Genomic DNA, 226,043 nt, shown 5'->3' with positions numbered 1-226,043 from the left:
TCACCGTCGTGTCGACGTTCTTGGTCATCAGCTGGCGCTGGGTGAAGAACTGCGACGCCGACATCAGCACGATCATGATCGCGGTGACGACCCGGACGTCGGTCAGCGAGGACCCGAGGGCCTCCACCTTGGAAGCGCCGTCGGTGAACTTCGAGGCCAGCGGCGCACCGAAGATGTGGGCCTTCTGGGCGCTCTCCAGCAGGCGGTCGTTGATCACACCGATGGTGTCGTTCGACGCGATGCTGTTGAGCACGTGGTACAGGGCGAAGAAGAACGGGGACTGCGCCAGGATGGGAAGGCACGAGGAGAGCGGGTTGGTGCCCGTCTCCTTGTACAGCTTCATCATCTCTTCGGACTGGCGCTGCTTGTCGTTCTTGTAGCGCTCCTGGATCTTCTTCATCTCCGGCTGGAGCGTCTGCATCCCGCGCGTCGCCTTGATCTGCTTCACGAAGAGCGGGATCAGGCAGATACGGATGAGGATCACCAGGGACACGATGGACAGGCCCCAGGCCCATCCGGTGTCCGGCCCGAAGATGGCGCCGTACACGCTGTGGAACTGGACGATGACCCAGGAGACAGGTGTCGTGATGAAGCTGAAGAGGCTGGCAATCGTGTCCACTAATCATGCTCCTTGGGCATGGGACTGGGTCTCTGCGGCCGGGCTCGAAGGACCGGACGGACTCGCGGGAGAAGCCTGTCCTTCGATGGCCGGTTCGGCGGCGGAGGGCCCGCCCTTGCGTGCACGCCAGGCGTCACGCAGCATTTCGTGCCACCGCGGGCGCTTACGCGGCGGAACATGGTCCACGCCGCCCAGCGACCACGGATTGCACCGCAGGATGCGCCAAGCGGTGAGCGCCGTGCCCTTGAGAGCACCGTGCCGGTCGACGGCCGTGTAGCCGTAGTGGGAACACGACGGGTAGTACTTGCACACCGGCCCCAGCAGCGGACTGATCGTCCACTGGTACAGCTTGATCAGAGCCAGCAGCGGGTACTTCATCGCGCGCCCCCTCCCAGTAGCCGCTCCAGGGCGGCGTCCAGGTCTTGGGCCAGCTGTGCATGGTCGGCGTCACCCGCACCGGGTAGCGCTCGTACGACTACCAGGCTACCGGGGGGAAACAGGTCGATCCGGTCGCGCATCAGATGGCGAAGCCTGCGCTTCACCTTGTTGCGCACCACCGCACCACCCACAGCTTTGCTCACGACGAAACCCGCACGTGTCGGGGGAGCGCTCTCCCCAGGCGCGTGCGGGTCCGTGGCACCGCTTCGAAGGTGGACGACGAGAGCCGGGCGTCCGGCCCGGCGGCCTCGTCGTACCGCGGTCGCGAAGTCCTCGCGCCGCCTCAGCCGGTTCTCGGTGGGCAGCACGATGTCATGACCTGACCGGGATCAGGCGGACAGACGGGCGCGACCCTTGCTACGGCGAGTCGCGAGAATCGCGCGGCCGGCACGGGTACGCATACGCAGCCGGAAGCCGTGGGTCTTCGCGCGGCGACGGTTGTTCGGCTGGAAGGTGCGCTTGCTCACTCGGGGGCTCCAGAAAGAATCGGGGTTGGCGGGGTGCCGTCCTGGCTGTCACCGTGCGCCCACGAGTAGCTCGCGTTACGCCCGAGTGCACCGCTTTTCGATCACCTTGTACGTGACCTGTGCCCATCGGAGGCAGGCGGCAGCAGCCATCGACAACTCGACCTGGTTACGGTACGTGGGACTGCGCCATTCGGTCAAACCAGCGGTGACCGGTAGACACTTGTCCACAGGCTGGGGACAACAACTTGAACCCTACCGGCCACGCTGACTACCGTGACTGGACTCCGATTCGTTCCCTTATCCCTGCCCCACTCGAGTTTCATCCCGACCCGTCCCCGAATCACACCTTCGAGGGACTCGTGAGAGAGCGTGCCCTGTGGCTGACGTACCTGCCGATCTTGCCGCAGTGTGGCCACGCGTACTGGAGCAACTTCTCGGGGAGGGCCGCGGGCAGGGTGTCGAGTCGAAGGACGAGCACTGGATCCGGCGCTGCCAGCCCCTCGCGCTGGTCGCCGACACCGCTCTGCTCGCCGTACCGAACGAATTTGCGAAAGGCGTACTGGAGGGCCGCCTCGCCCCCGTCGTCAGCGAGACCCTGAGCCGCGAATGCGGCCGGCCGATCCGCATCGCGATCACCGTCGACGACACCGCCGGCGACCCCGCGCCGCCCGCCCCGCAGACGCAGGCCGCCCGCCCCCAGCCCCGCTACGAGGAGCCCGAGCTCCCCGCCCCCGGCCACCAGGGGCAGGGCGGCGGCCGCGACGAGTACGAGGGATACGGCCGCCACCGCGCCGATCAGCTCCCCACCGCCCGCCCCGCCTACCCGCAGGAGTACCAGCGCCCCGAGCCCGGCTCCTGGCCGCGCCCGGCGCAGCAGGACGACTACGGCTGGCAGCAGCAGCGCCTCGGCTTCCCCGAGCGCGACCCCTACGCGACACCGCCGCAGGAGTCCTACGGCCAGGAGCCCTATCCCAAGGACTCGTACCAACAGGACTACCGTCAGCAGTCGCCGGACCGCCCGCCGTACGACTCCCAGCGCGGCACATACGAACGCGGTGAGTACGAGCGCGGCGACTACGAACGCGGTGACCGCGAGCAGTCCCGCAACGACTACGAACAGGCGCGTAACGACTACGACCAGCCGCGCGGCGACTACGACCAGCGCGGCCCCCGGCGAGACCTGCCCGAGCCGCCGTCCGGCTCCGGCCACGTCCACCGCGGCGGCCCCGTCGGACCCGGACCCGCCACCGGCGCCCCCGGCCCGCTGGCCGCACAGCCCGCACCGGCGACCGGACCCGGCGAGCCGACGGCCCGGCTGAACCCGAAGTACCTCTTCGACACCTTCGTCATCGGCGCCTCCAACCGGTTCGCCCACGCGGCCGCCGTCGCCGTCGCCGAGGCACCCGCCAAGGCCTACAACCCCCTCTTCATCTACGGGGAGTCGGGCCTCGGCAAGACCCACCTCCTGCACGCCATCGGGCACTACGCCCGCAGCCTCTACCCCGGCACGCGCGTGCGGTACGTGAGCTCCGAGGAGTTCACCAACGAGTTCATCAACTCCATCCGCGACGGCAAGGGCGACAGCTTCCGCAAGCGCTACCGGGAGATGGACATCCTGCTCGTCGACGACATCCAGTTCCTGGCGGACAAGGAGTCGACGCAGGAGGAGTTCTTCCACACCTTCAACACGCTCCACAACGCCAACAAGCAGATCGTTCTCTCCTCCGACCGGCCGCCCAAGCAGCTGGTCACGCTGGAGGACCGGCTGCGGAACCGTTTCGAGTGGGGCCTGATCACCGACGTCCAGCCGCCCGAGCTGGAGACCCGCATCGCGATCCTGCGCAAGAAGGCGGTGCAGGAGCAGCTCAACGCCCCGCCCGAGGTACTGGAGTTCATCGCCTCCCGGATCTCGCGCAACATCCGCGAACTGGAGGGCGCGCTGATCCGGGTGACGGCGTTCGCGTCGCTCAACCGGCAGCCGGTCGACCTGGGCCTCACCGAGATCGTCCTCAAGGACCTGATCCCCGGCGGCGAGGACTCGGCCCCCGAGATCACGTCCACGGCCATCATGGGCGCCACCGCCGACTACTTCGGCCTCACCGTCGAGGACCTGTGCGGCACCTCGCGCGGGCGCGCGCTGGTGACGGCCCGGCAGATCGCCATGTACCTGTGCCGGGAGCTGACGGACCTCTCGCTGCCGAAGATCGGCGCACTGTTCGGCGGCCGGGACCACACCACGGTGATGCACGCCGACCGCAAGATCCGCAATCTGATGGCCGAGCGGCGCTCCATCTACAACCAGGTGACCGAGCTGACCAACCGCATCAAGAACGGCTGACGGCCGCCGGCACCGGCCGCAAAGGGCGCCCCGGGACATCCCGGGGCGCCCTTTGCGTGCCCGGGGGATCGCACTGCCGTCCTGCCCGCTGTTCGAATACCTGCCGGGTTACGGGCGTCCTCCACAGATTCGGCTACTTTTTTCCGTCCACACCTTGGGGACTGGGAAGTTGTCCCGATCCTGTCCACAGGCCAGGGTGTTGAGGGATCATCAGGGCAGGTCAGATCCCTGTGGATTCGTGGACGAACGATCTCCACAGCCTGTGGACAAAGAAATGATCCACAGGCTGTGCATCGAGTTGTCCACGGGCGACCCACAGGCTGAGGCCCGTTGTCCCCAGCGATCCCCAGCTTCTCCACATGGCTGTCCACTGTTCGGCAACGCGACGCGCCCCGTCACCGCGTCGAGTGAAAGGCGTCACATCAAGGTGCCTGGTTGGGCTGTGGGAAACGTGGGTAAACCTGGGGACGGCTCTGGGGAGAAGTCGCCTCTGCCTGTGCACGGAGTGTGCAGAACTTTCTGTTCTCCACAGATACGCCCGGTTGTCCACCGGCTCCGCCCACAGGGCCGGTGGACAAAATTCCTGCTCTGACCTGGGCAAACGAGGTTATCCACGGTATCCACAGGCCCTACTACTACTAGCGACTAGAGAGAGTGCGGAATCCGTTTCGAAGCGGGCCCTGTGCACAACTCGCTCTCTCGAGCCCGACCGCCCCTCGTCGCGACTTGACCCCGAACGGCACCTACTGTCAGTGGGGTGCGTCAGACTGGTCCCCGGTGTTCTGCCCCTCACAGGGACCGACGACACCGACCCAGACGACGAAGGCCAGGCAGGGCGAGCAGCGCCGGCAACAGCAGGAGGCGGCAACAGTGAAGATCCGGGTGGAACGCGACGTACTCGCGGAGGCAGTGGCCTGGGCGGCTCGCAGCCTCCCGGCCCGTCCGCCGGCGCCGGTCCTCGCGGGCCTGCTGCTGAAGGCCGAGGAAGGGCAGCTGAGCCTGTCCAGCTTCGACTACGAGGTCTCCGCGAGGGTCTCGGTGGAGGCGGAGATCGAGGAGGAGGGCACGGTCCTCGTCTCGGGCCGCCTGCTCGCCGACATCTCCCGCGCCCTCCCCAACCGGCCGGTGGAGATTTCCACAGACGGTGTACGGGCGACGGTGGTCTGCGGCTCCTCGCGGTTCACCCTCCACACCCTGCCGGTGGAGGAGTACCCGGCCCTGCCGCAGATGCCGGAGGCGACCGGCACGGTCCCCGGCGAGGTCTTCGCCTCGGCCGTGCAGCAGGTCGCCATCGCCGCCGGCCGCGACGACACGCTGCCCGTCCTCACCGGTGTGCGCATCGAGATCGAGGGCGACTCGGTGACGCTGGCCTCCACCGACCGCTACCGCTTCGCGGTCCGCGAGTTCCTGTGGAAGCCGGAGAACCCCGAGGTCTCCGCGGTCGCCCTGGTGCCCGCCAAGACGCTCCAGGACACCGCCAAGGCGCTGACCAGCGGCGACCAGGTCATCCTGGCGCTGTCCGGCTCGGGCGCGGGCGAGGGCCTGATCGGTTTCGAGGGTGCGGGCCGCCGGACGACGACCCGTCTGCTGGAGGGCGACCTCCCGAAGTACAAGACCCTCTTCCCGACGGAGTTCAACAGCGTCGCCGTGATCGAGACCGCCCCCTTCGTGGAGGCCGTCAAGCGCGTGGCCCTGGTCGCCGAGCGCAACACCCCGGTGCGGCTCAGCTTCGAGCAGGGCGTGCTCATCCTGGAGGCCGGTTCCAGCGACGACGCACAGGCTGTGGAAAGGGTCGACGCGCAGCTGGAGGGCGACGACATCTCGATCGCCTTCAACCCGACGTTCCTGCTGGACGGCCTGAGCGCGATCGACTCGCCGGTGGCGCAGCTGTCCTTCACGACGTCCACGAAGCCGGCGCTGCTCAGCGGCAAGCCCGCGGTGGACGCCGAGGCCGACGAGGCCTACAAGTACCTGATCATGCCGGTGCGGCTGAGCGGCTGAGCGGTCGGCCCCCCGGGGCCCGGCGCAGTGGTCCACAAGGTGGGGACAAACCCGCAGGTGAGGGCGTACGTCTGAGCGCGTACGCCCACAGCTGTGCACGGGCCTGCGGGTTTAGGCTCGGACGTGGGTACGAAAGTGCCGCGGCACGCATCCGGCGGTTCAGGACGTGCCGTCCCGCCACCTCGCACACCTTAAGGAACACAACTGATGGAGCTCGGTCTCGTCGGCCTCGGCAAGATGGGCGGCAACATGCGCGAGCGGATCCGCCGCGCGGGCCACACCGTCGTCGGATACGACCGCAATCCGGACCTCGCCGATGTCCACAGCCTCGAAGAGCTTGTGGGCAAGCTCAGCGCCCCGCGCGTGGTCTGGGTCATGGTCCCGGCCGGCGAGGCCACCCAGGCCACCGTCGACCGGCTCGGCGAGCTGCTGGAGCCCGGTGACGTGGTCGTGGACGGCGGCAACTCCCGCTGGACGGACGACGAGAAGCACGCCGAGGAGCTGGCCGCCAAGGGCATAGGCTTCGTCGACTGCGGCGTCTCCGGCGGCGTGTGGGGCCTGGAGAACGGTTACGCGCTGATGTACGGCGGCGACGCGGACGACGTCGCCCGGGTCCAGCCGGTCTTCGACGCACTCAAGCCGGAGGGCGACTTCGGCGCCGTGCACGCCGGCAAGGTGGGCGCGGGCCACTTCGCGAAGATGGTCCACAACGGCATCGAGTACGCGATGATGCAGGCCTACGCCGAGGGCTGGGAGCTGCTGGAGAAGGTCGACTCCGTGGAGAACGTCCGCGAGGTCTTCCGGTCCTGGCAGGAGGGCACGGTGATCCGTTCCTGGCTGCTGGACCTGGCGGTCAACGCGCTCGACGAGGACGAGCACCTGGGCGACCTGCGAGGTTATGCACAGGACTCCGGTGAGGGACGCTGGACTGTGGAGGCCGCGATCGACAACGCGGTGCCGCTGCCGGCGATCACGGCGTCGTTGTTCGCGCGGTTCGCGTCCCGGCAGGACGACTCGCCGCAGATGAAGATGATCGCCGCACTGCGCAATCAGTTCGGCGGCCACGCGGTCGAGAAGAAGTAAGCAACACCCGAAGGTCAACACCGGAGGGTCAGCACCCGAAGGTTGGGGAGGTCGGCGAAACGACCATGCACGTCACGCATCTGTCGCTGGCCGACTTCCGTTCGTACGCCCGGGTCGAGGTCCCGCTGGACCCGGGCGTCACCGCCTTCGTCGGGCCGAACGGGCAGGGCAAGACGAACCTCGTCGAGGCGGTCGGCTATCTCGCCACGCTCGGCAGCCACCGGGTCTCCTCCGACGCGCCCCTGGTCCGCATGGGCGCCGAGCGCGCCGTGATCCGCGCCCAGGTCAGACAGGGCGAGCGGCAGCAGCTGATCGAGCTGGAGCTGAACCCGGGCCGCGCCAACCGTGCCCGTATCAACAGATCCACGCAGGTCAAGCCGCGTGACGTGCTCGGCATCGTGCGCACCGTGCTGTTCGCGCCCGAGGACCTCGCGCTGGTGAAGGGCGACCCCGGTGAGCGGCGCCGCTTCCTGGACGAGCTGATCACCGCCCGCTCCCCGCGGATGGCCGGGGTGCGCTCCGACTACGACCGGGTCCTCAAGCAGCGCAACACCCTGCTGAAGTCGGCGGCGCTCGCGCGTCGGCACGGCGGCCGCACGATGGACCTGTCCACGCTCGACGTCTGGGACCAGCACCTCGCGCGCGCGGGTGCCGAACTGCTGGCTCAGCGCCTCGACCTGATCGCCGCCGTGCAGCCGCTGGCGGACAAGGCGTACGAGCAGCTGGCGCCGGGGGGCGGCCCCGTCGCCCTGGAGTACAAGCCGTCGGCGCCCGGAGAGGCGCACACGCGCGAGGACCTGTTCGAGCAGCTGATGGCCGCGCTCGCCGAGGCCCGCAAGCAGGAGATCGAGCGGGGCGTGACCCTGGTGGGTCCGCACCGGGACGATCTGCTTCTCAAACTCGGCTCGCTGCCCGCCAAGGGGTACGCGTCCCACGGCGAGTCGTGGTCCTACGCCCTGGCGCTGCGGCTGGCGTCGTTCGATCTTCTCAGGGCGGAGGGCAATGAGCCGGTCCTCGTCCTGGACGACGTTTTCGCCGAGCTGGACGCGCGGCGCCGGGAGCGGCTGGCCGAGCTGGTGGCGCCCGGTGAGCAGGTGCTGGTGACGGCCGCGGTCGACGACGATGTTCCGGGTGTGCTGGCGGGCGCGCGGTTCACGGTGGCCGAGGGCGCGGTGGAGCGCGTATGAGCGCGGACGGGCCGGTCCCCGGGAAGCCCCCCGAGGAGGGCACCGACAGCAAGGGTGGCCCGGAACCGTCGGGTGTCGATCTCGCGCGGGTGGCGCTCAGGGCGGCGCGGGAGGCGGCACGCGCGCGTGGGGACGCCGCGCAGCAGAAGAAGCAGGCGCGGCGCGGGGGCCTGCGCTCCGGGGCGCGTGCCGACGGGCGCGACCCGATGGCGTTGGGTTCGGCGATCAACCGGCTGATCACCGAGCGCGGCTGGGAGACGCCGGCCGCGGTGGGCGGGGTGATGGGCCGCTGGCCGGAGATCGTCGGTGCGGACGTGGCGAAGCACTGTGTGCCGGAGCGGTACGACGAGGACGAGCGGGTGCTGGTCGTCCGCTGTGACTCGACGGCGTGGGCGACGAATCTCCGGTTGCTGGCCCCGACGCTGGTGGCCCGGCTGAACGAGGATCTCGGGCACGGGTCGGTGCGGGTGATCAAGGTGCTGGGGCCCGGCGGTGCCGGTGGTCCCGGTCGTCGTTACGGGCCGCTGCGCGCGCCCGGCAGCCGGGGCCCGGGCGACACCTACGGGTGAGCCGCAGGCGTTCGGCGAGCGATCCGGAGTCGCTCTGGAGTCGCTCCGCGGGCGCCCCTGCGGGCGCTCTGTGGGTGTTCCGGGGGCGATCTGGCACCCCGTCACAGACGGGTGATGTACCTCACATAATTGGGCCGCGACGGCGGGTGTGGACCGTCGCCGCGACCTCCGTCGCGCAACCGCACGCGGTTGCGAATACCGATCTGACTCCCAAGTAGCCAAGGGTTGACGCCTCGAAGCGCTGAGTGCCGTTGTGAGCCTCTTGGGGCCCCCATCCCCATATCGGGAGTCGGACGAGCCTCGTTCAGGGCGGCACATGCGGACTCAGGTACCGGCAAACCCCCATCAGTGTCAGTGCTACCGGTAGAATGGAAGACAATCCCGCCCCGAACGTGGGGACCGTCCGGGACTAGCTGAGCAACGCTGATCAAGGCTTACCAACGCAACATGCCGCAGCCGCTCCGGCAACCCGCCGACGAGCCCGGCTCGTGCTGTGCCAGAAAGGGCGCTTCGTGGCCGATTCCGGCAACCCCAACGAGAACAACCCGTCCACCGACACCGGCGTGAACGACGCGGTGAGCACCTCGAACGCCGAGGCGCCCGCCTCGTACGACGCCAGTGCCATCACCGTCCTCGAGGGTCTGGACGCGGTCCGCAAGCGACCCGGCATGTACATCGGCTCGACCGGTGAACGTGGCCTGCACCACCTGGTGCAGGAGGTCGTGGACAACTCCGTCGACGAGGCGCTGGCCGGCCACGCGGACACCGTCGACGTCACCATCCTCGCCGACGGCGGTGTCCGGGTCGTCGACAACGGCCGTGGCATCCCGGTGGGCATCGTCCCCTCCGAGGGCAAGCCCGCCGTCGAGGTCGTGCTGACCGTGCTGCACGCGGGCGGCAAGTTCGGCGGCGGCGGTTACGCGGTCTCCGGCGGTCTGCACGGCGTGGGTGTCTCCGTCGTCAACGCCCTTTCCACGAGGGTCGCCGTAGAGGTCAGGACCGACGGCTACCGCTGGACGCAGGACTACAAGCTGGGCGTCCCCACGGCGCCGCTGGCCCGGCACGAGGCCACCGAGGAGACCGGCACCTCGGTCACCTTCTGGGCCGACGGTGACATCTTCGAGACCACCGACTACTCCTTCGAGACGCTCTCCCGGCGCTTCCAGGAGATGGCCTTCCTCAACAAGGGTCTGAGGATCAACCTCACCGACGAGCGCGAGTCGGCGAAGGCCACCGCCGGCGCGGACGAGGCGGGCGAGGACGAGAAGCACGAGGTCAAGACTGTCTCGTACCACTACGAGGGCGGCATCGTCGACTTCGTGAAGTACCTCAACTCCCGCAAGGGAGAGCTGGTGCACCCCACCGTGATCGACCTCGAGGCCGAGGACAAGGACAAGAGCCTGTCCCTCGAGATCGCGATGCAGTGGAACGGCGGCTACACGGAGGGCGTGTACTCCTTCGCCAACATCATCCACACGCACGAGGGCGGTACGCACGAGGAGGGCTTCCGTGCGGCGCTCACCTCGCTCATCAACAAGTACGCGCGCGACAAGCGCCTGCTGCGCGAGAAGGACGACAACCTCACGGGTGACGACATCCGCGAGGGTCTGACGGCGATCATCTCGGTGAAGCTGGGCGAGCCGCAGTTCGAGGGCCAGACCAAGACCAAGCTGGGCAACACGGAGGTCAAGACCTTCGTCCAGCGGGTGGTCTACGAGCACCTGGCCGACTGGCTCGACCGCAATCCCAACGAGGCGGCGGACATCATCCGCAAGGGCATCCAGGCGGCCACCGCGCGCGTGGCGGCCCGCAAGGCCCGTGACCTGACGCGTCGTAAGGGCCTGCTGGAGACGGCGTCGCTGCCGGGCAAGCTGTCCGACTGCCAGTCGAACGACCCGATCAAGTGCGAGATCTTCATCGTCGAGGGCGACTCCGCCGGCGGCTCCGCCAAGTCCGGCCGGAACCCGCAGTACCAGGCGATCCTCCCGATCCGCGGCAAGATCCTCAACGTCGAGAAGGCGCGCATCGACCGGATCCTGCAGAACCAGGAGATCCAGGCGATGATCTCCGCGTTCGGCACGGGTGTGCACGAGGACTTCGACATCGAGAAGCTCCGCTATCACAAGATCATCCTGATGGCGGACGCCGACGTCGACGGCCAGCACATCAACACCCTGCTGCTGACCTTCCTGTTCCGCTTCATGCGGCCGCTGGTCGAGGCCGGGCACGTGTACCTGTCCCGCCCGCCGCTCTACAAGATCAAGTGGGGCCGGGACGACTTCGAGTACGCGTACTCGGACCGCGAGCGCGACGCGCTGATCGAGATGGGCCGCAACGCCGGCAAGCGCATCCGCGAGGACTCCGTGCAGCGCTTCAAGGGTCTCGGCGAGATGAACGCCGAGGAGCTGCGCATCACGACCATGGACCAGGAGCACCGCGTGCTCGGCCAGGTCACGCTCGACGACGCCGCGCAGGCCGACGACCTGTTCTCGGTGCTGATGGGCGAGGACGTCGAGGCCCGGCGCGCGTTCATCCAGCGCAACGCCAAGGACGTCCGCTTCCTCGACATCTGAGTCGGTCTCAGCTGACCGCACCAGGAAGGACCTTCACCAGCAATGACCGACGAGAACACTCCTGTGACGACGCCCGAGGGTGACGCCCTGGCGATGCGTGTCGAGCCCGTCGGGCTCGAGACGGAGATGCAGCGCTCCTACCTCGACTACGCGATGTCCGTCATCGTCTCGCGTGCGCTGCCCGACGTCCGCGACGGCCTCAAGCCCGTGCACCGCCGCGTGCTGTACGCCATGTACGACGGCGGCTACCGCCCCGAGCGCGGCTTCTACAAGTGCGCCCGCGTCGTCGGCGACGTCATGGGCAACTACCACCCGCACGGCGACAGCTCCATCTACGACGCCCTGGTCCGCCTCGCCCAGCCGTGGTCGATGCGCATGCCGCTCGTCGACTCCAACGGCAACTTCGGCTCGCCGGGCAACGACCCGGCGGCGGCCATGCGGTACACCGAGTGCAAGATGGCGCCGCTGGCCATGGAGATGGTCCGTGACATCGACGAGGAGACCGTCGACTTCACGGACAACTACGACGGCCGCTCCCAGGAGCCGACCGTCCTGCCCGCCCGCTTCCCGAACCTGCTGATCAACGGCTCGGCCGGGATCGCGGTCGGCATGGCGACCAACATCCCGCCGCACAACCTGCGCGAGGTCGCGGCCGGCGCCCAGTGGTACCTGGAGAACTACGAGGCCTCGCACGAGGAGCTGCTGGACGCGCTCATCGAGCGCATCAAGGGCCCCGACTTCCCGACCGGCGCGCTGGTGGTGGGCCGCACGGGCATCGAGGAGGCCTACCGCACCGGGCGCGGCTCGATCACCATGCGCGCGGTCGTCGAGGTCGAGGAGATCCAGAACCGCCAGTGCCTGGTGGTCACGGAGCTGCCGTACCAGACCAACCCCGACAACCTCGCGCAGAAGATCGCCGACCTGGTGAAGGACGGCAAGATCGGCGGCATCGCGGACGTCCGCGACGAGACGTCGTCCCGCACCGGTCAGCGCCTGGTCATCGTGCTGAAGCGGGACGCGGTCGCCAAGGTCGTGCTGAACAACCTGTACAAGCACACCGACCTGCAGTCGAACTTCAGCGCCAACATGCTGGCCCTGGTCGACGGCGTGCCGCGCACCCTCTCCCTGGACGCGTTCATCCGCCACTGGGTGAACCACCAGATCGAGGTCATCGTCCGGCGTACGAAGTTCCGCCTGCGCAAGGCCGAGGAGCGGGCGCACATCCTGCGCGGCCTGCTCAAGGCCCTGGATGCCATCGACGAGGTCATCGCGCTGATCCGGCGCAGCGACACCGTCGAGATCGCGCGCGGCGGCCTGATGGACCTCCTCGCCATCGACGAGATCCAGGCCAACGCGATCCTGGAGATGCAGCTGCGCCGCCTCGCGGCCCTGGAGCGCCAGAAGATCGTCCGGGAGCACGACGAGCTCCAGGCGAAGATCACCGAGTACAACGAGATCCTCTCCTCCCCGGCCCGCCAGCGCTCGATCGTCGGCGAGGAGCTGACCGCGCTCGTCGAGAAGTACGGCGACGACCGCAAGACCAAGCTGATCCCGTACGAGGGCGACATGTCCATCGAGGACCTGATCGCCGAGGAGGACATCGTCGTCACGGTCACGCGGGGCGGCTACATCAAGCGCACCAAGACCGACGACTACCGGGCCCAGAAGCGCGGCGGCAAGGGCGTACGCGGCACGAAGCTCAAGGAAGACGACATCGTCAACCACTTCTTCGTGTCCACCACCCACCACTGGCTGCTGTTCTTCACCAACAAGGGCCGGGTCTACCGGGCGAAGGCGTACGAGCTGCCCGACGCCGGCCGGGACGCGCGCGGCCAGCACGTGGCGAACCTGCTGGCCTTCCAGCCGGACGAGTCGATCGCCCAGATCCGCGCGATCCGCGACTACGAGGCGGTGCCCTACCTGGTCCTGGCGACCAAGGCGGGCCTGGTGAAGAAGACGCCGCTGAAGGACTACGACTCGCCGCGCTCGGGCGGCGTGATCGCCATCAACCTGCGCGAGCAGGCGGACGGTTCCGACGACGAGCTGATCGGAGCCGAACTGGTCTCGGCCGACGACGATCTGCTGCTGATCAGCAAGAAGGCACAGTCGATCAGGTTCACCGCCTCGGACGACACGCTGCGGCCCATGGGGCGTGCCACCTCGGGCGTGAAGGGCATGAGTTTCCGCGAAGGGGACCAGCTGCTCTCGATGAATGTTGTTCGAGCCGGTACGTTCGTGTTCACTGCCACCGACGGCGGGTACGCGAAGCGGACCTCTGTCGACGAGTACCGCGTCCAGGGCCGCGGCGGCCTCGGCATCAAGGCTGCCAAGATCGTCGAGGACCGTGGATCGCTCGTGGGCGCGCTGGTGGTCGAGGAGCACGACGAGATCCTCGCCATCACACTCTCGGGCGGTGTGATTCGTACGCGAGTCAGCGGGGTCAGGGAGACGGGCCGTGACACCATGGGCGTCCAACTGATCAATCTGGGCAAGCGCGATGCCGTCGTCGGCATCGCACGCAACGCCGAGGCGGGACGCGAGGCGGAGGAGGTCGACGGCGATGTGGTCGTCGACGAGACCGCCGAAGGTGCCGCGACCACCGGCACGGACGAGGGTGAGGCGCCCTCGGCCGAGTAGCACGAGGAGAGAGTCATCGTGAGCGGAGCCACGGGCGCCGGGTCGGCCGGTACCTCCAGGGGTACGGAAACGGACGGCGGCGGCCGTGGCTCCGCCGCGCGTGCGACGGATTCGCACACGACTCAACTGCGCAAGATCGACGACGACGCGACCGACTCCCGCTCGGCGAGCTCGTCCAAGACGCATGGATCCCAGGGGGGAACTGTGACGGACACCCGAGGCCAGCAGACACAGCAGGCGGCCTCGCCGCTGCCGGGAGAACGGCAGCCCCAGCAGCCCGGCGGGCCGTACCACCCGCCGCAGGCCTATCAGACCCAGGGCGGCAACGCGGCCGCCGCCGTGCGCCGCCCGCGTACCGGCGCCCGCACCACGCCCCGCGTCCGCAAGGCACGCCTGCGCGTGGCGAAGGCCGACCCGTGGTCGGTGATGAAGGTCAGCTTCCTGCTCTCCATCGCGCTCGGCATCTGCACGATCGTCGCTTCCGCCGTGCTGTGGATGGTCATGGACGCCATGGGCGTCTTCTCGACCGTCGGCGGCACGATCTCCGAGGCGACCGGCTCGAACGAGTCCAACGGCTTCGACCTGCAGTCGTTCCTGTCGCTGCCCAACGTCCTGCTGTTCGCGACGGTCATCGCGGTCGTCGACGTCGTCCTCGCGACGGCGCTGGCCACGCTCGGCGCGTTCATCTACAACCTGTCCGCCGGCTTCGTCGGCGGCGTGGAACTGACGCTCGCCGAGGACGAGTGATCGTCGCTCGCCGGTCTCGCGACAACCGATTTTGGGACTGCCCGCCTCGTGCGCTAATCTTCAGGAGTCAGCGCGCGGGACATACACCGCAGAGCGCGGCGGGGCTATAGCTCAGTTGGTTAGAGCGCATCCCTGATAAGGATGAGGCCACAGGTTCAAATCCTGTTAGCCCCACCAGCGAGAAGACCCCCAGTCGGTAGCGGCTGGGGGTCTTTTGCGTCTCTGGGTGTCTTCGGCATCTCCGGTGTCTCCGGTTACATCAACGCCCGACCGCTGGCGACGGGGGATGCGCCAGCGGTCGGGCTGTGGCCAAGGCTAACAAGGCCGGGTGCGTGGCGGGAGACATTCACTCATCGCACGGGCGCTCGTACGAGAGGCGCGGCAGGTACTCGTGCCATTTCTCCTCGGTCAGCACGCCGCGGGTGGCCGAGCAGATGCGGTCGATGGCGTCGTCCACATCGAGGTTCCACAGCCGTACGGTGTCCGTGCCGCTGGACACCCCCAGCATGTGGCTGACGGGGCTGAAGGACAGGAAGCCGCCCGTCTTGGCGTTGGGGCTCATCGACTCCCCGATGGGGGCGGCCCCGGCCGGGGCGTGGACGTCCCAGAGCCGGACCGTGTTGTCGTTGGCGCCACTGGACAGGGTGTCGCCGTCCCGGCTGAACGTCAGCGACACCACCGAGTCGGTGTGGCCGGCGAGCGTGGAGTCCGCCGGGGCCGCTTCGCGGGGATCGGTGACGTTCCAGAGCCGGACCGTGCCGTCGTCGCTGCCGCTGGCCAGCGTATGGCCGTCCGGGCTGTAGGCCAGCGCGTTGACGGGGCCGAGGTGTCCCGTACGGGGGGCGCCGAGCCGGGCGGCGTGGCGGGGGTCGCGGACGTCCCAGAGCCGTACGGTGTCGTCCGCGCTGCCGCTGGCCAGCGTGCGGCCGTCCGGGCTGAAGGCGAGGGTGTTGACGTATCCCGTGTGGCCGGTGAGCGGCTCGCCGAGCGGGCGGGGGCGGGACGGGTCGTCGGCGTTCCACAGCTGGACGGTGCGGTCGTCGTAGGCCGTGGCCAGCGTGCGGCCGTCCGGGCTGAACGCCAGGGCGTCGGGGCCGGCGTAGCGGGTGCGCAGCACCACGGGTGGGCCGTGGGCGGTGGGCCGGGTCGGGTCCGTGACGTCCCACAGCTGTACCGCGCTGCTTCCCGTCAGCACCGCGAGGGTGTCGCCGTCCGGGGAGAACACGAGGGAGCGCACGTCGCCCTCCGCCGGGCGGAAGGGTTCGCCCAGTGACACGGGCCGGCCGGGGTTCGTCACGTTCCACAGCCGGACCCGGCCGTCGCGCGCCGCGGTGGCCAGTACGTGACCGTCCGGGCGGAACGCTCCGTTGCGGCCGATCATGTCCGACGTCGGCAGCGACCACAGGCGGACCTTGCTGTCCCCGCTGCCGGTGGCGAGCGTGCGGCCGTCAGGGCTGAAGCCGAGGGCGTACATCTCTCCGCTGCTTCCCGCGAGGGGCATGCCGATCTGGGACGGGTAGGCCGGGTCGCTGACGTTCCACAGGCTCGCCGTGCTGTCCGCGCTGCTCGCGGCGAGCATGTCCCCGTCGGGGCTGAAGGCCACGGACCATATGGGCCCGGTGTGGCCGGTCAGCGGCGAGCCGATCCGTGCCGCGTCGCGTGGATCGGCCACGTCCCACAGCCGTACGGTGTCGTCCGCGCTGCCACTGGCCAGCGTGCGGCCGTCGGGGCTGAAGGCCACGGAGTGCACCAGCCCGGTGTGACCGGCCAGCGGTTCGCCGACCGGCGTCGCGGCGTCCGGGTCGGTGACGTTCCAGAGCCGGACCGTCTCGTCGTCGCCGCCTGCCGCCAGCGTCCGGCCGTCGGGACTGAACGCCACCGAGCGCACCGCCGCAGTGGGGCCCGTCAAGGTGTCCAGCGCCTTCGGCCGGCGCGGGTCGGCCACGTTCCACAGCCGCACGGCGTGGTCGTCGTGGGCGGAGGCCAGCGTGCGGCCGTCCGGGCTGAACGCGAGCAGGTAGACGGTGCCGCCGTGACCGGTCAGGGGGGCACCGAGCGGGCGCGGGCGGCTGAGGTCGCTGATGTCCCAGAGCCGGATCGTGCCGTCGTCCGAGGCGCCGGCCAGGGTGCGGCCGTCCGGGCTGAACACCGCGGAGCTGACCCAGCTCGTGTGGCCGGTGAGCGGCTTGCCCAGCGGTTCGGGACGCGCGGGGTCCGACACGTCCCACAGCCGCACCGTCCGGTCGTAGCTCGCCGTCGCCAGGGTCCGCCCGTCCGGGCTGAAGGAGGTGAGGTAGACGGCGCCCGTGTGCCCGAGGAGCGGTGTGGCCAGGGGCGCGTTCACGATCGAGATCAGCCGGTTCCGCACGTCCTCGTCGTCCGGCCGCAGGCGGTGCGCCGCCAGGTCGAGCTGGGCCGACAGCGACGGGTCCGTGTACTGGACCCGGTCCGCCTCGGCCACCACCTGCTCGAACACCGCGTCGTTGCGCTGCTGCCAGGCGACCACCGCCGAACCGACCGCCAGGATCGCCAGGACGACCAGTGCCGACACCGCGGCTCGACTGATCAGGACGGAGCGTTTGCGCAGCCTGACCGCGGCGGCCAGGAAGTCCACCGCGCTCCGGGTCAGAAAGGTGCCGTCGGCCGACTCCGCCCAGCCGCGGGCCCGCTCCAGCCGGGAACCCCGGTAAAGGAGGGAAGCGTCGCGGTCCGACTCCTCCCAGGCCCGGCCGTCCTCCTCCAGCCGCTGGCGCAGCAGGTTGCCGGTGCGGTCCTCGTCGATCCAGTCGCGCAGGCGCGGCCAGGCGTGGAGCAGCGCCTCATGGGTGATCTCCACGGTCTCAGCGTCGAGCGTCACCAGCCGGGCACGCACCAGTGCTTCGAGCGACTCCTCCGTCTTGCCGGGGTCCCTCGACTCCTGCGCCAGCCGGCGCCGGGTGCCCCGCCTGCGGGTGGCCTGGGTGTCCTCGCTCACCCGGACCAGCCTGAGCAGGAGCAGCCGTGCGGCCGTGCGCGCCGCCGGGTCGAGGCCCGACCAGGCCCGCTCGGCGGTCGCCGCCACCGCTCCCTGGATCCCGCCGGCCGCGCGGTACCCGGCCAGGGTCAGCCGGCCCGCCTTGCGGCGCTGCCAGGTGGCGAGCAGGGCGTGGGAGAGGAGCGGCAGCACGCCCGCGTCGTGAGCGCCGCGCGGGCCGCCGGTGCTCACCTCCCGGATGATCAGCTCCGCCAGGCCCGGTTCGAGCTCCATGCCCACGGCACGGGCCGGGCCGTTCACCGCCTCGCGCAGTTCCGCGGTGGTCAGCGGCCCCAGCACCATGTGCCGGTGCTGCAGCGCGTCGGCCAGCTCGGGATGGCGCAGGCACTGCTCGTAGAAGTCCGCGCGTACGCCGAGGGCCACGAGCACGGGCGCCGGGTCTCCCGGACCGCCGGGCGCGCAGGCGGCCTGGAGGAGCTGGACGAACACGCGCCGGTCCGAATCGTCGGCGCAGAGGGTGAAGATCTCCTCGAACTGGTCCACGATGACGACCGGACGACCTGCCACTGGCGAGGCCGCCTCCGCCGCCGCCTCCGCCCTGCCGCGGGCCCACGCCGTGAAGGCGTCCCTGGCCGCCCGCGCGGTTTCCGGGGCGTCCGGGGCGTCCGCAGCGTCCGGTTGCGCTACGACGGGCGCGAGTTCGGGTATCAGTCGGGTCAGCTCTCCGAGTGGATCGCCTCCCGGTACGAGTTGGAGTACTTCCCTCGGCCGGCCGGACCCTTCGTCCCCGCCACCCCCGTCGTCCCCTTCGTCCCCGCCGCCCAGCGCGCCCTTGCGCAGGGCGGGCACCAGGCCGGCGTTCAGCAGGGAGGACTTGCCCGCCCCGGAGGCGCCTACGAGCATGACCAGGCCGCCCGTGCCCTCCGCCGCGCGGAGCTGGGCGACGAGAGCGTCCGTGCTCCGCTCCCGCCCGAAGAACCAGTCGGCGTCCTGCTGGCGGTACGCGGCCAGACCGCGGTAGGGGCAGACGCCGCCGGGGACGGCCGGGGCAGCCTCGGCCGGGGGGTGTTCCTCGTCCGCCGCGGACGGCGCGGGGCGTTCGCCGGTCGGGTCGGCCACCGCCCGCTCCCACAGGCGCTGCCACTGGGTCAGGTCGTACAGGCCAGCGGACACCGGTGCGGGTCGCGCGCGCCGCGCCAGGGGGATGAGTACATGCAGCACCGCCGCGAGGGCGGGGAACTGGGCGGGTACGTTCTTGGCCCGCCGCCAGTCGCTGATCCGCTGGGCGGAGACCCGTACGGGCCGCCCTCGTTCGTCGACCCGCTGGAGCCGGACGACCGCCTCGGACACGCGTTTGAGGGGAGGGTTGCCCGCCTCCCTGTACAGCAGAGCGAGACGTTCCGCGAAGGCCGTGCGTGCCCCTGAGTCGAAACTCAAGGTCTCCACTCCTTACTTCCCCCGCACCTGGACGTCCGGACCGGAAAACTCACTCTATACGCCTGACCTGCGGCTACGTCATGGCCGCTGCACCGAAACCTCCCCGGCGGGGACCTCAGCTGGCAGGATCACGTCGCAGTGGCGAGTCGCCCGCCCGACACCCGGACAGGTCAGCGGCCCAGCGCCCGGAGAGCCACCCTGTGCGGCCGAACGTTCTCGGTCAGCTTTTTCGGTGGCCCAGCCCTCCCCGACCCGGTCCGGTACCGCGTACCACACGCCGTCGGCATGGCTCGGCTCCGGTCCCCACGAGGGGAGGGACCGGTGCCGAACCATGCCGACGGGCAGCGGTCAGGGCGGGTTCGGAGCGGCGACGTGCGGGCAGGCACGTCGTGATGGTTCCGATTCGAGTGCCGCTGGAGTGTGTATGAGGATCTCCGTCGACCCCGAGCAGTGCTACGGCTCCGGCGACTGCGTCCACCGGGCCCCGTCCGTCTTCACCAAGGTCGACGGCCTGGGTGCCGTGATACCCGGCCGCGAGCACGACGTCGACGCGCCACGGGTGCGCGAAGCGGCCGAGGGGTGCCCCTCCGCCGCGATCACCATCACGGGGGAGCGCTGAGCATCCGAGCAGGACTGCGCATGCCCGTGTCCGAGGTCCTGGTCACGCTCGGCAGCCGTTACGTGCGGACCGCCCCCGGTACGTTCGGGAAGGCGGCGCTCGCCGCGCGCTGGCTCAACCCCCACCTGCGCGAGCATCCCCGCCGGCGAGTCGTCACAGTGCCCTCCGGCGACCTGTTCGCCGTGGACACGCAGGACCTGATCCAGCGGTACCTGTACCTGTTCGGCACCTGGGAGCCGCACATGACGGCCTGGCTGCGGCGCCGGCTGCGACCGGGGGACGGCTTCGTCGACGTCGGGGCCAACATCGGTGTCTTCAGCGTTCTCGCGTCGCGGCTCGTCGGCGACGAGGGCAGTGTCGTCGCGATCGAGGCCTCCCCCGTCTTCCACCGCCGGCTGGTGCGGCACGGCCGGCTCAACGCCCGCGGGAACATCCGCGCCCTCAACGCCGCCGTCTCGGACGGCCACAAGACCCTGACCTTCGTCCTCGCCAGCTCACACAACATGGGCGCGAACAGCATCGTCCCGTACGACGGTCCGGCGGAGTCCACCTTCGAGATCGAGGCGCGGCCGCTGCCGGAACTCCTCGATCCGGCGGAGATCGCGAACGCCCGGGTGATCAAGATCGATGTCGAGGGCGCGGAGGGGAGCGTCGTCCGAGGGCTGGCGCCGATGCTGGGCAGCCTGCGGCCCGACGCGGAGATCAGTGTCGAGGTGACGCCCGAGCGCATGGCCCGGCTCGGGGACTCCATCGGCGAACTGCTGGCGGTGATGCGCGACGCGGGTTTCCACGTCTACCGGCTGGCCAACGACTACGCGCCCGAGAGCTATCCCCGGGCGCTGGGCGGTGAGCCCGGCGTGCCGGTCCGGTGGCGGGGGCCCGTCGTGGAGGAGAGCGATCTGATCTTTTCCCGGGTCGATGCGGAGACGCTCCCCTGACCTGACGGTTCCGCACCGCCTCGACGGTTCCGCACCGCCCCGACGGTTCCGCACCGCCCCGACGGTTCCGGCGCCGCCCCGACAGCCCTCGGCCGTCGCGGCGCCGTCCCGTCCGGTTCACGTGCGGGGGCCGCGAGTCTCAGGCACCCGCCGGAAAACGCCACCCGAAGGACGCCAGCGCCCGCGCCCTGGCCTCCACGACCGCCATCCGGGCTTCGCGTTCGGCGGGGTCCACATGGGCCGCCTGCCCGGTCACCTGGCCCTCCCACTTGCGGTAGAGCAGGCCCACCTCTTCGGAGAACCACCCCCGGCTCACGCAGTTGAGCGCCAGCAGCAGGCCGGTGTCCTCGGACGCCGGCAGGGCCATCCAGCCGCCGAGCGCGAGCAGCAGTTCGCGCCGTACCAGGAGCGTCGCCGGGTGGACCTGGGCGCGGTAATCGTTCGCCTTCCAGTGGTCGAGCACCGCTCCGCGCTCGATCGGCCCGTGGTCCGGATCACCCGGGAAACCGGCCGTCGAACCGTCGGGCAGCAGGTCCAGGGCGCGCGACGTCGCCCACCCGAGCGCCGGGTCGGCCTCCAGGGCGGCCAGGTCGCGGGCCAGGGTTCCCGGCGGGAGCAGGTCGTCGGCGTCCAGGGTCTTCACGTACTCGCCGTCGGCGTGGGACAGGGCCATGGTGCGGGCCACACCCGGGCCGCCCCGCTGTCCCGGCCGTCCCTGCCGGAAGACGACGCGCGGGTCGTCGGGCACGTGCGGGCGGACGTCGTCCGTCCGCCCGTCCTCCTGGATCACCCAGCGCCACTCCCAGTCGGCGGGCAACTCCTGCGCGCACAGGGACGCGTAGGCCTCCGGCAGGAAGTGCGCCGAGGGGCCGTGGACGGCCGTGACGATGACGACGCGCCGGTTCACGGCCGCATTCAGGTCGTCCGCGATCACTTCGTACGCCTTCGGCACTGGTACTCACCGGTTCCTGTCCGTTGTGATGCGGCTTCAGCCTAGCCACTCCTGAAGAGGCCTTGATGAGTTGGGTCGGGTGACCCCGTACACGGCGGCGGCCCGGCTGCTCTGTCGAGCGGCCGGGCCGTTTCTCGCGTGCGGTGCTGTACGCAGATCGCCGTGACGTCGGGTTCGGGCGGTGCGGGCGCCGCGGCGGGTGCCGTGCGCTCGTCGGGCCCCTCAGCGTTGCAGCGGCTCGGTGTGCTGGGCGGTGGTGTGCCGGGCCGGGACCTCCGCGGTGTCGTCGCACAGGAGGTCGGTGGACGTCGCGGTGGCGTCGGCGGTCGGGCGGTGGCGGCAGGTGGGGGCCTTGCCGTGGGCCTCGGCGCGGATGCGCTGTTTCATCGTGGGGGGCAGGGAGCCGGTACGTGACCAGGACCAGGGTGCCGCCGCCGCGGGTGCCGCCTCGGGGGAGGTGCTCTCGGTGTTGCTGTGCGTTCCGGTCTGCGGTACGGCCGCGGAGGCGGTCGTCGTGATGAGTCCGAGCGCCGTGCACAGCGCGAGGAAGGCGGTGACGATGGTGGTCCACAGCGTCATGACCTTGTTCCGGGCCATAACCCCTCACTTTCGGGTTGGGCGATTTGCGTACTTTCCTCATCATGTGTATGTGGGCCGCGAAGTGGTGGACCGACGCCCGTGGCGCGTCGATGTTCAGATGAACACCACCCGTATGGCCGCAAGGGGTGGGAAAGGGTTCCCAGACGGGAGGGAGGCGGGCAAAAGTCGCGTTCTGTGAGGGTGTGATCACCCTTCGATCGGAACGGCTTCGTCCGCGCTTATTGGGCTCGGACGGCGGGCAGTTGGCCGCCGACGCAGGTCACCGATCGGTATCGGCCGGTGTGTATAGTCGGGCGCCAGAGGTCCCCTACGTCAAGGAAAGACGAGGTAGCGCGGTGAAGAAGCTTCTCCTGGTCGCACTGGCCGCCATCGGCGGGCTCCTCGTGTACCGCCAGATCCAGGCGGATCGCGCCGAGCAGGATCTGTGGACGGAGGCGACTGACTCCGTGCCCACGGGTTCGTGAGTACGACCGACATCCGGTCCTGAGCAGACCCCGGCCGTCATACGGTCGGGGTTTTGTGTTGCTCGGACGCCGTTGCCCGGATGTCGTTGCCCGGATCCCGCTGCCGGGATTCCGTGCGGGGGCGCGGAAGCGCGGGGTCGCGCGGCAGGATGGGCCACGGTCCGGTCCGGGTGGCGGCAACAGCGCCGGTGAGCGCGAGGGGTGGCGGGTGATGGGGCGGTGGGGTACGGCTCGGCGGGGCGGCGTCGGGGTGGAGCGTGGCGGATCTGGGCTTGCGGGACTTGCGGGGCGTGCGGGACTTGCGGGACTTGCGGGGCGTGCCGGATCAGGGCCTGACCGGCCGCGTACGCCCGTGCGGCTGGCGGTCATGACCGTCGTGCTGGCCACGACGGCCGCCCTGCCCGCCGGTGCCTCGCTCGCGGCGGGTACGCCAGCCGGCTACGCCTTCGCCGAGGACGCCCGGCGGATCGAGGGCGCGAGCGGCACCTCGGACGCCGTACGCCTGGAACCCGGCGCCACGTACCGCAGTTCCCTGCCGAGAAGCGGCACCCTCTACTACCGCCTCGAACTCGACGCGGCGTCGGACGCCTACGTCTCCGTCACCGCCGCACCCGGCCCCGACGCCGGCGAGGTCACCGCCGTCGACGGCATCCGGGTCTCCGTGCAGGACGCCGAGGGCGGCTCCTGCTCGTCCGACAGCGCCACCTTCGGCGCCGCCCGCAGCCCCCGCCCCGTCACGGCCCGGGGCATGCGCGAGATCGCCCCCGGCGAGACCCGGTGCCAGGACCCCGGCACCTACTACGTCGCGGTAGAGCGGTCCCGGCCCCAGGACTCCCCGCCGGGGGCCTGGGACCTGGAGCTCACCGCCGTCACCGAACCGCGCCCGGTACGGACCGGCGCGACCACGGCGCCCGACGCCTGGGACTCCGCCTCCCCCGCTCCCCTCGCCGGAGAGCCCGAACGGCGCCCGGGCGGCAGCGGCTTCGCCCACGCCACCCCCGTCGGGCAGGGAGTCTGGCGGGACGGCATCCGGCCCGGACAGACCCTCTTCTACAAGGTGCCGGTCGACTGGGGCCGCCAGTTGTCCGCGACCGCCGAACTCGGCAGCTCCGGCGACGGCTCCGGCTACGCCACCAGCGCCCTGCACCTGGCCCTCCACAACCCCGCGCGCGGCGAGGTCGACGACGCCGCGAGGGGGTACACCGGCCGCCCGACGTCGGTCGCTCTCACTCCCCTGCCGCCGGTGGCCTACGCCAACCGGTACGCCACCGACGCACAGGCCGGCGCGATGCGGTTCGCCGGCTCCTACTACCTCGTGGTGCACCTCGCGGCACAGGTGGCCGACGACTTCGGCGACGGCCCCTTCGGGCTGACGCTGCGCGTACGGCTCGGGGGAGCGGCGCGGACCGGCCCGGAGTACGCGGGGGAGTCCGAGCCGAAGGGCGTCTTCGAGGTCTCGGCACAGGACCGTGGGGCCGCTCCGGAGGGCGGCGGTGGGGGCGACGACCTCGCCATGAAGGCGGTCGCCGTGGGCGGTATCGGCACCGGCAGCCTGTTGCTCGTGGGCCTGGGGGTGTGGACGGCGGCGGCGCGGCGCGGGCGGGGAAGGGCCTAGGCGAGGCCCCCGGCTCAGATCCGGGTCAGGGCCCAGAAGCCCACGGCGTAGCAGGCCAGCGCGAGAAGCAGCAGCGGAACGGCCACCCTGGCCGGAGGTCCGGGACGGCGCCGCCGCCGTGCCGCGCGGTGCTGCGGATACGCCTGGGCAGGAGGGCGCGACTGCGGGCTCCGGGCGGTGTACGAGGCGGTGGGGACGTCGGCTCGCGGCTCCGGGGACGGTGCCAGTGCCTGGGCGGGGAGCGGAGGCGCGTACGGGGGCCGGTACTGCGGGCTGCCCGGGAAGTCCGGTGTCCGTGCGTGCGCCTGCTGGGGACCGGGCGCGGGCGAGGAGGTGACGGTCGGCTGCGGGGGCGGCAGATGGAAACTGCCGGTCTCCGACATGGCGGGCGGCCGGGCGGGCCCGTGAGGCGCCGCCGACGGCGTGCCGTCCGGGACCGCGATGCCGTCCGGGCTGGACGACGTATGGTCCGGGATCCCCATGCCGTCCGGGACCCCCACGCCGTCCGGGGCCGACGGCATACGGTCCAGGGCCGACGGCGTACGTCCCAGAGTCGACGGCGTAACATCCGGGTCCGGATCCGGCCCCGATCCCGAGCCGAGCGGCCGCCGTGGGTCCGTCGGGGCGGCGTCCACGCCCGAGGCCCGCCTGAGTGGCCCGTCGGGCCCGAACCCCGTGGGCAGCGGGCCGACTTGGTCGAAGATCTCGATCAGCTCGTCGTCGGGTCCCGGCTCCGGCAGCAGCTCCGCCGCCGCGGCCAGCGCCTTGCGCGCCCCCGTGGCGGTGCGGAACCTCGCCGGTGGGTCCGGCTGCACCAGCGTCGCCACGACCTGCCAGAGCGGCTCGGGAATCCCCTGCGGCGCGGGCGGCGTCCCGTGCTCGGCGAAGTACTGCACCAGCGCCTTGGCGTCCGGCTTCGCCCCCTCCAGCAGGTACAGGGCGACCAGGCCCACGGCGAACAGGTCGGCCGGGAAGTCCGGCTCCGCGCCCATCATCTGTTCCGGCGCGAGGTAACCCGGCGTCCCCACCACGAGGTTGGTCTCCGTCAGCCGGGGCTCGCCCAGCCGCATCGCGATGCCGAAGTCGGACAGCCGCAACCGGGGCCGGCCCGTCCCCGTCGCTTCGAGCAGCAGGTTGGCGGGCTTGATGTCACGGTGCACGACGTCCTCCGCGTGCACCGCAGCCAGGCCCGCGAGGAGCTGGTCGAGGAGGGTGCAGACGAAGGCGGGCGGCAGGGGGCCGTAGTCCCCGACCAGGTGGACGAGCGAACCGCCCGTGACCAGGTCCATGGTGAACAGGACCTTGTCGTCGTCGGCGGCCCAGCTCGCGGGCGCGAGCACATGGGGATGATCGATCCGCATCGCCTGTTCGCGCACGAACCGCAGCAGCGAGTGCGCGTCCCGCTGTTGGAGCACCTTGGCGGCCACGTACCGTCGGCGGCGGTGGTCCCAGGCACGCCAGACGGCACCGACCCCGCCCCGGCCGATCGGGTCGACCAGCTCGTACCGGCCCGCGAAGACCTCACCCATGGCTGTGCGCCGCTCCTCCCCTGGGACCTGCCACGCCACTCCCGCGGCCCGGCCGCCGTACCCCCTTCCGGCGACCGGGCCCCGGGGTCAGTTCTGGTGGGACTGGTAGTGCGCCACCGCGTCCGAGGTGCGGCCCGCGCCGTACACCCGCAGGAACTCCGCCAGCTCCGGGTGGGAGCCGGACAGGGCGTCCGCCGCGTCGATGATGTCCCCGGCGGCCGCCACCGAGCGCAGCAGCGACTGGATCTCGCGGACCACCCGCTTGACCGTGGGCGCTCCCGAACTGCTCGTGGTCGTGGTGGTGTTGTTGAGCACCGAGCCCCCCTGAGACTTCTTGATCTCGTCCATGCGCTCAGTCGCCTCGGCCGCGCTGACGCTGCCGTCCGCCACCTGCCCCGCCAGGTCCTGCAGCAGCTGCACCCGCTGAACCACCGCGGGATTGCCGATCTTCGCCCGCTGGCCGCTCATCAGCTGCGACAGCATCGGTGCGGACAGCCCCAGCACCCCCGCGAGACGAGCCTGGTTGAGACCAAGATCGTCGATCAGCCTGCGGAAGAGCGCCCCCAGCGGCTCCCCATACCAGTTCCGCTGCAGTTCCCGCGCTCTTGCGGTGGCTTCCTGCTGTGCGGCGTCCATTGCGTCTCCCCATCGCTTCCCCAAAAACCGCAGTTCGCTCCAGCGAACCACGCCGAGCATCTTACGGAGCGTGGTGTTTCACCGGGACCCCCAATCATTTGTGAGATACGGGGGGCGACCCGGTACTCTTGTCTGCGGCGCCCCGCCGGCACGACGTTTCCCGGCCGGACGCCTCCTTCGGGGCCTTAGCTCAGTTGGTAGAGCGCTGTCTTTGCATGGCAGATGTCAGGGGTTCGACTCTCCTAGGCTCCACACTCTCAGAGGTCCCCTGACCTGCGGAAACGCGGGTCAGGGGACCTCTCTGTGTTCATAACGTCAGCACCGTGTCAGCACCGGTCTGATTTACGGTGCCCCACATGGCGTACATCAAAAAGCGGGACAAGCGCGACGGAACGGCGAGCTTCACCGTCATGTGGCGGGCCGGCGGAGCCCGTGGTGGCAAGCAGGAGTCCGAGGTTTTCGAGGACGAGACAGCCGCCGAGCGCTTCCGTGATCTGGTGAACGGACACGGTCAGCAGTGGCCTCCGGGCTGGACCCGAGGTCACGGTTTCGTCGCGGATCGGCGGCGTGCGGACACGATGTTCGAGCCGTTCGCGCTCGCCTACGTCGACCGCCTCACCGGTATTCAGGGCGACACGAGGAGTAAGTACAAGAAGGAGATCAGGGAGAACATGGCTCCCTGGTTCGGCCCGTACTCCGTGGAGGACGGCGAAGGCAGCGTCGTCCGGACGATGGTCCAGGACTGGGTCAACGACCTCGAAGCCGGACGCCTCGCCCCGCTCGACCCGCGCGACCGGAAGCCCCGGACCGCCTACGCGCCGAAGACTGTCCAGAACAAGCACGGTCTCCTCAGCGCGATCATGCAGTCCGCCGTCGACGCAGAGCCGTCACTGCGGGCCTCCAACCCGTGTGCGAAGACCCGTCTGCCCCGGCTCGATGGAGCCGAGGACGAAGAGGAGATGGTCTTCCTCGAACGCGAGGAATGGGCCTGGATCTACGAATGCCTTCGCGACGACGCCAAGGACCTTGGCGAGACCATCGCGGAGACCGGTTTCCGGTGGGGCGAGGCGACCGCGCTTCAGCCACGAGACCTACGGCGACGCAACGGGCGCCCGGCTATCCGCGTGCAGAGGGCCTGGAAGAAGGACGAGGACGGCAAGTCCATCCTCGGTCCCCCGAAAACTCGGAAGTCGCGCCGCACCGTCGTCATCACGCACAAGCTCGACCGGATGCTTCGGCGTCGCGCGAAGGGCCTGGCCCCCAACGCCCTGATCTTCACCGGTCCCGAAGGTGGCAAGTGGGACCCCGGTACCTTCCGCCGCCTGCGCTGGATACCCGCGATCGAGTTGGCCGCCGAGAAGTACGGTCTGATCAAGCGGCCGCGCATTCATGACCTCCGACACTCCCACGCATCGTGGCTGATCGCAGCGAAGGTTCCCCTGCCGGCCATCCAGGGACGGCTTGGCCACGAGTCCATCACCACGACCGTGGACCGCTACGGCCACCTTCTGGACGCCTTGGATGACGAAGTCATGGCCGCCGTCGAATGGGCTATGGACCCCACGGCCCCGCTGCCTGGCTTCCTGGAGCGCTCCGGCTTGGCCGCCACCACGGACGGCCTTCCGCACGTCCCCCGACAGCTTTCCGGGCTGGCCCAGGAAACCTGGAAGGACGCCAGCGACATGCCGCGGGACGATGCAGAGTACGAGAACGACCCAGTCTTCGTCGTCACGCTGGGGGGCCTGGAGGTGCCGTTTGCGGACCGCGAGCACGCACAGGACGTCGCTGACCAGTGGAACGACGACCACGAGGAAGAGATCGTGACGATGCGGGCAGACGGTTGGCCAGAGGAGAAGATCGCCCGCCGCGGAGCCCTCGGCCCAGAGGAGCGCGAGCGATGGACCGGCGGCGGCTCCGTCTGGTCCCGGATGCCGGAGCGGCAGTTCGTGCACTATGCCTTGGCTTCGTATGAGGCCGACGGCACCTTGACGTACGAGCCGCTTCCGGTGAGTAGCCGGTGGACGTGGGAGTTCGAGCACGACGGCTTCACCACGCGGGCCGCAGAGTTCCGGACCGAGTTCCGCCCCGACGGCAACACAGAGGCGCACGCCCGGGGAATCAACAAGTCGGCTGTCGTCCGAGCCTTCGAGCAGGCCCGGATGGAGGCTCTGGAAGTGTGCGCCAAGCATCCGGAGGCCGACCTCACGAGCACCGAGGCTTGACGCGCCAAGTCCAGCCCGCCACTCGAAGGAGTGTGTCCTTCTTCACGCGACTTCGGCCCGCCCCCCATCGGGGAGCGGGCCGAAGTCGTACGTGCTTCGCAGCGGGGAACCGCTCGTGGGCTCAGCCCACGACCTCCGAGGTTGGGTAGCAAACCGTCTGCCACCGGTCGGGTACGTCGGTACGCGACCAGCCGTTGACGGTGTCAGGCTTTGCCCGCTCAGCGGGGCCGATGATGAACCCTTCTCGATCAGACGATGTCCGAACGACGCGGGGGCGAAGCCCGAATCCGCCGGCCCCAGATCACGGACGACGAGTTGCCGCACAGGGTTGGGGTCCTCGATGCGAACCTCCCGTTCCTCGGAGGCAAGCGGTGCCACGATCAGGCGCCAGCGCCCGTTCAGCACGTATACGAGGGCGCGGTGTGGTCCAGCGGGTGTCACGTTCTCTCCGAAGGTGGATCGGTTGGTGGTGGTCAGTCGTCACCAGAGGCTGAGCGGACGGCCCGCCGCGATCGCCGCACGAATGCGTGCTGCGACCTCCGCTTCGGACTCCCCGCCGTTCCGGCCGGCCCGGATGGCGGCACCTATAGCGCGGGAGCGTCCGGCCGGGCCGCGAAGGTCGGCGAGGGGGCTACCCGGGTCTCTGCGGCGGGCCAGCCATTCGGCCCGGTTCTCCGCCGCAGTCCCCAAGCGCAGATGCGTCGGCTGCTGGCAGGAGTGGTTGTCGCAGGTGTGGCAGACGGTCGGGCTGTCGGTACCCCAGCCGAGCCGAGGGATGACACCGTGCGCGAGCTGGTACCCGTAGAGGTGGCCCGGCACCGTGCCGCGTCGCGTCCTGCCCGGCCGCGACGCCGCCCTGAAACTGGCGTGGCCGGTGCTGGAGATCCCGCCGAAGAAGAACCAGCAGTCCTCGGTTGACGAGGTTCGGTAGACCTTCGCCCAGTACCGGGCCTGAACGGACTCGTTGGCCAGCCAGGACAGCCACTCAACAGCCGGTATACGAACGGGCGTCGGCTCACCGATCAGAGAAAGTTGCTCGTCAACGCGAGCGGGCCCGGACCCGTTCACCGCCGCAAGCGGGAAGAGTCCGGGCCCGATGTCGTTCTCAGGCGGCATCAGCCCGGCCGCCGTCCGCCGTGGCGACCGGCACCGGGGCGCCCGAGGCCGAGGAAGCCTCGCCTGCCGCATCCGCCCGAGGCTTACGGGCTCGGGTAGTGCGGGGCCGCCCGGCGCGGGCACGCAGCGATTCGATGACCTCCTTCGCCCGAGCGGCGGTAACAGGCTTCGCCTCGCGTTCCAGCTCCTCCGCCGGGACGCCCAGCAGTTCCGAGACCAACTCGGCGTCGTTGTCGAACAGCCGCAGGACTACAGCAGCCGCCTCCCGTGCCGTGACGTCGGCTTCCTCCTTCGCCTTGGCCGCCTTCACCGCAGCCTCACGCGCGGTCAGCGCGTGCTCGGCGGCCATCTCCCGCGTCTTCGCCTTCACCGCTTCAGCAGCGCGAACCCGCCGCCGCAGCTCCGACGCGCTCACCGGTCCTGCCGAAAGCGTGCTCACCCGTGCCCCCAGTTCTGTTCGAAAATACTGTTCGTCGCGCGCACCGTAGGCACAGGTCCGCGGACATCTCGAACCACGGGGTCGTTGGGTGCCGGCGGGGGCGAAAGGGCTGCCTCCGGCGGGTCCTCCTCGGAGGGGGTGGGGGCTGGTTGGTCGGGTGCGGGAGCGTTGTGGTGCGGGTGAGGGCGGGGTTCCCTCCTCGGCCGGACACCCCAAGGGGCGTACCAGGAACCCGGGCACGGCGTCCAGGCCAAGCCGCTACGCGGTCGCTACGCGAGCCAGGACACCGCGCCCGGAACCCTGATACGGCGGAGCTGTCCGACCGAGGAGGGAACCCCGCCCAGGCCCGTTGTGGCCGGGCCCGGCCGGGCGGGTGCGAGCCGTGGGGTGTGAGAAAAGGCCAGTTCAGGGCCGTTATCCAGGTTGACCCAACCCCTAGAACATGGTTTAATTAGTGATGTCGGAAGGGGAGGGCAACCCCCGACCGGCACACGGCAGGCCGACCGGCCGCCGACAACCTCTCTCACCAGGAGAACGAACGTGAGCACCACGAAGGCCCCCGGAAAGCTCGACACCATCCGCGCCCTGCTCGCCACGGCGGAGGACCCCCGTTCGCCGGAGTCGGAGGCGGAGTTGGCCCGGAAGCGGGCGTTCGAAATGATGGCGAAGTACGGCGTGGAAGAGGCCATGCTGAGCGACGGCCAGCCATCGCGGGACGCGGTCACCGCGCGATACATCGACCTCCCCAACCCGTGGTCCATGTCCCGCGTCCGCCTTATCTGCTTCATCGCTCAGAACGTCGGCTGCAAGCCCGTGCACATGGGTGTGCGGGGCAACGTGCGCCGCGTTCACATCGTCGGCCACGAGTCCGACATCCAGCGCGCCGAAGTCCTTTACACCTCTCTCCTGATTCAGATGCTCGGCGGGCTCAGCGCCCAGGTTGTCCCGTACGGCGTCCGCAGTGCGCGAGCCTGGCGCAACTCGTGGACCATCGGGTTCATCGAGCGCGTCATAGAACGGCTCAAGGCGATCGAGCAGGCCGCACGCGCCGCCGCCAGCGGGGAAACGTCGGCCACAGGCCGCAGCGGTGAACTCGTGCTGGCCGACCGCGACGCGATGGTGGAGGCCGCCTACCGCAAGGAACACCCGCACGTTCGGCACTCGCGCGGCTCGTACAGCGGCAGCGGATACGGCGACGGGGCCGCCGCAGGCAACCGCGCCGACATCGGAGGCACCCGCCGCATCGGGGCCCGGACCGCCGGGGCGCTCGCAGCCTGACCGCCCATCCCGGCCGGGGCGGCAGCCCACCGCCCCGGCCCCTGCGCGAAGCGCCGAGGAGCCACGCATGTACATGGAATGGGCCCGATTCCACAAGGCCGACGAGAACGGCCGCCACTACTTCCAGACGCCGTGTCACTGCGTCGAGTGCACCATCACGGCCAAGTCCGCCCAGCGCAGCACCGCGTGACCGTCACCAACCACCGCCAGGAGGACACGATGCCGTCCCGCAAGTCGCACGCCACCCCCGCCCGCATCCTCGCCGCCGCCGCCGACCACATCGAACGCGTCGGCCTCTACCAGGGTGACCACCTCTGGCAGCCCGGCCGGATGGGCGACACCGCCCCGTGCACCGTGCTGCACGCATGGGAGCGCGGCGTGCGCTCCGTCCGGCCCCGCTGGTCCGTGCGCGGTGAACCGTGGGACATCTTCCAACGCGCCCTGTTCGACTCCCTTGTGGTGCTCAGCAACCAGGTCAACGGCCGCCCCGTGTCCGGGGTCCGGTGGCGAAAGCTGCGGCTCACCGAGGACGCCTACCGGCGTACCCTCCTGTGGTGCTGGGGGGACGAGCCCGAGCGGACCACCGCCGAGGCCACCGCGATGATCCGCACCGCCGCAGCCCTGCATCCGAGTGACGGCGATCACAGCATCCCCGGTTGCCCCACCCTCAAGAACATGGTTTAATTAATGGTGTCGGAAGGGGGAGGGCAACCCCCCGACCGACACCGTCACCGGGCCGAAGGGCCCGAACAACTCTCACCAGGAAGAGAAGGACCGATGACGAACACCAAGACCCAGGCCGGCGTCCAGACTGCTCCTGCCCCGTGGCCGACTCTCACGGTCTCCGAACTCGCCGCGCACCCTGGCAACGTCCGCGACATCGAGGCCCCGGCCGACCTGCTGGCCGACGTGAAGGACAACGGCGTCGTCGAGCCGCTGTACGTCGTGCGCACCCACGGTGACGTGCCGCAGGTCATCGACGGATTCCAGCGACTGGCCGCCGCCGTCGCCGCAGGGCTGGAGACCGTGCCGGTCACGCCCCGCCCCGTCATCCGGATCGACGCGCTCACCCCGCACCCGAAGAACGCCCGTGAAGATCTCGACCTCAACGCGCCTTTCGTAGACTCGCTCCGCACCGAGGGGTGCCGCATCCCCGTCAAGATCCAGCGGCTCGACGGCGGAGTCCTCCAGGTCAACGACGGAAACCGCCGCTACCACGCAGCGACGGACGCGGGTCTCACCCATCTGCCGTACGAGTGGGAGGACGACGACCGCGACGCGGCCGGGCAGTTCCTCGACATGATCACGACTGCTCAGCACCGTAAGAGCCTCACCACGTCCGAGATGAACCAGGCCATGTTCAGCGCCGCCGAGGCGGGCGCGCAGGTCGGCCGAATCGCCAAGGCCGCAGGCGTGCGGCAAAAGGACGTCAAGACGCTGGTCAAGGTCCGGTCCGACGAGAAGCTGAGCGCCGCCGTCAGCGGCGCGAGCAGCTACGAGTGGACTTTCGAGCACCTGGCAGCGCTCTCGGAGTTCGCCGACGACGCCGAAGCACTCGCCGCGATCACCGAGGCCGCCGCCGACGATGACGCCGACGAGGGAGACGTTGACTGGGCCATCGCCGTTGAGCGGACCAAGCGGGACAAGCGGACCAAGGCCGAGGCCCACCGCGCGGAGCTGGAGGCGGCCGGGCAGAAGATCCGGGACGCCGAGGAGCTGTCCGAGCGCGCCATGCCCGTGTGGCGACTGCGCGGCATCAGCACCGAGGAGCACGCCGACTGCAAGGGGCTGGTGTGGGTGTTCGACGACCGGCGGGCAGACCGGTACGAGCCCTACTGCTCCGCCCCCGGCCTGTACGGGCACACGGTGCCCGAGGGCAGCAGCAGCGGCAGCGGCGGCACGAAGACCGCCGCCGAGGTGGAGGCCGAGCGCGCGGCCCGTGCCGCCGTCAAGAAGGGGAACATCGACTGGGACGCGGCCGAGGCCCTGCGCCGGAAGTGGATCACCGACCTGATCAAGCGGCGCAACCTCCCGAAGGCCACGACCAACACGCTGATCGGTCACGTGAACAACGCTCTGCTGAACGCCAGTTGGGGACTCGATGATCTGACCAAGGAGCCGACGACCGAGATCCTTGCCGCCTTCCTGGGGCTGAGCACCGAGCAGGCCAGGGACCGGGGCAGCTTCGCTGGGCACGTCGCCAAGGACCCGCGCCGCGCTCCCCAGTTGCAGTTCGCCGCCATCGCCGCCGTCCGGGAGAAGTGCGCGAACCGGTCCGCGTGGAGGACGGACAGCCAGCGCGCCCCGTGGACGCGGACGCCCACCGGCCGCTGGTTCCAGGTGCTCGCGTCCCTCGGATACCCGCTCACGCCCATTGAGCAGTCGGTTGTGGACGACGAGCCGTACGACCCGTCGAAGAAGAAGCCCCGCGCTATCACGTCGGGCAACGAGCCGCAGACGGAGCAGGAGCCCGGCACCGACGAGGAGGAGGGCGAGCCGGAGGCCGAGGAGGCCGACGACCCGGCCAGCGACGACGAAGCCGCCGCCTAACCACCTCAGCCGCCCGACGCCGGGGGCGGGACCCCCGCCCCCGGCACCCCCAGGAGCCCAACAGTGACCCGTACAGCTCTGTTCGAGACCCACGCCGACGACCACGGTTGCGGATGTGCCGCCGCCCCCACCGAGCCCGACCCCGGCACCACCGCCGACATCATGCAGGCCCGCGCCATCGCGGGCGGACTCGCGGAGTTCGGCATCGGCCCCGCCCGCTGGGCCACCGCCTACGACCATGAGGCCGCCGCCGTCGTCCTGCGCGTGGACACCCCGCGCGGACTGTACGCACTCGCCATCCCGGCCCCCGGCCAGCCGTTCCCCGTCCGCCACCGGGGCGAGCGCATCGGAGCGCTGGACTGCCGCCGCACGTACGGCACCGCCGACAGCTACACCGCCGCCCTGTTCGCCGCGTTCCTGCGCGACCGCGCCGCACTCGACATCCCCGGCCGGGATGCTTGCCCCACACCACAAAACATGGTTTAATTAGTGGTGTCGGAGGGGGAGGGCAACCCCTCTCCGGCATCACGGGCTGCCAGTCGGCCCGACCCCCGGCCGTACGCGGAGGGCAACCCGCCCGGCCGGGCCCGCGAATTCCTCTCTCACCAGCAGGAGCACCCACGATGACCAGCGCAGCGATGCGGTTTTCCATCCCCGCCACGGCCCAGTCCCGCGTCCGTCAGCTTGTCGAAGCCACCAACACCCGCGCCGCCGTCCACCACCTCACCGCGTACACGCTCGACATCTCCGCGCCCTTCCTGGCCGACTACCACGACACTGACGGCCGCCTGATCGGCAAGCGCCCCACCGTCACCGTGACGATCTCCGGTGACATCCCCCGTCACCAGGGCTGGACCGTCATAGCCCGCCTGGACCACGACGAGGAGGGCGAGACGATCACCAGCCTGTTCCCCGGTCTGCCCGAGAAGGATGCCGAGGCTGCGCGCCAGTACCGCGCCATCGAGAACTTCTGCCACGGGTGTGCCGTCGCCCGTCACCGCACCGCCACCTACCTCGCCCGCCACGAGAACGGCGAGATGCGGCAGTTGGGCACGACGTGCGTCGAGCCGTACACCGGTCTGCCGATCAAGGGCCTTGAGGCCCTGTGGAGGTTCGGCACGCTGAAGGACTCCGATTGGGACGGCGAAGAGGGCGGCATCCCGGCCGATCTCCGTGTCCCGGTGATCGAGGTCCTGCGGGTGACCGCCGCCATCGTCAAGACGGAGGGCCGGTTCTACAGCAGGTCCGAGCAGTGGAAGAACACCCAGCCGACCGCCAACGGCGTCGAAGCGTATTTCTTCGACCGCAAGGCCCCGATGGAGTGGCGGGCCGACATCGATGGCGACCCCGACGCGCCGACCACCGCCGCCGCCGTCCGGGCATGGGCCGTCCAGGGATACGGCAGCCTTTCCGACTACCGCCACAAGATCGGCCAGTTGGCGAAGGGTGAGACCGTCGACCCCCGCCACCTGCCGACGCTCGTGTCCGCCATCGCGGGGTGGTACCGCGACCAGGAGAAGGAGGCCACCGAGCGGGCCGCCCAGAACAGCAAGCCGCAGGGCACCGTGGGCGAGCGCATCACCACCCCCGCCACCGTCACCACCGTGATCGAGCTGGAGGGCCGGACTTACGGCTACCACACCCAGCGCCGCAGGTTGGTCAAGTTCCAGGACCCGCAGGGCAACGTGTTCGTCTGGTTCAGCAGCGCCGCCGACATCCCCGACCAGGGCGACGAGGTTGAGCTGACCGGCACGGTCAAGGACCACAGCATCTACGGCGAGACCGCACAGACCGTACTCACCCGGTGCCGCGTCGCCGCCCGCGAACCGGTCGCCGCGTAACAGGCCCGGCCGGGCGGGAGCCACCGCCCGGCCGGACCCCGGCCGCCGGGCCGTGGGGTGGGCGGCATCGAGCCGCCCACCCCACGCTCCGCCCACCACCGTCCGGGGCCGCCCGCGTCGGCGGCCGGCACCGATCACCGGCCCCCGTACGAAGGGCGTCCCTCCGGGACGGCTCAGCCTGGCCCGGCTCGCAGCCGGCCGAACCGTCCGGGCCGCAGGCGGCCCTCCCGCCCCGTCCGGACGCCGGGCCAACGGGCGTGCCCTGCGGGCACGACAGCACTGTCATCGCGCTCCGCGCGACCACGGGCGGCACCTCCCCGGTGCCGGGACGGAACGCCGCCGACTGCACCACCGAGATACCCGAGGAACACCCCATGCCCGAGCCCGCATCACCCGTCCAACGTCAGGTTGCCCCCGCAGGAGCCCCGTCTCCGCGGACCTGTATCCAGGTCGCCAGGCAGGCCGCTATCCTCGCCGTCACCGCAGCCGACGACGCCATGAGCGCCGTGTGCAGCAGCCGTTCCGGAGCCGCCGCCCGTCTGGAGGCGGTCATGCACGCGGCCCACAAGGAAGCCGTCGAGGCCGAGCGGCATGCCGACCGTGCCGAGCAGTACGCCGACGACCCCACCATGCCCAGCAGCGCCCCCCTGTACTGCGCCCGAGCGGCCGTCGAGCACGCTGTTCGGGCACAGTCGGCCGCCGGGGTCGACACGACGGCCGCCGCCCTGCGAGCCGAGTTGGAGCGGAAGCTGACGGCTTCCGAGCACGCCGAGCGGGAGACCGAACGCCGCAGGGAAGAAGCCGAGCGGGAGGCCGAGGAGCGCGCGGCCACCGGCATGGACGCGGACAACCGGGACCGGGCGGCGAGAAACCGGTATCTCGCCGAAGCACACGTTGCCGAACTCGGTTGGACGGCGGGACACGTCCGTGTGCTGGAGGCCGCCGCGTCCGGGCGCCTGTACTGGCGAGACGGGCGAGCCCGGCAGGCAGTACGGCGCGGCATGCGGAACGGTGGTCGGCGGATCAGCCGCGAGCGGACCGAGGACCTGTTCGCCGCACGGTTCCTCGTCGCCGCCCGCCAGGACGACGGCACCCGCGTACTGACCCCCAGCCCGATGGGCCAAGTCGCCCTTGAACTGGCCCGGCTCCATCCGGCCGGGCTCCACGACAGCGACCAGGCCGCCTACGAGGCGCGGTTCGCCCGGGTCCGGCGACGCCACAAGCGACGCGACGACCAGAAAGCCGCCGCCCGCGTGCTCCCGCCCCTCGATTCCAGCGCCCGAAAGCTGTACCGGAGGCCGATCACGCTCACCGAACAGCGTGCTCAGGTCGAGCGCGAAGCCGTCGACCGGTGAGAGGACGAAGGCGGCTACTGCCCCGGCGCGGACACTCCGCGCCCCGCAGCCGGCCCCGTCGCGAGCCCGCCCGTCCGGATCATCCTGCCCCTACACCGGCACACTGCCGTGCAGCCCGCCTTGTGGTGACGCCGACAGGCGTGCCCTGCGGGCACGGCACGTTGCTTGTCGCGCCCCGCGCGAACGGACCCGGACCGGTACGTCCCTTCACCGGCCCAGCGGACTGCCCGCCGTCTGGACCATCCGCGCGGCGCCCAGGACCACGTCTACCTGGTAGCCGACCGTCCGCGACAGAGTGAACGGAACCGGCCGGAGTGCCTGCTCCGCCGTCGCAACCCACGTGCCGAACTCCGCCTCCAAAGCAGCTCGTTCACGCAGAAGGCCAGGGTGGAGAGGCGTCTCGTCCAGGAGGACGTCCAGGTGCCGCAGCAGCATCCCGGCACCCCTCAACGGAACCAGAAGGGCCAGGTCCTGATCCGCGCAGTCCCGCGGATTCTCCCGAGCGATCCGCGTCATCAGCCGCATGATCGCGATCTGCTCCTCCACCGCCGCGAGGAACACCGACGGCCGCGACGGCACCCGCTCCAAGACTCTCGTCAGGACCCGCACAGCCTCACACCGGTACGCCGCGCCGTCCTCCGCCGCCAGCTTGATGGGCGCCGTACGCCACATCGGCACCTCCGGTGAAATACCCAACCCGCCGTGCCGAGCCACGTAGTGCATGCTGCTGCCACCGGCGGGCACCCATTCGCCCGGCAGGGGGGTCGGCCGATCCGCGACCGCCAGCGGCTCGGGCATCACGAACACACCCGCGCCCGGCGACGGGAGCCCGACACAGTCCGATGGGATCGCCTCCAGCGGGATGCCGTGCCGGTCGGCCGACGCCGACAGCACGTCGACGAGTCCACCGTCCGCGCGGGACGCCATGAGGAAGGCACCGCCCGTATCGGAGTTGTGCAGACTCACCGAGAGCGCCGGCCGGAGCTCATCCACCATCGACATCAGGGCCCGCGTCTCCGGCAACTGCCCCGTGAACCCCACAACGGGGAAACAACACTCCGGCTGCGCGTCGACCGGCGGTCGGTAGAAGTGCCGGTGGTACGTCTCCAGCGACACCGGCCACTCCGTCGACCAGCCCTCGTTCAACCGGCCGCCGTCCGGATCGCTGGACAACATCAGGTGCCAGCCGATGCCGTCCCGCGTCTCCGGCCGCGCCAGCAGGTATCGCGCCAAGGACAGCACCGTCGCGCCCCCCACCGGCTCGTTCGGGTGCGGCCCCGCCACCACCAGAACGGACAGCGGACCACCGCGGAACGTCAGCAGCTCCAGCGGCTCACCCGCCCGCGACGACCCCACGGTGCGCAACGAGCACGTCTCCGGGTTCTCCGCCGCGAGCTTCGCGATCTCCTCCCTCAGCTCCTCCCACGCCGGGGGAGCACCAACCACCACAAGATCCGGCTCGACATAGCCGCCGCTCGACATACGCCTCACAGCCCGTCCCTTCTCGCACCAACAGAAGGCAGCAGTCTGGTCAGCGGCACAGGAAAGGCGTAAGGGAGTTGCCGGTACTTGCGCGTTCGTCGGCTCAACTCCAGATAAGTTGCCGAGAATTGCACACTGCCACACCCGGATGGCGAAGAAAGGGCGGATCCTGCTTGCGTCGCGGCGCAAGCGAACCGAGCCCGCGACTGACCAGACGCAGCCCCCGACGACCGGGTTCGTTGGGTGCCGGCGAGAGCGAAAGGCTGCCTCCGGCGGGTCCTCCTCGGAGGGGGTGGGGGCTGGTTGGTCGGGTGCGGGAGCATTGTGGTGCAGGTGGTGAAGGCGGGGTTCCCTCCTCGGCCGGACACCCCAAGGGGCGTACCAGGAACCCGGGCGCGGTGTCCAGGCCAAGCCGCTACGCGGTCGCTACGCGAGCCAGGACACCGCGCCCGGAACCCTGATACGGCGGAGCTGTCCGACCGAGGAGGGAACCCCGCCCAGGCCCGTTGTGGCCGAGCCCGGCCGAGCGGGTGCGGGCAGGTGGGGTGCAAGAAAAGGCCAGGTCAGAACCTCTATCCGGGTTGACCCAACACCAGGAACATGGTTTAATTAGTGATGTCGGAAGGGGAGGGCAACCCCCGACCGGCACACGGCAGGCCGACCGGCCGCCGACAACCTCTCTCACCAGGAGAACGAACGATGAACACGCCTCTCACCGTCGCGGAGCTGGCCCACCCGATCGCTCTCGAACTCGGCGGGAACTGGCGACCGCAGCCCGCCCGCCATGGCGTCCAGGAGTTGGACCACGCCGCCACCTTCACCCACCTGGACGGCCGACAGCTTCACCTCTCCGAGCGGTTCGATGACCCCGGCCACCTGCACATCCGAGGCGCATTCCCCGCCACCGACTACCCGTTCCGCAGGGGCGAGCGCGACACCGTCCGAGTCGCCATGACCGAGGACCCGGCAGACATCGCAGCCCGGATCGCCGCCGACCTCATCCCCGCCCACCGTGACGTTCACGAGCGGGTGACCGAGCACAACCGCGCGCAGGCCGAGACGCGGCGGGATGTCGAGGAGGCCGCACGCGATCTCTCCGCCCGCCTCCCCGGAGCCCGGACCCGGGTTGATGGCACATCTGCGTTCGTTTACATGAACCTTGAACCGGGAGAGGTCCGTATCGGACTCGACGGCGACGCGGTGAGCCTCGTACTCAACGACGTGCCCCGGATTATCGCCGACGCCGTTGTATTCGCGGTGAGCCGCTTTCTCCCCAGCGTCCAGACACCCGAAGACGAGCACGGCGAATACGTCGACGGATACGCCCTCTAATTCCCCACTTTTCAGGGCGGCGCGCTTCCGCAGTGCGCCGCCCCGGGCAGAAAGGCCCTGTGATGAGCGCCGATATATTCGTCATCGAGCCGCAATGGATCGTGCAGGCCCCGCACCTCCGGTGCACCCTCAAACGCGCTCTTGCGCTCCAGGCCACGCAAAATGTGTGGTCCAGTAACGAGCACATCAACAACGCCGTAGCCATGGCCTACGGTGATCAACTCCCGGATTCTGGCCGATGGGAACTGACCCGCTCTCAACTTCGCACACTCAAAATTGCCATTGAATGGCGCAGGGCCACGCGCGCGACCAGCGACAAGAAGACCGCCCCCGAGATCCTAGAACGTTGGACGCGAATAGAGGACGAGGTCATAGCCGCATACCGCGCCGTGAGCAACGAAGCAGGGTTGTACTGGATTTAAGGGGTTGCCGATCACCCGGAAACATGGTTTAATTAGTGGTGTCGGGAGGGGGAGGGCAACCCTCCGACCGACACCCCGAGGGCCAGCCGGCCCCGGACGCCTATCTTTCACCAGGAGGACCGCGACATGCCCCGCAAGGCCAAGATGACCGACGAAGAGCGCCGGGCCTATTCCGCCAAGATGCGCGGTGAGCTCGAAGCCGTCATGGATCGCGCGTACGGCGCGATGGTCGCCAGCGAAGAGTTCTGGGCCGCCGTCATGCGCACGGCCGCGAACCTGACCCACACGGACCGCGACGACCGCAGCCCCACCAACTGCATGGCCATCGCCGCCCAGTGCCCGAACGCCACCCACGTACTCAGCTCTGGAGACTGGCGAAAGGTCGGGCGCTTCCCGGCTAAGGGGTCCACTTCCCTCCGCATCTGGACGCCGATCAAGCGGCGGTCCGAGGAGGGGCAGGAGGTCCCGGCCGCAGCCGCCGACGGCGGGCAGCGAGAGGCCGCCAGCGAGGCCGCCGAGGGTGAGACGCGAAAGGTGTCCGGGTTCAAGGCCGGGCCGGTTTTCGACATCAGCCAGACCGACGGCGACGCCTACGAGCCGCCCGCCGCCGTGCCGCTCGCCGCCGAGGTCATCCGCGATGTCCTGGTGAACCAGTACCGCGACCAGTACCACGAGGACCCCGAGCAGGCCGGAGGGTTCGACTTCACCCAGGACGCCCCCGGCAACGCCGTCCGCATCCTGCTGTACGGCCACGCGTGGCGACGTATCACCGAGGCGGACGCGCCCCTTCCCGGCCAGCACGCCGCCGAGGTCGCCTCAGCCGCGCACGTGGCCGCGCTCATCCTCGGAATCACTCCGGGCCCCGCCGTCATGCCGCCGCTCGCAGGCATCATCACCCAGGACAGGAAGCCCCCGGTTCACGAGTCCGCCGTCCGGGCCATCGAGACCGGCCGCGCCATCGCCCACGCCGTCAGGGCCGCCGCCGGGCACTGCCGCGAACTTGCCGTGACCGGTTGACCCGAACCCAGGAACATGGTTTAATTAATGGTGTCGGAAGGGGGAGGGCAACCCCCCGACCGACACCGCCGCCGGGGCCGACCGGCCCCGGCGGAATCTCTCACCAGACAGGACGCGACATGCTCACCACCGACAAGAAGCCCACCGTCCAGGACTTCCCCACCGCGACGCTCGTGATTGGCGGCCCCTGGTTCCGAGGCCACCAGCTCGACACCCGCCCCGCCGTCGTCGTCGGCCCGTTCGGCGGGCCGGAGTTCGCGGACGAGGCCACCATGTCCGTGGTCTGGTTCTTCACCCTCGGTGCCCCGCAGCCGGGCGACAGCGTCCAGGCGATGTTTCCCGCACGAGCTGACTCCGCTTGACGACACGCTGACCACGATGCACCAGGACACGTTCCGCGACATCGTCCGCGACCTGCGCCGGGGACGGTTCGCCTACGACGACGGGGACGCGCTCCGCGCCGCCGTCCGCCAGGCATGGCGCGAGCGGACCGGACTCGCCGACGCCGACCCGGCCGCCCGGCACACGCTCCACCGCAGCTGACACCACGGCCCGCCGGTCCGGGGGAGGGCAACCCTCCGGACCGGCAGGCCCCCAGCACTCCAGCGGACACCCCTTCGGGGCGGCAGGACAGGTCCGGTGCGTTCACCGCCGCCGGCCGACTCCGCCGCAGGCGGCTCCGCCGACCGACGACGGGCACCGGACCGCAGCGGACGCGCCCCGCGGGGGCGCGGCAGCCCCTGTCGTCGCGCAGGCGCGACGACCCGCGAGCCGATCGTCCCTCACGGCCCGCGCCCGTGGTGCAGCGCCGCTGCCAACGCACGGTCCGCCCTGCGGACGGACCAAACTCTCACCAGGAAAAGCCAGTTCAGTGACTATCGAGATCACCCACACACGCCGAGAAGGAACCCTGATCGAGGGGACCAGCCGGGGCGACGGATCGGCCGAGATCCTGCGACTCCGCGAGTACGGCCGGACCCAGCGCCAGCCCTTCCGCTGGAGCAGGAACCTTGACTGCTGGTACCTCCCGCACAGCCGCGACCACGCCACCTACACCCCCTCGCTCGAACTCCTCGCGCAGCGACTCCGAGACGCAGGCTTCGAGGTCACGTTGACCATCGACAACGCCGACCGCCGCTCGTTCTCCGACGCCGAGAAAGAGCGGGAAGAGAAGGCCGAAGGCCGGGCGGAGAGGTTCGGCGGATACGCCTCCAGCGCCGCCCAGAATTCCGAGGCCGCATGGAAGTCGAGCCACGAGATATCCGAGCGGTTCGCCTTCGGTCAGCCCATCCTCATCGGACACCACTCCGAGGGCCGCGCCCGCCGTGATCACGCGCGGATGGACAACGCGATGCGCAAGAGCATCGGCGAGAGCGACCGCGCCGCCCACTGGACCGGCCGGGCACAGGCCGCCGCGAACTACGAGCGGTTCAAAAAGGACCCTGGCCGCACGCTCCGCCGTCTCGACAAGCTGCGGACCGACCTCCGCGCGGTCGAGAAGTGGCAGCGCGGCGAGTCCGCCAAGGGGTTTTCTCGGAGTCCGGCAGACCCCGAGCTGGAGACCGAGCACCAGGAGCTGACGGAAGAGATCGCCCACTGGGAGAGGGTCATCAAGGACGCCGAAGCCGAGGGCTTCAAGACGTGGTCGAAAGCCGACTTCACGCGCGGGGACTTCGTTCTCTACCGAGGCACCTGGTACGAGATCCTGCGGGTCAACCCGAAGTCGGTGACGATCCCGCACATTCACAACGGCGTTGGTCAGCGCGTCGTTCGCGCGGCGGACAACCGTCACGACGGCTGGACCTGGACCGCTCCCTACGACGACGTGTCCGGGCGCAAGAGCGCCGACGAGATGCAGCAGCCGCCTCGGGCCGAGGCCGCCGAGCACCAGGAGCAGGCCCAACAGGCCCCGCCGGTCAAGGAGCCGGTACCGGCGGCTGAGACGTGCCCGACCAGTCACCCCAGCCCCTGGCACGCGAAAGCGCACCGCTGGGCTCTCGGTCAACACACCCCTGAAGGGAGGCCGACCCCGGCGACGGCCCCCGCCGAAACGGCAAACGGGCAGGAGGACATGGCACTGGTGCTCATCACCTCGAAGAACTCCCGACGCTCCCGCAAGCGCGCCTTGTGGGCGATGAGCCGCCGCGAGGCAAAGGCGGTGTGCAGCGACCCCCGCACTTCCGGGCGCTCCTACATGCTCACCTGGACGGACCGGCCCGGCACTGAAGGCGCCGACTGGGAATGGGTCCCGGACAACGGCAGCCACGCCCCGGTCCTAGACGAGCTGGGCATCACTCCGCGCCGTGAATGGACCGCCGCCCCGCAGGCCCCGGCCGAGGCCGCGTAACCACGTCCCCACCCGTCCCCCGGCGGCCGAGCGCGCCGGGGGACGGGCCCCTCTCTCACCAGAACAGGGCACCTCCATGACCACGCAACTTCTCGAACGACCCGCGACCATCACCGTCCCCGACACCGAAGCGGGCAGGCTCGTCGTCCCCGCGACCGAGGACAGCACCACCGTCCCGGCGTACCGCGTCGGCTCCCCCGACATCCAATGCCGATACCCCGTGATCGTTGGCGAAGACCAGGTCATCGGCCGCGCCTACAGGTGGCACCGGGATTGGCTCGTCCTCACCACCGGGGGCGAACGCAACCTCCGCCGTCCGCCCAAGGGGACACCCGGCACCGACATGGCCGCCGCCCATCTCGCGGAGGAGTACGCCGCCGGTCGGATCGGCGCCGTCTCCCTGGACCAGGTGCTTGCCGAGGCGCCCACGCCGTTGTGCGGGCCGGTGCCTCTCCTGCACCCGCGGATGCCGGTCAACGATCGCAACATCGAGGGCGCGCAGATCGCGTTCGCGGGACTCCGGGCCCACCACTGGCGGGCACTCCTCACCGGGTTCCCCGGCAGCGATAACCACTGGTTCCTCAGCTGCGAATTGTGTGACTGGCAAGGCCCGAAGTTCTGGAGCCACTTGCGCGGGCGCAACGGAGAGCCGCCGAGTGCCCGCCGTCATAAGGGCGGGTGCATCGGAGAGGAAAAGGTCCGCCGGTTGATCCCCGCCTACCACTAGCAGCCGACCGAGGGGCGGCGGCAGCGCGCCGCCGCCCCCGCTTTCCCGAAGGACAGCACCGTGCCGACCCACCACACCCCCGAAAGCATCGTCGTCGCCGACACTCCGGCCGCGATCCTGGAGTGGGCCGCCCGCCACATCGAACACGTCGGCATCCACCAGGGCCCGCGCCTGTTTGACGGTCCCGGCCGTACGGCCACGTTGCCGTGCTGGCCGCGCGGCGCCCTTGAAGTCGCAGCCGGCCACGGGCGGGGAGCCGCAGGCCGGACGTACGACTGGGACCGCATCGACCGTGCCCGTGACCGGGCGTTCGCCATCCTCGCGGAAACCCTTACCGGTCACCCCGTCGACGCCGACGGTCCCGCCGCCAAGGCCCGTCACCGCGAGGCCATTGACCGGTGGAGCGCCGAGCCCGGCCGTACCGCCGCCGACGCCGCCCGCGCGTTCCGCACCGCCGCCGCCCGCGTTGAACACGCCCTGTTCTGACACCCGCCGACCGACAGCATCCCTAGTCATCGAAGGCCCACACGATGGACGAGACGACAGAAGACCGCAGCACCACCAGGACGCCAAGCCGCCGAGGAGCCGCTACCCCCAGCCGGGACGGCATCCACCGGCTCAGCGTTCCCCTCCACCCCCGGCTCAGCGCGACCGAGCTGATCCGCGTACTCCTCGCGGCCCCGGGGGAATCCGACCTCTCCGCCCTCGACCCCGTACAGGTCCGGTCGCTCATCGCAGACGTGCTCACCCAGCACGGTTATGACGTGCTCGACCGGTCGCCGTACTACCCGGAGCTCGACCGCCACCAGGACGCCCGCCGCGCGGTGCGCCGTGCGTATGGGCCGCGGTTCCTCGACGCCCCCGACGAACAGGCCGTGCTTGCGGACCCGCTCCGCGAAGTCCTCGCCGCCGGAAGCAGGAAGTCATGACCGCTACTGTCGCCGAGCCGACTGGAGCACGGGCGCGGCAGACGTACTACTGGCGGGTGCGCAACGCGCGGACGTGCCACTCACCCCCGAGCGCCGGGCAGGCGTGGCACATCCAGCCCGGACACCCCGGCGGCGCGTACTGCGACCTCGGCCACGAGCTGGACCCGCCCTCACACCACGCGCCGACCCTGCTCTCCCGCAGCCGGCCGACCGGCCGCCAGGGGGACGAGCAGGAGTTCCGTGGCGGGTGTCTCGCGTGCGAGTGGGAAGGCCCTGTGCACTCCGGCGACGGGTTCGGGAACGGCGACAACGAGGCGGTGGAGGACGCGCACGACCACTGTTTCCCCGGCTGGCGGACGCTGCCACCGATCACCACGGTCGTGGGCCGGTGGGCCGTCCCACGGAACCGGAGCCGCTGGGCTCAGCTCATCGCCCGGTACCCGGCGGGCTGGATTGACCAGGGCGCCCCCGTCGTGGCCTGGCGCCGGTACCGCCGCGAAGCTCACGCTCCGCCGCACGCGGGGCGCCCCCGCTACGAACTCCACGTAACCCGGCCATCCAACGACCGGAGCCGACGCCCCACAGATCAGGGGGCCCTCTTCTGATGACAGCCGTCGTCCGGATCAGAGCCCCGCCCCGCCCAACCCGAAGGTGGTTTAATTACTCCGCCTTCAGCGGAGCGGGCAACCTCCGACAGGCCGCGCGTCCCACGGGGCGCCACGCACCCCAGACAACAGATGACGGCCAGCGCACAAGGGCAACAAGGCGCTGGCCGTCGGTGTCTCTCTCACCAGAAAGACCACACCATGCTATGTGACCGACACCCCGACTGTCCCCAGCCCGGCGACATCGCCCAGCTCACCAGGGGTAACAGCATCGGCGCCGATCCCGGCGACAGCTTCGTCATCGTCGAGGACTTCCCGCCTACCGGTCGGCACCTCGTGCTCAATCTCCCCGTCGACCACCCTGGCCGCGCCGACTGGGCCGCCGCCGTCCCCCAGGCCGACATAGCCACCCTCACCCGGCTCGAACCGGCGGGCAGCCGTACGTGGGCGCCGGCCCCGGACCCGGACGACATCCTGTGACCGCGCCGAGCGGTCGCGACCCCGACCAAGAACAGGAGGCGACCGTGTCCCGCAAGACCGGCCGCAGGCTCTACTCACGCGCGGATCTGCGCAAGGTCCACGGCATCAGCGAGCCGACGCTTCAGAACCTCTGGACCGACCGGGAGAACAACGGGCACCCACCCGTCGCGGACACCATCGACGGCGTCATGCACTGGGACGGCGACGTATGGGCGACGTGGCACCACGAGCTTCAGCGGCAGCGCGCCGCCGCCAGCACCACCAATCCGCCGAAGCTCGACGGCGATCCCGAAGAGATGGTCGGCCCCGCCGAAGCGGCGAAGGTCTGCGGGTTTGCCGACTCCACCACCGTCTCCCACTACGTGAAGAACCCGCCCGAGGGGTGGCCCGAGCCGGACGACTGGGACGAGCTTCCGACCCGACGGCGGCCGAAGTGGAAGCGCTGGAGGCTGTGGCAGTACCTCGCCGACCGGAAGGGCCGCGGGCACGCCGGCGGACGGCCCACCGGCCGCCGCGGACTGGCCTACCCCTACCAGGGAGACGAGCGGCTGACCCTCGCACGGCAGGCCATCGCGGCGAACCCCGGCGCGACGAACGCCGAGCTGATCCCCGCGCTCCAGGAGCAGACGGAGAAGACCTACTCCCGCCCGACCTGGAACAACATCATCAAGTCCGCCCGCGAGCACCCCGAGGAGTGACCCGTGCCCGACACCCGCTGTCCGCGCTGCGGCGGCCCGCTCGGTGACCGACCCGCACGTTCCCGTCTGACCACCGACCGGGAAGTCCTCATCTGCTCCACGTGCGGCACCGACGAAGCCGTGCGCGAAGCCACTGGGCACACGCCGGTGCCCTTCGGAGACTGGCCACTCAACACCTGAGCGCCGTCGTGCCTACTCGTCCCCCGCATGATTCGAGGCGGGGGACGTTTTCGTGGAGAAGAGGAACGCCAAGGTCAGGACGCCCGTGGTGCCCCGCTGCTAGGTTCCGCAGCATGGCGAAGCACTGGATCGTGGCGTCATTGCCGTCGGCGGGCGGAGCACCGCACCTGGACGTCATCACCACAGAAGGCGATGGTCGGCCATCAGGTCAGGAGATCCGAGCGATTATCGGGCGCATCCGAGGGCCGGTGGCCCAACTCTGGGAGGTCGGCCCGCTGGAGAGCCAGGAAGCAGCGGCGTACAGCGCTGAACGGCTCCGCGACTTGACCAACTTCGCACAGGTCACCGCCGAGCAGGCAGCCACGTTCCAGCAAGCCGCCGACCGACCGACACACTGACCGCAGCTCCCCCGTGCCCAGCATCCGGGAGGCCACCAGCCAGCATGACGAAGGTCCCCGCTCCTGAGCGGGGACCTTCGTCATGTCACCAGGCGCTGGCGGGTCGGGCAGGGCCCAACCAAGACCGCTCGACCCGACAGCAGGGCGACGGATCAGCGGCTACGGGCCCTCCGCCGGTCGGGAGCCCGATCCCGCTCTCCGGCCGATCACCCGGGTGCAGCGGCGGAGTCCCACGTCCCGGCCCGAATCGGCCCTCCACGCCGGGCCCGTACGCCGGGGAATCCGAGGCCATCCAGTACGGGCCCAACACCTCAGCGAACCGGCGGGAAGCCACCGGATTCGGGGTCTGCTCCATACGCGGACCAACGACACAGCCCCGCGTAGGTACCGCACCGACATCGGATCGTCACACCACCTCAGCGCGTACGGCACCCCAGACGATGCACCTCGCGCAGAGGTAACAGTCCAACAGAACATCAGGCTCCAGGAGCCTGATCCGCAGGTGTCGTCCGACGGGAGAGTGTCAGTCGTTCCGACATGAGATGCGTCAGCGCCGTGGGGGGCCTGGATGTACACCGGCCTGCCGGCCTGGTGAGCAATCGTGCGGTTCGAGCAGTTCGTCGACTCGGCTTCTGTCCGTGCGGCCGTGACCGCCTGAACCTCACACGCCCCCGCTGGCCGCCGGGCTTGGCGTGGTGGCCGGCGTCATCGTCGTCGAGGTCGACGGCGGCCGGGTCGCGCAGCGGGCGCAGGCCGTCGACCGGTTGGGAGGCGGTGAAGCTGTAGCGGCCAGGCCGTTCAGAGCCGTAGGAGTTCAGCTGCTCTGTTGATCAAGTCTGCTGGGTGCGGCGTGGCCGCAGATGCGTGAGCGTGTCGCCGGCCTGGCGCTGGGTGAGGGCCGCGAGGTGGGTGGTGACGGTGGCGTTCTCACGCAGCCGTGTGTGTGGCATAGACGGTCTCGGTGATGGTCTGCGGGTCGTGGTGGGGGAAGCGGGCGGTGAGGGTGTCGATGACGCGTTCCAGGGAGTGCTCGCTGTCCACGACGGGGATCGCTCTCAGATATCGGAATCCGATGTCGGCTCACGATATCTGGAGCGCGGTAGGGGCCGGCCGGGGCGGCTGGTGGATTCGGCTCCCACCCCGGCGCTGGAGGCGTTGCGGCTCGGGTGGGCGGTGTACCAGGCGGCGACGGAGGCCATGGCCAGGCCGGTGCCGAGCAGGGATCCGGCGAGGGTGTCGGTGAGCCAGTGCACGCCGAGGAAGACGCGGGTGAGGCAGGCCGCGGCGACGGTCAGAACGGCCGCTGCGACACCGATGTGCAGCAGGGTGGCGGGCAGTGCCGCCCACCGGGCCAGCCACAGCAGCAGCACGCAGGTGGCGGCCGCGGTCATGGCGTGACCGGAGGGCATGGCGGCGAACTCGGCGGAGTCGACGGGGCGTTCCCACTGGGGGCGTTCACGGCCGATGGTCCAGCGCAGCACCCCGCGCAGCGCCCATTCCGCGGCGCAGGTGCAGGCTGCCCATACGGCGATGAGTCGTTGCCGCCTGTGCCACAGCCATACCACCGCAACGGCGAGCAGCAGGCGCATGGTCCATGGGTCGACGACCCAGTCGGTGACGATCCGGCCCGCGTGGGTGAAGCCGGGATGCTCCAGCGCCACCGTGTGCAGATGCGCCGCCACCGCCCGGTCCATGCGCAGGACCGGCTGCACTCCGGCGACGACCAGGGTGATGGTCAGCGCCGCAGCCGCGATGAAGAGCAGAGCGGCCTTACCGGCCGGCTCAGCGATCCAGCCGGCCAGCGCCCGCCTGGCCTGTTTGGGCTGTCGGCGGGGCCCGGTGGGGTGGGTCATCGCGGGTTCCTCCTCGATCGGTGGGGGTCCTGTTCATGTGCCCCGGACAGGCAGCGCCGACCAGGGCGGCGTGCGGTCAGAGCCGGGAAGAAGGACGGTGAAGCGACGTAGACTCGGTATCCGATATCGGTTTCGTCACTGCCGGGCAGGCGGGGAAGGCGGGTTGAGGGTGCGGGAGTTCCAGCGGGGCGCGGTGCGGCTGCACATCCTTCATCATGCGGCCGAGGAGGAGATCCACGGTGCGTGGATGACCGACGAACTGGCCTCCCACGGGTATCAGATCAGCCCCGGCACGCTGTACCCGACGCTGCACCGGCTGGAGGCCGACGGCCTGCTGGTCTCCGAGCAGCGGGTGGTCGACGGCCGCACGCGGCGGGTGTACCGGGCCACCGAGACCGGGAAGCAGGCCCTGGCCGAGGACCGCAGGGCGCTCAAGGAGCTGGCCCGCGAAGTCCTCGGCGACGACGCGCCGTAGGGCAGTGAACCGCTCACCCCCGGACCGGCTCCGCCGCTGCGCGGGTGACGGTGGCGCTGGGGTGCAGGCGCGCGTCGATCGAGTAGGCGCCCGCGCCGACGATGAGCAGGAAGAGGCTGCCGCACAGCTGGGCGAGGTCGGTGCGGGACTCGTGGATGAAGTCCCACCAGCCTGACTCGCCGTCGAACAGCGGGGCGTCGCCCCACAGGATGGGCAGCTTGGTGATGAGCAGGGCGCCGAGCATGTTGACCACCATCGGGACGGCGGCGAGCCGGGTGAGCAGCCCGGCCAGGATCATCGCGCCGCAGGCGATCTCGAAGGCCCCGTCCAGGGGGCCGAAGAATCCGGGGAAGGGGATGCCGGCCTTGTCGAACCGGCCGGTGCCGAGGTCGTCGGGGTAGAGGAACTTCTGGATGCCCTCGAAGAGGAAGACCGCGCCGACGTAGGCGCGGATGAGGACCACCGCGGCGGGCGCGTTGGTCGAGGTCAGCCGGGTCTGCCAGTTGCTGAGCCGCGTCATATGAGATGCCCTTCTGCCTTCGCGGTGTATCGGTGACCGATATCGTCCCGCGAGGCAGAAGGGCGCCAGTGGTTTCGCGCCGTTTCCGGGCGCGCGTCGCAGGCTCCTACGACGCTTGGCGGAAGATCACCGTGCGGCGGATGCCGTAGGCGGCGGCGCCGACGGCCAGCACAGCGGCCCCGGAGATCATCGAGGAGACCGGAAGAGCGAAGGCCAGGACGAGGCACCCGGCCAGCCCGACGACGGGGATGATCCGTACGGGACGGCCTTCTTGCGGGGTGAGGGTCCACGCGGAGGCATTCGCGACGGCGTAGTACGCCAGCACGCCGAAGGAGGAGAAGCCGATCGCCCCGCGCACGTCCGTGGTGGCCGCGAGCACCGCCACCACGGCGCCGACCGCGAGTTCGGCGCGGTGGGGCACCTTGAACTTCGGGTGGACGGCTGCCAGGGCGTGCGGCAGGTGCCGGTCGCGGGCCATGGCGAGGGTCGTGCGGGAAATACCGAGGATCAGTGCCAGGAGCGAGCCGAGCGCAGCCACCGCGGCACCGACGCGTACGACCGGGGCCAGCCAGGTGACGCCCGCGGCGCGCGCGGCGTCCGACAGCGGCGCGGTCGCACCCGCCAGTTCCTTCGGGCCCAGCACCGTCAGGACGGCGACGGCGACGACGGCGTAGACGGCCAGGGTGATGCCGAGCGCGATGGGGATCGCTCGGGGGATGGTGCGGGACGGGTCGCGGACCTCCTCGCCGAGGGTGGCGATGCGCGCGTATCCGGCGAACGCGAAGAAGAGCAGCCCCGCCGCCTGGAGCACGCCACCGAAGGTGGCATCCGAGCCGATGTCGAGGCGGACGGTGTCCGCCTCGCCGGAGGTCAGCGTGGCGACGGCCACGGCGGCCAGCACCGCCAGGACGACCGCGACGATTGCGCGTGTGAGCCAGGCCGACTTCTGCACCCCGGCGTAGTTCACCGCGGTCAGCGCCACCACCGCCGCGACCGCGACCGCGTGGGCCTGACCGGGCCACACGTATGAGCCGACCGTGAGGGCCATGGCCGCGCAGGACGCGGTCTTGCCGACCACGAAGCTCCAGCCGGCGAGGTAGCCCCAGAAGTCGCCTAGCCGCTCGCGGCCGTAGACGTAGGTGCCGCCCGAGGCCGGATAACGCGCGGCGAGCCGGGCCGAGGACGTCGCGTTGCAGTAAGCGACCACCGCCGCGAGGGCGAGGCCGAACAGCAGCCCGGACCCGGCCGCATCCGCCGCCGGAGCGAGCGCGGCGAAAATGCCCGCACCGATCATTGCCCCCAGGCCGATCACCACCGCATCGACCACCCCCAGCCGTCGCCGCAACTCCTCCGGAACCGCTGCGACTGATGGCTGCTTGCTCATGACCCACTCCCTCGGCGGCAGTACCGCACACGTGTAACGAAACCCGATATCGGCATACGATATAGGGACCGCGACCAACCGGCTCTCGCGGTCCACGCTTCCTCGTACTCCGCGGGACGCTAGTGGCTGGTGAGTTCGCCGGTGAGCTTGCCGTGGAGGTCGGCGCTGGGGTCGTTCAGGCCGATGATCTCGACCGTCTTGCCTCGCTGCTTGTACTTGGTCTCGATGGCGTCGAGGGCGGCGACCGATGAGGCGTCCCAGATGTGGGCCGCGCTGAGGTCGATGACGACCTTGTCGGGGTCGCCTGCGTAGTTGAACTGGCCGACGAGGTCGTTGGAGGAGGCGAAGAACAGCTCGCCGGTCACGGAGTAGACGACTGTGGTGCCGTCGGGGTCGAGGACGCTGTGCACGCGGGCGAGGTGGGCGACTCGCTTGGCGAAGATGACCATGGCGGCGACGGAGCCGACGACGACGCCGATGGCGAGGTTTTCGGTGGCGACCACCACGACCACGGTGACGGCCATGACGGCAATCTCACCAGCGGGCATCCGCTTCAGCGTCTTGGGGGCGATGGAGTGCCAGTCGAACGTCGCGAAGGCCACCATCACCATGACGGCGACCAGGGCGGCCATGGGGATGTCGGAGACGACCGGGCCGAAGACGATGCATAGCACCATCAGGAACACGCCCGCCAGGAACGTCGAGACGCGGGTACGGGCACCGGAGACCTTCACGTTGATCATCGTCTGGCCGATCATCGCGCAGCCGCCCATGCCGCCGAAGAAGCCGGTGACCACGTTGGCGATGCCCTGACCGATCGACTCGCGGGTCTTGGAGGAGTGGGTGTCGGTGATGTCGTCGACCAGCTTGGCGGTCATCAGCGACTCCATCAAGCCGACCAGCGCCATCGCGAACGCGTACGGCGCGATCGTCGTCAGGGTGTCGAGGGTGAACGGCACGTCCGGCAGGCCCGGCACCGGCAGGGAGGACGGCAGCTCGCCCTTGTCTCCGACGGTCGGCACCGCGATGCCGGCCGCGACCGTGATGACGGTCAGGATGACGATGGAGACGAGCGGGGCGGGGATCACCTTGGTGACCTTGGGGAAGAACACCATCAGCGCGAGCCCGCCGATGATCAGCGGGTACACCGCCCAGGGCACGTCGTGCATCTCGGGCACCTGCGCCATGAAGATCAGGATCGCAAGGGCGTTGACGAAGCCGACCATCACGCTGCGCGGCACGAACCGCATCAGCTTCGCCACTCCCAGCACGCCCAGGATCACCTGGATGACGCCGGCGAGGATGACGGCGGCGATCAGGTAGCCCAGGCCGTACTCGTGGTTCAGGGGGGCAATGACGAGGGCGATGGCGCCGGTGGCGGCGGAGATCATCGCGCGCCGTCCGCCGACGATGGAGATGACCACGGCCATGGTGAACGAGGCGAACAGGCCGACCGCGGGGTCGACACCGGCGATGATCGAGAACGAGATCGCCTCGGGAATCAGGGCCAGGGCGACGACCAGGCCGGCCAGGATTTCGGTGCGCCAGACCTTCGGGTTGTTCAGCCAGTCGGGGCGCAGGCCGCGCAGCCGCACGGCGGGAGAAAGCAGGGAAGAAGACAAGGAGATGCGTACCTGTCGTGCTCGGGCACACCCCGCTGGCAGGCCGGGGTGTGCGGGAAGGACGCGCAGGGGCCGGGCCGGCACCCCGCGGACAGCCCAGGCGGGCCGGAAGTCGAAGAGATGGACGGAGCCGGGCGCGGGCGCGCGGCCGGGAAGCTCACATCCGGGGGCGAAGGGTCACGGCGGGCAGACGGCGGCGATTGGCGTCATGGGCTCGCGCACGCTCTCTCCTGCAAGAATCGGATCTTCGCCGGGGGCGCCACCGGCCCCGAAACGGCAGTGACGGGGCAGCCGGCCCGCCCTCGCCATCAGCGACTCTACCCTAACGTTAGAGTAGAGGTTGGTGGGGTCGTACGAGACGCGGCCCGCCACGACGAGGAGGACCAGGATCACGGGCGTGGACGACAAGCACATGCAGATCGGCGAAGTCGCCGCGCGGACGGAGTTGTCCCTGCGCACCATCCGGCACTACGAGGAGACCGGCCTGGTCATCCCCTCCGCCCGCTCCCAGGGCGGGTTCCGCCTCTACACCGAGACCGACGTCGCCCGCCTGATGGTGATCCGCCGGATGAAGCCGCTGGGCTTCACCCTGGACCAGATGCGCGACCTCCTGGACGCCACCGACCGCCTCGACGGCGGCGACGCCCTCGACGACGGCGAGCGTGAGGCGCTGCTGGAGCGGGTGCGGACCTACTGGCAGGCCGCCGCCGAGGAGGTGGAGAAGCTGCGCGTCCAGCTGGAACGCGCCGAGGACTTCGCCGCCACTCTGGGGGCCCGCCTGGAACTGGATGTACCAGCTGTCCGGTCCTGACGGCACAGGGCTGCCGGTTGGTGCGGCCCGCGACGTGTACTTGTCGGCGTCAGCGCCTCGGGCGGATCACCGGGTGCCCCCTTCGAGCTGGGCGGGGACGCGGGAGGTCCGCAGTTCCTTGAGGTCGGGGATGTGGTTGTAGAGGGTGCCGACCGAGACGCCGAGCAGGGCCGCGATGGTCTCGATGCTGTTCTCGGGGTTGGGCAGCATGTCGCGGGCGGCGCGCAGCAGCTTGTCGTTGACGACGGTGGGCCGGCCACCGACGCGGCCGCGGGCCCGCGCGGCGGCCAGACCCTCGTTGGTGCCCTGCACGATCAGCTCCCGGATGAACTCCGCCAATGCGGCGAAGACATGGAAGATCAGACGCCCGCCCGGCGTCATCGTGTCGAGCTTCTCGTGCAGGGAGGTGAAGCCGACTTGCCGCTTGCGGAGTTCGGCGACCATGTTGACCAGGTCTTGGAGGCTGCGGCCGTACCGGTCCAGGGAGGGGACGACGAGGGTGTCCCCTCCCTGGAGGAAGGCGTGGCACGCCTTCAGCTCCGGGCGCAGGTCGTTCTTCCCGGACTTCTTCTCGGGGAAGATGCGCCGGCACCCGGCGAGGGTGAGCGCGTCCATCTGGCGGTCGAGCTTCTGCCCGCCGGTCGACACGCGGGCGTAGCCGATGCGGATCTCGGTCGGACGGGACGGGAAGATGCCGAGGAGGTCGTCGTCGGCGCCGAGGGCGTCGGTCAAGGTCGTCACGGTGGGCAGTCTGCCCTCAAGTAACCAACGTTTTCTGAGGATCGGCAGACGATCACCGGAAGAGGCTCCAGATCCTTCAACAACTCCCTCAAAAACCCCGCTCCGTCAGAAAGCCCGCACCACCCTTTGATGAGGGAATCCGGCCCTTCCGGCCGTATTTGGATCATGCCGGACCCGCGTACGCCACCGATTCGACCAAGGTCCACCCGGACGTGTGGATGCGGGCGCATGTTCGGGGACGGCGGCGCCGACACCACTGACACTTCGGTTCATGGGGAGGGTGTCGCAGGAGAAGCGCCGGGCGGCCGTCGAACGGCTGTCCCGGCTACGAGAGGACGATGCGCTCACGGCCGCGCACGTCCGTACGGTCGCGGACGCGCTGGAGGTCTCGGAGCGGACGGTGTGGCGGTGGCTCGCGCCGCCGAAGCCCGTCGAGCCGACCGCCGCGCGGCTCCGCTATGAGCTGAGCGACACCGACCGGGCGGCGTTCGCGTTCTACCGGGGCAACGTCGCCGCCTTGGCCCGCGCCCGGCACGCGGTCACCGCTGGGAACGGCACCACGGCCGGGGCGCCGGTGCCCGACTTCCTCGCCGAGGGGTGGGCGCAGACGAAGACCGTCACCGAGCGGACACTGCAACGCGCGTTCCTCGCCGACATGAGCGCCGCGGACCGGGCGGCGTGGCGGACCGGCGAGGCGGGGCGCCGGGCGGCCGCGGTCTACCTGCGCCGCCCGGACGCGCTGCGCGGGCGGACCTGGGAGATGGACCACAAGCAGCTCCCGATCCTGGTCCTGCCGCCCAAGGGCAAGGCGCTCGCACCGTGGCTGACCACCGTGGTCGACGACGGCACCCGGGCCCTGCTCGGCTGGGCCATCGCCGTGACCCCGACCTCCGGCACCGTCCTGGCCGCGATGCGCATGGCGCTCACCCACGAGAGCGACCTCTCGCCGTTCGGTGCGGTGCCCGAGCGCGTACGGATCGACCGCGGCCTGGAGTTCGCCGCCGGCTCCGTGAAGGAGGTCCTCGGCGGCTTGGCCGTGGTCATGCACCGCCTGCCCGCGTTCACCCCGCACCGCAAGGGCAAGGTGGAGCGGCTGAATCTCACGATCGAGCAGACGCTGATCTCCCAGCTCCCCGGCTTCACCGGCGGCCCGCGCGACGCCGGCGGGAAGCTGTACGGGCCGGTGAAGGACTCCGTCGCCGCCCAGCACGCCGCCGAGACGGCCGCCGAAGGCACCGGCCCGCTGCGCATCGAGCGGTTCGTCGACCGCTTCGCCGCCTGGGCCCGCTGGTACAACACCGAGCGCCCGCACCGCTCCCTGGCCGGGCGCACCCCGCTGGCGGCCTGGAGCGAGGACACCGCGCCGCTGCGGCGGATCGGCGCCGACCAGCTGCGCCACCTCATGCTCGCCGGGGCGGAGCGGATCGTGCAGAAGGACGGCATCAACTTCCACGGCCTGGCCTACGTCGCTCCCGAGCTGTACGGGTGCGGCGGGCAGCGGGTCCAGATCCGGTACATGCCACACGACGACCGCAGCATCGAGGTCTACGACGGCGAGAGGCACCTGTGCACCGCGTACCCGACCGGGCAGCTCACCGCGGCCCAGACCGACGCGTTCCGCGAGCACGCCCGCGTGGAGGCGACACGCCTCGGCCGGGAGCGGCGCCGCGCCTCCCGCCAGGCCCGCCGCACCCTTGCGCCGATGACCGGCGATGGCACCGCGCCCGCCGAGTCCCGTCTGGTATCGGAGGGCGACGGCCGTGCCCGTACGCAGCGCGAGCGTGACCAGGCGCTGGCCGCCAGGGCCAGCACGAGCCTGTTCGGACTGATCGACCCCACCGCCGACCCGGAGAGCTGATGCCGCGCCACTTCGTCGACCTGACCGGGGCCGCCGCCCTGCCCACCGGCCACTTCCAGATGACCGCCCGGATCGTGGCCGACCTCGTCGCCAACGCCGCGACCGGCGTCGTCCACGGCCCGGCCGGCACCGGCAAGACGTTCGCCGTCGAGGCCGCCCTGGAAGCCCTCGACCTGCTCGACCCCATATCGCGGCCGCGGGTGTCTGTGCTGACCTTCCCCGCCCGCCCCACCATGCGGATGATCGCCGACCAGCTGCTGCGCGAGCTGACCGGCACGGAGAACCCCTCCTCTCGCAACCGCTTCGACCTCACCACCAAGCTCGTCGGCCTGCTCGCCACCCCGATGCGCCTGGTCGTCGTGGATGAGGCTCAGCGGCTGACCGGCGACTGCATCGAGCTGCTGCGCCACCTCCACGACCACCCCAAGACCCGCTTCGCCCTGCTCTACGTCGGCGGTGACGGCTGCTGGGAAGTTCTCTCCAAGGAGCCGATGCTCCGCTCCCGGGTCTTCCGCCGCCTGCCCTTCTCCCCGCTCGACCCCGTCAAGGTCCCCGCCCTGATGCGCCGCTACCACCCCATCTACGCCGAGGCCGACGCCGATCTCCTCCTGGAGGTGGACAGCTCGTACGGTCACGGCACCATGCGCGACTGGGCGGTGTTCACCCACACCGCTGCCTCCCTGTGCGCCGAGCAGGGCATCACCACCGTCGACGAGACCACCGTCCACAACGCCTACTCCCTCCTCGGCGGCGGACTCCAGTGACGGAGACCCTGGGCGCGGCGCAGACCGACGATCCCGCCGCGGACCCGCCCGCCCCGCACCGCACGGTGCGCGTCGTCATCGACGGCAATGACGACCCGGGCCTTTCCCGCCGCCTGGCCGCGCTGGAGGCCGCGGAACGGATCGTGGTCCGCCCCAACCCGGTGCGCTCTCCCAACGATCTCGTGTGGGACATCCTGGCTGGCGCGGGCAAGAACCCGGCCGCCGTACGGACCTGCCGCCTGAGCATCGCGGACGCCTGGAAGGCCGCCACCGCGTGGATCACCGCCGCCCACGTCACCGACATCCTTGTCGAGCGCGCCCACCGGCTCAGCTCCCGCGAGGCGCTCCAGCTTGCCGAGCTCGCCGACCGGGCCGACGCCGACCTGTGGTTGATCTGGTCCGGTGGCGGAGATCCGGCCCGCATGTGCAACGCGATCGAGAGCCTGGGCCGATCCGAGCGCAAGGGCGCCGCCCGCGGGCACATACCCTTCGGCGCACCCCACCGGCCCGTACGGGCCATGGGCGGCGACACCTTCGAACGCGTCCTGCCGCTGCCGGCCCCGGCGCTCTCCTTACCTCTCCATCCCGACGAGCACGCCGACCCCGACGCCGACTGGCCCGCCCTGCCCACCGTCGACTTCCCCCTCTTCCTCGCCTCCTGCCGCCGCCGCCTCGCCGGGGACACCTTCGAGCAGCTCCACCACGCCTACCGCACCGAGGCCCAGGCCACCGACGCCTTCGTACGCCGTCACCGCAACGACCTCGCCGAAGGCCGCACCGGCAACGCCTTCAAGCTGGCCCTGAACGCCTACCTGCGCGACGAACGCCTCGGCCCCGCCACCGGCGGACGCCTCGCGCTCATCCGACTCCGCGCGATCCAAGCATCCCTGCTGACCCGCGGCATCCTGCTGCGCTGGCAGTCCACCGCGTTCGGGCCGGCCGCCGCCGACAAGCTGACGACCTGGCTCACCCCCGGCATCTGCCGGGCCCTGCGCGCCACCGTCTCCACCCACGCGGCCGCCGCCACCGTGCTCTCCCTGCACCTGGCCGCCGCCCCCGACCGGTTCTCCCACCTGCTGTGCCGCAACATCGACGAGGCCGGCCGCTACCTGTACCTGCCGACGTTCGAGGACGCAGCCCTCTACCTGCGCGCCGACTGGGCCCACCAGCTCGACCGACGCCCCGAGGACGAGTGCCCCAGCTACGGGCACACCACCGGCAAGACACCCCTGCCCCCGTACGCCGCCGAACTCCTCGCCGCCCACCTCGCCCACCGCCGCACGGACGGCTCCGGCACCCGGCGCCGCTACCTCGCCGACCCCAAGAACCCCACCCTCGACGCCTCCGACCGCTCGCTGGTCGAGACGATTCAACGGACCTGCCGCCGGATCGGCGTCAACCCGTTCTGGCTCCACCGCGGCATGTGCGAAGTCTCCGGGATCGGCGGCGGCCCGGCGCCCCTGACCGACTGGATGGCCGCACGCCGCATGGACGTAGTGCTCCTCTCCGAGGACGGCCCCGACCGGTGAGCGACCGCTTCCACCAACCCTCACGCCACCAGCCACGGGGCTGGGGCATCGAACTGCGCCGCCGCCTGCACAACGCGGGCCTCTCCGCATGGGAACTCGCCGACCTCCTCGGCGTCCACGAGAGCGCCATCACCATGGACGCCCTGCCCAACCAGCCGCTGCACGTCATCCTCGAACTCGCCCGGCGCCTCGACCTCCACCCCGCCGACCTCACCCCGTACGCCGAGGCCGTCTACCAGCTGCCCCGCTACCGCGACGCCGAGCACCCGCCGGGGGACCCCAGCGCCGACGCGGACGCCGCCAGCGTCCTCAACGCGCTCGCCCACGCCGGCCGCCCGCTCACCGCGGACTACCTCGCCGAGTCACTGCGCTGGACCTACGACCGCACCGCCGACGCCCTCGCCCACGCCTGGGCACACCCCGACCTCGGCGGCCCGTACGCCCTACGCCGCGCGGCACCCCACCACTTCACCCTGAGCCCGCGCAACGACGTCCTCACCGACCAGCAGATGGACTGGCTCCACCCCGCCGACCACACCCCGGCCTGGCGCACCCCCCACCGGCCCCCGGACCGCGACGTCCTCACCGACCTCGACGCCATGGTGCTCTTCCACGCGCACCATGCCGGAAGCGTCTCCCCGCACGACCGGAACACCCCGGAGTGGGCCACCGCCATCGCGGGGCTCATCAACTCCGGCCTCCTCGTACGCGCCGACGGCGACACCGCCGTCCTCGCCGACGACGTCCAGTACGGCCTACGTCTCCTCGACTCCAACGAGTCGACTACCTACTGACACACCTCATGTCGGAACCACTGAAATCAACTGTCGGAACCCACTGGCATCCTGATGTCGCCCGACAGCAGGAGCGACGAGGCCGATCCGAGTGCCCGAGGTCCCTCTCGTTGATCATGATCTTGAATTTAGAGGACCAAGGTATCGTCACTTCGTGACGATACAATCAGCCAAGACGACCGAATCTGACCGGATGAGAGCGGGGGGTGAGCGGGCCGATGGGGTGGGTGACCATGATCGGCCCCTCCGACGAGCAGGTTGAGTACCGCCTTACCGGCGGCCACGGCTGTGGGAAGTCTCTAGCGCTCGACGCCGCCCCTCTCGTCGCCGCCGTCGAGGCCAAGGCCGAAGCTGCTGGTGCCCCCGTCGCCTCCCTGCTCGGCAACCGCGAGGCCAAGCGCGCCTTCTTCCGCGCCCGCGGACTCATCCGCAGCAAGGGCACCGCGCGGTTCACCGGCTTCGACGCCGTCGAAGTCGCTGCCGCAGCCGGACTCGACGCCCGCGACCTCTACGGCGACCAGGCCCTTCCCCCACGGCCGACCGACGGACAGGTGGACTACCACCTCGATGCCAGCGAACGCCCCCTGGTCTGGATCGGAAACGGCCTCACCGAGTTCGACATCACCCCCGGCAGCGTCCTCGCCCCCGAGCACTTCCAGGCCGCCCGACGCCTCATGCATGGCGAGGACCCCCGGAACGGGCAGACTCTCGTAGAACCCAAGCTCGCCATTGCGCCGGCCGCCAAGCTCCCCGCTGCCCCGCTGGCCCGCGCCATCCGCCGCGCCGCCGCCGAACGCAGCGTGAAGCCCGTCTCCCTGCTCGACTCCAAGCGCAAGCAGGACGCCTTTCGCAGGATGGAGAGCCAGCTCAAGCGGTTCGGGGAATCGCACCGCGTCCCAGCCTCCACCGTACTGAAGCTCGCAGATGCTGTCGGCATCGACGCCGTCGACCTGTACGGCGAAGACACGCTGGAGAAGGCCGTGGCCGCTGAGGCGGGCGGCCACCTGGACGCCCGTGCTCTGCTTCGCGCCGTCGAGGCCCGCGCCACCGAGACCGGACAACAGCCCCGCGACCTGTTCACCGCCGCGTCGATGAAGCGGCGGTACACCCAGACTGAAGGCGAAGGCGAACGCCGTCTTCGGGATCTGCCGATGGACGTACGCGAAGCCGTCGCCATGGCCAAGGCAGCGGGACTTTCGCCCGAGGACGTGTGGGACGCCGAGGAGATCAAGGCCGCTCTCCTCGAAGGCCGAGTGCAGGTCGGCAACTTCGGCGCCGACGTCACCTTGGACCTCGCGAAGTCAAAGTCCGCGTTCCTCGCCTACGCCCCGGAGGAGATCGCCGCTCAGGTCGAGGGCATCTACACCTCCGCCGGCCGCGAGTCCATCACCGCCCTCGAACGGTGGACCGCCTACGCCATGCGTGGTCACCACGGTGACGGCGACGAAGCGGAGACCGTGGAGACGAGCGGGTTCTCCGGCTGGATGATGGTGCACCGCGCCGCCCGGCCCGTGGACGGTGCCCCGTACGGCGACCCCCACTTTCACCTGCACTTCACCCTGGCCAACATGGTCAAGGGCGCCGACGGCAAGTGGTCCACCATGGCCAGCGGAGGCCGTGACCTCCACCGACACACCCGCGCGACCCAGTCCCTCATGAACGCCCGTATCCGCCGAGAGCTGACCGACAACTTCGGCATCAGCTTCCGTCGCGAGGAGAGGACCGGTGCATGGGAGATCGCAGCGATTCCCGAGGCGACGATCCGCCTGTTCAGCAAGCGCGACAGCCAGGTCCGGGATCTGCTGACGAAGCTGGGAATCGACTACGACAGTGCCACGACCCGCGAGCGTACCGCCGCCTCCACCGCATCCAAGGCCGCGAAGAACGGCGAGGCCGCCGGAGTCGGGGACGACGTCCTTCGCGCCTACTGGCAGGCCGAGGGGCGTGCTGTCGGTGACGACCCCGACGCCATCGCAGCGAGTGCGATGGAGCGGGACCGAGCGGACCAGAACCCCTCTCTGGACGAGCTGTGCGCCCAGGTCTTCGACCCTAAGACCGGCCTGACCAGCCACTCCAAGGAGTTCACCCACGCCGCCGCCATCGCCGCCGTGCTGGACGCCCTCCCGTACGGAGTCGCGAACGCCGAGGAAGCCGAACAACTCACCACCTCCGTCCTCCGTCACGCCGGATACGCGGTTCAGCTGAATCCGAAGGGCGCTCAACACTTCACGCACGCCGACCGGTACACCACGGCGGACGTCGTGGCGGCGGAAGCGCTGATCGTCTCCGAGGCAACGAACCGGCTCGGCACGCAGGCCGCCGTCGTCAGCCGCGACACGGTCGACATGACCTTGTCCACCGTCGAGGCCCAGCACGGTGGCACCTTCGCGTTCTCCGACGAACAGCGCGCCGTCCTCGAACGGCTGCTCACGGCCGGGCACGGAATCGACGCAGTCGTGGGCATCGCCGGAGCGGGCAAGACCACGATCATGGACACCGCCCGGCAGGCATGGGAGGCCCACGGTCTCGTCATCGCCGGCGCGAGCACGGCCGCCGTCGCCGCCGCGAACCTGAAGGCCGAGGCAGGCATCGAGTCGCGCACCCTCGCGTCCTGGCTTACCGGCATCCGCAACGGCGGCCCCGGCCTCACCGGCGTTGACGTGCTAGTCGTGGACGAAGCCGCCATGTGCGATGACCGCGACATCGCCGAACTCCTCGCCCACGCAGCGATGACCGGCACAAAGGTCGTCGGCATCGGTGACCCGAAGCAGTTGCACTCGCCCGGCATCGGCGGTTCCTTCGCCGCCGTGCACCACATCGTGGGCGGACTCAGTCTCAACGAGAATTTCCGGCAGAAGGACGCGATCGAGCGGCGGGCCCTGGAGCTGTGGCGCGACGACAACCGCGTGGAAGCACTCCGCACCTTCGCCGGGACCGGCCGCGTGCACGCCCTCGCGGACAAGGACGCCACCCTCGCCGCGATGCTCACGGTGTGGGCCGACAAGCGGGCCGCGCACACCGACGACCACACCGCCGTGCAGCAGCTCCTCATGCTCGCGGCCACCAACGAGATCGTGGAAGAGCTGAACATCGGCGCCCGCGCACTGCGGAAGGAGAACGGCGACCTCACCGGTCCCGAGCACGCATACGCGCTGCCCGGTGGCGGCGAGCTGACCCTGTCCGTCGGTGACCAGGTCCTCCTTCGGGTCAACGACTACCGGGGCAAGAAGAGCCGAGGGCAGAACGAAGACGTCCTGAACGGCTACCGCGGAATCGTGCGCGCCGTGGACGAGGAACGCCGGGTGCTGGTCGAGTGGCGGGAGAAGACCGAAGACGGCCACCGTGACGTTGCCGAATGGGTGGACGCCGACTACATCGCACAGGGCGGGCTCAGCCTCGGATACGCGATCACCGGCCACAAGTCGCAGGGCCTCAGCGTCCAAGAGGCTCTGGTCTACGGACCCGGCGCACAGGCGAACGCCCTCTACACGATGATGAGCCGCGACAAGAAGGAGTCCCACCTCTTCCTGCCGCTCTCCGTCTACGAGACCGACGCCGACCGCGCCCGCCACGGCGACGCACTCACCGACCAGGAACAGCTTGACCGCGCCGTCGCGGGCCTCATCCGCGAGATCGAGAACGGCACCGAGGAACGCATGATCCTCACCGAACTCCCGAAGAACGCGGTCCCCGCCCACGTCCGCCAGGTCGTAGCGGACCTCCCGATCCCGCGCGCCCCCGGCGCCGACGAGCCCCACGACGTAGACACTCCCGAAGAGGCTCCGGAGCACGAGGACCGCCCCGCACCGGCGAACACCGAGCCGACCACGGAGCCGGCCACACCCTCGGGACCCGCGCCGACGGCTGACCGTCCATATGCTCACCTCGGTAACTCGGCACTGCGTGACGCCGTGCGCAAGGCCGCCATCGCTGCCCGCGCCACAACGACGGCGGCCGACAAGGCGGAAGCCGCCGCCGATCGTGCCGAACAAGAGGCCGCTGCCGGTGCAGGCCCCAATTCGCTCGCGCTCCAACGCCGTCACCAGGACGTTGCCGAACGGGCCGTGGCCATCCGCGAAGTCCGGCTGCTGGACGGCACCATCGCGGAACGCACCGCTCAACTGAACGGCACCGAGGCCCGTATCGAAGGTCTTGAACAGCAGCTGGCCGCGACGGGCCGTTTCGGGCGGGCGGCACTCCGCGGTGACGAACGCGCTGCGGTCGAGGTGGACCGGGAAGCACTCCTTCGTACCCGTGAGGAGACCGCCCAGGAGCTGGAGCAGATGGACACACGGCTCCAGGAAGTTACCCGGCAGGCCGGACCCGCCAACGAGCACGAAGCTGTGCTGACGGAAGCGGACATGCCGCAGCAGGAGAAGGCCGCGCTGCTTCGGCGGGCCAAGGCCAAGGACAACGAGGCAGCCAAGCAGCTCCGGGCCGAGGCCATCAAGGCCCGCAGCACGGCTCACGGCGCAGACCACCGCGTGTCCGGCCTCCAGAAGGAGACGAGTCTGCGAGCCCAGCACGGGCGTCAGCATGTCGATGCCGATGAGTCCGCAGCGCCCTCATCTCCGAAGCCCGACTCCCCGTACGCCAACCGAACCGCGGTGGACCACACACACCCCGCACCGCCGGACAGCGCTCACGACGCACCGCCCGTGTAGAAGGTGCCTGAGAGTGCCTAGGTCGGCGGAGCGAAGACCGCGTTGTCGGGCATCCGGTCGCGGAACGCCTCCGGGATGGTGCCCATGAGCCAGAGCCGGCGCGTCACGTGCACGGTGCCTGTGGGATCGTCCAGCAGGACGTAGCGGGTTTCCCCGCCCCCTACGTAGCCGATCTCCGGCGGGAACCCCTGCTCCTCGGTCCAGGACAGATAATGGACGCCGTCGATCCGAAGGGCACGACGGCCGTCCGGGTCTTGGTCGCCGAGCATCGCGTACCCCAGGCACATCAGCCAGAAGTCACAAGAGCTGCACACCCGGTATGCAGCCATCCGCGCGCCGACACCTCGGATCTCCCGGTCTGTCCCCTTGTTCGGGCACAACTTGCACTGGAACAACTGGTACACCTCGGGTGTACGGGCTCGCCTCATGCGCCGGAGGCGGCGGGCCTGCGCCGTACATGCTTGCACCGGACACCGCGCTCGATGTCCTGGAGCGAGGGTCTGCGGGACGCTCCGCAGTCGGTGCACTCGCTCGGCCAAGGCATCGAGCGGGCACCGGGGTAAGGCCCCTTCGGCTCGTAGCCGGCCGCACGCATCACCTCCCTGGCCTCCCGCTCGTCGGCGGTCACCTGGGTGGTGGGCGGGGGCCCGGAGACGGGCGGCGGGAGCTCGAAGCTCTGTGGGTGTCCCCCGAACAGCAATCCGAGGCTCACCCATTGCTTCTGCCGCGATGGAACGGTCATGGCAAGTCCTATCTCGCACGACTATGGGTCGCTTCTCCGGGGCCTACAGCTGGTGGCCCTTGGCGGTTTACACGGCTCGCGGCCGACCTATGTCCCGCTTTCCCGGTGCAGGATCGCCGCCCTCGCTGCCCAGGCCAAGACGCTCTGTCCCCGGATGGACAGCCCAAGCCGGTTCCAGTGAAAGATCACGTGATAGCTGAGCACCTGCCTCAGCCCCCGGTCGAGCGTCCCGTCCTGTACGGCACGGCGGAGTTCCTGCCCCGTGTTGCGGAAGGCGGCGGCCCACTCGGCGGCGGGCTCCAACAGCCCGCCGGGGCGCAGCAGGACATCACTGTCGGCGAAGAGCAGCGGCCGGATCTCCTGCGCGCGGGCGTCGAGCCGGTCTGCCGGGACGTCGCTCACGGCCGATCGGTGCTCTTCCGTGATGACGCGGTGCCACACGTCCCCCTGCTCGTACCACTCCAGGCCGGCGGCGCGCATCATGATCGTGCAGAGGAGAACGGACAGCTCGCGCGGTCCCACGGCCAGGTCCCCGCGCTGCCTTAGTTGCTGCGCCTCTCGGCTGTCGGTGACGAACAGCGCGTGCGCAGCCGTCATGCTGACCGCGCCCCCGAACGCTGCGGTCTCCGGCTCGTAGATCCCGGGCCACCACCGGTGCAGATGCCCGTCGGAGACAAGACGGTCGAAGCCGTCGCCGAGGGTCAGTTTGGTTCCGGCCTCGGGCTGTAGACGAAGGCGCAGGCGCCAGCACGGGTGCTTGCGGGTGTACCACCAGCCGCTCATGAGCCCGGTGGCCTCTGCCTCCCCGAGCACGGGGAGCACGTGCGTGGTGAAGGTGGTGTCGGCGTCCGTCCAGTCGGTGAAGTGGAGGTACACATGCCACCAGTCGGTGGCGGCGGCGTGGCGGGCCAGGGCCTCCCGGCCGGCTTGGTCGTAGACCGCCACGGCATCGGACAGGATCGTCGGTTCCATCCCGTACTGAGCTGCGACCTCGGGGGTCGGCAAGCCGGTGAGGGCAGCGGAGACCGCGCGCTGGACCGGGCTCGGCTCCGTCGAGATCAGTTGATCAAGAGACATGCGTCCCATCCGGAGATCGGGGCCTGCTGTGAGGCGTAGGTGGTGAGGGCGAGCGCGGTACCGGCGTCGCCGTTGATCAGGCCGGGCTCGGGAAGGCACGGCTGGGCGTTCGCTGCGAGGATGTTGCCGAGGCGCTTCGGGAGGGTCTGAAGGCGGGGGTCGCGGGCGTCGGCAGCGGCGCGGGTGGCGGTCTGGTAGATGCCTGCCCAGCCGTGGCACAGACCCGAGTCGGTGACGTGGGCGAGCTGTTCGGGGTCGGTCAGGGCGCGGTACAGGGCGTCCTCGTAGAACGCCTGGACGTCGGGGGCGCGCAGGGCGAGCCCGGCGAGTTGCCCGGCCCGTGCGATGCCCGTGGTTCCGTAGCACCAGCTCGGCCGGGTGGGAGCGTCGTGGTGCGGGCGCCCGAGGTCGAGGTCGCGGCGCGAGATGTGCTCGGGCCACCAGGGACCGGAGGGACTGAGCTGGCACCATGCGTCAAGGTGTTCGCAGATGCTCCAGATGGCTTCGCGGTGGCCGCTGACGGTGATGCCGCGGCGCATGGCCTGGGCCAGCAGGAGGAGCGGGCCGGTGATGCCGTGGGCGGCACCGAAGTTGCCGTGGCCGCCCGGGTAGTGGGGGGACTCGCCACGGGCCGGGTCGTGGCGGACCCACCAGCCCGGCAGGCCGCGGCCGTCGGGGACAAGGGGGCGGGTCAGGGCGACGAGGTACTTCAGGACCCGTTCCAGGGGGAGCCCTTCAGGGTCGGTCCGCAGGAGGTACGCCCCGATGCCGGTGAGGCCGTAGAGCAGGTCGTACTCGGCGAACGTGGGCAGGTCGCCCTTGCGGATGCGGGTGAGCGCGGCGTCCACACGGCGGTGGGTCAGGTCGGTGATGTGCTGGTGCAGGGCCCGGCGGGCCGGTTCGTACAGGTGCTGGAAGGACGGCGGGACGGTGGTGAGGACGAAGCCGAGGGCCGGGGCGCCGAGGAACAGTCCGGCGGTGTCGGCCGCGCTGATGTGCCCGGCCGCGGCGGCGGTGATCCATCGGTGGGCGGGGCGCCAGGAGCCGCCGGGACGGCTGGCCATCTCGATGTGCAGCAGGCTGATTCCGGCGGCGCCGTCGGCGAGGGACTGCACCGCCCACGGCTCGTCCGGGGGCGGCGGAGCGGGTTGTGCGAGGTGGGCGGTGTACTGCTCCAGGATCGTCGCGGTGGTGGCGGCCGGCGCGGTCATCGGGCGGCCATCCTGTGCTGGAGGGCCGCGGTTCGTACGAGCCGGATCGTGGTCTCCTCGGCGCGCGGGTCGACGCCCAGGGCCCGGACGTGGTGCTGGTGCAGGAGCGACCGGGCGACGCCGAGGGGATCACGCTGGCCGGTCAAGGTGTTCCGGTAGGTGTTCACAGCGGCGGTGCGGGCGCGCCATGCTTCGGCGACCGCAGGGCCGCCGGGGAGGGCCGCGAGCGCGGAGGCGCCGTTCGGCGCGGCGAGTTCGAGCACTTGGGTACGCAGAGTCCGGTTCAGTCGCCCCGTGCTCTGGGGGAGGTTGCGCACCAACCACTCCTCGGCCGCCGCGTTGTTCGGTGCCAGGGGGGTGACGAGGTGCAGGGCGCTGGCCGCGGCGAGGGCCTGCGGGGCGACGGCGTCGGTGCGATCGGTGAGCTGGATCTGTGCGAGGGCGGCGGCGGAGTCTGCGGCGAACACCTTGTGCGCGGCGTCCATGGCCGCCTCGCTACCGAAGCGCCCGGTCTGCGGCTGGTAGGGAGCCAGGACGAGCCCGGCCGCCAGACCGGTCCCGTGCAGGCTGGCAGCCCAGGTGCGAACGTGTTGTGCGGCGGCCCCGTATACGTCCGGCGGCAGGTGCAGCGTGAGGTCGAGGTGCTGGTCGGCGTCCGGGCGGGCCATCTCCCGGTGCCGGGTGAACCACCAGAGGGGCGGGGTGTCGCCGAACGCGGCGAGGAGGCTGGGCAGGTGGCGGCTCAGGATCTCGTCGTAGCGGCGCGGGTGGGCGTGAAGCTGCGCGAGTAGGACGTCACCGGCGCCCGGAAGGTGCCGCCCGGGGACCGGTGACGTGGCGGGGCGCGGCCGGGGCACATCGGCGGTCTCCGGCTGCAACCGGCCCAGGGAGAGCCAGATCTCGTGTGCCCGTCCGATCCAGCCATGGGCGTCTGCGTCCGGGACCTCGCGCAGTTCCAGACGCCGGGCGTTGTCGAGGTGGGCGCGCAGGGTCCGGCGGTGGACCGGGTGGGACAGGTCGAGGGGAAGGCGCTGGTCGTACTCGATGATCGCGACCTGCATGGGGACCCGTAGCCGGTCCCGCCAGGCGGTGAAGGCGTCCTCCCACTCCTCGGTCGAGGCTTTGCGGCCGGGCAGGTCGTCGGCCATCAGCAGCCATCGGGCCTGCGTGAGGATGGTGCGGCGGTAGCGCACCCGGGGGAGGAACGGGAGCCGGGCGCCGGCGCCGAAGTCGAACGGCTTGTAGGCGGCGTACCGCCCGTTGGCCACTTCGGCGAGGAACCGGGCCAGTGGTGGGGTCTGTGTCCCGCCTTCCAGGGCGTGCAAGACCCGCACGTCGATGCGCCGGCCGGTGGAGAGCTGCACGAGGTGGAAGCTGCGCGGGTCCGCGGTGACGGCGATGTCGGCGAGCGGGATCGTCGTCTCGTCCGTCTCCTGGTGGCCGGACAGCTCGATGACGTGCGGCAGCAGCCGCGGTGTGCGGGTGACGTTCTCGTTGCGGTGGCGGCGCGGTGGGAACACGAGCTGCGCCGTGAGGGCGTCCGGCGCCCCGTGGTAGGTGGCGGCGAGCGCGTCCTGATGCTCGGGCGGCAGGACGTGGGCGAACCGGCCGGCCATGCTGCTGCCGGGGCGGGGGACCGCGGTGAGGAGGACATCGAAGGTGCCGCTGGACAGTGCCCGGGTGCTGGGTGAGTGGACTTCGAAGGCGGCCTCCACCCGGGGTACGAACAGCCGCTCGTCCTCTCCGGCGGCCTTCTCCAAGGCGTCGACCATGTCGTCCGTCAGCCGCAGCTCACGGCCGCCGTCCAGGAGGACTTGCTGCATCAGCGCAAGCAGCAGTTCATCGCGGTCCGTGCGCACCTTCAGGGCGGTACCGCGTTCGGAACCGACGTATCCGGCGGGCAGGCCCAGACCGCTGTCGGCGACCAGGTCCAGCACCGGCACCAGGGCCCCGACGCCGTACCGGGCCCGGAAGCGGCGGTGGTAGTCGCGCCAGTGCTGGTAGCCGTAGGGCTGCGGGGTGGTCCGGTAGAGGGCCGACACGGCTGCCTGCACTTCCGCGATCACGGACTGCGGGAGCTGGGTCTCGCAGTCGAGGGCGGTGTCAATGAGCAGCGGTGTCGGCGTGACGGTGGTGAGGGCGCACATCCGTGCGGCGACGGCGCTCACGCTGGTGTCGGAAAGCGTCGGCTGGTGGGCGGACACGTCGTCGCGCAGCGCGTACAGCGCGTGGACCAGGTCCCGCACCTCGGGGACGTCGTCCGCCTGGAGCCGGTCCAGTTCGCGGCACAGGTGCTGAAAGCCGTCCACGGTGGTCATGGGCGCCCAGAGGCTGGTGATGAGGAACTGCTGCTCGACCAGGCTGGTGAGAAGGGCGTCGATCTTCTCCGGTGTCGCCTGCGGGAAGCGGTCGCGCAGGTGGCTGTGGAGGCCGCTGTAGAGGATGGGGGTGCGGGCCCCGTCCATGGCGGCGGCCACCGGCCGGGCGTTGCGGACGGATATCTCGACCGGGGCCAGCAGGACGGCGTGGCCGTCGGAGGGCAGACCCGGTGCCACGAGCCGGTCACCGCGTGCGCGGGCGGCGTTGTTGGCGACGAGCGGTAACCGCTTCAGCAACGCGGGGGTGCGCTGGAGCCGGAGAACCATGTCGGTGACCCATTCGGCGTCCGGCCGAATCATCGCGCGGTGCTTGTCGCGCCACCGCGCACTCGCCCGGGGCCCGACCGACACCGGGGCGGTGCCGGCGAACAGCCCGAGCGGGGTCGGCCGGTGCTGCCACCGCAGGAGATAGGAGACCGTCGACAGCGCGGTGCGGCGGACGTGACGGGGCTCAGTCTGCCGACCCCGGACGACTGCCTCGATGGCGTCGGACAGGACGGGGGTGGCCAGCTCCAGCGCGCTGCGGAAGTCCTCGCGCTGCCAGATGCGGTTCAGCCATCCGCGGGTGACGGCCACGTTGTCCAGGTCGAGGGTACGGGGGACGTCTGCCGGCCCGGGGCTGGTGGTGGCGCGCAGCATCGCAACGCCTTGCCACTGGTATCCGGCGGCTGCTCGGGAAGCCATGAGGCCCTTCCATGAGGCGGCGCGGGGAGGGGGAGAGGGGCCTGTGGGCCGGGCGAAGCGCTTCGCCCGGCCCACAGGCTAGGGGTCGGCCTGGATCAGGCCGGGTCCTCCGTGAAGGAACCGCAGGCGGAGGCACCGGTCGCGCAGGTGGTGCCGCAGCCGTCGCCCGTGGAGCACATGAGGTGGCCGTACGAGTGCTCGGCGATGACGATCTTCACGTCCAGGGGCGCGAAGTCGTCGTCCAGGTCCGCCGACGGCGCGGGCGCGACCGGGGGCGGGGCGAGAGTGGCGCTCGTCATGATGTGCCCTTCTTCTTGTCGGGGTGGTGCGGGATTACCTGGCTCCCGGTGTTACGCCGAGGGCCAGGAGAGCGAGACCCGGCTGTGCACCTTGTCGATGACCCGGTCGGCCGGGATCTGGTCATCGGGGGTGCCAGCCGGATAGACCCGGATGACCGGGCTGGGGCCGCCGCGCCGGTTGGCCTCCCAGTCGCGGAGCACGTCGGCGATCTTGTCGGCGAACTGCTCCGCGTGCGGGCCGAGGGCGTGCACGCCGTATTCCAGGTGCTTGTTGTCCTCGGTGCGGCGGGTGACGAGGTAGGCGAAGGTGTCGTCCTCGACGGCCGCGAGGGCGAACCGCTTGTTCACGGGGGCGACCAGCCCCGAGTCCGAGTTCTCATCGACGGCCATCGTGCAGAAGCCCGGCAGGGAGATCGCCATCGCCATCTGAAGGGTGTCGATGAGTTCCTGGATGCGAACCGTGACGCCGGTCCACAGTTCGTGGCGCGGAAACGTGACGGCGTTGTCGAGCCGGTGCGGGTCGGCCGGCAGGCCGTCATCGAACTTCAGCCCGATCTCCGGGGTGCCGTTGACCAGGAGGAGTTCTTCCCGGTGGGCGGTCGAGCCCTGCATCGGGACGAATCCGCAGATCCGCGCCGACTCGCTTTCCAGGTAGCGACCGTGCTCGCCCGTGACCTGGATGAAGGCGACCGACCGGGTCAGGCCGCGCATCCGCAGCGGGACGACGAGCCGGCCGCCCTGCTTGAGCTGCGCGGTCCACGCCGGGGAGACGTCCCAGGCCCCGGCGGTCACCATCACGACGTCGACCTCACCGAGGTCCGGGATGGGCTCGGCGGCGTCGGCGGTGACGACGTGGACTCGGCCGTAGCCGTGCTCGTTCAGGAGCTGGCGCGCGAGATCGGTGACGACGGGGTCGATGTCCACGGTGACGACTTCACCGCCCTCGCCGACGAGTTCGGCGAGGTAGGCCGCGTTCAGTCCGCCCGAGCCGATCTCCAGGACCCGCATCCCGGGCTTCACCTGGGCCTGCTCCAGCATCATGGCCTGGATCTGCGGGGCGGAGACGGAGCTGAGCTGCACGCCGTGCTCGTCCGTCTTGGTGATCACGGCGGCGTACGTGTCGTACGCCTTGTCCAGCGGCGTGTCGGCGGGGGTGAACTCGTGCCGGGGCACCTTGCGCATCACCGCTTCGATCTCCGGGGAGGAGATGTTGCCGTCCGCGCAGAGCTCGTCCACCACCTTGTTCCGCAGGCGGGTCGCCTCGTCGGGCTCGACGGTCGTGTTCGTCATGGACTTCCTTCGGTCGTTCGTGTTCGGGGGGCGGGTGGGCCGGCACGCGTGCCGGGGGCCGGGAGGCTAACGGCGAAAGCTCTCCGTTCTCGTCGGACCGCCGAAGGTTGGCGGGTTCGTGCTGTACGGCGCGCGAAGGTCCGGCGCCGGTGGTGAGCCGCCCGGCGGTCCTGTCTGTACCACTCAGGAGAGCCGGGCGGCCGTCTAGGCGGTGGGCACAAGATCGTCCAGGTTGACGACCTTGTACTCCCGCAGTTCCCGTACGAGCTGGGAGGCCAGGAACATGCCGATCTGGGGATGGCGGTAAGGGATGGGGGAGTCCATGTCCGAGAGGGCCTGTAGGCCGTTCGCGCTCCACTGGTACGCGTGGCCGATCACGCCGTACAGCGGGAAACGGGTGGCGAGAAGCGCTACGTGGCCCCTTGCCCTGAGCCGTGGGCACCGGCCTGCCGCCATCCGGGCGTGCTCCAGACAGACCGGCGGCTGGGCGGTCTTCACTGGGCCGCCGTAGCCCTCTTCACCCGCCGTTTCCAGGAAGAGGATGCCGTCGGTGCGCTTCAACTGGACGGTGCATACCTGGCACCGCAGCAGCGCCATCGTCACGCGTTGACGGTGCGGGTGAACCATCCGCCAGCGCGGTGTCCCGCAGGGCTGCCCGAAGGTGTCGAGCGACATGGAGTAGCGGGCCCAGAGCACGCCCTTGAGGTCCCGGTCCGGCGGCGCCTCATCCACGTATCGGAGTCGTGGCCGGCCGTCCGGACCGCGGCCCATGCGCAGATTGAGGAATGAGTCGGCCTCTTCGCCCTCCCGGGCGGTGATGTAGGGCACGACGATCTGGGGAGCGGTGGTCACGCGGTGCTCCCGGCGGCGAGCGCGACCGGCCGGTGCGGAGCGACGATCTGGCCGTCCGGCAACAGCTCGCCGGTGTCCTCGAAGAGCAACACCCCGTTGCACAGCAGGCTCCAGCCCTGTTCAGGGTGGGCCGCCGTGGGGCGGGCGGCCTCTCGGTCGGAAGCCTCGGCCGTGGGACACGGCGGGGTGTGCTGGCACATCGTACTCGTCGTCCTCTCAAGGCAGTGTGGGGAAGTTGGGCCCTCTTCGGCGACTACGAAGCCGTGGGGGAACACGGAGTGGAGGTTGCCGAAGAGGGTGTCTGTGGGCGTGCACGTACAAACGAGGTGATGGCGGACTCGCTGTAGCCGTAGAAGCGGCCGAAGACCACGTCGTCCTCCCACCAATCGGGAGCGGCATCTCCCCACTCGACCGTGTGGCAGGTGTCGTTGTACGGCGACCAGCGAACGCGCAGGTCCGGGAAGCCGGGTTGCTCAAGGAGGAGGTCACGGACCTTGAGCCCGAAGCAGAGACACGACACCGAGTAGTACCCGCCGCGCCTCGTGCCCCCGACGGGAACCGCGAGGAAGGGCATGCGCAGGGTGCGCACAGCGATGCTCCTATCCAGGAGCCAAGTGTCGGAGATCCGTTGCTCGAAGTAGTCGAAGTCGTATGCGTCTCGCGGGAGGGCTATCACCGTGGCGGTCACGGCCGGGTGCCGGACGGAGCTGGTGCAGTGCATCATTCCGCCCCCTTGATGTAGCGGGCTTCGATCAGTTCTTCGACCAGGTCGGCAGCCACGAAGGCCATGCGGCGAGCGAGGCCGACGGCCCGTTGGTGGTCGGCCGGGGTGCGCTCCTCCCGCAGGGGGCGCCCTTGCGCAACGAGCCGGACCATCTCCGCGGTGGGCGGATACTTTTCGTCGGCCACGGTGATGTCGCTGAGCTGCTTCAAGTGGCCGCGGAGACGGTCAATCAGGGCGCTGGTGGTCGCGACGGGGGGCGGTTGGTTGCCGATTGCCATGTCGAGGTCGTCAAAGACCTCCTCCACGTCGAACGGCCTCCAGTCCTTGATCCGCTCCAGGACGAACCTCAAGCCCTCTGCATCGAGCGGAGGGGCCCACTGCGCTGTGCTGGGCTCGTCGACTGGTGGAGGAACCGCGTCGTGCTCCGGAACCAGAACGGTGAGGGACATCGGAACTCCTGAAGGGGGCCAAGTGCCGGCCGTGGGGGCTAGAAGTGCTCGGTCGCTTCCGGGGTCCCTATGAAGACCCACACGTCCTTGCCCGCTGGAGTCACGGAAACGGACGTGTCGTCAGCCAAGGCGCGCAGCAGCATCAGCCCGCGCCCCTCTTCGGCCAGCGAGCCCGGCGACGTGTACACCGGCGGGCAAGGGTCCTGGTCGCTGACGACGGCGGTGACACCGTCCGGCACCTTCTGGAGGAGCAGGCTGGCCATCCGGCATCCGTCGTTGTTTGCAGGGGTGTGCTGCAAGACGTTGGTGAGGAGTTCGTTGACCACGGTCAGCATGCGGTGCGCGGTGCCGTTGTCGATGCGCCACCAGCACAGGTGCGCTGCGACGATGTCCCGCACGGTTCCCAGGTCTTCAGCCCGGACGTCAAAACTCATGTCGAGTTGGCCGCCCACGCTTCTGGACATGGCTCGAACAGAAGCGTCCCGCTCACGGGTGTCGAGGAGTAGTTCCATCGCTGCTTCCTCCGTTCTGCCAGAACCCCTTCAGGCAGGGGCGGTTGCGGTGTGTACTGGACTAGAACCGATCAGCAACCATTTAGGCAGAGCGCACCGAGAACGTGCAGAGCCTGATGCCGAGAGGTGAAGAGTTCGGCATCAACGACTCCGGGGACAGAACATGCCGCAGCCAATGAAGCAGCTCGATCCGGGGGCGTCCCCCCAGGAGTGGTTCGGGAACGAGCTGCGCAGACTGCGCCTGGAGCAGGGACTGTCGGCCAAGGAGCTGGGGCGGTTAGTGCAGGTCAGCGACGACATGATTTTGTCGATCGAGAAGGGCAAGTACCCGAGTTGCCGTCGCGATGTCGTTCAACGGCTCGATGACGTCCTCCACACGGGAGGGCTGCTTGACCGTGCATGGCCGATGGCCTACGGCAACCGTGATGCCGATAGAAAGCGTGCTGATGCCGATAACGCTTCCACGCGCAGGGGGGAGGGACGCGTTCAAGCGCCGACAGGCAGCATCCTGGGCAGAGACGAACCGACTCTTCGCCCTGGGAGCCATGAGCCCGTGATTCGACGCTCGTTCCTCCAAATCGGCGGCCTCGCCGCCATAGCCCCCCTCGACCTCACCGACGTCTTCGCCCCCTCCGAGCTGTCTCTGCCGACGACCGTCAACCCGACCCATATTGACCAGGTCTTGGCCGCGGCCACCGCCATCAGCGGTATGGACAACGAGCTGGGCGGCGGTGGCATGGTGCGTGACGTAGCCAGCCGCGCGATGCAGTGGTCAGCCGGCCTGCTGCAAGCCCAGTGCCCCGAGCACCTACGAACCGAGCTGTTCGCCGCAGTATCGCGACTCGGCATCGTGGTGGGCGCCTCTGCCTTCGATGCCTACCACCACGACGAAGCCACCCAGACTTTCCGGTTCGCAGCAGACTGCGCCGAGGAGGCCGGCCACTGGCACCTGCGAGCCAAGACGTACTCGTTCCTCGCACGCCAAGCGGTATGGATCGGAGCTCCCGATGATGGCCTCACCTACGCCGAGAAGGGGCTCGTACGCTCCGACCGTCTGACCGCGACAGAACAGGCGATGCTTCACACGGCACGGGCCAGGGCCTTCGGGAAGATGGGCAACGTGCGCGACACCATGGCGGCCGTCGGTGCTGCGGATGAAGCGTTTACCCGGGCCCGGCCCGCCGAGGACGCGCCGTGGATGGCCTACTACGACGAGGCGCAGCACAACGGGGACACAGCTCACGCCCTGTTTGATCTCGCCATCCTTGCCGGACAGGACCCGGGCCGGGCAGCCCGCCGATTCGACACAGCGGTGAAAGGACACACAGACGCCTACAAGAGGTCCCGGGCGATCTCCCGGACCAAACTGGCCTCCCTGATCATGGCCAAGGGCGACCCCCGCCAGGCCGCGACGCTCGGCCACGGCGCCCTGGACGAGGTAGGCCGGCTGACCTCGCGGCGAGCCGCCGACGATCTGCGGCAGCTCGGTCGTTTCGCCTCGAAGCACCGGGCGATCCCAGAGGCTTCAGGGCTGCGAGAACGCATCGCCGCTACGGTTTCCGCATGACTGCTTCGCCAGCCGCGCCCGCCCGCCACGTTCTGGAGCAGGCATGTTCCGCGGCCGGACTGGACTCCGCCGGAGCGGAACCGCTACGCCTGGCCGAGAACCAGATATGGCGGCTACCTGGTCAGCGGATGATCGTGCGGATCGCCCGGGAAGGCCAGAGTGCTGCGGCGGCCCGTGAGGTACGCGTCGCGTGCTGGCTCGCCCAGGAGAACGTCCCGGCTGTTCGTCTGGTCGACGTGGAGCAGCCTGTCGAGGCGGACGGTAGGCCCGTGACCTTCTGGGTGGAACTCCCGCCGCAGGAGCACGGCACCGTTGAAGACGTCGCGCAAGTCCTGTCGCAGCTCCACTCCTTGCCCACACCAGACATCGAGCTGGGGTACCTCGATCCCTTCGTCCGGGTTGGCGAGCGACTGGAAGCGGCTAACACCGTTCGTGACGAAGACAGGGAGTGGCTGCGCGGCCTTCACCGTGACCTCGCAGCGGCCTGGTCCGAGCGGCCGGCCGGTCTCCCCGACCGGGCTGTGCACGGCGACGCCTGGCCCGGCAACATCGTCCGCACGGTCGACGGGGCCCTGATGATGGACCTGGAGCGCTTCTCCGTGGGGCCTCCGGAGTGGGATCTCGTGTCCACCGCCGTGCGCGCTAAGACCACGGGCGCCGTCAGCACGCGCGAGTACGACCAGTTCTGTGCCGTCTACGGGCACGACGTGACGACGTGGGAGGGCTATCCCATCCTCGCGCGCGCCCGAGAGCTGCGGATGGTGACGTACGCGGCCCAGCACGCAGCCAACAACCCGGAGTGGCGCAGCCAGGCGCAGTACCGGATCGACTGTCTGCGTGGTCGATCCGGCCCGCGGCCTTGGTCGTGGAAAGGAATCCTCTGATGGAGGGCTCAGCGCCCTGCAAGGGGACTACGCACCGGTATACGAGTCGGTATCCACGTGGTCTGATTCTCGACTTCGGTGGTGTGCTCACCACTCGGATGCGACTGAACGGGCAGGCGTTCGAGAGGACGGAGGGATTGACTCCAGGCGCGTATTTCGCGGCGCTGAATGAGCATCCCGACGGCGTCGCGATCTACGCAGCGCTGGAGGTCGGTGAGGCAACCCAGGAGGACTGGAACCGTGTCATCGGCGGCATCCTCGGTATCGACTCCACCGACCTGATGCGGCGCGCTCTGGCCAACCTCCATCCGGAGCCTCAGATAGTCGCCGCCGCGAAGCGCGCTCGTGCGGCAGGGATCAAGGTGGCCATGCTCAGCAACTCGTTCGGGATCGAGCCCTACAACCCGTACGAGGACAAGGGCATGTGGACGGACTTCTTCGATGCCGTGATCTTGTCGGAGCTGGAGGGCGTACGGAAGCCGTCGCCGCTCATCTATCAGCGTGCGCTTGACGCCCTGGACCTGACCGGTCCTGAGTGCGTCTTCGTTGATGACCACGCGGAGAACCTGCCGCCCGCCGAGACCCTGGGCATCCGCACCGTGCACCACACGACCGACCCCACCGGCACAGCTGCCATCCTCGACTCGCTTCTCCTCGACCCCGCTCCCGCCTGAACGAACAGAGCGAAACAACTCGCCGGGGACGTCACTCCGGCCAACGAACGGCAGCAGCGTTCGAGGAACCCCTAGGGCTCCTCGAACGCTGAAGGATAGGTATGGGCTCTCTCGCTGGTCACGATTCCAGGCCGTGATCACTCTTGCCAGCCGCCGGGCCTGTGTCCCGTGGGCCCTGGTGTTCACCCCCGGCATCGCCCATTCCGCAGGTGGCCTGTGTCTGGTGTCCCTGGTCATAGGAGGCGGCCCGCCGGATGTCCGCCTGGGTCGTCGGCCAGCGTGACTGTCGCCTTCGTGCGCTTGCCCACTGGCTCGCGGCGCACCTCAAAGCTGCTGCACACAGCCATGACAATCTCCAAGCCGTGCTGACCGATCCGGCCGGGGTCAGCGGCGCGGGCGACCGGCAGCGTCGGGTCGGTGTCCCACACGCTGATCGCCACGGCGCCGTCGCTGACCTCCAGGTCCAGAAGGCATGGGCCAGGCGCGTATTTGTATGCGTTGGTCACCAGTTCGCTCACCACGAGCTCCACCATGCCCATCGCCCGGACGGAGACGGGGATGCCGTGAACGGCCTGCACCTCGGTCAGGAACCGACGTGCGGTGTCCCGGGCCTCGGCCACCGGCTCGTCGCCGACAAACGTCGCAGCCGAAAGTACGGGTCGGCGGACCAAAGGCTCTTCTTCGTTTTCGTGCAGCACTGAGCCCACACCGCCACCCTCGTCCTGAGCAATACGGCTACTGCTACTCGGGTACCCCTGAAACGACGCGTAACACCAGGTCGGCTGTTCCTCCCAGAGCGGGCTTGACTTCGTCATTGAGACTCCTGGAGGGCGTTCTAGATTGCTGGGGACTCGGGCCTGTCGGGTTCACCCGGCCCTTCTGAATGGGGTACTCCCCCGTACGTAGGCCGCCTGGTCTCCGCTCTTGCAGGCTGATCATTTTCCGCGCCCGCCTCAGGGGTGACCCCACCAGGCTCCCGGGCGGCGGCTTTCGTGAACACCTGCTCCGCGCGATCCAGGGTCAATCGCATCGTGCCGTAGGGCCCCACGGCGTATCCGGTCCGGTGCCCGTGCAGGTGCAGTTCCTCCACTGCCTGAAGGCCGGCGTCGACCTCCGGTACGTCGTCCGGTGGGACGAGGGCGTGCAGTTCCTCCGTCCACTCCCAACCGAGATCACGGAGCACGGTCCGGGCTTCCTCCTGTTCCCAGCCGCTTCGCGCCACCAGTCCGTGACGAGGGTCCGTCGAGAAGACCATGTTCGGGTCCCTCATCATCCGGCCACCATCTCCTCGACTCGTCCCGCAGATCCCGTCTCCTCGCCCTTGGCCGTGGGCCAGGCCGCGAGCTGGAAACGCGCCGGACGGTCGTCGTGCCTGCCGACGCGGCATTCGTCGCCTGCTTTGCCCAACGACTTGTTCATTCGGGTGAGGAAGCGGTCGTACTGCTCGTGCCAGATCACGGACGAGCCCGCCTCCGCGTACGCGTCTCCCCTGGCGAAGGCCAGGGCCGCGATCTCGTATGCCAGGCCCTCGTGCTTCGCCCAGCAGGGCGGGATGACGTCCTGCGGCTGCCAGGCGTACGTCCGGTTCAGCCAGCGGCACACGGAATCGAGCCACGCGGGCATCGGCTTGATCAGCTCTGCCGACAGGGCGCCGATGTCCCACGGGACGGGACCGTCGGCGGCCACGGACTCCTCCGTGCTCCGCTCCGCGATGTACTCCAAGATCAGTGCGGGCGGCTCGGGAAAGGGCTCGAAGTGGGTCAGGGTCTCGATCATGCGGCAGCCGCTCCTTCACGGCCGACCCACGCCACCGCGTGGGCCTTGGCCCGGTTCTTCTTCTCCGTAGCCCGCAGGGTCCGCTCGGCTTCATTGGCGGCTCGAAGGTCACGGACGTGACCCTCGATCTCGGCCCAGGAATCCCAGGTCCACATGCCGTCGAGCCGGGTGACGATCGGCGGGAGGTTGTCCGCGAGGACCAGGGCGTGACCCTCGGGAAGGCCCCTGATCTCGTCTCCTCGAAGGACGGGTTCGAGCGCCATGTGCGTGGCCGTCGAGTGGCCGCCGCGGTCTCCGCCGGACGTGGTCTTCGTCGTGCGCTCTCGCTCGACCTGACCACACAGGTCGGACATGTCTTTCAGGAAGTCGGGGTCCTTGTCCCCGGGGAAGACGATGACGTTGTTGGTGAAGGCCGCCAGCTCCTTGGCGGTGTCCTCGCCGAAACGGGCACGAGCCGACGCCCACGCCTGAAGGCCGTAGACAACCGTGATGCCTCGGCCCCGACCGTCGGCGACGCGTTGGCGGAGGGAGGGGATAGGCGCGATGTTCGGCGCCTCGTCCAAAGCCGCGAGTAGGGCGGGGTCGAGCCGCCCGGCCGGGGACGCGAGAGCGTGTGCCTCCGCGAAATCCAGAAGGTCTTCGGCTATTGCGGTGGTCAGCGGCGCGACGCTGTTCACCTCGCTGTCCTTGCCGAGGAGGTAGAGGGTGCCCCCGGCGTCGAGGAACGCGCCGAAGTCCGTGGGGTCCTCTCCGTCTCCCTGAAGGGCGTTGATCACCGACTGGTGCATGAAGGGTTCGAGGGCCGCGTCGAGGGTCGAGGCGGTGTTGCCGACGGTGCGACTGTCGCCTGTGGTGGCCGTGCGGAGCATGTCCGCCCAACCGGGGCCGGCGCCCGGGTGAGCGTTGAGGATGCCGAGGGGCGCCGGGTCGGTCAGCTTGCGGGCCCACCGCAGAACCCAGTCGAGCGAGGCGCCGTCGAGGGCGGCGGCGTGGAAGAAGGCCGCGAGGATCTTGGACGCCTGCCCCTTGTAGAAGGCGCTGCCCTCGCTGGACTGTGCCGCACCGTTGGGGGTGCGCGAGCCCGCGACGAACGCCTTCCCGCGCATCATTGCCACCTCCGTGTCGGCTGCGCCGTTGATCGGCGTCCACCGGAAGCGCGGGAGGCTCGGCGCGATGTTCTGCGGGTCGAAGACGGCGACGGGGCGGCCGTCCCGCTGTCGCGCGTCGAGGGTCAGTTCGACCAGATCGGGCTTGGTCGAGGTGGCCAGGACCGGCCCGGCCCAGTTGCGGACGAGCGGGGCGAAGAACCGCAGAGTCTTTCCGCTGCCCATCGGGCCGATGACCCGGCATGCCTTGTCGGCGCGGGACCACAGCTCGACGCCCTTAGGGCGCTGCGACGTGCCCAGCGAGTAGCCGAAATCGTGAGGATCGAGGGGGTGGTGCATGACGTACTCCGGAGCGAGGTGGGGCGGGCGACGAGGAAAGAGGGTCAACGACCGGCGGGGCGGTCCTTCGCGAAGCTCACCCTGGTTGCGCGGCTCGGGTGGCGGTCGTCGCTGGTGAGGGAGGGGCGGATCTCGGTGGCCTTCAGGACTGCTTTGGCCGACATCTGGCGCTTGAGCTGTCCCTTGCTCGCGAATCCGGCGTTGCGCCGTCCGCGGTTCAGCAGGAACCAGAGCGTCACCAGGGCTACCGCGCACACGGCCGTCACGGCGTACAGGACAAGGGAGATGCCGCCGGGCATGATGTCCATTACTCGGCCCTCCGGGCGACGCGGGCCGCCAGGTAGCGCATCCGCCGGCCGCACAGCCGCGACATCGACGCGTCGGGCCCGGCACAGCGCGGGGGCGCGGTGTGGAAGGCGCTGTGCAGGTCCTCGGCGGCTCGCCAGATGTGGGCGACGGCCGTACGTACGCGTCCTCCAGCGGCGGAGTAGTCGCCGTGGTCCAGCACGAGAGCCAGTTCCTTCATACGCCGGGCGAGGTCGAGCGCTTCGGCGTGCAGCTGGTCGATGTCCTGTCGCACCGCGCGCTCGTCGGCGGGAAGCGTGGTGTGGTCAGTGGTGACGGTCATGGCGAGGGCTCGTTCCGAGTCTGCGTGGAAGGGGTCGGCGGTTGAGGGGCGGCGGTATCCGCTCATTCGGCGTCCGGGGAGGTGCTGGTCAGGTCGGACATCGAGCCGGAGGAGAAGCACAGGTGCTGCTCGGCCTCCACCAAGAGGTGCTGGACGCCGGGGTAGATCACCTCGCCGACCTTCCACAGCGCGATTCCGCGGCGCAGGCGCATGATGTGCTCGGCCGTCCAGGACGGCAGACCCAGCCGGGCCACCGTCGCTTCCGCCTCCGCCTTCTTCTGGCTGTAGATCACGATGGTGTCGGCCATCTTCAACGCCGCTTGGGTCTCCGGGCTGTCGTCAATGTCGGAGAGGTGATGAACGATGAAGATGCAGCTCAGCCCGTATCCCCGCGCGAATTTCAGGAACTTCTCAAGCAGCGAGGCGAGTTGGGGGGTCCCGAGGATGTGCCAGGCTTCCTCGCAGACGAGGATGCGCTTGCGCTGCGTGTAGCGGCGACAGCCGGAGCCGGGGTTCGGCCCCAGCTCCCAGGCCCCGGAGTTCGCATCGACCACGACGCGGTTGTGCTGCCCCGGCTCCGTCCCGCATTCGCACAGCGGGCGCAGCCAGACCTCTTCGAGGAAGACCGAGATCACGGCGACGAGGATGGTCATGGCGACGCCGCCGGACGGAACCTTGGTCAGGTCGAAAACGATCATGTCGGCATCGAGATCCACGCCCAGGCTGGTCGGGCCGTCGAGCATGCCCGTCAGGTCGCCGGTCGCGTCCTGTTCGCTGCCGCAGAGCCGGTCCAGGACGTAGGACGCCTCCAGGCCGTCACCGAGAAGTTCGTCCCGCGTACGCTTCTTAGCCGTCGCGTCGGACTCCTCCGGGGACCGCAGCGCGGCGGAGACGTCGGCCAGGACCGGGGTGCGGCCGAGTTCTCCCGCCCGCTGGTGGGCCCTGCGGATCGCGATCCGCAGGGCAGAGCCGGCGAACTCGTCCAGGGCCTTGCCGAGACCGAGTTCAACGATCGTGCGCACCAGCTCGACTTGCCGCTTGCCCGCGATGGCTGGGTCCATCGGGTTGATGCACGAGGCGCCCCGGCTACCGCCGGGGGCGAACTTCACCGGGGCCTTGCCGGTGAGCGAGCGGCCGAGCGCGGCCCACTCGCCTTCCTCGCGTTCCTTCTGCTCCTTGGTGTCGAGGACGACGACCTGACGCCCGAGGCGGATCTGTCGGGCGGCGTAGGTCTTGGTCAGGGCCGACTTACCCCGGCCCGTGTCCCCCATGACGATCATGTTGCCGCCGGGCAGGCCGTCACCGAACGCCGAGAACGGGCAGTAGATGAACGCCTTGCCCGAGTACAGCTCCCGGCCGATGATCGCGCCCGCCGTGCCGAGGGTCGGAGGGGCGATGGGCAGGTACAGGGCCTGGCTGGTGGTCGTCTCGGTGTAGAGGGGACGGCGCACCGTCTCGTGCATCGGCGACAGCGGGGCGAGGTCGAGGAGGTCAGTCACTTGATACCTCCGGCGAGGGGCAGGGTCGTGGCGAAGGCACGGGCGTGTTCGAGGTCGAGCCATTCGATCCGCAGGTGCGCGTTGCGGGCGCGGGAGGCGGTGGTGCGCTTGGTGCGCTCCAGCTCTTCGGCGCTGCGCGAGGAGATGGTGATGTAGCCGACGACGGCGGAGCCAGCCGCGCCGGAGGACGCCAGGGTCATGCCGCGTGATCCGGTGGCGGTGGCGGCGATCTGGTCGCGCGGGTCGATGTTCTTGCCGCGCTTCCGGTCGCGGTCGATCTCGGCCTGGTTGTTCGTGTCCTCCGCGAGCATCCGCTCCACGGCCTTGTCGTTGGGTTCGAGCTGCTGCGTGATCGAGATGGTGCGGATGACGTCGGGCATCCCGATCAGCAGAGGTGAGAGGAAGTCGGGGCCGACGGGGGTCGTGGGCCATCCGACGACGGCGGCCGTGGCGTGGTACCAGCTGTCCGTGGAGCCTGCCGCGCGGGTGGCAACGTGGGCGCCGTCGCGGACGTCGACGTTGCGGGGGAAGGCGTGCGCCTGTCGGAGGTCGGTGTCCCAGATGGCGTGATCAGGGTCGTAGGAGTTGCGGATGAACGCGGTCATCCGGCCCTCGTCCAGGGGCGCGATCACGGAGAGGTCGGCGTCCTCCGCGCGGGACCACAGCTCATCCAGGTACGCGGCCATGGCCGCGGCGATCCCTTCGTCACCAGTGCCGCGGGCGGCGCCCTCGGCCGCCAGGTCGCGGGTGAACCGGGCGTGGATGGTGATGTAGTAGCGGTGTTCCTCGGCGCTGGTGGAGACGGCGTTGGCCAGTACGTCGTACGAGTCCTTCAGCCACTGCGGGGCGTCCGTCGTCGCGGCCGACTCGTCGCGCTGCGCGATGTAACGCTGGTGGGCGTAGGGGTCCGACTTCATCTGCCGGGCCAGGACCTGGATGCGCTTCACCGGGTGTTCTTCGACGTTCCCGAAGGCGTCGAGGAGTTCACCCCAGCGCTCCAGGGCCACGATCTGCTCACCGACTTCCTTGCCGCCGAGGCCGGGCGAAGCGATCTCCAGAGTGGCCGTGACGCACCCGGCCTCCGGCTGGAGGACCACGACGGCCTGCTGACCGCGGACCGTGACCGGCACCCACGTCATGCCCGTGACGCCTTCCGGCTCCACAAGAGCGGCGTCCGGGGGCGTGCCATTTGCACGCACGCCGGCCTCGACAGCCGGTGACACCCACACGCCGCCGGTACGGCGGAGCGCCTTTCGGTGGTAGCGGTTGATCCGCCACCAGCGGTAGAGGGTGCGCCGCTGGGACGTGCCCTTGGGCCGGTACGGGGCATAGACGATGACCAGGGCGAGCAGGATCGGCAGGACCAGGCACGCTGCTGCGATGGCCGTCACGCCGTTGAAGAGGTAGCCGAAGAGGATGCCGGTGACGGCTCCGCCGCCGAGGACGACCTGTTCGCCGAGGTCGCGGCGGCCCACCAGCCCCGTGGGGCGGTGCTTTCCGAACTGATACGTACGAGTCGACATGGAAGGTCACTGATCCTTGCTGGGATTCGGTCGTCCGGGTGCCTGGCCGCCCGACGGCCGCGACGGCGGCGGGGGCGTGACGGAGGGCCCGGAGCCCGAGGTGGTTCCTGATGCGGAGGAGGGGGAGGCGGGCGCTGTCGGGCCCGAGGTTCCCGCGCCGGTTGACGGCGGGGAGGGCGGCTGTGCTGTGCTCGGTGCCCCGCTGGCTTCCGGTGCGCGTCCGGCCGAGGCGTGGCCACCGGCCGAGGACCAGTCCGGAGAGGAGCTGACGACCGGGTCGGAGGTCGCTCCCTGGGGACGAGCGGCGGCCGGTGCACCGGACGTACCGGCGGTGTCCTCGCCGCCCTGCTGGCTTTCGGGCTGTTCGGGCTTGCCGCCGCCTGCGGCGTCGGTGCCCTGCGCGCCCGGCGAGCTGGTGGCCTTGTTCTTTGCCATGTCGACGCCGGCCTTGGCAATGGCGGCACCGGCCGCGACCGGTCCGGCCACAGCAGTTCCGCCGCCCATCTTCGCGCCAGCGGTCTTGGCACCAGCGGCCTTGGAGCCGCCGACCAAGGAGTCCTGGACACGAGCACCCATCGCCCTGTTGGCGTGCTGGGCGGGGCCGTCGATCGCGGCGGCCGGGCCGGAGGACTGTGCACTCTTCCGGTCATGGTGGAGGCTGGCCATCTCGTCGCCGAAGGCGGGCACCCACTTGTAGAGCGTGGCGGACGCGAAGACGGCGAGCAGGAGGATCAACGCGCCGACCAGGGTCTTGGAGACCGCGTCGGACATGCTCCCCGAGGTGTCGCTGAGGATCGCGCCGCCCAGGCCCAGCAGAGCGAACAAGATCGGCTTACTCAGGCCGATGGCGAAGATGGCGCCGAACCACTTCTTCGACTTGCCCCACAGGTCGCGATCGACCAGCCCGGCGTTGACGATCGGCCCGAGCGCGACGGCCACGTAGATGGCCGCGCTGCGGATCAGCAGCTCGATCCACATCAGCAGGGCGCCGCACATCATGATGAGGTTGACGACCAGCAGCTGTCCCACGCCCTCCGTGGGGTTGGCTGCCATGACCTTGAGGATGTTCTCCAGGAACGGTTTGAAGTTGCTCGTCGCGTACGGCTCGAAGACCGCCGTGACTTCGTCAATGGCCTTCATCAGCAGCGCGATTGCGCCCGGCGTCATGGCGTTGACCACGAACTGGAGGAGCAGGAAGCCGATCGCCTCGGACACGGCGGTGGTCAGGGCGACTCCGCGGACCGCTCGCTTGGCCACGGCGATCAACCAGAGGGCCACGGTGAGCAGGCTGGAGGCCGCGAAGATGATCGCGTACTGCTTCAGGAAGCCGGGGCTCGTCAGGTCGATCTTCGTGGTGTTCTGGATCAGCTCCAGCATCTTGCGCAGGAACCAGATGTTCGCCTCGGTGAGCTTCTGGAGCAGGAACCCCAGCGGGTCCTTGACGAAGTCGATGGCCGCCTTCGCCTCACACACCATCGGGATGTAGCAGAAGGGATTGGCCACCGCCGAGGGCACAAACACGAACCCGATGATCACGTTGACCATCGCCACCGCCTGGAGGCGGCGGCGCCAGCGACCCGGCGCTCCCCGCTCGATGGTCAGCAGGCCGGGGGCGTCGTCACGCAGTCGCAGGCGCATTGCTGGCACCCCCCACGTCCGCGAAGCTGTCGGCCGGGGCCGCCTCCTGCATGGCCGGCGGAGACGGCACGAGCGGTTCGGACGGCGTGACGGCCGTCGTCTTCCAGGTGCCGTCCTCCCAGACCAGATCCACGGTCATCCGCAGGAAGGCGACCTGCGGGCGCTGCGTCTCGTCCTTCCCGGCGACGCCCCCCACCGACGCCGTCCACAGCTCCACGCTCGCGGCCTGGTCGGAGTAGGAGATCGAGCGGGTGGCGAGCGCCGCCGTCCGCGTGATCAGCTCGCTGCCGTCGACGGTCGTCCCGTCCGCGCCGACACCGCGGTTCTCCATGACCAGACGAGCCGTCGAGTCGGTGTCCGAGGTGACCGAGTGCAGCACGCTCGACGCGGCCGTGGCCGACAGCATCCGGTGCCGCCAGTCCTCATCGGTGAAGAACCGAGGGTCGCCGTAGAGCATGGTGGCGCTGACGGCAGCGGCACGCGCGCCGCGCTCGTTGTGTCCGTACGGTGCCGGGAATCCACTGCGGTCTTCGGCGCCGCTCAGCACGGGGTCTTCTGCAGCGGCCGGAACGTAGTCCGAGAAGTCGCCCGGTACGTTGGATGCCTGCCGCACGTCGATCGGAGCGACCAGTCCCGTCGAGGCCGAACTGTCCTTCAGCTTCCAGTCGTCGGACTCCCAGGTGAGGGTGACCGTCACCGACTGGAAACCCGTCTTCGGTGTCGCGTGCCCGGCCGTGCTGCCGCGAACCGTCGTCGTCCACAGCCGCACCATCGCCCCGTGGGCGTCGAAGCCCAGGACATGCGCCGAGAGGACACCGGTACGCGCGACGGTCTTCTTCACGGAGACCTTGGAGGTGTCGCCCCGCAGGGAGGTGACCGCGTCCTCGGCAGCGTGGTCGGCCTTCTTCACCGCCGCATCAGCCGAGCCCTTGGCCGCCATAACTGCCACCGCACGGTGCCGCGCGTCCTTGTCCGTGAGGAACTGCGAGCTCCCGCTGACCGTCGTGTAGTTGGCCGCTGCCGCCTTGGCGCCGGATCGAGTGTGCGGGTAGCCGACGGGGACGCCGTGCAGCTCCCGCACGCCTTCCCCGCTCGCCTGCGGAGCCGAGTGGGCTGGTGCCGACTCGGAGGGTGCCGTGGCCGGAGGGGTGCCCGTCGTCATGCTGACGACCACCCCGGCCGCGGTGACCACGGCCGCGCCGCCAGCCGCGATGCCCCAGAGCTTGGCCGACGAGCGGCGCGCTCCGCTGGCTTTCGAGGAGGAAACGTTCCTCCGGGGTCGGATAGGCATGGGTCACACACCCATGCCGTACGTGATGGCGAAGATGGTGCCGAAGCTGGCCACGAGGAAGACGCAGGTCAGGCCGCCGACCATCATGCCCTTGCCGCGCGAGCTGTCCATCGTGGAGTGGCCCTCACCGAACCACCCCTTCGACTTGCCGACACCGGCGAGGAAGGCACCGGCGCCGACGACGAGGACGACGGCGGCGATGACACCCAGGATGACCTTCGCCGTGCCGCCGAGCTTCCCGAAGGGGCCCCAGTCCGGCTTCACGCCGGACACAACATCGGCTCCGGCGGCGAGGGTCGTGTGCAGGGAGGGATCGGCAGCGGCAGAAAGGAGGTTGTGCATGGTTTAGCCCCTTGGTGCTGTGAGGAATGGTTTAGGATGTTTTGGCGTGATTAGCCGACGTGCCGCATCGCGATGATCTGCGGTTTCCAGTAGCTGAGCGGCTTGATCCGCACCTGAGCCCCGGTGTGCGGTGCGTCGATGACCTGGCCGCCGCCGATGTACATGCCGACGTGCTCAGGGCCGGCGCTGCCCGGGACGCTGAACAGCAGGTCGCCCGGGACGAGTTGGGAGACGGCCTTGACGGCGGTCCCTGCGTGGACCTGGTCGTACGTGGTTCGCGGCAGGTTCACTCCCGCCGCTGACCAGGCCATCTTGGTGAGCGAGGAGCAGTCACAGCCGCCCACACCCTCGTACGGCATGACGCAACTGCCGCCCCACCGGTACCAAGTGCCCAGGGCCGTCTTCGCGGCCGAGATCGCGCGGGCGGCGCCCTTGCCGGCCGGTGCGTCCGGGCTGACCGCGTCGGCCCATTTCGAGGCCAGAGCGCGGATGCTGCGCACGTAGTTGCGGGTCTCGGGGTACGGGGGGATACCGCCGTACTTGATCACCGCGCCGCCGCCCGCGTTGTACGCGGCCAGCATGTTGTCCGTCGAGTCGCCCGGCACCTTCTTGACCTCTTTGGCCAAGGTGCAGTCGTACGCGGCTTGCGCGGCGATGGCGTCGGCGGGGTTGCGGACGTCCTTGACCCCGTCGCCGTCGCCGTCCTTGCCGTGCTGGGCCCAGGTCCCCGGCATGAACTGGGCGATCCCGAGAGCGCCGACGGGTGACGTCGCGCCGGAGTTGAAGTGGCTTTCCGTGTAGAGCTGAGCCGCCAGGAGCGAGGCTGTGACCTGCGGGCACTCGCCCGCGTGCTTGTTGATCAGCTCACGGACCCAGCCCGGCACGGGAGCGTCCGTCGTGATGCCGCCACCCGGTCCGGCTTCCTGCGCGGAGGCGCTGTCGGCCCCTCCGAACGTGGTCAGCATGGCGACACCGGTGATGAGCCCGGCCGTGACGAGTCCCAGGCCAGCTTGCGTGCCCTTGTTCATCGCGGCCCCGTCACGCCCAGGGCAAGGCGGTGACGCGCCAGCCCATGGAGGTGTGCTCCAGGCGGAGCGCGAGCTGTTCGCTACTGCTGCGCGTGTGACCGGACTTCGGGGCGGTCGTGAGGGTGTAGCTCACGCGGACGAGAGCGGAGGAGGCCGTTGCCGCAGGTGCGCCGTCGGGGACGACTGCTGACGTGATCTTGGCCGTCTGATGTGCCTTCTCGGCCCGCAGGGCGGCCCAGGCGGCGTCTTGACTCGGCCGCTTCTGGGCGAGCACGCCAGCGAGTTCCCCCGAGGCGAGCCGGGCTGCCCGAGCGCCGGCATCCGCGTACGAGCTGTCGGCACCGTCGCGGGCATCGTGCTCCGCGTAGGCCGTAGTGAAGGCCCGCGCCGTCCGCTCAACGTCCTTGGGGAGTCCGGTAGCTGACGAGGAGGAGGTAGCGCTGCTGTGCGGCGTGGCCGTGTCGGGGATGCCCGCCGAGACGGAGTGCGGCTGCGCGGACACGGTCGAGGCCGCGGAGGCGTCGTTGGTCGAGCTGGAGCAGCCGGTCGACAGAAGGGTCAGGGAACCAGCCACACCTATTGCGGCTGATATAGGTATGAAACGGGTGGATCGAGGCATGCGGGAACCACAACCTTGGTGCAAGAGATTTCGGAAGTGCGAGCGGCGCGGTCCCGCGGGGGCTGGGGCCGCGCCGCTCCTTCGCAGGAAGGAGGGGGATTCCTCCTGCGGGCTTTACCGGCGAATGCCGGGGAAATCGCAAAGCAGGCCGGAGCGTATAGCTCTATCTGCCTGTCTCATCTGCGGAAGAGTTCGATCTTGTTTCGCATCTGCGAGACGGTTGAGCTGACGGGCGCGTTACTCATATCAAGGCCATCAGCCCCTTCCGTGATTCGGGCGAGATCGTGAGCAGATCTCTACGGCCGGAAAGCGCCTTGTGGCGTTGGCCGTGCCTGAATCCTTGCAGGGGTTCGCGGACAACTCGAATCACGAAAAAAGCCGGAACTTAATTCCAGGAATTAAGTTCCGGCTTTCGCTCGGGGGAAGGCTTTGCGGGCCCTATGCGGCCCCGTGGCGAAGGTGCTCAATCGCCACGCCGAGCCACGGCGCGGCCGGGCCGGAAAGAAGCAGGGGTGCGCACGTGCTGTACGAGAGGACGACGGCGGACGGCTCAGCAGCGACTCCGGTCAGAAGGGCGTGGTCGAACGGCATCCACTCGCGAGCCCTCAGCGGCAGGAGCCGTACCCCGGTTGAGGTGAGCACCACTCGGGCGGCGGTGTGATCGCGCCACTGCGGAAGGGCGGCATCCTCCGCTTCCTGGCGACGACGGGCGTCGAGTCGACCGTTGCTCACCCACCGCCGGCCGAAGGTCGGGTGATCCTCGAAATACCCGCTGGCCGAGGTCGGGTAGTCGACCTCTGTCCCGTAGAAGCGGGCGGCGGAGCACGCCACGTCCGCGAAGGCGACTTCACCGGCCGCAAGTGCAAGGCCGTCCGCTTGGACCGGCACAAGATTGCCGCCGCCCTGGAGGTGAACCGTGAGGGCGGACGCTGCCTGTACGGCATCGGCGCGGACGGCGTCCTCCGCCCGGTCGCGTCGGCGAGACCACATCGTCGTTCCTTCCTGATCAAGCTGACCGGCCGGGGCATGCACGGCGCGAGCCCCGCAGGCCCCGGGCCCGTCATGAGATGAGATCACCAGAGGGCGGTGGAGGCAGCGGCGGGTGTCCTCGTTGCCTCGTCGTCCTCTTCCTTCAGCCGGGCCAGCAGCACACCAAGACGGTCGTTGCTGATCGCCTGGTGCTTGCGGACGGCGTCCCCTACAACCTCACGACTGGTCCGTCCGGCCCGCTCGGTAGCCGCCCGCGCGATCGGCAGCAACTCTGCCAACCAGTCGTCGTCCGCCTCCCGGTCCTGGGGGCATTCCGAGTCGTCCGGGACGGACGGCTTTTCGCCGTCCGTCGGGGTCGGGACCGCCGTGGGGCCGGGGGATTTCATGCTCTCCGGCAATGCTGTGGTCGGCGCGTGGTCCGCAGGTCCGCCGCCCGGTCCGTCCGCGCTCTTACACTCCGTCTCCTCTCCGTCCGCTCCTGCGGACGGGTGAGCCGCAGCGTCCTCCGTACGTGGTTTCACGTCGGGCAGGGGCTCGGATTTCCGCAGGTCAACGGTTACTGCGGCGGCATCCTGCGGCGCGGACGGACCGCTCGTCAACCGCCGCGGAGGCATCGATGCTGGTGCTTCCAGCGGACGAGGACCCTGCTGGACCGTGACGCGTTCGAGCGTCGGAGACTCCTCGCGGACCAGTCCGGGACCAGTGTCAGCCCGGTCCGGGACCGCCCGCTCAGCCGTCCGCGCCATCAGAATGTAGAGGTGGACCGATCCGGCCAGTGCGAGCGGCGCGAGCATCGACAGCACACCGACGACGCTGTCCGTAAGGTGCAGCGCGGACCGTCCGGCCTGCGGAGAATCGTTCAACGTGATGGCGTGCAGAGCGTTCGCGCCGAGGCTCGCCCCGGTCGCCGCGAGGAACAAGAACCAGGCGTAGAGCCGTGCGGCGAACCGCTGGTGCCGAAGGAGCACGATCGCCCGCACGCCGTAGGCAATGAACCCGTCGATGAACACCGGGAAGAGGTAGGACAAGGTCTCCCTGGCGTGGATCGCGAGGGCGATCTGACGCAGTGCGTCGTACGAGAAGGCGAAGCCGGCCGCGCCGAGCAGGATGATCGCACTGCGGTCCCAGGCCGTCATTCCGCGCAGGCTGTAGCTCTCCTGCTGTTCGGTTCCCGCCGCCGTGTCTATGTGCGCGTGTGACATCAGAGGTTGCCCCCGTCGCGCGGGCTGATGTCCTGCCAGGCAGGGGTCTGCGAGAGGAGCCGTCCGAGCTGTTCCAAAGACGTGACCTCGTGCACGTGCTGACTCGGGCAGCTCACGCACGACACCCGCAGCGAGATTCGTTCCGTGCCGCCCTGATCGGTGTAGTACAGCTCCAGGTGCTGGCCCCCGGTCGTGTCGAGCGACGCGAAGGCTTGCAGGTGTTCCTCGAAGCTGAGAAGCCCCAGTACCTCCCAGTCGAGCGTGACTGCGGCGTCCCCCAGGAGGGTGCGTGCGTACTTGGACGCTGCGGTGATCGACCTCGGACCCCAGGTGCGGAACGCGGCCTCCCGAGCGTTCTTGCGCCGTTCCTCTGCGGTGGTGAGGTGCTTGGCCGCAGCAAGCATGATCGGGTGACTCATCAGGGGCCTTCCAGAAGATCGATAGTGCAGGGTGCGGTGCTGCCGCCGGGCTCATTGGCGAGGCGGAGGAGAACGTCCGCGTGGCACGGAGCATCAAGGGGGCATGTGCACATCAGGTCGAGCCCGCGCAGGACTCGGGCGAAGCGAGCGGCGTAGTGACGTCCGACCGGGCCCCGGAGCGTGGCGGCGAAGAGGTCCACCGACTCCGCAGCGTCCATCGGGGGACCGAGCGGGGACCGCACCCCGGCTGTGAACGGGTTCGCGTACCGGCTGCGAGGACCGACATATGCACAGGCTGTGGACAGCGCTGCGGCGTCGCGGGACGCTCCGCGGAGGCGGACGGGCATCACGCCGCCCTCCCACCACGGCGCCGATCGGCGCCGATCATCGGCACGAGGGTCGTGACCATCTCGGCCAGACGGCTCGCCACGCGGGCCCCGACGAAGTCGCTCAGGTCCGGGCCGTTCTCATCACGGGCCGGAAGGTTGGACGTGATGATCGTTGGCAAGCAGTGGTTGTACCTGAAGTTGATCAGCCGGTACGTGACCTCTTCGGTCCATTCCGAGGTCTTCGCCGTGCCGAGGTCATCGAGGAGCAGGTACTGAACCCGGCTGAGCCGTTGCAGCTCGTGTTCTGCTGCCCCCATGACCTGTGACGGGCGCAGGTTGCCGTACATGTCCGCTGAGTTCACGGCGATCAGCTCGAACCGGTCCGGTCCGCCGGCCGCGATCCTCCGCAAGGCCCCGTACGCCTGGTGCGTCTTGCCGGTCCCCGTGAGCCCGGTGAGGAGCAGAGCGCCAGCGGCAGCGTTGTCCGTGAGTGCCCGGTCGGCCCAGCTGATGACCTCCGGCAGCGAGGCCTCAGCATCACGGAAGCGGGGAGGGGTTGCCCGCTGCCAGCGGCTCACGGCGTAGTCGGCCCGAGCCCGACAGTGCCACTCGCGGTCTCCCGGGTTCTCTTCCGGTGCCTCGTCGGCGGGGTTGACGTCCGGCACGGCCTGAAGTCCTTTCGCAGCGAGTATTCGTTCCATTGCGCGCATCGACCTGGCGCTGCCCGCGCGTTCCGGCTCTGCCATGATCAAAATCCGTTCTGGTAAGCGCTGGGGGCAGCGGTGTTCTGAAAGGGAATCCAGCCTCCGGACTGCCGACGCAACGGCACGACATTCCCCGGGGAGGCTGCTGCGGGAGCGTGTGAGGGCAGATCGGCCCAGATACGCAGCAGATAGCGGGCGGACTGTGGCGGGCGGTCGGCGTTCCATCGCCGCGCCACCATCTCGACCAGCCGTTCATTTCCCCAACGTGCTGCGAGAGCTGTTACCCGATCCCATTCCGATTCGGTCAGTCGCCAGCCGACGAGCATTCCAGCGCTTGTTATGGCTGTTACCAGGTCCTTGGCTCCGTCCGGAACCTTCACCGAGTCCCGCTTGACGGTGCTGTTCTCTCGGTGCGACCCCAGCAAGCTAGCCTGCTCTTTGGTGGTGGTAATACTCCCGTAGGGAGTATTACCACCACGCACGCGCGAGGAAGAAACTTCCAAGTCTGTGTGCTGAAACTTCCCACTTCCGGCTTCCGGAGTGGCGTTCTGGGAGGGAAGTTCCTGGAACCTAGTTCCCTCTTCGGAATCTTCAGGGCTGGGAGTAGGAAGTTCTTTCTCTGAATCGACACGGCCAACGCCGTTGCTGCACAGCAGTATCGAGTAGGCATTCGGGTTGGAAGCACCCCCTCCCCGCTCGTGGCTCAGTTCTCCGAGCTTCGCCAGCTCTCCCAGGCACTTTGTTATCGAACGGGGACTGAGACGGGTAAGCGTCGATATCTCTTCCAGGGTCAGCGTCGCCTTGCCGTCGTCGTCCGCCTCGCGGGCCAGAGCCAGCATGACGAGGCGTGAGCCCCGGCACGACTTTGACTGTGACCAGACCAGTTCGGTCGCTATGTCGCTCATCAGCGCTCACCGCAGCCTATGAATATGCGACGCCTGAGGGAAAGACCAAAAGACTGGTCGTCTTCCGGGACGTAGCCGTTTTGATGCGGCTCCGGGGTGAGGTACAGCGTTTCGGTAGGGAGGTAGAAATCGTGGGCGCGACGCCAGTCGGCTGCCCTGCCGAAACCGCGCCTGACCATTCGCGCCACTTCCTCTTCGGTCTTGCGGTCGATGAGCATGCGGTAGAAATCCGATTCGAAGAGGTGGGTAACAGACCGACTTGCGGGAAAGACCCGTACGAGCACGGCCGTAGGTGCAATTTCTCGGATCTGAGCACCGATGTTCGTGCGGCGAAATCCGGAGGGGCTGTTCTGAAGCATGGGAGAACTCCCGTGAACGCAGGGTCCGCCGTGCGGAAGAATCGTTTCTTCGGGAGCGGAGTCAGGCTGCTACGACGCGGAGCGGGGGCGTGCCCTGCTCGGCCTGAGACTTTCGGTAGCGACGGGCGAGTTTCAGCAGATACTCGTGCGTCACGCCAAGCCCGCGGGCGACGGCGGCAGCTTCCAGTGAGGGATCAGTGGCGAAGCGCGCAATCACCGCGTCCCGGGCGGGCTTTGTCAGAGGTGAGGTGCACCCTCTAAGGGCGCCTTCTACGGCTTTCTCGGTGTCCCGGTCTTGCCAAGCACGCCGCAACTCTGAGCGCTCCGAAGCCAGAAGACCGCCCCGAATGCCGTACTCGTCGTCATCCTTGAGGGATTCCACCAGGCACCGGGCAGCGACGGCCACAGGGCATGACGCGCAGAAATTGCGAGGACGATTGAGGGAGATTCCCAACTTGGCTTTCACCACGTCGGGGTCTTCCCGCGGGCCGTCTGCGAGAGGGACGAACATGTTGATGTCCTGGTTGGCGCATCGGGCAGAGTCGGCCCAGTGCTTACCCGGAGCTTTCTTCGACTCCTCCAGGAGGGGCAGCCAGTTTCCCTGATGCACAGCCTTGATAAGGCTGGATATGTCAGTGCTCATTTGTGTCTCGCGATGTTCGCAGCGCCGCGAATTGTTCCATCGGGCGCGAGAGGAGATCAGGAACGCTTACGAGAGCGCTTGGACGGCTGAAGCGCCATCAGTGCCGACTCGTCATCCCTCTGGGTCCTTGCACCAGGGCTGACGAAGTGCATATCGGAAATCGCGTGGAGGTCGTCCTCCGTGAACTGCACGAATTTCCCGAACTTCCGGTGCGGGAGCGTCGATATACGCTCACGAAGCCACTTTTCGGGAATGTTCAACCGTTCAGCGGCTTCGCTATACCCGATGTGCAGACGCTTGTCGCGGGAGTCCGTAGCCTGACTGCCCAACAAGGCGTCCAGGCCGCCGGCCTGAGCCAAGAGGCTGACCATGGCCGCGAGTCCCTGCAAGTCCACGGCCGGGCCCGCGTTCGCCGGTGCCACGGCCGCCATCACGCCTCCAGCCCGCGCAGTTCGGCGGTCCGCAGGTCGAAGGCATGCCCGCCGGAGGCCGCCCATCCGGCCTGGGGGAACGAGCGAATGATCCACCGGGCGATGGTGAGCGCCTTCGCCCGAGGGATACGAAGGGTCCGTCCACGGGCGTTCACGGCGGTCAGCCCGAGGTGAGGCCACAGAGTTCGAGGCCCCTGAAGGCGAACTTGTACGACAGCGGCTTCCGGCAGCATGGACGACAGTTGCGCCGCCAGCCGTTCGGCCGGGCCCGAAGGGATCTCCACCTTCGGGTTGCAGTCCGTAGTAGGGGACATGCGACACTCCTTTATGTGGTACGCCGCTCCGTCGTGCCGTGCGAAAGGACACGGAGTGGCCGTGCGAGTGACCAGCGCCCTTGTCGGGGGCCGCGGATCACGAGCTGTCTGGCGTCCGAGAGGTGCGAACTCTCGGACGCCGATGGCGTTTTGAGGGGAGGGAGCGCACCCGAGTGATGCGCGGTAGCCCCTCTCCACCCGTCGGTCCACGATGCGAACCGCGGGTGTGCGAAGGCTGAGAGGGGTGCGAACCCCCTCGTTTTTCGCTAAGATGAAGCTATCTTGGTTCGCATCAAAAGTCAACAGTCCGAGGATTCCTCGGGTCACCCAAAAAACGAGGTCCGATGCCAGCTCGCCGTTTCGACAGAGAACGTGTGCGTGCGGTACGTCGAGCCGCCGACGTCTCGCAGGCCGACGTGGCGTCCGCCCTCGGTGCTGCGGACTCGACCGTGGCGGGGTGGGAGTCGGGAGCGACGACACCCGATCAAGAGAAGTTGCCTGCTCTCGCCAGGGTGCTGAACCGGGATCTGGACGACCTGTTCCCGCGCGACGGCTTGCCCGATCTGACCGACCTACGGTGCGACGCCGGCCTCTACCGGTACGAGACGCGGGCGGTCATCGGAACCAAGAGCGATGGACCGGTGGCTGGAGCTGAGCAGGGCGTACGACGGCTCAAGGACCGGTACGTCCCTCTCCTGGCGGCTGCATATGGGGTGACCGAGGACGAGCTGAAGCGCGCCCAGGACCGGTCTTTCGGAGAGGCTGACGAGGACGCCGCCGAGGCCGAGAAGGTGCCGGAGACGCTGGCAGAGAAGATCACTCTCCTGCTGGAGCGCTCCTACCCGGGCCGAAGCGCTCCGGGGGATCAGGAGATCGCGGACTCGGTGAACGCCTACGCGGGCTCCCAGGTCACATCGGCCGAGGACATCGAGGCCCTGCGGACGGGTGGAGACGACGCACCGGTGCCCGTGGTCCTCGAAGGGCTGGCCAACTTCTTCGATGTCTCCAAGCTGTACTTCGAGCCGAACGAGTCCGTCGCCCGGCAGGTCTACGAAGGACTCCGCCTCATGTCGGCGAACAAGCAGGGCAAGGTGGGCCGAGTTCGGGCCCGCGGGATGGGCGCCGAGGGCCTGCCGGCCGATGTCCTCTCGATCCTGAACGACCTCGCCAGCGAGCTGGACAAGAAGGCCGGTCCAAGCACCAACAACTAGTGCCGCACCAGGCGAGGTTCGCCCTGGGATCTGGTGATCGTCAGGGCGTATGGGTGAGCGGGGTCAACTGCACGCCGAGCTGATGTTCTGGCTCACCGTGCGGGACACCGTCCGCGCCGAGGAACAGATAGAAGTACTGCGTCGTCAACGGCCTCGACAGCGAAGTCTCGCCCGCAGCGGAGCCGCTCAGGGCCCCAGCAGAGTAGAAGTGCGGCAGCCACTTGGGGCCCACGATCGCTTCCACCCAGGCCCGCGCCTCCCCCGGGTCAACTTCCTGGCGAGTGCCGAGCTGCTTGTGCCGCGCGGCGACCGACAGTGTCAGCACAGCCCCTTCCCGGCCAGGACGGTCCAGGAGTACGGCCTGGTCGATGATGTCCCCGACGATGGTGAGGACGGCATGCCGGTCGGTCACCGAGCGCACCGGTCCGAAGCGGTGCGGCACCGTCTTTCCCTCCGCCCGCAACTGCTCCAGCACGTCTTTGGGCAGTACAGAGGCCAGGCCGCTATCAGCCGGCTCCGTAGAGAACAGGTTCCGGCGAAAGCGCCGCAGCTCATCCTCCTGCTTACGCAATACAGTACGGATATCCACAGACATGCTGTCTACCGTACAAGCCGACCTAATACGCATCTAATCGCCAATTGTTCCTGGAGTGGCACTGGTGCCCTGTTCCCCGGACCCGCGAGGGTCAGGAAACAGGGCACCAGGGTGAGGTTCTTACTGTCCCGTGCTGTTCGGTTCGTGGCGCACACCGGAGGCGAACACGGTTTGGACTCCGCTCAGTGCGGAGAGATCCGCGAGCGGGTCACCGTCCACCAGGAGGAGATCCGCTCGGAAGCCGGGAGCGACCTTCCCCGTGATCTCGCCCAGGCCCAGGGCAGCAGCCGCTTGCGACGTCGCCATGTCGATGATCGAGGCGTTCGACAGCCCCAGGTGCGAGTAGAACGACAGGGCTTGAGCAAGCCCGTCGAAGCCGGCACGCTGTACGCCTGCATCTGTCCCCGCGATCAGGCGGACTCCGGCGTCGGCCATCTGCCGCACCAGGTCGAACATCGCGTTGGCGCGCTCCTCGCCGAAGAAGCGCGGGAGCATCTGCCAGTGCGGGCTTACGGCAGGGCAGACGGTGATGTCCTTCGCGATGATCTGCTGAACCACGTCGGGCCGGAAGTCCAGGCCATCGCTCGACATCCACGTGCAGTGCTCGATGGTGTCGACGCCGGCCTCTACGGCTGAGGCGATGCCGTCGGCACCGTGCGCGTGGGCCGCGACAGGCACGCCCGCTTCGTGGGCTTCCTCCACAAGGGCGGCCAGTTCCTCCGCCGTGAACTGTGACTGATGGCTCCTGGGGCCGTCCTTCGTGAGACCGCCGCCAGTGACCATCGCCTTGATTACGCCTGCCCCGGCCGCGAGGTTGCGCCGTACGAGCTCGCGGATCTCGGTTTCGCCGGAGACTTCGCCGCCGAGGAAGTGGCAGTGTCCGCCCACGGTGGTGGCCGGGGTGCCCGCGGAGACGATCCTCGGTCCTGGTGTACGCCGATCGCTGATCTCCGCAGCCAGACGAAGCGCCAGTCCGCCGCGGTCGCCGAGATCGCGGACGGTGGTAACGCCACTGTGCAGGAGCTGTTCGCTGCGCCGCCGCATGTCCTCGAACAGGGCTTCATCCGTCGAGCCCAGGAGGGTGGACACCGGGTCAGTCCCGCCATCGAAGGCCAGGTGAACGTGAGCGTCGATGAGCCCCGGCAGCACGGTTCCGCCGAACTCGAATCGAGGCACGTCGGCCCCGGCCCGCTCCTCCATCTCCTTGCGCGGCCCGACGGCAGAGATCGAGTCGCCCTCGATGAGAACGGCACCGTCTTCCAGGTAGGTCCCCGAGTCGATGAGCACTCGTCCACCGGTAATCAGCATCGTGACTCCTTGATCTTGCGAGGTCATGCGGCTGCGCGCAGTTCGTCGGATACCGCAATCAGTTGTTTCACATCCGACTCGCGGTCGCTCCCCAGCGCCATCGCGAGCGGGACCGCGCGGCGGGGCGCGGGGACCCCCTTCTCGATCCGAGCGGAGGCCCGGCGGAGCCGGGCGGCAAGCTCGGCGGAGTCGATGTTGAGGACTGTGCTGTCGTCACCCTCGTCCAGCAGGTACGGGCTGATGTCCACCAGGCCGTCGCGGCACTCCACGATGCGGCGGTGGTAGCGCCGGTGCACGCCACGCGCCCGCCATCGGTCCAGCGGAGCAGAGGACGCCGGCCTCAGCACGTTGTCCGGATACGCCTCCGCCAACAACTCCCACAGAGGCGAGAGACGACGATGATCACGCCGGTGTTGGAGCCAGAGCCGTAGAGAGGAAAATCGCGCTCGGGCTCCGGAATAGGTGACACCCGCAGCGAACAGCAGGATCGATGCGACCAAGAGGAAGGCCACGGCCGCCATAAGGGGATGAGGCACGTCCACGTCTGCTGAGCGAACGGCGACGATGACGGCTCGAATCGCGCACGCTACGGCCATCGCTCCCAGACCGACGGCGGTCATCCAAAGCCCGGTGGAGTGCGGGCGCCGGGACATGCGGGCGTATTGGCGAGTCCACCGAAACGCCATGCCGAGTGCATACATGAGGTAGAGGCCAGCGCCGCCGTAGAAGAAGGCGATCTGGGGAATCGTCATGTCGGCTGTGCTGAAGCTCCCGGCGAAGACCTCGTGCGGCACCGACACCGCAGCCACGGTGATCGCGACTGCGACGACCCCGACAAGCACGGCCTCCCTGCGTGCCCGCCGACGCCCCGCTTCTTCGTCAGCGGCGGAGTAGAGGTAGAAGCACATGATGAAGTAGACCGTCAGGAGCAGCAGCACGTTCTGGATCAGCTTCGCCGTGCCGTGGCCGGCGACGGTGTCGACTCCGGACGCGCCGCCGGGCATCGCTACGGGGTACGAGAGCGCAGCGCACAGCAGGCAGAGGGTGACCGAGCGAAGAGGTGCGTCATGCGGGCTTCGCTTCCACTGGTAGAGCTTCCAGACCAGTGCGGCCAGGAGCCCCAGGAGCAGGAGTTCCACGAATTACAGCCATCCTCGCCGGTCGCCAAGAGCCGCTTCGACCCGGCGCAGGGCGGGATCATCAGCCGGAGGAGTGGAGTTTGCGAGCAGGGCCGACCACTCCAGGATGATCGTCGCCACGAGTTCGACGGAGCACTCCTCGCCGTCGTCGTACGAGCAACGCTGGGCGACACGCTTGATCGCCTCGGTCCCGAAGACCGGCAGCAGGGTGGCCCATCCCTCCACGTCGACGGCCGCCGCGTCTTCGTCAGGGGCGGCATCCGGCGTATCCGTCTCCACCTCGCGGGCGGAATCCTCGGCTGCCCTCTCGTTCTCCGCCACGAGGATGTGTCCGACCTCGTGCAGGATGATCCCATCCTGGTGCAGCTCGGTCGTCTCCTGCTGGTACAGGATCACGTCGTAGGTGTCGTACTCCGCCCACATGCCCGAGGGGCCGGGCTTGGGCAGCGGAGCTGCACGCAGAAACAGCGGGCGCCCGCGCCGCCGGCTCAGCTTCTCGCAAAGGTCGTGAACGTCGAGCGGGGGAGTTACCCCGAGGTCTTGCAGCTCCCGCCGAATCAGACGGTGCAGATCTTTCTCCACCGTCCGGGCCGTGGCTGTGCGCCAGCGCCCAAGGCGTCGGCGGGTGGCTCCATCCTGAGCGGGAACCGTGCGATCCGCCGCGTCTCGACCACTCTTATCCGACCACACTGAGTAATCCCTCCAACCGGCTGTGATGGCTCCCCGAGCCGGGCGACACCGCGCCCGTGTCGATGACGTCCGGTTCCCGGTGCCGGAAACGACCGCAGTCGGCTGCGCCTGCGCCCTCATAGACCCCTCGCAGGGCGGCAAGACGCAGGTATTCCAGGGCTTCCGTCTGCTCGGATGTCACGGACGCGAACGCGCACCGGTACCCCCGAGCGGGGCCGCCCCGTGGAGCTCCCGGGAACCTCATGGGACAGTACGTGACGCTTCCGACAAGGCATGGCCTGAAAGTCATGATCGATTCGTGTAGATGACAGGTAGTGGATGTCACTCAAAGCGGTCTAAATCAGCCTTGTTGAATTCCATACAAAGCTCTGAACTGCAAGTTCACGAACTGGCATGAGCGGTTCAATCCTACGAGCCAATTGGCGACTCTGTTATGAATTTGAGACTTTCGGTGACCGAAGCACCTTCGCAAATACTCCCGAAAGAGACAAAATCCCTGTTCAGGGAGGGTGTGGTGGCGGTCACTTCGGGGCAGTTCGGGCAAGTGTGGCGTTTACGCTTTCAGCCATGTCGAACGCGATATCCGCCCAGCCGGACAGCTACATGGAGTTCTGGAGCGAGTACCACCTGTGCACGTTGACCACGCTGCGGCCCGATGGGCGACCGCATGTCGTGCCGGTCGGTGTGACGCTGGATGCCGTCGCTGGGGTGGCCCGAGTTATCACCCGCAAATCGAGTCGTAAAGTGGCCAACATTCTCGCGGGTGGGGGTGAAGCCCGCGTGGCTGTGTGCCAGGTCGACGGCGGCCGGTGGGCCACGCTCGAAGGCGTAGCGGAGGTATGTACCGACGAGGCGGCGGTGGATGACGCCGTTGCTCGTTACGGAGAGCGATACGGCCGCACGCCGGCCCCAGACCCCGAGCGGGTGGTCATCCTGATTTCGGTTGAACGGGCCCTGGGACAGACGCTGGGCGTCCGGCCTCCGGCGACCCAGGCCGCTGCATAGCGTCAAGCAGCATGGGGGTGGCGCAGTCGCCACGGGTGGGTGCTGGAGCGGCCGGTCCGGCAGCCTCGGTGGCCGGGCAGGCTTCGAGGCTGCCGGCCGACTTCAGCGGGTGCGGGCCGTGGGGCGACCACCGCACCACGCTGGTCTATTGCCGGGGCCACGGGCAGCTGCCTGCCAGCATGGCCCACTCCCGGTCCACCTGACCGGGCACGACACGCCCCGCCGCCATCCAGTGCGCGGCCAGCGCAACGAAAATCGGCTCACTTTGCTGGCCTGGAGGCGGCGCGACGCGGTCGCTGACCGGAGCGGCGGGCCGCGTCGTCGAGGTCACACAGTTCTAACGCCCGACCGCCGCGCCGGTCACCCGTGACGGGTACGGCGTTCGCGCAACGCGGTCCGGGCCTGAGTGATGCTGATCAGGAGCCCGAATTCCTGGCGAGCGATGTGCTGAACGTCCTCGGCGGTGGCGGGAGTGCCCTCGCCGCTGCGGGCGTGCGCGAGTTCGGCGGCACCCAGGGCGAGCAGTTGCTCGCGATCGCGCTCGTCATGCTGGTCGGTGGTGTACGCGGCCAGTACCTGCCGCCAGATCCCGGTCACCGGCCGCGCCCGTCGCGTGGCGCGGGAACAGCCGCCGCGTACGCGTCCTGCGGCGGGTCGTCCGTCTCCGCCTCGGGGCGGTGGGTGCCGAACGGGCCCGGGGTGCCATGGGGAACCCCGAGCGCGGGAGCGCCCTTGGCACGGTACTCAGCGTTGTAGATCACGGGCGGTTCCAGGTCATCAGTCGTAGGCCGGGGCTGTCTTCACCGTACCGAGCCCCGGCCGGGGGCGTGTTGAACCGGGCCGGGTCCGTCACATCCTGTCCCCGGCCCGGGGCATGGGCCAGCGGCGTCGGCAGTGTCAGGTCAGGGACACGCCTCGGCCACCGAAGAACTCGGCGAACTCGACCACGGGCAGGCTCGCGGTACGGGCCTGCTCGGTGTGTCCGGACGGGTTGCGGAAGTGCACCGTGTCGCCCTGGCGCCCGGTGACGAGGACGAGGTGTCCGCCCTTGCCGGGGGCGGGGGTTTCCGGGCGGCGGATCTCCTTGTGTACCGAGGCCATCACCATCCGGCCGCCGTCGAGCAGGGCCAGGAGGCCGGGCACGGTCAGGGTCGGGTGGACCTCGGCGCCCAGCGGGTGGACGTCCAGCACGTACTGAACGAACGGAGCGTAGATCAGGCCGCGAATCTCTGTGCTGTCCGGGTCCTCGGTGTACGCCCCGTACTTCCGGGCGCCGTCGAGGAGCTCGAACATTGTGGGTGCCTCACCGGTACGGGCCAGGAGCGCCATGCGAAGGCAGGCGATGCCGCACATGTGGCCGGACCACCGGCCGTACGTCTTGGCGTCGGGGGCGCCGGACTCCGCCCAGCGGGGATCGTCGTCGTGGGCGCGTCCCTCATAGGCGAACGCGGCGATGAGATCCGGGCTGGCGTACTGGGTGATGGTGGGGAACGGGTGGTCGTCAGACACGGGCGGGTTCCTTCCGGCGGGTGGCCTGGCTGATCAGCCGGTGGAAGGTGGGCAGGTCCACGCCGCCGCCGGAGATCAGCACTCCGATCATCCCCGACTCGTGAGTGATGAGGGGGCCAAGGACGGCGGCCAGGATGCAGGGCGCCACTGGGTTCGACCATGACTTTGAGGAGCCGGAAGGCAAACGCCATGGCGGCGGTGATGTCGTGATCGGTCACGGTCACCACGTGGCCGAGGAGACGTGAGTTGACGGCCCAGGTCAGCGGCGAGGGGTTGGTGTGCCCGAGGCTGTCGGCGATGGTGGCGGGAACCTCGGGCATGGCGATGCGCTGGCCACAGCGATCGACAGCCGGTGTCGGCGCAGTCCTGCGGTTCTACGCCGATGACCTTGAGGCCGGGTGAAGGTGCTTGGCGATTGTGGCGGCAGCGGCGACACCGCACCGTGCGTTGACGAGCAGGACAAAAGACGGCGCGTCTCTCAGCGTCGGCCCATGTCAGGGCCGGTGGCAGTAGGGGCGGGAAGAAAAGCCGGCGCGCTGATCAACGCACTGCCAGCGCCCTATCCAGTTCGCCTGCGCTGATCGCGTCCTCGCCGGGGGCCGGGGGCTCGAAGCGGGCGAAGAAGTCGTCCAGCGCCCCGGGGGTAACCGTGAGCGCGTTGGCGTCGGCGCGCTGGTTACGCTCGTTCAGGCGTCGCAGCAGCTCAGTCTTCTCGACGGGGAGGTAGACCAGCGCCCACCGGCCGCCCGCAGCCTCGACGGTCTTCTTCCACGCGTCGCGGTCCTCGCGCAGCCAAAGCCCATGGTCGAGCACGACGTCCCGGCCGGCCGCCAGCTCGGCGGCGACCTGTTGCCGGACGGCGTCGACGACGGGGCGTTCGCGCTCGAAGTACTCGTGCTCGGGGTAGTCGACGCCGTAGCGGCCGTGGAGCCGGTGGACCTCTTCGTCGACCGAGAGGCGGACCATCCCGCGGTCGGCCAGTGCCTGGGCGAGCACGGTCTTGCCGGAGCCGGTGATGCCGACCAGCAGCACGGCGAGCGGTGGGGACGTGCTCACGGTCATCCCTTCGGCAGGCGAGCCCTTCTGCTTCCATTGTGGCCCGGCCGCCCGGCCTCGGTGGCGGTTTACGGGCGAGTGCCGGTGCGGGCCGCGGGCGGGCGCCACGCGGTGGCGATGGTCTTCGCTTCGTGTCCCCATCCGGCGGGCAGCGTCTGAAGGCTCACGCGGCGGAAGGAGAGGCGGGGGTCGGCGACGTCGATCCGTCCGCCGTGGCGGTCGGTGTGATCCAGCAGCCGGCGGGCTTCGTCGCGTACGGCCGGGGTGTGCTCGCTCCAGTCGCCGGAGGTGAACCGTGCCACCCGCCGGTGCAGGTCCTCCAGGACGCCGGGGCGCCATTTGAAGTGATGGACGCAGGCCAGTGCCTCGGGGTCGGGCTTGTGGCCGGGGGCCCGATGGTTCCCAGAGGCCACCGTGACGCCGGACCGTACGAGGACGATCTTGCGAGGGTCGCCCCGTAGGAGGCGGTGGGTGAGGTGCCCACCGAGCGGGAAGGCCCGGTCCAGGCCAGTGACCGGGCTCCAGTGGGCGAGGCCGCCATCGGCGGCAACGCGGTCGAGCATGAGCCCGCCGACCACCCGGTGCCCGCCCGCCTCGGCGGTGGCGATCACCTCGTCCAGCGGGACCGGGTAGGTCTGGAGCTCGTCGGCGTCGGCGAGCAGGTGCCAGCCGGTCCCGGCCTGCTCGCGCAGGGCGTCGCGGAGTTCGGTGTTGGTGTGCTCGTGCCACGGGCCGGTGCTGACGGCGGCCGGGGTGATGCCGAGCTCGTGGCTGGCGGCAACGAGCTGGTGGCGCCAGGCGTCGGGGACATGGTCGGGGAAGTGGAAGGCGACGTGGAACCGCTCGATGCCGAGCCCGCGGTAGTAGGTGGTCCAAGCGGCTAGCAAGGCGGGTTCGACGGGGCCGATCACGGCGATCAGCGCCGGTTTCGTGGGCATCAGCACTCCTTGGCCAGCAGGCGGGCGTACGCGTCGGTGAGGAATGCGGCTTGCCTGTCCGCCGTGGGCAGGCCCACCGTGTCGGCCGCGCCGGTCCCGGGCGGATTCGGCGGGTCGGCGGTGAGGCGGTCCAGAGCTTCTGCGAGGCCGTCCGGGTCTTCGGCGGGGAAGACCCGGGCCCAGTCCTGACCGGTCAGGCGGGCGGTGAGGCCGGGGTCGTGGTCGGAGACGATCAGCGGAACGCCGTGCCGGACAGTGCCCATGACCAACCCGGACTCCTTACCGACCCCTCGGTGGCGGGCGACCAGGGCGGCGTCGGCGGCGCCATAGACGATCCGCAGCACCTCCTCACTGACCGGCCCAGGGACCGTGTGGAGGCGGACCCGCGGCAGGGCTCGCCACCGGGCAAGCGTCGCCTCGTCGAGCGGGTGGCCGGTGACCACCAGGTGCAGCGGCTCCTTCAGCCGGGACAGGGAGGCGTCGATGACGCCGATGTCCTTATGCGGCCACCACCCGCCGACCAGGCACACCGCCCGTCGGCCGGCCGGGATGTCAAAGGCCGCGCGGGCCCCCTCGCGCTCCGCCTCGCTCAGCCGCCTGCCGTCGTCGACGGCGAAGGTGCGGACCTCCCCGGTCAGGCGGGGGAAGGCCGGGGCGAGCTGGTCGCGTACGGCGGCCGTCGGGTACAGCGCCAGCACCCGTTTCTCCCCAGCTCGGTTGAGTCGGCCGAGCAGCCGTACGGCAGCGTCCTCGGAGGTGACGTACTCGTGGACGAACCGCAGGTGGGGCAGTCCGCCGAGCAGGGCCGCGGCGCCGTGCAGGGCCTCGCTCGCGCTGAGCACCACCACCGCGCCGGGGCCCGGAGCGAGGCGGCGGGCGGTCCGCAGACAGGCGGCCTCGATGAGGTAGCGGGCGAGAAGGGTGATCTGGTGCGGGGCCCGCCGCAGGCTGGTGGGCCAGCGGCGGTCTGCGAAGATTCGCAGACCGACCGTCGACAGGGCCTCCGCGGTGTTCGCCGCGACGAACAGCACCCGGGCCGCCGGGCCAACCGGCCCCATGACGTGCGCCCCCGCCGTACGCAGGGCCGTGGCTGCCTCGGACCCGATCCCGTACGGGACGACCACCACGGCGTCCGTACTGGCCCGGGCGAGTGCGACCAAGGCGTGCTGGTGGTGGCCGCCGAGACGGTGGGCGTATGGCTCGATCAGCACCAGCGGCCCGGTCATCCGGCGACCGCCTGGTCCCCGTGCGCGGCGGTGAAGCGTTCCAGCAGCCAGGCCGGATCGTTCAGCGCGTCGAACCGTCCCGGATGGCGGGCCGCCTCGGCAGCGAACGCGACGCCCTCGCGGGCGCCGGCTGCGGCGTACTCGGCGAACTCGCCCTGCCCGCCGGACGTCCAGGCCGTGATCCGCTCGCGGCTCTCCGTATCGTCCATGCCGTACTCACTGCCACGCGCGAGCATCGAGCACTCCCGAAAACCCGCCTTCCACGCGTGGTACGGGCTCTGGTTGATCCGTGTCGTCCCGGCCACCGCCTTGGAGAACTCGATCCGGCCGGGCAGTGCGGCCAGCACGTCGACGGCCTCGCCGAGTTCCCTCAGCGCCGAGCGGCGGACCAGCTTGAGCCCGCCGTAGCCGTAGACGAGGCCGTTGAGCGGGTTGACCGCCTGCCACACCCGCAGCGACACCCCGTCGGCCAGTGGCTCGATGGCGCGGACGGCGAACTCGGTATCGATGACGAAGTCCCCATCGGCCAGCAAGAACTGTTCGTTGTCGACGACTTCGGCGGCCAGCCGGTAGGCGCGGCGCATCCCGTGCACCCCGTGCAGGCGCTTCACCTTCAGCCCCAGCACCCGCTGAAGGCGGGCGTGCAGCTTGTCCGCCAGCGGCTCGTCGTACGACAGCATGACCGCATCGAACCCGGTCACGAGATCGCCTCCAAGTAGCGGGCGGCCACCAGGGCAGGGGTGAAGTCAGCGGTGGAGGCGTGCGCCCGCTTGGCGTGCACCGCGTAGAACTCGGTGTCCGTCGCCAGTCGCTCGGCCAAGGCGACGGCCTCGGCGTCCGTGTCGAACAGCAGCTCGGCGTCGACGTGCTCGGCGAGCCAGCCCAGGCGCGGGGCGATAACGGGCAAGCCCATGCCCTGGCAGTCGATCACGCTCATCGACCACGGGCAGCCCGCGCGGAACGGGGCGATGCCGAAGTGTGCGTCGGCCAGCAGGTCCCGGTAGCGCACGCGGTCACCGCGGTCAGAGACCACCTCCACCCCTTCCAGGGCGACGAGTTCGGCACGGTGCCGCTCGGGGCTGGAGTCCAGGCGGGTGCGGTCGGTGCGGCGGTCCCCGAACAGGTCCATGACCCTCAGCCGCACCGAAGGCCCGGTCATCTGCCGGGCGACGTCGACGAATCGGGCGGTGCCGTAGTGCGCGTACAGCCGGTGGTTGTAGACGCCGATGGCCCCGTGGCCGGTCGGGGCGGTGGCGTCAGCGGGGTCGCGGACCAGGCGTTCGTCGCGCGGTGCGGGGACCACCCGCAGCTTCTCGCCCAGGTCCAAGGCCATCCGGGAGGCCGCCGCGGTGGTCCAGGAGGCGGCGGTGGAGGAGTGGACCAGGACGCGGTCGCAGGCGGCGAGACCGGCGGCGAAGCCCAGCAGCACGCTGCGGCCGAGGCCCGCGTCGTCGAGCGAGGGGTCCACCCGCATCTGCTGGTCAGCGGTGAAAGAGAACGGCAGGTAGTGGCAGTACCCCGCGAGGAGCGCGTTGGAGCCTGATTCCAGCAGGGCGGTACGGACCGCGGGGGCGGCCTCGATCTGGTTGGCGACCACGGTGTCCGGGCGGACCTCACGGATCAGCTCGACCAACTGGTCCAGGTCGGGGGCGAAGCGCGCCCGGTACTTCGTGCCCGGCACCGCCGTGCGCTGGAAGCCCGCCCGCCCGTCACCCGCCGGGGCCGGAGCGGCGACGGTGACCTCGGCTCCGCCGTCCGCCAGGGCCGGGGCGAGCAGGTCGGCGAAGATCCAGCCGGAATCGGCGGCCAGCCGGTCGGGGTTGGAGATGTTGAGCAGGTATAGCACGCGCTGACTCATCGACTTTCGTCTCCTTCTGCCCGGGGCCCGCAGGGTCAGGGCGGGCCGGTTGAGGGAAGGAAAACGGCAGCGGGGACGGTGACGGAATGATGAACTGCACTCACGTACCGCTCATTCATCATCACCGTGAGGACCGGTCAGGTCGGGGGGCGTCGAGGTGGACAGGCAGGCGGACGAGTCGCAGGAGCCGACCAGTGAGGCGGAGGCGTTCGCCGCCGAAGTCTCGTACTGGCGCGAGGTGAGGGGCCTGGCGAAGCGCACCCTGGCCACGCAGATGGGCTTTGACCCCTCCTACGTCAGTCACATCGAGTCCGGCCGCGCGAAGCCGACCGAGGAGTTCGCCCGCCTCGCCGACGAGACGATGAACGCGGGCAAGGCGATTTGGAACCGGTGGTGCGACTACGAAGCGGCTAGGACCCGCACCAGACGCCCCAGCGCCCCGCCGGCCCCGCGTCGGGCCGAGCAGCCGTACGCCACCGGCTCCGCCCTGGTCGTCGAGCACGACCAGGCCCGCCTGGACTACGACGGCGCCAGCTACCGACTCACGATGCGGCGCCGACTGCGGAACACCGGCACCGAACCCGTCACCCGCTACCTGATCCGCATCAGCGTCGACCGCTACCCCGGCGAGCCGGAACGCTCGAACGCCCACTACCGCGAACATCCCCTGACGTGGGATGAACTCGCCCTGACCGCCACCTGCCGGGGCGAGGCGATGCGCTGGGACGCCAAGCACGACCGGGACGCGTTCAAGGAGATCTGGCTGGTCTTCGAGAACACCCAGGGCCGCTTCCCCCTCTACCCCGGCGAGTCGGTGTGGATCGAGTACGCGTACTCGGTAGGCGACGAGAAGTGGGGACGGTGGTTCCAGCGCGCGGTCCGCCTGCCCACCGAACACCTCGAAGTCCAACTAGCCTTTCCCGTCGCTCTGGACCCGGTGGTGTGGGGTACGGAGACGTCCATGACGGCCGAGGCCGCCCCGTTGCGGACCGCGCCCGCCCGCACGGAGGAGAACGGGATGCGGGTCTTCACCTGGACGACGGCCACCCCGGCCCTGCACGCCCGATACCGTCTTGAGTGGAGGTTCCGGGCCAGGCCCGAACTGAATACGACCCCCGGGGAGTCCAGGTGACCGAGGTGCAGCAGCCCAGCCAGCGGATGCGCGAGATCGGCGTCGTCCAGTACGGCGCCCCCGTTCTCGCCGAGGTCGCCCGGCCCTTCGACCTGCCCGCCCAGCGCGATGAGGCCGAACAGACGGTGGAGATGCTGTTCTCCTCGATGGAGCGCATCGGACAAGTCCACCCGTTCGCCAAGGGCATGGGCCTCGCGGCCCCGCAGATCGGCATCGGCCGGGCCGCAGCAGCCGTCCAGCCGCCCGGACGCGACAGTCCCGCCATCGTGCTGCTGAACCCCCGGATCACCGCATCTTCTAAGGACACCGACGAGCAGTACGAGGGGTGCCTGTCCTTCTTCGACGTCCGCGGAATGGTCCCCCGCCCCCTGGTGATCACGGTGGAGACCACCGCGCTCGACGGCACCGCGGTCACCACGGTGTACGAACGCGGACTCGCCCGGCTCGTCGCCCACGAAATCGACCATCTCGACGGACTGCTCTACACCACCCGCATGCGGGATGGCGTGGAGCCGATCCCAGTCGAGGAGTATCGCGAGACCGGCCGTACCTGGGCCTACGAACGGTAGGCCGCCAGATGCTTACGGAAGACTGGTGCCAGGCCACTGTCCACCGGGGTGGGCACGGGTCGGTGCTGACGCCAACCGGGCCGTTTGCGGGCCATCGTCAGCTCTTTGCTAGCGCAAGGGGTGGGATTCGGAACGCTTATCGCCTGTCTGGCAAGGTAGGGAGAGGCTTGCTCTGGACCGGAGATTTCCTTCAGCAACGTGTGCCAGGCCCGTGCTGACGTGTCAGCACGGGAGCCTGATCGAGGCGGATGGAGCAGGACGCAGGGGGATGGAAACAGGGCTTAATGTCCGATTCTCCGGCGTTTCCGCAGGTCAGGAAGGTAACAATTTCGGGTTCGACTCCCCTAGGCTCCACTCGTACAGCCCCTCTGAACTGCGGAAACGCGGCTCGGAGGGGCTTTTCTGTGTGCTGGCGCGGTCTCCTGTTTCCTCACCTGTCGGCATACGGGGGCAGCACGGGTAGTTCCACGGTGACGCGCATTCCGCCGGCGGAGCGTGGGGCCAAGGTGAGAGTCCCGTCGTGTGTCTGGGCGATGGTACTGACGATCGCCAGGCCCAGACCGACGCCCGCCTGGTCGGTGTGGACGCGTTCGGTGCCCCGCTGGAAGGGTTCGGCGAGGGTCGAGACCACCTGTGGATCGAGGTGCTCGCCGGTGTTCTCGACGGTGAGCACCACGCTCCTGGGGCGGACGCCGGTGTGCACCCATACGTTGCCGTGTTCCGGCAGGTTGTGGACGATCGCGTTCTGCACGAGGTTCATGGTCAGCTGCAGCAGCAGCGTCGGCGATCCGCTCGTGGGGGCGATGTCCCCGTAGGTCTCGAGGGCGACGCCGTGCTTTTCCGCGAGGGGCAGCAGCGTCTCGGTGGCTTCTTCCGCCACGAGGGACAGGTCGACGCGTTCCCGGGCGAAGGACCGCTGCTCGGCACGGCTGAGCAGGAGCAGGGCCTCGGTGAGGTCGATGGCTCGGGCGTTGACGGCGTGGAGGCGGTCGACGAGTTCGCCGGTGTCCTGGTCCGGATCGGTGCGGGCGACATCGAGCAGTGCCTTCGAGATCGCCAGCGGGGTGCGCAACTCATGAGAGGCGTTGGCCGTGAACCGGCGCTGTTCGGCGACGTGTGCTTCGAGCCGCGTGAACATCATGTCGAAGGCGTCGGCGAGTTCGCGGAACTCGTCCGCGCGGCCCGGTAGCCGGATCCGATGGGAGAGCGATCCGTCGGTGGCCATGCGTGTGGCGTGCGTGATGTGGGTCAGGGGGGCGAGCATGCGGCCGGCGAGGAACCACCCTCCCAGGAGGCCGAACACCAGGAGGAACACCATTACGGCGGCTGCCGTCGGGGCGAAATCGCGCACGAAGATGGTGCCCGGAGTTACTCGCACCGCCCCCGATTCGTTGGTCTGCCACCACCCCTGTCGCAGCAGGAACACTCCCACGGCGACGAGCAGCAAGGCACCCGCGAGCATGAGGAAGCCGGCGTAGCTGAGGGTGAGTCTGAGGCGAACACTCAGCCCGGGCCGCCTATCCATGCCCCTCACCGTCCTCACCGTCCTCACGTCCGGTGCCGGGTCCCGCGTCGATGCGGTAGCCGACGCCCGGCACGGTGGCGATGATCCACGGCTCGCCGAGGCGTTTGCGCAGGGCGGAGACCGTGATGCGCACGGCGTTGGTGAAGGGGTCGGCGTTCTCGTCCCACGCCCGTTCCAGAAGCTCCTCGGCGCTGACCACACCGCCTTCGGCGGTGACGAGGACCTCGAGCACCGCGAACTGTTTGCGGGTGAGCGCGACATAGCGGTCGTCGCGGTAGACCTCGCGGCGGAACGGGTCCAGACGCAGGCCCGCGATCTCTCGTACGGGAGGCCTGGGGAGCGCCCGCCTGCGGTCGAGTGCTCTGAGCCTGAGTACGAGCTCCCGCAGTTCGAACGGCTTCGTCAGGTAGTCGTCGGCGCCGAGTCCGAAACCGGAAGCCTTGTCGTCGAGACGGTCGGCGGCGGTGAGCATCAGGATCGGCATGCCGCTGCCGGAGGCCACGATGCGTTTGGCGACCTCGTCGCCGGAGGGACCGGGGATGTCGCGGTCCAGGACGGCGATGTCGTAGCTGTTGACGCCGAGCAGCTCCAGAGCGGTGTCGCCGTCACCCGCGATGTCGGCGGCGATCGCTTCCAGACGCAGACCGGCGCGGATGGCTTCCGCCATGTAGGGCTCGTCCTCGACCACCAAGACACGCATGGCCTCCAGGCTACGAGTCGGTACATATCGTCGGCGTATCGAAATCCGCATACGCGCCGGCAACACCGGGTCGCCTTCACTCGGCCCCAGGCCCCAGGCCCCAGGCCCCAGGCCCCAGGCCCAGGACCCGGAGAGAACGAACGAACACAGCGGTGAGCGAGGGCGGACGGACGATGACGCAGGTGGACACGGCGGAGACCGGACAGGGCAGCCCCGCGGACGCCCGCGCGCCGGGTGACGGAGCCGGTGCTCCGGCGGCCGGCCCCGGCGGGACCTGGCGCGCGGGCGCACGCCGGGCTGCCCGTAACGGCTTCCGGCCCGGGCCCTGGAAACGCGGCCCGGTCATCGCGGCGCTGGCGCTGCTCCTCGGCCTGTTCATGCTGCTGCACCCGAAGATCCCGAACGGGACCGGGGGCCTCGGCAGCCTGGCGGAGACCTTCCTGCCCTGGTTCGGCGTCTTCGTCCCGGTGCTGCTGGCCGGGGCGCTGTGGCGCCGCTCCGCCTCCGCGGTGGTCGCGCTGCTGCTGCCGGTCACGGTCTGGCTGAACCTCTACGGCGGGCTGCTCGGCGACAAGTCCCACCCGGGCGGCGACCTCACCGTGGTGAGCCACAACGTCGGCGCCGACAACCCCGACCCGGCCGGCACCGCCCGCGACCTGGCCGCCGCCGACGCGGACGTGCTGGCACTGGAGGAGATCACCCCGCAGGCCAGGGGCACGTACGAGAGGGAACTGGCGAAGGCGTACCCGTACCACGCGGTGCGGGGCACGGTCGGGCTGTGGAGCAGGCTGCCGCTGTCCGGCACCCGGCCGGTCGACATCGAGCAGGACGTCGGGCCGCTGGGGGACGCCAAGCCGGTCGAGGCCAGGATGGCCGACTACCGGGCGCTGCGCACCACGGTGGCCACGGACCAGGGGCCGCTGGCGGTGTACGTGGCCCACCTGGGTTCCGTACGGGTGAACCCCAGGACGGGCTTCTGGACGGACTCGCGGGACCGGAACGCGCGGGCGCTCGGCACGGCCCTCGCCGCCGAGCGGAACGAGCGGGTGGTGCTGCTCGGCGACCTGAACGGCACCATGGACGACCGTGCGCTCGACGGCATCACCTCGCAGCTGCACTCCGTTCAGGACGTGTCCGGGGACGGCTTCGGGTTCACCTGGCCGGCGAAGTTCCCGGTGGTGCGGATCGACCACGTCCTGGTCCGCGGCGTGGAGCCGGAGAGCTCGTGGCTGCTGCCGGCCACCGGCAGCGACCACCGGCCGGTGGCGGCCGGGATCAGCTGGTGAACCGACAGCATTGTGACCTCGCACTGTATGACCGGGCCAACGGTGAGCTCGCCCCCACGGGCGACGGCCCGCCCCGAGAGTGACAGGAAACACCAGACCGTACCCTGTGAACCGCCGATGCCGAGGGCTTCCGTAACCGCCCCACCAGGCAAGACAGTTGGCCGAGCATGCCGCCGGACCGCCTCGCCGCACCGCCGCACCGGAGCGACCGCGGCTCCTGGGCGTGCACCGACTCCCCGGGGCCCCGCCGAGCACCACGGAGGTGCTGTCTGCTCTTGATATCGTCACCCCACAGGGCACCAGCGCCACACCCCTGCGGGGCGGTGCCACGTGGCTCATCGCCGTCGGAAGGCGTCCGGTCGCTACCGACGAGGTGGAAGGGGTAACCATGCGGGCGAAGGTACGGGCCGCTCTCGATGCGCTCTATATGAAGCGGCTGGTCAGGGAGTTGGAGGGACGCCCACGCCCCCAGCACATCGGCATCATGCTCGACGGCAACCGCCGGTGGGCCAAGATGTCGGGCATCGACGACCCACGCGAGGGCTACCGGGCCGGCGGGGCGAAGGTGCTGGACTTCCTGCGCTGGTGCGACTCCGCGCAGATCGAGCACGTCACCCTGTTCATGCTCTCCGACGACAACCTCCACCGGCCCGAAGACCAGCTGAACCCGCTCATCGACATCATCGCCGAGGTCGTGGAACGGCTCGCCGCACCGGGCAACCCCTGGCGCGTCGAAGCGGTCGGCGCCCTGGACCTGCTGCCCGCCGAGTCCGCCACCCGCCTCAAGACCGCCACCGCCGCCACCCAGGACCGCAAGGGCGGCACCAAGGTCGATGTCGCCGTCGGCTACGGAGGCCGACGAGAGATCGTCGACGCCGTACGCTCCGCCCTCACCGAGCACAGCTCCCAGGGCGGGGACATCGACGAGTTCATCGAGACCTTCACCATGGAGCACATCTCCAAGCACCTGTACTCCAAGACACGGTCCGAGTCCGACCTCATCATCCGCACCTCCGGTGAACAGCGCCTCTCCGGATTCCTGCTCTGGCAGTCCGCCTACGCCGAAGTCCACTTCTGCGAGACCTACTGGCCGGACTTCCGCGAGATCGACTTCCTGCGCGCCCTGCGCTCCTACTCCCTGCGCGAACGCCGCTACGGCCGCTGAGCGGCGGTGTGAAGGCTTCGACGGTTTCACGTGAAACAACGCCGCGGGGCGGGAGACCTTGAAGTCTCCCGCCCCGCGGCGATGTGAAATTCGTCAGCGAAGGTCAGCGGGGCTCGTCGCCCTCCGCCGCCTCGTCCTGGGCCTGCTTGGCCTGAACCTCGGGATCGAGGATCGCCTCACCGGTGCCGTCCACCGACGTCAGCCGCCCCGACTCGGGAACCTCCGTCGCCTCGGGCGGTTCCACCAGCCAGTCCGGGTTGGCCTGCTTGTCCCACCACTTCCAGGCAGCGAAAGCACCGCCCGCGACGACACCCGCCAGCGCCAGAACCTTGGCGATACGCCCGGCCCTCGCCCGACGCTGATGCTTGCGCGTCAGCTTCTGGATCTCCTTGGCCGTGACCTGCCCCCGCAGCGCGGCCAATGCGGCGGCACCCCGCGCGGCGGCCTCGTCCCTGACGGGGCCGGCCGCGGCCACCGCCTGCTCGATCCTCGGCCTGGAGTACTCGGCCGCCTGCCGGGCGGCCAGACGGGTACGGACGGCGGCCTCCTGAGCGGCAGCGTCCATCTTCGGCGGCACATGCGTACGGGCCTGCTCCAGTCGCGGCGCGACATGCGCGCCGTACTGGTGACGGGCCTGGCACGCGGCCTGCGACACCTTGGGCGCCAGTCGTCCGCGCGCCTCCTGTGTGTAGTGAGCGGCCCTGTCCTTGGCCGTGTCGGCGTAGGGCGCCACCACTTCCGCGGCGTGCAGCACGCTGTCCTTCGCCGAACCGGTCGCGGCGCGCACGCTGTCGATGCGGGTCACGGGTTCCTCCTCCTCGGTGGCGTACGGTAATTCGACTTTCCACCCTTTTACGGATCATGCCTGCGGACGCACTGCCAGGCATGTGAGGGCGGGCATCCGGGTCACTGACGATGCCTTCGGTCCCTCTGGGGCAAGTGGTGATGAAGTTGCGAACAAGAGTCGATCAACATCAATAACGGATGAATACCGGGCAACGGGAGCCTGCCGACGACAATGCCACGGATCGGCGCCCCGCGCTCGTAACCCAGGACTACACGCACCCCCGATCGTGCAAGGATCGACGAGCACGACAGGACGACGGAAGGCACGACGTGGCCGAGCGGCTCTACGCCACCCTGAAGACCAACCAGGGCGACATCGAGATCCGGCTTCTTCCGGACTACGCCCCCCGGACGGTCCGGAACTTCGTCGAGCTCGCCCAGGGCGCCAGAGAATGGACCCACCCCGCCACCGGCGAGAAGTCCACCGACAAGCTCTACGACGGCACGTCCTTCCACCGAGTGATCAGCGGCTTCATGATCCAGGGCGGCGACCCGCTCGGCAACGGCACCGGCGGCCCCGGCTACCAGTTCGAGGACGAGATCCACCCCGACCTCGCCTTCGACAAGCCCTACCTGATGGCCATGGCCAACGCCGGCCCCGACACCAACGGCTCGCAGTTCTTCATCACCGTCTCCCCGACGACCTGGCTGAACCGCCAGCGCACGATCTTCGGCGAGGTGACCGACGCGGCCAGCCAGAAGGTCGTCGACGCCATCGCCATCACCCAGACCAACCCCCGCACCGAACGCCCCCTCAACGACGTCGTCATCGAGTCGGTCGTCGTCGAGACCCGCCAGGAATGATCACCGGCACTGGCCACAAGGACTACCTCCCCGCCCGCAGGGCAGGAACCAAACGCCCCGCCCATCCGTAAAAAAGGGCGGGGCGGTGCATGTGCCCACACCGCTCACAGGACGACCGAGGGGAAGCCATGGACCACGCGGCAGCCGGCCCACCGGACGCCCAGAGCACACCCGGCTGCTACCGCCACCCCGACCGGGAGACGGGCATCCGCTGCACCCGCTGCGAACGCCCCATCTGCACGGACTGCATGGTGAACGCCTCCGTCGGCTTCCACTGCCCCGACTGCGCCACAGGCCGCACCGGCGACGGGCCCGCCCTGGCCGCCTCCCGGCCCCGCACCCTGGCGGGCGGCACCATCGCGGGCGACCCGCATCTCCTCACCAAGATCCTCATCGGGCTCAACGCGGCGGTCTTCATCGCCGTCCAGGCGCTGCCGTCGTCCTTCCTCAGCGACATGGTGCTCATCGGGCGATGGCCCCCCGCCCCCTTCGTCCCCACCGAAGGCGTCGCCGAGGGCGAGTGGTACCGCCTGGTGACCACGATGTTCACCCACGAGGAAATCTGGCACATCGGCTTCAACATGCTCAGCCTCTGGTTCCTCGGAGGCCCCCTGGAAGCCGCCCTCGGCAGAGCCCGCTACTTCACGCTCTACGTCGTCTCCGGCCTGGCCGGCAGCGCCCTCACCTACCTGCTGGCCTCGCCCACCACGGCCACCCTCGGCGCCTCCGGCGCGGTCTTCGGCCTCTTCGGCGCGACCGCCGCCCTCGTCCGCCGGCTCAACGCCGACATGCGACCGGTCGTCGTCCTGCTGGTGATCAACCTGATCTTCACCTTCGGGTGGAGCAACATCGCCTGGCAGGCCCACATCGGCGGCCTCGTCGCCGGCGCCGCGATCGGCTACGCCATGCTCCACGCCCCGCGCGAGCGGCGAGCGCTCGTGCAGTACGGCACCTGCGCGCTGGTCCTCGTGGCCGTCGTCGGCCTGACCCTGTTGAGAACCGCCCAGCTCACCTGAGCACACGTTGTCCACAGCGGGTGGCGGATCTTGTGCACAGCGTGCGGGAACAGGTGTGCCCCCTGTAGCTGACTTGGGTTTCCGCAGGTCAGACAGGGGGCGAACGCGCTTTCGGTTGCCGGTACTTCCGTCACACCGGCGTCAATGCCCAGTGGGTTATCCACAGATCGTCTTTCTTTTCCCCATGTGGATAACGCCTGTGGATAACTCAGTGGATAGCCCTGGGGAGAGCTACTTCCACTGTGTCGAGACACCGAATCCCGCGGCGATGAAACCGAAGCCCACCACGATGTTCCAGTTGCCCAGCGCGTCGATGGGCAGTGAACCGTCGGTGACGTAGAAGACGACGATCCAGGCGAGGCCGATGACGAACATGGCCAGCATGACGGGTGCCACCCAGCTGCGGCTGGTCAGCTTGATGCTGGTCGCCTGCTTCGACGGCGGCGGCGTGTAGTCGGCCTTCTTGCGGATACGTGACTTCGGCACGAGGGTCTCTCCTGTCGATGCGCTGCGTGGCCGCGCAGGGAACGGGGTCGGGGACTCTGAGCGCTCCCCCGGGCGTCCGTTAGCGTAGTGCTTCCGTGGCGCCGAAGGAGATAAGGGTACGTTGAGCAATTCTGCCGACTCCCCCGGGACGGGATCCAGCCCTGCCCGCAGGCGCCGATTCCGGCCCGTGCGCGTACTCACGGCGGCCGTCTTCGCTCTGGCGGGGCTCATATTCTTCACCAGCTTCAATACCGCCAAGGGCACCAATATCCGCACGGACGCCTCTTTGCTCAAGTTGTCCGATCTCATCCATGAGCGCAGCGGGGAGAACGGTGAGCTGGAGGAGTCCAACGCGGCTCTGCGCGACGAGATCGACGCGCTCGCCGAGCGCGACAACGGAAGTACGAAGGCGGAGGCGGACAAGCTCGCGGCGCTGGAGAAGAAGGCGGGCACCCAGAAGCTGAAGGGCGAGTCGGTCTCGGTCACGCTCGACGACGCCCCGCCGGACGCCACCGCCAAGCTCCCCGGCTACCCGGAGCCCGAACCCGACTACCTGGTGATCCACCAGCAGGACCTGCAGGCCGTGGTGAACGCGCTGTGGCAGGGCGGCGCCGAGGGCATCAAGGTCATGGACCAGCGGCTGATCTCCACCAGCGCGGTGCGCTGTGTGGGCAACACCCTGATCCTCCAGGGCCGGGTCTACTCACCCCCGTACAAGATCCAGGCGGTGGGTGATCCGGAGCGGCTGAAGGAAGCGCTGGCCGCGTCCCCGGCGATCCAGAACTACATGGTGTACGTGAACGTCTACGGGCTGGGCTGGAAGGTCGAGGACGAGGGGCGGGTGACGCTGCCGGGCTACTCGGGCACGGCTGACCTGCACTATGCCCAGCCTGTGGATTGACGCCTTTCCGGAGGGCCCCGCGCCGTTAGTCTGGTGCGGTACGGCGTGAGTCTGGCGCCGTGGTGCGACGGAAGGGACGGCATGTACGGCTGGATCTGGCGGCATCTGCCGGGGAACGCGTGGGTGAAGGCGCTGCTCTCACTCATGCTGGCGGTGACCGTGGTCTACGTCCTCTTCCAGTACGTCTTCCCGTGGGCCGAGCCGCTGCTTCCCTTCAACGATGTGACGGTGGACAACCAGTGAGTGCGCGCATCCTCGTCGTCGACAACTACGACAGCTTCGTCTTCAACCTGGTCCAGTACCTGTACCAACTGGGCGCCGAGTGCGAGGTACTGCGCAACGACGAGGTGTCGACGGCGCACGCCCAGGACGGGTTCGACGGCGTACTGCTCTCTCCCGGTCCGGGTACGCCCGAGCAGGCGGGGGTCTGCGTCGACATGGTCCGGCACTGCGCGGCGACCGGGGTCCCCGTCTTCGGCGTCTGCCTCGGCATGCAGTCGATGCAGGTGGCGTACGGCGGTGTGGTGGACCGGGCGCCGGAGCTGCTGCACGGCAAGACCTCGCCGGTCGAGCACGCGGGCCGGGGCGTCTTCGCGGGCCTGCCCTCTCCCTTCACGGCGACGCGGTACCACTCGCTGGCGGCGGAGCCGGCCACGGTTCCGGCGGAGCTGGAGGTGACGGCACGCACGCACGACGGGATCGTGATGGGGCTGCGCCATCGTGAACTGCCCGTCGAGGGTGTGCAGTTCCATCCGGAGTCGGTGCTGACCGAGCACGGGCACCGGATGCTGGCCAACTGGCTGGCGGAGTGCGGCGACCAGGACGCGGTGGCGAGGTCGGCGGGGCTCGCCCCGGTGGTGGGCAGGGCCACGGCGTGACCGCGCTGCGCCCCGAGCGCGAATCCGGCGCAGCCGGTGACCAGGGATCCTCGTACGGGCGGCCGTACGGGGATTCCGGTGCGTTCGGGGGCGGTTGGCACCAGGACTCCGCTGCCGAGGACTTCTCCTCCGGGGAGCCGTACCGGCCGGTCGTCGCCGACGACGAGACGGTGGCGCTGCGGGTTCCGGATCCGCCGCCGGAGCGGCGAACCACCGCTCCTCCCGCGACCGGTGGGCGCGCGGCCCGCAGGAAGGCCGCGAAACGGCGTCACGGGCGCCGTGGGGCCTCCCGGGGCCCGTCGGAGGCACAGGAGCCGGTCGAGGAGCAGAAAGCGCCTCTGTCGCGCGTTGAGGCGCGTCGGCAGGCCCGGGCGCGGAAGCCGGGCCCCGCGGTGATCGCCAGCCGGGCGATCGGTGAGGTCTTCATCACGACCGGCGTGCTGATGCTGCTGTTCGTCACGTACCAGCTGTGGTGGACGAACGTGCGGGCGCAGGCACAGGCGGACAAGGCGGCGAGCAGCCTCCAGGACGACTGGGCGAGCGGCAAGCGGAACCCGGGGACGTTCGAGCCGGGGCAGGGGTTCGCGCTGCTGCACATTCCCAAGCTGGACGTCGTGGTGCCGATCGCGGAGGGCATCGACGACAAGAAGGTCCTGGACCGGGGCATGGTCGGGCACTACGCCGAGGGCGCGCTGAAGACGGCGATGCCGGAGGCGAAGACGGGCAACTTCGGGCTGGCGGGGCATCGCAACACGCATGGCGAACCGTTCCGGTACATCAACAAGCTGAGCCCGGGCGATCCGATCGTCGTCGAGACGCAGGACGAGTACTTCGTCTACAAGATGGCGTCGATCCTGCCGGTGACGTCGCCGAGCAACGTCAGCGTCCTCGACCCGGTGCCGAAGCAGTCCGGTTTCGAGCAACCCGGCCGCTACATCACCCTCACCACCTGCACGCCGGAGTTCACGAGCAAGTACCGGATGATCGTCTGGGGCAAGATGGTCGAGGAACGGCCGCGCAGCAAGGGCAAGCCGGATGCGCTCGTCAGTTAAGGGCGGATGACCAGTGGCAGCGACCACCGACACGGAGCACGAAGAGCAGACCGGCGCGGACGGCCCACCGGAGCCCGCGGCACGCCGCCGCGGTCGTGGTCCGGGGCGGATCGTCGCGCTGGCCGTCAGCGTCTTCGGCGAGCTCCTGATCACCGCGGGCCTGGTGCTCGGCCTGTTCGTCGTCTACTCCCTGTGGTGGACGAACGTGGTCGCCGACCGCGCGGCGGACGAGCAGGCCGACAAGGTCCGCGACAACTGGGCCGAGGACCGGGTCGGTCCGGACGGTCCGGGGGAGCTGGACACCAGGGCGGGCATCGGCTTCCTGCACGTGCCGGCGATGGGGAACGGCGACATCCTGGTGGAGAAGGGCACGTCGATGAAGATCCTCAACGACGGCGTGGCCGGCTACTACACCGACCCGGTCAAGTCGGCGCTGCCGACCTCGGGCAAGAAGGGCAACTTCTCGCTGGCGGCGCACCGGGACGGGCACGGGGCGAAGTTCCACAACATCGACAAGATCGAGAAGGGCGACCCGATCGTCTTCGAGACGAAGGACAAGTGGTACGTCTACAAGACCTACGCGGTCCTTCCCGAGACGTCGAAGTTCAACGTCAAGGTCCTCGACGCGGTCCCCGAGGAGTCCGGCAGGAAGAAGGCCGGCCACTACATCACGCTGACGACCTGCACACCGGTGTACACGAGCCGGTACCGGTACGTGGTGTGGGGGGAACTGGTGCGCACGGAGAAGGTGGACGGGGAGCGGACTCCGCCGGCGGAGTTGCGCTGACCGCTGTTCCCCGCCGCCACCGCGCACGAGGACGTGAATGCGGCCGTTGCGACGGCAATGCCCCTTTCTTGTCATGTCCGGCAAGTTCGGTAGGGTGATCTTCGGGCTGACCACCTGGGGGAAGAGCTTTTGTGGATGCCGTCTGCCGCCGGCCCGCCGTGCGCGGGCCTCATCGGATCCAGGCCGCTGACGCGGCACACCGCAACTCCTCGTACTCATGGCCGCGGTGGAACGCGTGCGGGCCATCCCCGGGCGACCGTCCCCGGAGCTCCGGGGTCCGCTGCCGACCGGCTCGTCGAGCCGGGTCACGCCCGATTCAACGGTAGAGAAGCGCTCCGGCCTTCCCGGGGCCGCTCCGCCATGCCCGAAAACAAGTCAAGAGGAACTCCCGCATGAACAAGAAGTCTCTGGGCGCCGGCATATTCGCGCTCGCCGCCGCCCTCCTTCCCCTGAGCGCGGCTCCGGCCCAGGCCGCGTCGAATCCGTGCGGTGGCCCGTACCAGACCATCGCCTACGTCGACGGCCGTCTGCCGGGCGACGGCGGCAACGACGACGGCGACATGGTCGCCTACGCGGGCGGCACCGGATACCTGTGCGTCGTCTTCTACAACGGGACGCCGGGAGGGGCGAACGAGATGTACTTCCACGTCTGCCCCGGCAAGACCAGCGGGGCGGGGTGCGGCACCGACCACGGTGACTACGCCTCGTACGCCGGTCCGATCCGCATCACCGACACCGGCTGCTTCACGGCCGCGTACATGTTGCGGAACGAGAAGGACACCACCTGGCTGATCAACGGCAAGCGCAGCTACGGGCCGCGCTGCTGATCTGTGACGGTCCGGGCCGGTCCCCCGGCCCCGATCCGGGACGCGCGCACACGGGCCCGCACCCTGCCCGAGCAGCCGTCCCGCCGCCTTCCCATCTCGCAGAGAGGATCCCGCGTGGATCAGCAAGTCCTCAGAGCTCAGAAGTGGGTCAACGAGAAGTACGGAAGCATCGCCGGCTACCAGCGCTGCCCCGAAGACGGCCGTACCGGCTGGGCGACCATGTACAGCCTGACCATGGGCCTCCAGCACGAACTCGGCATCAGCCCGGTCGTCGCCAACTTCGGCCCGGGGACCTACTCCCGCGTGGAGGCCCTGGGCGAGATCGGCTTCGGCTGGGAGGAGAACAGAGACCTGCTGGCCTGTGTCCAGTTCGGCATGTGGTGCAAGGGCTACTGGGCCGTCGAGCCGGAGAGCGAGGGCTGGTTCACCGGCGTCACCCGGGAAGCCGTCAAGCAGCTCCGCTCCAACATGGGCCTGCCCGAGGGGGAGGGCACCCTCAACGCGAAGATCATCAAGGCGATCCTCAACATGGACGCCTACGTCGTCGTCGCGGGCGGCAGTGAGGAGATCCGCGGCATCCAGCAGTGGCTCAACGGGCGCTACTGGAACAAGAGCGCCTACACGATCGGGCCCGCGGACGGGATCTACTCCCGGGACGTGCAGAAGTCCCTCATGATCGCCCTCCAGTACGAGCTGGGGATCGCCGGTCCGAACGGGAACTTCGGTCCCGGCACGCAGGCGGCTCTGCGCTCCCACCCCGTCGCCCAGGGCGCCTCGGGCACCCTGGTCCAGATATTCTCCGCCGCCTGTGTCTTCAACTCCCCCACCTACGACGCCGAATCCAACGAGGTCCGCACCACCTGGCGTTCCTCCTTCGACGCCAAGCTCGCCGAGTGGATCCGCGCCTTCCAGAAGTTCAACAAGCTCAGCGTCAACGGGGACGGTGACTTCCAGACCTGGTCCCAGCTCCTGGTCTCCATGGGGGACCCCGACCGGCCGGCCACGGGTTCGGACACGCGCTACGAGATCACCCCGTCGCGCGCGAAGTGGCTCAAGGACCACGGGTACGAGGTCGTGGGCCGCTACATCTACGACCCGCCGGGTTCCACGCTGGACAAGGAGATCAAGCCCGGGGAACTGGACACGATCTTCTCGCACGGGCTGCGCGTCTTCCCCATCTATCAGGACAACGCCCGGGAACTGGACGACTTCACCTACGCCAACGGCTACCAGCACGGCCTGAACGCCCACGAGTTGGCCAGCGGATACGGCTTCAACCCCGGCACCACCATCTACTTCGCCGTCGACTACGACGCCACCCAGGAGGCCATCGACGGCTCCCCGAAGGGCATCATCGTCTACTTCCACGGCGTGCAGGCCGCCCTCGCCAGCAAGGGCAAGAAGTACAACCACGGCGTCTACGGCTCCCGCAACGTCTGTATCAACGTCACCAACAAGACGTTCGCCCGGTACTCCTTCGTCTCCGGGATGTCCTGGGGGTTCTCCGGCAACCTCGGCTTCCCGATCCCCAGGAACTGGTCGTTCAACCAGATCAAGGAGTTCAAGGTCCAGAACGGGACCGACTCCTTCGATCTCGACCGCGACGTCGTATCCGGCCTCGACCGTGGTGTGTCCTCGGTCAACGACAAGGCCGGACCGGCGGACGACTTCATCAGCTACGTCCAGAAGCTGTACGACCTGGCCGGCTCCTACGGAGCCAGCGGGCAGAAGCGCAGCCAGCTCGTGATGGAGTACATCCGCCACCACGAGTACGGCAACAAGGACACGCTGAACAAGATCGGCTGGTGGTACCTGATCGGCGCGTACGACACGGGATTCGTCGATTACTGCAACGCCCGCGGCATGTCCGTCAAGAAGACCTTCAAGGACCCCTTCACCGGCTACGACCTGGGCGCCGAGCACATGATGGCCACGGCCAACGCCCACCTCCTGACGGACCAGCCGTCCGACAGGCAGGGTGCCAACGGTGGTGACGTCGGCGGCTGGGCCGGCGACCTGATGACGTTCTGGTCGGACTGGCGGAACTCCGAGACGGAGTACGCCGATCCCCTCGCGTTCTGCCACGCCAAGCTCGCCGTGCCCGGAGTGTCTTCCTCGTTCGGCTTCAACGACCTCATCGAGGACGCCGACGGCTACCTGATCGCCCGCGCGGTCCGCAACAACAAGACCGTCGTCGAGGCCGTCGAGGAGCTGTACCAGCAGAATGGCGGCGGTCTGAGTCGCTTCAACGACTACTTCACCCAGCGCTGGGGCAACGCCACCGACTGCAAGCAGTCCGCCCACAACGCCCTGACCGCGTCCGACACCGTCCTGGGCCCGGCTCGGAAGCAGCTCATCAGCCTCCAGGGTGCGGTGCTGCCAGCCGTCTACCAGAATGCTCCGGGTGGTTTCGACAAGCTCCAGAACTTCGAGCAGGGATTCGTGGACGCTCTTCTCGCCCGCATGGGCATGGAGAAGACCAAGGCGGCGCAGTACCGGTCCAACCACGAGGCCTTCCTCAAGGCAGCCCGTAGCCGTACTGCCTGGCGTTCCGCCAAGGGCTGACGCATGACTCAGGGGAACAAGACCTTCCGGCCCGAGCGGCTCGCCTACCTCGGCGGGCTTGCCGCGATGGGCATCGCGCTGCTTCTTCTGCTCGGCACCGGCGGCCTCGTCGTGGCCGCCGTGGTCGCGATCCTGTGCCTCGGCATGGTCGCCGGAGGCCGCAGTGGTGTCCGGGCCGTCCGCGAGGGCAGATGGGCGCAGCCCCGGACCTGGCTGTCCCTGGGCGTGGCCTGCGTGTCGACCGGTGTCGGCGGATTCGCGGTCGCCTACCTGACCGGGATCCTCTCCGGGGGACTGGACGTCGAGGAGGCCTGCGTCCACGGTCACGGCGTCCGCTACGACGACGCCTACCGGGAAGCGCACGCGGAAGAGTTCAGCCGTTGGTTCCCGCTGCACAGCAAGTGCAACGAGAACTTCGATCTTGTTCCCTCCTGGGTCAATCCGGCCATTGTGTTCTTCGCCCTGCTGGCGGCGATCGGCGTGCTGTGCCTCGCTGCCGCGGTGGTGACTGCTCTGAGACCAAGGAGAGACAGATGAAGTTGGGCGAACTGACGAGGCGGCGTTTCGTCGGAGTCACGGCCGGCGCGGCGGGTACGGCGGCCCTGGGCCCGCTGCTGCACGCCGGACAGGCCGCCGCGGCCGAAGGGACCGGTGCCGCCGGTTCCTGGACCAAGGACCGCACCGGCAACGGCTGGCCCGTCCTGGCGGAAGCGGAGTCGTTCGGTATCGAGGGCAGCGACCAGAAGGTCAGACTCGCCGGCGGTGACGCCGCCGTGGTCCTGCTGCACGTGGCGCGCCGGTTCCACTACGAGATCGGCACGCTGCGGGACGGCGACGTCCACGGATGGGTGGACGAACGCGGGGTCTCGGCGGAGTACGAGTCGAACTACCTGTCCGGTACGGCGATCGCCGTCCGCCCTCTCTCGTACCCGCTCGGTGCCAAGGACGGCCTGTACCCGAACGAACTCGTCGTGGTGCGGGACATCCTCGCCGAGCTGGACGGCGTGGTCGCCTGGGGTGGGGACTTCAAGCCGGTGAAGGAGTCCCACTTCGAGATCGCCGTCAAGCCCGGACACCCGCGGCTGAAGGGAGTCGCCCGCAAGATCGGCGGCTGGCAGAAGGGCCCGGGCGACGAGGGCGCCGGTGCCACGGACGCGTTCGACCCCGCGCGGCGCAAGAAGGCCCGGGCCTTCGCCCGGCGCTCGGCGTAAGGGGAGCGGGCAGCTCGTTCCGCGCAGACGTGAGCCCCGGTCCCTCCGCTCGGAGGGCCGGGGCTTTCGCCGTAGCGCTGAGTTGCCGGGGGTGCGTCAGTCGTCGCCGCGAAGGCCGCCGATGAAGCCGCCGCCGCCGTTGTTACCGCCGCCGTTGTTGCCGCCGTTGCCCGCGGTGGTGAGAGTGATCGGGGTGGCGGCCGGGTCGTCGACCTCGGTGCCCGCCGGCGGGTTCTGCTGTATCACCAGGGCGTTGTCGTCGTCGGGACCGGAAACCTGGATGTTGGTGAAGCCGGCCTGCTGCAGGGTCTGCTTGGCCTGACCCAGCGGGGTCCCGAGCTTGATCTCCGGAACCTTCGTCTTTTCCGCGACCTTGCCCACGAAGATCTGCACCGAGGAGCCCTTGTCGACCTGCGTGTTCGCCGCGGGCGTCGTGGAGATGACCTTGCCGTCCTGGTTCGGGTCGGTCGTCGGCTGGTCCGTGCAGGTGGCTTCGAGGTCGTTGTTCTCCATCTGGGCCTTGGCCTCGTCGCAGCTGCGGCCGACGACGTCCGGCACCGTGGCCTTCGCCTCGGCCTTGGCGACCTCCAGGGTCACCGTGGAGCCCTTCTCCAGCTCGCTGCCCGGGTCGGGGTCCTGGCTGAGGACGGTGCCCTCGTCCTGGGAGGACTCGGTCTGCTTGGTCTCGACCTCGAAGCCCTTGTCCTTGAGCCGCTGGGTGGCCTCGTCGACGTTCTTGTCGATGACGTTCGGCACGGCGACCTTGGGGGCGCCGGTCGAGACGACCAGGTTGACGGTGGACTTCTTTTCCACGCTGGTGCCCTGCGCGGGGTCCTGCGAGCAGATGCTGCCCTTCTTCTGGTCCTCGCAGGGCTTCTGCGTGAAGGCCAGTTCCAGGTCGGCGTTGGTGGCCAGTTGCTCGGCGTCGGCTCTGGTCTGGCCGACGAAGGCCGGCACGTCGACCTTGTCGTTGCCCGGGCCGCCGTCCCCGCTGAACGCGTACTTGCCGATCAGGATCGCGCCCACGAGGACGAGGATGCCGGCCAGGATCAGGAAGATCGTGGAGGTGTTCGACTTGCGCGGCTGCTGGCGGCGCCGGTCGGGGCGGTCGTCGTAGCCGTAGCCGCCGTCGTCCGGGTTCATGGGCGGCAGCATGGTCGTGGCGCCGCCGCCCGCGTCCGAGCGCAGGGCGGTGGTCGGCTGGTCGTCGGGGTAGGCGCCGTAGCCGCCCGCGGCCATGGCGCCGAGCGCGGCGGTGGCGCCGACCGGCTGGCCGTCGAGGCAGGCCTCGATGTCGGCGCGCATCTCGTCGGCCGACTGGTAGCGGTAGTCGGGGTCCTTGACCAGGGCCTTCAGCACGATCGCGTCCATCTCGGGCGTGATCTCGGGGTCGAAGACGCTGGGCGCCTGCGGTTCCTCGCGAACGTGCTGGTAGGCGACGGCGACCGGGGAGTCGCCGACGAAGGGCGGCCGCACCGTGAGCAGCTCGTAGAGGAGGCAGCCCGTGGAGTACAGGTCGGAGCGTGCGTCGACCTGCTCGCCCTTGGCCTGCTCCGGAGAGAGGTACTGGGCGGTGCCGATCACCGCGGCGGTCTGCGTCATCGTCATGCCGGAGTCGCCCATGGCGCGGGCGATGCCGAAGTCCATGACCTTGACCTGGCCGCCCCGCGTCAGCATGACGTTGGCCGGCTTGATGTCGCGGTGGACGATGCCGGCCCGGTGCGAGTACTCCAGCGCCTGGAGGATGCCGATGGTCATCTCCAGCGTCCGCTCCGGCAGCAGCTTGCGGCCGGAGTGGAGCAGCTCACGGAGCGTGGAGCCGTCGACGTACTCCATCACGATGTACGGGATCGACACGTTGTCGATGTAGTCCTCGCCCGTGTCGTAGACCGCCACGATCGCGGGGTGGTTGAGCGAGGCGGCCGACTGGGCCTCCCGGCGGAAGCGGGCCTGGAAGGACGGGTCGCGCGCGAGGTCCGCGCGCAGCGTCTTCACCGCCACCTGGCGTCCGAGCCGGGTGTCATGCGCGTGGTAAACCTCCGCCATGCCACCACGGCCGAGCACCGGGCCCAGCTCGTACCGGCCGCCGAGGCGACGCGGCTCTTCCATGGTTACTACCAGCCCTCTCCGTCGGTCCCGACCGGCATGCTTGTACGGTCGGAGGCTGCCGTCCGGCCTACCGTACCCGGCTCGCTCCGGGTGACCTGGCCAAGCCCGATACCCGATACAGGACCGGTATCGCAACGTGCGCCTATGTGAAGGGGACGTGACCGGAGTCACGTCCTGTTCAGTTCGTGGTCACTTCTTGCTCTCCAGAACGGCCTCCATCACGTCCTTCGCGATCGGCGCCGCGAGCCCGCCGCCGGAGATGTCGTCACGGACGGCGTTCTCGTCCTCGATCACCACGGCCACGGCGACGGGCGAGCCGCCGTCCTCGCCCTTGGCGTACGAGATGAACCAGGCGTAGGGGTTCTCCTTGTTGTCCACACCGTGCTGCGCCGTACCGGTCTTGCCGCCCACGGTGACGCCGTCGATCTGCGCGTTGGTTCCCGTGCCGTCCTCGACGACGGTCTCCATCATGTCCTGGAGGATCTGGGCGTTGTCCGCGGAGAGCGGCTCGCTCATCTCCTCGGGGTCCGTCTTCTCGATGGTGTCGAGGTTGGGGGCCTGGAGTTCGTCGACCATGTACGGCTTCATCAGGGTGCCGTTGTTGGCGATCGCCGAGGTGACCATGGCCATCTGCAGCGGGGTCGCGGCGGTGTTGAACTGGCCGATGGAGGACAGTGCGACCTCCGAGGGCGCCATGTCGTCCGAGAAGACGGAGCTGCTGGAGCGCACGGGGACGAACTGCTCCTCGGTGAAGCCGAACTTCTTGGCCGTCTCGAGCATCTTCTCGTTGCCGAGGTCGGAGCCGACCTTGCCGAAGACGGTGTTGCAGGACACGCGGAGAGCCTCGCGGAGGGTGGCGTCCTCGCAGGGGAGGTCGCCCTCGTTGGGCAGCTCGGTGGTGGTGCCGGGCATCGTCCAGGGCAGGGGGGAGTCGGTCTTCTCGTCCGCCGAGTCGTACAGCCCGTGCTCCAGGGCGGCGGCCGCGGTGAGCACCTTGAAGGTGGAGCCGGGCGGGTACACCGCGCGCAGGGCGCGGTTGAGCATCGGGTCGTCGGGGTTGTTCTTCTTCTGGAGCCTGTTCCAGGCCTCGCCGGCCGCCTCGTTGCTGCCGGCGATCGAGGTGGGGTCGTACGACGGGTAGGAGGCCATCGAGAGGATCTTGCCGGTGGACGGTTCGAGCGCCACGACGGCGCCCTTGGCGCCCTGCTTCTTCAGGCCGTCGTAGGCGGCCTTCTGGGCGGCGCTGTTGAGGGTGGTGACGACGTTGCCGCCCTCGCGCCTCTTGCCGGTGATCATGTCGAGGGTGTTGCGGAAGAAGAGCCGGTCGTCGTTGCCGGTGAGGATGCCGTCGTTGATGGCCTCGATCTGGGTGGCGCCGTAGGCCTGGGAGACGTAGCCGGTGACGGGCGCCCACATGGCGCCGTCCTTGTAGGTGCGCTTGTACTTGAAGTCGCCCTTGGTGGTGGCGTGGCCGGTGATGGCCTGGCCGTCGACGATGATGTCGCCGCGCGGGCTGGCGTACCGCTCGATGGCGACGCGGCGGTTGTGCTCGTCCTCCTTGAGCTCGTCCGCCTGGACGTACTGGAGCCAGTTGTCGCGGATGAGCAGGGTGAGGACGAGGAGGCCGCAGAAGATCGCGATTCGGCGCAGTGGCTTGTTCACGGTCGGACCACCTGGGTCATCTCGGCGTCCGGGTTGGCGGGAGCGGCGGGGGCCGGCCTGCGGGCGGTGTCGCTGATGCGCAGCAGGATGCCGATCAGGGCCCAGTTGGCGATGACGGAGGAGCCTCCGTAGGCGAGGAAGGGCATCGTCATGCCGGTGAGCGGGATGAGGCCCATCACGCCGCCGGCGACGACGAAGACCTGGAGGGCGAAGGCGCCGGAGAGGCCGATGGCGAGGAGCTTGCCGAACGGGTCGCGGGCGGCGAGGGCGGTGCGCACGCCGCGTTCCACGATCAACGCGTAGAGCAGGAGCAGGGCCATGAGGCCGGCCAGGCCGAGTTCCTCGCCGAAGGTGGCGAGGATGAAGTCGGAGTTGGCGGCGAACCGGATGAGCTCGGAGTGGCCCTGGCCCCAGCCGGTGCCGAGGGTGCCGCCGGAGCCGAAGGCCCACAGGGCCTGCATGGCCTGCTCGGAGTGGCCAACCTGGCCGGCGCGGGAGAGCGTGTACTCGCGCATCGGGTCGAGCCAGGCGTCGACGCGCTGCTGGATGTGCGGCTCGAAGCTGGCGACGCCGACGGCGCCGACGGCGGACATCAGCAGGCCGAAGACGATCCAGCTGGTCCGCTCGGTGGCGACGTACAGCATGATCACGAACATGCCGAAGAACAGCAGCGAGGTGCCGAGGTCGGTCTCGAAGACCAGGATGAGGATCGAGACCATCCAGACGACCAGGATGGGGCCGAGGTCGCGGCCGCGGGGCAGGTAGAGGCCCATGAAGCGGCGGCTGGCGAGTGCGAGCGCGTCGCGCTTCACCATCAGGTAGCCGGCGAAGAAGATCGCCAGGACGATCTTGGCGAACTCTCCGGGCTGGATGGAGAAGGAGCCGACCTGGATCCAGATCTTGGCGCCGTAGATGTTCTTGCCGAGGCCCGGCACCAGCGGGAGCAGCAGGAGGAGCAGCGCGGTGACCATGGAGATGTAGGTGTAGCGCTGCAGGACGCGGTGGTCCTTGAGGAAGATCAGCACGGCGACGAACAGGGCGATGCCCATCGCGGTGTACATCAGCTGCCGGGGCGCGGCGGTGCCGGCCTGCTCGATCTCCTGGAGGAGTTCGGACTGGTCGAGGCGCCAGATGGCGACGAGTCCCAGTCCGTTGAGCAGGGTGGCCAGGGGCAGCATCAGCGGGTCCGCGTACGGCGCGAACTTGCGCACGACGAGGTGGCCGACGCCGGCCAGGAGGCCGAGGCCGAGGCCGTAGCTCAGCAGGCCGGCGGGCACCTCGTCGTTGATGGCCAGGCCCACGTTGGCGTAGGCGAAGACCGGGATCAGGACGGCGAACACGAGCAGAGCCAGCTCGGTGTTGCGCCGGCTCGGGGCGCCGATGGCGCCGATCGTGGACGTGTGGTGCGTCGGCGAGTTGGTAGAACTGCTCATCGTGTGACAGGGCCTCTCACGGCTTGCCTACTGCTTACCGCACAGCGAGACGACCTTCTGCTCTTCCTCCGAGAGGGTCGGTCCTGAGCCTGGAGTGGGTGCGGTCGTGGACGGGGACTCGGACGATTCAGGGGCCTTCGGTGATCCCGAGGGGTTCGGGGTCGGTGAGGCCTTGGACGTGAAGGAGGCGGGTGTGGTTCCCGTGGTGCCTCCGGCCTCGCCCTCGCCCGTCTTCGCGTTCTTCTCGGTCTCCGCGGTGCGCCGGTCGGCCTGCTTCTTGCAGGCGGAGGCCTGCACCGCCAGTTCCTCGATCTTCGCCCGGGCGTCGGCCAGGTCGCTCTCGGGGATGGTGGCCTCGACCAGTTTCTGCTGGTAGGGCGGCAGGTACTTGAGTTCGATCTCGGGGTGATCCTTCTGGATCTTCGAGAGGGAGACCCAGGCGAGGTCCTGGCTGATGCCCCGGTACAGCGCGAGGTGGTCGTTGTTGGTGCCGACGTAGTACTGGGTCTGCGTCCAGCGCCAGCCGCCGTACGTGCCGCCGCCGATGACGGCGAGGGCGAGCACGGTGTAGAGGGATCTCTTCAGCCACTTGCGGCTCTTGCGGGGCTTGGCGAAGTCGTCGGGGCCGTAGTCGTCGAAGCCGCCGGCCGGGATGTAGCCGGTGGTGTCGCCGCTGCCGGGCGGGCCGAACTCGCCGCCTCCGCCGCGCTGTCCGCCGCCCTGGCGGCCGAGTCCGGCGGCGCGGCCGGCCGGGGTCTGCATGATGCCGTTGTCGCCGAACTGGGCCTGGTTCTCGGCGACGGCGCCGACCACGATCGGGGTGTCGGAGAGCTGGCCGGCGAGGGTGTCACCGGTGTCCAGGTCGAGGACGTCGGCGATGATGACGGTGATGTTGTCGGGGCCGCCGCCGCGCAGGGCGAGCTGGATCAGCTCCTGGACGGTCTCCTGGGGGCCCTGGTAGCTGGCGAGGGTGTCCTCCATCGTCTGGTGGGAGACGACGCCGGAGAGTCCGTCGGAGCAGATGAGGTAGCGGTCGCCGGCCCTGACCTCGCGGATGGACAGGTCGGGCTCGACGTGGTCGCCGCTGCCGAGCGCGCGCATCAGCAGGGAGCGCTGCGGGTGGGTGCCGGCCTCCTCCTCGGTGATGCGGCCCTCGTCGACCAGGCGCTGCACCCAGGTGTGGTCCTGCGTGATCTGCGTGAGGACGCCGTCGCGCAGGAGGTAGGCGCGGGAGTCGCCGACGTGGACGAGGCCGAGGCGCTGGCCGGTCCAGAGCAGGGCGGTGAGGGTGGTGCCCATGCCCTCGAGGGCGGGGTCCTCCTCGACCATCTGCCGGAGCTGGTCGTTGGCGCGCTGCACGGCGGTGCCGAGGGAGGTGAGGATGTCGGAGCCGGGCACGTCGTCGTCGAGGGCGACGATGGTGGAGATCACCTCGGAGGAGGCGACCTCGCCGGCGGCCTGGCCGCCCATGCCGTCGGCGATGGCGAGCAGGCGGGGACCGGCGTAACCGGAGTCCTCGTTGCCCTCCCGGATCATGCCCTTGTGCGATCCGGCGGCGAAGCGCAGTGACAGACTCATGCGCACCTCGCCCGTCGGCTCCGGGTACAGCCGGTCGTGTCGAGCCACACTGCCCACCCTCCGGTCGGGAGCGCGCCGGGGCCCGGGGTGCCGGCCGCCGCTGCGTGCTCGCTCCGCTCGCGCTCATTCATTGGTGTAGCACTACTTCCGCAGCTCGATGACGGTCTTGCCGATGCGGATCGGCGACCCCGGCCCGATCGGTGTGGGGGTCGTCAGCCGGGACCGGTCCAGGTAGGTGCCGTTGGTGGAGCCCAGGTCCTCGACGATCCACTGGCCGTTCTGGTCGGGGTAGATCCTGGCATGGCGGCTGGAGGCGTAGTCGTCGTCCAGCACGATCGTCGAGTCGTGTGCCCGGCCGAGCGTGATGGTCTGGCCCTGGAGGGCAACGGTGGTGCCGGTGAGGGTGCCCTCCGTCACGACCAGCTTGGTGGGAGCGCCGCGGCGTCCCCGGCCGCCGCTCTGCTGTTGGCGCTGCGGTGGAGGCGCCTGGCCCTGGCGCGCGGCGGCCTGCTGCGGTCGGGCGGCGTCGCGCCGCGCTCCGCGCTGGGTGACCCGCGTGCCGAACAGGTCGCTGCGGATGACCTGCACGGCCACGATCACGAACAGCCACAATACGGCGAGAAAACCCAGCCGCATGACCGTGAGGGTCAGCTCTGACATTGCCCCCGGATCACCCTTCGGCTTGCCTATAGATAACGGTGGTGCTGCCCACGACGATCCGCGAGCCGTCGCGGAGCGTAGCGCGGGTGGTGTGCTGCCCGTCCACCACGATGCCGTTGGTGGACCCGAGATCCTGGATCGTCGAGGGCGTTCCGGTCCGGATCTCGCAGTGCCGGCGGGAGACGCCGGGGTCGTCGATCCGCACGTCGGCCTCGGTGCTGCGTCCGAGCACGAGCGTCGCGCGGGAGATCTGATGGCGGGTGCCGTTGATCTCGATCCAGTGGCGGGTGCGTCCGCCGGCCGCGGGTGCGGCCGGGGGCTGCTGGCCGCCCGCGGGCTGCGGGTAGCCGTATCCGCCGGGGCGTCCGCCGGGTGGCGGCGCGGCCGGCATGGGTGGGGCGCCCGCGGGGGCGGCGGCCGGTGGGTAGCCGTAGCCACCGCCCGGGCCGCTGGGCCGCCCGGTGGGGGCAGGGGGTGCGGTGGGGCCCGCGGGCGCCGGGCCGCCCTGGTGGCTGCTGGAGGAGGCGAGCGTACGGCTGCGCACCCGGTACAGACCGGTGTCGAGGTCGTCCGCCTTCTCCAGGTGGACCTTGATCGGTCCCATGAAGGTGTAGCGCTGCTGCTTGGCGTAGTCGCGGACCATGCCGGCGAGCTCGTCGCCGAGCTGGCCGGAGTAGGGGCTGAGGCGCTCGAAGTCGGGCGTGCTCAGTTCCACGATGAAGTCATTGGGTACGACGGTGCGGTCGCGGTTCCAGATGGTCGCGTTGTTGTCGCATTCGCGCTGGAGCGCTCCCGCGATCTCCACGGGCTGCACCTCGGACTTGAACACCTTCGCGAAGGTGCCGTTGACCAGACCTTCGAGACGCTGCTCGAACTTCTTCAGGACTCCCATGGGGCACCTCCTCCGTCGCTGCCGTCCTGTCCACTGCCTTGCGTACTGCTTACGCGTGTACCGCTCACCCGCGCACTGCTTACTTGGTACTGCTTACTGATCGTATCCACGCGCCGGTCGATCGGCTGGTTCCCCCTGTCGGCCCGGTCGACGGTGTCGACGCCTCTCGGAGTTCCCGCCGGAGCTCACCTTCGAACTCTCGGGGTCCTTCGGGATGCTCTCCCGCAGGTACTCATGCCCAGGATCGTAGAGGCGGCCGCAGACCAGTGTCCCGCACCTGACTGTGGACCCCTACCGGCTCCTGGGGAGACGGGCCGGACCGGTACGAGGTTGATACGTGAACGGACACGGGCCGATACGAGTGCCCGAGTGCCCGAAGGAGGGCGGGCGCCCTGCTCCGGGGGCCTCGCGCGCGGCCTGCCCCCGCCTGGAAAGGGATGTGAATCCACCCGTTCCAGCGTGCTAATGTTCTCGTGTCGGAAGGCGCCGGACCGCAAGGAAAGGCCCCGAGGACACACCCAATGCGCGGGTGGCGGAATAGGCAGACGCGCTGGATTCAGGTTCCAGTGCCCGCAAGGGCGTGGGGGTTCAACTCCCCCCTCGCGCACCAGCCGGAAGCCCCCCAGGTCTCGGACCTGGGGGGCTTTCGCATGCTCGGACGCGGGCGCTGTGGGGGCGCCGTGGAGCCGCGGTGCGCTGTGAGGAAGGTCTCAGGACTCCCGGCGCCACAGGGCCGGCACGTTGGGCGGCTCCCAGCCCGCCATCGAGGTGTGCGCCTGGAGGCAGCGGTAGGAGCCGCCGCCGTACGTCACCCCGTCGCCGGCGGCGTAGGAGCGGCCGGCCGCCCAGGTGCCGCCCGGCGGGTCGGTGGGCGGATCGGTCGGCGGGTCGGTGGGGCCGGGGCCCGGATAGCCGTCCACGTTCAGGACGAAGTCGAAGCTCCCCTCCTTGCCGCCGCCGGCGCCGCGGACGTTCATCAGCAGCGCGGGGTCGAAGAGGGCGTCCGTGCTGTTGCGGGGCTCGCCGGGGAAGTACAGCTGGGTGGTCAGTACGGGTTCACCGGGTGCCTGCGCCTTGACGTGGATGTGCCGGGTACGGCCCGGATAGAGGCCGGGGACGATCGTCCGCAGCGAGAACGCGCCCGTGGCGTCGGTGAACTGGTGGCCGCGGAAGGCGTATCCGGCCATGTCGTAGGCGCCGGCGTTGTCGGCCTGCCAGAAGTCGAGGAGCACGCCGGGCAGCGGGACGCAGTTGCGGCCGAAGACGTAGCCGCTCACGGTCAGCCGGGTGCCGGCGGTGCCGGGGGTCACCAGGTTGGTGCGCGGCGGGGAGTTCGGCTTGAAGTACGGGCCCTCCATCTGGTCGGGCGTCGGGTCGTCGCCGTCGTCGCAGAAGGGGGTCGGCGGCAGGGTCTCGCCGGTGGCGGAGCGGGCGGCGTCCCGGGCGAGCGCGATCGAGCCGGTGGCGAGCAGCGGGACGGCGGTGCCGGCCGCGACGGCCGCCCTGAGCAGCGTCTTGCGGCTGATGCCGCGGTCGGCGGTGGTGCCGGTGCCGGGGCCCGGGCCGGTGTGCGGTCCGGGCCCGGTGCCGGGTTCGTCGGGGGTGGTGGGGGCGTCGGAGGTCATGGCGTTCCTCGGTCTCCTCGGTGGGGTGGTCCCTGGGGAAGCTGGACGGGACGTGCGACATCCGGGACGTCGGGGACAGGGAGCGCGCCCGCCGCGCGGGGCAGGCTGCTGTCGTTGCTTCGGCGGGCGCGCTCCGTGGTGATCGCTGGAAACGGTATGCGGGCCGGTGGGGGCCCGGGCACCTCCTGTTCCGCCCCCTGCCCGGCGTTATGCGGGCGGCGGAACGGGGCGGGCGGGGCCCGTGTACGGGCGGATCGCCCGGGGGTACGGTCGTGGCGCGTCGGCGCCCGGGAGGGGCGGCGCGGACATGGGTACGGCACCGTGCGGCACGGGTACGGCGCGGGTGTGCGTACGGGTACGAGTACGGGGAGGGCGGTCGCGATGACCGAAGCGACGGCGGGGACGACGGCGGAGGCGACGACGGGGGCGCGTGCGGACGCGGGAGCGGGCGCGGTAGAGGGCCCGGAGGGGGGCGTGCGGGTGCCGGTCGTGCCGGGGTTCGCGCGGTGGCCCGTCGGCGGCTCGCCGAAGGCCGAGGGCAAGGCGCTGCGCACGCGCGTTCCGCGGTCCGCGCACGCCGACCTCACCCTGGACGCCTCCCGCCCGGACGCGGTGAGCGCGGTCGAGGAGTCCAACCGCGGCCGGATCCCCGGGCTCACCCCGATCCGGGTGGGGCGGATGGCCGCCACACCCTTCGCCTTCCTGCGCGGGTCGGCGGGGCTGATGGCGTACGACCTGGCGCGTACGCCGACGACGGGGATCGGCGCCCAGATCTGCGGCGACGCGCACGCCGCCAACTTCGGTCTCTACGGTGACGCCCGCGGCGGCCTGGTCATCGACCTGAACGACTTCGACGAGACCGTCCACGGCCCCTGGGAGTGGGACCTCAAGCGGCTCGCCGCCTCGATCGTCCTGGCGGGCCGGGAGGCCGGCGCCGACGAGGACACCTGCCGCGAGGCGGCCCACGACACCGCGGGCGCCTACCGGCGCACCATGCGGCTGCTGGCGAAGCTCCCCGCGCTGGACGCCTGGAACGCCATCGCGGACGAGGAACTCGTCTCCCACACCGACGCCCACGACCTGCTCGGCACGCTGGAGCGGGTGGCCGAGAAGGCGCGGGCCAACACCAGCGGGCGCTTCGCCGCCAAGTCGACCGAGGCCACCGAGGACGGCGGACGGCGCTTCGCCGACGCCCCGCCGGTGCTGCGCCGGGTGACGGACCCCGAGGCGGCGGCGGTCGCGGCCGCCCTGGAGCCGTACCTGGCCACGCTCTCCGAGGACCGGCTCCCGCTGCTGGCCCGGTACGCGGTGCACGACGTCGCCTTCCGGGTCGTCGGCACCGGCAGCGTGGGCACACGGTCGTACGTCGTGCTGCTCCTGGACCACCGCGGCGAGCCCCTCGTGCTCCAGGTGAAGGAGGCCAGGCCCTCCGCGCTCCTGCCCCACCTGGCGGCCGTCGGCTTCGACGCCCCCGAGACCGCGCACGAGGGGCGCCGGGTGGTCATGGGACAGAAGCGGATGCAGGTGGTCAGCGACATGCTGCTGGGCTGGACGGAGGTCGACGGGCGGCCCTTCCAGGTACGGCAGTTCCGCAACCGCAAGGGCAGCGTCGACGCCACGGCCCTGGCCGCCGACCAGATGGACGACTACGGCCGCATGACCGGCGCCCTGCTGGCCCGCGCCCACGCGCACAGCGCCGACCCGCGGCTCATCGCCGGCTACTGCGGCAAGAACGACGAGCTGGACGAGGCGGTGGCGGCCTTCGCCGTGGCCTACGCCGACCGCACGGAGGCGGACCACGCGGAGCTGGTGGGCGCGGTGCGGGCCGGGCGGGTCGCGGCGGAACTGGGGGTGTGACGCGGGCCGGGCCGGGCGGCGCCGGGCGGGGTGTGGCCTACGCTGGTCGGGTGACGACCCCGGAAGCTGAGCAGAGCGGTGGCGGCGCCGGTGCGGAGCCGGCGGCGACGCCCGAGGACGGTGCGCCGCGTCCCGAGGAACGGCTGGAACAGGCCGTACGGGCCGCCGAGCAGGCACTCATCGAGTACGAGATCGCGCTGGAGACCTTCCGCGTGGAGGTCGAGAATTTCTCGCGGCTGCACGAACAGCGGCTCGGCCCGGTGTACGCGCGGCTCGAGGAGCTGGAGGCGCAGATCCTGGAGGCCAGGGCCGCCGGCACCGGCGACGCCGAGGACCGGCGCCGGGCCGACGAGGCGCGGGCCCGGCTGACGCCGATCCCCGGGGTCGAGGAGCTGCTGAACGGCTGGATGGACGGGGACGGTCTGTTCCCGGAGGCCACGGCGATGCTGACGGACCAGGCGGTACGCCCGCCGCAGCGGGTGCGGCCCGGCGAGGAGGCCCGCAAGCTCTACCGCGAGCTGGTCCGCAAGGCCCACCCCGACCTGGCGCAGGAGGACGAGGAGCGGGCCCGGCGCGAGGAGTTCATCACCCGGGTCAACGCCGCCTACGCCCGTGGCGACGCGGCGCAGCTGCGGGAGCTGGCGGAGGAGTGGGCCGCCGGTCCGGCGCCCGAGCGGCGCCCGAGCCGGGGCGAGGAGCTGTACGTCCGCCTCGAATGGCTCGACCGGCGCAAGGAGATGCTCACGCTGCTCGCCAAGGAGCTGGAGGAGAGCGCGATCGGGGCCATGCTCCGGCTCGCCCCGGACGACCCCGACCGGCTGCTGGAGGAGATCGCCGAGCAGTTGGCGACCCAGGTGCGGGAGCGGGAGGCCGAACTCGCGGCGGTGCTCGGGCGGGACTGAGCCGGGCGGGGGCTCGGGTAGCGTCTGGGGCATGAGTTTTGGAGCTGGTGTGCCCACGGTCGAGGTCACGGACCTCAAGGACGGCGACTTCCTGCTGGACGTCCGCGAGGACGACGAGTGGCAGGCCGGTCACGCCGCCGGGGCACTGCACATTCCCATCAGCGAGTTCGTGGCCCGGTACGGTGAGCTGACCGAGGCCGCGCCGCAGGACGCCCGGGTCCACGTGATCTGCCGCTCCGGCGGACGCTCGGCCCAGGTCACCATGTATCTGGCCCAGCAGGGCATCGACGCCGTGAACGTCGACGGCGGCATGCAGGTGTGGGCCGCGGCCGGCCGGCCGGTGGTGGACGGGAAGGGCGAGCCGGGGCACGTTCTCTAGGCCGCTCGGGTCGTCTCCGGGTCGTCCCTCCGGGTTGCCCTTGGGCCGTCCCTCCGGATCGCCGTCGGATCGTCTCCGTGTCACCGCGGGCGCCGTCGCGCGGTGACGATGTGGTGACGGCCACTGCGCGGTCGGTCCGCCGGGGGCTGTGCGGGCGGACAGTCCTGAGTACCGTTCCCGTTCGGACGCTGCCGAGCAGCCGCACGAGTGGCGCGGGTGACCCCTGCGGCGGAGCGGGCGGTACGACGGATCGGGACCGGAACGGGGCGTAATGGACGCGTACGACACAGGCTCGGACGCCCCGCGGGGGCGGGACGAGCAGGAGGGACGGGGCGCACCGGACCAGCCGGATCAGCCGGATCAGCCGGAACGGTCAGACCAGCCGGACCAGCCGGACCAGCCGGATCGGTCGGATCGGTCGGACGGGACCAGGACCGGGTCTGAGGCAGTCGGCACAGGAGGCGGCCCTCGTACGGTCACCGCGGAGCCCCGCCAGGCGATCGTGGCGCCCCGTACCGGTTTCTCCGCGCTCTCCCCGCGCTACCAGGTCGGTGCCGTGGTCGCCCTCGCGGTCGTCGCCGTCGCCGTCTGCGCCCACCTCGGCCTGGTGTTCCTGCACGTGGCGCCGTCGAACACCCTCACCAAGCAGCACGGCGAGGTGGTGGACGAGTGGGTCTTCCCGGAGTTCGAACAGAACTGGAAGCTCTTCGCGCCCAACCCGCTCCAGCAGAACGTCTCCGTCCAGGTCCGGGCAGAAGTGAGCACGGCGGACGGCGCGATACGCACGACCGGCTGGTACGACCTGTCCGCCGAGGACGGTCAGGGCATCGACGGCAATCCGCTGCCGAGCCACACCCAGCAGAACGAGCTCCGCCGGGCCTGGGACTTCTTCGTCGCCACCCACGACTCCGACGACCGCCCGGTGGGCCTGCGGGGCACGCTGTCCGAGGACTATCTGCGCCGCATCGCCGTCCTGCGCCTGGACCGGAACGCCGCCGCCGGGCCGGGCGGTGTCGTCGAGCGCGTCCAGTACCGTTCCCGGACCACCAACGTGGAGCCGCCCTCGTGGAGCGGGGAGAAGGTCTCCGACCGGCCGGCCTACCGTGAGCTGCCCTGGTGGCCGGTGGCTGCCGGTGAGAAGGAGGGGGACGCCGCGTGAACGGCATCGCCCGCTCGGTCTCCCGGGGCATCGCCCGTGTCACCGGCGCCGCGCTCGGCCCGTACCAGACCGCCGTGATCCGCATCGGCTTCAGCGCCACCTGGCTGCTCTTCCTGCTGCGCGAACTGCCCCACCGCCACGAGCTGTACGGTCCCGGGAGCCCCTGGGGCCATGACCTCGCCGAGCAGCTGATCGCGGACAACGGCGCCTTCACGGTGCTGATGTGGTCCGACGGGCGGGTCTGGTTCGAGATCGTCTACGCGGTGGCCGTCCTGAGCAGTGTGCTGCTCCTGCTGGGCTGGCGGACCCGGACCATGTCCGTGATCTTCATGGTCGGTGTGCTCTCGCTGCAGAACCGCAGCGTCTTCATGGGGGACGGCGGCGACAACGTCCTGCACCTGATGAGCATCTACCTGGTGCTCACGCGCTGCGGCCAGGTGTGGTCGCTGGACGCGCGCCGGGCGCGGCGTGCGGGCGGGGCACGCGCGCGTGGGGAGCGTGTCGTGGACCGGGGCGGGCCGGCGCTGTGGTCGGTGTCCGGCTTCGTGCTGCTCACCATGACGGTGGCGGGCGGGCTGGACGGCGACTGGTTCGTTCCGGCGCTGCTGTGGGCGGTGTGGGCCGCGCAGGGCCTGTGGTGGGCCGTGGGGCGCTGGGCCAGTGGCGGTGAGCCGCGGATCCTGCTCGACGTGATCGCCAACATCGTGCACAACGGCGCGCTGCTCGTGATCATGGCCGAGGCCTGTCTGATCTACGCGACCGCGGGCTGGTACAAGATCCAGGGCTCACGCTGGCAGGACGGCACCGCGGTCTACTACCCGCTCAACCTGGACTACTTCTCGCCCTGGCCCGCGCTCTCCGAGGCGCTGGCCGCCAACGGCACGATGGTCATGCTCATCACCTACGGCACGGTCGCCGTGCAGGTCGCGTTCCCGTTCACGCTGTTCAACCGGCGGGTGAAGAACGTGCTGCTGGCCGCCATGATGGCCGAGCACGCGGTGATCGCCGTGGTGCTGGGGCTGCCGTTCTTCTCGCTGGCGATGATCGCCGCGGACGCGGTCTTCCTACCGACCTCCTTCCTGCGCCGGCTGGGCGGCTGGTCGGTACGCGCGCGTGCCGGGCTGCTGGGCCGACTGCCGGGCCGGCTGACGGCCGGGCTGACGGCCGGGCGTGGCGACAGCGGTGGTGTGGGCGGTGGTGCCGGCCGTACGGCGGCGGTGCCCGGGCCCCGCTCCCAGGAGGCCGCGGAGAGCGACAAGGACCCCGGCCACACGCACGTAGGCTTCCGGACATGACCGACCCCGACCTCGACCCGTCGGCCGTCTGGCGCCGGCACGCCGGACCGTGTGTGCTGCTGGACGGGTTCCACGCCCTCAAGCACGCGCTGCGTTTCGGCGCCGAGGTCCCGGTGGCCGTCACCGCCGACCGCGCGGGCGCCCTGGCCCTCGCCGAGGAGCTGGCGCCCGACGTGCGGGACGCCATGGACGCTCTGCTGGCGGAGGTGCCGCAGGAGACGTACGCCTCCCTCGTGCCGCGCTCGCATCCCACCGCCGTGGCCGCCCTGGCCGTACGGCCCTCGCGTGCGGCCAACCTGCGGGCGCTGGCGCACACGCCCCGCCGTACGCCCGTCGTGGTCCTCGACCAGCCGCGCAACCTCGGCAACGCGGGCGCGGTGATCCGGCTGGCCGCCGGTTTCGGGGCGACCGGTGTGGTCACCACGGGCACACTCGACCCGTGGCACCCCACGGTGGTGCGCGGCGGGGCGGGGCTGCACTTCGCGACCGCCGTGGAACGGCTGGAGGTCGCGGAGCTGCCGCCGGGGCCGGTGTTCGCGCTGGACCCGGAGGGCGAGGACATCCGCGGGCTGAAGCTGCCGGACGACGCGCTGCTCGCGTTCGGCTCGGAGCGCAGCGGGCTGTCGCGGGAGCTGCGCGCGCGTGCCGACCATCTGGTGGCGCTGCCGATGCGCCCCCAGGTCTCCAGCTACAACCTCGCGACCAGTGTGGCCATGACGCTGTACCACTGGAGCGCCGGCGGGGGCGCACCGCACGTGTCCTAGCAGGCTGTTCTAGGGGGTGTCGTTTGGATCAGGCCGACTCCAGGCAACGGTGCCTTGCGACTGACGCGACCCCGGCAAGATCCAAACGACACCCCCTAGGCCTGACGGCGGACCTCCACCACCCGGAAGCGGTTGGCCACGAACGCCCCGTCGCACAGGGCGGCGTTGGCCGCCGGGTTGCCGCCCGAGCCGTGGAAGTCGGAGAAGGCGGCCGTCTGGTTGACGTACACCCCGCCGGTGAGGTTGAGGGACAGCTGGGCCGCCTCCTCCAGGCAGGCCTCCCGCACGGACTGCTCGACCTCCGCGTCGGTCGTGTAGGCGCCCACCGTCATCGCGCCCTTCTCCCGGACGCTGTGCCGCAGCAGGTCCACGGCGTGCTGTGCGGAGTCGACGGCGACGGCGAAGGAGACCGGGCCGAAGCACTCGCTGGTGTAGGCGGCCTCGTCGTCGGGCTTGGCGCCGTCCAGCTTGACGATCACCGGGGTGCGCACGACCGCGTCCGGGAAGTCCGGGTTGGTCACCTCGCGGGAGGCCAGGGCGACCTCGCCGAGTCCGGCGGCGGCCTCCAGGCGGGCCTTGACGTCCGGGTTGACGATCGCGCCGAGCAGGGCGTTCGCGCGGGCGTCGTCGCCGAGGAGTCCGTCGACGGCCCGCGCCAGGTCCGCGGTCACCTCGTCGTAGGTCTTCGGGCCCTGGTCGGTGCGGATGCCGTCGCGGGGGATCAGCAGGTTCTGCGGGGTGGTGCACATCTGGCCGCTGTAGAGGGAGAGGGAGAAGGCCAGGTTGGCGAGCATCCCCTGGTAGTCGTCGGTGGAGTCGACGAGCACCGTGTTGACGCCGGCCTTCTCGGTGAAGACCTGGGCCTGGCGGGCGTTGGCCTCCAGCCAGTCGCCGAAGGAGGTGGAGCCGGTGTAGTCGATGATCCGGATCTCGGGGCGGGTCGCCAGGGTCTTGGCGACGCCCTCGCCGGGGCGCTCGGCGGCCAGCGCGACCAGGTTCGGGTCGAAACCGGCCTCGGTGAGGACGTCGCGGGCGACCCGCACGGTGAGCGCGAGCGGCAGCACCGCGCGCGGGTGGGGCTTGACCAGGACCGCGTTGCCGGTGGCGAGGGAGGCGAACAGGCCCGGGTAGCCGTTCCAGGTCGGGAAGGTGTTGCAGCCGATGACGAGGCCGATACCGCGCGGGACCGGCGTGAACTGCTTGGTCAGCGCGAGCGGGTCGCGCTTGCCCTGCGGCTTGGTCCACTCCGCCGTGTCGGGGGTGCGGACCTGCTCCACGTACGCGTAGGCCACGGCCTCCATGCCGCGGTCCTGCGCGTGCGGGCCGCCCGCCTGGAAGGCCATCATGAAGGCCTGCCCGGAGGTGTGCATGACCGCCTGGGCGAACTCCATCGTCCGGTCGGCGATCCGCCGGAGGATCTCCAGGCAGACCATCGCGCGCAGCTCCGCGCCCGCGTCCCGCCACGCCTTCTGGCCGGCCTTCATGGCGGGCAGCAGCACGTCGAGGTCCGCGTGCGGGTACTCCACGCCCAGCTCGACGCCGTACGGGGAGACCTCGCCGCCGACCCAGCCGTCGGTGCCGGGCTGGCCGAGGTCGAGGCGGGTGCCGAGCAGGGCGTCGAAGGCGGCCTTGCCCGCGGCCATGTCCAGGCTGCCGTTCTCCCCGTAGGCCTTGGGGTGCTCGGGGTGGGGGGACCAGTACGCGCGCGTGCGGATCGTCTCCAGCGCCAGGTCCAGGGTCGGCCGGTGCTGGGCGATCAGCTGGTGTGCGGTGAGTTCGGCGGCCATGCGGGACCAACTCCTCGTCTCTCACGGACTCGCCGTCGACTCCGCGTCGACGCTTCGTCGAGTCCGTGGACCTGGGGGGAAACCTGGGCAGAAACAGGCGGACACGGCTAGAGTAACCGAACGATCGGTCGGGACAAGGGGGACCGCCGCATCTGTGGAAAACCCCGTGCGGGAGGATCGCGCACATGACAGCACTCGACCTCAGCAGCCCCGTGGCCGTCGTCGGCACCGGCACCATGGGCCAGGGCATCGCCCAGGTGGCGCTGGTCGCGGGCCATCCCGTACGGCTGTACGACGCCGTCCCCGGGCGGGCCCGGGAAGCGGCCGACGCGATCGGCGCCCGGCTCGACCGGCTCGTCGAGAAGGAACGGCTCACCGGCGCCGAGCGGGACGCGGCCCGTGCCCGGCTCGGGCCCGCCGAGACCCTCGCCGACCTCGCCGACTGCGCGCTGGTCGTCGAGGCGGTCCTGGAACGGCTGGACGTCAAGCAGGAGCTGTTCCGGGCGCTGGAGGACGTCGTCGGCGACGACTGCCTGCTCGCCACCAACACCTCGTCCCTGTCCGTCACCGCCATCGGCGGCGCGCTCCGCGCCCCCGGCCGCTTCGTCGGCCTGCACTTCTTCAACCCCGCGCCGCTGCTGCCGCTGGTGGAGGTGGTCTCCGGGTTCGCCACCGACCCCGCGTCGGCCACGCGCGCGTACGAGACGGCCCGCGCCTGGGGGAAGACCCCGGTCGCCTGCGCCGACACCCCCGGTTTCGTCGTCAACCGCGTCGCCCGGCCCTTCTACGCCGAGGCCCTCGCGGTCCACGAGCTGCGGGCCGCCGACCCGGCCACCGTCGACGCCGTGCTGCGTGAGTCCGGCGGCTTCAGGATGGGCGCCTTCGAGCTGACCGACCTGATCGGGCAGGACGTCAACGAGTCCGTCACGCACTCCGTGTGGCAGGCGTTCTTCCAGGACGCGCGCTTCACGCCGTCGCTGGCCCAGCGCCGCCTGGTCGAGTCCGGCCGGCTCGGCCGCAAGAGCGGGCAGGGCTGGTACGACTACCGGGACGGCGCCGAGCGGCCCGAGCCGCACACCGCCGAACCCGCCGACCGGCCCGCGTACGTCGTCGCCGAGGAGGACCTCGGACCGGCCGGCGAACTGCCCGCGCTGATCCGCGAGGCGGGCATCGAGGTCCGCGAGGAGGGCGGGGGCAGCGGGACGCTCGTGCTGCCCGGCGGCGGCCGGCTCCTCCTCGCCGACGGGCAGACCTCGGTCGAACTCGGCGACGTCGTCCACTTCGACCTCGCCCTCGACTACCGGCGGGCCACCCGCGTCGCCCTCGCCCCCTCCGAGACCACCTCGCCCCGCACCCTCGCCGAGGCCACCGGCCTGTTCCAGGCGCTCGGCAAGAAGGTCAGCGTCGTCGGCGACGTGCCCGGCATGATCGTGGCGCGGACGGTCGCGCGGATCGTCGACCTGGCGTACGACGCGGTCGCCCGGGGCGTGGCCTCGGCGGAGGACGTCGACACCGCGATGCGCCTCGGCGTGAACTACCCGCTCGGGCCCGTCGAGTGGGGCCGCCGACTGGGCCTCCGGTGGGTGTACGAGCTGCTGGGCGAGCTGCACGAACGCGAGCCCTCCGGGCGCCACGCCCCGTCCCTCGCGCTCCGCCGTCACACGCACGCCTCCGACGCAGGGGAGGGCACCCGCTCATGAGCACCGCCAAGCGCGACACGTACACGCCCGAGACACTGCTCTCCGTCGCCGTGCAGGTCTTCATCGAGCGCGGCTACGACGGCACCTCCATGGAGCACCTCTCCAAGGCGGCCGGCATCTCCAAGTCGTCGATCTACCACCACGTCACGGGCAAGGAGGAGCTGTTGCGCCGGGCCGTGAGCCGGGCCCTGGACGAGCTCTTCGGGATCCTCGACGAGGAGCACGCGCGCGTGGGGTCCGCCGCCGAGCGGCTGGAGTACGTCGTGCGGCGCATGGTCGAGGTGCTCATGGCCGAACTGCCGTACGTCACACTGCTGCTGCGGGTGCGCGGCAACACCGGCACCGAGCGGTGGGCGCTGGAGCGGCGGCGCGAGTTCGACCACCGGGTCGCCGACCTGCTGAAGGCCGCGGCGGCCGAGGGGGACGTGCGCGCGGACGTGGAGGTGCGGCTCGCGACGCGCCTGGTCTTCGGCATGATCAACTCGATCGTGGAGTGGTACCGGCCCGACGGTCCCCATGGCAGCGGCGGGCGGGGCGGCGCGGGTGAGCGCGAAGTGGTCGACGCGGTGGCGCGGCTGGTCTTCGGGGGCCTGCGCAAGGCGTCCTGAGCGGCCACTCGGCCCCGGCCCGGCGGTCAGCTCTGCGGTTCCAGGTCCTCGGTCTCGAACACCAGCAGGGTGCGTGTGCTGAGCACCTCCGGGATGGCCTGGAGGCGGGTGAGCACCAGCTCGCGCAGGGCCCGGTTGTCCGGGGTGTGCACCAGCAGCAGGACGTCGAAGTCGCCGCCCACCAGGGCGATGTGCGAGGCCCCGGGGAGCTGCCGGAGCTGCGCCCGGACCGTGCGCCAGGAGTTCTGCACGATCTTCAGGGTGATGTACGCCGAGGTGCCGTGCCCCGCGCGTTCGTGGTCGACGCGGGCGCCGAAGCCGCGGATGACGCCGTCCTCGACGAGCCGGTTGATCCGCGCGTAGGCGTTCGCGCGCGAGACGTGCACCCGCTCGGCGACCGAGCGTATCGAGGCGCGGCCGTCCGCCTGGAGCATGCGCAGGATGTCCTGATCGATGGCGTCCAGCGGGCGCGGGGGCGGCGGGGTGCCGGCGTCGTCCGGGCCGCCGGCTTCCTCCGGGCGTTCGGCCATTTGTTCAGATGCCACGTGCCCCCGCCTTCCTCCCATGGACGTACTGCGTCCATCTCAGGCTGTGGAGAACCGTTTGTCCACAGCCTGGGGCCGCCTGTAGCCAAAATGTGCCGGCGACCGAACAATCGGTAGGTGAGGCCCGTCACACCCGTGGCGAGCCGACAGCCGCTCCCACGAGGAGGTGCCGTCATGACGGTCATGGAGCAGCGGGGCGCTTACCGGCCCACACCGCCGCCCGCCTGGCAGCCCCGTACCGACCCCGCGCCGCTGCTGCCCGACGCGGAGCCGTACCGCGTCCTCGGCACGAAGGCCGCCGAGCAGGCCGATCCCGAGCTGCTGCGCACGCTGTACGCCCGGCTGGTCGCCGGCCGGCGCTACAACGCGCAGGCCACGGCGCTGACCAAGCAGGGCCGGCTGGCCGTCTACCCCTCCAGCACCGGTCAGGAGGCCTGCGAGGTCGCCGCCGCGCTGGCCCTTCAGGAGCGGGACTGGCTCTTCCCCAGCTACCGCGACACGCTCGCCGTCGTCGCCCGCGGGGTCGACCCCGTCGAGGCCCTCACCCTGCTGCGCGGTGACTGGCACACCGGCTACGACCCCTACGAGCACCGGGTCGCGCCCCTGTCCACGCCGCTGGCCACCCAGCTCCCGCACGCCGTCGGTCTCGCGCACGCCGCCCGGCTCAAGGGCGACGACGTGGTCGCGCTCGCCATGGTCGGCGACGGCGGCACCAGCGAGGGCGACTTCCACGAGGCGCTGAACTTCGCGGCCGTCTGGCGGGCACCGGTCGTCTTCCTCGTGCAGAACAACGGCTTCGCGATCTCCGTCCCGCTCGCCAAGCAGACCGCGGCCCCGTCGCTGGCCCACAAGGCCGTCGGCTACGGCATCCCCGGCCGCCTGGTCGACGGCAACGACGCCGCCGCCGTGCACGAGGTCCTGTCCGACGCCGTGCGCCACGCGCGGGCGGGCGGCGGTCCCACGCTGGTGGAGGCGGTGACGTACCGCGTCGAGGCGCACACCAACGCCGACGACGCGACGCGCTACCGGGGCGACGCCGAGGTCGAGGCCTGGCGCCGGCACGACCCGATCGAGCTGCTCCAGCGGGAGCTGACCGAGCGCGGCCTGCTCGACGAGGAGGGCGTCCGGGCCGCCCGCGAGGACGCCGAGACCATGGCCGCCGACCTGCGCGCCCGCATGAACCAGGACCCGGAACTCGACCCCATGGACCTGTTCGACCACGTCTACGCAGAGCCCACGCCGCAGCTGCGCGAGCAGCGTGACCTGCTGCGGGCGGAGCTGGCGGCGGCGGCCGAGGCGGAGACCGGGGCCGCGTCCGGGGCGCCCGAAGGGGGACACCGATGACCACTGTCGCCGTCAAGCCGGCCACCATGGCGCAGGCCCTCACGCGCGCGCTGCGCGACGCCATGGCCGCCGACCCGAGCGTGCACGTCCTGGGCGAGGACGTGGGCACCCTCGGCGGCGTCTTCCGGGTCACCGACGGACTCGCCGCGGAGTTCGGCGAGGACCGCTGCACGGACACCCCGCTCGCCGAGGCCGGCATCCTCGGCACGGCCGTGGGCATGGCGATGTACGGACTGCGCCCGGTCGTGGAGATGCAGTTCGACGCCTTCGCCTACCCGGCGTTCGAGCAGGTCGTCAGCCACGTCACCAAGATGCGCAACCGCACCCGCGGCAGGATGCCCCTGCCGCTGACCATCCGCGTCCCCTACGGCGGCGGCATCGGCGGCGTCGAGCACCACAGCGACTCGTCCGAGGCGTACTACATGGCGACTCCGGGGCTCCATGTCGTCACGCCCGCGACCGTCGCCGACGCCTACGGGCTGCTGCGCCGGTCCATCGCCTCCGACGATCCGGTGGTCTTCCTCGAACCCAAGCGTCTGTACTGGTCGAAGGACGCCTGGAACCCCGAGGAGCCGGCACCCGTTGAGCCGGTGGGCCGCGCGGTGGTGCGGCGCTCGGGCAGGAGCGCCACACTCATCACGTACGGACCGTCGCTGGTCGCCTGCATGGAGGCGGCCGAGGCGGCCCGGGCCGAGGGCTGGGACCTCGAAGTCGTCGATCTGCGCTCCCTGGTGCCGTTCGACGACGAGACGGTGTGCGCTTCGGTGCGGCGGACGGGACGCGCGGTCGTCGTCCACGAGTCGGGTTCCTTCGGGGGCCCGGGCGGGGAGATCGCGGCCCGGGTCACGGAGCGCTGCTTCCACCACCTGGAGGCGCCGGTGCTGCGTGTGGCCGGGTTCGACATCCCGTATCCGCCGCCGATGCTGGAGCGTCACCACCTGCCCGGTGTGGACCGGATCCTGGACGCCGTGGGGCGCCTGCAGTGGGAGGCCGAAAGCTGATGGCACACGCTTCTGATGGGCGCAGCCTGGAGTTCAAGCTCCCCGACCTCGGTGAGGGGCTCACCGAGGCGGAGATCGTGCGCTGGATGGTCGAGGTCGGCGACGTCGTGGCCGTCGACCAGCCGGTCGTCGAGGTCGAGACGGCCAAGGCGATGGTCGAGGTGCCCTGCCCCTATGGGGGCGTGGTCACCGCCCGCTTCGGCGAGGAGGGCTCGGAGCTGCCCGTCGGAGCGCCGCTGCTGACGGTGGCGGTGGGCGAGGATGCCGCCGGCCTCCCGGCGCGGGACTCGGGCACCGGCGGCGAGGCGGTGGAGCCGGCGCGGGCCGAGGAGCCGGTGCGGGCCGAGGAGCCGGAGGCAGGGCAGGCGAAGGCCGGCGGCTCGGGCAACGTCCTCGTCGGATACGGCACCTCCGAGGCGCCCGCGCGCCGGCGCCGGGTACGGCCGGACCGGCAGACGGCCACCGCGGCGGCGACCGGGCGGGTGAACGGCCGGGCCCGTACCGCGGACCCGGTGGACGGCCCCGTCCCCGTCATCTCCCCGCTGGTGCGCAGGCTGGCCCGGCAGAACGACCTGGACCTGCGCGAGCTGACCGGCTCCGGCCCGGAGGGGCTGATCCTGCGGGCGGACGTGGAGTACGCGCTGCGTGCCGCCGCCGCGCACGGCGGCCGTACGGCGGTCCGGGAGGGACAGGCCGACCCCGTCGAGGTGCCGGCACCCGTGTCCTCCGCCGCGCGGTCCGGCGGTGTCCGCATCCCCCTCAAGGGCGTCCGCGGCGCCGTCGCCGACAAGCTCTCCCGCAGCCGGCGCGAGATCCCGGACGCGACCTGCTGGGTGGACGCCGACGCGACCGAGCTGATGCGGGCGCGCACGGCCATGAACGCGGCGGGCGGGCCGAAGATCTCCCTCGTCGCGCTGCTGGCCCGGATCTGCACGGCCGCCCTGGACCGCTTCCCGGAGCTGAACTCCACGGTCGACACGGAGGCCCGCGAGGTCGTCCGGTTCGACCACGTCCACCTCGGCTTCGCGGCGCAGACCGACCGGGGGCTGGTCGTGCCGGTCGTCCGGGACGCGCACGCGCGGGACGCCGAGGCGCTCACCGCCGAGTTCGCCCGGCTGACCGAGGCGGCCCGGGCCGGCCGGCTGACGCCCGGTGAACTGACCGGCGGCACCTTCACGTTGAACAACTACGGCGTCTTCGGTGTCGACGGCTCCACGCCGATCATCAACCACCCCGAGGCGGCCATGCTCGGCGTCGGCCGCATCGTCCCCAAACCGTGGGTGTACGAGGGCGAGTTGGCGGTGCGTCAGGTCGTCCAGCTGTCGCTCACCTTCGACCACCGGGTGTGCGACGGCGGTACGGCGGGCGGTTTCCTGCGGTACGTGGCGGACTGCGTCGAACAGCCGGCGGTGCTGCTGCGGACCCTGTGACGGGGGTCCGACGACGACGCCGGCGCGCACACTCCGATCGCGCGGGCTCCCCCGCGTTCCCTGTGATCGCCCGGCAACGCATACTCGGGGGGTGACCGCGTACGAGCCCTCCGGTGATCCCGGCGCCGGCACCGGCCCCGCGCCGGGTCCGGCCCCCGTCGGGTACGACGCCGTCGTGCTCGCCGGCGGGGCCGCGCGGCGGCTCGGCGGCGCCGACAAACCCGGCCTCCGCGTGGGCGGTCGCGCGCTGCTGGACCGGGTGCTCGCCGCCTGCGCCGGAGCGCGGACGACCGTCGTGGTCGCCGACCCGCGGCCCACCGCGCGCCCGGTGACCTGGGCGCGCGAGGACCCGCCCGGCGGCGGACCGCTCGCCGCCCTCGCCGCCGGTCTGCGGCACACCACTGCCGAGCTCGTCGTGGTGGTCTCCGCCGACCTGCCGTTCCTCGCCGGGCCCACCGTCGGACGACTGCTGTCGGCCCTCGCCGCTAGCGACGCCGACGGCGCGCTGCTGACCGACGCCGACGGCCGCGACCAGCCCCTCGTCGCCGCCTACCGTGCGTCCGCGCTGCGCCGCGAACTGGCCGCACTCGCCCGGGACCGTGCGGACCTCACCGGGCTGCCTCTGCGCCGGCTGACCGGCGCGCTCCGCCTCACCCGTGTCCCCGACGCCGTCGCGTCCTTCGACTGCGACACCTGGGACGACATCGCCACCGCAAGGGCACGCATCAGGGAGCATGGTCACGTGTTGGACGAATGGATTACCGCAGCCAAGGACGAGTTGGGCATCGACCTCGACGTCGACACCGGCGTTCTGCTCGACCTCGCCCGGGACGCCGCCCACGGGGTGGCCAGGCCGGCGGCCCCGCTGACCACCTTCCTCGTCGGCTACGCGGCCGGGCGGGCCCAAGGAGGCCCCGAAGCCGTCGCCGAGGCCGCCCGCAAGGCCGCCGCCCTCGCCCAGCGCTGGGCCGAGGAGGCCGCCGAAGCCCAGTCCGCCCCCGCGGCGGGCCAGCCCGACGTGGCTCCGGACGCCACCCCTGACACCCGCCCGGACGCGCGATGACCTCCCACGGCACCCGGACCGACGAGGAAGCCGAAGACCTCGACGTCGAGGAGGCGCTCGCCCTCGTGAAGGAGAACCCCGGCCCGTCCGGCCCGCCCCACGGCGACCACGACCACGCGGCGACGCCCGCGCCCGCCGCGCACCACGGCGACCACGGTCACCACGAAGCCCACGAACCTCACGGGCCGCACGGCGCGCCCCACAAGCAGGCCGACTCCCACCACCGCGCGACGCCCTGGCCCGAAGCCCGGGCGACCGCCGAGCGCGCCGCCCGGGCCGCCGTCCGTGCCGCCCGCCGCGCCCCGCTCGCCGCGCCCCTCGACGCGGCCCTGGGCCTCACCCTGGCCGCGCCACTCACCGCCCTGACCGACCTGCCCTCCTTCGACACCTCCGCGATGGACGGCTGGGCCGTCGCCGGCCCGGGCCCCTGGACGGTGCGCGACGAGGGCGTCCTGGCCGGACACGCGGAACCCGCGCCCCTCACCGACGGCGAGGCCGCCCGTATCGCCACCGGCGCCCGCGTCCCCCTGGACAGCACCGCCGTACTGCGCACCGAGCACGGCCGCACCGACGGCAGAAACCGGCTGCAGGCGACCCGGGACGTCGTCCACGGCCAGGACATCCGCCCGCGCGGTCAGGAGTGCCGCAGCGGCGACCAGTTGCTGCCCGTCGGCGCCCTGGTGACGCCGGCCGTGCTGGGCCTCGCGGCAGCCGCCGGCTACGACAGCGTCACCGCGGTCCCCCGCCCACGCGTCGACGTCCTCGTCCTCGGCGACGAGCTGCTCACCGAGGGCCGGCCGCACGACGGCCTCATCCGGGACGCGCTCGGCCCGATGCTGCCGCCCTGGCTGCGGGCCCTGGGCGCCGAGGTCCGCGCGGTCCGCCGGATCGGCGACGACGCCGAGGCCCTGCACCGCGCCGTCACCACCTCCGACGCCGACCTGGTCATCACGACCGGCGGTACCGCCGCGGGCCCCGTCGACCACGTCCACCCGGTCCTGAGCCGCATCGGCGCCGAACTCCTCGTGGACGGCGTCAAGGTACGCCCCGGCCACCCGATGCTGCTGGCCCGGCTCAAGGACGACCAGCACCTCGTCGGCCTGCCCGGCAACCCCCTCGCCGCCGTCTCCGGGCTGCTCACGCTCGCTGAGCCGCTGCTGCGCACCCTCGCCGCCCGCCCGGCGCCCGAGCCGTACACGCTGCCGCTGCGGGACGCGGTGCACGGGCACCCGTACGACACCCGGCTCGTCCCCGTCGTGCTGCGCGGCGACGGTGCCGTGCCGCTGCGCTACAACGGCCCGGCCATGCTGCGCGGCATCGCGGCCGCCGACGCCCTGGCCGTCGTACCCCCGGGCGGGGCTCGTCCGGGCCAGGAGGCCGAGCTGCTCGACCTGCCCTGGGCCACCGGCGGAATCGGAGTGTGTTTCACGTGAAACTTCCGGGCCAGGACGCGATCGCCCGCCAGGCGGACGAACACCTCGTGACCCATCGGGTGAAACTCCCGAGGAAGCTGGTGGAGCACCCGATCCGCCAGGTCGGCAAACGGCTGTCCCTGGCCCTGGTGGTCCTCCTGGCGACGGCGTTCATCGTCTATGCCGACGCCGACGGCTACAACGACAACTCCGACGGCTCCGTCGACCTCCTCGACGCCTTCTACTACGCCACCGTCACCCTCTCCACCACCGGGTACGGCGACATCACGCCCGTCAGCGACGCGGCCCGGCTGACCAACATCTTCGTCATCACGCCGCTGCGCGTGATGTTCCTGATCATCCTGGTCGGCACCACGTTGGAAGCCCTCACCGAGCGCACGCGGGATGAGTGGCGCCTGAACCGCTGGAGGTCCACCTTGCGCGATCACACCGTCGTCGTCGGCTTCGGTACCAAGGGACGGTCGGCGATCCAGACCGTCTGTGCGACCGGGCTGCGCAAGGAGCAGGTCGTCGTGGTCGACCCGAGCGGCAAGGCCATCGAGGCCGCGACGGCCCACGGCTACGCGGGCGTGGTCGGTGACGCGACACGCAGCGACGTGCTGAACCGCGCCGAGGTGTACCGGGCGAAGCAGATCATCATCGCCACCCAGCGCGACGACACGGCCGTACTGGTGACGCTGACGGCCCGGCAGCTCAACCGCGGGGCGAAGATCGTGGTCGCGGTCCGCGAGGAGGAGAACGCGCCGCTGCTGAAACAGTCCGGCGCCGACGCCGTGATCACCAGCGCCAGCGCCGCGGGCCGCCTGCTCGGGCTCTCCGTGCTCAGCCCCGCCGCCGGCATGGTCATGGAGGACCTCATCAGCCAGGGCAGCGGGCTGGACCTGATCGAGCGGCCGGTCATAAAGGCCGAGGTGGGCAGGAACCCGCGCGAGACGGACGACCTGGTGGTGAGCGTCGTGCGCGGGCACCGGGTGCTCGGCTACGACGACCCGGCCGTCGGCGGACTGGAGCTGACGGACCGCCTGATCACGATCGTGCGGGCGACGCCGGCCACCCATGTGGCGCCCGACGCCCGCCCGCTGCCCCGCGACTGACGGAGCGCCGATCCCGTACCGCGGAGGCTACTTGCGGTTGTAGAGCCGCATCGTGACCGGGCCGAAGACCAGGAGGAGCAGACCCGCCCAGCCCAGCGTCCAGGCGATCTCGACGCCAGGCCAGTCGCCCGCCATCAGCCCGCGCACCGCGGACGCCAGATGCGTGATCGGGCTGTTGTTGACGAACACCTGCAGCCAGCCCGGCATCGTCTTCGGGTCGACGAAGACGTTGGACAGGAAGGTGAGCGGGAAGATCACCATCATGCTGACGCTCATCACCGACTTCTCGGTGCGCAGCATCAGCCCGAACATCGTCCAGATCCACGAGAAGGCGAACGAGAACAGCAGCAGCAGCGCGATCCCGGCGACCACACCGCCGAACCCGCCGTCCGGCCGGTAGCCGAGCAGCAGACCCACGGCGAGCATCACGACGGACGCGATGCTGTAGCGCAGCGCGTCGCCGAGGAGATAGCCGACCATCGCCGAGGGCCGCCAGATCGGCAGTGAGCGGAAGCGGTCGAAGACGCCCTTCTCGATGTCGACGTTCACCGAGATCCCGGTGTACATCGTGATCATCACGACCGACATCACGAGGATGCCCGGCAGCACGAACTGGATGTAGTCGCTCGGCGAACCCGCCAGCGCACCGCCGAAGAGGTACGTGAACATCAACAGGTTCATGATCGGGAAGGCGGTGACGTCGAAGAGCTGCTCCGGCACGTGCTTGATCTTGAGGATCGCGCGCCAACCGAACGTCAGGGACGTGGACAGGGCGCTGGGCCGGGGCGGCCGCTCCTTGGCGACCAGCAGGGCCGCCAGCGACTCGGTGCTGACCGCGGAGAGTTCCTTGCTCTCGGTGCTCGTGGCCGTGCTCATGCCGCCACCTCGTCCTTCGTGTCAGGGCCGGTGCCGGTGCCGGTCTCGTGGCCGTTGGCGGTGCTCTGGCCGGTGTCGTGCCCGGTCAGCGCCAGGAAGACCTCGTCGAGGCTGGGCTGTCCCAGGGAGAAGTTGTCGACGGTGATGCCGGCCCGGGTCAGCTCGCCCAGCGCCTTGGCGGCCTGGTCGGCGGCCGTGTCGCTCGCCGCCACCCCCAGGCGCGCGGTCAGCGCCACCGGGTCGGGCTCCAGCTGCACCTCGGCGACCAGCAGGTCCCGCAGCAGCCGCTCGGCCTCGGGCCGCTGATCGGCGTCCCGCAGCCGCAGATGGACGGAACCGGCGCCGACGGACGCCTTCAGCTCCCCCTTGGTGCCCTCGGCGATCACCCTGCCCTTGTCGATGACCGCGATCCGGGACGCCAGCTGGTCGGCCTCGTCCAGGTACTGCGTGGTCAGCAGCACGGTCGTGCCCTGGGCGACGACCGCGCGCACGATGTCCCACACCTGGTTGCGGCTGCGCGGGTCGAGGCCGGTCGTCGGCTCGTCGAGGAAGAGCAGATCGGGGGTGTTGAGGATGGACGCGGCGATGTCGATGCGCCGCCGCATGCCGCCGGAGTAGTGCTTGACCTGCTTCGCCGCCGCCTCCGTCAGCCCGAAGGCCTCCAGCAGCTGGGCACCCCGCTCCCGCGCGGCCGTCTTGCCGTGCCCGAGGAGCCGGCCCAGCAGGATCAGGTTCTCGGTGCCGGTGAGGTCCTCGTCCACGGACGCGTACTGCCCGGTGAGGCTCACCCGGCTGCGCACCTCGTCGGCCTCGCGCACGATGTCGTGGCCGAAGACGTGGGCCCGGCCGCCGTCCGGTCGCAGGAGGGTGGCGAGCATCTTCACCGTGGTGGTCTTGCCGGCGCCGTTCGGGCCGAGGACGCCGTAGACCGTGCCGGCGGGTACCGCGAGGTCCACCCCGTCCACGGCCCGGGTCTCGCCGAACGTCTTCACCAGTCCCGCGGTCTCGATCGCCAGTCCGGACGTGTGCGTGCTCATTGGTGGTGGTCCTTCCGCGTTCTTGGGCTACGCGTTCTTGGGCTACGCATGGGAAGACCTTTACCGTCGCGCAAACTCATCGGTCGCGCACAGGGATTTTCCGGTGGACGGTCCCAAAGTCGGAGGGCGCCACGACCGGGAGACGGAGAGCCCTCCGACCGGGGACCCAGGTGGAGGGGCCCGGGCAGGGGTGGAGGAGTAGCGTCGCCCTCATGCATGCGATCACGATTCCCGAACCCGGAGGCCCCGAGGCGCTGGTCTGGGCCGAGGTCCACGACCCGGTGCCCGGCGAGGGCGAGGTCCTGGTCGAGGTGGCGGCCAGCGCCGTCAACCGCGCCGACATCATGCAGCGCCAGGGCTTCTACGACCCCCCGCCCGGCGCCTCCCCCTACCCCGGCCTGGAGTGCTCCGGGCGCGTCGCCGCACTCGGCACGGGCGTGTCCGGCTGGTCCGTGGGCGACGAGGTGTGCGCGCTGCTCGGAGGCGGCGGCTACGCCGAGAAGGTCGCCGTTCCGGCCGGTCAGCTGCTGCCGGTTCCGGAGGGCATCGACGTCAGGCGGGCGGCGGCGCTGCCCGAGGTGGTCTGCACCGTCTGGTCGAACGTCTTCATGGTCGCCCACCTGCGCCCCGGCGAGACGCTGCTCGTGCACGGCGGTTCCAGCGGCATCGGCACCATGGCGATCCAGCTGGCCAAGGCCGTCGGCGCGAAGGTCGCCGTGACGGCGGGCACCAAGGAGAAGCTGGAGCGCTGCGCCGAACTGGGCGCCGACATCCTGATCAACTACCGCGAGCAGGACTTCGTCGCCGAGGTGAAGGAGGCGACGGGCGGCGCGGGCGCCGACGTCATCCTCGACAACATGGGCGCCAAGTACCTGGACCGCAACGTCCGGGCCCTCGCCGTCAACGGCCGGCTCGCGATCATCGGCATGCAGGGCGGCCGGAAGGGCGAGCTGGACATCGGCACGCTCCTGGCCAAGCGCGCCGCCGTCAGCGCGACCTCGCTGCGTGCCCGGCCGCTGGAGGAGAAGGCGGCCATCGTGGCGGCCGTACGCGAGCACGTCTGGCCGTTGCTCGGCGGCGGCAGTGGTGCTCGCGTACGCCCGATCGTCGACCGCGAACTCCCGATGAGCGACGCCACCGCCGCCCACCGGGTCGTGGAGGAGAGCGGCCACATCGGCAAGGTGCTGCTGATCGCCCCGTAGCGGGTGTGCGTCAGCCGCGCCGCAGGCGGAGCCCCACGAAGGCCAGGCCCAGGCCGAGGCCGATGAGGACCAGCCCGCTGCCCAGGGGCAGGGCTCGCACCACGGGCTCGGTGGCGTCGTCGGCGTGCGTGCCGGCCTGCGGCTGGGCACGGGACGGGGACGCCGAGGGCACCAGGGCGGCCTCCCCGGGGGCCACGGCGGTCTCCGGATCGTCGGGCAGGTCCTCGTCGCCGTCACCGTCCGCCCGGTGGCGGGCGTTCTCGTCCGCGCCGGCCTCTTCCGGCTCGCGCTCCTCGGGCCGCCCGGGCCGCTGCCGCCCCTCGCCCGGCCGGCTCCCCGCCCGGGAGGGCTCCGGGTCGGCCGCCGATGCGCCCGACGCGGAGGCGGAGGCGGAGGGGGAGGCCGTCGCGGAGCCGCGCGCCGCGCTGCCCGCCGGGCCGGATTCCCTGCCGGACGGGGAGGCGGTGGCCGCATCCGAGCCGTCGGGACCGTCGTGACCGTCGTCGCGCTGCGGGCGCTGGGGGCGCTCGTGACCGTTGTGCCCGTCGTGACCGCCGGACCCCTCCGGCTCGGCCGCCCCCGGAACCGAAGCGGGAGCCGACCCGGAAGGAGACGGGGACACGGCGGCCGGCCCGACGGCGGGGGCGCCCGCCCCGACCGCCCCGAACCCGGCGCTGTGCGCCACCCCCACCCCGTACGGCGACACCAGCGCGCTCACCCCCAGGACCCCAGCCAGTCCCGTCGCTCGAAGTGTGCGCAGCCATGGAGTCACGTCGGTGACCCCCTCCCGGTGGTAACCAGTCGCAGAAAATCGACGGAACAAGCCTCACACCCGCCCGCCATACCGGCATTCCGGACGCCGCCGAACGTGTAACGCACGCTTCCGCGGGGGCACCGCCCCGTCGCGGCGCACGGGTGCGAGAGAATGGCGCCATGGAGATGCCGAGGAACGACAGGTCGCCGGAGAACCCCCAGATCCTGGTCGTCGGCCAGGACGGAATGGCGCTCAGCGGCGGCGGCGGCGGGGACGACGAGTCCCGCGAGATCCCGGTGACCGAGCAGGTGGAACAGCCTGCCAAGGTCATGCGGATCGGCAGCATGATCAAGCAGCTGCTGGAGGAGGTGCGTGTCGCGCCCCTGGACGAGGCGAGCCGGGCCCGGCTCAAGGAGATCCACGCCAGCTCGGTGAAGGAGCTGGAGGACGGCCTGGCACCGGAGCTGGTCGAGGAGCTGGAGCGGCTCTCCCTGCCCTTCACGGACGACGTCACCCCGACCGACGCCGAACTGCGGATCGCGCAGGCGCAGCTGGTCGGCTGGCTGGAGGGCCTGTTCCACGGCATCCAGACCACGCTGTTCGCCCAGCAGATGGCCGCACGGGCCCAGCTGGAGCAGATGCGCCGCGCGCTGCCGCCGGGCGTCGGCCAGGACGGCGAGGAGCCGCCCCACCCCGGCGGCCGTTCGGGTGGCCCCTACCTGTAGGCGGCCGCCACCGGCAGGGACGACGACCCACCGACACCGCGAAGGGCCCGGCAGCACCTGCTGCCGGGCCCTTCGCCGTATGCCGGGCCTTGCGCCACGCGGGTCACGCGGTCAGGACGGCGGGTTGCCCGTCGAGACCTTGAGCTGGATCTCCGGCATGTCCTCGGGGTCGACGTCCGTACCGGGCGCGGGGAACTGGTCGCGGATCGAGCCCTCACCGTAGGTGTTCTCGTCGACCTCCACGACCTTCATCCGCCAGCCCGCGGCGTTGAAGCACTCCTTGACCGAGCCGATGTACTTGAACGAGAAGTCCGGCACCTTGATCTTGTCGGGGTCGTTGTACGACTCCTCCGGCTCGGTGCACTCGTCCTTCTCGATCGTCTTCGTCTTGTCCGGGCCGCGGTAGCCCGCCGCCTGCGACGCCGACGCGCTGGCGCTGCTCTCTCCGCCGCCCTTGGGGTCGTCTCCGCCGCCGTTGTTCATCGTCAGCGCGCCGACCAGACCGCCGACGGCCACGAGGGCCACCACGATCGAGCCGATGATCACCGGCTTGTTGCTCTTGCGACCGCCCGGGGAGCCGGACGCCGGCGCCGACGGCGTGAGGTTGTACGGCGGCGGGGTCGACGGGCCCTGCGGGGAGTACGCGGCCGGCGTCGGGTAGCCACCCTGCTGCGGGTAGCCGTACGCGGGCGAGTGCGGGCCGGGCGCCGGGGTGCCGTACGGGTTCGGGCCCGGGGCCGGTGTCGGCTGGTACGGCGTCTGGACGGGGCCGGTGGGCACCGGTCCGCTCTGGTCGACCGGCGGGAACACCGCGGAGCCGACGCCCGCGCCGCTCGACGCGTGCGCGCCGGGCACGATGCTCGGCGGGGCCGCCTGGAAGGAGGTCGCCACGCGCAGGCACTCGTCCCGCATCGCCTCGGCGCTGGGGAAACGCTCGTTGGGGTTCTTCTTCAGCGCGCGGGCCACCAGCGCGTCCACGGCCGGCGGCAGGGCGCGGTTGACGGACGAAGGAGCCACCGGCTCTTCCTGCACGTGCGCGTACGCGATGGCCAGCGGCGAGTCCGCGTCGAACGGCAGGCGCCCGGTGACCAGTTGGAAGAGCATGATGCCGACCGAGTACAGGTCGGAGCGGGCGTCCACACCGCGGCCGAGAGCCTGTTCCGGCGAGAGGTACTGCGGGGTGCCGACGACCATGCCGGTCTGCGTCATCGAGGTCACGCCGGACTGCATGGCGCGGGCGATGCCGAAGTCCATCACCTTGACCACGCCGCGCTTGGTCATCATCACGTTGCCCGGCTTGATGTCCCGGTGGACCAGGCCCATCTCGTGGCTGATCTCCAGGGCGGCCAGCACGTCCGCGGTGATCTTCAGCGCCTTGTCGGCGGGCATCGCGCCCTGCTGCCGGACGTCCTCGTCGAGCACCGAGCCGAGCGGCCGGCCCTCGACGTACTCCATGACGATGTACGGAGTCGTCATGCCGCCAAGATCGTCCTCGCCGGTGTCGAAGACGGAGACGATGTTGGTGTGCGTGAGCTTGGCCACTGCCTGGGCCTCGCGGCGGAAGCGCTCGCGGAAGGCCTGCTCCCGGCCCAGTTCGGTGTGCAGCGTCTTGATCGCGACCTGGCGGTCCAGCACGGAGTCGTACGCCAGGTGCACGGAGGCCATGCCGCCCTCGCCGAGCAAGTCGCGCAGCTGGTAGCGGCCGCCGGCGAGCGCCCGCCCCGCGTACCGGCCCTGTCCGGCGTCCTGGCTCATGTCTCTGCGTCCCCCATAGGCGCCGCGACGCCGGTGGCAGCGGCACGCGCGCTCGCGTTTGTGATCGTGATCGAAAGTGCGATTCCCGGCCAAGTCTGCCCCAGGGCACTGACACGTCAAGCGCGGTGCCCGTTCCGTGACCGTACGCGAAAGAAGCGTCGCGGAAGCGTTACAGCCGACGTACCGCCGGTACACAGAATTTGCACGACAGTACGGAATCAGGGTTTCATGACCGGTCCGTCTCGATGCCGGTCGCGGCGTCCATCTCGGACCGGAGGCCCCCGCGAAGGCTGTAGCGTGGCCGACGGAGACCGTAACAACACCGCGCGCACCGCGGGCAGAAACGACGGCGAGGACTGATGGCACAGCAGCAGCGCGCCCAGGGCCCGTCCGACCCCGAGGCGACTGGCGGCGGTATGTCTGACGCGCCGGAGGCCTGGGGCAACGGCGGCCTGGTCGGCGACGGCCGGTACCGGCTGACCCGCAGGCTCGGGCGGGGCGGCATGGCCGAGGTGTTCGCCGCCGAGGACGTGCGTCTCGGCCGCACCGTGGCGGTCAAGCTGCTGCGCGCCGACCTCGCCGAGGACCCGGTCTCCAAGGCGCGCTTCACGCGCGAGGCCCAGTCGGTGGCCGGCCTCAACCACCACGCGATCGTCGCCGTGTACGACTCCGGCGAGGACTTCGTCGGCGGTCAGTCCGTGCCGTACATCGTGATGGAGATCGTCGAGGGCCGCACCATCCGCGACCTTCTCCTCAACGCCGAGGCGCCCGGCCCCGAGCAGGCGCTGATCATCGTCTCCGGTGTCCTGGAGGCGCTCGCCTACTCCCATCAGCACGGCATCGTGCATCGCGACATCAAGCCCGCCAACGTCATCATCACGGACAACGGCGCGGTGAAGGTGATGGACTTCGGCATCGCCCGCGCCCTGCACGGCGCCCAGTCGACGATGACGCAGACCGGCATGGTCATGGGCACCCCGCAGTACCTCTCCCCGGAGCAGGCCCTCGGCAAGGCCGTCGACCACCGCTCCGACCTGTACGCGACCGGCTGCCTGCTCTACGAACTCCTCGCGCTGCGTCCGCCGTTCACCGGCGAGACCCCGCTGTCGGTGGTCTACCAGCACGTCCAGGACATCCCGACGCCGCCCTCCGAGGTCTCCGACGCCACCCCGCCGGAGCTGGACGGCCTGGTGATGCGCTCGCTCGCCAAGGAGCCCGACGACCGGTTCCAGACCGCCGAGGAGATGCGCGGCCTGGTCCAGTACGGGCTGCAGATGCTGTACGAGCAGGGCGGCCACACCGGCACCTGGAACACCGGCCCGGTCGCCGCGCACGACGGCCGGCACACCCCGTCGGCCGGCCTCGGCCTCGCGGGCACCTCGGTGCTGCCGCACCCCGACCACGGCGCGTCGGGCACCCAGCAGATCCCCCAGCCGATCCTGCCGAACGGCTACGGCGGGGGCGACGACGGCGGCTTCGAAGGCCGCGGCAACAAGGGCAGCGGCCGCGGCAAGCTGTGGATACTGGCCGTCCTCGCGGTGATCGCCATCGCGGCGGGCGTCGCGCTGGCCCTGAACAACGGCGACGGCGGCAAGGTCGGCCCCGACACGGACAAGAGCCCGTCGGCGACCACCTCGCAGAGCTCCGACGAGGAGTCGCCCAGCCCGTCGCCCAGCGACGAGGAGACGCAGGAGACCACCGACCCGGGCACGGAGCAGGGCAACGGCGGCGGAGGCACGGGCGACGGGGACTACACGCCGTCGTACACACCGTCGTACACGCCTTCGGAGAGCGTGACGGAGGAGCCGACGGGCGACCCGACCGGCGATCCGACGGGTGACCCGACGACGCCCACGGGCGACCCGACGGGTGATCCGACCGGTGACCCGACGGGCGGCACCGACGGCGGCGCCACCGGCGACCCGACCGGCGGCACCGGCGGCGGCGAGACCGGCGCCCCGGGCGGCGAAGAGGGCGAAGGCTGACCCGAACCGCTCTCCACGCGCGCGTGCGGCCCGGAAACGGGCTGCACACGCGCGTCGCGTTTCCGGGGCGTCACAGAGACCCGGCGGCGCCGTCAGTGAAGTGCACGGAGCCGAACTGCGGCTCGATCCGCAGGTAGACCGGCTCGAAGGGCTCGCCGTCCACCTCGCGGGGCGCGGGGCCGAAGCGGTCGATCTCGTCGGCGCTCGGTTCGTGGACGTCGCACCGGCCCACGACCTGCACGGTCCACAGGCTCTCGCCGGGCCCGGCGGAGCTCAGGTTGTCGGCGCCGTACGCGACGACGCTCCCGGCGCACACCTGGTGGTACCCGCAGCTCCTGGGCATGCGCAGCAGGACCCGGCCGTCGGCCACGATGTGCCGTGCGAAGGCGAGGAAGGGCAGGGCACGCAGGCTGGTGGCCGCACGGCCGTGGGCGGTGCGGCCGAGCAGGCCGACGGCGAGCTGTTCGTCGGAGGGCATGGCCTTACCGTGCGGGAGCGGGAGGTGACGGGAACAGAGTCGCCCGCCCCGGCATGAGGGGACGTAGGTCCCGAATAAGCCCGGCCCGCGTCTCTCAGCGGTTCTCGGCCTGCAGCCGGGCCACGAACGCGGCCGCCTGGGAACGCCGCTGCATGCCGAGTTTGGCCAGCAGACTCGACACGTAATTCTTGATCGTTTTCTCGGCCAGGTGCAGCTGCTCGCCGATCGTGCGATTGGTCAGCCCCTCGCCGATCAGCTCCAGGATGCGCCGCTCCTGCTCGGTGAGCCGGGCGAGCCGGTCGTCGGTCCGGGTGCCGCCGTCGCGCAGCCGCTCCAGTACGCGCGCCGTGGCCGCCGGATCGAGCAGGGACTTCCCCCGTGCCACCTCCCGTACGGCGCTCAGCAGCTCGGCGCCGCGGATGTCCTTGAGGACGTAGCCGGAGGCGCCCGCCATGATCGCGTCGAAGAGGGCCTCGTCGTCGGCGAAGGAGGTCAGCATGAGGCACTGGACGGTCTCGTCGCGGGAGCGGATCTCGCGGCACACTTCCACGCCGCTGCCGTCCGGCAGCCGGACGTCCAGCACCGCCACGTCCGGACGGGTGGCCGCCACCCGGGCCGGGGCCTCCGCCGCCGTGCCGGCCTCGCCGACCACCTCGATATCGGCCTCGCCCGCGAGCAGATCGTGCACGCCCCGGCGGACGACCTCGTGGTCGTCGAGGAGGAATACCCGGATTTTTCCGTCTTCGCGCACGGGCTCAGTCTCACACACCAACTCTTCCCGTGCCCGGGGTGGCCGGGATAACGTGCCGTTGTTCCGGCCCCCTGCGAGGCTGTGACCAGTAAAACTTCCGTACTTCGCCAATTTACTTGGAAATCCGAGTAAAAACGCAGGTCAGGTGGGGTTTCACAGAAATGTGGAGCACTGGGTAACGTGCTGTTCGCAGGGCGCTCGCCGGGGCACCTGTCACGCCTGTTCCCGATCGGGCCGCACCCACCCTTGTGCGACCGCCGGGCCGCAGGTGAGCCGCACTGGCTTCCGGCGAACCCGGGGGCCGGACCGACGGAGGAGCACACGTGACCGAGAGCACTGCCGCGCGCAAGCCGCGACGCAGCGCCGGAAGCAAGGCGACCGGTACCACCGGCACCAAGGCCGGCGCCACGGGCGCCAAGGCCGGCACCACCGGCACCAAGCGCACTACCCGCACCGCTGCCGCCGAGAAGGGATCCGAGACGGAGCTGGTGCAGCTGCTGACACCCGAGGGCGAACGCGTCGAGCCCGCCAGGAACTCGGCCTACGCCGAGTACGCCGCGTTCGTCGCCGACATCACCCCCGACGAGCTGCGCGGCCTGTACCGCGACATGGTGCTCACCCGGCGCTTCGACGCCGAGGCCACCGCCCTGCAGCGCCAGGGCGAGCTGGGCCTGTGGGCCTCGCTCCTCGGCCAGGAGGCCGCCCAGATCGGCTCCGGCCGGGCCACCCGCGAGGACGACTACGTCTTCCCGACCTACCGCGAGCACGGCGTCGCCTGGTGCCGCGGGGTGGACCCGACCAACCTGCTCGGCATGTTCCGCGGCGTGAACAACGGCGGCTGGGACCCCAACAGCAACAACTTCCACCTCTACACCATCGTCATCGGCTCCCAGGCGCTGCACGCCACGGGCTACGCGATGGGCATCACCAAGGACGGCGCGGACTCCGCCGTGATCGCCTACTTCGGCGACGGCGCCTCCAGCCAGGGCGACGTCAGCGAGGCGTTCAACTTCGCGGCCGTCTACAACGCCCCGGTCGTCTTCTTCTGCCAGAACAACCAGTGGGCGATCTCCGAGTCCAACGAGAAGCAGACCCGCGTCCCGCTGTACCAGCGCGCCCAGGGCTTCGGCTTCCCCGGCGTCCGCGTCGACGGCAACGACGCGCTGGCCTGCCTCGCGGTCACCCGGTGGGCGCTGGAGCGGGCGCGGCGCGGTGAGGGCCCGGCGCTGATCGAGGCGTACACGTACCGCATGGGCGCCCACACCACCTCGGACGACCCCTCCCGCTACCGGCACGACGACGAGCGCGCCGCCTGGGAGGCGAAGGACCCGATCCTGCGCCTTCGCCGCTTCCTGGAGTCCGCAAACCACGCGGACGAGGGATTCTTCGCGGAACTGGAGGCGGAGAGCGAGACGTTGGGCAAACGAGTGCGCGAAGTGGTCCGTGCCATGCCGGACCCGGACCGGTTCGCCATCTTCGAGAACGTGTACGCGGACGGGCACGCGCTCGTCGACGAGGAGCGAGCCCAGTTCGCCGCCTACCAGGCGTCGTTCGCAGAGGCCGAGGGGGTCTGACATGGCGACGGAAAAGATGGCACTGGCCAAGGCGATCAACGAATCGCTGCGCCGCGCGCTGGACTCCGACCCCAAGGTCCTGATCATGGGCGAGGACGTCGGCAAGCTCGGCGGCGTCTTCCGGGTCACCGACGGCCTCCAGAAGGACTTCGGCGAGGACCGGGTCATCGACACCCCACTGGCCGAGTCCGGCATCGTCGGCACCGCCATCGGCCTGGCCCTGCGCGGGTACCGGCCGGTGGTGGAGATCCAGTTCGACGGCTTCGTCTTCCCGGCCTACGACCAGATCGTCACCCAGCTGGCGAAGATGCACGCCCGCTCGCTGGGCAAGGTCAAGATGCCGGTCGTCATCCGCATCCCCTACGGCGGCGGCATCGGCGCGGTCGAGCACCACTCCGAGTCCCCCGAGGCGCTGTTCGCGCACGTGGCGGGCCTGAAGGTGGTCTCCCCGTCGAATTCGGCGGACGCGTACTGGATGATGCAGCAGGCCATCCAGAGCGACGACCCGGTGATCTACTTCGAGCCCAAGCGGCGCTACTGGGACAAGGGCGAGGTCGACAGCGAGGCCATCCCGGGCCCGCTGCACACCGCGCGTGTGGTGCGCGAGGGCAGCGACCTCACGCTCGCCGCGTACGGCCCGATGGTGAAGCTCTGCCAGGAGGTCGCCGACGCGGCGGCCGAGGAGGGCCGTTCCCTGGAGGTCGTCGACCTGCGCTCGATCTCCCCGGTCGACTTCGACACGATCCAGGCGTCGGTGGAGAAGACCCGCCGCCTGGTCGTGGTCCACGAGGCGCCGGTGTTCCTGGGCTCGGGCGCGGAGATCGCGGCCCGCATCACGGAGCGCTGCTTCTACCACCTGGAGGCCCCGGTGCTGAGGGTCGGCGGCTACCACGCCCCGTACCCGCCGGCCCGCCTGGAGGAGGAGTACCTGCCCGATCTGGACCGGGTGCTGGATGCCGTCGACCGCTCGCTGGCGTACTGAGGAGAGGGTCGTGACGACAATGACCGAAGGGTCCGTACGCGAGTTCAAGATGCCCGACGTGGGCGAGGGACTCACCGAGGCCGAGATCCTCAAGTGGTACGTCCAGCCCGGTGACACGGTCACCGACGGACAGGTGGTGTGCGAGGTCGAGACGGCCAAGGCCGCCGTCGAGCTGCCCATTCCCTACGACGGAGTGGTCCGCGAGCTGCACTTCCCCGAGGGCACCACGGTCGACGTGGGCACGTCGATCATCGCGGTGGCCGTCGGCGACGCGGCGGCGGCGCCCGCGCCGGAACCGGCGCAGGCCCCTGTCGGGGGCACGGCGGACACGGCGACCGAGTCGGCCGCGACCGAGGCCGAGGAGAAGAAGCCGGAGGGCCGCCAGCCGGTCCTGGTCGGCTACGGGGTGTCCACCTCCTCGACCCGCCGCCGCCCTCGCAAGGCCGCGGAGGCCCCGGCCCAGGAGGCCTCGGCCGCCTCCGCCGCGATCCAGGCCGAGATGAACGGCCACGGGTCCGCACCGGCCGTCACCCGAGGGCGTCCGCTCGCCAAGCCCCCGGTGCGCAAGCTGGCCAAGGACCTCGGCGTCGACCTGGCCACGGTCGCGCCGACCGGCCCGGACGGCATCATCACGCGCGAGGACGTGCACGCGGCGGTGGCCCCGGCACAGGCCCCGGAGCCCGAGGCGGCACCGGCGGCACCCGCCGCGGCCACCCCGGCGGCCCCCTCCCCGGCGGCCGCGGTGTCGTACGACTCGGCGCGCGAGACCCGTATCCCGGTCAAGGGCGTCCGCAAGGCGACGGCGGCGGCGATGGTCGGCTCGGCGTTCACGGCGCCGCACGTCACCGAGTTCGTGACGGTCGACGTGACGCGCACGATGAAGCTGGTCGAGGAGCTGAAGCAGGACAAGGAGTTCACGGGCCTGCGGGTGAACCCGCTCCTGCTGATCGCCAAGGCCCTGCTGGTCGCCATCAAGCGCAACCCGGACGTCAACGCCTCCTGGGACGAGGCGGCGCAGGAGATCGTGGTCAAGCACTACGTCAACCTGGGCATCGCCGCGGCGACCCCGCGCGGCCTGATCGTCCCGAACATCAAGGACGCCCACGCCAAGACGCTGCCGCAGCTGGCGGGTTCCCTGGGCGAGCTGGTGTCGACGGCCCGGGAGGGCAAGACCTCCCCGGCCGCGATGCAGGCGGGCACGGTCACCATCACCAACGTCGGCGTCTTCGGCGTCGACACCGGCACGCCGATCCTCAACCCCGGCGAGTCCGCGATCCTCGCGGTCGGCGCGATCAAGCTCCAGCCGTGGGTGCACAAGGGCAAGGTGAAGCCGCGTCAGGTGACCACCCTGGCGCTGAGCTTCGACCACCGCCTGGTCGACGGCGAGCTGGGCTCCAAGGTCCTCGCCGACGTGGCGGCGATTCTGGAACAGCCCAAGCGCCTGCTCACCTGGGCGTGAGAGCCGCGTACCGGGTAGGTTCATGACGGAAGGGGCGCCGCAAGTTGGAGTTGCGACGCCCCTTCTGCTGTGCCCCGGCTCAGGCCTGATGAAGCACGTACACCGGAGCCCCGTTCTCGGCCCCGCCCCGCGAGCGGATGCAGGCGTGGGTGCGCAGCAGCCGCAGGCACTCGTTGACCCGCCGCACGGAGAGCCCCGTACGGGCGGCGATCGACTCCAGCGGCTCCCGCAGCTCACCCTTCTCGACGAGCACCGGTGCGATGACCAGGGCGACCGTCCACACGTCCTCCGTCACGGACAACCGCTGCCGCCAGTCGGCCAGTACGGACTCCGTGGTGGGTGCCGGGGCGAGATGGCCGAGGGTTCCCCCTTGGTGGAGGACCAGGGTGTCGAACCGGTCCGCGATGCGCTCCAAGGCGTGCACCATGGCCTGTTGCACGGCGAGGGTGGCCTGTTGGGCGGCGAGGGTGGCCTGCTGCGTGGACAGCATCTCCTTCTGCAACGCGATCGACGTACGTTGGCCCTCGGCCAGCTCCTCGTCCAGCCGCAGATTGTGCGCCTCCAGCCGGACGATCGCCTCGGCCACCTGGTCCGGCATGGCGTAGGCGATGGGCGCGCCGGGTGTGGCGGGCTGCACTTCGGCCTCGTCCAGAGAGTACGAACCCTCGCGCTGCACGGTCTCGATGACTTCGGCGACCCACTGCTTGAAGGGGGCGCAGGCCGGTTTGGTGCAGGCGTTGACGAGGAGGATGAGACCTTGGAGAGAGATGACGTGCAAGTCTCGACGCCACCCCCTACCTGCGGGAACGCTGAGACCGTAACCTCCAGTTACGGTCTCGAGCATCTCTCGGTGCTCGTCGGGAACATGATCTGCGAGAGCTTTCCGAGAGTTGGTGTGGCCGAGTTCCTTGCACACGTCCACCGCCGGAAACCAGTGGCTTCCGTCCGGCATGGTCAGCCTCCGTACTCGGGCGCCGGTGGCCGCGTACACGAAATCGTTGACGTCGATCGCCTCGTGCCGCTCGGCGGAGTTCCGCCGCTTACTGGGTTCGTTCATATGAACCACCTCCGTCGCGGAACGTAGGGCCGGAACGGAGGCATATGCCAGCGGACTCCGGGACGTTCACGACTGCGAGCGAAGATGATCCAGAACCGCTGCGCCGGCCGATGGGTCGGGTGTATGGCGAAGGGGCCCACCGGCACAGGTGAGCCCCTTCGGACGGCTTCGTGCGTGTCAGACCCTGCCGAACCCGTAGTTCATGAGCTTCGTCGCGTCCTTGGCGCGCTGGGACGAGGACGAGGAGGTCAGGACCGTGCCGATGACGGTCTTGCCCTTTCGGGTCGCGGCGAAGACCAGGCAGTACTTGGCCTCCGGGCCCGACCCGGTCTTGACGCCGATGGCGCCGCTGTAGCTGCCGAGCAGCGTGTTGGTGTTGGTCCAGGGCGCCATCGTGCGGGTGCCGCCCTTCTTGGTGACCGTCTTCGCCGTGTACTTCTTCGTCTTGACGATGGTGCGGAAGGTGGAGCTCTTCATCGCACTGCTCGCGAGCTTCGTCAGATCGCGCGGCGTGGAGTAGTTCTTGCCGTTGCCGATGCCGTCGAACGAGTCGAAGTGGGTGTTCTTCAGGCCGAGGCTCTTGGCGGTGGAGTTCATCTTGCCGATGAACGACTTCACCCGGGCCGCCCGGGTCTTGCCCGAGCCGAACTTGTCGGCCAGCGCGTACGCGGCGTCGCAGCCGGACGGCAGCATCAGCCCGTACAGCAGCTGGCGGACCGTCACCTTGTCGCCGACGATCAGGCGGGCGGAGGAGGCGTTCTTCGACACGATGTAGTCGCTGTACGCCATCTGGATCGTGACCTTGGCGTCGAGGTTCAGCTTGGGCTGCGAGAGCACGACCTTGGCGGTCATGATCTTGGTCGTGGAGCCGGTGGAACGCCGGGTGTCCGCGGCCTTGGTGTAGAGCGACTTGCCGTTCGCGTTGTTCATCACGAAGCCGCCCTTGGCGACGATCGAGGGCGCGGCGGCGGCCCGCGCGGGCCCGGCCTGCGCGGCTGACGCGGCCTGCGCGGGCGCGGCTTGTACGGGTGCGGCTTGTACGGGCGCGGCCTGTGCGGGTGCGGTGGAGAGGGCTCCGGTCGCGAGTACGGCGCCGCTGGTCAGGGCGACGGCGACGGCTTTGCGGAGCCGGATGCCGTGAATGGTGTTTATCACGTTGAATACCCCGATTGTGGTGAATTCCCCTGGAGCGCGGCCGAGTTGTGGTCGGTAAGGCTTCGGCCGCGTCTGTGCGACACGTGAATAGCACGGATGGTTGTGCGGTGGTCGGGGTGGGGCGCGGGGTCCTCCTGATGGGTGGCCGTGGGTCCGCATGCTGGACGGGCCCCGTCTTGCGTCCCTGTTGTATCTATCCTGTCGGCATGACCACGGCAGTGAAGCAACCACCGGCGGCGGACCGCGTCTACACCCACGTCAAGCAGGGCGTCCTGGAGCGCCGCTACGAGGGCGGGACCCTGCTCACCGAGGGCGAGCTCGCCGAGGCCGTGGGCGTCTCCCGCACGCCGGTGCGCGAGGCGCTGCTCCGGCTGGAGGTCGAGGGTCTGATCCGGCTCTACCCGAAGAAGGGCGCGCTGGTCCTGCCCGTCTCCGCGCAGGAGATCGCGGACGTGGTGGAGACCCGGCTGCTGGTCGAGGAACACGCGGCCAGGAAGGCCGTACCCGCACCGCACGGCCTCGTCGAACGGCTGGAGGAACTGCTCGCCCGGCAGAAGGAGCAGGCCGCCGCCGGCGACCTCACCGCCGCCTCCGTCACCGACCGCTGCTTCCACGCCGAGATCGTCCGCAGCGGCGGCAACGAGATCCTCTCCCGCCTCTACGACCAGCTCCGCGACCGCCAGCTGCGCATGGGCGTCGCCGTCATGCACTCCCACCCCGACCGGATCGCCAAGACCCTCGCCGAGCACGAGGAGATCCTCGACGCGCTGCGCGCCGGGGACGCGGAGGCGGCCGTCGGAGTGGTCCACCGGCACGTGGGCTGGTTCTCGCACCTGGCCCGGGGGGAGGCCCGATGAGTTCGGCCACGTCGGCCGGGAAGACCCTGCCCGGTGATCCGCCGGGCGGACGGCGCGCGATCGCCGTGTGGAGCATCGGCGTCGCCGTCTACTTCGTCGCCGTCATCTTCCGCACGTCCCTGGGGGTGGCCGGCCTCGACGCCGCCGACCGCTTCCACGTGAACGCCTCCGCCCTGTCCACCTTCTCCATCCTCCAGCTGCTGGTCTACGCCGGCATGCAGATACCCGTCGGCCTGCTGGTCGACCGGCTCGGCACGAAGAAGGTGCTGGGCATCGGCGTCGTGCTCTTCACGGTCGGGCAGCTGGGCTTCGCCTTCTCCCCGTCGTACGGCATGGCGCTCGCCTCGCGGGCGCTGCTCGGCTGCGGGGACGCGATGACGTTCATCAGCGTGCTGCGGCTGGGCACCCGCTGGTTCCCGGCCCGGCGCGGGCCGATGGTCGCCCAGCTCGCCGGACTGGTCGGCATGGCGGGCAACCTGGTCTCCACCCTGGTCCTCGCCCGACTGCTGCACGGCATCGGCTGGACGGCGGCGTTCGCGGGCAGTGCGCTGGCGGGCGTGGTCGTCTTCGTCCTGCTGCTGCTCTTCCTGAAGGACCACCCCGAGGGGCACGAGCCGGAGCCGCTGCCGCACCAGGGGGCCGCGTACGTACGGCGGCAGATCGCCACGTCCTGGCGGGAGCCGGGGACACGGCTCGGGCTGTGGGTGCACTTCACCACCCAGTTTCCGGCGATGGTGTTCCTGCTGCTGTGGGGGATGCCGTTCCTGGTCGAGGCGCAGGGGCTGTCCCGGGCCACGGCCGGCGGGCTGCTCACCCTCGTCGTGCTGTCCAACATGACGGTCGGCCTGGTCTACGGCCAGATCATCGCCCGGCACCACGCGGCACGGCTGCCGCTGGCGCTCGGCACGGTGGGCGCGACGGCGTTCCTGTGGGCGGCGACGCTCGCCTACCCGGCCGACCACGCGCCGATGTGGCTCCTCGTCGTGCTGTGCACGGTGCTGGGCGCCTGCGGGCCGGCGTCGATGATCGGCTTCGACTTCGCGCGGCCGGCGAATCCGCCGGAGCGGCAGGGGACGGCGTCCGGGATCACGAACATGGGCGGTTTCGTGGCGTCGATGACCACGTTGTTCGCGGTGGGGGTGCTGCTGGACGCGACCGGGGACGACTACACCGTCGCGTTCTCGTCCGTGTTCGTGCTTCAGGCGGTCGGGGTGTCGCAGATTCTCCGGTTGCGGAAGCGGGCGGCACGCAGGGAGCGGGAGCGGTTGGTCGCGAGCCGGGTGGAGACGGTGCACGTGCCTGTGTAGGTGCCCGGCGTGGGGGCGGGCCTTGCTGGGGGCTGCCGCCCCCAGACCCCCGCTTCGGCCTGAACGGCCTCGTCCTCAAACGCCGGACGGGCTGGTTTCACTACCGGTGCTACTGCGTCACCGTGAAATTCCGCAGGATCGCCGCCGTCAGGTCCTGGTCGCCCTCCGTTTTGATGCGGTCCGCCGCGGCTTCCGGGGTCACGCGGCCGCAGGCCAGGCGGACGTAGGTCTCCCAGTCGAGGGTGAGGGTGGCGGCGGGGCCGAGGGCGGGGGCCGTTTCCAGGGTGCCGCGGCCCTGGATGTCGACGCGGATGGTGCGCAGGAACTCGACCGGGCCGTGGACGTCGAAGACGACCGCGGAGCTGCGGGGGGCGTCCGCGCGCTCGGCGACGACCCCCGGCAGTTCGTCGAGGAGCACGTCACGGGCGACGTGCGCGCCGGGTGAGTCGAGGTTGCCCGGGCGGCCGAGGGCCGTGCGCAGGTCCTGCTCGTGCGCCCAGACGTCGAAGGCGTGCCGGCGCATCGCGTCCCCGAGGGTCAGCTCGGTGCCGAGCGGGCCGCGCACCTTCGTGCCGGGGTCGCGCGACTCGTTCCGCAGCTGGCGGTTGCGCCGGATGATCATGTACTCCAGCTCGGACGTCATCTCCGGTGCCGTGTGGTGGCGGCGGACGTCGACCTGCATCTCCATGTAGCGCTGATGGTCATTGGTGACGTGGAAGAGGTCGCGCGGGAGCGTGTGGATGGGGCGCGGGTCGCCCAGCATCTCGGAGTCCAGCCCCAGCACGTGGGAGACGATGTCGCGCACCGACCAGCCCGGGCAGGGGGTGCGGCGGTTCCACTCTGCCTCCACAAGCGGCTGAACCAGCTCGGATATCGCCTCGATGGAGTGAGTCCAGGCGTCGGCGTAGGGCTGGAGGGTGGGATGCAGACTCACGGAACGGGACCCCTCGGCGGTCGGTACACGGGCGGGTTGTGGCGGCGGTGCCAGTGGGAGGTGGCTGCGGTCGGCGTCGGCTTGGGACTCCCCCGGCTCTCGGCTGCCTTCGATCCGGGAGGACCCCCAAGTTACGCTGCTGTGCGGCACCCCGGCAGTGCTTTCGTGTGACGATCGTAGGCCCGTGTGGACGGCTCGAATGCCAGGACGGTGGTAGTGTGCGCGCCTCTTTGCTCCAAATCGCTGTGAACGAGGACGAGTCGGCGGAAGTACGCCGTGTGCGAGCGGCGGCGCTCGTACGGGATCAGGCGGGCGCCGACCTCGTCGTACTGCCGGAACTGTGGACCACGGGCGCGTTCGCCTTCGAGGATTTCGGCTCGCAGGCCGAGCCGCTCGAAGGTCCGACGTACGAGGCGATGGCGAAGGCGGCGAGCGACGCGGGCGTGTGGCTGCACGCGGGGTCGGTCCCCGAGCGTGGCTCCGACGGACAGCTGTACAACACCTCTCTCGTCTTCTCTCCCTCCGGTGACCTGGCCGCCTCCTACCGCAAGATCCACCGGTTCGGCTTCGACAAGGGCGAGGCCGTGCTGATGGGCGCGGGGCGCGAGCCGGTGACGGTCCGTCTGCCGGAGACGACGCTCGGCGTGGCGACCTGCTACGACCTCCGCTTCCCCGAACTCTTCCGCTCACTCGTCGACGCGGGGGCCGAGACCCTCGTCGTCCCGGCGGGCTGGCCGGAGCGCCGCCGGTCCCACTGGACGCTCCTGGCGCAGGCACGGGCGGTGGAGAACCAGGCGTTCGTCCTCGCGTGTGGAACGGCCGGGACGCACGCCGGAGTTCCGCAGGCCGGTCACTCGATCGTGGTCGATCCGTGGGGCGAGGTGCTGGCGGAGGCCGGCGCGGACGAGGAGGTCCTCACGGTGGAGTTCGACCCGGCGAAGGTGGCGCGGACCAGGGAACAGTTCCCGGCACTCAAGGACCGGGTGCTGGGGCTCTCGACGCCGCGGCGCTAGCGAGGGCGCCCCGGACACCCGGTGTGCGGCCCGGCTCCCGGCCCTAGACTCCCGCGCATGGCACCAACCGGTACCCCAGCCATCCGCCGTGTCCGGGTGGACCCCGCCGGCACCCACTTCGCGTCGGCGTTCGAGCTCCCGACTGCCGGACTGCCCCGGCTGACGCCCGAGCAATGGGCCCGCGCCAGCTTCGAGGACATCCCGGCGGTGCTGCGGGAGCTGATCCGGACGGGCTGGGCCGGCGTGCTCGGTCTGCGGCTGGGACCGCGGTCCTCGGCGCGGCACGTGGTGGGGTGGCGCATGCTGGAGTCCGGCCCGGACCGGCTCGACCTGGAGGCCCGCGCCCCGTCGCTGACCGTCCGCAACGTGCTGACCCTCGACGGCTCACGGCTGCTCTGGGCGACGTACGTGCGCTACGAGCGCCGGGCCGGCCGGGCGCTGTGGTCCCTGGCCGCACCGGTGCACCACCTGGCCGTGCCCCTGCTCCTCGGCCGCGCCGTCCGCCGCGCGGGGTGAGGCGCAGCCGGGGGCCCGCCTGCCACGCGTCACGCATCACGCGTCACTCGTCCTCCCGCTCCTTCTCCGCCAGGTGGATCACGCACACCGTCAGCGCGATCAGCAGCGCCGGGTCCGCGTCGTCCCGGACGACGTCCACGCCGTAGGTGTCCCGGAGGGTCAGCCACCGGCGCGAGACGACGGCCAGCAGCTCACCGTCGTACTCGATGGCGAACTCCCGGTCGAGGATCTTGCCGCTGACGTCCAGTTCGGTGCCGTCGGCCAGCGAGACCCGGTAGTGGTTGCGCAGCAGGGAGAGACGTTTCCGCTTGATCCGGGCCAGCGGCTCGTCGCCCCGCTCGATCACCATCGTGTCGCGCAGGGCGAACATCTTCTGGTGGATGTCGATGAGCACGCGCCCCTGGACGTCCTTCAGCTCCCAGGTGTCCCGCAGCCGCATCGCCTTGCCGTCGACGAGGTACACCTTGTTGCCGTTGTCGTCCTCGATCCAGTAGTCGTCGCCGAAGCCGAGGAGCCGGTCGTACACGAGGAATCTCATGGCGTGATCGCTTCCCCGGCGCCCGCTCCGAAACGCCGTCGGTAGGCCGACGGGCTGAGCCCGGTCTCGCGCCGCAGCAGTGCCCGCAGGTTCGCGGCGGTCCCCAGCCCGCTGCGGGCCGCCACCACGTCCAGCCGCTCCTCACCGCGCTCGATCAGGCGCCGGGCGAGGGTCACGCGCTCGGCCGTCAGCCAGGCGAGCGGCGTCGTCCCCAGCTGCGCCCGGAACCGCCGGTGCAGGGTCGCCGGTGACATCGCCGCGCGCTCCGCGAGGTCCGTCACCGTCAGCGGCTCGTCGAGGCGCTCCTGCGCCCACTCCAGCAGGGGCGCCAGCGACGCGTCGGGGACGTGGGGCACCGGGCGCTCCACGAACTGCCGCTGCCCGCCGTCCCGGTGCGTGGCGAACACCAGCCGCCGGGAGACGGCGTTGGCGATCTCGGCGCCGTGGTCCTTGCGCCAGATGTGCAGCCCGAGGTCGAGTGCCGCCGCGCTGCCCGCGGCGGTGAGCACGTCGCCCTCGTCCACGAACAGCACGTCCGGCTCCAGCAGCACCCGCGGATGCAGCCGGCGGAAGGAGTCGGCCCACAACCAGTGCGTGGCGGCCCGCCGGCCGTCCAGCAGCCCCGCCTCGGCGAGCGCGAAGGTGCCGGTGCACAGGCTCATGACGCGGGCGCCACGCGCGTGCGCGCGCCGGATGGCGTCCAGGACGGCCGGGCCGCGCGGTACGACGTTGTCCGGCCGGCCGGGTACGACGACCGTGTCGGCCCCGTCCGCGGCCTCCAGGCCGGGTACGTCGGTGAGCGTGAAGAACCCGTGGTTCATCCGGATACCGGGGGTCGGCCCGCACACCACCACCTCGTACAGCGGGCTGCCCAGCCCCAGCTCGGGCCGCGGCAGTCCGAAGAGTTCGGTGGCACAGCCGACCTCGAACGGGTTGGTGCCCTCGTCGACGATCACGGCGACGCGATGGGGTCGAGGGAGGTGAGAGGATCCTTGCGGCATGTGCGATTTCTAGCACTCGCCCGGCGTACGCGGCACCCCGCACGATGACGTCATGACACAGGAACCCGTCTCCCTCGCCTCCGCCCTCGCGTCCTTCACCGAGCAGTGGAGCCCCCGCATCGTCACCGCCGTCAACGACTACGACGTCCGTATCGCCAAGGTCGAGGGCGAGCACGTCTGGCACGTGCACGACCACACCGACGAGTTCTTCCTGGTCCTCGACGGCGAACTCCACATCGCCCTGCGCGAACCCGGCGGCGAGCGCACGGTCGTCCTGCCCAGGGGGTCGGTCTTCACCGTCCCGCGGGGCACGGAACACAAGCCCTACGCCCCCGCCCCCACGGCGATCCTGCTCCTCGAACCGACGGGGACCCTGACCGTGGGCGACCGGCACGACGAGGTGCCCGACCACGTGGACGCGACGACGGGGCACGCCTTGACGTGATGTCGGCGGGGCTCAGGAGCCGTAGCCGTTGTTGTACCCGTCCCGCGTGTGGTGGTGGGGCCGGTCCTCGACGACCGGGGTCGTCGGCGGCATCACGACGCGACGGCGCCGGGCGATGCTGCTGAACGTCGCTACACCGATCAGGCCGACGATCATGAAGATGACACCGACCAGGTCGAGGTTGACGCCCTGCATGTCCCAGTCGGTCGCGAACGTGAGGATGGCTCCCACGGCGATGAGGATGATGCACCCGCCGAGGCCCATGAGTGTTGCCTCCTTGTAGATCCGGTCGGTTCCGGGTTTCCGGTCGATCCGGTTCCGTGCGGGTACCCCCGGCCGGAACACACATGCGGGGCAGGGGTGTTCCGGCCGGGGCACGCTCCGGGGCTCAGCCCTCCAGGAACGCCACCAGCGCGTTCGCCAGCAGGTGCGGGTCGTCGGCACCGCACAACTCCCGGGCGCTGTGCATCGAGAGGATGGCCGCGCCGATGTCGACGGTGCTGATGCCGTGCCGGGCCGCGGTGATGGGGCCGATGGTCGTTCCGCACGGCATGGAGTTGTTGGAGACGAACGTCTGGAAGGGGACGTTCGCCTTCTCGCAGGCGGCGGCGAACACGGCGCGGCCCGAACCGTCCGTGGCGTAGCGGTTGTTGACGTTGACCTTGAGGATGGGGCCGCCGTTGACCCGCGGCTGGTGCGTCGGGTCGTGCCGCTCCGCGTAGTTGGGGTGCACGGCGTGGCCGGTGTCGGAGGACAGGCAGACCGTGCCGGCGAAGGCGCGCGCCCGGTCCTCGTAACTGCCGCCCCGCGCGAACACCGAGCGCTCCAGCACGCTGCCGAGGAGCGGGCCGTCGGCGCCGGTGTCCGACTGGGAGCCGGTCTCCTCGTGGTCGAAGGCGGCGAGGACCGGGATGTACGGGAGGTCCGCGCCGGAGGTCGCGACCGCGGCCAGGGCGGCCACGCCGGCGTGCACGGACAGGAGGTTGTCCATGCGGGGGCCGGCCACCAGGTCCCGGTCGCGGCCCAGGTAGGCCGGGGGCTCCACCGAGTGGGTCATCAGGTCCCAGCCGGTGACCTCGCCGCGGGCGAGACCCGCCTCCTCCTCCAGGAAGGCGATCAGGTCGCCGTCGCGGACGGTGTCGCCCAGGCCCCAGACGGGCTGGAGGTGGCGCTGCTTGTCGAGCTTGAGGCCCTCCGCGGACACGTTGCGGTCCATGTGGATGGCGAGTTGCGGGACGCGGAGCAGCGGGCGGTCGATGTTGACCAGGCGGGTCGAGCCGTCGCGCAGCGTGAGCCGGCCGGCCAGGCCCAGGTCACGGTCGAGCCAGGAGTTCATCAGGGGGCCGCCGTAGATCTCCACGGCGACCTGGCGCCAGCCGTGCGCCCCGGTGTCCGGGCGGGGCTTCACGCGCAGGTTGGGGGAGTCGGTGTGCGCGCCGACGATGCGGAACGGGGTGTGCGGGGCCGCGCCCTCGGGGACGTACCAGGCCACGATCGCGCCGCCGCGCAGCACGTACTTGCCGCCCGCGGTGCCCTCCCAGGCGTCCGTCTCCGCGACCTGCCGGAAACCGGCCTTCTCCAGCCGCTCGGCGGCGGTTGCCACGGCGTGGTACGGCGTGGGGCCGGCCGCGAGGAAGGACATGAGGTCGTCGGTGTGGCCGCGGTCGAAGCGGGAGGGTGCGCTCATGGGGTTCACCTTAACGACGTGCGAGGGCCCGCTTCCCGTGGAGCGGGAGCGGACCCTCGTCAGGCTGTGTGGAATTGGTGGAGGGGGGCGGACGGGTCCTAGAAGGCCGCCTCGTCCAGCTCCATCAGGTCCAGCTCGACACCCTGGGCGACCTTGCGGGCCATGGTGACGCCGGGCAGGACGTTGGCCGCGAAGAACTTCGCGGCGGCGATCTTGCCGGTGTAGAACGCCTTGTCCTTGGCGGACGCGGTCGGCAGCTTCTCGGCGGCGATCGCGGCGCCCTTGAGGAGCAGATAGCCGACGATCACGTCACCGGAGGCGAGGAGGAGGCGGGTGGTGTTGAGACCCACCTTGTAGATGTTCTTGACGTCCTGCTCGGTGGCGGCGAGGTCGGTGAGCATCAGGCCGACGATGGCCTCCAGCTCGACGGCGGCCTTGGCCAGGTGCTCGCGGGCGCCGGACAGCTCCTCGCCGCCGGTGCCGAGGGCGAGGAACTTCTTGATGTCCTCGGCGAGCGAGTTCAGCGCGGCGCCCTGGTTGCGGACGATCTTCCGGAAGAAGTAGTCCTGGCCCTGGATCGCCGTGGTGCCCTCGTACAGGGTGTCGATCTTGGCGTCGCGGATGTACTGCTCGATCGGGTACTCCTGGAGGAACCCGGAGCCGCCGAAGGTCTGGAGCGACTGGGCGAGCTGCTCGTAGGCCTTCTCCGAGCCGTAGCCCTTCACGATCGGCAGGAGCAGGTCGTTGAGGGCGTGCTCGGTGGCGGCGTCCTCGCCGTTCGCCTCCTTGACCTGGATCTCGTCCTGGACGGAGGCGGTGTACATCACCAGCGCGCGCATGCCCTCGGCGTACGCCTTCTGCGTCATGAGGGAGCGGCGGACGTCCGGGTGGTGCGTGATGGTGACCTTGGGCGCCGACTTGTCCATGAAGTTGGCCAGGTCGGGTCCCTGGACGCGCTCCTTGGCGTACTCCAGGGCGTTGAGGTAGCCCGTGGAGAGGGTGGAGATCGCCTTCGTGCCGACCATCATGCGGGCGAACTCGATGATGCGGAACATCTGGCGGATGCCGTCGTGCTTGTCGCCGATCAGCCAGCCCTTGGCGGGGTGGCGGTCGCCGAAGGTCATCTCGCAGGTGTTGGAGGCCTTCAGGCCCATCTTGTGCTCGACGTTGGTGGCGTAGACGCCGTTGCGCTCGCCCAGCTCGCCGGTCTCGAAGTCGAACTCGTACTTCGGGACGAGGAAGAGGGACAGGCCCTTGGTGCCGGGGCCGGCGCCCTCCGGGCGGGCGAGGACGTAGTGGAGGATGTTCTCCGACATGTCGTGCTCGCCGGACGTGATGAAGCGCTTGACGCCCTCGATGTGCCAGGAGCCGTCCTCCTGCTGGACCGCCTTGGTACGGCCGGCGCCGACGTCCGAGCCCGCGTCCGGCTCGGTGAGGACCATGGTGGAGCCCCACTGCTTCTCGACGGCGAAGGACGCGATGTGCTTCTGCGCCTCGTTGCCCTCCTCGAAGAGGATGCCCGCGAAGGCGGGGCCGGAGGAGTACATCCACACGGCCGGGTTGGCGCCGAGGATCAGCTCCGCGTAGGCCCAGATCAGGGAGCGCGGCGAGGTGGTGCCGCCGATCTCCTCGGGCAGGCCCAGGCGCCAGTACTCGGAGTCCATGAAGGCCTGGTAGCTCTTCTTGAAGGACGCCGGGACCGGCGCGGTGTTCGTCTCCGGGTCGAAGACCGGCGGGTTGCGGTCGGCGTCGGCGAAGGACTCGGCCAGCTCGTTCTCCGAGAGGCGGGTCAGCTCCTCCAGGACGCTCTTGGCGGTGTCCGTGTCCATCTCCGCGAACGGGCCGGTGCCGTACACCTTGTCGCGGCCGAGCACCTCGAAGAGGTTGAACTCGATGTCCCGGAGATTCGGCTTGTAGTGCCCCATGGCGACGGCTCCGTTGAGAGATCGGCGAGGCACTGAATCCTCGCATCTGTACACATACCGACTGCGCGTACCAAGCAGTAGCTACGATGATGCTACCCGTCGGTAATAAGAAGCAACCCCAAGCCGGTCATCTGTGACCCGTCACTCGCTACTCTTTGCGGCATGTACGGCTACGACCAGACCGCGGGCCAACAGCAGCAGCAGTACGCCCCGCCGCAGCAGCCGATGTCCGGCGGATACGGGCAGCAGCCGCCGCTGTACCCCGAGCCGTCCCCGCCCTCGCTCGCGGACGCGGTGCGCGCCTTCACCACCGGCCAGATGTCCGCCGAGGACTTCCAGCAGATCTTCGCGACCTCGAAGGTCTACTGCCCGCGCGGTGACAACCCCGGCTTCCTCGCGCTGCACAACACCCAGCAGCCGGTGATCCCCATGTTCACCGGGCTCAAGGAGCTGCGCCGGTACGCGGGCAAGGAGTCCAAGTACTTCGTGATCACCGGCGCGGAGGTGATCGACCTCCTGCCGACCGGCTACGGCTTCGTACTGGACATGGAGGGCGAGCATCGGATGGTCTTCGATGCGAAGGCCGTCGAACAGATGGTCGATTTCGCCATGCGTCGGATGTACGGCTGACCGTTGCCGCCACTGCCAGCCCGGAGGGAATGCCCTCCGGGCTTTCTGGGTTTGAGGTGGCAAGAAGTTCAACGCTCAACTAAAGTGGGCGTACCCGAGGAGGTACCGACATGCCTGCAGTGACCGTCGAGAACCCGTTGACGCTGCCCCGCGTATCCGCACCCGCCGACGCCGTCGCACGTCCCGTGCTCACCGTCACGACCGCGCCCGGCGGTTTCGAGGGCGAGGGCTTCCCGGTTCGCCGCGCGTTCGCCGGGATCAACTACCGCCATCTCGACCCGTTCATCATGATGGACCAGATGGGTGAGGTGGAGTACGCGCCCGGCGAGCCCAAGGGCACGCCCTGGCACCCGCACCGCGGCTTCGAGACCGTCACCTACATCATCGACGGGGTCTTCGACCACCAGGACTCCAACGGTGGCGGCGGCACCATCACCAACGGCGACACCCAGTGGATGACGGCGGGCTCCGGCCTGCTGCACATCGAGGCGCCGCCGGAGCAGCTGGTCATGTCGGGCGGGCTCTTCCACGGGCTCCAGCTGTGGGTGAACCTCCCGGCCAGGGACAAGATGATGGCGCCCAGGTACCAGGACATCCGCAGCGGCTCCGTCCAGCTGCTCACCTCCCCGGACGGCGGCGCGCTGATGCGCGTCATCGCCGGTGAGCTGGACGGCCACGAGGGCCCCGGCATCACGCACACGCCGATCACGATGGTCCACGCGACGCTCGCGCCCGGCGCCGAGGTCACCCTGCCCTGGCGGGAGGACTTCAACGGCCTGGCGTACGTGCTGGCCGGGCGCGGGTCGGTGGGCGCCGAGCGGCGGCCGGTCCACCTGGGGCAGACGGCCGTCTTCGGGGCCGGCGGCTCGCTGACCGTCCGCGCGGACGAGAAGCAGGACTCGCACACCCCCGACCTGGAGGTCGTGCTGCTCGGCGGGCAGCCGATCCGGGAACCGATGGCGCACTACGGGCCGTTCGTCATGAACACCCGTGAGGAACTCCAGCAGGCCTTCGACGACTTCCAGAAGGGCCGCCTGGGCACGGTCCCGGCGGTCCACGGGATGTCGGCGGCGGGGCCTGACGCCTGACGCCGGTCGCGGACTGACAGGACGTCACGCTGACGCCGTGTCACCCGGGCGGGCCGTCCGCGCAGGACAGCCCGCCCGGCGCGTGATCGGCTGGGGGCGTGCAGCTGCTTCCCGGTCCGGTCCGTCGGTTCGCCGCCTGGTGCGCCGTCATCCTGCTCGCCAGCGGTGTCGTCTACGTCGCGATCCGGCTCTGCGTCGAGTTCCGCACCGCGGTGACGCCGGCGCTGCTCGCGCTGCTGGGCACCGCCCTGCTCAGGCCGCTGCACCGGTGGCTGGTGAAGGCGCACGTGCAGCGGTCGCTGGCCGCCGGGCTCACCTGTGTCGCGGTCGTCGCCGTGGTCGGCGGGGCCGTGTACATCGTGGTGTCCGCGCTCATCGAGACCGGCGACCAGATCATCGCCTCGCTCCGGGACGCGGCCAAGGACATCGCCGACCACTTCGGGGCGGCCGGGACCTCGCTGGAGGACATGGCGTCCAACGCGCGTGAGCTGCTGGGCAAGTTCGGCGGCACGGCCGCCTCGGGGGTGGTCACCGGGATCAGCGTCGTCGGCGAGATGCTCGCCATGGCGGTGCTCGCCCTGCTGCTCGTCTTCTTCTTCCTGCGCGACTCCGACCGGGCCGTCGGCACGGTGCGGGCCATCGCCCCGCCCGGCGGCGCCGACATGGTCGAGGCGATGTCCCGGCGGGCCTTCGGGGCCGTCGAGGGCTTCATGCGGGGCACCACCCTCATCGCGCTCATCGACGCGGTCTGCATCACCGTCGGGCTGCTCGTCCTGCGCGTCCCCGGTGCCGTCGGGCTCGGCGCGCTGGTCTTCGTCGGCGCCTACATCCCCTACCTCGGCGCGTTCATCTCCGGAGCCGTCGCCGTGCTGGTCGCGCTGGCCGACCGGGGGTTCGTCATCGCGCTGTGGGCCCTCGGGGTGGTCCTGGCCGTGCAGGTGCTGGAGGGACACGTGCTCCAGCCGGTGATCCAGAGCCGGACCGTGCAGATGCACCCGGCGATCGTGCTGCTGGCGCTCACCGCGGGGGCGTCGGTGGCGGGCATCCTGGGAATGCTCCTGGCCGTTCCCCTCACCGCGGCGGCGTTCGGGGTCGTCCACGAGCTCCAGGCGCGTTACGCGGCATCGGGGTCGCCGGCGGGGCCGCGGCCGTCTCCGGGGCCGCCTTCCGGTCCTGCGGACTCGTAGACCTCGTACCAGATGCTCTTGCCCTCGCCGCGCGGGGCGACTCCCCACGCGTCCGCGAGCAGCTCGATCAGCATCAGGCCGCGTCCGGAGGACGCCATCTCCCCCGGTCGGCGCTTGTGCGGCAGGTCGTCGCCGCTGTCGGTGACCTCCACCCGGATCAGCCGCTCGCCCGGCTCGCCGACGACCTCGGCGACCAGCAGGGCGTCGGCGTCGGTGTGCACCAGGACGTTGGTCAGCATCTCGGAGAGCAGGAGCACCGCGGCGTCCCGCTGCTCCTCGTTCGGCCAGTCGTGCAGCAGGTCGCGCAGATGCTGCCGGGCGGTGGCGATCCGCGCGGGCTCGGCCTGCGCGACCGTCAGCATGGTGCGGCGCACCGAGGGCCTGGCCACGGTGCTGTCGCCGCAGCCGCAGCCCTCGCCCTGCCGGCACAGCAGCAACAGGGCGATGTCGTCCTCCCGCCGGTCGGCCAGCGGGCCGGTGGTGTGGTGCGAGGAGGGCCCGTGCACGGCCTGGACCAGTGCGTCGGCCAGCTCCTCCAGGCCCCCGTCGTGCTCCTCCAGGATCACGCGGAGGCGGTGCCAGCCGGTCTGCAGATCGTGGCCGCCGGTCTCCACCAGGCCGTCCGTGCACAGCATCAGGGTGTCCCCGGGTTCCAGGGCGAGCCGTGTGGTCGGGTAGTCGGAGTCCGGGTCGATGCCGAGGGGCAGTCCGCCCGCCGTGGCGAGGATCAGCGCCGTCCCGTCCGCCATGCGCACGACCGGGTCCAGATGCCCGGCGCGGGCGCTCTCCACCGTGCCGGTCGCGGGGTCGACCTCGGCGTAGTAGCAGGTCGCGAAGCGCATGTCCCCGGGGTCGTCGCCGGACTGGGCGAGACCGTGGAAGAAGTGGGAGGCGCGGGAGAGCACCGCGTCGGGACGGTGGCCCTCGGCGGCGTAGGCGCGCAGGGCGATGCGCAGCTGGCCCATCAGCCCGGCCGCGCGTACGTCGTGTCCCTGGACGTCGCCGATGACCAGGGCGAAGCGTCCCCCGGGCAACTCGATCATGTCGTACCAGTCGCCGCCGACCTGGAGGCCGCCGCCGGTGGGGACGTAGCGGGCGGCGACGCTCATGCCGGGGATCTCCGGGCCGAGCACGGGCAGCATGGTGCGCTGCAGCCCGTCGGTCAGCTCCCGCTGGGTCTCGGCGGCGCCGGCCCGGGTCAGGGCCTGCGCCAGCATCCTCGCCACGGTGGTCAGCACCGACCGTTCGTCCGGTGTGAACGCGACCGGGTAGGCGAAGGCCGCCATCCAGGCGCCCATCGGGCGGCCCGCCACGGTCAGCGGCAGGAAGGCCCAGGAACGGCGGCCGAAGCGCTCGGCGAGCGGCCAGGTGAGGGGGTAGCGGGACCGGTACCGCTCGGGGGAGGAGAGATAGACGGCGCGACCGGTGCGGACCGCCTCGGCGGCCGGGTAGTCGGTGTCCAGCGGCATGTTCACGAACGGGTTCATGTCGTTCTGCGGCTGTCCGTGGTGGCCGATGACCGTCAGGCGGTCGCCGGAGACCCCGAAGACCGCGAGCCCGTCCGGGGAGAATCCCGGCATCGACAACCCTGCCGCGACCCGCAGCACCTCCTCGGTGGACCGCGCCTCGGCCAGTGCCCGGCCCGCGTCCAGGAGGAACGCCTCCCGTGAGCGGCGCCAGTCACCGGTGACCGCGCTGCGCCCGGCGGGCGTGCCCGGCGTCGGCTCGGCGACCTCTTGGAGGGTGCCGGTCAGCTCGTAGGCCTTGCGCACGGGGTCGAAGGACGGCTTGGAGCGGCTGCGGACGATCCGGACGATGTGGCCCAGCTCGTCCATGATCCGGATCCGGACCTCGGCGAGGGTGCCCTCGGCGACGGCGAGCTGGACCACCCCGGTGATCTCGTTCCAGTCCACCGGATGCAGCCGGGCCCGCACCTGGGCCTCGGTGAGGCTCGCCCGTTCCGCGGGCAGCCCGAGCAGGCGGGCCGCCTCCGCGTCGACCGTGACCTCTCCCGTGGCGGTGTCCCAGTGCCACAGACCGGTCGCGAGAGCGGCAAGGACGTCCCCTACCTCGGGCAGGGGCTCACCAGTGCGCATTCATCCACTGTAGGAAGAGGTGATTGGAGACTGCCACCGGTCGCCCCCGGGCCCGCGCCGCGTCAATAGGGAGGAGGGCAGCTGTGCCCGGCCGGTACGCTGGGGGTTGTTTCACGCTGGGGTTGTTTCACGTGAAACGCGGAACACCATCCCCGATCCACGAAGGCTGGATGAACGACGATGCATCGGTACAGGTCCCACACCTGCGGCGAGCTCCGCTCCTCTGACGTCGGCACCGACGTCCGACTGAGTGGCTGGCTGCACAATCGGCGCGACCTGGGCGGCATCCTCTTCATCGATCTGCGCGATCACTACGGCATCACGCAGCTCGTCGCCCGTCCGGGCACCGAGGCCTACGAGGCGCTGGACAAACTGACCAAGGAGTCGACCGTTCGTGTCGACGGCAAGGTCGTCTCCCGGGGCGCCGACAACATCAACCCCGACCTGCCCACCGGTGAGGTCGAGGTCGAGGTGGGTGAGGTCGAGCTGCTCGGCGCCGCCCAGCCGCTGCCCTTCACCATCAACACCGAGGACGGGGTCAACGAGGAGCGGCGCCTGGAGTACCGCTTCCTGGACCTGCGCCGCGAGCGCATGCACCGCAACATCATGATGCGCACGGCGGTCATCTCGGCGATCCGTCACAAGATGGTGGCCCTCGGCTTCAACGAGATGGCGACGCCCATCCTCACCGCCACCTCCCCCGAGGGTGCCCGCGACTTCGTCGTGCCCTCCCGTCTGCACGCGGGCCGCTTCTACGCCCTGCCGCAGGCGCCGCAGCAGTTCAAGCAGCTGCTGATGATCTCCGGCTTCGACCGGTACTTCCAGATCGCGCCCTGCTTCCGCGACGAGGACGCCCGCGCCGACCGCTCGCCGGGCGAGTTCTACCAGCTCGACGTCGAGATGAGCTTCGTCGAGCAGGAGGACGTCTTCCAGCCGGTCGAGCGGCTGATGACGGAGCTGTTCACCGAGTTCGGCGGCGGCCGCGAGGTCACCTCCCCCTTCCCGCGGATCCCGTTCCGCGAGGCGATGCTGAAGTACGGCTCCGACAAGCCGGACCTGCGCGCCAAGCTGGAGCTCGTCGACATCACCGACATCTTCGCGGGCTCGGAGTTCAAGGCCTTCGCCGGCAAGCACGTCCGCGCACTGCCGGTGCCGGACGTCTCGGGCCAGCCCCGCAAGTTCTTCGACCAGCTCGGCGACTACGCCGTCTCGCAGGGCGCCAAGGGCCTGGCCTGGGTGCGCGTCGGCGAGGACGGCACGCTGACCGGTCCGATCGCGAAGTTCCTCACCGAGGAGAACGTCGCCGAGCTGACCAAGCGGCTCTCCCTGGCCCCCGGCCACGCGGTGTTCTTCGGCGCGGGCGAGTTCGACGAGGTCTCGAAGATCATGGGCGCGGTGCGGGTCGAGGCCGCCAAGCGCGCCGGGCACTTCGAGGAGAACGTCTTCCGGTTCTGCTGGATCGTCGACTTCCCGATGTACGAGAAGGACGAGGAGACGGGGAAGATCGACTTCTCCCACAACCCGTTCTCGATGCCGCAGGGCGGCATGGACGCCCTGGAGAACCAGGACCCGCTGGACATCCTGGCTTGGCAGTACGACATCGTCTGCAACGGCGTCGAGCTGTCCTCCGGCGCGATCCGGAACCACGAGCCGGACATCATGCTCAAGGCGTTCGCGATCGCCGGCTACGACGCCGAGACCGTCGAGCGCGAGTTCGCCGGCATGCTGCGCGCGCTCCGCTTCGGCGCCCCGCCGCACGGTGGCATCGCCCCCGGCGTCGACCGCATCGTCATGCTGCTCGCCGACGAGCCCAACATCCGCGAGACGATCGCCTTCCCGCTCAACGGCAACGCCCAGGACCTGATGATGGGCGCGCCGACCGAGCTGGACGAGACCCGGCTGAGGGAGCTGCACCTGACGGTGCGCAAGCCGCAGCCGAAGTAGTCCGCCGACGGCACGGCATGGGGCCCGGCACCGGATCGATCTCCGGTGCCGGGCCCTTCGTCGCCGTCACGCCTGGTCCTCGCTCCGGTAGAGCGGCAGGTTCTGGGTCGGGATGGTCCAGTCGGCGATGGTGACGTCCTCGCCGTAGACGAAGTCCTTGCGAGTGGCGTAGCGGGGGCCGTCGGGGGTGGTGTGGATGTCGGTGAGGACGGCGCCCTCGCCCTTACGAGGATCGAAGATCACGTAGACGGGGATGCCCATGAGGGGGTAGTCGCGCATCTTGGTGACCCAGTCGTTCTCCGGGTTGGACTGGGAGACCACTTCGATGGCGGCGATGAGCGCGCGAGGGTCGATCGAGCCCTGGACGCCCAGGTCCGCCCACGCGATCACCATGACGTCGGGATGACGCATGATGCCCTCGGGTTCGTCCTCCACATCAGGTGTGCCGGTATGGGCCAGCAACGCGTCCGGCAGCATCTTTTCCAGACGGCGGCTGATGTGCGCAGCTGTGACCTCGTGCGGCCCTCCGGGCGACATCATGTCGTGGACGATTCCTTCCTTGGTGATCTCGAACTTGCCGGGCAGCGTGTCGTCCATGGCCTGAACGAATTCCCGCATGGCCCGGTACAGGTGGGAAGCCCCCTGCTGCGCGTTGTCGGGTGCGATGGTCATGGCGCTCGCTCCTCGGCGTGTGTGCCCACGGGCTCGGGCAAGGATCGTCGAGTTCATGCTAGGCGTCCTCCGGGTGATCGGTTCGGCAGTCGCGGCAGCGGCCGGGATCCGGGGCCCGGAAGGGGCGGTCGCAGCCGTCGCAGGTCTGAAACGGGTGCCGGGGCTCGGGGGCCTGCGGGACGGGGGGCCGGAGCGGTGGTGGGGGCGGCAGCTGGGCGGTCAGGCGGTGGGCGAGGAAGGCGGCCGGCCGGATCAGGGGCTCGAGCGGCAGGTTCTCGGTCAGGGCGGGGCGTACGGCGGTGGGGCTGACCTCGCGTTCCAGCCAGGCGGCGACGCCCGGGGCGAGGTGTTCGGCGTCGGTGGCCGAGAGGAGGAGTCGGGGGTCGCGGCGGCGCAGGCCGGTGAGGACGTCGACGGCCGCCTGGAGGAGGGCGGGGGCGGTACAGGACGGCTGGGGGACGACGGGGAGGCGCTTGCGTGGCGGTGGGACGCTCCGACGGGGCGTTAAATGGCCGTCCGACGCACGACCCGAGGCAGCTTCGCATCCTTGAGCTGCGGTATGGCACCATCCGGGCGCAGGCCCTCCCGCCAGGGGAGTCGCTGGCCTTCATCGAGCAACTTCTGGGAGACACATGATCCGCAAGGCCCTCGCCGGGGACGCCTCTGAACTGGCGTGGTTCAAGAGCAGTTATAGCGACGGACCCCGACGGCGACTCCTGCGTCGAGGCGGCGACCACCCCCGGCACCGTCCACGTCCGTGACTCCAAGTACCGCGACGCGAGCCCACGCCTCGCGCTGGCGGCGCAGGCGTGGGCGGGCTTCCTGGCGTACGCGTCCGGGAGCTGAAGAGCTGCCGTAGTCCTACCGCGCCACGAACTGGGTCAGGATCGCCTGGACCTCGTAGATGTCGACGCCCTTGGTGAAGGTCTTCTGGATGGGGGCCTGGGAGCCGGAGAGCCAGATCTTCAGCTCGGCGTCGAGGTCGAAGGTACCGGCCGTCTCGACCGCGAAGTGCGTGATGCTGCGGTACGGGATCGAGTGGTACTCCGTCTTCTTGCCGGTGATGCCCTGCTTGTCGACCAGGATCAGCCGCCGGTCGGTGAACAGGATGGTGTCGCGGATCAGCAGGTACGCGGCGTGGATCTGCTCGCCGTGGCCGAGCAGACGCGCGTACTCCTGCTGCGCCTGGGCCGGGTCGATGCTGTGTGCGTTGCCGAACAGTGCCATGGATGATCCCCCCACGTGAGCTGGCTGCTCGTCCGATACTCGCAAAGCGCGGGGCCCGGGAGAAGGTCTGCCCCTCCCGGGCCCCGTGCTGCAGCGAGCGCGTTACGCGGTCGGCTTCTCCTCGAGACGGGGGAAGAGCACCGCGCCCTTGGTGACCGTCGAACCGGCCGGCAGCCGGCCCCAGTCGCCCGCCTCCTGGACCTTCTGGTCCGCGAGGCGGCCGAGGGACGCCTCGGCGCCGAGCGAGTCCCAGAGCTTCTGGGAGGTGTCCGGCATGATCGGGTTGAGGAGGACCGCCACCGCGCGGAGGGACTCCGCGGCCGTGTAGAGGATCGTCGCCAGGCGGGCCTTGCCCTCCGGCGACTCGTCCTTGGCGACCTTCCAGGGCTCCTGCTCGGTGATGTAGCCGTTGACCTGCTTCACGAAGTCGAAGACGGCCAGGATGCCGCCCTGGAAGTCCAGCTCCTCGCCGATCTTCCGGTCGGCCTCCGTGACGGCCTTGGCCAGGCCGTCGTGGATCGCCTTCTCCGCGTCCCCGTCGGCCTCGGAGGCCGGCAGCTCGCCGCCGAAGTACTTGCCGACCATGGCCGCCACGCGGGAGGCGAGGTTGCCGTAGTCGTTGGCCAGCTCGCTGGTGTAGCGGGCGGAGAAGTCCTCCCAGGAGAACGAGCCGTCCTGGCCGAACGCGATCGCGCGCAGGAAGTACCAGCGGTACGCGTCGACACCGAAGTGCGAGGTCAGGTCCTGCGGCTTGATGCCGGTCAGGTTGGACTTGCTCATCTTCTCGCCGCCGACCATCAGCCAGCCGTTCGCGGCGATCTTCCCGGGCAGCGGGAGGCCCTGGGCCATCAGCATCGCCGGCCAGATGATCGCGTGGAAGCGGAGGATGTCCTTGCCGACCAGGTGCACGTCGGCGGGGAACGTCGACTCGAACTTCTCCGGGTTCTCGTTGTAGCCGACCGCCGTGGCGTAGTTCAGCAGGGCGTCGATCCACACGTAGATGACGTGCTTGTCGTCCCAGGGGACCGGCACGCCCCAGTCGAAGGTCGAGCGGGAGATGGAGAGGTCCTGCAGGCCCTGGCGGACGAAGTTCACGACCTCGTTGCGCGCGGACTCGGGCTGGATGAAGCCCGGGTTGGCCTCGTAGTGGGCGAGCAGCTTCTCGCTGTACTCGCTCAGCTTGAAGAAGTAGTTCTCCTCGCTGAGGATCTCCACCGGCTTCTTGTGGATCGGGCACAGCTTCTGGCCCGCGTACTCGCCCTCGCCGTCGAGCAGCTCGCCGGGGAGCTTGTACTCCTCGCAGCCCACGCAGTACGGGCCCTCGTAGCCGCCCTTGTAGATCTCGTCCTTGTCGTACAGGTCCTGCACGAACTCCTGGACGCGGTCGGTGTGCCGCTTCTGCGTGGTGCGGATGAAGTCGTCGTTCGCGATGTCGAGGTGCTCCCACAGGGGCTTCCAGGCCTCGGTGACGAGCTTGTCGGCCCAGGCCTGCGGGGTGACCCCGTTCGCCTCGGCCGTGCGCATGATCTTCTGACCGTGCTCGTCCGTGCCGGTGAGGTACCACACCTTCTCGCCGCGCTGGCGGTGCCAGCGGGTGAGCACGTCGCCTGCGACGGTCGTATAGGCGTGGCCCAGGTGAGGAGCGTCGTTGACGTAGTAGATGGGGGTCGAGACGTAGAACGCCTTCGCCCCCTGCTTCTCGTTTCCAGTGGCCGCCATGGGCGAAATCCTACTGGTCCGGTGGGGATGGGCTCACACGTGTTTCGGGGGGCGGACAGGGGTGACCTCCCCTGTCCGCCGCCCGTCGGGCGGTTCCGGTGCCCTGGTGTCCTACGGGCGCCAGGTGGCCAGTACGCCTTCGTATAGCTCCTTGTCGGTGAGTTCCTTGGGGGTCTCGCCGGCGAGGAAGTGGGACGCGTTGCCCGTCTTGAGCTTGCGGAGGTAGTCGAAGGCCTTGTTCTCCGGGTCACCGAAGGCGACGAAGGAGAAGTGGACGTTCGGGTGCTCGGCCGCCGCCTTGGCGAGGGACTGGGTGGCCGGGGTCTTGGCGTCGGGGGCGCCGTCGGTCTGGAAGACCACCAGGGCGGGGCTGCCGGGGGGCTCTTCCTTGGTGTGGTGGGCGAGGACGGCTTCCACGGCGGCGTGGTAGCTGGTGCGGCCCATGCGGCCGAGCGCTGCGTGCAGCTCGTCGATCTTGTTCTCGTGGTCGGTGAGGGTCAGCTCGCCGGTGCCGTCCACCTCCGTGGAGAAGAACGTGACGTGGACCGTCGCCTCGGGGTCCAGGTGCGCGGCGAGCGCGAGGGTCTGCTCGGCGAGGGCCTGGGCGGAGCCGTCCTTGTAGTACGGGCGCATGGAGGCGGAGCGGTCGAGTACGAGGTGGACGCTGGCGCGGGTGCCGGTGAGGTCGTGCTTCTTCAGGGCGGTGCCGGCGGCCTTGTAGGCGGTGGCGAGGCCGGGGGCGCGGGAGCGGAGGTGGGCGGCGGTTGTTGCCGGTTTTGCGGGCTCGGTGGGTGCGGGTGCGGGTGCGGGTGCCTGCGGCTCGGGGGTCGGCTCGGCCTCGGCTTCGCCTTCGGCCCCTGTGTTCCCACCCGCACCGCCCGTGCTGGTTTCGTCGTCGGGTGCGGGTGGCCCCTGTGGGGTCTGCTCGCCGTCGGCGGCCGCGGGTTCCGGCTCCGGCTCCGGCTCCGCCTTCGCCTCCGGCTCCGGCTCGGGCTCCGCCTTCGCCTCCGGCTCCGGCTCGGGCTCCGCCTTCGCCTCCGGTTCCGGCTCGGGCTCCGCCTTCGCCTCCGGTTCCGGCTTCGCCTTCGCCTCCGGCTCGGGGGTGGTCGGGGGCTGGTCGGCCGTGAGCTCGTCCGGGGAATCCGTCGGTTTCGGGACCGTGATGTTGGCGAAGGCGGCCTTGACGAGTTCGTGCTCGTCGGAGGAGGTCGTGGTCGAGGTCGAGGTCTCCGTGCGGGGCTCGGGGACCTGGGTCGCCGGCTTCGGGGTGGGGTCGGTGGCCTCCGCCTGGTCCGGGAGCTCGGTCGGCTCCGGGGGCGCGGTGGGCTGGGACGGGAGCTTCGGCTCCGGCGCGGTGGCCGGCGGTGCCGTCTCCTGCGTCGCACCCTCCGCCTGGGCGGCCCGTTCTTTGCGTGACCGGCCGAACACGTTCCGCAGAGAGGTGAGAATGCCCATGTGCGCAACCCTTCGCGTGAGTTGATGCCCGTCAATCCCTGGCCAGGACGGACACGTAAGGTTAGCGGCCCTGGATTGTGATCTTGTGCAGGGTCTGCCATGAAACCCCTGGCGCGTCAAGGTGGGATCGAGCCGCCGCGGCAATTCCCTTCCCGCTTCCGGGGATTCACCCGCCGTTCACCGCGGCGCCCGTCTCCCGCACGTATGTGCACCTACGGTCGCGCTGATACCAAGGGCGTCCAGGGATTCTCAAGGGGAGAACACAGTGCGCAAGCTGCTGCCGTTGATCGGAACACCGTCCGGCTCGCATCCCGGCGGCCGGTCCGCCATGACCTGCCGTTTCCGGTGTGGTGACGCCTGCTTCCACGAGGTGCCCAACACCAGCTCCAACGAGTACGTCGGCGACGTGATCGCCGGTGCGCTCAGCCGCCGTTCCATGATGCGCGCCGCGGCCGTCGTCACCGTCGCCGCGGCGGGTGCCGGGGCCGTGGGTGTGGCCGGGGCGCCGTCGGCGCAGGCCGCGCCGGTGGCCGGGAGGGGACACGGGGGCGGGCACGGGAAACCGTCGAAATCGCGGGGCGCGCGCGGGCTGCGGTTCACGCCCGTCGCGCCCAACACCGACGACGTCGTCACCGTCCCGGAGGGTTACCGGCAGGACGTCGTGATCCGTTGGGGTGAACCCATTCTGCGCGGGGCGCCCGCCTTCGACCCGGAGAAGCAGACCGCCGAGGCGCAGGCGGGGCAGTTCGGGTACAACAACGACTTCCTCGCGCTGCTGCCGCTGCGCGGTGAGCACGGCCGGCAGGTTCTCGTCGCCAACCACGAGTACACCGACGAGATGCTCATGTTCCGCGGCTACGACCCCGACAACCCGACCCGTGAGCAGGTCGAGATCGCCTGGGCCGCGCACGGCCTGTCCGCCGTGGTGGTCGAGGAGGAGCGCCGGAGCGGGAAGCTGACGCCCGTCACGCGGCACCGCCTGAACCGGCGCGTCACCGCGACCACCGAGTTCCGGCTGACCGGCCCGGCCGCCGGGTCCGACCTGGTGAAGACCTCCGCCGACCGGTCCGGCCGGAAGGTGCTCGGCACCCTCAACAACTGCTCCGGCGGCACCACCCCGTGGGGCACGACGCTGCACGGCGAGGAGAACTTCAACCAGTACTTCGCCAACAGCAGCCGGGCGACGGACAAGCGGTACGGGATCGGCACCGGCGCCACCGAGCGCAAGTGGGAGCGGTTCGACAAGCGCTTCGACGTCGCCCAGGAGCCGAACGAGGTGCACCGCTTCGGGTACGTCGTCGAACTGGACCCGTACGACCCGGAGTCCACCCCGCGCAAGCACACGCTGCTCGGCCGCTTCAAGCACGAGGCCGCGACCGTGCGGCTCACCCACGACGGGCGCCCGGTCGTCTACACCGGCGACGACGAGCGGTTCGACTACTTCTACAAGTTCGTCGGCAGCAAGCGGATGCGGCACGGCAACAGCCGCTGGGCGCGCGAGCACAACCTGTCGCTGCTCGACGAGGGCACCCTCTACGTCGCCAAGCTCAGCGGCGACTCCCCGGCGATCGAGATCGACGGCACGGGCAAGCTGCCGCGCGACGGCGAGTTCGACGGCAGTGGCCGCTGGATCCCGCTGGTCACCGCCACCGAGGACGGCGCCGTCTCGCACGTCGACGGCATGAGCGCCGAGGAGGTCTGCGTCTTCACGCGGCTCGCCGGTGACAAGGTCGGCGCGACGAAGATGGACCGGCCCGAGGACATCGAGCCCTCGCCGACGACCGGCAAGGTGTACGTCGCGCTCACCAACAACTCCAACCGCGGCAAGGCCGGTTACGCCGGCCCCGACGAGGCCAACCCGCGCAACAGCAACAAGCACGGGCACGTCCTGGAGCTGACCGAGCGCTGGAACCGGGCCGACGCCACCGCCTTCGCCTGGTCGCTGTTCCTCGTCGCCGGTGACCCGGAGGACCCGGCGACGTACTTCGCGGGCTTCCCGAAGGACCGGGTCAGCCCGATCTCCTGCCCCGACAACGTCGCCTTCGACGACCACGGCAACCTGTGGCTGTCCACCGACGGCAACGCGCTCGGCACCCACGACGGCCTCTTCGGCGTCGCGACCAAGGGCGACCGGCGCGGTGAGCTGAAGCAGTTCCTGACCGTGCCGAACGGCGCGGAGACCTGCGGCCCGCTCATCCAGGACCGGCGCGTGCTGGTCGCCGTGCAGCACCCGGGCGAGATCGACGGCGCCTCCGTGGAGGAGCCGGCCAGCACCTGGCCCGACGGGCCCGGGACGCTCGTGCGTCCGGCGGTCGTCGCCGTGTGGCGCGCGGACGGCCGCGACATCGGCGTCTGAGCGCCCGCCGCGTCGTCCGGGGCCGGTGTCAGCCGGCCCTGTGCAGCGTGAGGTCGACGACCAGCGCGCGGTGGTCGGTGTCGGCCAGGTCCAGGAACCGGGCGCGGTGTGCGGTGAAGTCCTCCGACACCAGGACGTGGTCGATCTGCACGCCGAACGCCGGGGCGGTCCGGGCCGGCCAGGTGGCCGTCCGGTCGGCCCCGGCCAGCCGGGCCGCGTCGCGCAGCCCCGTGTCGAGGATGCGGCGGAAGGCGGCGTGGTCCTGGGAGGCGTTGAAGTCGCCGGCGAGGATGCTGGGGGCCCCGCTGCCCTCGGTTTCGGCGGCGGCGTCGCGCAGTGCGCCCAGCTCCTCGCGCCACAGGCCGACCTGGTCCGGCAGCGGCGGCATCGGGTGGGCGAGCTGGAGCCGTACGGGGTTGCCGCGCACGTCGGCGACGGCGCCCGGCATGCCCATGGTGCCGGGGACGCCGGGGGTGGCCTTCAGCGGGAACGCGCTCAGGATGACGGACCCCTCGGAGCCGCCGCCCTCGACGGCCTGCCGGTGGGGGTAGTCGGCGGCGAGGTCGCGCCGCAGCGCCGCGTCGCACGTGTACTCGCACTCCTGTACGAACACGATGTCGGGCTGCTCGCGCCGCACGGCGGAGACCAGCTCGCCGGTGCCCTGCCCGAACTCGACGTTCGAGGTCAGCACCCGCAGCTCGGCGACGGGCAGCCCGACGGGGTCGCCCGTCCTGCCGTACGGCTCGATGAACCACGCCAGCAGCCCGAGCAGCGCCACCCCCCACACCGCGCCGGTCCACCACCGGGCGAGCAGCGTCAGCAGCAGCCCGGCGCCCGTCGGCACGAGCAGCCAGGGCAGGAAGGCGAGCAGCTGCGGTACGGGTGTGACGCCGTCGCTGTCGGCGAGGCGGCAGCCGACGACCACGCTCACCACGGCGAACAGCAGCCCCGCGCACCAGGCCCCGAACCGCCGTCCGGCGCGGCGGGCGGCCGGCCGCTCCCGCGAGTCCGTCCACTGGCCGGTCGCCGTGTCGGTGTCCGTGTTCAAGTCCCGGCCCTTCGCTCGCGGGTGCGGTGGCTTCCTGTGCGATGCCCGAATCCTCCGTCTAAGACGGACGCCGGGGGCCGAAAGTTGCGCACAGGGTGCCCTAGGGGGTGTCGTTTGGATCCTGCCGGGGTCGCGGGGCCTGGCACGCACATCTGCGGCGTTGTCGTCGGTTGCCAGGGCTCCGCCCTGTCGCCCTCCTCCGCCTTGCAGCTGCACGCACCAGACCCCGCTCGGGCCGGTTGCACGGCACCGTTGCCTGGAGCCGACCTGATCCAAACGACACCCCCTACGCCTCCGCGTGGAACTCCCGGACCACCTCGATGCGCCCCACGATGTGCCGGTTGAACTCCGCCAGCTCCTCCGCCGGAACCCACAGCTCCAGGATGGTCTCGCCGCCGGCCCGGCGTACCGGGTAGCGCTCCAGGAAGTCGGCGTCGACCTCGAACCGCGTGACGTAGCCCGAGCCGGACGCGGGGACGTTCCAGTCGCGGGCGATGCGGGCGGCGTAGTCCTCGTTGAGCACGGGGTAGAAGATCGGCTGCTCGGGCAGGCGGGGCGGCCAGGCGATCCAGTCGGAGGCCTCGACCAGCGCCAGCTCCTCGGGGCCGGTGGGGCGCCACAGGGTCGTCGTCTTGGACATGGTCGGTGACCCTAGCCTCCGGGTCGGAAGCCCGGCCAAGGTATTACCCGCCGCCGGGCGCCCGCGGATCCAGCCGGTGACGGGTTCCCGACCGGGCGGCTCAGAGCCGGGCCCGCGGCCGCCGGGGCGGTGCCGGGTCGACGGCGGTCCCCGCCGGTGCCCGGCGCCGGCGCAGCAGATGTCCGTACCGGCCCGTGAGCCAGGAGGCCAGGGCGACCGTGAGGCCCAGGGCGACCAGGAGCCAGGAGGCCGTGCGCAGGGTGTCGGTGAGGGCGTCGTAGACGGCGCCCGCGGCTGGTCCGTCCACCGCGCCGTCCACCGCGCCGGGGAGTTCGGCGACGGTGAACCGGCGGCCGACCACGACGGCGAGGGCGAGCAGCGCCCCACCGAGGGCGGTGCCGATCCCGGCGGCCGTGACCGCGCGACGGCGGCAGGCGGCGACGGCGATGCCGGTGACCGCGAAGACGACGGCCGCGAGCGGCAGCCACACGGCGGCGACGTCGAGCACGTGGTAGCCCTTCCTGAGCCGGTCCACCTCGTGGGCCGGGAGCACGGTGACCGCGGTGTGCCGGACCGGGATGCGCCGCGCGAACGGCACGTTGTCGTCGGCGAGCCGGTCCTTGACGCGGGCGGTGACGGGGGCCAGGTCGACGGTGACCGCGCGTCCGCGCGACCGTTCGTCCCGCAGGGCGCGCAGTACGGCGTCGTGGACGGTGCGGTTGGCCGCGTCCCAGCCCTCGCGGAAGGCCTCGGTCCGGGTGAAGGACCGTGCAGCGTCCCGCACGAAGAGCCGCACGGTGCCGCTCACGGGGCCGGCCGCGACCTGGTCCACGACCCCGTCGCCCACCGTGTCGCCCACCGCGTCGGCGACCGCGTCCCGTACGTCCGGATCGTCGGCGAGCGGCGACATGGCGGCGACGTACCGTCCGGTGTCGGCCGGCCCGAGCACCGCCCAGCCCGCCAGCGTGCCGCACGGCGCGAGCAGGCAGGCGAGGGCGATCAGGACGGCCGACAGGGCGTTCCGGTGACGTGGGGACACCCTTCCAGGCAAGGCCCCGGCAGCGGCACGGGCGACCGGCGTGACTGCATATGGCCCCCCACGACGAGCCGAACGGGCGCCCCGCCCGGACCGGAGGGCCGCGGACGAGTGGCCGCCCGTCCCGGCGCTCCGGCCTCCCGGACGTGCGGACGTGCGGTGCGTCAGGTGACCCGGTGGCCCTTCGCGTCCTCGTGGGTGTAGTAGCGGTAGAACAACGTGGCGAACACCGCCGCCGCGAGCAGCAGGGACACGACGACGCAGGTGAACATGGCCACGCCGCTCTGCGCGTACAGGAACCCCAGCGCACTGCCCGCGAACGCGGCCCACAGGACCGCGTGGCCTTCGCGCGGCAGCCGCCGGGCCACCGCACGGACCACGGCGAAGAGCACGACGAACGCGAGCACGGTCATGAAGCCGAACAGCAGGTTCCAGCCGGTGATGGGGCCGCCGTGGCGGTTGATGGACGCGGCCCAGTAGCCGTAGACCAGCCCGATCGTGACGGGCACCGCCCACTTCGCCACCTTGTGGGCCCGCTCGCCGAAGACATCGGGCGTCGTCGTACGGCCGCGCGCGCCCGTCCCGGGGGACGTTCCGGTGGATGTTCCGCGTGCCGGTACCGCGTGAGCCATGGCGCACTCCTCTCGACTCGCCCCCGTCTACCAGGGCACACCTGGGCGGGCCGACCGGCAAGTCAGGATGCGGGCCGCGGGGGCACGTGTTTCGCTGAGCCCCGTGTTCAGTCGCGACCGCGAGCCGGTGCGCGGCCGGTGGCGGCTGCTCGGCCGACTCGTCCAGGCCGCCGGCCGGGGCGACGTCGTGTCCCGGCACGAACTGCTCAGTGTCCGCGGGCACAGCGTGGCCTGGCTGTTCCCGTTGCTGCTGCTCGTCGGTATCGCGGCGGCCGACATCTCCACCGGCGCGTTCCACATAATCTCCTGGACGGTGCTCGTGCCCGGTGTCGCCGCGGCGATCTGCGGGGTGCGGGCCACGGCCCTGTACGCGGTGGCCGCCGTCGTCGTGTACGTCCTCGCCGACACCACCTGGCAGCATCGCGAGCAGACCGGGCTGCCCGGCCTGATCCTCGTCACCCTCGGCGGATCGATCGCCGTGCTGGCCGCCGCGCTCCGGGTCGGCGGCGAGCAGCGCATGCTGCACATGCGGGACATCGCCGAGACCACCCGCCGTACCGTGCTGCGCCCGCTCCCGGTGGGCTTCGGCGGCCTCGACCACGCCGCCGTCTACCTCTCCTCGGACACCGAGGCCCGCGTCGGCGGCGACTTCTACGACATCCAGCCCGGCCCGCACGGCACCCGCGTCCTCGTCGGCGACGTGCAGGGCAAGGGCCTGGGCGCGGTGGAGGCGGCGGCCGCGCTGCTCGGCACCTTCCGTGAGGTCGGCTACCACGAGCCGGACCTCGCGACGGTCGCCGAGCGTCTGGAGACCCGCATGCGGCGCCACCGCGCGCACACCGCGGCCCTCGGCCGGTCCGACGGCGACCGCTTCGCCACCGCCGTCCTGATCGGCTTCTCCGAGGACCTGCCCGACGCCGTGGACGCCGTCTTCTTCGGCCACGAACCCCCGCTGGCGGCCGGCCCCGAGGGCGTGCGGCCCCTCGCGGACGCCGGCGGGCTGCCGCTCGGCATGGGCGACCTGACGTCCGGCCCGTCGGTGTCGGTGCGCCGGCTGGCCCTCGCCGCGGACGAGACGCTCCTCGTGGTCACCGACGGGGTGACCGAGGCCCGCGATGCCCAGGGGTGCTTCTACCGGCACGCCGAGAACGTCGTCCGCGCGGTCGCCGCCGATCCGTCGAACGCGGCGCCGCCGAAGCTGGTGGCGCTCGTCCGGGACGGCACGCTGCGGCACTGCCGGGGACGGCTGACCGACGACACCACGGTCTTCGCGGTACGGCGGACCGGCCGGCCGCCGGAGTGGCCCTAGACAGGGCTCAGGTGCCCCGCTTTGCAGCCGCAGCGGTTACGGTGCTGCCGTACGTGATCGACAGGGGGAGGGGACATGCCCGGAACCGTGCTGCTGCTCGCGGCGTCGCCCGTGGGCAGGGGGTGCCTGGTGGACGCCGCCTCCGTGCTTCCCGTGCTCGCGGCCGTGCCGCCCGCCGTGCTCTCCGGCACCGACACCGCGAACGTCGTCGAGCTCGCCGACCCGCTGGAGCCGCAGGCCGTCCTCACCCGGCTGCGCGCCGCCGCGGCGGCCCCCGGACCACTCACCGTCTACGTCGCCGGCCAGCTCCAGCTGGACCGGCGTCAGCGCCTGCCGCACCTGGCGCTGGCCCGTACGACACCGGCGACCGTCCGCTACACCGCCCTGCCCTGGCACTGGATCCGCGAGGAACTGCGGCTGCGGCCGAGCGGCGCGACGACGCTGCTGCTCGACCTGCACGCCGACCAGGAGACCTGGCAGTGGCTGCGGGCCAGCCCGCTGGACTGCGGGCGCAACAACGCCGTTTACGGTCGCATCGCGCCGCCGCCCGCCAGACGGACGGTGGCGGCCCCGTCGTACATGCGGGCCGTCGCGACGATCCTGCGCAGCGGGCACCGGCCGCCACCTGACCAGCTGCACCAGCAGGCGCTGACCCGCGCCGCGGCCGATGCCGCGGGCAGTGGCGCGGCGGCCGGCGCCGACCTGGTGCTGACCGCGCCGGGGCCGGAGGCGGGCGACCCGCACGCCGTCATCGCCGCCGCCGTGCAGTCCGGGCGGCACGCGGACGCCGACGCGCTCGCCGCCCGGCACGAGCGGGCCGCCGCCCACGCCCACGGGCCCGCTTCCGAGGACGCGCTGCACTGGACGGAGGTCCGCGCCGACCTGGCGATGTTCGCGGGGGACCCGGTGCGCAGCTGCCGGGCCTGGCTGACGGTGGCCGAGGCCCGGCTGGGCGCCGGCCAGCCGCCACAGGCGCCGGCGGTGGAGGCGGCCGTCGACCGGGCCCACCACCAGTGGGGGCAGGTCCGTGACGCCGGGCCGGCCCGGGAGCTGGGCGGGGCGCTCGCCGCGTTGCGGGGGCGGGTGCCCGGGCGGCGCGAGGGCGCGCTGGACCATGTGCGGCGGGAGCTGAGCCGGTTGCAGGTCCAGGGCTGACGCCCCCGGATCCCGCGGGCCGGGTGTGCGCGCCCGCGTGCGCGTCACGACAGCGGCGTACGGACCCTCCCCTGTGCGCAACAGGGGTGTCATGATGGTGAGTTATGGCTGAGGGGGACGGAGTGGTGACGCGCGGTATCCGCATCCGGCTGGACGGGACCGCGAGCGAGAGTGACATCGACGCCCTGCACAAATGGCTCGAACGGGAGAAACCGCTCGCCGATCTGGCACGGACCGACCAACTGCGCATCGACGAACGGAGCCGGACCGACGAGGCGGGCGCCCCGATGGGCGTCGGCATGGACATCGTGGTGGCGGTGATCGGGGGCGCCGCGGGCGCGATGTTCCAAGGAGTGGTGGACCAGGTCAGACGATCCGTGGAGGCCTGGCGGGCCAACCGCCGGGAGGTGGAGGACGGCGAGCCGCCCGAGGCGCGCGTCGAACCGGTGCGTCCCGACGACAGGTAGGCGGCCGGTGACCGGTTACGACCCGCGGGGGAAGGCGAACCGGGCGCTGTTGGTCGGAGTGTCCGAGTACGACCACACGGAGCCGCCGGACGGTGTGCCCGGCGACCTTCCGGCGGTCAAGCACAACCTGAACCGGCTGGAGGAGGCGCTTCGGCACGGCGGTGTGTTCGGTGAGCGGGAGATCACGGTGTGCCGCTCTCCCGACCAGGGCACCTTCGACCAGGAGCTGTGGAAGGCCGCCAATGAGGCCGACGGCGTCCTGCTGCTGTACTTCGCCGGGCACGGGGCGATCCCGAACGCGGGCGACGAGCTGTTCCTGCAGATGCGCAAGGCACGCGTGGTCGCGGGCGGGCACGCGGTCTTCCCCGGCGCGGAGCAGTTCAGCGTCGCGCAGGCGATGCTCGCCGCCAGTCCGGCCCGGCGGATCGTGGTCGTCCTCGACTGCTGCTTCGCCGGCAACGCCGCCTGGATCCGCCCGGAGCCCCGCGACAAACGGCGGCTGCTGCTGTTGATGAGCGTGCAGGCCAACCACCGCATCGACGCGGGCGGTCCCGACACCCCGACGCCGTTCACCGCCGAACTCGCGAAGCTGCTTGAGGCGGACGGCGACGTGTCGTTCCGCGCGCTCGTGCACGACCTGCGGTCCCGGATGTCCGCGGCGGGTCACCGGACGGTGCGCGGTGATGTCTGGGAGCCGGAGAGTCGCGCCGAGCCAGGGGTGGACGTACTCCTCGCCGCCCGGCCGAGGGCCGCTCGTCCGCCCGTACCGCCGCCCCCGCCACCGCCGCCCCCGCCGCCCGGGCCGCCCATCGTCCGCCCTCTCCGGGCGGCTCTGGCCGCGCTGCTGGGCGGGGTGGGCGCAGCCGGGCGTGCGCTGGTCCGTCGCATCCCTGACTCCGAGAGGCTCCGGGCGGTACGGGAGGCGGTGAGACGTTGGTACGAGCGGTGGCGGCGGCCGGTCACCTGGGCGGCGGTGCTGCTGGTTCTGGTCGGCGCCGCGGGCATCGGCGTCCTCCAGCTCGCCGGCCGGACCGGCGGCCCCTCCTCCTGCGCCCCGCCCCTGGAGCTGCGCGTGCTCACCGACCCCGACCTGGAGCCGACGGTCCGGGCCGCCGCCGACGCGTATCTGACGTCGGAGGCGAACACCACCGGCGACGGCTGCCGGCGCAGCGGCGTCACCGTCTACAGCGCGGGCGCCGCCGACGCGGTCACCGCCCTGCGCAAGCAGACCGGCGCCTGGCAGGAACCCCGCGAGGCCGACACCAACCCGCAGCGCGACGTCGGTCCGCAGCCCGACGTCTGGATACCCGGCTCACCCGCCGACGCCGCCCGGGTCGCCGCCGGGCAGGACACCGACGCCGTGGCCGAACTCGACCCCGACCAGGAGCCCTTCGCGTACTCCCCGGTCGTGCTCGCCGTCCCGCAGGACATCGCCGCCGACGGACTCGACGACCGCACCGGGCCCCCGCTCACCCGGATGATCGACGACCTGCGCGCCCGGCACGCGGACGCCGCGGTGCGCCGTCCCGACCCGGAGTTCACCGACACCGGGCTGCTGGCCACGATCGCCCTGTACGGCACCCCGGGCGCGGCCGGCGCCCGTGACCCCCGCCGTGCCGAGGACCGGGTCGCCCAGTCCGGGCCGCCCGCCCCGACCGCCGCCGAGCTGCTGTGCGCGCTGCCCGACGACGACGCCGTCGACAACCGCACCGCGGCCCTCGTCCCCGAGTTCCTCCTGAAGAGCGGCGTCGGCTGCGACAGCGCGCGCCGCACCCCGCGCATGGCCCAGTACCCGGGCGACGTACCGGGTCTGGAACCCCTCTTCGTCCGCGTCCGCTGGCAGGGCGCCGACCGCGACGCGGCCGACCGGGACCGCGAGGCGGACGCCTTCCGGGAGTGGCTCACCGGCGAGGGCGGCAGGGCGGCCTTCGCCCGGGACGGCTTCCGCTCGGCCACCGGCGACCGCGCCCTGCTGGACCCCACCGAGGTCGCCGAAGGGGTGCTGAGGGCGCCGTCGCCGCTGACCGAGTCCGCCGGACGGGACGCGATGGAGGCGTCCCTGGAGGGCTACCGGGGCGCGAACGGCCCCGGCCGCGTGCTGTTCCTGCTGGACAGCTCCGGCTCGATGGCCGGTCAGTGGGAGGGGCCCAGCGGTGGGCCCGGCCTGCTGAAACAGTCGTTGGGCGGGCTCGGCGGCCGGGACGAGTACGCCGTGTGGGCGGTGTCGGACACCGGCGGGGACACCCACGAGACCGTGCTGTCCTTCGGCCCGCACAGCCGCAAGGACGCCGAGCGCGCCATCGACCGCGAGGCCGGGGTCCGGGACGCCGAGGCCGATCCGGGCGGGGCGCTGCGGGCCGCGCTCGAAGCCATGGAGGTGCGGGACGCCGACGACGAGCGTCCCGGCCTGATCGTCTTCGTCACCGACGACGAGGACGCGGACCGGCTCGCCGACGACGGATTCGGCAACCTGCTGGCCCTCGCGCGCGAGGGACGTGCCGATCGCGATGGTCTCCCTGAAGGGCGGCGGCTGCGACGAGGGGAAGCCGGACGCCCGGGTCTCCGAGGCGAGCGGGGGCCGCTGCCTGGACGCCGACGACGATCTCGGCGCCGCCCTGCACGACGAGGTCGCCCGCACCGGAACGGGGGAGGCGTGATGCGCGGAGTACCGCTCCAAAGACACCGGAGACAGTCCAGGCGACGGCCGGCGGTGCTGCTGACCCCGCTGTTCCTGCTGTTCCTGCTCGTGCCGACCGCGTGCAGCGGTGGTGGTGGTGGCGACGGGAGCGGGCCCGCGGCCTCCCCCTCCGCCGACGTGCCCGGCGACATCGTGGTCGCCAGCGGCCGGGACGTCACCGGCAAGAACGGCATCCGCCAGCGGCTCATCGACGCCTGGAACACCGAGCAGGAGAAGGCCGGCACCGGCTACCGGGCCCGGCTCGTCGAACTCCCCGGCAACGCCGACGAACAGCGCAGTCAGCTGCTCGGCGCGCTCCAGTCCGGCAGCGCCGCCTACGACGTGGTCAACCTCGACGTCACCTGGGTCCCGGAGTTCGCGGCCGCGGACCTGATCAGCCCGTTGCCCGGGTCGCTGCTCGACGAGGACGTCATCGCGCCGGTCGCGAGCACCGCCCGCTGGGACAGCGAGGTGTACGCCGCTCCCTTCAACAGCGACGTCGGCCTGCTCTACTACCGGCGCGACCACCTGAGCCAGGCGGACGTCGAGCAGACCGACCTGACGGGCGGACTGGACTGGCCGGAGCTGAAGAAGCTGATCAACGCGGTCGGCGACCACAAGCCCGACGGCTACGACAAGGGCTGGACGACCCAGCTCGCCGCGTACGAGGGGCGGACGGTCAACGCGGTGGAGGCGTTCGCGTCGGCGGTGCCGGACCTCACGCTCACCGACGAGGACGGGGACTACGACGCCACCGTCGAGGAGCTGACGGAGGGCATCACGGAGCTGCGCCGCCGTACCGAGGCCTCGTACGTGCTCCCGGACGCCTTCCGCTCCGACGAGGCGGCCTCCCTCGGTGACTTCGCCGCCGGCCGCACCACCTTCCTGCGGCACTGGCCGTACGTGTATCCCGCCCTGCACCAGTCGTTCCCCGACGACGACCGCCTGGGGGTGACCGCGTTGCCGGGGCGGGCCGTGCTCGGCGGCCAGAACCTCGCCGTGACCGCGGCATCCCAGCGGAGGACCAAGGCGACCGACCTGATCCGGTACCTGACCGGCAAGGAGAGCGAACGCTGCCTGCTGGACGCCGGTTTCGCGGCGACGCGCGCCTCCGCCTACACGGACGACGCCGTGACGTGCGCGGTGGGTGCCGCGACGCCCTCCGCGGCGCCCACCGGGGAGAGCGCCGACACCGTGCCCCGCGACGCGGCCGGCCGCCCGGAGTACGCCCGCGACATCCTGCTCCCCGCCCTCCGGGAGGCGGTGCACCGCCCCCGCACCCCGCTGTACGGCGCCTTCACCCAGACCTTCACCACCGAGCTGGGCGCCCTCTTCGCCGACGACCCGCCGGGCGACGCGGAACTGGCACGGCGACTGGACGAGGCCCTCAGACGCGCCCTGCCGGACTGACCGTCCAGCGGCGCCGCACCGCACCGACGTCTCAGCGGCCCACGGTGACCAGTGAGTCCGTGACCGATGAGTCCGTGACCGATGAGTCCGTCACGGATGAGTCCGTGACCGAGGTCGTGTCCCCCGCCGGGGCGGGCGCCGGCGGGTGTGCCGTGCCCGTCGGTCCCGCGTTCGCGGCCAGCAGCAGGCAGGCCACGGCGGCGACGGCCGCGGCGAGGGCTCTGGCGTAACGTTCGGCGGTGCGTGTGCGTTCGGGCACGGTGTCCTCTGCGGGATCGTACGGGATTGTGCCAAGCGCTGTTAAGCGCGCTTAATCCGCGGTTTAACCTAGAGCCGTCGGACTCGAACGGCAAGAGCCGCAGGGGGAGTTGGCAGTGGGGGACCGTGACGACCGGGTGGCCATCGGCCGCCGGGTGCAGCGACTGCGGGCCGAGCGCGGGATGACCCAGCGCCAGCTCGCGGAACCGGCCTACACACCCGCCTACATCTCCACCCTGGAGGCCGGCCGCGTCCGCCCCTCCGACGAGGCGCTGCGGCACCTCGCGGAACGGCTCGGCGTCGGCTACGAGGAGCTGGCCACCGGGCGCCCGGCCCGGCTCGCCACCGATCTGCGGCTCAGGCTCACCGAGGCGCGGCGCACGCTGGCCACCGACGGCGCCGAACAGGCGGCCGGGCAGTACACCGAACTGCTCGCCGAGGCCGAGACCCACGAGCTGCCCGAGGAACGGGCCGCCGCGCTGCTCGGACTCGGGGAGTGCGCCGTGGAGACCGGCGAACTGACCTCCGGGCGCCAGTACTTCGAGCGGGCCGAGCAGTGCCTCGCCGACGCCGGCGCCCCGCTGCCCGCCCGCGTCCCGGCCCTGCGCGGACGCGCCCTCGCCCACTACCTCGCCGGTGAACTGCGCTACGCCGTCTACCTCCTGGAGACCACCCTCGACGAGCTGAACCGCGGCGGCCTGCACGACCCCGACGCGCTCCTCCTGCTCTACGCCAGCGCCATCGGCCCGTACATGGACATGGGCGCCCACGCGCGCGCCGCCCAGGCCGCCGAACTCGCCCTCTCCCTCGCCCCCAGCGCCGGCGACCCCGCGCTGGTGGCCCGCATGCACCGCTCCGTCGCCCGCACCCTGCTCGCCGAGGGCCGCCTCGCCGAGGCCGACGCCTCGCTCGCCAAGGCGGCAGAGCTGTACCGCACGCTGCAACTCCGCACCGAGCTGGCCAACTGCCACTGGATGCGCGGCTACGTCTGCGCCCAGAACGGCGAACTCCCGCGCGCCGAGGAGGAGATGCGGGAGGCCCTCGGCATGCTCTCCGCCACCCGCGCCGCCCTCTACAGCAGCCAGGTCGCCGTCGAGCTGGCCGACGTACTGCACCGGCGCGGCAAGTCCGAGGAGGCCGCGGAACTGCTGCACGGGGTACTGGACGACCTCTCCTCCGAGCGCGGCGCCGTGCACTCCGCGGGCGCGCACCGGCTGCTCGGCATCATCGCCGAGGACGGCCGGGACACCGAGGCGGCCGAGGAGCACTACGTCCGCGCCCTCAGCCTGCTGGAACGGGCGGGCGCCGCCGGAGACCTGGCCGACCTGTGCCGGCTCCTCGGCGACCTGCTGCGCCGCACCGGCCGGGTGGAGGCGGCCCTCGACGCCTACCGCACCGGCCTCGGACACCGCACGGCACCCGGCACGACGACCCTGGGCCCGGCGCCCGCACAGCCGCCGCTGTAGGGAATCCTGGGCTGTGCACAGCGGCGCCGGTCAGCATGGCGGCGGGGGCAGGGACGAGCGGGGTGCGAGGAACGTGGACGACCGACGGACCGTGGCCGACGGTGTGCGGCTCGCCGTGCGCGCGCTGGTGTACGCCGTGCTCGGCGGGGCCGCGCTGCTCACCGTCGCCACCGTGGTCTCGGTGCTGGGCCCGGTCCTGGCGCTCGACCTCTACACGCCCCCGGTGGCGGCCTGGTGGACGGTGTTCACCGCCGTCGTCGTCCAGGGCGTGCCCTTCCTGCTGCTCGGCACGGTCGTCTCGGCGGCGATCGGGGCGTTCGTGCCGGAGCGCGCCTTCAGCCGCCTCCTGCCCCGCAACCAGGTCCTCGCGGTGCCCGTCGCGGGGGCGGCGGGGGTGGTGCTGCCCGGCTGCGAATGCGCGTCGGTGCCGGTGGCCGGGAGCCTGATGCGGCGCGGGGTCGCCCCGGCGGCGGCCCTCGCGTTCCTCCTGTCGGCGCCCGCGATCAACCCGGTGGTGCTGGTGGCCACGTCGATCGCGTTCCCCGGACAGCCCGCCATGGTCGCCGCCCGCCTGCTCGCCTCGCTCACGGCTGCGGTGGTGATGGGCTGGCTGTGGGTCCGGTTCGGGAAGGACGAGTGGTTGCGCCTGCCGAAGAGCCGTACGGCGCCCGGAGCGTCGTCGTACGGCTGGACCGGCTTCGTCTCCGGTCTGCGCCACGACTTCCTGCACGCGGGCGGCTTCCTCGTCGTCGGCGCGGGCGCGGCCGCCGCCTTCAACGTCGCCGTGCCCCGCTCCGTCCTGGACGTCTTCACCGACTCCGCCTGGCTGTCCGTGCTGCTGCTCGCGGTCCTCGCGGTGGTGCTGTGCGTGTGCAGCGAGGCGGACGCGTTCGTCGCCGCCTCGCTGAGCGGGTTCTCGCCGACCGCGCGGCTGGCGTTCATGGTGGTGGGGCCGATGGTCGACCTGAAGCTGATCGCGCTGCAGACCGGGACCTTCGGCCGGGCCTTCGCGGTGCGGTTCGCGTCGGTGACCTGGGTGGTGGCCGTGGCGAGCAGCGTGCTGGTGGGGTGGTGGCTGCTGTGAGGCGGTACGGACCGGCGGTCCTGCTCGCGCTGACCGGCGCGGCGGTACTGCGCATCTCGCTCTTCGGCGACCTCTACCTGCGGTACGTGCAGCCGGGGCTGCGGCCGTACCTGATCGTGTCCGGGGCGGTGCTGGTGCTGCTCGCGGCGGCGACGGCCCTCGCCCGGCGCGGTCATGAGGACGCGGACCAGAAGACGGACGGGGAGACCGACGCCCACGGCCACAGCCACGGCCCCGCCGGTCCCCGCGTCGCCTGGCTGCTCACCCTGCCCGCCCTCGCCCTGCTGCTGTTCCCGCCGCCCGCGCTCGGCTCCTACAGCGCGGGCCGCGAGGCGGCGCAGCGCGCGGCGCGGGGGGTCGGCACCTTCCCGGCGCTGCCGTCCGGGGACCCGGTGGAGCTGACCCTCGCCGAGTTCGGCTCCCGCGCGCTCTACGACAGCGAGCGGTCGCTGACCGGCCGTACCGTCCGCCTCACCGGCTTCGTCACCCACGGCGAGGACGGCACCTGGTACGTCACCCGGCTCCTCGTCTCCTGCTGCGCCGCCGACGCCACCACCGGCAAGGCCGAGATCCGTGGGGCCGGCGCCCCGCCCGTCGACACGTGGGTCACGGTCACCGGCGGCTGGCACCCGGAGGGCGAACTCGGCTCGGACGCGGCCTGGCCGCCGGTCCTCGACGCGACGGACGTACGCCGGGTGGAGCAGCCCGCGAACCCGTACGAGAAGCGCTGAGCCCCCGTCCACGACCTGCGGCGCACCCCGGTTTCCCCCGGTCGGGCACGGGTAGTCGAGCCTGCGGCCGCGTGAGTGAAGGAGGCGGTGCGCGTGCGGCCCAGCGACGAATCCGGGTGGTCCTCGGACGGAGCACGCGCCGCCGAGGTGATCGCCGAACAAGTACGGGGCGCCCCGCCGGACGAGGTGCCCGGACGCCTGTGCCGCACGGCCGTACGGCTGCTGCCGGTGACCGGGGCGAGCGCGTCGCTGCGCGGCGAGGGCGTGCCGGTACGGCTGTGCGCCAGCGGTGACCGGGCGACGTACCTGGCCGAGCTCCAGGCCACGCTGGGTGACGGCCCCTGTGTGAGCGCCGCCGAGTCGGGCGCCCCGGTGCTGGCCTGCGATCTGACGGCCGGTGCCGACGCCGGCCGGTGGCCCGTCTTCGCCCAGCAGGCGACGGCCGTCGGCGTACGGGCGGTCTACGCGCTGCCGCTGGGCGGTGCCGCCGGTTGCCTGGGCACCCTCGACCTCTACCGGGACACCCCCGGCCCGCTGGCCGGCCCGCAACTGAGCCTGGCGCGGCTCGTGGCCGGCGTCATGACGACGGCGCTGATGGCGCTGCCGCGCGGGGAGGAGACCTGGCTGGACCGGCTGGCCGGCGACCACGACGAGGTCTACCGGGCCGTCGGCATGATCATGGCCCAGCTGGGGGTCGGCGCCGACGAGGCCCTGGCCCGCCTGCGCGCCGACGCGTTCGTGTGCGGCCGCACCGCCCACGACGTGGCCCGCGACGTACTCACCCACCGCCGGCGCTTCGACCGCGACCATTAGGCCCTGTCGGCGGTGCCCCAGGCCCCGGCCCGGTCCGTCCTGCGCTAGACCTGTGCCCGCCCCTGCCGCCGGGCCTCCGTCAGCCGCTCCGTCCCGACCTCGACGGCGGTCCGGGTGGCGGCTTCGGCCGGCTCGCCGGGGGCGCCGTTGGTGAGGCTGATCGCGTCGTCGCCCACGCGTACGGCGACGAGGTCCACGGTGAGGACGGCACCCTCGGCGTTCACCGTCACCCGCAGGCCCTGCCGGGCGTCCCCCGCCTCCGGCGGTGCCAGGTCGGTGACCCGGACGTCCAGGGCGGTGCCGCGGGCGGCCCGGGCCGTGAACCGACCGCACGTGTCCGGCAGCGTCCCGAGCCAGGTCAGCACCCTGTCGATGTCGGCCGCGCGGTACGAGGTGATCCGGTAGTGCAGCTGGGCCCCGCCGGCCGCGTCGTCCAGGGCGGCCGTGGCCCTGGGGGCGATGGCGTCGCCGAACAGCTCCTCGGTGTAGAGGACGTCCAGCAGCCGCCCGCAGTCGGGCCGCTCGGCGGTGGCCTTCAGTACCTGGTCCCGCCAGGTCGCGGCGCCGCGTGTCGGTTCCCACGTCTCCCCCAGGTCGGCCTCCGTGATCAGGGCCGCCCGCGCCTGCCCCCGGGTGAGCGCGGGCGGCACGGCGGGCGAGGGGAGCGTGGCCGGGGACTGCGCGGTCGCGGGCGGGGTGCCGACCGGCCCCTCCGCCGCCCGGCCGCCCGCGGAACAGGCGGCTGCCGTCAGCGTCAGTGCCGCCGAGAGCGCGCAGACGAGCAGGGGACGGGCGGCGGGGGCATGCTGCACAGGTGCCTCCTGGCGGGCCGGGGCGACCGGCGCCGTTCGGGATCCGGCCGGTCGCACCCTCCACGGCACCACCGCCCCCGCCCCGCCACCAGCGTGCGGGGCCGTCCGGGTGAGGCGCCCGGCGAAAAACGGCTCGCGGCGGCGTCCGCCCGCGGGTACCGTCCCGTGCCATGAAGCGCGCGCGCCATTTCCTGATGACGACGCCGGGGAGTGTCCCGGCGCGCTGACTGCTGAGCAGGAGTCCGAAGCCCCGGGGCGAGCGCCCCGGGGCTTCTTCGCGTGGCGCTCGCCCTCCGTCCGGAGGAGACCACCGTGCACGACCAGGACCGAAACCCCGCCCAGGCACCCGCACCAGCGCCCGCCCCCGACCGCGACCACCGGCGGCTCGGCCGCGAACTCGGGCTGTTCGACACCGACCCCCTGATGGGCGCGGGCCTGCCGTACTGGCTGCCCGACGGGGCGATCGTCCGCCACACCCTGGAGGAGTACGTCCGCGAGGCGGAGCGCCGGGCCGGCTACCGGCACGTGTACTCGCCCGTCCTCGGCAAACGCGAGCTGTACGAGATCTCCGGGCACTGGGAGCACTATCGCGACGACATGTTCCCGCCGATGGAGCTGGGCGCGGAGGAGGTCGTGCTCCGCCCGAGCCTGTGCCCCCACCACGCCCTGGTCTACCGCTCCCGTTCCCACAGCTACCGGGAACTGCCCCTGCGGATCGCCGAGCTGGGCGCCATGTACCGCTCCGAACCGTCCGGAGTGCTCGGCGGCCTGACCCGCGTGCGGGCCATCCACCTCAACGACGCGCACATCTTCTGCACCCCGGACCAGGCCGCCGCCGAGGCCCGCGCCGCCCTCGGCCTCATCCGCCGCGCCCACGCCGACCTGGGCATCCGGGCCGCCCGCTACCGCCTCTCGCTGCCCGGCCCGGGCGGCAAGTACGTCGCCGACCCGCAGCTGTGGCGGCGTGCCACCGCACTGCTGGAGGAGGCCTTGGAGGGGCTGCCGTACGAGGCGGTGGAGGGGGAGGCCGCCTTCTACGGACCGAAGATCGACGTGCAGGTCGCGGACGCCGCCGGGCGCGAGTCCACCCTCTCCACCGTCCAGATCGACTTCCACCAGCCCGAACGCTTCGGCCTGCGCTACACCGGCCCCGACGGCGCCGCCCACCGCCCGGTCATGGTGCACCGCAGCGTCATCGGCAGCGTGGAGCGGGTGGTCGCGCACCTGATCGAGGCGCACGGCGGGGCGTTCCCGGCGTGGCTGGCGCCGGTGCAGCTGGTGGTGCTGCCGGTCGGCGCGGCGCAGCAGGACCCGGCGTACGACCTGGTGCGGCGCGCCGGTGATCTGGGGCTGCGCGCCGAGGTCGCCGGGCCCGAGCAGGGCACCCTCGGCGCCCGCGTCCGGGCGGCGCGCAAGGTGCCGTACCAGGCGGTGATCGGCGCGCGGGAGGCGGCGGGCGGCGACCTGGCGGACGTACGGCTGCGGGACGGGCGCCGGCCCGGGCGGGTGTCCGGCGCGGAGCTGCTGCGGCGGATCGACGGCCGGGTGCGGGCACGCGGCCCCGAGCTGTGGGAACCGGCGTGAGCCCGCGTAGGGTCACCGGGATCCGCCCCCACCGAGCCCGAGGAGCCCCCGCAGTGACGACCGCCTCCGACGACCGGCAGCCCGTCCCGGTGATCATCGACTGCGACACCGGCATCGACGACGCCTTGGCCCTGCTGCTGGCGGTCCGCCACCCGGGGCTCGACCTGCGCGCCGTCACCTGCGTGGCCGGGAACACCGACGTGGCGGGGGTCGTACGGAACACCCTGACCGTGCTGGAGCAGGCCGGCGCCCCGGACGTCCCCGTCGCCCGGGGTGCCGAGCGCCCGCTGATCGAGGAGGTGCGCACCGCCCGGCACGTGCACGGGCACGACGGCATGGGCGACCTCGGTCTGCCCGCGCCCACCCGCGCCCCCGTCGACGTCGACGCGGTGACCCTGCTGCGCCGGGAGATCCTCGCCTCACCGCGGCCGGTCACCCTGGTCCCCACCGCGCCGGCGACCAACATCGCGCTGCTGCTGCGCACCCACCCGGAGGTCACCGCCAACATCGAACGGATCGTGTTCATGGGCGGCGCGGTGGCCACCGGGAACGCGACGCCGGTCGCCGAGTTCAACGTGTGGCACGACCCGGAGGCCGCCGCGATCCTGCTCACCGCCGGGGTGCCGATCACGATGTACGGGCTGGACGTGTTCCAGCGGGTGATCGTCCCGGGACCGGACGTACGCCGGCTGCGGGCGAGCGCCGAGCCCGGCACCCGGCTCGCCGGTGAGCTGCTCGCCCACCGCGGCCCCGCCACCGACGAGTCGGACCCCGGCGGCGGCCTCGGCGACGCGGGCGCGGTCTGCGCGGTGCTCGACCCGGAGGGCCTGACCACGCACCGGCTGCCCGTCGAGGTGTCCCTGGCACCGGGACCGGCCCGCGGCCAGACCCTGGTCGACCGCCGGGTCCGCCCCGGCGAGTCCGAACTGCACGAGGGAACCCGCGAACAGCCGCTGGTGGACGTCGCTTTGGAGGTGGACGTGGCGCGGTACGTGAAGCTGTACCTGGGGGCGGTCGAGCGCACCGGCGGGTAGCGCACCGGCGCGTCGCGGGCGCGCGGGTTCGCTTTTCGGGTGATGTGGACAGATCTATTCGTGTCGCCCGCACGCATCGCGAAGGAGACCGCGTGACCGTACGCAGCACCACCCGCACGCCCGACCTGTCGTCCAAGGACCCCAACTGGTGGCGGCAGGCCGTCATCTACCAGGTCTACCCCCGCAGCTTCGCCGACGCCGACGGCGACGGGCTCGGTGACCTGCGGGGCATCACCCAGCGCCTGACCCATCTGGCGACCCTGGGCGTCGACGCCCTGTGGCTCAGCCCGTTCTACCCGTCCGAACTCGCCGACGGCGGCTACGACGTCGACGACTACCGCGACGTCGACCCGCGCCTGGGCACCCTGGACGACTTCGACGCGATGGCCGCCGAAGCCCACCGGCTGGGCCTGAAGGTGATCGTCGACCTGGTCCCCAACCACACCTCGCACCGCCACGCGTGGTTCCGGGAGGCCCTGGCGGCGGGCCCGGGTTCCGCGGCCCGCGACCGCTACGTCTTCCGGGACGGCCGCGGCGAGCGCGGGGAACTCCCGCCCACCGACTGGCAGTCCGTCTTCGGCGGCAGCGCCTGGAAGCGGGTGCCCGACGGACAGTGGTACCTCCACCTCTTCACACCCGAGCAGCCGGACCTGAACTGGGAGAACGAGCAGGTCCGCGCCGACTTCCGCACCACGCTGAAGTTCTGGTGCGACCGGGGCGTCGACGGCTTCCGCGTCGACGTGGCGCACGCGCTGGTCAAGGACCTGACCGAGCCGCTGCGCGACCTCGGCTCCCCCGAGCTGAGCAGCGAGGCGGCACTCGCGGAGTTCGCCCCCGGCACCCACCCGTTCTACGACCGCGACGACGTCCACGAGGTCTACCGCGACTGGCGCAAGATCCTCGACGCCTACACCCCGCCCCGCATGGCGGTGGCCGAGGCGTGGGTGCCGGGCGCCCGGCGCGCACTGTACGCCCGCCCGGACGAGCTGGGGCAGGCGTTCAACTTCGAGTATCTCCAGGGCGGCTGGGACGCGGCGGAGCTGCGCGAGATCATCACCGGCTCCCTGGCCGACGCGCACGCCGCCGGTGCCTCGGCGACCTGGGTGCTGTCCAACCACGACGTGGTCCGCCACGCCACCCGCCTGGTCCTGCCGCCGGACACCGACACCGACGCCTGGCTGCTGTCCGGCGGCCACGCACCGGCTGTCGACGCGGCGGCCGGCCTGCGCCGGGCCCGCGCGGCGACGCTGCTGATGCTGGCGCTGCCCGGCTCGGCGTACGTCTACCAGGGCGAGGAACTGGGCCTGCCCGAGGTGGCCGACCTGCCCACCGAGGTGCTCCAGGACCCGATCTGGGAGCAGACCGGGCACGTCCGCAAGGGCCGCGACGGATGCCGGGTGCCGCTGCCGTGGACGACGGGCGGGCCGTCGTACGGCTTCGGCGCGGGCGCCGCGTGGCTGCCGCAGCCGCCGGACTTCGCGTCGTACGCCGTCCAGGCCCAGGACGGCGTGGCGGGCTCGACCCTGGAGCTGTACCGCACGGCCCTGCGCCTGCGCCGCAAGCTGCTCGACGGCGAGTCGCTGACCTGGGCGGACGACGTCCCGGCCGGGGTCCTCCGGTTCGACCGCTCGGACAGGTGGCGCTGCGTCGCCAATCTCTCCGGCACGACGGTCGACCTGCCGGCCGGCGAGGTGCTGCTGAGCAGCGCACCGCTGGACGACGGCCGCCTGGGCCCTGACACGACGGTGTGGCTGGCGCTGTAGCCGGTCCGCGGGGATGAGCGGGGCCGGCGGCGGTCGGACCACGATCGCCAGTTCGTGCGAGGTGGTGTCGAGCCGGCGGCCCCCGGCCTCCGTGCAGGTCTCGCCGGGAACGCCTCCGCCCGTGGCCTCGCCGGCGTCGGCGCCCGGGTCGCTCATGGGGGTCAGTAGCGCACCGCCCGGGCCACCGCCGCGCGCACGTCCCCGGACAGGTCGTGGCTGCTGCGGGCGGTGGCCCGGGCGGTCTTTCCGGCGGGGACGTCGGGGACGGTGACGACGGCCGTGTCGAGCAGGGTGCCGCCGGGGTCCGTGTAGTTCACCTGCACCGCGAAGGACTTCGTCGAGTCGGCGGTGTTGCGGACGGTGACCTCGACGGTGGTGCGTCCGTCGGCGTCGGTCCTCGGGTCGCCCAGCTTCACGTCGCCCTCGACGTCGGCGCCCTCGCGGATGTCCTCCAGCCACCGTCCGGCCTCCGCGGTGGCCGACGCCACGGCGTCCGCGCCCTGGGAGGCCAGCGAGGACGCGGCCGACGCGGCCCGGCTGGCCGCGGCGCTGCCCGCGTCCGACGGCGCGTCACCGTCGCCGCCGCCGTCGGAGCAGCCGGTCAGCACGGCGCCCGCCAGCACCGCCACGCCGACTGCCGTGCGCACCCGGTGACCGGCCATGTCGCCTCCAGGGACCTGTGGTGGGTACACGTCCCGCGAGAACACGCGGGACCTCTCCAGTGAAGGTCCGCGAAGGCCGGCGCGCACACCGGCGTTGGGCCGAACGGGGGCTCCCGCCGGCCGCGGGCTACCCGCTCGGGGGCGGGAGCCCGTCGGGCGGCCGGGTCACACGTGTCCCGATCCACCGCTGCCGAAGGAGCCGCTCGATCCCGGCAGCCAGCGGCGGCGGCTCTGGTCCTCGCCCCGGCGGCTGCCCGAGTGGTGGAGCTGGTACGGCATGAGCCGTGGGCTTCCGTCCGCGGCGAGCGGGATCTCGTCGGGTTCCCGCGCCTCCCGTTCCTCGTGGACGGCGCCGGTCGCGGGGAGCTTGCCGTGTTCGTCGGCGTGCGGGCGTTCGGATTCGCGTTCCATGACCCCCAAGCCCATGCGTACGGCCCAGATCAGCGCGCCGGCGATCACCAGCCCGCCGATGAAGGCGATCGTCAGGTTGAGCGCGTGCGAGGACGCGGCCAGCAGTTCATACGTTGCCGTACTCATGTTCTGATTATGTACCTCCAAATGGGATAAAGCGCCAGGAATGTCCGGAGTGCCCTCCCGAGGGCTTCCAGGAGCGACCGCCGTGATTGAGAGCGGCCGGTGGCTGGTACCCGGCACACCGCGGCGGCGCCGCCCCCGAGCCCGCCGCCCCCCCCCCCCCCGCGCCGCCGGTGGAAGGAGCGCCCCATGACCGCGCCGTTGACGGCCGACGCCCATGACTACGGCCTGGCCGGGGACGGCACCGCCGACGACCGGCCGGCCCTGCAGAAGCTGGTGGACGCGCTGGGCGACGCCACCGCCGCCGACGGACGCCCGCGCACCGTGCGCGTGCCCGCCGGGCGGTACGTGATCCGGGACCGGCCCGTGCTCTGGCGCAGCGGCGTCTCCCTGGTCGGCGCCGGACGCGGGGCCACCTGCTTCGCGCTCGCCAACCCGGGCGCCCCGACGCAGCCGGTCCCGCTGGCCTGGTTCACCACCGCCCAGCACGGCGCCGGGCGGGACAACCACATCGCCGACGTCACCTTCGCGCACTTCGAGATCGACGGCTCCGGGGTGGAGACCGAGGAGTACGAGGTGCTGGCCAAGGGGCTCGGCCTCCAGTACGTGCTGCGCGGGCGCTTCACCGACCTGTACATCCACGACACCGCCGCCACCGGCTTCGGGTGCGACTTCCTCCAGGACACCGTCGTCGAGGGCGTGCTGGCCGAACGGTGCGGGCGGCAGGACCCCGGCGAGGAGATGGGCGGCGCGGGCATCGGGATCGGGGTCGGCGGCTGGGGGCCGGTCGAACGGCTGGCGGTGACCGACTGCACGGCCACCGGGAACGGCACCAACGGCATCTTCCTCGAACTCCAGCAGGACGACTGGGTCCCGCCCCGCGGCTTCCGCGTCACCGCCTGCCACACCGAGGGCAACCGCTACGGCATCTCCGACTGGGGCGCCGACGGCCTGCTGGTCACCGGCTGCACGATGCTCGGCAACCACGTCGCCGGGTTCGACGTGTCGGCGCAGGGCACCACCAGCGTCGGCGGCCGCGGCGGCATCGTCACCGGGTGCGTGATCGACGGCAACGTGGGCGACGGGATCGCGCTCGGCAACACTCCGGGCCCGTACGCCTTCCGCGGCAACCGCGTCAGCGGCAACGGGCGGTACGGCTACTGGCAGCACAACCTGGCGGGCGGCGACCAGGAGCCCGCCACGGACATCGTCCTGGAGTCCAACGACATCCACGACAACGCCCTGGACGGCATCCGCGTCGACGCCCCGCTGCACGAGCCGGCGATCTTCGGCAACCGGATCCGGAACAACGGCCGCCGCGCCGCGCCGGAGACCCGGGGAGGCGGCGCGGGCGTCCACTGCGGGCCGCTGTCCCTGACCGATGAGAACGCCGACTGGCTGCCGGGCGGCCACCGCGGCAAGCTGCTGACGGTCGGCGCCCGGAACGCCGGGGGCGGCGACCGTGTCACCGCCGGGGCCGGTGCCGAAGTCACCGTCGTGGTCACCGACAACACCGCCACCGAACTCACCCTCGCCCCCGAACGACCCGGCGCGCAGACGGCCTGGCCGGGCGGCACCCCCGGGCCCGGCGCCGCCTACCGCCTCCCGGACTCCCCGGCCCCGCGCACCGGCCTCACCGCCGCCGCCGCCGTGACCCACCCGTACGTGCACGGCAACCGCGTCCGGGACGACGGGCACCCGCGCACCCAGACGCACGCCGTGTGGATCGCGCACGAGGCCACCTGGACCGGCGGCCGGGTCTCCGGCAACGACTTCAGCGGCAACGCGTCGGCGGCGACCCGCTTCGACTCGGCGCCGAGCGGCGGTCGCTGGCGGGACAACGACGGCTGACGCGCCGCCTCACGGTGCCCGCAGCGCGTCCACCGCGATCCGGGCCGCCGTGCCGATCACCGCGTCCGCCGCCGGCAGGACGGCCGCGGTGTGGGCGGTACGGGTGAAGACGGCCACGGCGTAGCGGCCGCCGTCGGGGTATTCGACGACGCCGATCTCGTTGCGCAGGGTCGGCAGGCTGCCGGTCTTGCCGGCCACGTGGACGTCGTCGAAGGGGAACCCCGAGGCCAGGCGGTGCGGCCAGACCTGGAGGCCCATGACGCGGCGCGCTGCGGCGCCGTACTCGGGCGGGCAGGCCTCGTCCCGCCACAGGGCGGTGAGCAGGCGGGTCATGTCGCGGGGGGTGCTGCGGTTGGTGCGGGCCGGGTCCAGGGCGCGGAGCCGGGTGATGACGTGCGGGTCGGTCAGCGCCCGGGCACCGGCCGGCCCGGCGTCCTCGCGCATGGTGCCGAGCATCTCCCCGAAGCCGTACACCGCCCGCGTGCGGGTGAGGCCCAGCCGGTCCGTGGTGCGGTTGACGGCGTCCAGACCCACCCGGCGCAGCAGCAGGTCGGCGGCGGTGTTGTCGCTGACGGACATCATCAGGAACGCCGCGTCGCGCAGCGACAGCCGGACCGGGTCCAGCATGGCCGCCAGCCCCGTGGGCCCCGGGGTGCGTCCGGCCGGCGGGCACTCGACCTGCTCGGTGAGGTCCAGCACCCCGGCCGCCGCCAGCTCGTGCAGCGTCACCAGCACACACACCTTGTGGACACTGGCCGTGCACACCGGCTGGTCCGCCCCGGTCTCGACCTGGGCGCCGGAGTCGATGTCGACGGCGTGCAGCCACCCGGTGACCCCGGCGTCGGCGAAGGCGGCCTGGAGGCGTCCGGTAACGATGTCGGTCACAGCCAGAACTCCGATGCCGGGCGAAGGTGCAGTGGCCGGGCGGGGGCCTCCGAGCGGGCGCCGGCCGTGGTGCGCAGGGCGTGGGTGGCCGCGTCCGCGAAGGCGCCGACGGCGGCGTCGCCGCGTCCCTTGGGCCAGGCCACGGAGTGCCGCCAGGCCAGCGGCGCCCCGGCCAGCGGGCGCCAGACCAGGTCCCCGTCGGCGGGCGCGGCGAGCTGGGTGTCGCGGGGGCCCAGGGCGACGGCCCCGGACGACAGCACCAGGCCGCGTACGAAGCTGGCGCCCTGGCCGTGCCGTACGGCGGCGGGCGTGTAGCCGCCCCGCGCGCAGGCGGTGAGCAGGTCGTCGTAGACCGCGGGGGCGCCGGCGCGCGGGAAGAGGACCAGGTCGTAGCCGGTGAGGGAGGCGAGCGGCACCTCGTCGAGCCGTGCCTGGGCGGCCCCGCGCGGCAGCAGCACGCCGAGATCGCGGCGCAGGACCGGGCCCAGCTCCAGGCCGGTGACGTCGCAGGGGTGGTGGATGAGGCCGACGTCCAGCTCGTGCGCCGCGAAGGCGGCGAGCTGCTGGGCCGTGGACAGCTCGTGCAGCTCCAGTTCGAGGCCCGCGTGCCGGCGCCGGAAGTCCGCCAGGAGCGCGGCGACGGTCTCACCGGAGATGTCGGGTGACAGGGCGGCGCGCAGCAGGCCGGTCTCGCCGTCCCGGATACGGCGCGCGGCGGCCCGGAAGGACTCGGAGCGGGCGAGCAGCTCACGGGCCTCGGCGAGCAGCAGCGTGCCCGCCTCGGTGATGGCCACCTGGCGGCTGGTGCGCTCGAAGAGCCGGACGCCCAACTCCTTCTCCAGCCGCTGGATGCGCTGCGACAGGGGCGGCTGGGCCATGCCGAGGCGGGCGGCGGCACGCCCGAAGTGTGACTCTTCTGCAACAGCCACAAAGCACTCCAGGTGCCGCACCAGGTCCACGACCGGTAATCATATCGGGGATTGATCGATCCGACATCCATATCAATCTTGGACAGTGGGCCGGTGGGGTTGCTGTCCTTCGGGGTATGCGTTCCTTCCACGACCTCTCGCTCGGCCCGCGCCGGTGGCCCGCCGCGCTCGCCCTGGCCCTCACCCTCCCCCTGGCCGGTTGCGCCACCGAGTCAGGGAGCCGCGAGTCCGGGCGCCCGGACTCGGCGCCGTCGGCGAGCAGCACGTCCCCGGCCGGCGCCACGCCGTCCGCGGCCACGGAGGTCCGCGGACAGCTGCGGGCCGACGGCCACACCCGCCGGTACCTCCTGCACCGGCCCGCCGCCGACGGCCCGAGGCCCCTCGTCATCGCCTTCCACGGCCGCGGCGCCGACGCCGCCGAGATGCGCGAGAAGAGCCGGCTGGAGAAGGCCGCCGGGGCCCGCGGCATGCTGGTCGCCTACCCCGAGGGACTCGACAACGGCTGGGGCGCGGGCGGGCAGGCGACCGAGCGGCGCCCGGATCCCGACCTCGACGTGCGGTTCACCGAGGCACTGATCAAGCACCTGGTGCGCACCGAGCGGGCCGACCCCGAGCGGGTCTACGTCGCCGGATTCTCCAACGGCGGCTCGATGGCGCTGCGCATGGCCGCCGAGCGTCCCGGCCTGCTGGCGGGAGCGGCCTCGGTCTCCGGGCAACTGCCCGCGGGCGCCGCCGCGGTGGAGCCCACGGGGCCCGTCCCCGTCATGGTCGTCTACGGCGCCGACGACCCCGTACGCCCCCTCGCGGGCTGGCCCTCCCCGCCGCCGGACCCCGAGGAGCCGATCCTCCCGAGCCTGTCGGCCCGGGACAGCGCGGAGGCGTTCGCGGCGGCGGGCGGCGCGGGCGAGCCGGTCACGGAGGAAGAGAAGGGCTACGACCGGACCGTCTGGCGCCTGAAGGAGGCGGCCCCCGATGCCTCCGACGCCCCCGATGCCTCCGACCCGTCCGGCGACGGCCGGGAGGCCACCGTCCAGCTCCTGGTCGTCGAGGACGCCGGCCACACCTGGCCGGGCTCGTCGATCCCCCCGCCCAAGGGGTTCGGCCCCACCAGCAAGGCCCTGAACGCCACCGACACGATCCTCGACTTCTTCGCCACCGGCTGACCGACGACGCGGCCCGACCCGCAGCCCCGACCCACAGACAGGAACTTTGATGCCGGACTCTCCCTACGTCACCCCTCCGCGCCGCCGCGGGCCGCGCAACGGTGTGCGGGCCGTCGCCGCGGTGGGGGTCGTGCTCGCCATCGCCGCGGGCGGCTCGTACGCCGCCGGGTTCGGCCCCTTCGCGCGCGGCGACGACGGTCCCGACTCCGCCGCGATGAAGCAGGCGCGCGCGTTCCTCGCCGACTGGGCCGCCGGGCGCCTGCCGAGCGCGGCCGGCCGCACCACCAGACCCGGCACGGCGCAGGAGGTGCTGCAGAGCTTCACCGCGGGCCTCGACATCGGCAAGCCGCGGCTGACGGCGGCGGGTGAGGCGAAGGAGGCCGAGGACGGCACCCTCGGCGTCCCCTTCACCGCGAAGATGCCGATCACGGGCCTGGGCACCTGGACGTACGAGTCGCGACTGCCGCTGCGCGAACAGGACGACGGCGGCTGGAAGGTGGACTGGCGGCTGTCCCTGGTGCACCCGCGGCTGAGCGACACGGAGAAGTTCCGGCTGGAACGCGAGGAGACGATCCCGCCGAACGTCACCGACCGCGACGGGACCTCCCTCTCGGGCGGCGAGTACCCGTCCCTGACTCCGCTCCTCGGACGGCTCGCCGACAGCACCGGTGGCGGACCGCGCGGCGCGGTCGAGCTGATCGACCGGGCCACCGGCGAGACCGTGCGCACCGAGGCGGCCTTCGGGAAGGAACCCGATCCGGCGACGGACGGCAAGCCCGTCCGCACCACCCTGGACGCCACCTGGCAGTCCGCCGCCGAACAGGCCCTCACCGAGGCCGACGGCAAGAACGCCGCCCTCGTCGCCCTGCGCATCGACAACGGCGAGGTCCTCGCCCTCGCCAACTCCCCCTCCACCGGCTTCAACCGCGCCGCCTCCGGCACCTACGCGCCCGGCTCCACCTGGAAGATCGTCACCAGCAGCGCCCTGCTGCTCAAGGGCGCGGTCGAGCCCGACGACGTCGTGGACTGCCCCAAGTACCTGACCGTCGGGAAGGAGTTCCACAACGTCGAGACGTCCGAGTACCCCGGCGCCACGTTCCGCAAGGACTTCACGGAGTCGTGCAACACCGCGTTCATCAGCCTGCGCGGCAAGCTGGACGAGGGGGAGCTGGGGAAGGTCGCGCGCACCTACTTCGGGGTCGGCCAGGAGTGGCACATCGGCATCCCGACGTACGACGGCTCCGTGCCGGTACCCAAGGACGAGACGGAGAAGGCCGCGTCGATGATCGGGCAGGGCCGGGTCCAGGCCAACCCACTGATCATGGCGTCGGTGACGGCCACCGCGGTCTCCGGCGAGTTCCACCAGCCGTCCGTCACCGCCGGTACCTCCGGAAACACGGACGAGACCCGCACCGAGCCGCTCCCCGACGAGGTCGTCACCCAGCTGCGCGAGCTGATGCGGGCCACCGTCACCGAGGGCACCGCGCACGTCCTGGCCGACCTGCCCGGCGAGATCGGCGCGAAGACCGGTACCGCCGAGGTCTCCGACGACCAGGACAACAACGGCTGGCTCGTCGCCCACCGCGGCAACGTGGCCGTCGCCGTGGTCGTCGAGGAGGGCGTCACCGGCGGCGGCTCGGCGGGACCGATCGTGCACAGCCTGCTGTCCGCCGTACCGGAGGACCCGTCCTGAGCCGTGCGGGACGCGGCCGGCGGTCAGCCGAGGCGTACCGGCAGTTCCGCCAGGCCCCGCAGCAGGGTGCTGGTGCGCCAGGTGAGCGTCGCCGGGTCGGCGGCGAGGGCGAGCGCGGGGTGCCGCGCGAGGAGCAGCCGTACGGCGACGGCGGCCTCGACGCGGGCCAGCGGGGCGCCGAGACAGTGGTGGAGGCCGTGGCCGAAGCCGAGGTGCCCCCGCGCCCGGCGGCCGATGTCGAAGCGGTCGGGGTCGGGGAAGTGCCCGGGGTCGCGGGAGGCGGCGGCGAGGGAGACGAGCACCGAGTCGCCCGCGCCGATCCGGGTGCCCGCCAGCTCCAGCGGTTCGGCCGCGAAGCGGAACGCGGTGGCGTGCACGGGGGAGTTGTACCGCAGCGACTCCTCGACGGCACGCTCGGTCAGTTCCGGCTCGGCGCGCAGGCGGGCGAGCTGGTCGGGGTGGGTGAGCAGGCTGTGCACGGTGGCGGAGATCAGATTGACGGTCGTCTCGTGGCCGGCGACGAGGATGAGGAAGGCCGTGCCGAGCAGTTCCTCGGCCGTGAGGGCGCCGCCGTCCGCGGCTGCCACCAGGTCGCCGAGCAGGGTGTCGTCCGGGGCGCGGCGCTTGTCGCCGGTCAGTTCGGTGAGGTAGCCGGTCAGCGCGCCGGCCGCCGACGCCGCCGCCTCCGGGGAGGTGGGCATGACCAGCTCGTTCGACCAGGTGTGGAAGCCCTCGCGGTCGCTCTCCGGGACGCCCAGCAGGTCGCAGATCACCGTGACCGGCAGCGGCAGCGCGTACCGGGCGACCAGGTCCGCCGTGTCCTGCCGCTCCAGCGCCGCCAGCAGATCGTCCGCGACGCGCTCGACGCGCGGGCGCAGTGCGGCGATCCGTCCCGCCGTGAAGTGGCCGGCCACCAGTCGCCGCAGCCGGGTGTGCTGCGGCGGATCGCTCTGGAGCATGTTGCGGCCGATGGCGTGTCCGCCGTCGGTGTGCCAGGTCGCGGAGTGCCGGATGTCGTTGCGCAGCCGCGGGTCGGTGAGCGCGGCCCGCGCCGCGTCGCGCGTCACGACCAGCCAGCTTTCCCCGCTGCCCGGCACGAACACCCGGTGCACGGCGCCCCGGGCCCGCAGGGCGGCCAGTTCCTCAAGGGTGGGCGCGGTCATGAGGCCTCCCGGCGCAAGGAAACGGTGAACGGTGAAACGGTGAAGCGGTGAACGGTGAAACGGTGGAAGGTCTAAACGGGGAGGGCTCCCCACTTAAGGCCTCGACGATAGCATCGGCATCGCTGGCTCGGGGAGCACTCCCCGGTTCGTACGACCCGGAGGGTGAGGGATGACCGTCGGCGCACGCGACGGAGCGCCCCGGCAGCGACGCGACGCGCGGCGCAACCGGGAGCTTCTGCTGGAGGCGGCCCACGAGGTGTTCACCGAGGAGGGCCTGGAGGCGCCGCTGGACGTGATCGCGCGCCGGGCGGGCGTCGGCAACGCGACGCTCTACCGCCACTTCCCCACCCGCGCCGCGCTCGTGGACGCCGTCTTCCGGGACTCGCTGACGGGCACGATGGACGCCGGGGAACGGGCCAGGAACGCCACGGACGCGTGGGCGGGTCTGACCGCCTATCTCGACGCGGTCTTCGAGACCCTGGCCGCCGACCGCGGCACCAACGACCTCATGACCACGCACCTGCGGGGCGTCGACAGCCTGGAGTCCGTGCACGAGCACAACCGCCGGACCGTGGACTCGCTGCTGGCCCGCTGCCGCGACGAGGGCACCGTCCGGGCCGACGTCACCACCGAGGACGTCCTGTTCGCGCTCGCGGCACTGGGCCGTGCCGTCCCGGCCCTGACCGGCGCGACCGCGCCGGACGCCTGGCGCCGCCCCCTGGCCCTGCTCCTCGGCGGCCTGCGCACCGCGCCGCTCCCGCCGCCCCTGCCGGCCCCCTCGCTCACCGCCGCCGAACTGGGCGAGGTCCTGCGGGAGATGGGCCCGCACCGCACGCGCGGTGGCGGCCGCGTGGCCGACGCGTGAGGTGAGGTGGCTCAGCCCTGGGAAGCGGGCGTCGCGGGCCCGCCGTCCCCGGTGCCCTCGCGGCGGACCGCCTCACCCCGGATGACGCGCGGTGCCTCCCGGTCCTCCGGCGCCGTCCGCTCCTCCTCCTTCATCGCGCGGGCCTCGGCCTTGAGGATGCGGGCCGACTTGCCCGCCGAGCGGGTCAGCTCGGGGAGCTTCTTGGCGGCGAGAACGGCAATGACGACGATGAGAATGATCGCGAGCTCGCTCAGTCCGAACACGGCGCTCCCCTGTGGACGTACGGTGCGGGCCCGCGGCACGGGCCCGCACGGAATCTACGGCAAAGTCGGCGGTGGCCAGGGCCAGGGCCAGGTCCGAGGCCGGGGGCCTCAGAGGTCGAACTCGTGCGGCGGCAGGTCCAGGGCGTAGCACGCCTCGCGGACCACGGCCCGCTCGTCCTTGTCGAAGTCCGGGAGGGACGAATTTCTACACCCTTGTAGAAGTTATCAGGCGTCCCCGTCTTCCTCGAAGGCGTCCTCGAAGCCGGCTCCCGAGCCGTCCTCGGACTCGTCCTCGAAGAAGTCCCCCACCTCGTCGACGACCTCGGCCGCCACCATCCCGCCGGCGACCCCCACCGCGAGCCCGGCCGCGCCCGCCGCGACGGCCGTGCCGGTGCCGGAACCGCCGGACAGGGCCCCGGGCTCGTGCCCGTACACGGCGTGGGAGCCGTAGGACGCCCGGTGCTCGACCAGCTCCCGGACCCAGCCGTCGACGAGGGCGTTCCAGTCCTGCGGCCCGGCCGGCCCCTCGTGGGGGACGGTGAAGCGGCTGAGGGCGTCGTGGCCGTCGGAGAACGGGCCGCCGCGCTTGTCCGCCTCCAGGACCACCTCCAGGGCGCCGGACACGGCCAGGAAGGTCAGCTCGATCTCGTTGACCTGGTCGGCGTACCGCGGGGGCGGGGTGAGCTCGATCTCCTGGTAGAAGGGCAGCTGCTGCCCGGTGCCGCCGATGCGGCCGTACTCCAGGTCGGCGGAGCGGAAGCCGAAGCCGAGCTGCCCGAAGGCCTCCAGCACGGCCTCCTGGGCGGGCAGGGGCGCCACGGTCAGCGGGTCCAGGTCGCC

The 226,043-nt window shown here is 70.9% G+C and carries 211 protein-coding genes, 3 tRNA genes and 6 pseudogenes (2 of these 220 running past the window's edge); 109 read left to right on the top strand and 111 right to left on the bottom strand.

The genetic code is table 11. From position 1 onward, the window contains the following. The 4 genes in view from yidC to rpmH are tightly spaced (at most 21 nt apart) and all read right to left on the bottom strand, a layout consistent with a single transcriptional unit that may run on beyond the window. Window positions 1-619, bottom strand: partial view of a membrane protein insertase YidC gene (yidC, locus tag RI578_RS20325; RefSeq protein WP_310872394.1) — the 5' portion only. It extends 665 nt beyond the left edge of the window; only the first 619 of its 1,284 coding nucleotides appear in the window; its start codon is at window positions 617-619; its stop codon lies off the left edge, out of view. Window positions 620-622: 3 nt separating this feature from the next. Further along, complete coding sequence (yidD, locus tag RI578_RS20320) at window positions 623-997, bottom strand: membrane protein insertion efficiency factor YidD (protein WP_310872393.1); 375 nt, start codon at window positions 995-997, stop codon at window positions 623-625. Beyond that, window positions 994-1,365 carry a ribonuclease P protein component gene (gene rnpA / locus RI578_RS20315; protein ID WP_121748016.1) on the bottom strand — a complete coding sequence of 124 codons (372 nt, stop codon included), beginning with the start codon at window positions 1,363-1,365 and terminating at the stop codon, window positions 994-996. The genes yidD and rnpA overlap by 4 nt, the downstream gene beginning before the upstream one ends. Window positions 1,366-1,386: 21 nt before the next feature. Further along, window positions 1,387-1,524, bottom strand: coding sequence for a 50S ribosomal protein L34 (gene rpmH / locus RI578_RS20310; protein ID WP_003975051.1), 138 nt, complete (start codon window positions 1,522-1,524; stop codon window positions 1,387-1,389). A 376-nt stretch (window positions 1,525-1,900) separates the two neighbouring features. Here rpmH and dnaA point away from each other — a divergent pair, with 376 nt between their 5' ends. The 9 genes from dnaA to RI578_RS20265 all read left to right on the top strand — a co-directional run bounded on the left by dnaA (window position 1,901) and on the right by RI578_RS20265 (window position 14,836). Beyond that, complete coding sequence (gene dnaA, locus RI578_RS20305; protein ID WP_310872392.1) at window positions 1,901-3,862, top strand: chromosomal replication initiator protein DnaA; 1,962 nt, start codon at window positions 1,901-1,903, stop codon at window positions 3,860-3,862. An 870-nt stretch (window positions 3,863-4,732) separates the two neighbouring features. After that, window positions 4,733-5,863: a DNA polymerase III subunit beta gene (gene dnaN / locus RI578_RS20300; protein ID WP_121748020.1), complete on the top strand. Its 1,131-nt coding sequence runs from the start codon at window positions 4,733-4,735 to the stop codon at window positions 5,861-5,863. A gap of 207 nt (window positions 5,864-6,070) precedes the next feature. Beyond that, window positions 6,071-6,946 (top strand): phosphogluconate dehydrogenase (NAD(+)-dependent, decarboxylating), encoded by an 876-nt coding sequence (gene gnd / locus RI578_RS20295; protein WP_310872391.1) that lies wholly within the window; start codon window positions 6,071-6,073, stop codon window positions 6,944-6,946. A gap of 65 nt (window positions 6,947-7,011) precedes the next feature. After that, on the top strand, window positions 7,012-8,133 hold the full coding sequence (gene recF / locus RI578_RS20290; protein WP_310872390.1) for a DNA replication/repair protein RecF: 1,122 nt from the start codon (window positions 7,012-7,014) through the stop codon (window positions 8,131-8,133). Next, window positions 8,130-8,702 (top strand): DUF721 domain-containing protein, encoded by a 573-nt coding sequence (locus RI578_RS20285; RefSeq protein WP_310872389.1) that lies wholly within the window; start codon window positions 8,130-8,132, stop codon window positions 8,700-8,702. Before recF ends, RI578_RS20285 begins: the two co-directional genes overlap by 4 nt. A gap of 512 nt (window positions 8,703-9,214) precedes the next feature. Next, window positions 9,215-11,275 carry a DNA topoisomerase (ATP-hydrolyzing) subunit B gene (gyrB, locus tag RI578_RS20280; RefSeq protein WP_310872388.1) on the top strand — a complete coding sequence of 687 codons (2,061 nt, stop codon included), beginning with the start codon at window positions 9,215-9,217 and terminating at the stop codon, window positions 11,273-11,275. A 42-nt stretch (window positions 11,276-11,317) separates the two neighbouring features. Then, window positions 11,318-13,912 carry a DNA gyrase subunit A gene (gyrA, locus tag RI578_RS20275; RefSeq protein ID WP_310872387.1) on the top strand — a complete coding sequence of 865 codons (2,595 nt, stop codon included), beginning with the start codon at window positions 11,318-11,320 and terminating at the stop codon, window positions 13,910-13,912. A gap of 18 nt (window positions 13,913-13,930) precedes the next feature. Continuing rightward, on the top strand, window positions 13,931-14,659 hold the full coding sequence (locus RI578_RS20270) for a DUF3566 domain-containing protein (protein ID WP_310872386.1): 729 nt from the start codon (window positions 13,931-13,933) through the stop codon (window positions 14,657-14,659). Between the two features lie 100 nt (window positions 14,660-14,759). Then, window positions 14,760-14,836 (top strand) — tRNA-Ile (locus tag RI578_RS20265). A 169-nt stretch (window positions 14,837-15,005) separates the two neighbouring features. Here RI578_RS20265 and RI578_RS20260 read toward each other — a convergent pair. Further along, window positions 15,006-19,079, bottom strand: coding sequence for an AAA family ATPase (locus RI578_RS20260; protein ID WP_310872385.1), 4,074 nt, complete (start codon window positions 19,077-19,079; stop codon window positions 15,006-15,008). 415 nt (window positions 19,080-19,494) lie between these two features. On the opposite strand from RI578_RS20260, the gene RI578_RS20255 reads away from it, so the two are divergent. Together RI578_RS20255 and RI578_RS20250 are read left to right on the top strand one after the other, a co-directional pair. Then, window positions 19,495-19,689 carry a ferredoxin gene (locus RI578_RS20255; protein WP_310872384.1) on the top strand — a complete coding sequence of 65 codons (195 nt, stop codon included), beginning with the start codon at window positions 19,495-19,497 and terminating at the stop codon, window positions 19,687-19,689. Between the two features lie 20 nt (window positions 19,690-19,709). After that, window positions 19,710-20,627: an FkbM family methyltransferase gene (locus RI578_RS20250; protein ID WP_310872383.1), complete on the top strand. Its 918-nt coding sequence runs from the start codon at window positions 19,710-19,712 to the stop codon at window positions 20,625-20,627. A gap of 139 nt (window positions 20,628-20,766) precedes the next feature. Here the strand turns inward: RI578_RS20250 and RI578_RS20245 are convergent, their stop codons facing one another. Continuing rightward, window positions 20,767-21,534, bottom strand: coding sequence for a glycosyltransferase family 2 protein (locus tag RI578_RS20245; RefSeq protein ID WP_310875814.1), 768 nt, complete (start codon window positions 21,532-21,534; stop codon window positions 20,767-20,769). Window positions 21,535-21,801: 267 nt separating this feature from the next. Then, window positions 21,802-22,176, bottom strand: a complete 375-nt coding sequence (locus tag RI578_RS20240) for a DUF6344 domain-containing protein (RefSeq protein ID WP_310872382.1) — start codon at window positions 22,174-22,176, stop codon at window positions 21,802-21,804. A 338-nt stretch (window positions 22,177-22,514) separates the two neighbouring features. Here RI578_RS20240 and RI578_RS20235 point away from each other — a divergent pair, with 338 nt between their 5' ends. Further along, window positions 22,515-22,643 carry a DLW-39 family protein gene (locus RI578_RS20235; RefSeq protein WP_003999697.1) on the top strand — a complete coding sequence of 43 codons (129 nt, stop codon included), beginning with the start codon at window positions 22,515-22,517 and terminating at the stop codon, window positions 22,641-22,643. A gap of 211 nt (window positions 22,644-22,854) precedes the next feature. Next, window positions 22,855-24,258 carry a hypothetical protein gene (locus RI578_RS20230; RefSeq protein WP_399060805.1) on the top strand — a complete coding sequence of 468 codons (1,404 nt, stop codon included), beginning with the start codon at window positions 22,855-22,857 and terminating at the stop codon, window positions 24,256-24,258. A gap of 14 nt (window positions 24,259-24,272) precedes the next feature. Here the strand turns inward: RI578_RS20230 and RI578_RS20225 are convergent, their stop codons facing one another. Next, the gene (locus tag RI578_RS20225) at window positions 24,273-25,787 is read right to left on the bottom strand and encodes a protein kinase domain-containing protein (RefSeq protein ID WP_310872380.1); all 1,515 of its coding nucleotides are present in this window, start codon (window positions 25,785-25,787) and stop codon (window positions 24,273-24,275) included. 87 nt (window positions 25,788-25,874) lie between these two features. Continuing rightward, window positions 25,875-26,423, bottom strand: coding sequence for a DNA-binding protein (locus RI578_RS20220; protein WP_210959983.1), 549 nt, complete (start codon window positions 26,421-26,423; stop codon window positions 25,875-25,877). Between the two features lie 179 nt (window positions 26,424-26,602). On the opposite strand from RI578_RS20220, the gene RI578_RS20215 reads away from it, so the two are divergent. Both RI578_RS20215 and RI578_RS20210 read left to right on the top strand, forming a co-directional pair. Further along, a tRNA-Ala gene (locus RI578_RS20215) sits at window positions 26,603-26,675 on the top strand. Between the two features lie 326 nt (window positions 26,676-27,001). After that, window positions 27,002-28,645: a site-specific integrase gene (locus RI578_RS20210; RefSeq protein WP_310872379.1), complete on the top strand. Its 1,644-nt coding sequence runs from the start codon at window positions 27,002-27,004 to the stop codon at window positions 28,643-28,645. A 1,105-nt stretch (window positions 28,646-29,750) separates the two neighbouring features. Here RI578_RS20210 and RI578_RS20205 read toward each other — a convergent pair. Further along, on the bottom strand, window positions 29,751-30,176 hold the full coding sequence (locus RI578_RS20205; RefSeq protein WP_310872378.1) for a hypothetical protein: 426 nt from the start codon (window positions 30,174-30,176) through the stop codon (window positions 29,751-29,753). Between the two features lie 564 nt (window positions 30,177-30,740). Here RI578_RS20205 and RI578_RS20200 point away from each other — a divergent pair. From RI578_RS20200 to RI578_RS20175, 6 genes are all read left to right on the top strand, one after another. Then, window positions 30,741-31,478: a DUF2786 domain-containing protein gene (locus RI578_RS20200; RefSeq protein WP_310872377.1), complete on the top strand. Its 738-nt coding sequence runs from the start codon at window positions 30,741-30,743 to the stop codon at window positions 31,476-31,478. A gap of 186 nt (window positions 31,479-31,664) precedes the next feature. Beyond that, entirely contained in the window at window positions 31,665-32,162 is a 498-nt protein-coding gene (locus RI578_RS20195; RefSeq protein ID WP_310872376.1) for a DUF6197 family protein, read from the top strand. A gap of 93 nt (window positions 32,163-32,255) precedes the next feature. After that, on the top strand, window positions 32,256-34,028 hold the full coding sequence (locus RI578_RS20190) for a ParB N-terminal domain-containing protein (protein WP_310872375.1): 1,773 nt from the start codon (window positions 32,256-32,258) through the stop codon (window positions 34,026-34,028). Window positions 34,029-34,091: 63 nt separating this feature from the next. Beyond that, window positions 34,092-34,514, top strand: a complete 423-nt coding sequence (locus tag RI578_RS20185; RefSeq protein WP_310872374.1) for a hypothetical protein — start codon at window positions 34,092-34,094, stop codon at window positions 34,512-34,514. Window positions 34,515-34,651: 137 nt separating this feature from the next. After that, window positions 34,652-35,869 carry a hypothetical protein gene (locus tag RI578_RS20180; RefSeq protein WP_310872373.1) on the top strand — a complete coding sequence of 406 codons (1,218 nt, stop codon included), beginning with the start codon at window positions 34,652-34,654 and terminating at the stop codon, window positions 35,867-35,869. Between the two features lie 374 nt (window positions 35,870-36,243). After that, the gene (locus tag RI578_RS20175; RefSeq protein WP_310872372.1) at window positions 36,244-37,224 is read left to right on the top strand and encodes a hypothetical protein; all 981 of its coding nucleotides are present in this window, start codon (window positions 36,244-36,246) and stop codon (window positions 37,222-37,224) included. Window positions 37,225-37,431: 207 nt separating this feature from the next. On the opposite strand, the gene RI578_RS20170 is transcribed toward RI578_RS20175, so the two are convergent. Next, entirely contained in the window at window positions 37,432-38,706 is a 1,275-nt protein-coding gene (locus RI578_RS20170) for a M14 family zinc carboxypeptidase (protein ID WP_310872371.1), read from the bottom strand. 699 nt (window positions 38,707-39,405) lie between these two features. Here RI578_RS20170 and RI578_RS20165 point away from each other — a divergent pair. From RI578_RS20165 to RI578_RS20105, 12 genes and pseudogenes are all read left to right on the top strand, one after another. Further along, the gene (locus RI578_RS20165; protein ID WP_310872370.1) at window positions 39,406-40,038 is read left to right on the top strand and encodes a hypothetical protein; all 633 of its coding nucleotides are present in this window, start codon (window positions 39,406-39,408) and stop codon (window positions 40,036-40,038) included. 62 nt (window positions 40,039-40,100) lie between these two features. Next, window positions 40,101-40,460: a hypothetical protein gene (locus RI578_RS20160; RefSeq protein ID WP_310872369.1), complete on the top strand. Its 360-nt coding sequence runs from the start codon at window positions 40,101-40,103 to the stop codon at window positions 40,458-40,460. Window positions 40,461-40,586: 126 nt separating this feature from the next. Next, window positions 40,587-41,477 carry a hypothetical protein gene (locus RI578_RS20155; RefSeq protein WP_310872368.1) on the top strand — a complete coding sequence of 297 codons (891 nt, stop codon included), beginning with the start codon at window positions 40,587-40,589 and terminating at the stop codon, window positions 41,475-41,477. Between the two features lie 119 nt (window positions 41,478-41,596). Next, window positions 41,597-42,020 (top strand): annotated as a pseudogene (locus RI578_RS42715) (DUF6409 family protein). A 328-nt stretch (window positions 42,021-42,348) separates the two neighbouring features. Continuing rightward, complete coding sequence (locus tag RI578_RS20140) at window positions 42,349-43,824, top strand: DUF3560 domain-containing protein (RefSeq protein WP_310872365.1); 1,476 nt, start codon at window positions 42,349-42,351, stop codon at window positions 43,822-43,824. Window positions 43,825-43,900: 76 nt separating this feature from the next. Further along, window positions 43,901-44,551, top strand: a complete 651-nt coding sequence (locus tag RI578_RS20135; protein ID WP_310872364.1) for a hypothetical protein — start codon at window positions 43,901-43,903, stop codon at window positions 44,549-44,551. A 60-nt stretch (window positions 44,552-44,611) separates the two neighbouring features. Then, on the top strand, window positions 44,612-45,037 hold the full coding sequence (locus RI578_RS20130; RefSeq protein WP_310872363.1) for a DUF6197 family protein: 426 nt from the start codon (window positions 44,612-44,614) through the stop codon (window positions 45,035-45,037). Between the two features lie 44 nt (window positions 45,038-45,081). Next, a complete protein-coding gene (locus tag RI578_RS20125) occupies window positions 45,082-45,480 on the top strand; it encodes a DUF6181 family protein (RefSeq protein ID WP_310872362.1) in 399 nt (132 codons plus the stop codon). Continuing rightward, complete coding sequence (locus tag RI578_RS20120; RefSeq protein ID WP_310872361.1) at window positions 45,477-46,085, top strand: DUF6349 family protein; 609 nt, start codon at window positions 45,477-45,479, stop codon at window positions 46,083-46,085. Before RI578_RS20125 ends, RI578_RS20120 begins: the two co-directional genes overlap by 4 nt. 201 nt (window positions 46,086-46,286) lie before the next feature. Continuing rightward, on the top strand, window positions 46,287-46,565 hold the full coding sequence (locus RI578_RS20115) for a DUF6211 family protein (RefSeq protein ID WP_310872360.1): 279 nt from the start codon (window positions 46,287-46,289) through the stop codon (window positions 46,563-46,565). A gap of 44 nt (window positions 46,566-46,609) precedes the next feature. Further along, window positions 46,610-47,263 carry a hypothetical protein gene (locus RI578_RS20110; protein ID WP_310872359.1) on the top strand — a complete coding sequence of 218 codons (654 nt, stop codon included), beginning with the start codon at window positions 46,610-46,612 and terminating at the stop codon, window positions 47,261-47,263. A gap of 293 nt (window positions 47,264-47,556) precedes the next feature. After that, window positions 47,557-47,841 (top strand): hypothetical protein, encoded by a 285-nt coding sequence (locus RI578_RS20105; RefSeq protein ID WP_310872358.1) that lies wholly within the window; start codon window positions 47,557-47,559, stop codon window positions 47,839-47,841. Window positions 47,842-48,768: 927 nt separating this feature from the next. Here RI578_RS20105 and RI578_RS42710 read toward each other — a convergent pair. Both RI578_RS42710 and RI578_RS20100 read right to left on the bottom strand, forming a co-directional pair. Beyond that, window positions 48,769-48,882 (bottom strand): three-helix bundle dimerization domain-containing protein, encoded by a 114-nt coding sequence (locus RI578_RS42710; RefSeq protein WP_368082021.1) that lies wholly within the window; start codon window positions 48,880-48,882, stop codon window positions 48,769-48,771. A gap of 14 nt (window positions 48,883-48,896) precedes the next feature. Further along, window positions 48,897-49,694 (bottom strand): phosphatase PAP2 family protein, encoded by a 798-nt coding sequence (locus RI578_RS20100; RefSeq protein WP_310872357.1) that lies wholly within the window; start codon window positions 49,692-49,694, stop codon window positions 48,897-48,899. A 169-nt stretch (window positions 49,695-49,863) separates the two neighbouring features. Between RI578_RS20100 and RI578_RS20095 the strand changes: the two genes are divergently transcribed. After that, complete coding sequence (locus RI578_RS20095; RefSeq protein WP_267080959.1) at window positions 49,864-50,169, top strand: PadR family transcriptional regulator; 306 nt, start codon at window positions 49,864-49,866, stop codon at window positions 50,167-50,169. A gap of 13 nt (window positions 50,170-50,182) precedes the next feature. On the opposite strand, the gene RI578_RS20090 is transcribed toward RI578_RS20095, so the two are convergent. The 3 genes from RI578_RS20090 to RI578_RS20080 all read right to left on the bottom strand — a co-directional run bounded on the left by RI578_RS20090 (window position 50,183) and on the right by RI578_RS20080 (window position 53,695). Further along, on the bottom strand, window positions 50,183-50,689 hold the full coding sequence (locus RI578_RS20090; protein WP_310872356.1) for a DoxX family protein: 507 nt from the start codon (window positions 50,687-50,689) through the stop codon (window positions 50,183-50,185). A gap of 106 nt (window positions 50,690-50,795) precedes the next feature. Continuing rightward, window positions 50,796-52,073 (bottom strand): APC family permease, encoded by a 1,278-nt coding sequence (locus RI578_RS20085; protein ID WP_055643621.1) that lies wholly within the window; start codon window positions 52,071-52,073, stop codon window positions 50,796-50,798. A gap of 119 nt (window positions 52,074-52,192) precedes the next feature. Next, complete coding sequence (locus RI578_RS20080) at window positions 52,193-53,695, bottom strand: SulP family inorganic anion transporter (protein ID WP_310872355.1); 1,503 nt, start codon at window positions 53,693-53,695, stop codon at window positions 52,193-52,195. Window positions 53,696-54,092: 397 nt separating this feature from the next. Between RI578_RS20080 and RI578_RS20075 the strand changes: the two genes are divergently transcribed. Continuing rightward, window positions 54,093-54,506, top strand: a complete 414-nt coding sequence (locus RI578_RS20075) for a MerR family transcriptional regulator (protein ID WP_310872354.1) — start codon at window positions 54,093-54,095, stop codon at window positions 54,504-54,506. Between the two features lie 66 nt (window positions 54,507-54,572). Here RI578_RS20075 and RI578_RS20070 read toward each other — a convergent pair whose 3' ends face one another. Next, a complete protein-coding gene (locus RI578_RS20070) occupies window positions 54,573-55,238 on the bottom strand; it encodes a recombinase family protein (RefSeq protein ID WP_055646309.1) in 666 nt (221 codons plus the stop codon). Window positions 55,239-55,518: 280 nt separating this feature from the next. On the opposite strand from RI578_RS20070, the gene RI578_RS20065 reads away from it, so the two are divergent. The 5 genes from RI578_RS20065 to mobF all read left to right on the top strand — a co-directional run bounded on the left by RI578_RS20065 (window position 55,519) and on the right by mobF (window position 64,856). Next, window positions 55,519-57,105, top strand: a complete 1,587-nt coding sequence (locus RI578_RS20065; protein ID WP_055643623.1) for a Mu transposase C-terminal domain-containing protein — start codon at window positions 55,519-55,521, stop codon at window positions 57,103-57,105. Beyond that, window positions 57,105-57,869, top strand: coding sequence for an ATP-binding protein (locus tag RI578_RS20060; RefSeq protein WP_055643624.1), 765 nt, complete (start codon window positions 57,105-57,107; stop codon window positions 57,867-57,869). The genes RI578_RS20065 and RI578_RS20060 overlap by 1 nt, the downstream gene beginning before the upstream one ends. After that, window positions 57,866-59,398 carry a hypothetical protein gene (locus RI578_RS20055; RefSeq protein WP_267080955.1) on the top strand — a complete coding sequence of 511 codons (1,533 nt, stop codon included), beginning with the start codon at window positions 57,866-57,868 and terminating at the stop codon, window positions 59,396-59,398. The genes RI578_RS20060 and RI578_RS20055 overlap by 4 nt, the downstream gene beginning before the upstream one ends. Next, window positions 59,395-60,192, top strand: coding sequence for a helix-turn-helix transcriptional regulator (locus RI578_RS20050; RefSeq protein WP_055643626.1), 798 nt, complete (start codon window positions 59,395-59,397; stop codon window positions 60,190-60,192). The genes RI578_RS20055 and RI578_RS20050 overlap by 4 nt, the downstream gene beginning before the upstream one ends. Before the next feature lie 233 nt (window positions 60,193-60,425). Next, window positions 60,426-64,856 carry a MobF family relaxase gene (gene mobF / locus RI578_RS20045; protein ID WP_310872353.1) on the top strand — a complete coding sequence of 1,477 codons (4,431 nt, stop codon included), beginning with the start codon at window positions 60,426-60,428 and terminating at the stop codon, window positions 64,854-64,856. A 17-nt stretch (window positions 64,857-64,873) separates the two neighbouring features. Here the strand turns inward: mobF and RI578_RS20040 are convergent, their stop codons facing one another. The 12 genes from RI578_RS20040 to RI578_RS19985 all read right to left on the bottom strand — a co-directional run bounded on the left by RI578_RS20040 (window position 64,874) and on the right by RI578_RS19985 (window position 75,074). Further along, window positions 64,874-65,185, bottom strand: a complete 312-nt coding sequence (locus RI578_RS20040; protein ID WP_310872352.1) for a hypothetical protein — start codon at window positions 65,183-65,185, stop codon at window positions 64,874-64,876. Window positions 65,186-65,280: 95 nt separating this feature from the next. Further along, window positions 65,281-65,598 (bottom strand): hypothetical protein, encoded by a 318-nt coding sequence (locus tag RI578_RS20035; protein WP_310872351.1) that lies wholly within the window; start codon window positions 65,596-65,598, stop codon window positions 65,281-65,283. An 87-nt stretch (window positions 65,599-65,685) separates the two neighbouring features. Beyond that, window positions 65,686-66,675 (bottom strand): thiopeptide-type bacteriocin biosynthesis protein, encoded by a 990-nt coding sequence (locus tag RI578_RS20030; protein WP_310872350.1) that lies wholly within the window; start codon window positions 66,673-66,675, stop codon window positions 65,686-65,688. Further along, a complete protein-coding gene (locus RI578_RS20025; protein ID WP_310872349.1) occupies window positions 66,657-67,886 on the bottom strand; it encodes a lanthionine synthetase C family protein in 1,230 nt (409 codons plus the stop codon). The genes RI578_RS20030 and RI578_RS20025 overlap by 19 nt, the downstream gene beginning before the upstream one ends. Continuing rightward, complete coding sequence (locus tag RI578_RS20020; RefSeq protein WP_310872348.1) at window positions 67,883-70,948, bottom strand: lantibiotic dehydratase; 3,066 nt, start codon at window positions 70,946-70,948, stop codon at window positions 67,883-67,885. Before RI578_RS20020 ends, RI578_RS20025 begins: the two co-directional genes overlap by 4 nt. Window positions 70,949-71,043: 95 nt before the next feature. Then, window positions 71,044-71,247: an FxLD family lanthipeptide gene (fxlA, locus tag RI578_RS20015; protein ID WP_310872347.1), complete on the bottom strand. Its 204-nt coding sequence runs from the start codon at window positions 71,245-71,247 to the stop codon at window positions 71,044-71,046. 51 nt (window positions 71,248-71,298) lie between these two features. Then, a complete protein-coding gene (fxlM, locus tag RI578_RS20010; protein WP_310872346.1) occupies window positions 71,299-72,537 on the bottom strand; it encodes a methyltransferase, FxLD system in 1,239 nt (412 codons plus the stop codon). A gap of 204 nt (window positions 72,538-72,741) precedes the next feature. Further along, window positions 72,742-73,389 (bottom strand): hypothetical protein, encoded by a 648-nt coding sequence (locus RI578_RS20005; protein WP_310872345.1) that lies wholly within the window; start codon window positions 73,387-73,389, stop codon window positions 72,742-72,744. Then, window positions 73,386-73,589, bottom strand: a complete 204-nt coding sequence (locus RI578_RS20000; protein ID WP_248585344.1) for a DUF5999 family protein — start codon at window positions 73,587-73,589, stop codon at window positions 73,386-73,388. Before RI578_RS20000 ends, RI578_RS20005 begins: the two co-directional genes overlap by 4 nt. Window positions 73,590-73,642: 53 nt before the next feature. Then, entirely contained in the window at window positions 73,643-74,113 is a 471-nt protein-coding gene (locus tag RI578_RS19995) for a DUF6302 family protein (RefSeq protein WP_310872344.1), read from the bottom strand. Next, window positions 74,110-74,562, bottom strand: a complete 453-nt coding sequence (locus RI578_RS19990) for a DUF6415 family natural product biosynthesis protein (RefSeq protein ID WP_310872343.1) — start codon at window positions 74,560-74,562, stop codon at window positions 74,110-74,112. The genes RI578_RS19995 and RI578_RS19990 overlap by 4 nt, the downstream gene beginning before the upstream one ends. Window positions 74,563-74,600: 38 nt before the next feature. Then, window positions 74,601-75,074: an ATP-binding protein gene (locus RI578_RS19985; protein ID WP_310872342.1), complete on the bottom strand. Its 474-nt coding sequence runs from the start codon at window positions 75,072-75,074 to the stop codon at window positions 74,601-74,603. Window positions 75,075-75,249: 175 nt separating this feature from the next. Between RI578_RS19985 and RI578_RS19980 the strand changes: the two genes are divergently transcribed. From RI578_RS19980 to RI578_RS19970, 3 genes are read left to right on the top strand one after another with little or no spacing between them, the layout of a single operon-like run. After that, entirely contained in the window at window positions 75,250-76,641 is a 1,392-nt protein-coding gene (locus RI578_RS19980; RefSeq protein WP_310872341.1) for a helix-turn-helix transcriptional regulator, read from the top strand. Continuing rightward, window positions 76,638-77,525, top strand: a complete 888-nt coding sequence (locus RI578_RS19975) for a phosphotransferase family protein (protein ID WP_399060774.1) — start codon at window positions 76,638-76,640, stop codon at window positions 77,523-77,525. The genes RI578_RS19980 and RI578_RS19975 overlap by 4 nt, the downstream gene beginning before the upstream one ends. After that, entirely contained in the window at window positions 77,525-78,199 is a 675-nt protein-coding gene (locus RI578_RS19970) for an HAD-IA family hydrolase (protein ID WP_399060772.1), read from the top strand. The genes RI578_RS19975 and RI578_RS19970 overlap by 1 nt, the downstream gene beginning before the upstream one ends. A 233-nt stretch (window positions 78,200-78,432) precedes the next feature. On the opposite strand, the gene RI578_RS19965 is transcribed toward RI578_RS19970, so the two are convergent. The 22 genes from RI578_RS19965 to RI578_RS19860 form a co-directional block, all read right to left on the bottom strand. Continuing rightward, a complete protein-coding gene (locus RI578_RS19965) occupies window positions 78,433-78,870 on the bottom strand; it encodes an ATP-binding protein (RefSeq protein WP_310875813.1) in 438 nt (145 codons plus the stop codon). A gap of 598 nt (window positions 78,871-79,468) precedes the next feature. Next, on the bottom strand, window positions 79,469-79,975 hold the full coding sequence (locus RI578_RS19960) for a hypothetical protein (RefSeq protein ID WP_055643651.1): 507 nt from the start codon (window positions 79,973-79,975) through the stop codon (window positions 79,469-79,471). Beyond that, window positions 79,972-81,420, bottom strand: coding sequence for a TraM recognition domain-containing protein (locus RI578_RS19955; RefSeq protein WP_310872339.1), 1,449 nt, complete (start codon window positions 81,418-81,420; stop codon window positions 79,972-79,974). The genes RI578_RS19960 and RI578_RS19955 overlap by 4 nt, the downstream gene beginning before the upstream one ends. Before the next feature lie 44 nt (window positions 81,421-81,464). Beyond that, entirely contained in the window at window positions 81,465-81,728 is a 264-nt protein-coding gene (locus RI578_RS19950) for a hypothetical protein (RefSeq protein WP_070200826.1), read from the bottom strand. Continuing rightward, entirely contained in the window at window positions 81,728-82,048 is a 321-nt protein-coding gene (locus RI578_RS19945) for a DUF6238 family protein (RefSeq protein WP_244210010.1), read from the bottom strand. The genes RI578_RS19950 and RI578_RS19945 overlap by 1 nt, the downstream gene beginning before the upstream one ends. A 62-nt stretch (window positions 82,049-82,110) precedes the next feature. Next, window positions 82,111-83,547 carry an ATP/GTP-binding protein gene (locus tag RI578_RS19940; RefSeq protein WP_070200828.1) on the bottom strand — a complete coding sequence of 479 codons (1,437 nt, stop codon included), beginning with the start codon at window positions 83,545-83,547 and terminating at the stop codon, window positions 82,111-82,113. Then, complete coding sequence (locus RI578_RS19935) at window positions 83,544-85,070, bottom strand: SCO6880 family protein (RefSeq protein WP_310872338.1); 1,527 nt, start codon at window positions 85,068-85,070, stop codon at window positions 83,544-83,546. The genes RI578_RS19940 and RI578_RS19935 overlap by 4 nt, the downstream gene beginning before the upstream one ends. Window positions 85,071-85,076: 6 nt before the next feature. Then, on the bottom strand, window positions 85,077-86,708 hold the full coding sequence (locus RI578_RS19930) for a hypothetical protein (RefSeq protein ID WP_310872337.1): 1,632 nt from the start codon (window positions 86,706-86,708) through the stop codon (window positions 85,077-85,079). Next, the gene (locus RI578_RS19925; protein ID WP_310872336.1) at window positions 86,689-87,999 is read right to left on the bottom strand and encodes a hypothetical protein; all 1,311 of its coding nucleotides are present in this window, start codon (window positions 87,997-87,999) and stop codon (window positions 86,689-86,691) included. The genes RI578_RS19930 and RI578_RS19925 overlap by 20 nt, the downstream gene beginning before the upstream one ends. A gap of 3 nt (window positions 88,000-88,002) precedes the next feature. Next, a complete protein-coding gene (locus tag RI578_RS19920; protein WP_007447287.1) occupies window positions 88,003-88,341 on the bottom strand; it encodes a hypothetical protein in 339 nt (112 codons plus the stop codon). A 50-nt stretch (window positions 88,342-88,391) separates the two neighbouring features. Further along, window positions 88,392-89,369: a bifunctional lytic transglycosylase/C40 family peptidase gene (locus RI578_RS19915; protein ID WP_310872335.1), complete on the bottom strand. Its 978-nt coding sequence runs from the start codon at window positions 89,367-89,369 to the stop codon at window positions 88,392-88,394. Between the two features lie 10 nt (window positions 89,370-89,379). After that, a complete protein-coding gene (locus tag RI578_RS19910; RefSeq protein ID WP_055646316.1) occupies window positions 89,380-89,943 on the bottom strand; it encodes a hypothetical protein in 564 nt (187 codons plus the stop codon). A 483-nt stretch (window positions 89,944-90,426) separates the two neighbouring features. Then, window positions 90,427-91,020 carry a hypothetical protein gene (locus RI578_RS19905; protein ID WP_310872334.1) on the bottom strand — a complete coding sequence of 198 codons (594 nt, stop codon included), beginning with the start codon at window positions 91,018-91,020 and terminating at the stop codon, window positions 90,427-90,429. 41 nt (window positions 91,021-91,061) lie between these two features. After that, window positions 91,062-92,180 carry a DUF2637 domain-containing protein gene (locus tag RI578_RS19900; RefSeq protein ID WP_310872333.1) on the bottom strand — a complete coding sequence of 373 codons (1,119 nt, stop codon included), beginning with the start codon at window positions 92,178-92,180 and terminating at the stop codon, window positions 91,062-91,064. Then, window positions 92,180-92,599: a DUF6195 family protein gene (locus RI578_RS19895; protein ID WP_310872332.1), complete on the bottom strand. Its 420-nt coding sequence runs from the start codon at window positions 92,597-92,599 to the stop codon at window positions 92,180-92,182. Before RI578_RS19895 ends, RI578_RS19900 begins: the two co-directional genes overlap by 1 nt. Next, entirely contained in the window at window positions 92,599-92,946 is a 348-nt protein-coding gene (locus RI578_RS19890; protein WP_310872331.1) for a DUF4326 domain-containing protein, read from the bottom strand. The genes RI578_RS19895 and RI578_RS19890 overlap by 1 nt, the downstream gene beginning before the upstream one ends. Then, window positions 92,946-93,593 carry an ATP-binding protein gene (locus tag RI578_RS19885; protein ID WP_310872330.1) on the bottom strand — a complete coding sequence of 216 codons (648 nt, stop codon included), beginning with the start codon at window positions 93,591-93,593 and terminating at the stop codon, window positions 92,946-92,948. Before RI578_RS19885 ends, RI578_RS19890 begins: the two co-directional genes overlap by 1 nt. Window positions 93,594-93,676: 83 nt before the next feature. After that, entirely contained in the window at window positions 93,677-94,537 is an 861-nt protein-coding gene (locus RI578_RS19880) for a hypothetical protein (protein ID WP_310872329.1), read from the bottom strand. Next, the gene (locus tag RI578_RS19875; RefSeq protein ID WP_310872328.1) at window positions 94,537-94,896 is read right to left on the bottom strand and encodes a hypothetical protein; all 360 of its coding nucleotides are present in this window, start codon (window positions 94,894-94,896) and stop codon (window positions 94,537-94,539) included. Before RI578_RS19875 ends, RI578_RS19880 begins: the two co-directional genes overlap by 1 nt. Before the next feature lie 61 nt (window positions 94,897-94,957). Beyond that, the gene (locus RI578_RS19870) at window positions 94,958-95,539 is read right to left on the bottom strand and encodes a WhiB family transcriptional regulator (protein ID WP_310872327.1); all 582 of its coding nucleotides are present in this window, start codon (window positions 95,537-95,539) and stop codon (window positions 94,958-94,960) included. A gap of 56 nt (window positions 95,540-95,595) precedes the next feature. Continuing rightward, entirely contained in the window at window positions 95,596-95,970 is a 375-nt protein-coding gene (locus RI578_RS19865; protein WP_310872326.1) for a hypothetical protein, read from the bottom strand. Beyond that, window positions 95,970-96,284, bottom strand: a complete 315-nt coding sequence (locus RI578_RS19860; RefSeq protein ID WP_070200836.1) for a transcriptional regulator — start codon at window positions 96,282-96,284, stop codon at window positions 95,970-95,972. Before RI578_RS19860 ends, RI578_RS19865 begins: the two co-directional genes overlap by 1 nt. 374 nt (window positions 96,285-96,658) lie before the next feature. Here RI578_RS19860 and RI578_RS19855 point away from each other — a divergent pair, with 374 nt between their 5' ends. Beyond that, on the top strand, window positions 96,659-97,495 hold the full coding sequence (locus RI578_RS19855) for a helix-turn-helix transcriptional regulator (protein ID WP_310872325.1): 837 nt from the start codon (window positions 96,659-96,661) through the stop codon (window positions 97,493-97,495). 40 nt (window positions 97,496-97,535) lie between these two features. Here the strand turns inward: RI578_RS19855 and RI578_RS19850 are convergent, their stop codons facing one another. From RI578_RS19850 to RI578_RS19835, 4 genes are all read right to left on the bottom strand, one after another. Then, window positions 97,536-98,090: a hypothetical protein gene (locus RI578_RS19850; RefSeq protein WP_310872324.1), complete on the bottom strand. Its 555-nt coding sequence runs from the start codon at window positions 98,088-98,090 to the stop codon at window positions 97,536-97,538. 120 nt (window positions 98,091-98,210) lie between these two features. Next, window positions 98,211-99,398 carry an amidohydrolase family protein gene (locus RI578_RS19845; protein ID WP_310872323.1) on the bottom strand — a complete coding sequence of 396 codons (1,188 nt, stop codon included), beginning with the start codon at window positions 99,396-99,398 and terminating at the stop codon, window positions 98,211-98,213. A gap of 23 nt (window positions 99,399-99,421) precedes the next feature. Next, window positions 99,422-100,537, bottom strand: coding sequence for an MAB_1171c family putative transporter (locus RI578_RS19840; protein WP_310872322.1), 1,116 nt, complete (start codon window positions 100,535-100,537; stop codon window positions 99,422-99,424). 3 nt (window positions 100,538-100,540) lie between these two features. Further along, window positions 100,541-100,960, bottom strand: a complete 420-nt coding sequence (locus RI578_RS19835; RefSeq protein ID WP_310872321.1) for a hypothetical protein — start codon at window positions 100,958-100,960, stop codon at window positions 100,541-100,543. 834 nt (window positions 100,961-101,794) lie between these two features. On the opposite strand from RI578_RS19835, the gene RI578_RS19830 reads away from it, so the two are divergent. Next, entirely contained in the window at window positions 101,795-102,232 is a 438-nt protein-coding gene (locus RI578_RS19830; protein ID WP_310872320.1) for a PPOX class F420-dependent oxidoreductase, read from the top strand. A gap of 360 nt (window positions 102,233-102,592) precedes the next feature. Here the strand turns inward: RI578_RS19830 and RI578_RS19825 are convergent, their stop codons facing one another. The 9 genes from RI578_RS19825 to RI578_RS19785 all read right to left on the bottom strand — a co-directional run bounded on the left by RI578_RS19825 (window position 102,593) and on the right by RI578_RS19785 (window position 108,819). Further along, window positions 102,593-102,829 (bottom strand): hypothetical protein, encoded by a 237-nt coding sequence (locus tag RI578_RS19825; RefSeq protein WP_310872319.1) that lies wholly within the window; start codon window positions 102,827-102,829, stop codon window positions 102,593-102,595. Continuing rightward, complete coding sequence (locus RI578_RS19820; protein WP_310872318.1) at window positions 102,826-102,993, bottom strand: hypothetical protein; 168 nt, start codon at window positions 102,991-102,993, stop codon at window positions 102,826-102,828. The genes RI578_RS19825 and RI578_RS19820 overlap by 4 nt, the downstream gene beginning before the upstream one ends. A 136-nt stretch (window positions 102,994-103,129) precedes the next feature. After that, on the bottom strand, window positions 103,130-103,741 hold the full coding sequence (locus RI578_RS19815; protein ID WP_310872317.1) for a peptidase: 612 nt from the start codon (window positions 103,739-103,741) through the stop codon (window positions 103,130-103,132). After that, a complete protein-coding gene (locus tag RI578_RS19810; protein WP_310872316.1) occupies window positions 103,734-103,889 on the bottom strand; it encodes a hypothetical protein in 156 nt (51 codons plus the stop codon). Before RI578_RS19810 ends, RI578_RS19815 begins: the two co-directional genes overlap by 8 nt. A gap of 392 nt (window positions 103,890-104,281) precedes the next feature. Continuing rightward, window positions 104,282-104,797 (bottom strand): ATP-binding protein, encoded by a 516-nt coding sequence (locus RI578_RS19805; RefSeq protein ID WP_310872315.1) that lies wholly within the window; start codon window positions 104,795-104,797, stop codon window positions 104,282-104,284. Window positions 104,798-104,865: 68 nt separating this feature from the next. Further along, window positions 104,866-105,735: a glycosyltransferase family 2 protein gene (locus tag RI578_RS19800; RefSeq protein WP_310872314.1), complete on the bottom strand. Its 870-nt coding sequence runs from the start codon at window positions 105,733-105,735 to the stop codon at window positions 104,866-104,868. Then, window positions 105,735-106,961, bottom strand: coding sequence for a glycosyltransferase (locus RI578_RS19795; RefSeq protein WP_310872313.1), 1,227 nt, complete (start codon window positions 106,959-106,961; stop codon window positions 105,735-105,737). Before RI578_RS19795 ends, RI578_RS19800 begins: the two co-directional genes overlap by 1 nt. Continuing rightward, the gene (locus RI578_RS19790) at window positions 106,958-107,662 is read right to left on the bottom strand and encodes a hypothetical protein (RefSeq protein WP_310872312.1); all 705 of its coding nucleotides are present in this window, start codon (window positions 107,660-107,662) and stop codon (window positions 106,958-106,960) included. The genes RI578_RS19795 and RI578_RS19790 overlap by 4 nt, the downstream gene beginning before the upstream one ends. Continuing rightward, complete coding sequence (locus tag RI578_RS19785; RefSeq protein ID WP_310872311.1) at window positions 107,659-108,819, bottom strand: glycosyltransferase family 1 protein; 1,161 nt, start codon at window positions 108,817-108,819, stop codon at window positions 107,659-107,661. Before RI578_RS19785 ends, RI578_RS19790 begins: the two co-directional genes overlap by 4 nt. 157 nt (window positions 108,820-108,976) lie before the next feature. On the opposite strand from RI578_RS19785, the gene RI578_RS19780 reads away from it, so the two are divergent. After that, window positions 108,977-109,951 (top strand): helix-turn-helix transcriptional regulator, encoded by a 975-nt coding sequence (locus tag RI578_RS19780; protein WP_310872310.1) that lies wholly within the window; start codon window positions 108,977-108,979, stop codon window positions 109,949-109,951. Beyond that, complete coding sequence (locus tag RI578_RS19775; RefSeq protein WP_310872309.1) at window positions 109,948-110,520, top strand: peptide deformylase; 573 nt, start codon at window positions 109,948-109,950, stop codon at window positions 110,518-110,520. Before RI578_RS19780 ends, RI578_RS19775 begins: the two co-directional genes overlap by 4 nt. Before the next feature lie 430 nt (window positions 110,521-110,950). On the opposite strand, the gene RI578_RS19770 is transcribed toward RI578_RS19775, so the two are convergent. Continuing rightward, window positions 110,951-112,045 (bottom strand): HAMP domain-containing sensor histidine kinase, encoded by a 1,095-nt coding sequence (locus tag RI578_RS19770; RefSeq protein ID WP_310872308.1) that lies wholly within the window; start codon window positions 112,043-112,045, stop codon window positions 110,951-110,953. Then, the gene (locus tag RI578_RS19765) at window positions 112,038-112,745 is read right to left on the bottom strand and encodes a response regulator transcription factor (protein WP_310872307.1); all 708 of its coding nucleotides are present in this window, start codon (window positions 112,743-112,745) and stop codon (window positions 112,038-112,040) included. Before RI578_RS19765 ends, RI578_RS19770 begins: the two co-directional genes overlap by 8 nt. Window positions 112,746-112,918: 173 nt before the next feature. Between RI578_RS19765 and RI578_RS19760 the strand changes: the two genes are divergently transcribed. Beyond that, window positions 112,919-114,031 carry an endonuclease/exonuclease/phosphatase family protein gene (locus tag RI578_RS19760; RefSeq protein WP_310872306.1) on the top strand — a complete coding sequence of 371 codons (1,113 nt, stop codon included), beginning with the start codon at window positions 112,919-112,921 and terminating at the stop codon, window positions 114,029-114,031. Window positions 114,032-114,419: 388 nt separating this feature from the next. After that, window positions 114,420-115,196, top strand: coding sequence for an isoprenyl transferase (locus RI578_RS19755; RefSeq protein ID WP_121748036.1), 777 nt, complete (start codon window positions 114,420-114,422; stop codon window positions 115,194-115,196). 103 nt (window positions 115,197-115,299) lie between these two features. On the opposite strand, the gene RI578_RS19750 is transcribed toward RI578_RS19755, so the two are convergent. Further along, complete coding sequence (locus tag RI578_RS19750) at window positions 115,300-116,001, bottom strand: DUF5324 family protein (protein WP_310872305.1); 702 nt, start codon at window positions 115,999-116,001, stop codon at window positions 115,300-115,302. A gap of 311 nt (window positions 116,002-116,312) precedes the next feature. On the opposite strand from RI578_RS19750, the gene RI578_RS19745 reads away from it, so the two are divergent. Both RI578_RS19745 and RI578_RS19740 read left to right on the top strand, forming a co-directional pair. Then, a complete protein-coding gene (locus RI578_RS19745) occupies window positions 116,313-116,846 on the top strand; it encodes a peptidylprolyl isomerase (RefSeq protein ID WP_310872304.1) in 534 nt (177 codons plus the stop codon). Window positions 116,847-116,974: 128 nt separating this feature from the next. After that, window positions 116,975-117,862, top strand: a complete 888-nt coding sequence (locus tag RI578_RS19740) for a rhomboid family intramembrane serine protease (RefSeq protein WP_310872303.1) — start codon at window positions 116,975-116,977, stop codon at window positions 117,860-117,862. Between the two features lie 231 nt (window positions 117,863-118,093). Here the strand turns inward: RI578_RS19740 and crgA are convergent, their stop codons facing one another. Next, window positions 118,094-118,348 (bottom strand): cell division protein CrgA, encoded by a 255-nt coding sequence (gene crgA / locus RI578_RS19735; RefSeq protein WP_121748040.1) that lies wholly within the window; start codon window positions 118,346-118,348, stop codon window positions 118,094-118,096. 121 nt (window positions 118,349-118,469) lie between these two features. Here crgA and RI578_RS19730 point away from each other — a divergent pair, with 121 nt between their 5' ends. The 9 genes from RI578_RS19730 to RI578_RS19690 all read left to right on the top strand — a co-directional run bounded on the left by RI578_RS19730 (window position 118,470) and on the right by RI578_RS19690 (window position 126,569). Then, window positions 118,470-119,249 carry a DUF881 domain-containing protein gene (locus RI578_RS19730; RefSeq protein ID WP_310872302.1) on the top strand — a complete coding sequence of 260 codons (780 nt, stop codon included), beginning with the start codon at window positions 118,470-118,472 and terminating at the stop codon, window positions 119,247-119,249. A gap of 45 nt (window positions 119,250-119,294) precedes the next feature. Then, window positions 119,295-119,492 (top strand): hypothetical protein, encoded by a 198-nt coding sequence (locus RI578_RS19725; protein WP_310875995.1) that lies wholly within the window; start codon window positions 119,295-119,297, stop codon window positions 119,490-119,492. Beyond that, window positions 119,489-120,127, top strand: a complete 639-nt coding sequence (locus tag RI578_RS19720) for an aminodeoxychorismate/anthranilate synthase component II (RefSeq protein ID WP_121748043.1) — start codon at window positions 119,489-119,491, stop codon at window positions 120,125-120,127. Before RI578_RS19725 ends, RI578_RS19720 begins: the two co-directional genes overlap by 4 nt. Beyond that, window positions 120,124-121,179, top strand: a complete 1,056-nt coding sequence (locus tag RI578_RS19715; RefSeq protein ID WP_310872301.1) for a class E sortase — start codon at window positions 120,124-120,126, stop codon at window positions 121,177-121,179. Before RI578_RS19720 ends, RI578_RS19715 begins: the two co-directional genes overlap by 4 nt. Before the next feature lie 13 nt (window positions 121,180-121,192). Further along, window positions 121,193-121,966, top strand: coding sequence for a class E sortase (locus RI578_RS19710; RefSeq protein ID WP_310872300.1), 774 nt, complete (start codon window positions 121,193-121,195; stop codon window positions 121,964-121,966). Window positions 121,967-122,358: 392 nt separating this feature from the next. Then, window positions 122,359-122,793 carry a hypothetical protein gene (locus tag RI578_RS19705; RefSeq protein WP_310872299.1) on the top strand — a complete coding sequence of 145 codons (435 nt, stop codon included), beginning with the start codon at window positions 122,359-122,361 and terminating at the stop codon, window positions 122,791-122,793. Window positions 122,794-122,907: 114 nt separating this feature from the next. Continuing rightward, window positions 122,908-125,358, top strand: coding sequence for a glycoside hydrolase domain-containing protein (locus RI578_RS19700; RefSeq protein ID WP_310872298.1), 2,451 nt, complete (start codon window positions 122,908-122,910; stop codon window positions 125,356-125,358). A gap of 3 nt (window positions 125,359-125,361) precedes the next feature. Further along, window positions 125,362-125,895 carry a hypothetical protein gene (locus tag RI578_RS19695; RefSeq protein WP_310872297.1) on the top strand — a complete coding sequence of 178 codons (534 nt, stop codon included), beginning with the start codon at window positions 125,362-125,364 and terminating at the stop codon, window positions 125,893-125,895. After that, window positions 125,892-126,569, top strand: coding sequence for a hypothetical protein (locus RI578_RS19690; RefSeq protein ID WP_310872296.1), 678 nt, complete (start codon window positions 125,892-125,894; stop codon window positions 126,567-126,569). Before RI578_RS19695 ends, RI578_RS19690 begins: the two co-directional genes overlap by 4 nt. A 96-nt stretch (window positions 126,570-126,665) precedes the next feature. Here RI578_RS19690 and pknB read toward each other — a convergent pair whose 3' ends face one another. The 6 genes from pknB to fhaA all read right to left on the bottom strand — a co-directional run bounded on the left by pknB (window position 126,666) and on the right by fhaA (window position 134,903). Next, a complete protein-coding gene (gene pknB / locus RI578_RS19685) occupies window positions 126,666-128,678 on the bottom strand; it encodes a Stk1 family PASTA domain-containing Ser/Thr kinase (RefSeq protein ID WP_310872295.1) in 2,013 nt (670 codons plus the stop codon). A gap of 189 nt (window positions 128,679-128,867) precedes the next feature. Continuing rightward, window positions 128,868-130,340 (bottom strand): penicillin-binding protein 2, encoded by a 1,473-nt coding sequence (locus RI578_RS19680; protein ID WP_310872294.1) that lies wholly within the window; start codon window positions 130,338-130,340, stop codon window positions 128,868-128,870. Then, entirely contained in the window at window positions 130,337-131,773 is a 1,437-nt protein-coding gene (locus RI578_RS19675) for an FtsW/RodA/SpoVE family cell cycle protein (protein WP_310872293.1), read from the bottom strand. The genes RI578_RS19680 and RI578_RS19675 overlap by 4 nt, the downstream gene beginning before the upstream one ends. A 27-nt stretch (window positions 131,774-131,800) precedes the next feature. Further along, entirely contained in the window at window positions 131,801-133,351 is a 1,551-nt protein-coding gene (locus tag RI578_RS19670) for a Stp1/IreP family PP2C-type Ser/Thr phosphatase (RefSeq protein WP_210960170.1), read from the bottom strand. Window positions 133,352-133,492: 141 nt separating this feature from the next. Next, entirely contained in the window at window positions 133,493-134,011 is a 519-nt protein-coding gene (gene fhaB / locus RI578_RS19665; RefSeq protein ID WP_121748050.1) for an antibiotic biosynthesis regulator FhaB, read from the bottom strand. A 10-nt stretch (window positions 134,012-134,021) separates the two neighbouring features. Further along, the gene (fhaA, locus tag RI578_RS19660) at window positions 134,022-134,903 is read right to left on the bottom strand and encodes an antibiotic biosynthesis regulator FhaA (protein ID WP_310872292.1); all 882 of its coding nucleotides are present in this window, start codon (window positions 134,901-134,903) and stop codon (window positions 134,022-134,024) included. 523 nt (window positions 134,904-135,426) lie between these two features. Between fhaA and RI578_RS19655 the strand changes: the two genes are divergently transcribed. Further along, a tRNA-Leu gene (locus RI578_RS19655) sits at window positions 135,427-135,513 on the top strand. A 100-nt stretch (window positions 135,514-135,613) separates the two neighbouring features. On the opposite strand, the gene RI578_RS19650 is transcribed toward RI578_RS19655, so the two are convergent. After that, a complete protein-coding gene (locus RI578_RS19650) occupies window positions 135,614-136,528 on the bottom strand; it encodes a carbohydrate-binding protein (RefSeq protein ID WP_310872291.1) in 915 nt (304 codons plus the stop codon). Between the two features lie 381 nt (window positions 136,529-136,909). Between RI578_RS19650 and RI578_RS19645 the strand changes: the two genes are divergently transcribed. The 6 genes from RI578_RS19645 (at window position 136,910) to RI578_RS19620 (ending at window position 142,884) form a co-directional block, all read left to right on the top strand. Beyond that, entirely contained in the window at window positions 136,910-138,385 is a 1,476-nt protein-coding gene (locus tag RI578_RS19645) for a DUF2252 domain-containing protein (RefSeq protein WP_310872290.1), read from the top strand. 50 nt (window positions 138,386-138,435) lie between these two features. Beyond that, window positions 138,436-139,287, top strand: a complete 852-nt coding sequence (locus RI578_RS19640; protein ID WP_310872289.1) for a hypothetical protein — start codon at window positions 138,436-138,438, stop codon at window positions 139,285-139,287. A 49-nt stretch (window positions 139,288-139,336) separates the two neighbouring features. After that, complete coding sequence (locus tag RI578_RS19635; RefSeq protein ID WP_210960169.1) at window positions 139,337-139,666, top strand: rhodanese-like domain-containing protein; 330 nt, start codon at window positions 139,337-139,339, stop codon at window positions 139,664-139,666. Window positions 139,667-139,937: 271 nt separating this feature from the next. After that, on the top strand, window positions 139,938-140,825 hold the full coding sequence (locus tag RI578_RS19630; protein WP_310872288.1) for a DUF5819 family protein: 888 nt from the start codon (window positions 139,938-139,940) through the stop codon (window positions 140,823-140,825). Next, complete coding sequence (locus RI578_RS19625; protein WP_310872287.1) at window positions 140,822-142,120, top strand: HTTM domain-containing protein; 1,299 nt, start codon at window positions 140,822-140,824, stop codon at window positions 142,118-142,120. The genes RI578_RS19630 and RI578_RS19625 overlap by 4 nt, the downstream gene beginning before the upstream one ends. Further along, complete coding sequence (locus RI578_RS19620) at window positions 142,117-142,884, top strand: TrmH family RNA methyltransferase (protein WP_310872286.1); 768 nt, start codon at window positions 142,117-142,119, stop codon at window positions 142,882-142,884. Before RI578_RS19625 ends, RI578_RS19620 begins: the two co-directional genes overlap by 4 nt. A 95-nt stretch (window positions 142,885-142,979) precedes the next feature. Here RI578_RS19620 and paaN read toward each other — a convergent pair whose 3' ends face one another. After that, window positions 142,980-144,671: a phenylacetic acid degradation protein PaaN gene (gene paaN / locus RI578_RS19615; RefSeq protein ID WP_310872285.1), complete on the bottom strand. Its 1,692-nt coding sequence runs from the start codon at window positions 144,669-144,671 to the stop codon at window positions 142,980-142,982. Between the two features lie 185 nt (window positions 144,672-144,856). On the opposite strand from paaN, the gene RI578_RS19610 reads away from it, so the two are divergent. After that, window positions 144,857-146,371, top strand: a complete 1,515-nt coding sequence (locus RI578_RS19610; RefSeq protein ID WP_310872284.1) for a 3-hydroxyacyl-CoA dehydrogenase — start codon at window positions 144,857-144,859, stop codon at window positions 146,369-146,371. Further along, complete coding sequence (locus RI578_RS19605; protein WP_310872283.1) at window positions 146,368-146,979, top strand: TetR/AcrR family transcriptional regulator; 612 nt, start codon at window positions 146,368-146,370, stop codon at window positions 146,977-146,979. The genes RI578_RS19610 and RI578_RS19605 overlap by 4 nt, the downstream gene beginning before the upstream one ends. A 26-nt stretch (window positions 146,980-147,005) precedes the next feature. On the opposite strand, the gene RI578_RS19600 is transcribed toward RI578_RS19605, so the two are convergent. After that, the gene (locus RI578_RS19600; RefSeq protein ID WP_055418900.1) at window positions 147,006-147,509 is read right to left on the bottom strand and encodes an Lrp/AsnC family transcriptional regulator; all 504 of its coding nucleotides are present in this window, start codon (window positions 147,507-147,509) and stop codon (window positions 147,006-147,008) included. A 189-nt stretch (window positions 147,510-147,698) separates the two neighbouring features. Here RI578_RS19600 and pdhA (RI578_RS19595) point away from each other — a divergent pair, with 189 nt between their 5' ends. From pdhA (RI578_RS19595) to RI578_RS19570, 6 genes are all read left to right on the top strand, one after another. After that, window positions 147,699-148,868, top strand: coding sequence for a pyruvate dehydrogenase (acetyl-transferring) E1 component subunit alpha (gene pdhA / locus RI578_RS19595; protein WP_310872282.1), 1,170 nt, complete (start codon window positions 147,699-147,701; stop codon window positions 148,866-148,868). Continuing rightward, window positions 148,865-149,869: an alpha-ketoacid dehydrogenase subunit beta gene (locus RI578_RS19590; protein WP_310872281.1), complete on the top strand. Its 1,005-nt coding sequence runs from the start codon at window positions 148,865-148,867 to the stop codon at window positions 149,867-149,869. The genes pdhA (RI578_RS19595) and RI578_RS19590 overlap by 4 nt, the downstream gene beginning before the upstream one ends. Beyond that, window positions 149,869-151,299 (top strand): dihydrolipoamide acetyltransferase family protein, encoded by a 1,431-nt coding sequence (locus RI578_RS19585; protein ID WP_310872280.1) that lies wholly within the window; start codon window positions 149,869-149,871, stop codon window positions 151,297-151,299. Before RI578_RS19590 ends, RI578_RS19585 begins: the two co-directional genes overlap by 1 nt. Before the next feature lie 91 nt (window positions 151,300-151,390). Beyond that, window positions 151,391-152,362 (top strand): NTP transferase domain-containing protein, encoded by a 972-nt coding sequence (locus RI578_RS19580; protein WP_399060731.1) that lies wholly within the window; start codon window positions 151,391-151,393, stop codon window positions 152,360-152,362. Beyond that, a complete protein-coding gene (locus RI578_RS19575) occupies window positions 152,359-153,795 on the top strand; it encodes a molybdopterin molybdotransferase MoeA (protein ID WP_310872279.1) in 1,437 nt (478 codons plus the stop codon). The genes RI578_RS19580 and RI578_RS19575 overlap by 4 nt, the downstream gene beginning before the upstream one ends. Further along, window positions 153,792-154,889 carry a potassium channel family protein gene (locus RI578_RS19570; RefSeq protein ID WP_310872278.1) on the top strand — a complete coding sequence of 366 codons (1,098 nt, stop codon included), beginning with the start codon at window positions 153,792-153,794 and terminating at the stop codon, window positions 154,887-154,889. The genes RI578_RS19575 and RI578_RS19570 overlap by 4 nt, the downstream gene beginning before the upstream one ends. Before the next feature lie 27 nt (window positions 154,890-154,916). Here the strand turns inward: RI578_RS19570 and RI578_RS19565 are convergent, their stop codons facing one another. Then, on the bottom strand, window positions 154,917-155,765 hold the full coding sequence (locus RI578_RS19565) for an ABC transporter permease (protein ID WP_310872277.1): 849 nt from the start codon (window positions 155,763-155,765) through the stop codon (window positions 154,917-154,919). Further along, window positions 155,762-156,802, bottom strand: coding sequence for an ATP-binding cassette domain-containing protein (locus tag RI578_RS19560; RefSeq protein WP_310872276.1), 1,041 nt, complete (start codon window positions 156,800-156,802; stop codon window positions 155,762-155,764). The genes RI578_RS19565 and RI578_RS19560 overlap by 4 nt, the downstream gene beginning before the upstream one ends. 212 nt (window positions 156,803-157,014) lie before the next feature. On the opposite strand from RI578_RS19560, the gene RI578_RS19555 reads away from it, so the two are divergent. Continuing rightward, entirely contained in the window at window positions 157,015-158,004 is a 990-nt protein-coding gene (locus RI578_RS19555) for an NAD(P)H-quinone oxidoreductase (RefSeq protein WP_310872275.1), read from the top strand. A 10-nt stretch (window positions 158,005-158,014) separates the two neighbouring features. Here RI578_RS19555 and RI578_RS19550 read toward each other — a convergent pair whose 3' ends face one another. Next, window positions 158,015-158,722, bottom strand: coding sequence for a hypothetical protein (locus RI578_RS19550; RefSeq protein ID WP_310872274.1), 708 nt, complete (start codon window positions 158,720-158,722; stop codon window positions 158,015-158,017). 215 nt (window positions 158,723-158,937) lie between these two features. Between RI578_RS19550 and RI578_RS19545 the strand changes: the two genes are divergently transcribed. Further along, window positions 158,938-159,483: a bacterial proteasome activator family protein gene (locus tag RI578_RS19545; RefSeq protein WP_121748068.1), complete on the top strand. Its 546-nt coding sequence runs from the start codon at window positions 158,938-158,940 to the stop codon at window positions 159,481-159,483. Window positions 159,484-159,594: 111 nt separating this feature from the next. On the opposite strand, the gene RI578_RS19540 is transcribed toward RI578_RS19545, so the two are convergent. Further along, window positions 159,595-161,238, bottom strand: a complete 1,644-nt coding sequence (locus RI578_RS19540; RefSeq protein ID WP_310872273.1) for a protein kinase domain-containing protein — start codon at window positions 161,236-161,238, stop codon at window positions 159,595-159,597. A gap of 359 nt (window positions 161,239-161,597) precedes the next feature. Between RI578_RS19540 and RI578_RS19535 the strand changes: the two genes are divergently transcribed. After that, a complete protein-coding gene (locus RI578_RS19535) occupies window positions 161,598-163,223 on the top strand; it encodes a protein kinase domain-containing protein (RefSeq protein ID WP_310872272.1) in 1,626 nt (541 codons plus the stop codon). Between the two features lie 70 nt (window positions 163,224-163,293). Here RI578_RS19535 and RI578_RS19530 read toward each other — a convergent pair whose 3' ends face one another. Both RI578_RS19530 and RI578_RS19525 read right to left on the bottom strand, forming a co-directional pair. Further along, window positions 163,294-163,701 carry a pyridoxamine 5'-phosphate oxidase family protein gene (locus tag RI578_RS19530; protein ID WP_310872271.1) on the bottom strand — a complete coding sequence of 136 codons (408 nt, stop codon included), beginning with the start codon at window positions 163,699-163,701 and terminating at the stop codon, window positions 163,294-163,296. A 94-nt stretch (window positions 163,702-163,795) separates the two neighbouring features. Beyond that, window positions 163,796-164,452 carry a response regulator transcription factor gene (locus tag RI578_RS19525; RefSeq protein ID WP_310872270.1) on the bottom strand — a complete coding sequence of 219 codons (657 nt, stop codon included), beginning with the start codon at window positions 164,450-164,452 and terminating at the stop codon, window positions 163,796-163,798. Window positions 164,453-164,775: 323 nt separating this feature from the next. Between RI578_RS19525 and pdhA (RI578_RS19520) the strand changes: the two genes are divergently transcribed. The 3 genes from pdhA (RI578_RS19520) to RI578_RS19510 are packed head-to-tail and all read left to right on the top strand — an operon-like array spanning window position 164,776 to window position 168,467. Next, entirely contained in the window at window positions 164,776-166,026 is a 1,251-nt protein-coding gene (gene pdhA / locus RI578_RS19520) for a pyruvate dehydrogenase (acetyl-transferring) E1 component subunit alpha (RefSeq protein ID WP_310872269.1), read from the top strand. A 16-nt stretch (window positions 166,027-166,042) separates the two neighbouring features. After that, window positions 166,043-167,008: an alpha-ketoacid dehydrogenase subunit beta gene (locus tag RI578_RS19515; protein WP_210960166.1), complete on the top strand. Its 966-nt coding sequence runs from the start codon at window positions 166,043-166,045 to the stop codon at window positions 167,006-167,008. Between the two features lie 10 nt (window positions 167,009-167,018). Beyond that, on the top strand, window positions 167,019-168,467 hold the full coding sequence (locus RI578_RS19510; protein ID WP_310872268.1) for a dihydrolipoamide acetyltransferase family protein: 1,449 nt from the start codon (window positions 167,019-167,021) through the stop codon (window positions 168,465-168,467). 79 nt (window positions 168,468-168,546) lie between these two features. Here RI578_RS19510 and RI578_RS19505 read toward each other — a convergent pair whose 3' ends face one another. Together RI578_RS19505 and RI578_RS19500 are read right to left on the bottom strand one after the other, a co-directional pair. Next, complete coding sequence (locus tag RI578_RS19505) at window positions 168,547-169,524, bottom strand: Bro-N domain-containing protein (RefSeq protein WP_310872267.1); 978 nt, start codon at window positions 169,522-169,524, stop codon at window positions 168,547-168,549. A gap of 177 nt (window positions 169,525-169,701) precedes the next feature. Further along, on the bottom strand, window positions 169,702-170,679 hold the full coding sequence (locus RI578_RS19500) for a D-alanyl-D-alanine carboxypeptidase (RefSeq protein ID WP_310872266.1): 978 nt from the start codon (window positions 170,677-170,679) through the stop codon (window positions 169,702-169,704). A gap of 206 nt (window positions 170,680-170,885) precedes the next feature. Here RI578_RS19500 and RI578_RS19495 point away from each other — a divergent pair, with 206 nt between their 5' ends. Both RI578_RS19495 and RI578_RS19490 read left to right on the top strand, forming a co-directional pair. After that, entirely contained in the window at window positions 170,886-171,536 is a 651-nt protein-coding gene (locus tag RI578_RS19495) for a GntR family transcriptional regulator (protein WP_310872265.1), read from the top strand. After that, entirely contained in the window at window positions 171,533-172,843 is a 1,311-nt protein-coding gene (locus RI578_RS19490) for an MFS transporter (protein ID WP_310872264.1), read from the top strand. The genes RI578_RS19495 and RI578_RS19490 overlap by 4 nt, the downstream gene beginning before the upstream one ends. Window positions 172,844-172,952: 109 nt before the next feature. Here the strand turns inward: RI578_RS19490 and RI578_RS19485 are convergent, their stop codons facing one another. Then, entirely contained in the window at window positions 172,953-173,777 is an 825-nt protein-coding gene (locus RI578_RS19485; protein WP_310872263.1) for a maleylpyruvate isomerase family mycothiol-dependent enzyme, read from the bottom strand. Between the two features lie 218 nt (window positions 173,778-173,995). Between RI578_RS19485 and RI578_RS19480 the strand changes: the two genes are divergently transcribed. Both RI578_RS19480 and RI578_RS19475 read left to right on the top strand, forming a co-directional pair. After that, entirely contained in the window at window positions 173,996-174,790 is a 795-nt protein-coding gene (locus RI578_RS19480) for a carbon-nitrogen family hydrolase (protein WP_310872262.1), read from the top strand. 57 nt (window positions 174,791-174,847) lie between these two features. Further along, window positions 174,848-175,306: a DUF2867 domain-containing protein gene (locus RI578_RS19475; RefSeq protein WP_310872261.1), complete on the top strand. Its 459-nt coding sequence runs from the start codon at window positions 174,848-174,850 to the stop codon at window positions 175,304-175,306. Between the two features lie 43 nt (window positions 175,307-175,349). Here the strand turns inward: RI578_RS19475 and RI578_RS19470 are convergent, their stop codons facing one another. Together RI578_RS19470 and RI578_RS19465 are read right to left on the bottom strand one after the other, a co-directional pair. Next, window positions 175,350-175,844, bottom strand: a complete 495-nt coding sequence (locus tag RI578_RS19470) for an LURP-one-related/scramblase family protein (protein ID WP_210959909.1) — start codon at window positions 175,842-175,844, stop codon at window positions 175,350-175,352. Beyond that, on the bottom strand, window positions 175,841-176,845 hold the full coding sequence (locus tag RI578_RS19465) for a helix-turn-helix domain-containing protein (RefSeq protein WP_310872260.1): 1,005 nt from the start codon (window positions 176,843-176,845) through the stop codon (window positions 175,841-175,843). The genes RI578_RS19470 and RI578_RS19465 overlap by 4 nt, the downstream gene beginning before the upstream one ends. 52 nt (window positions 176,846-176,897) lie before the next feature. On the opposite strand from RI578_RS19465, the gene RI578_RS19460 reads away from it, so the two are divergent. Next, complete coding sequence (locus RI578_RS19460; protein ID WP_310872259.1) at window positions 176,898-177,290, top strand: cupin domain-containing protein; 393 nt, start codon at window positions 176,898-176,900, stop codon at window positions 177,288-177,290. A gap of 12 nt (window positions 177,291-177,302) precedes the next feature. Here RI578_RS19460 and RI578_RS19455 read toward each other — a convergent pair whose 3' ends face one another. The 3 genes from RI578_RS19455 to RI578_RS19445 form a co-directional block, all read right to left on the bottom strand. Further along, entirely contained in the window at window positions 177,303-177,554 is a 252-nt protein-coding gene (locus RI578_RS19455) for a DUF6458 family protein (protein ID WP_310872258.1), read from the bottom strand. Window positions 177,555-177,678: 124 nt separating this feature from the next. Further along, the gene (locus RI578_RS19450) at window positions 177,679-178,977 is read right to left on the bottom strand and encodes a M18 family aminopeptidase (RefSeq protein WP_310872257.1); all 1,299 of its coding nucleotides are present in this window, start codon (window positions 178,975-178,977) and stop codon (window positions 177,679-177,681) included. A gap of 98 nt (window positions 178,978-179,075) precedes the next feature. After that, window positions 179,076-180,902, bottom strand: coding sequence for an acyl-CoA dehydrogenase (locus RI578_RS19445; RefSeq protein ID WP_121748086.1), 1,827 nt, complete (start codon window positions 180,900-180,902; stop codon window positions 179,076-179,078). 162 nt (window positions 180,903-181,064) lie between these two features. Here RI578_RS19445 and RI578_RS19440 point away from each other — a divergent pair, with 162 nt between their 5' ends. The 3 genes from RI578_RS19440 (at window position 181,065) to RI578_RS19430 (ending at window position 183,807) form a co-directional block, all read left to right on the top strand. Beyond that, window positions 181,065-181,532 (top strand): SseB family protein, encoded by a 468-nt coding sequence (locus tag RI578_RS19440; protein WP_107477858.1) that lies wholly within the window; start codon window positions 181,065-181,067, stop codon window positions 181,530-181,532. A 110-nt stretch (window positions 181,533-181,642) separates the two neighbouring features. Beyond that, entirely contained in the window at window positions 181,643-182,620 is a 978-nt protein-coding gene (locus RI578_RS19435) for a pirin family protein (protein ID WP_310872256.1), read from the top strand. Window positions 182,621-182,718: 98 nt separating this feature from the next. Then, on the top strand, window positions 182,719-183,807 hold the full coding sequence (locus tag RI578_RS19430) for an AI-2E family transporter (RefSeq protein ID WP_310872255.1): 1,089 nt from the start codon (window positions 182,719-182,721) through the stop codon (window positions 183,805-183,807). On the opposite strand, the gene RI578_RS19425 is transcribed toward RI578_RS19430, so the two are convergent. Beyond that, the gene (locus tag RI578_RS19425; RefSeq protein ID WP_310872254.1) at window positions 183,735-185,903 is read right to left on the bottom strand and encodes a SpoIIE family protein phosphatase; all 2,169 of its coding nucleotides are present in this window, start codon (window positions 185,901-185,903) and stop codon (window positions 183,735-183,737) included. The genes RI578_RS19430 and RI578_RS19425 overlap by 73 nt on opposite strands. 180 nt (window positions 185,904-186,083) lie before the next feature. Here RI578_RS19425 and aspS point away from each other — a divergent pair, with 180 nt between their 5' ends. After that, window positions 186,084-187,847, top strand: a complete 1,764-nt coding sequence (gene aspS / locus RI578_RS19420) for an aspartate--tRNA ligase (RefSeq protein WP_310872253.1) — start codon at window positions 186,084-186,086, stop codon at window positions 187,845-187,847. Window positions 187,848-187,913: 66 nt separating this feature from the next. Here aspS and RI578_RS19415 read toward each other — a convergent pair whose 3' ends face one another. Both RI578_RS19415 and RI578_RS19410 read right to left on the bottom strand, forming a co-directional pair. Continuing rightward, a complete protein-coding gene (locus RI578_RS19415; protein ID WP_310872252.1) occupies window positions 187,914-188,519 on the bottom strand; it encodes a Uma2 family endonuclease in 606 nt (201 codons plus the stop codon). Window positions 188,520-188,577: 58 nt separating this feature from the next. Next, window positions 188,578-189,012, bottom strand: a pseudogene (locus RI578_RS19410) (helix-turn-helix domain-containing protein); the annotation flags it as partial. Between RI578_RS19410 and RI578_RS19405 the strand changes: the two are divergent. Further along, a pseudogene (locus RI578_RS19405) lies at window positions 189,000-189,155 on the top strand (transcriptional regulator); the annotation flags it as partial. The pseudogenes RI578_RS19410 and RI578_RS19405 overlap by 13 nt on opposite strands. Continuing rightward, window positions 189,152-189,365, top strand: a pseudogene (locus tag RI578_RS19400) (DUF397 domain-containing protein). The pseudogenes RI578_RS19405 and RI578_RS19400, both read left to right, overlap by 4 nt. A gap of 15 nt (window positions 189,366-189,380) precedes the next feature. Here the strand turns inward: RI578_RS19400 and RI578_RS19395 are convergent. The 3 genes from RI578_RS19395 to RI578_RS19385 form a co-directional block, all read right to left on the bottom strand. Then, the gene (locus RI578_RS19395; RefSeq protein WP_121748100.1) at window positions 189,381-189,746 is read right to left on the bottom strand and encodes a PH domain-containing protein; all 366 of its coding nucleotides are present in this window, start codon (window positions 189,744-189,746) and stop codon (window positions 189,381-189,383) included. A gap of 102 nt (window positions 189,747-189,848) precedes the next feature. Further along, the gene (gene metG, locus RI578_RS19390; protein WP_310872251.1) at window positions 189,849-191,465 is read right to left on the bottom strand and encodes a methionine--tRNA ligase; all 1,617 of its coding nucleotides are present in this window, start codon (window positions 191,463-191,465) and stop codon (window positions 189,849-189,851) included. A gap of 111 nt (window positions 191,466-191,576) precedes the next feature. Further along, complete coding sequence (locus tag RI578_RS19385) at window positions 191,577-192,920, bottom strand: VWA domain-containing protein (protein WP_310872250.1); 1,344 nt, start codon at window positions 192,918-192,920, stop codon at window positions 191,577-191,579. A gap of 265 nt (window positions 192,921-193,185) precedes the next feature. On the opposite strand from RI578_RS19385, the gene RI578_RS19380 reads away from it, so the two are divergent. Further along, window positions 193,186-195,276: a PhoX family protein gene (locus RI578_RS19380; RefSeq protein ID WP_310872249.1), complete on the top strand. Its 2,091-nt coding sequence runs from the start codon at window positions 193,186-193,188 to the stop codon at window positions 195,274-195,276. 28 nt (window positions 195,277-195,304) lie between these two features. Here RI578_RS19380 and RI578_RS19375 read toward each other — a convergent pair whose 3' ends face one another. The 4 genes from RI578_RS19375 to RI578_RS19360 form a co-directional block, all read right to left on the bottom strand. After that, on the bottom strand, window positions 195,305-196,324 hold the full coding sequence (locus RI578_RS19375) for an endonuclease/exonuclease/phosphatase family protein (protein ID WP_310872248.1): 1,020 nt from the start codon (window positions 196,322-196,324) through the stop codon (window positions 195,305-195,307). Between the two features lie 286 nt (window positions 196,325-196,610). After that, entirely contained in the window at window positions 196,611-196,964 is a 354-nt protein-coding gene (locus RI578_RS19370; protein ID WP_310872247.1) for an ADP-ribosylation/crystallin J1, read from the bottom strand. Window positions 196,965-197,064: 100 nt separating this feature from the next. Continuing rightward, a complete protein-coding gene (locus RI578_RS19365; RefSeq protein ID WP_310872246.1) occupies window positions 197,065-198,003 on the bottom strand; it encodes a hypothetical protein in 939 nt (312 codons plus the stop codon). Between the two features lie 161 nt (window positions 198,004-198,164). Further along, a complete protein-coding gene (locus RI578_RS19360) occupies window positions 198,165-198,632 on the bottom strand; it encodes a hypothetical protein (protein WP_310872245.1) in 468 nt (155 codons plus the stop codon). Window positions 198,633-198,699: 67 nt separating this feature from the next. Here RI578_RS19360 and RI578_RS19355 point away from each other — a divergent pair, with 67 nt between their 5' ends. From RI578_RS19355 to RI578_RS42700, 5 genes and pseudogenes are all read left to right on the top strand, one after another. Further along, on the top strand, window positions 198,700-199,941 hold the full coding sequence (locus tag RI578_RS19355) for a PP2C family protein-serine/threonine phosphatase (RefSeq protein WP_310875811.1): 1,242 nt from the start codon (window positions 198,700-198,702) through the stop codon (window positions 199,939-199,941). Between the two features lie 75 nt (window positions 199,942-200,016). Next, window positions 200,017-201,096 (top strand): hypothetical protein, encoded by a 1,080-nt coding sequence (locus RI578_RS19350; RefSeq protein WP_310872244.1) that lies wholly within the window; start codon window positions 200,017-200,019, stop codon window positions 201,094-201,096. 104 nt (window positions 201,097-201,200) lie between these two features. Beyond that, window positions 201,201-201,563 (top strand): hypothetical protein, encoded by a 363-nt coding sequence (locus RI578_RS19345; protein WP_310872243.1) that lies wholly within the window; start codon window positions 201,201-201,203, stop codon window positions 201,561-201,563. Between the two features lie 7 nt (window positions 201,564-201,570). Further along, a pseudogene (locus RI578_RS42705) lies at window positions 201,571-203,451 on the top strand (caspase family protein); the annotation flags it as partial. 768 nt (window positions 203,452-204,219) lie between these two features. Then, window positions 204,220-205,650: an extracellular solute-binding protein gene (locus tag RI578_RS42700; protein WP_399063133.1), complete on the top strand. Its 1,431-nt coding sequence runs from the start codon at window positions 204,220-204,222 to the stop codon at window positions 205,648-205,650. 31 nt (window positions 205,651-205,681) lie between these two features. Here the strand turns inward: RI578_RS42700 and RI578_RS19335 are convergent, their stop codons facing one another. Further along, window positions 205,682-205,909 (bottom strand): hypothetical protein, encoded by a 228-nt coding sequence (locus RI578_RS19335; protein ID WP_310872241.1) that lies wholly within the window; start codon window positions 205,907-205,909, stop codon window positions 205,682-205,684. 115 nt (window positions 205,910-206,024) lie between these two features. Between RI578_RS19335 and RI578_RS19330 the strand changes: the two genes are divergently transcribed. The 4 genes from RI578_RS19330 to RI578_RS19315 all read left to right on the top strand — a co-directional run bounded on the left by RI578_RS19330 (window position 206,025) and on the right by RI578_RS19315 (window position 210,002). Next, window positions 206,025-207,374, top strand: coding sequence for a helix-turn-helix transcriptional regulator (locus RI578_RS19330; RefSeq protein WP_310872240.1), 1,350 nt, complete (start codon window positions 206,025-206,027; stop codon window positions 207,372-207,374). Between the two features lie 73 nt (window positions 207,375-207,447). Beyond that, window positions 207,448-208,458 (top strand): permease, encoded by a 1,011-nt coding sequence (locus RI578_RS19325; RefSeq protein ID WP_310872239.1) that lies wholly within the window; start codon window positions 207,448-207,450, stop codon window positions 208,456-208,458. Then, on the top strand, window positions 208,455-209,189 hold the full coding sequence (locus RI578_RS19320) for a TIGR03943 family putative permease subunit (protein WP_310875810.1): 735 nt from the start codon (window positions 208,455-208,457) through the stop codon (window positions 209,187-209,189). Before RI578_RS19325 ends, RI578_RS19320 begins: the two co-directional genes overlap by 4 nt. 93 nt (window positions 209,190-209,282) lie before the next feature. Continuing rightward, window positions 209,283-210,002: a GAF and ANTAR domain-containing protein gene (locus RI578_RS19315; RefSeq protein ID WP_310872238.1), complete on the top strand. Its 720-nt coding sequence runs from the start codon at window positions 209,283-209,285 to the stop codon at window positions 210,000-210,002. A 44-nt stretch (window positions 210,003-210,046) separates the two neighbouring features. On the opposite strand, the gene RI578_RS19310 is transcribed toward RI578_RS19315, so the two are convergent. Beyond that, entirely contained in the window at window positions 210,047-210,814 is a 768-nt protein-coding gene (locus RI578_RS19310) for a hypothetical protein (protein WP_310872237.1), read from the bottom strand. A 312-nt stretch (window positions 210,815-211,126) separates the two neighbouring features. Between RI578_RS19310 and thrS the strand changes: the two genes are divergently transcribed. The 3 genes from thrS (at window position 211,127) to RI578_RS19295 (ending at window position 215,195) form a co-directional block, all read left to right on the top strand. After that, window positions 211,127-212,398, top strand: coding sequence for a threonine--tRNA ligase (gene thrS, locus RI578_RS19305; RefSeq protein WP_310872236.1), 1,272 nt, complete (start codon window positions 211,127-211,129; stop codon window positions 212,396-212,398). 53 nt (window positions 212,399-212,451) lie between these two features. After that, window positions 212,452-213,432 (top strand): nucleoside hydrolase, encoded by a 981-nt coding sequence (locus tag RI578_RS19300; RefSeq protein ID WP_310872235.1) that lies wholly within the window; start codon window positions 212,452-212,454, stop codon window positions 213,430-213,432. Between the two features lie 92 nt (window positions 213,433-213,524). Next, window positions 213,525-215,195 (top strand): glycoside hydrolase family 13 protein, encoded by a 1,671-nt coding sequence (locus tag RI578_RS19295; RefSeq protein ID WP_310872234.1) that lies wholly within the window; start codon window positions 213,525-213,527, stop codon window positions 215,193-215,195. Window positions 215,196-215,356: 161 nt separating this feature from the next. Here the strand turns inward: RI578_RS19295 and RI578_RS19290 are convergent, their stop codons facing one another. After that, a complete protein-coding gene (locus RI578_RS19290; RefSeq protein ID WP_310872233.1) occupies window positions 215,357-215,857 on the bottom strand; it encodes an FxLYD domain-containing protein in 501 nt (166 codons plus the stop codon). Window positions 215,858-216,022: 165 nt separating this feature from the next. Then, on the bottom strand, window positions 216,023-216,394 hold the full coding sequence (locus RI578_RS19285) for a DUF6479 family protein (RefSeq protein ID WP_310872232.1): 372 nt from the start codon (window positions 216,392-216,394) through the stop codon (window positions 216,023-216,025). A gap of 186 nt (window positions 216,395-216,580) precedes the next feature. Here RI578_RS19285 and RI578_RS19280 point away from each other — a divergent pair, with 186 nt between their 5' ends. Continuing rightward, a complete protein-coding gene (locus RI578_RS19280; protein ID WP_310872231.1) occupies window positions 216,581-218,242 on the top strand; it encodes a right-handed parallel beta-helix repeat-containing protein in 1,662 nt (553 codons plus the stop codon). 9 nt (window positions 218,243-218,251) lie between these two features. Here the strand turns inward: RI578_RS19280 and RI578_RS19275 are convergent, their stop codons facing one another. Then, a complete protein-coding gene (locus tag RI578_RS19275; RefSeq protein ID WP_310872230.1) occupies window positions 218,252-219,127 on the bottom strand; it encodes a serine hydrolase in 876 nt (291 codons plus the stop codon). Next, window positions 219,124-220,056 carry a LysR family transcriptional regulator gene (locus RI578_RS19270; RefSeq protein WP_310872229.1) on the bottom strand — a complete coding sequence of 311 codons (933 nt, stop codon included), beginning with the start codon at window positions 220,054-220,056 and terminating at the stop codon, window positions 219,124-219,126. Before RI578_RS19270 ends, RI578_RS19275 begins: the two co-directional genes overlap by 4 nt. Before the next feature lie 116 nt (window positions 220,057-220,172). Between RI578_RS19270 and RI578_RS19265 the strand changes: the two genes are divergently transcribed. Together RI578_RS19265 and RI578_RS19260 are read left to right on the top strand one after the other, a co-directional pair. Further along, window positions 220,173-221,219 carry a PHB depolymerase family esterase gene (locus RI578_RS19265; protein ID WP_310872228.1) on the top strand — a complete coding sequence of 349 codons (1,047 nt, stop codon included), beginning with the start codon at window positions 220,173-220,175 and terminating at the stop codon, window positions 221,217-221,219. 49 nt (window positions 221,220-221,268) lie between these two features. Next, a complete protein-coding gene (locus RI578_RS19260; RefSeq protein ID WP_310872227.1) occupies window positions 221,269-222,912 on the top strand; it encodes a penicillin-binding transpeptidase domain-containing protein in 1,644 nt (547 codons plus the stop codon). Window positions 222,913-222,935: 23 nt separating this feature from the next. Here the strand turns inward: RI578_RS19260 and RI578_RS19255 are convergent, their stop codons facing one another. Beyond that, window positions 222,936-224,075: a cytochrome P450 gene (locus RI578_RS19255; protein WP_310872226.1), complete on the bottom strand. Its 1,140-nt coding sequence runs from the start codon at window positions 224,073-224,075 to the stop codon at window positions 222,936-222,938. 169 nt (window positions 224,076-224,244) lie between these two features. Between RI578_RS19255 and RI578_RS19250 the strand changes: the two genes are divergently transcribed. Continuing rightward, complete coding sequence (locus RI578_RS19250; protein WP_310872225.1) at window positions 224,245-224,940, top strand: helix-turn-helix domain-containing protein; 696 nt, start codon at window positions 224,245-224,247, stop codon at window positions 224,938-224,940. 11 nt (window positions 224,941-224,951) lie between these two features. Here the strand turns inward: RI578_RS19250 and RI578_RS19245 are convergent, their stop codons facing one another. The 3 genes and pseudogenes from RI578_RS19245 to RI578_RS19235 form a co-directional block, all read right to left on the bottom strand. Then, a complete protein-coding gene (locus RI578_RS19245) occupies window positions 224,952-225,203 on the bottom strand; it encodes a twin-arginine translocase TatA/TatE family subunit (protein ID WP_310872224.1) in 252 nt (83 codons plus the stop codon). A 108-nt stretch (window positions 225,204-225,311) separates the two neighbouring features. Continuing rightward, window positions 225,312-225,392 (bottom strand): annotated as a pseudogene (locus tag RI578_RS19240) (Tellurite resistance TerB); the annotation flags it as partial. Window positions 225,393-225,428: 36 nt separating this feature from the next. Further along, window positions 225,429-226,043, bottom strand: the 3' portion of a protein-coding gene (locus RI578_RS19235) for a sporulation protein (protein WP_310872223.1). It continues 393 nt past the right edge of the window; only the last 615 of its 1,008 coding nucleotides appear in the window; its start codon lies off the right edge, out of view; its stop codon occupies window positions 225,429-225,431.

The sequence above is a fragment of the Streptomyces sp. BB1-1-1 genome, assembly GCF_031597775.1.
Lineage (GTDB): Bacteria > Actinomycetota > Actinomycetes > Streptomycetales > Streptomycetaceae > Streptomyces > Streptomyces thinghirensis.
Note: the sequence above shows the minus strand (reverse complement) of the source record. Positions and strands in the feature narration are given on the sequence as shown.

Excerpts from the sequence above, each read along its gene's own strand:
- aspS (WP_310872253.1), top strand. The coding sequence starts at position 186,084 with ATGCATCGGTACAGGTCCCACACCTGCGGCGAGCTCCGCTCCTCTGAC.
- RI578_RS19265 (WP_310872228.1), top strand. The coding sequence starts at position 220,173 with ATGCGTTCCTTCCACGACCTCTCGCTCGGCCCGCGCCGGTGGCCCGCC.
- RI578_RS19505 (WP_310872267.1), bottom strand. The coding sequence starts at position 169,524 with ATGAACGAACCCAGTAAGCGGCGGAACTCCGCCGAGCGGCACGAGGCG.
- RI578_RS20025 (WP_310872349.1), bottom strand. The coding sequence starts at position 67,886 with ATGACCGCGCCGGCCGCCACCACCGCGACGATCCTGGAGCAGTACACC.
- RI578_RS19860 (WP_070200836.1), bottom strand. The coding sequence starts at position 96,284 with ATGTCCCCTACTACGGACTGCAACCCGAAGGTGGAGATCCCTTCGGGC.
- RI578_RS19530 (WP_310872271.1), bottom strand. The coding sequence starts at position 163,701 with ATGCCCTCCGACGAACAGCTCGCCGTCGGCCTGCTCGGCCGCACCGCC.
- RI578_RS19830 (WP_310872320.1), top strand. The coding sequence starts at position 101,795 with ATGTCGAACGCGATATCCGCCCAGCCGGACAGCTACATGGAGTTCTGG.
- RI578_RS19465 (WP_310872260.1), bottom strand. The coding sequence starts at position 176,845 with ATGCCGCAAGGATCCTCTCACCTCCCTCGACCCCATCGCGTCGCCGTG.
- RI578_RS19560 (WP_310872276.1), bottom strand. The coding sequence starts at position 156,802 with ATGAGCACGCACACGTCCGGACTGGCGATCGAGACCGCGGGACTGGTG.
- RI578_RS19360 (WP_310872245.1), bottom strand. The coding sequence starts at position 198,632 with ATGGCTCACGCGGTACCGGCACGCGGAACATCCACCGGAACGTCCCCC.
- RI578_RS19445 (WP_121748086.1), bottom strand. The coding sequence starts at position 180,902 with ATGGGGCACTACAAGCCGAATCTCCGGGACATCGAGTTCAACCTCTTC.
- RI578_RS20120 (WP_310872361.1), top strand. The coding sequence starts at position 45,477 with ATGACCGCTACTGTCGCCGAGCCGACTGGAGCACGGGCGCGGCAGACG.
- RI578_RS19370 (WP_310872247.1), bottom strand. The coding sequence starts at position 196,964 with ATGTCCAAGACGACGACCCTGTGGCGCCCCACCGGCCCCGAGGAGCTG.
- RI578_RS19770 (WP_310872308.1), bottom strand. The coding sequence starts at position 112,045 with ATGGATAGGCGGCCCGGGCTGAGTGTTCGCCTCAGACTCACCCTCAGC.
- fhaB (WP_121748050.1), bottom strand. The coding sequence starts at position 134,011 with ATGTCAGAGCTGACCCTCACGGTCATGCGGCTGGGTTTTCTCGCCGTA.
- RI578_RS19900 (WP_310872333.1), bottom strand. The coding sequence starts at position 92,180 with ATGTCACACGCGCACATAGACACGGCGGCGGGAACCGAACAGCAGGAG.
- RI578_RS20230 (WP_399060805.1), top strand. The coding sequence starts at position 22,855 with ATGGGGCGGTGGGGTACGGCTCGGCGGGGCGGCGTCGGGGTGGAGCGT.
- RI578_RS19415 (WP_310872252.1), bottom strand. The coding sequence starts at position 188,519 with ATGACCATCGCACCCGACAACGCGCAGCAGGGGGCTTCCCACCTGTAC.
- RI578_RS19475 (WP_310872261.1), top strand. The coding sequence starts at position 174,848 with ATGGCACCAACCGGTACCCCAGCCATCCGCCGTGTCCGGGTGGACCCC.
- RI578_RS19250 (WP_310872225.1), top strand. The coding sequence starts at position 224,245 with ATGACCGTCGGCGCACGCGACGGAGCGCCCCGGCAGCGACGCGACGCG.
- RI578_RS19650 (WP_310872291.1), bottom strand. The coding sequence starts at position 136,528 with ATGACCTCCGACGCCCCCACCACCCCCGACGAACCCGGCACCGGGCCC.
- RI578_RS20085 (WP_055643621.1), bottom strand. The coding sequence starts at position 52,073 with ATGAGCAAGCAGCCATCAGTCGCAGCGGTTCCGGAGGAGTTGCGGCGA.
- RI578_RS19990 (WP_310872343.1), bottom strand. The coding sequence starts at position 74,562 with ATGTCCCTCACCGTTCTGGTTCCGGAGCACGACGCGGTTCCTCCACCA.
- RI578_RS19540 (WP_310872273.1), bottom strand. The coding sequence starts at position 161,238 with ATGAGCCAGGACGCCGGACAGGGCCGGTACGCGGGGCGGGCGCTCGCC.
- RI578_RS19555 (WP_310872275.1), top strand. The coding sequence starts at position 157,015 with ATGCATGCGATCACGATTCCCGAACCCGGAGGCCCCGAGGCGCTGGTC.
- RI578_RS19955 (WP_310872339.1), bottom strand. The coding sequence starts at position 81,420 with ATGCACCACCCCCTCGATCCTCACGATTTCGGCTACTCGCTGGGCACG.
- RI578_RS19865 (WP_310872326.1), bottom strand. The coding sequence starts at position 95,970 with ATGGCGGCCGTGGCACCGGCGAACGCGGGCCCGGCCGTGGACTTGCAG.
- RI578_RS19800 (WP_310872314.1), bottom strand. The coding sequence starts at position 105,735 with ATGCCCACGAAACCGGCGCTGATCGCCGTGATCGGCCCCGTCGAACCC.
- RI578_RS19850 (WP_310872324.1), bottom strand. The coding sequence starts at position 98,090 with ATGTCTGTGGATATCCGTACTGTATTGCGTAAGCAGGAGGATGAGCTG.
- RI578_RS19345 (WP_310872243.1), top strand. The coding sequence starts at position 201,201 with ATGGCTGAGGGGGACGGAGTGGTGACGCGCGGTATCCGCATCCGGCTG.
- RI578_RS20090 (WP_310872356.1), bottom strand. The coding sequence starts at position 50,689 with ATGACGCGGCTCAGCAACTGGCAGACCCGGCTGACCTCGACCAACGCG.
- RI578_RS19565 (WP_310872277.1), bottom strand. The coding sequence starts at position 155,765 with ATGAGCACGGCCACGAGCACCGAGAGCAAGGAACTCTCCGCGGTCAGC.
- RI578_RS19585 (WP_310872280.1), top strand. The coding sequence starts at position 149,869 with ATGGCACACGCTTCTGATGGGCGCAGCCTGGAGTTCAAGCTCCCCGAC.
- RI578_RS19890 (WP_310872331.1), bottom strand. The coding sequence starts at position 92,946 with ATGCCCGTCCGCCTCCGCGGAGCGTCCCGCGACGCCGCAGCGCTGTCC.
- pdhA (WP_310872282.1), top strand. The coding sequence starts at position 147,699 with ATGACGGTCATGGAGCAGCGGGGCGCTTACCGGCCCACACCGCCGCCC.
- RI578_RS19395 (WP_121748100.1), bottom strand. The coding sequence starts at position 189,746 with ATGGCACTGTTCGGCAACGCACACAGCATCGACCCGGCCCAGGCGCAG.
- RI578_RS20225 (WP_310872380.1), bottom strand. The coding sequence starts at position 25,787 with ATGGGTGAGGTCTTCGCGGGCCGGTACGAGCTGGTCGACCCGATCGGC.
- RI578_RS42700 (WP_399063133.1), top strand. The coding sequence starts at position 204,220 with ATGCGCGGAGTACCGCTCCAAAGACACCGGAGACAGTCCAGGCGACGG.
- RI578_RS20125 (WP_310872362.1), top strand. The coding sequence starts at position 45,082 with ATGGACGAGACGACAGAAGACCGCAGCACCACCAGGACGCCAAGCCGC.
- fhaA (WP_310872292.1), bottom strand. The coding sequence starts at position 134,903 with ATGGGAGTCCTGAAGAAGTTCGAGCAGCGTCTCGAAGGTCTGGTCAAC.
- RI578_RS19945 (WP_244210010.1), bottom strand. The coding sequence starts at position 82,048 with ATGACCGTCACCACTGACCACACCACGCTTCCCGCCGACGAGCGCGCG.
- RI578_RS19785 (WP_310872311.1), bottom strand. The coding sequence starts at position 108,819 with ATGAGTCAGCGCGTGCTATACCTGCTCAACATCTCCAACCCCGACCGG.
- RI578_RS20160 (WP_310872369.1), top strand. The coding sequence starts at position 40,101 with ATGAGCGCCGATATATTCGTCATCGAGCCGCAATGGATCGTGCAGGCC.
- RI578_RS19425 (WP_310872254.1), bottom strand. The coding sequence starts at position 185,903 with ATGCGCACTGGTGAGCCCCTGCCCGAGGTAGGGGACGTCCTTGCCGCT.
- RI578_RS19600 (WP_055418900.1), bottom strand. The coding sequence starts at position 147,509 with ATGGCCGAACGCCCGGAGGAAGCCGGCGGCCCGGACGACGCCGGCACC.
- RI578_RS20190 (WP_310872375.1), top strand. The coding sequence starts at position 32,256 with ATGACGAACACCAAGACCCAGGCCGGCGTCCAGACTGCTCCTGCCCCG.
- RI578_RS19630 (WP_310872288.1), top strand. The coding sequence starts at position 139,938 with ATGGACGCGTACGACACAGGCTCGGACGCCCCGCGGGGGCGGGACGAG.
- RI578_RS20135 (WP_310872364.1), top strand. The coding sequence starts at position 43,901 with ATGACCACGCAACTTCTCGAACGACCCGCGACCATCACCGTCCCCGAC.
- RI578_RS20040 (WP_310872352.1), bottom strand. The coding sequence starts at position 65,185 with ATGGCTGCATACCGGGTGTGCAGCTCTTGTGACTTCTGGCTGATGTGC.
- RI578_RS19590 (WP_310872281.1), top strand. The coding sequence starts at position 148,865 with ATGACCACTGTCGCCGTCAAGCCGGCCACCATGGCGCAGGCCCTCACG.
- RI578_RS19845 (WP_310872323.1), bottom strand. The coding sequence starts at position 99,398 with ATGCTGATTACCGGTGGACGAGTGCTCATCGACTCGGGGACCTACCTG.
- RI578_RS19705 (WP_310872299.1), top strand. The coding sequence starts at position 122,359 with ATGAACAAGAAGTCTCTGGGCGCCGGCATATTCGCGCTCGCCGCCGCC.
- RI578_RS20105 (WP_310872358.1), top strand. The coding sequence starts at position 47,557 with ATGGCGAAGCACTGGATCGTGGCGTCATTGCCGTCGGCGGGCGGAGCA.
- RI578_RS19960 (WP_055643651.1), bottom strand. The coding sequence starts at position 79,975 with ATGATCGAGACCCTGACCCACTTCGAGCCCTTTCCCGAGCCGCCCGCA.
- RI578_RS19930 (WP_310872337.1), bottom strand. The coding sequence starts at position 86,708 with ATGCGCCTGCGACTGCGTGACGACGCCCCCGGCCTGCTGACCATCGAG.
- fxlM (WP_310872346.1), bottom strand. The coding sequence starts at position 72,537 with ATGACGAACACGACCGTCGAGCCCGACGAGGCGACCCGCCTGCGGAAC.
- RI578_RS19755 (WP_121748036.1), top strand. The coding sequence starts at position 114,420 with ATGCGGGCGAAGGTACGGGCCGCTCTCGATGCGCTCTATATGAAGCGG.
- RI578_RS19290 (WP_310872233.1), bottom strand. The coding sequence starts at position 215,857 with ATGGCCGGTCACCGGGTGCGCACGGCAGTCGGCGTGGCGGTGCTGGCG.
- RI578_RS20255 (WP_310872384.1), top strand. The coding sequence starts at position 19,495 with ATGAGGATCTCCGTCGACCCCGAGCAGTGCTACGGCTCCGGCGACTGC.
- RI578_RS20000 (WP_248585344.1), bottom strand. The coding sequence starts at position 73,589 with ATGTGCCAGCACACCCCGCCGTGTCCCACGGCCGAGGCTTCCGACCGA.
- RI578_RS19255 (WP_310872226.1), bottom strand. The coding sequence starts at position 224,075 with ATGACCGCGCCCACCCTTGAGGAACTGGCCGCCCTGCGGGCCCGGGGC.
- RI578_RS20240 (WP_310872382.1), bottom strand. The coding sequence starts at position 22,176 with ATGGCCCGGAACAAGGTCATGACGCTGTGGACCACCATCGTCACCGCC.
- RI578_RS19880 (WP_310872329.1), bottom strand. The coding sequence starts at position 94,537 with ATGAGCGACATAGCGACCGAACTGGTCTGGTCACAGTCAAAGTCGTGC.
- RI578_RS19935 (WP_310872338.1), bottom strand. The coding sequence starts at position 85,070 with ATGTCGACTCGTACGTATCAGTTCGGAAAGCACCGCCCCACGGGGCTG.
- RI578_RS20170 (WP_310872371.1), bottom strand. The coding sequence starts at position 38,706 with ATGTCGAGCGGCGGCTATGTCGAGCCGGATCTTGTGGTGGTTGGTGCT.
- RI578_RS20155 (WP_310872368.1), top strand. The coding sequence starts at position 40,587 with ATGCCCCGCAAGGCCAAGATGACCGACGAAGAGCGCCGGGCCTATTCC.
- RI578_RS20030 (WP_310872350.1), bottom strand. The coding sequence starts at position 66,675 with ATGTCTCTTGATCAACTGATCTCGACGGAGCCGAGCCCGGTCCAGCGC.
- RI578_RS19355 (WP_310875811.1), top strand. The coding sequence starts at position 198,700 with ATGCGGGCCGCGGGGGCACGTGTTTCGCTGAGCCCCGTGTTCAGTCGC.
- RI578_RS19450 (WP_310872257.1), bottom strand. The coding sequence starts at position 178,977 with ATGAGCGCACCCTCCCGCTTCGACCGCGGCCACACCGACGACCTCATG.
- RI578_RS19535 (WP_310872272.1), top strand. The coding sequence starts at position 161,598 with ATGGCACAGCAGCAGCGCGCCCAGGGCCCGTCCGACCCCGAGGCGACT.
- RI578_RS19835 (WP_310872321.1), bottom strand. The coding sequence starts at position 100,960 with ATGTGGGCGGAGTACGACACCTACGACGTGATCCTGTACCAGCAGGAG.
- RI578_RS19985 (WP_310872342.1), bottom strand. The coding sequence starts at position 75,074 with ATGGAACTACTCCTCGACACCCGTGAGCGGGACGCTTCTGTTCGAGCC.
- yidD (WP_310872393.1), bottom strand. The coding sequence starts at position 997 with ATGAAGTACCCGCTGCTGGCTCTGATCAAGCTGTACCAGTGGACGATC.
- fxlA (WP_310872347.1), bottom strand. The coding sequence starts at position 71,247 with ATGACGAGCGCCACTCTCGCCCCGCCCCCGGTCGCGCCCGCGCCGTCG.
- RI578_RS20180 (WP_310872373.1), top strand. The coding sequence starts at position 34,652 with ATGACCAGCGCAGCGATGCGGTTTTCCATCCCCGCCACGGCCCAGTCC.
- RI578_RS20020 (WP_310872348.1), bottom strand. The coding sequence starts at position 70,948 with ATGGCTTCCCGAGCAGCCGCCGGATACCAGTGGCAAGGCGTTGCGATG.
- RI578_RS19495 (WP_310872265.1), top strand. The coding sequence starts at position 170,886 with ATGACCACGGCAGTGAAGCAACCACCGGCGGCGGACCGCGTCTACACC.
- RI578_RS19435 (WP_310872256.1), top strand. The coding sequence starts at position 181,643 with ATGCCTGCAGTGACCGTCGAGAACCCGTTGACGCTGCCCCGCGTATCC.
- metG (WP_310872251.1), bottom strand. The coding sequence starts at position 191,465 with ATGGCGGCCACTGGAAACGAGAAGCAGGGGGCGAAGGCGTTCTACGTC.
- RI578_RS20285 (WP_310872389.1), top strand. The coding sequence starts at position 8,130 with ATGAGCGCGGACGGGCCGGTCCCCGGGAAGCCCCCCGAGGAGGGCACC.
- RI578_RS19440 (WP_107477858.1), top strand. The coding sequence starts at position 181,065 with ATGTACGGCTACGACCAGACCGCGGGCCAACAGCAGCAGCAGTACGCC.
- RI578_RS20250 (WP_310872383.1), top strand. The coding sequence starts at position 19,710 with ATGCCCGTGTCCGAGGTCCTGGTCACGCTCGGCAGCCGTTACGTGCGG.
- recF (WP_310872390.1), top strand. The coding sequence starts at position 7,012 with ATGCACGTCACGCATCTGTCGCTGGCCGACTTCCGTTCGTACGCCCGG.
- RI578_RS19470 (WP_210959909.1), bottom strand. The coding sequence starts at position 175,844 with ATGAGATTCCTCGTGTACGACCGGCTCCTCGGCTTCGGCGACGACTAC.
- RI578_RS19920 (WP_007447287.1), bottom strand. The coding sequence starts at position 88,341 with ATGCACAACCTCCTTTCTGCCGCTGCCGATCCCTCCCTGCACACGACC.
- RI578_RS20210 (WP_310872379.1), top strand. The coding sequence starts at position 27,002 with ATGTTCGAGCCGTTCGCGCTCGCCTACGTCGACCGCCTCACCGGTATT.
- RI578_RS19690 (WP_310872296.1), top strand. The coding sequence starts at position 125,892 with ATGAAGTTGGGCGAACTGACGAGGCGGCGTTTCGTCGGAGTCACGGCC.
- RI578_RS19975 (WP_399060774.1), top strand. The coding sequence starts at position 76,638 with ATGACTGCTTCGCCAGCCGCGCCCGCCCGCCACGTTCTGGAGCAGGCA.
- pknB (WP_310872295.1), bottom strand. The coding sequence starts at position 128,678 with ATGGAAGAGCCGCGTCGCCTCGGCGGCCGGTACGAGCTGGGCCCGGTG.
- RI578_RS19675 (WP_310872293.1), bottom strand. The coding sequence starts at position 131,773 with ATGAGCAGTTCTACCAACTCGCCGACGCACCACACGTCCACGATCGGC.
- gyrA (WP_310872387.1), top strand. The coding sequence starts at position 11,318 with ATGACCGACGAGAACACTCCTGTGACGACGCCCGAGGGTGACGCCCTG.
- RI578_RS19455 (WP_310872258.1), bottom strand. The coding sequence starts at position 177,554 with ATGGGCCTCGGCGGGTGCATCATCCTCATCGCCGTGGGAGCCATCCTC.
- RI578_RS20115 (WP_310872360.1), top strand. The coding sequence starts at position 46,287 with ATGCTATGTGACCGACACCCCGACTGTCCCCAGCCCGGCGACATCGCC.
- RI578_RS19285 (WP_310872232.1), bottom strand. The coding sequence starts at position 216,394 with ATGAGTACGGCAACGTATGAACTGCTGGCCGCGTCCTCGCACGCGCTC.
- RI578_RS19895 (WP_310872332.1), bottom strand. The coding sequence starts at position 92,599 with ATGAGTCACCCGATCATGCTTGCTGCGGCCAAGCACCTCACCACCGCA.
- RI578_RS19765 (WP_310872307.1), bottom strand. The coding sequence starts at position 112,745 with ATGCGTGTCTTGGTGGTCGAGGACGAGCCCTACATGGCGGAAGCCATC.
- RI578_RS19950 (WP_070200826.1), bottom strand. The coding sequence starts at position 81,728 with ATGGACATCATGCCCGGCGGCATCTCCCTTGTCCTGTACGCCGTGACG.
- RI578_RS19915 (WP_310872335.1), bottom strand. The coding sequence starts at position 89,369 with ATGAACAAGGGCACGCAAGCTGGCCTGGGACTCGTCACGGCCGGGCTC.
- RI578_RS20035 (WP_310872351.1), bottom strand. The coding sequence starts at position 65,598 with ATGACCGTTCCATCGCGGCAGAAGCAATGGGTGAGCCTCGGATTGCTG.
- RI578_RS20065 (WP_055643623.1), top strand. The coding sequence starts at position 55,519 with ATGGGGAGGGTGTCGCAGGAGAAGCGCCGGGCGGCCGTCGAACGGCTG.
- RI578_RS19645 (WP_310872290.1), top strand. The coding sequence starts at position 136,910 with ATGACCGAAGCGACGGCGGGGACGACGGCGGAGGCGACGACGGGGGCG.
- RI578_RS19980 (WP_310872341.1), top strand. The coding sequence starts at position 75,250 with ATGAAGCAGCTCGATCCGGGGGCGTCCCCCCAGGAGTGGTTCGGGAAC.
- RI578_RS19350 (WP_310872244.1), top strand. The coding sequence starts at position 200,017 with ATGCCCGGAACCGTGCTGCTGCTCGCGGCGTCGCCCGTGGGCAGGGGG.
- RI578_RS20060 (WP_055643624.1), top strand. The coding sequence starts at position 57,105 with ATGCCGCGCCACTTCGTCGACCTGACCGGGGCCGCCGCCCTGCCCACC.
- RI578_RS19925 (WP_310872336.1), bottom strand. The coding sequence starts at position 87,999 with ATGCCTATCCGACCCCGGAGGAACGTTTCCTCCTCGAAAGCCAGCGGA.
- RI578_RS19970 (WP_399060772.1), top strand. The coding sequence starts at position 77,525 with ATGGAGGGCTCAGCGCCCTGCAAGGGGACTACGCACCGGTATACGAGT.
- RI578_RS19870 (WP_310872327.1), bottom strand. The coding sequence starts at position 95,539 with ATGAGCACTGACATATCCAGCCTTATCAAGGCTGTGCATCAGGGAAAC.
- RI578_RS19695 (WP_310872297.1), top strand. The coding sequence starts at position 125,362 with ATGACTCAGGGGAACAAGACCTTCCGGCCCGAGCGGCTCGCCTACCTC.
- RI578_RS19620 (WP_310872286.1), top strand. The coding sequence starts at position 142,117 with ATGACCGACCCCGACCTCGACCCGTCGGCCGTCTGGCGCCGGCACGCC.
- gnd (WP_310872391.1), top strand. The coding sequence starts at position 6,071 with ATGGAGCTCGGTCTCGTCGGCCTCGGCAAGATGGGCGGCAACATGCGC.
- mobF (WP_310872353.1), top strand. The coding sequence starts at position 60,426 with ATGATCGGCCCCTCCGACGAGCAGGTTGAGTACCGCCTTACCGGCGGC.
- RI578_RS20165 (WP_310872370.1), top strand. The coding sequence starts at position 39,406 with ATGAACACGCCTCTCACCGTCGCGGAGCTGGCCCACCCGATCGCTCTC.
- RI578_RS19280 (WP_310872231.1), top strand. The coding sequence starts at position 216,581 with ATGACCGCGCCGTTGACGGCCGACGCCCATGACTACGGCCTGGCCGGG.
- RI578_RS19490 (WP_310872264.1), top strand. The coding sequence starts at position 171,533 with ATGAGTTCGGCCACGTCGGCCGGGAAGACCCTGCCCGGTGATCCGCCG.
- RI578_RS19740 (WP_310872303.1), top strand. The coding sequence starts at position 116,975 with ATGGACCACGCGGCAGCCGGCCCACCGGACGCCCAGAGCACACCCGGC.
- RI578_RS20175 (WP_310872372.1), top strand. The coding sequence starts at position 36,244 with ATGCCCGAGCCCGCATCACCCGTCCAACGTCAGGTTGCCCCCGCAGGA.
- RI578_RS19545 (WP_121748068.1), top strand. The coding sequence starts at position 158,938 with ATGGAGATGCCGAGGAACGACAGGTCGCCGGAGAACCCCCAGATCCTG.
- RI578_RS19515 (WP_210960166.1), top strand. The coding sequence starts at position 166,043 with ATGGCACTGGCCAAGGCGATCAACGAATCGCTGCGCCGCGCGCTGGAC.
- RI578_RS19670 (WP_210960170.1), bottom strand. The coding sequence starts at position 133,351 with ATGAGTCTGTCACTGCGCTTCGCCGCCGGATCGCACAAGGGCATGATC.
- RI578_RS19605 (WP_310872283.1), top strand. The coding sequence starts at position 146,368 with ATGAGCACCGCCAAGCGCGACACGTACACGCCCGAGACACTGCTCTCC.
- RI578_RS19760 (WP_310872306.1), top strand. The coding sequence starts at position 112,919 with ATGACGCAGGTGGACACGGCGGAGACCGGACAGGGCAGCCCCGCGGAC.
- RI578_RS19385 (WP_310872250.1), bottom strand. The coding sequence starts at position 192,920 with ATGGGCATTCTCACCTCTCTGCGGAACGTGTTCGGCCGGTCACGCAAA.
- RI578_RS19875 (WP_310872328.1), bottom strand. The coding sequence starts at position 94,896 with ATGCTTCAGAACAGCCCCTCCGGATTTCGCCGCACGAACATCGGTGCT.
- RI578_RS19795 (WP_310872313.1), bottom strand. The coding sequence starts at position 106,961 with ATGACCGGGCCGCTGGTGCTGATCGAGCCATACGCCCACCGTCTCGGC.
- RI578_RS19260 (WP_310872227.1), top strand. The coding sequence starts at position 221,269 with ATGCCGGACTCTCCCTACGTCACCCCTCCGCGCCGCCGCGGGCCGCGC.
- paaN (WP_310872285.1), bottom strand. The coding sequence starts at position 144,671 with ATGGCCGCCGAACTCACCGCACACCAGCTGATCGCCCAGCACCGGCCG.
- RI578_RS20220 (WP_210959983.1), bottom strand. The coding sequence starts at position 26,423 with ATGGACGCCGCACAGCAGGAAGCCACCGCAAGAGCGCGGGAACTGCAG.
- RI578_RS19460 (WP_310872259.1), top strand. The coding sequence starts at position 176,898 with ATGACACAGGAACCCGTCTCCCTCGCCTCCGCCCTCGCGTCCTTCACC.
- RI578_RS19995 (WP_310872344.1), bottom strand. The coding sequence starts at position 74,113 with ATGATGCACTGCACCAGCTCCGTCCGGCACCCGGCCGTGACCGCCACG.
- RI578_RS19575 (WP_310872279.1), top strand. The coding sequence starts at position 152,359 with ATGACCTCCCACGGCACCCGGACCGACGAGGAAGCCGAAGACCTCGAC.
- RI578_RS20100 (WP_310872357.1), bottom strand. The coding sequence starts at position 49,694 with ATGACCCACCCCACCGGGCCCCGCCGACAGCCCAAACAGGCCAGGCGG.
- RI578_RS19610 (WP_310872284.1), top strand. The coding sequence starts at position 144,857 with ATGACAGCACTCGACCTCAGCAGCCCCGTGGCCGTCGTCGGCACCGGC.